225 protein-coding genes, 3 pseudogenes, 1 riboswitch and 1 other annotated feature (1 of these 230 only partly in view) are annotated in these 230,686 nt (G+C 46.1%); of the genes and pseudogenes, 189 read left to right on the plus strand and 39 right to left on the minus strand.

Annotated features, from left to right (window positions below; genetic code table 11):
- A protein-coding gene (locus tag JOD82_RS00580) for a purine-nucleoside phosphorylase (RefSeq protein ID WP_209947348.1) crosses the window boundary here: on the plus strand, positions 1–525 show its 3' portion. 300 nt of this gene lie to the left of the window's left edge; only the last 525 of its 825 coding nucleotides appear in the window; the start codon falls outside the window, past its left edge; its stop codon occupies positions 523–525.
- 144 nt (positions 526–669) lie between these two features.
- On the opposite strand, the gene JOD82_RS00585 is transcribed toward JOD82_RS00580, so the two are convergent.
- Positions 670–1,860 carry an O-antigen ligase family protein gene (locus JOD82_RS00585; RefSeq protein WP_209947350.1) on the minus strand — a complete coding sequence of 397 codons (1,191 nt, stop codon included), beginning with the start codon at positions 1,858–1,860 and terminating at the stop codon, positions 670–672.
- Positions 1,861–2,064: 204 nt separating this feature from the next.
- Between JOD82_RS00585 and JOD82_RS00590 the strand changes: the two genes are divergently transcribed.
- From JOD82_RS00590 to ytfJ, 20 genes are all read left to right on the plus strand, one after another.
- Positions 2,065–3,708, plus strand: coding sequence for a glycosyl hydrolase family 28-related protein (locus JOD82_RS00590; RefSeq protein WP_209947352.1), 1,644 nt, complete (start codon positions 2,065–2,067; stop codon positions 3,706–3,708).
- A gap of 213 nt (positions 3,709–3,921) precedes the next feature.
- On the plus strand, positions 3,922–5,115 hold the full coding sequence (locus JOD82_RS00595) for a D-alanyl-D-alanine carboxypeptidase family protein (RefSeq protein WP_061829243.1): 1,194 nt from the start codon (positions 3,922–3,924) through the stop codon (positions 5,113–5,115).
- A 96-nt stretch (positions 5,116–5,211) separates the two neighbouring features.
- Entirely contained in the window at positions 5,212–5,565 is a 354-nt protein-coding gene (spoIIAA, locus tag JOD82_RS00600; protein ID WP_013310782.1) for an anti-sigma F factor antagonist, read from the plus strand.
- On the plus strand, positions 5,562–6,017 hold the full coding sequence (spoIIAB, locus tag JOD82_RS00605) for an anti-sigma F factor (protein WP_007430887.1): 456 nt from the start codon (positions 5,562–5,564) through the stop codon (positions 6,015–6,017). Before spoIIAA ends, spoIIAB begins: the two co-directional genes overlap by 4 nt.
- A gap of 11 nt (positions 6,018–6,028) precedes the next feature.
- Positions 6,029–6,784, plus strand: coding sequence for an RNA polymerase sporulation sigma factor SigF (sigF, locus tag JOD82_RS00610; RefSeq protein WP_023989213.1), 756 nt, complete (start codon positions 6,029–6,031; stop codon positions 6,782–6,784).
- Positions 6,785–6,960: 176 nt separating this feature from the next.
- Positions 6,961–7,614, plus strand: a complete 654-nt coding sequence (locus tag JOD82_RS00615; protein ID WP_039270998.1) for a stage V sporulation protein AA — start codon at positions 6,961–6,963, stop codon at positions 7,612–7,614.
- Complete coding sequence (locus JOD82_RS00620; RefSeq protein ID WP_209947354.1) at positions 7,611–8,033, plus strand: stage V sporulation protein AB; 423 nt, start codon at positions 7,611–7,613, stop codon at positions 8,031–8,033. The genes JOD82_RS00615 and JOD82_RS00620 overlap by 4 nt, the downstream gene beginning before the upstream one ends.
- Before the next feature lie 26 nt (positions 8,034–8,059).
- Entirely contained in the window at positions 8,060–9,745 is a 1,686-nt protein-coding gene (locus JOD82_RS00625) for a spore germination protein (RefSeq protein WP_209947357.1), read from the plus strand.
- Positions 9,746–9,855: 110 nt separating this feature from the next.
- A complete protein-coding gene (gene lysA / locus JOD82_RS00630) occupies positions 9,856–11,223 on the plus strand; it encodes a diaminopimelate decarboxylase (RefSeq protein WP_061829240.1) in 1,368 nt (455 codons plus the stop codon).
- A gap of 161 nt (positions 11,224–11,384) precedes the next feature.
- The gene (locus tag JOD82_RS00635) at positions 11,385–11,819 is read left to right on the plus strand and encodes a peptidylprolyl isomerase (RefSeq protein ID WP_013310775.1); all 435 of its coding nucleotides are present in this window, start codon (positions 11,385–11,387) and stop codon (positions 11,817–11,819) included.
- 251 nt (positions 11,820–12,070) lie between these two features.
- A complete protein-coding gene (locus JOD82_RS00640; protein ID WP_209947359.1) occupies positions 12,071–13,084 on the plus strand; it encodes a 2-oxoacid:acceptor oxidoreductase family protein in 1,014 nt (337 codons plus the stop codon).
- A complete protein-coding gene (locus JOD82_RS00645) occupies positions 13,084–15,372 on the plus strand; it encodes a thiamine pyrophosphate-dependent enzyme (protein ID WP_209947361.1) in 2,289 nt (762 codons plus the stop codon). The genes JOD82_RS00640 and JOD82_RS00645 overlap by 1 nt, the downstream gene beginning before the upstream one ends.
- Before the next feature lie 219 nt (positions 15,373–15,591).
- Positions 15,592–16,056 carry an IDEAL domain-containing protein gene (locus JOD82_RS00650; protein WP_029517301.1) on the plus strand — a complete coding sequence of 155 codons (465 nt, stop codon included), beginning with the start codon at positions 15,592–15,594 and terminating at the stop codon, positions 16,054–16,056.
- Between the two features lie 71 nt (positions 16,057–16,127).
- Positions 16,128–16,301, plus strand: a riboswitch (FMN riboswitch).
- A 320-nt stretch (positions 16,302–16,621) separates the two neighbouring features.
- Positions 16,622–17,287 (plus strand): riboflavin synthase, encoded by a 666-nt coding sequence (gene ribE / locus JOD82_RS00655; protein ID WP_069012710.1) that lies wholly within the window; start codon positions 16,622–16,624, stop codon positions 17,285–17,287.
- A gap of 59 nt (positions 17,288–17,346) precedes the next feature.
- Complete coding sequence (gene ribB / locus JOD82_RS00660; protein ID WP_029517303.1) at positions 17,347–18,030, plus strand: 3,4-dihydroxy-2-butanone-4-phosphate synthase; 684 nt, start codon at positions 17,347–17,349, stop codon at positions 18,028–18,030.
- 29 nt (positions 18,031–18,059) lie between these two features.
- Complete coding sequence (gene ribH, locus JOD82_RS00665) at positions 18,060–18,524, plus strand: 6,7-dimethyl-8-ribityllumazine synthase (protein WP_023989205.1); 465 nt, start codon at positions 18,060–18,062, stop codon at positions 18,522–18,524.
- Between the two features lie 174 nt (positions 18,525–18,698).
- Entirely contained in the window at positions 18,699–19,493 is a 795-nt protein-coding gene (locus tag JOD82_RS00670) for a segregation and condensation protein A (protein ID WP_029517304.1), read from the plus strand.
- Positions 19,462–20,073, plus strand: coding sequence for an SMC-Scp complex subunit ScpB (scpB, locus tag JOD82_RS00675; RefSeq protein WP_165147027.1), 612 nt, complete (start codon positions 19,462–19,464; stop codon positions 20,071–20,073). Before JOD82_RS00670 ends, scpB begins: the two co-directional genes overlap by 32 nt.
- Positions 20,074–20,241: 168 nt before the next feature.
- Positions 20,242–20,955: a DUF2953 domain-containing protein gene (locus JOD82_RS00680; RefSeq protein WP_209947362.1), complete on the plus strand. Its 714-nt coding sequence runs from the start codon at positions 20,242–20,244 to the stop codon at positions 20,953–20,955.
- A gap of 132 nt (positions 20,956–21,087) precedes the next feature.
- Positions 21,088–21,579 carry a GerW family sporulation protein gene (gene ytfJ, locus JOD82_RS00685; protein WP_029517307.1) on the plus strand — a complete coding sequence of 164 codons (492 nt, stop codon included), beginning with the start codon at positions 21,088–21,090 and terminating at the stop codon, positions 21,577–21,579.
- Positions 21,580–21,670: 91 nt separating this feature from the next.
- Here the strand turns inward: ytfJ and JOD82_RS00690 are convergent, their stop codons facing one another.
- Positions 21,671–22,396 carry a protein-glutamine gamma-glutamyltransferase gene (locus JOD82_RS00690; RefSeq protein ID WP_209947365.1) on the minus strand — a complete coding sequence of 242 codons (726 nt, stop codon included), beginning with the start codon at positions 22,394–22,396 and terminating at the stop codon, positions 21,671–21,673.
- 210 nt (positions 22,397–22,606) lie between these two features.
- Between JOD82_RS00690 and JOD82_RS00695 the strand changes: the two genes are divergently transcribed.
- From JOD82_RS00695 to JOD82_RS00720, 6 genes are all read left to right on the plus strand, one after another.
- Positions 22,607–23,869, plus strand: a complete 1,263-nt coding sequence (locus JOD82_RS00695; RefSeq protein ID WP_165147018.1) for a D-alanyl-D-alanine carboxypeptidase family protein — start codon at positions 22,607–22,609, stop codon at positions 23,867–23,869.
- Positions 23,870–23,926: 57 nt separating this feature from the next.
- Positions 23,927–24,676: a nucleoside recognition domain-containing protein gene (locus JOD82_RS00700; protein WP_209947367.1), complete on the plus strand. Its 750-nt coding sequence runs from the start codon at positions 23,927–23,929 to the stop codon at positions 24,674–24,676.
- A 7-nt stretch (positions 24,677–24,683) separates the two neighbouring features.
- Positions 24,684–25,214 carry a spore maturation protein gene (locus tag JOD82_RS00705; RefSeq protein ID WP_209947369.1) on the plus strand — a complete coding sequence of 177 codons (531 nt, stop codon included), beginning with the start codon at positions 24,684–24,686 and terminating at the stop codon, positions 25,212–25,214.
- A gap of 78 nt (positions 25,215–25,292) precedes the next feature.
- Positions 25,293–26,051, plus strand: coding sequence for a pseudouridine synthase (locus JOD82_RS00710; protein WP_023989197.1), 759 nt, complete (start codon positions 25,293–25,295; stop codon positions 26,049–26,051).
- A 109-nt stretch (positions 26,052–26,160) separates the two neighbouring features.
- Entirely contained in the window at positions 26,161–26,877 is a 717-nt protein-coding gene (locus tag JOD82_RS00715; RefSeq protein WP_029517311.1) for a response regulator transcription factor, read from the plus strand.
- A 1-nt stretch (position 26,878) separates the two neighbouring features.
- Positions 26,879–28,321: an ATP-binding protein gene (locus JOD82_RS00720; RefSeq protein ID WP_069012706.1), complete on the plus strand. Its 1,443-nt coding sequence runs from the start codon at positions 26,879–26,881 to the stop codon at positions 28,319–28,321.
- A 218-nt stretch (positions 28,322–28,539) separates the two neighbouring features.
- On the opposite strand, the gene serA is transcribed toward JOD82_RS00720, so the two are convergent.
- Positions 28,540–30,132, minus strand: a complete 1,593-nt coding sequence (serA, locus tag JOD82_RS00725) for a phosphoglycerate dehydrogenase (protein ID WP_013310756.1) — start codon at positions 30,130–30,132, stop codon at positions 28,540–28,542.
- 261 nt (positions 30,133–30,393) lie between these two features.
- Positions 30,394–30,643, minus strand: a binding site (T-box leader).
- Between the two features lie 185 nt (positions 30,644–30,828).
- On the opposite strand from serA, the gene JOD82_RS00730 reads away from it, so the two are divergent.
- Both JOD82_RS00730 and JOD82_RS00735 read left to right on the plus strand, forming a co-directional pair.
- Positions 30,829–31,416, plus strand: a complete 588-nt coding sequence (locus tag JOD82_RS00730) for a type II CAAX endopeptidase family protein (RefSeq protein ID WP_069012705.1) — start codon at positions 30,829–30,831, stop codon at positions 31,414–31,416.
- A complete protein-coding gene (locus JOD82_RS00735; protein ID WP_029517314.1) occupies positions 31,413–31,754 on the plus strand; it encodes a hypothetical protein in 342 nt (113 codons plus the stop codon). Before JOD82_RS00730 ends, JOD82_RS00735 begins: the two co-directional genes overlap by 4 nt.
- Positions 31,755–31,896: 142 nt before the next feature.
- Here JOD82_RS00735 and JOD82_RS00740 read toward each other — a convergent pair whose 3' ends face one another.
- A complete protein-coding gene (locus tag JOD82_RS00740) occupies positions 31,897–32,820 on the minus strand; it encodes a polysaccharide deacetylase family protein (RefSeq protein WP_029517315.1) in 924 nt (307 codons plus the stop codon).
- A gap of 94 nt (positions 32,821–32,914) precedes the next feature.
- On the opposite strand from JOD82_RS00740, the gene JOD82_RS00745 reads away from it, so the two are divergent.
- The 15 genes from JOD82_RS00745 to spoIVA all read left to right on the plus strand — a co-directional run bounded on the left by JOD82_RS00745 (position 32,915) and on the right by spoIVA (position 46,817).
- Positions 32,915–33,292: a hypothetical protein gene (locus JOD82_RS00745; protein ID WP_029517316.1), complete on the plus strand. Its 378-nt coding sequence runs from the start codon at positions 32,915–32,917 to the stop codon at positions 33,290–33,292.
- Between the two features lie 197 nt (positions 33,293–33,489).
- Positions 33,490–34,104 (plus strand): genetic competence negative regulator, encoded by a 615-nt coding sequence (locus tag JOD82_RS00750; protein ID WP_013310751.1) that lies wholly within the window; start codon positions 33,490–33,492, stop codon positions 34,102–34,104.
- 86 nt (positions 34,105–34,190) lie between these two features.
- Positions 34,191–34,886, plus strand: a complete 696-nt coding sequence (gene prsW / locus JOD82_RS00755; RefSeq protein WP_165147009.1) for a glutamic-type intramembrane protease PrsW — start codon at positions 34,191–34,193, stop codon at positions 34,884–34,886.
- A 264-nt stretch (positions 34,887–35,150) separates the two neighbouring features.
- Complete coding sequence (gene ypeB / locus JOD82_RS00760; protein WP_029517318.1) at positions 35,151–36,536, plus strand: germination protein YpeB; 1,386 nt, start codon at positions 35,151–35,153, stop codon at positions 36,534–36,536.
- Between the two features lie 165 nt (positions 36,537–36,701).
- Complete coding sequence (locus JOD82_RS00765) at positions 36,702–37,361, plus strand: flagellar brake protein (RefSeq protein ID WP_029517319.1); 660 nt, start codon at positions 36,702–36,704, stop codon at positions 37,359–37,361.
- A 129-nt stretch (positions 37,362–37,490) separates the two neighbouring features.
- Positions 37,491–38,198, plus strand: coding sequence for a (d)CMP kinase (gene cmk, locus JOD82_RS00770; RefSeq protein ID WP_029517320.1), 708 nt, complete (start codon positions 37,491–37,493; stop codon positions 38,196–38,198).
- On the plus strand, positions 38,195–38,788 hold the full coding sequence (locus JOD82_RS00775; RefSeq protein WP_069012702.1) for a lysophospholipid acyltransferase family protein: 594 nt from the start codon (positions 38,195–38,197) through the stop codon (positions 38,786–38,788). Before cmk ends, JOD82_RS00775 begins: the two co-directional genes overlap by 4 nt.
- A 120-nt stretch (positions 38,789–38,908) precedes the next feature.
- The gene (gene rpsA / locus JOD82_RS00780; RefSeq protein WP_029517322.1) at positions 38,909–40,135 is read left to right on the plus strand and encodes a 30S ribosomal protein S1; all 1,227 of its coding nucleotides are present in this window, start codon (positions 38,909–38,911) and stop codon (positions 40,133–40,135) included.
- A gap of 147 nt (positions 40,136–40,282) precedes the next feature.
- Positions 40,283–41,605 (plus strand): ribosome biogenesis GTPase Der, encoded by a 1,323-nt coding sequence (gene der, locus JOD82_RS00785; protein WP_013310744.1) that lies wholly within the window; start codon positions 40,283–40,285, stop codon positions 41,603–41,605.
- A gap of 11 nt (positions 41,606–41,616) precedes the next feature.
- Complete coding sequence (gene plsY, locus JOD82_RS00790; protein ID WP_029517323.1) at positions 41,617–42,225, plus strand: glycerol-3-phosphate 1-O-acyltransferase PlsY; 609 nt, start codon at positions 41,617–41,619, stop codon at positions 42,223–42,225.
- Positions 42,218–43,258 carry an NAD(P)H-dependent glycerol-3-phosphate dehydrogenase gene (locus JOD82_RS00795; protein WP_029517324.1) on the plus strand — a complete coding sequence of 347 codons (1,041 nt, stop codon included), beginning with the start codon at positions 42,218–42,220 and terminating at the stop codon, positions 43,256–43,258. Before plsY ends, JOD82_RS00795 begins: the two co-directional genes overlap by 8 nt.
- Before the next feature lie 166 nt (positions 43,259–43,424).
- Complete coding sequence (locus JOD82_RS00800) at positions 43,425–43,700, plus strand: stage VI sporulation protein F (protein WP_013310741.1); 276 nt, start codon at positions 43,425–43,427, stop codon at positions 43,698–43,700.
- Between the two features lie 177 nt (positions 43,701–43,877).
- Entirely contained in the window at positions 43,878–44,528 is a 651-nt protein-coding gene (locus JOD82_RS00805; protein WP_023989184.1) for a hypothetical protein, read from the plus strand.
- A 39-nt stretch (positions 44,529–44,567) separates the two neighbouring features.
- Positions 44,568–44,918, plus strand: a complete 351-nt coding sequence (locus JOD82_RS00810) for a 2Fe-2S iron-sulfur cluster-binding protein (RefSeq protein ID WP_069012701.1) — start codon at positions 44,568–44,570, stop codon at positions 44,916–44,918.
- A 420-nt stretch (positions 44,919–45,338) separates the two neighbouring features.
- Positions 45,339–46,817 carry a stage IV sporulation protein A gene (gene spoIVA / locus JOD82_RS00815; RefSeq protein ID WP_023989182.1) on the plus strand — a complete coding sequence of 493 codons (1,479 nt, stop codon included), beginning with the start codon at positions 45,339–45,341 and terminating at the stop codon, positions 46,815–46,817.
- A 196-nt stretch (positions 46,818–47,013) separates the two neighbouring features.
- Here the strand turns inward: spoIVA and JOD82_RS00820 are convergent, their stop codons facing one another.
- Positions 47,014–47,919, minus strand: a complete 906-nt coding sequence (locus tag JOD82_RS00820; RefSeq protein WP_069012700.1) for an MmyB family transcriptional regulator — start codon at positions 47,917–47,919, stop codon at positions 47,014–47,016.
- A gap of 131 nt (positions 47,920–48,050) precedes the next feature.
- On the opposite strand from JOD82_RS00820, the gene JOD82_RS00825 reads away from it, so the two are divergent.
- The 5 genes from JOD82_RS00825 (at position 48,051) to JOD82_RS00845 (ending at position 53,437) form a co-directional block, all read left to right on the plus strand.
- A complete protein-coding gene (locus JOD82_RS00825) occupies positions 48,051–48,983 on the plus strand; it encodes a zinc-binding dehydrogenase (protein WP_069012699.1) in 933 nt (310 codons plus the stop codon).
- Between the two features lie 251 nt (positions 48,984–49,234).
- Positions 49,235–50,350, plus strand: a complete 1,116-nt coding sequence (locus tag JOD82_RS00830; RefSeq protein WP_069012698.1) for a sugar ABC transporter substrate-binding protein — start codon at positions 49,235–49,237, stop codon at positions 50,348–50,350.
- A gap of 66 nt (positions 50,351–50,416) precedes the next feature.
- Entirely contained in the window at positions 50,417–51,934 is a 1,518-nt protein-coding gene (locus JOD82_RS00835; protein ID WP_039271051.1) for a sugar ABC transporter ATP-binding protein, read from the plus strand.
- A complete protein-coding gene (locus JOD82_RS00840; RefSeq protein ID WP_069012697.1) occupies positions 51,931–52,917 on the plus strand; it encodes an ABC transporter permease in 987 nt (328 codons plus the stop codon). The genes JOD82_RS00835 and JOD82_RS00840 overlap by 4 nt, the downstream gene beginning before the upstream one ends.
- Positions 52,918–53,164: 247 nt before the next feature.
- The gene (locus JOD82_RS00845; protein ID WP_013310732.1) at positions 53,165–53,437 is read left to right on the plus strand and encodes an HU family DNA-binding protein; all 273 of its coding nucleotides are present in this window, start codon (positions 53,165–53,167) and stop codon (positions 53,435–53,437) included.
- 71 nt (positions 53,438–53,508) lie between these two features.
- On the opposite strand, the gene JOD82_RS00850 is transcribed toward JOD82_RS00845, so the two are convergent.
- Positions 53,509–53,784 carry a hypothetical protein gene (locus JOD82_RS00850; RefSeq protein ID WP_069012696.1) on the minus strand — a complete coding sequence of 92 codons (276 nt, stop codon included), beginning with the start codon at positions 53,782–53,784 and terminating at the stop codon, positions 53,509–53,511.
- Positions 53,785–53,838: 54 nt separating this feature from the next.
- Here JOD82_RS00850 and mtrB point away from each other — a divergent pair, with 54 nt between their 5' ends.
- The 22 genes from mtrB to JOD82_RS00960 all read left to right on the plus strand — a co-directional run bounded on the left by mtrB (position 53,839) and on the right by JOD82_RS00960 (position 73,059).
- Positions 53,839–54,069 carry a trp RNA-binding attenuation protein MtrB gene (gene mtrB, locus JOD82_RS00855; RefSeq protein WP_013310730.1) on the plus strand — a complete coding sequence of 77 codons (231 nt, stop codon included), beginning with the start codon at positions 53,839–53,841 and terminating at the stop codon, positions 54,067–54,069.
- 98 nt (positions 54,070–54,167) lie between these two features.
- Positions 54,168–54,719 (plus strand): hypothetical protein, encoded by a 552-nt coding sequence (locus JOD82_RS00860; RefSeq protein WP_029517330.1) that lies wholly within the window; start codon positions 54,168–54,170, stop codon positions 54,717–54,719.
- Positions 54,720–54,835: 116 nt separating this feature from the next.
- On the plus strand, positions 54,836–55,705 hold the full coding sequence (locus tag JOD82_RS00865; RefSeq protein ID WP_069012695.1) for a heptaprenyl diphosphate synthase component 1: 870 nt from the start codon (positions 54,836–54,838) through the stop codon (positions 55,703–55,705).
- A 9-nt stretch (positions 55,706–55,714) separates the two neighbouring features.
- On the plus strand, positions 55,715–56,443 hold the full coding sequence (locus JOD82_RS00870; RefSeq protein ID WP_029517332.1) for a demethylmenaquinone methyltransferase: 729 nt from the start codon (positions 55,715–55,717) through the stop codon (positions 56,441–56,443).
- Positions 56,436–57,302, plus strand: a complete 867-nt coding sequence (locus JOD82_RS00875; RefSeq protein ID WP_029517333.1) for a UbiA-like polyprenyltransferase — start codon at positions 56,436–56,438, stop codon at positions 57,300–57,302. The genes JOD82_RS00870 and JOD82_RS00875 overlap by 8 nt, the downstream gene beginning before the upstream one ends.
- Positions 57,303–57,307: 5 nt before the next feature.
- Positions 57,308–57,967: a UbiX family flavin prenyltransferase gene (locus tag JOD82_RS00880; RefSeq protein ID WP_029517334.1), complete on the plus strand. Its 660-nt coding sequence runs from the start codon at positions 57,308–57,310 to the stop codon at positions 57,965–57,967.
- A complete protein-coding gene (locus JOD82_RS00885) occupies positions 57,924–58,790 on the plus strand; it encodes a menaquinone biosynthetic enzyme MqnA/MqnD family protein (protein ID WP_029517335.1) in 867 nt (288 codons plus the stop codon). The genes JOD82_RS00880 and JOD82_RS00885 overlap by 44 nt, the downstream gene beginning before the upstream one ends.
- The gene (locus JOD82_RS00890) at positions 58,787–59,761 is read left to right on the plus strand and encodes a polyprenyl synthetase family protein (protein ID WP_029517336.1); all 975 of its coding nucleotides are present in this window, start codon (positions 58,787–58,789) and stop codon (positions 59,759–59,761) included. Before JOD82_RS00885 ends, JOD82_RS00890 begins: the two co-directional genes overlap by 4 nt.
- Positions 59,762–59,871: 110 nt before the next feature.
- Positions 59,872–60,315 (plus strand): nucleoside-diphosphate kinase, encoded by a 444-nt coding sequence (ndk, locus tag JOD82_RS00895; protein WP_029517337.1) that lies wholly within the window; start codon positions 59,872–59,874, stop codon positions 60,313–60,315.
- Positions 60,316–60,345: 30 nt separating this feature from the next.
- Positions 60,346–61,146: a CheR family methyltransferase gene (locus tag JOD82_RS00900; protein ID WP_023989169.1), complete on the plus strand. Its 801-nt coding sequence runs from the start codon at positions 60,346–60,348 to the stop codon at positions 61,144–61,146.
- Positions 61,147–61,375: 229 nt separating this feature from the next.
- Positions 61,376–62,545, plus strand: a complete 1,170-nt coding sequence (gene aroC, locus JOD82_RS00905) for a chorismate synthase (protein ID WP_013310720.1) — start codon at positions 61,376–61,378, stop codon at positions 62,543–62,545.
- 1 nt (position 62,546) lies between these two features.
- A complete protein-coding gene (aroB, locus tag JOD82_RS00910) occupies positions 62,547–63,641 on the plus strand; it encodes a 3-dehydroquinate synthase (protein ID WP_069012694.1) in 1,095 nt (364 codons plus the stop codon).
- A gap of 2 nt (positions 63,642–63,643) precedes the next feature.
- Positions 63,644–64,018, plus strand: coding sequence for a chorismate mutase (gene aroH / locus JOD82_RS00915; RefSeq protein WP_069012693.1), 375 nt, complete (start codon positions 63,644–63,646; stop codon positions 64,016–64,018).
- 502 nt (positions 64,019–64,520) lie between these two features.
- Positions 64,521–66,071, plus strand: a complete 1,551-nt coding sequence (gene trpE, locus JOD82_RS00920; protein ID WP_069012427.1) for an anthranilate synthase component I — start codon at positions 64,521–64,523, stop codon at positions 66,069–66,071.
- A 34-nt stretch (positions 66,072–66,105) separates the two neighbouring features.
- Positions 66,106–67,152 (plus strand): anthranilate phosphoribosyltransferase, encoded by a 1,047-nt coding sequence (trpD, locus tag JOD82_RS00925; protein WP_069012428.1) that lies wholly within the window; start codon positions 66,106–66,108, stop codon positions 67,150–67,152.
- A complete protein-coding gene (trpC, locus tag JOD82_RS00930) occupies positions 67,142–67,936 on the plus strand; it encodes an indole-3-glycerol phosphate synthase TrpC (protein ID WP_069012429.1) in 795 nt (264 codons plus the stop codon). The genes trpD and trpC overlap by 11 nt, the downstream gene beginning before the upstream one ends.
- Positions 67,933–68,604, plus strand: a complete 672-nt coding sequence (locus tag JOD82_RS00935) for a phosphoribosylanthranilate isomerase (RefSeq protein ID WP_069012430.1) — start codon at positions 67,933–67,935, stop codon at positions 68,602–68,604. The genes trpC and JOD82_RS00935 overlap by 4 nt, the downstream gene beginning before the upstream one ends.
- Complete coding sequence (gene trpB, locus JOD82_RS00940) at positions 68,601–69,797, plus strand: tryptophan synthase subunit beta (RefSeq protein ID WP_029517344.1); 1,197 nt, start codon at positions 68,601–68,603, stop codon at positions 69,795–69,797. The genes JOD82_RS00935 and trpB overlap by 4 nt, the downstream gene beginning before the upstream one ends.
- The gene (gene trpA / locus JOD82_RS00945; protein ID WP_069012431.1) at positions 69,794–70,621 is read left to right on the plus strand and encodes a tryptophan synthase subunit alpha; all 828 of its coding nucleotides are present in this window, start codon (positions 69,794–69,796) and stop codon (positions 70,619–70,621) included. The genes trpB and trpA overlap by 4 nt, the downstream gene beginning before the upstream one ends.
- A 36-nt stretch (positions 70,622–70,657) precedes the next feature.
- On the plus strand, positions 70,658–71,761 hold the full coding sequence (gene hisC, locus JOD82_RS00950; protein WP_069012432.1) for a histidinol-phosphate transaminase: 1,104 nt from the start codon (positions 70,658–70,660) through the stop codon (positions 71,759–71,761).
- A gap of 26 nt (positions 71,762–71,787) precedes the next feature.
- Positions 71,788–72,876 carry a prephenate dehydrogenase gene (locus JOD82_RS00955; RefSeq protein WP_069012433.1) on the plus strand — a complete coding sequence of 363 codons (1,089 nt, stop codon included), beginning with the start codon at positions 71,788–71,790 and terminating at the stop codon, positions 72,874–72,876.
- An 18-nt stretch (positions 72,877–72,894) separates the two neighbouring features.
- Entirely contained in the window at positions 72,895–73,059 is a 165-nt protein-coding gene (locus JOD82_RS00960) for a hypothetical protein (protein WP_161626999.1), read from the plus strand.
- Positions 73,060–73,164: 105 nt separating this feature from the next.
- Here JOD82_RS00960 and JOD82_RS00965 read toward each other — a convergent pair whose 3' ends face one another.
- Positions 73,165–73,779, minus strand: a complete 615-nt coding sequence (locus tag JOD82_RS00965) for a class I SAM-dependent methyltransferase (protein WP_029517349.1) — start codon at positions 73,777–73,779, stop codon at positions 73,165–73,167.
- Between the two features lie 682 nt (positions 73,780–74,461).
- On the opposite strand from JOD82_RS00965, the gene JOD82_RS00970 reads away from it, so the two are divergent.
- The 8 genes from JOD82_RS00970 (at position 74,462) to JOD82_RS01005 (ending at position 80,186) form a co-directional block, all read left to right on the plus strand.
- Entirely contained in the window at positions 74,462–75,058 is a 597-nt protein-coding gene (locus JOD82_RS00970; RefSeq protein WP_013310707.1) for an RNA polymerase sigma factor, read from the plus strand.
- Positions 75,055–75,681, plus strand: a complete 627-nt coding sequence (locus JOD82_RS00975) for a hypothetical protein (RefSeq protein ID WP_029517350.1) — start codon at positions 75,055–75,057, stop codon at positions 75,679–75,681. Before JOD82_RS00970 ends, JOD82_RS00975 begins: the two co-directional genes overlap by 4 nt.
- Before the next feature lie 70 nt (positions 75,682–75,751).
- Positions 75,752–76,354, plus strand: a complete 603-nt coding sequence (locus JOD82_RS00980; protein WP_069012434.1) for a histidine phosphatase family protein — start codon at positions 75,752–75,754, stop codon at positions 76,352–76,354.
- Between the two features lie 166 nt (positions 76,355–76,520).
- Positions 76,521–77,630, plus strand: a complete 1,110-nt coding sequence (locus JOD82_RS00985; RefSeq protein ID WP_209947371.1) for a hypothetical protein — start codon at positions 76,521–76,523, stop codon at positions 77,628–77,630.
- A gap of 52 nt (positions 77,631–77,682) precedes the next feature.
- Complete coding sequence (locus JOD82_RS00990; protein ID WP_209947373.1) at positions 77,683–78,189, plus strand: gamma carbonic anhydrase family protein; 507 nt, start codon at positions 77,683–77,685, stop codon at positions 78,187–78,189.
- 22 nt (positions 78,190–78,211) lie between these two features.
- Positions 78,212–78,391 (plus strand): IDEAL domain-containing protein, encoded by a 180-nt coding sequence (locus JOD82_RS00995; RefSeq protein WP_013371655.1) that lies wholly within the window; start codon positions 78,212–78,214, stop codon positions 78,389–78,391.
- Between the two features lie 172 nt (positions 78,392–78,563).
- Entirely contained in the window at positions 78,564–79,208 is a 645-nt protein-coding gene (locus JOD82_RS01000) for a DUF1405 domain-containing protein (protein ID WP_209947374.1), read from the plus strand.
- 132 nt (positions 79,209–79,340) lie between these two features.
- A complete protein-coding gene (locus tag JOD82_RS01005) occupies positions 79,341–80,186 on the plus strand; it encodes a sporulation protein YpjB (protein ID WP_039271103.1) in 846 nt (281 codons plus the stop codon).
- A gap of 76 nt (positions 80,187–80,262) precedes the next feature.
- Here JOD82_RS01005 and JOD82_RS01010 read toward each other — a convergent pair whose 3' ends face one another.
- Positions 80,263–81,132, minus strand: coding sequence for a YitT family protein (locus JOD82_RS01010; protein WP_029517356.1), 870 nt, complete (start codon positions 81,130–81,132; stop codon positions 80,263–80,265).
- 213 nt (positions 81,133–81,345) lie between these two features.
- Between JOD82_RS01010 and JOD82_RS01015 the strand changes: the two genes are divergently transcribed.
- The 27 genes from JOD82_RS01015 (at position 81,346) to JOD82_RS01145 (ending at position 107,861) form a co-directional block, all read left to right on the plus strand.
- Positions 81,346–81,675: a nucleotide pyrophosphohydrolase gene (locus JOD82_RS01015; RefSeq protein WP_029517357.1), complete on the plus strand. Its 330-nt coding sequence runs from the start codon at positions 81,346–81,348 to the stop codon at positions 81,673–81,675.
- Positions 81,676–81,725: 50 nt separating this feature from the next.
- Complete coding sequence (locus JOD82_RS01020) at positions 81,726–82,244, plus strand: tetratricopeptide repeat protein (protein WP_029517358.1); 519 nt, start codon at positions 81,726–81,728, stop codon at positions 82,242–82,244.
- Positions 82,245–82,275: 31 nt separating this feature from the next.
- A complete protein-coding gene (gene dapB / locus JOD82_RS01025; protein WP_029517359.1) occupies positions 82,276–83,079 on the plus strand; it encodes a 4-hydroxy-tetrahydrodipicolinate reductase in 804 nt (267 codons plus the stop codon).
- A 56-nt stretch (positions 83,080–83,135) separates the two neighbouring features.
- The gene (gene mgsA / locus JOD82_RS01030) at positions 83,136–83,570 is read left to right on the plus strand and encodes a methylglyoxal synthase (protein ID WP_029517360.1); all 435 of its coding nucleotides are present in this window, start codon (positions 83,136–83,138) and stop codon (positions 83,568–83,570) included.
- Positions 83,570–84,262 (plus strand): bacillithiol biosynthesis deacetylase BshB1, encoded by a 693-nt coding sequence (gene bshB1, locus JOD82_RS01035; RefSeq protein WP_029517361.1) that lies wholly within the window; start codon positions 83,570–83,572, stop codon positions 84,260–84,262. The genes mgsA and bshB1 overlap by 1 nt, the downstream gene beginning before the upstream one ends.
- A 205-nt stretch (positions 84,263–84,467) precedes the next feature.
- Positions 84,468–85,631 (plus strand): N-acetyl-alpha-D-glucosaminyl L-malate synthase BshA, encoded by a 1,164-nt coding sequence (gene bshA / locus JOD82_RS01040; RefSeq protein ID WP_029517362.1) that lies wholly within the window; start codon positions 84,468–84,470, stop codon positions 85,629–85,631.
- Positions 85,632–85,686: 55 nt separating this feature from the next.
- Positions 85,687–87,009 carry a CCA tRNA nucleotidyltransferase gene (locus JOD82_RS01045; RefSeq protein WP_029517363.1) on the plus strand — a complete coding sequence of 441 codons (1,323 nt, stop codon included), beginning with the start codon at positions 85,687–85,689 and terminating at the stop codon, positions 87,007–87,009.
- Positions 87,002–87,976 carry a biotin--[acetyl-CoA-carboxylase] ligase gene (locus JOD82_RS01050; RefSeq protein ID WP_029517364.1) on the plus strand — a complete coding sequence of 325 codons (975 nt, stop codon included), beginning with the start codon at positions 87,002–87,004 and terminating at the stop codon, positions 87,974–87,976. The genes JOD82_RS01045 and JOD82_RS01050 overlap by 8 nt, the downstream gene beginning before the upstream one ends.
- A 346-nt stretch (positions 87,977–88,322) precedes the next feature.
- On the plus strand, positions 88,323–89,231 hold the full coding sequence (panB, locus tag JOD82_RS01055) for a 3-methyl-2-oxobutanoate hydroxymethyltransferase (RefSeq protein WP_039271112.1): 909 nt from the start codon (positions 88,323–88,325) through the stop codon (positions 89,229–89,231).
- Complete coding sequence (gene panC, locus JOD82_RS01060; protein WP_069011505.1) at positions 89,228–90,166, plus strand: pantoate--beta-alanine ligase; 939 nt, start codon at positions 89,228–89,230, stop codon at positions 90,164–90,166. Before panB ends, panC begins: the two co-directional genes overlap by 4 nt.
- A complete protein-coding gene (gene panD / locus JOD82_RS01065) occupies positions 90,159–90,542 on the plus strand; it encodes an aspartate 1-decarboxylase (protein WP_013371641.1) in 384 nt (127 codons plus the stop codon). The genes panC and panD overlap by 8 nt, the downstream gene beginning before the upstream one ends.
- Before the next feature lie 82 nt (positions 90,543–90,624).
- Positions 90,625–91,257 carry a tetratricopeptide repeat protein gene (locus JOD82_RS01070; RefSeq protein WP_209947376.1) on the plus strand — a complete coding sequence of 211 codons (633 nt, stop codon included), beginning with the start codon at positions 90,625–90,627 and terminating at the stop codon, positions 91,255–91,257.
- Between the two features lie 157 nt (positions 91,258–91,414).
- The gene (gene dinG / locus JOD82_RS01075; RefSeq protein ID WP_209947378.1) at positions 91,415–94,282 is read left to right on the plus strand and encodes an ATP-dependent DNA helicase DinG; all 2,868 of its coding nucleotides are present in this window, start codon (positions 91,415–91,417) and stop codon (positions 94,280–94,282) included.
- Between the two features lie 43 nt (positions 94,283–94,325).
- Positions 94,326–94,979 (plus strand): redox-sensing transcriptional repressor Rex, encoded by a 654-nt coding sequence (locus JOD82_RS01080; RefSeq protein ID WP_209947380.1) that lies wholly within the window; start codon positions 94,326–94,328, stop codon positions 94,977–94,979.
- Positions 94,966–96,267 carry an amidohydrolase gene (locus JOD82_RS01085; RefSeq protein WP_209947382.1) on the plus strand — a complete coding sequence of 434 codons (1,302 nt, stop codon included), beginning with the start codon at positions 94,966–94,968 and terminating at the stop codon, positions 96,265–96,267. The genes JOD82_RS01080 and JOD82_RS01085 overlap by 14 nt, the downstream gene beginning before the upstream one ends.
- A gap of 37 nt (positions 96,268–96,304) precedes the next feature.
- The gene (locus JOD82_RS01090; RefSeq protein ID WP_209947384.1) at positions 96,305–96,829 is read left to right on the plus strand and encodes a cell wall elongation regulator TseB-like domain-containing protein; all 525 of its coding nucleotides are present in this window, start codon (positions 96,305–96,307) and stop codon (positions 96,827–96,829) included.
- Positions 96,830–97,275: 446 nt separating this feature from the next.
- On the plus strand, positions 97,276–97,809 hold the full coding sequence (locus tag JOD82_RS01095; protein ID WP_061829183.1) for a hypothetical protein: 534 nt from the start codon (positions 97,276–97,278) through the stop codon (positions 97,807–97,809).
- Positions 97,802–99,304 (plus strand): AAA family ATPase, encoded by a 1,503-nt coding sequence (locus JOD82_RS01100; RefSeq protein ID WP_209947386.1) that lies wholly within the window; start codon positions 97,802–97,804, stop codon positions 99,302–99,304. Before JOD82_RS01095 ends, JOD82_RS01100 begins: the two co-directional genes overlap by 8 nt.
- Before the next feature lie 136 nt (positions 99,305–99,440).
- Complete coding sequence (locus tag JOD82_RS01105) at positions 99,441–100,313, plus strand: 3-hydroxyacyl-CoA dehydrogenase family protein (RefSeq protein WP_061829181.1); 873 nt, start codon at positions 99,441–99,443, stop codon at positions 100,311–100,313.
- The gene (locus JOD82_RS01110) at positions 100,310–101,506 is read left to right on the plus strand and encodes an acetate/propionate family kinase (RefSeq protein WP_013310675.1); all 1,197 of its coding nucleotides are present in this window, start codon (positions 100,310–100,312) and stop codon (positions 101,504–101,506) included. Before JOD82_RS01105 ends, JOD82_RS01110 begins: the two co-directional genes overlap by 4 nt.
- A gap of 132 nt (positions 101,507–101,638) precedes the next feature.
- Complete coding sequence (asnS, locus tag JOD82_RS01115; RefSeq protein WP_013310674.1) at positions 101,639–102,934, plus strand: asparagine--tRNA ligase; 1,296 nt, start codon at positions 101,639–101,641, stop codon at positions 102,932–102,934.
- 3 nt (positions 102,935–102,937) lie between these two features.
- The gene (locus tag JOD82_RS01120) at positions 102,938–103,666 is read left to right on the plus strand and encodes a DnaD domain protein (protein WP_312887656.1); all 729 of its coding nucleotides are present in this window, start codon (positions 102,938–102,940) and stop codon (positions 103,664–103,666) included.
- Between the two features lie 174 nt (positions 103,667–103,840).
- Positions 103,841–104,473, plus strand: a complete 633-nt coding sequence (locus JOD82_RS01125; RefSeq protein WP_274597660.1) for an RNA polymerase sigma factor — start codon at positions 103,841–103,843, stop codon at positions 104,471–104,473.
- Positions 104,470–104,940 (plus strand): hypothetical protein, encoded by a 471-nt coding sequence (locus tag JOD82_RS01130; RefSeq protein ID WP_029517379.1) that lies wholly within the window; start codon positions 104,470–104,472, stop codon positions 104,938–104,940. The genes JOD82_RS01125 and JOD82_RS01130 overlap by 4 nt, the downstream gene beginning before the upstream one ends.
- 94 nt (positions 104,941–105,034) lie before the next feature.
- Entirely contained in the window at positions 105,035–106,300 is a 1,266-nt protein-coding gene (locus JOD82_RS01135) for a multi-tm2 domain protein (protein ID WP_209947390.1), read from the plus strand.
- 1 nt (position 106,301) lies between these two features.
- Entirely contained in the window at positions 106,302–107,084 is a 783-nt protein-coding gene (locus tag JOD82_RS01140) for a hypothetical protein (protein WP_069011514.1), read from the plus strand.
- Between the two features lie 165 nt (positions 107,085–107,249).
- A complete protein-coding gene (locus JOD82_RS01145; protein ID WP_029517382.1) occupies positions 107,250–107,861 on the plus strand; it encodes a flavin reductase family protein in 612 nt (203 codons plus the stop codon).
- Between the two features lie 239 nt (positions 107,862–108,100).
- Here the strand turns inward: JOD82_RS01145 and JOD82_RS01150 are convergent, their stop codons facing one another.
- The 7 genes from JOD82_RS01150 to JOD82_RS01180 form a co-directional block, all read right to left on the minus strand.
- Positions 108,101–108,757, minus strand: a complete 657-nt coding sequence (locus JOD82_RS01150) for a methylthioribulose 1-phosphate dehydratase (protein WP_029517383.1) — start codon at positions 108,755–108,757, stop codon at positions 108,101–108,103.
- Complete coding sequence (locus JOD82_RS01155; protein ID WP_029517384.1) at positions 108,758–109,435, minus strand: 2-hydroxy-3-keto-5-methylthiopentenyl-1-phosphate phosphatase; 678 nt, start codon at positions 109,433–109,435, stop codon at positions 108,758–108,760.
- Positions 109,432–110,643, minus strand: a complete 1,212-nt coding sequence (locus tag JOD82_RS01160) for a 2,3-diketo-5-methylthiopentyl-1-phosphate enolase (RefSeq protein WP_209947392.1) — start codon at positions 110,641–110,643, stop codon at positions 109,432–109,434. Before JOD82_RS01160 ends, JOD82_RS01155 begins: the two co-directional genes overlap by 4 nt.
- Positions 110,640–111,506, minus strand: coding sequence for a pyrroline-5-carboxylate reductase (gene proC, locus JOD82_RS01165; protein ID WP_165177165.1), 867 nt, complete (start codon positions 111,504–111,506; stop codon positions 110,640–110,642). The genes JOD82_RS01160 and proC overlap by 4 nt, the downstream gene beginning before the upstream one ends.
- Before the next feature lie 39 nt (positions 111,507–111,545).
- Positions 111,546–112,838: a glutamate-5-semialdehyde dehydrogenase gene (locus JOD82_RS01170; RefSeq protein WP_209947394.1), complete on the minus strand. Its 1,293-nt coding sequence runs from the start codon at positions 112,836–112,838 to the stop codon at positions 111,546–111,548.
- A gap of 12 nt (positions 112,839–112,850) precedes the next feature.
- Positions 112,851–114,056 carry a glutamate 5-kinase gene (gene proB / locus JOD82_RS01175; protein WP_069289799.1) on the minus strand — a complete coding sequence of 402 codons (1,206 nt, stop codon included), beginning with the start codon at positions 114,054–114,056 and terminating at the stop codon, positions 112,851–112,853.
- A 241-nt stretch (positions 114,057–114,297) separates the two neighbouring features.
- Positions 114,298–115,479, minus strand: coding sequence for a pyridoxal phosphate-dependent aminotransferase (locus JOD82_RS01180; protein ID WP_209947396.1), 1,182 nt, complete (start codon positions 115,477–115,479; stop codon positions 114,298–114,300).
- 176 nt (positions 115,480–115,655) lie between these two features.
- On the opposite strand from JOD82_RS01180, the gene JOD82_RS01185 reads away from it, so the two are divergent.
- The 5 genes from JOD82_RS01185 to JOD82_RS01205 all read left to right on the plus strand — a co-directional run bounded on the left by JOD82_RS01185 (position 115,656) and on the right by JOD82_RS01205 (position 119,531).
- Positions 115,656–116,474 carry a carbon-nitrogen family hydrolase gene (locus tag JOD82_RS01185; RefSeq protein WP_209947398.1) on the plus strand — a complete coding sequence of 273 codons (819 nt, stop codon included), beginning with the start codon at positions 115,656–115,658 and terminating at the stop codon, positions 116,472–116,474.
- A 22-nt stretch (positions 116,475–116,496) separates the two neighbouring features.
- Complete coding sequence (locus tag JOD82_RS01190) at positions 116,497–117,777, plus strand: helix-turn-helix domain-containing protein (protein WP_029517391.1); 1,281 nt, start codon at positions 116,497–116,499, stop codon at positions 117,775–117,777.
- Between the two features lie 237 nt (positions 117,778–118,014).
- The gene (locus JOD82_RS01195; protein ID WP_209947399.1) at positions 118,015–118,434 is read left to right on the plus strand and encodes a hypothetical protein; all 420 of its coding nucleotides are present in this window, start codon (positions 118,015–118,017) and stop codon (positions 118,432–118,434) included.
- A 71-nt stretch (positions 118,435–118,505) separates the two neighbouring features.
- Complete coding sequence (locus tag JOD82_RS01200) at positions 118,506–119,309, plus strand: hypothetical protein (protein WP_209947401.1); 804 nt, start codon at positions 118,506–118,508, stop codon at positions 119,307–119,309.
- A gap of 81 nt (positions 119,310–119,390) precedes the next feature.
- Positions 119,391–119,531, plus strand: coding sequence for a hypothetical protein (locus tag JOD82_RS01205; RefSeq protein WP_209947403.1), 141 nt, complete (start codon positions 119,391–119,393; stop codon positions 119,529–119,531).
- Positions 119,532–119,869: 338 nt separating this feature from the next.
- On the opposite strand, the gene JOD82_RS01210 is transcribed toward JOD82_RS01205, so the two are convergent.
- Entirely contained in the window at positions 119,870–120,787 is a 918-nt protein-coding gene (locus JOD82_RS01210; RefSeq protein ID WP_069011521.1) for a LysR family transcriptional regulator, read from the minus strand.
- Between the two features lie 238 nt (positions 120,788–121,025).
- Between JOD82_RS01210 and JOD82_RS01215 the strand changes: the two genes are divergently transcribed.
- The 3 genes from JOD82_RS01215 to hydG all read left to right on the plus strand — a co-directional run bounded on the left by JOD82_RS01215 (position 121,026) and on the right by hydG (position 125,413).
- A complete protein-coding gene (locus JOD82_RS01215) occupies positions 121,026–122,642 on the plus strand; it encodes an alkaline phosphatase (protein ID WP_209947405.1) in 1,617 nt (538 codons plus the stop codon).
- A 256-nt stretch (positions 122,643–122,898) separates the two neighbouring features.
- The gene (gene hydE, locus JOD82_RS01220) at positions 122,899–123,951 is read left to right on the plus strand and encodes a [FeFe] hydrogenase H-cluster radical SAM maturase HydE (RefSeq protein WP_257791715.1); all 1,053 of its coding nucleotides are present in this window, start codon (positions 122,899–122,901) and stop codon (positions 123,949–123,951) included.
- Positions 123,952–124,000: 49 nt separating this feature from the next.
- The gene (gene hydG / locus JOD82_RS01225; protein ID WP_013310651.1) at positions 124,001–125,413 is read left to right on the plus strand and encodes a [FeFe] hydrogenase H-cluster radical SAM maturase HydG; all 1,413 of its coding nucleotides are present in this window, start codon (positions 124,001–124,003) and stop codon (positions 125,411–125,413) included.
- Positions 125,414–125,556: 143 nt separating this feature from the next.
- Here the strand turns inward: hydG and hydF are convergent, their stop codons facing one another.
- The 8 genes from hydF to JOD82_RS01265 all read right to left on the minus strand — a co-directional run bounded on the left by hydF (position 125,557) and on the right by JOD82_RS01265 (position 135,027).
- Positions 125,557–126,810, minus strand: a complete 1,254-nt coding sequence (hydF, locus tag JOD82_RS01230; protein WP_209947406.1) for a [FeFe] hydrogenase H-cluster maturation GTPase HydF — start codon at positions 126,808–126,810, stop codon at positions 125,557–125,559.
- Positions 126,797–128,245, minus strand: coding sequence for an aspartate ammonia-lyase (locus tag JOD82_RS01235; RefSeq protein WP_209947408.1), 1,449 nt, complete (start codon positions 128,243–128,245; stop codon positions 126,797–126,799). Before JOD82_RS01235 ends, hydF begins: the two co-directional genes overlap by 14 nt.
- Positions 128,242–128,832, minus strand: coding sequence for a 4Fe-4S dicluster domain-containing protein (locus JOD82_RS01240; protein ID WP_013310648.1), 591 nt, complete (start codon positions 128,830–128,832; stop codon positions 128,242–128,244). The genes JOD82_RS01235 and JOD82_RS01240 overlap by 4 nt, the downstream gene beginning before the upstream one ends.
- Positions 128,833–128,895: 63 nt before the next feature.
- Positions 128,896–130,401: a [FeFe] hydrogenase, group A gene (locus tag JOD82_RS01245; protein WP_245248879.1), complete on the minus strand. Its 1,506-nt coding sequence runs from the start codon at positions 130,399–130,401 to the stop codon at positions 128,896–128,898.
- A gap of 32 nt (positions 130,402–130,433) precedes the next feature.
- The gene (locus JOD82_RS01250; RefSeq protein WP_029517399.1) at positions 130,434–131,084 is read right to left on the minus strand and encodes a 4Fe-4S dicluster domain-containing protein; all 651 of its coding nucleotides are present in this window, start codon (positions 131,082–131,084) and stop codon (positions 130,434–130,436) included.
- Positions 131,081–133,243, minus strand: coding sequence for a formate dehydrogenase subunit alpha (fdhF, locus tag JOD82_RS01255; protein ID WP_209947410.1), 2,163 nt, complete (start codon positions 133,241–133,243; stop codon positions 131,081–131,083). The genes JOD82_RS01250 and fdhF overlap by 4 nt, the downstream gene beginning before the upstream one ends.
- 128 nt (positions 133,244–133,371) lie before the next feature.
- A complete protein-coding gene (locus JOD82_RS01260) occupies positions 133,372–133,737 on the minus strand; it encodes a hypothetical protein (RefSeq protein ID WP_013310644.1) in 366 nt (121 codons plus the stop codon).
- A gap of 864 nt (positions 133,738–134,601) precedes the next feature.
- Entirely contained in the window at positions 134,602–135,027 is a 426-nt protein-coding gene (locus JOD82_RS01265; RefSeq protein WP_029517401.1) for a MaoC family dehydratase, read from the minus strand.
- 237 nt (positions 135,028–135,264) lie between these two features.
- On the opposite strand from JOD82_RS01265, the gene JOD82_RS01270 reads away from it, so the two are divergent.
- The 4 genes from JOD82_RS01270 to JOD82_RS01285 all read left to right on the plus strand — a co-directional run bounded on the left by JOD82_RS01270 (position 135,265) and on the right by JOD82_RS01285 (position 136,505).
- Positions 135,265–135,486: a hypothetical protein gene (locus JOD82_RS01270; RefSeq protein ID WP_165146841.1), complete on the plus strand. Its 222-nt coding sequence runs from the start codon at positions 135,265–135,267 to the stop codon at positions 135,484–135,486.
- A gap of 111 nt (positions 135,487–135,597) precedes the next feature.
- Positions 135,598–135,789, plus strand: coding sequence for a phage holin family protein (locus JOD82_RS28915; protein ID WP_312887660.1), 192 nt, complete (start codon positions 135,598–135,600; stop codon positions 135,787–135,789).
- Positions 135,734–135,889, plus strand: coding sequence for a hypothetical protein (locus JOD82_RS01280; protein WP_245248880.1), 156 nt, complete (start codon positions 135,734–135,736; stop codon positions 135,887–135,889). Before JOD82_RS28915 ends, JOD82_RS01280 begins: the two co-directional genes overlap by 56 nt.
- A 58-nt stretch (positions 135,890–135,947) precedes the next feature.
- Complete coding sequence (locus tag JOD82_RS01285; protein ID WP_209947412.1) at positions 135,948–136,505, plus strand: phage holin, LLH family; 558 nt, start codon at positions 135,948–135,950, stop codon at positions 136,503–136,505.
- A gap of 104 nt (positions 136,506–136,609) precedes the next feature.
- Here JOD82_RS01285 and JOD82_RS28920 read toward each other — a convergent pair whose 3' ends face one another.
- Together JOD82_RS28920 and JOD82_RS28925 are read right to left on the minus strand one after the other, a co-directional pair.
- Positions 136,610–137,803, minus strand: coding sequence for a hypothetical protein (locus tag JOD82_RS28920; protein WP_245248881.1), 1,194 nt, complete (start codon positions 137,801–137,803; stop codon positions 136,610–136,612).
- Positions 137,793–138,608 (minus strand): hypothetical protein, encoded by an 816-nt coding sequence (locus JOD82_RS28925; protein WP_245231627.1) that lies wholly within the window; start codon positions 138,606–138,608, stop codon positions 137,793–137,795. Before JOD82_RS28925 ends, JOD82_RS28920 begins: the two co-directional genes overlap by 11 nt.
- Before the next feature lie 283 nt (positions 138,609–138,891).
- Between JOD82_RS28925 and JOD82_RS01300 the strand changes: the two genes are divergently transcribed.
- The 3 genes from JOD82_RS01300 to JOD82_RS01310 all read left to right on the plus strand — a co-directional run bounded on the left by JOD82_RS01300 (position 138,892) and on the right by JOD82_RS01310 (position 141,186).
- Complete coding sequence (locus JOD82_RS01300) at positions 138,892–140,307, plus strand: helix-turn-helix transcriptional regulator (RefSeq protein ID WP_039271170.1); 1,416 nt, start codon at positions 138,892–138,894, stop codon at positions 140,305–140,307.
- 180 nt (positions 140,308–140,487) lie between these two features.
- Complete coding sequence (locus JOD82_RS01305) at positions 140,488–140,718, plus strand: hypothetical protein (RefSeq protein ID WP_029514980.1); 231 nt, start codon at positions 140,488–140,490, stop codon at positions 140,716–140,718.
- Positions 140,719–140,766: 48 nt separating this feature from the next.
- Positions 140,767–141,186, plus strand: a complete 420-nt coding sequence (locus tag JOD82_RS01310) for a hypothetical protein (protein ID WP_069010667.1) — start codon at positions 140,767–140,769, stop codon at positions 141,184–141,186.
- A 194-nt stretch (positions 141,187–141,380) separates the two neighbouring features.
- Here the strand turns inward: JOD82_RS01310 and JOD82_RS01315 are convergent.
- Together JOD82_RS01315 and JOD82_RS01320 are read right to left on the minus strand one after the other, a co-directional pair.
- Positions 141,381–141,679, minus strand: a pseudogene (locus JOD82_RS01315) (SPRY domain-containing protein); the annotation flags it as partial.
- 77 nt (positions 141,680–141,756) lie between these two features.
- Positions 141,757–141,996 (minus strand): hypothetical protein, encoded by a 240-nt coding sequence (locus tag JOD82_RS01320; RefSeq protein WP_029514978.1) that lies wholly within the window; start codon positions 141,994–141,996, stop codon positions 141,757–141,759.
- A 239-nt stretch (positions 141,997–142,235) separates the two neighbouring features.
- Between JOD82_RS01320 and JOD82_RS01325 the strand changes: the two are divergent.
- The 23 genes and pseudogenes from JOD82_RS01325 to JOD82_RS01440 all read left to right on the plus strand — a co-directional run.
- A pseudogene (locus JOD82_RS01325) lies at positions 142,236–142,354 on the plus strand (fibronectin type III domain-containing protein); the annotation flags it as partial.
- 621 nt (positions 142,355–142,975) lie between these two features.
- Entirely contained in the window at positions 142,976–144,400 is a 1,425-nt protein-coding gene (gene leuC / locus JOD82_RS01330) for a 3-isopropylmalate dehydratase large subunit (RefSeq protein WP_069010663.1), read from the plus strand.
- A gap of 20 nt (positions 144,401–144,420) precedes the next feature.
- A complete protein-coding gene (gene leuD, locus JOD82_RS01335) occupies positions 144,421–145,023 on the plus strand; it encodes a 3-isopropylmalate dehydratase small subunit (RefSeq protein ID WP_069010661.1) in 603 nt (200 codons plus the stop codon).
- Between the two features lie 232 nt (positions 145,024–145,255).
- The gene (locus tag JOD82_RS01340) at positions 145,256–146,833 is read left to right on the plus strand and encodes an N-acetylmuramoyl-L-alanine amidase family protein (protein ID WP_069010660.1); all 1,578 of its coding nucleotides are present in this window, start codon (positions 145,256–145,258) and stop codon (positions 146,831–146,833) included.
- 296 nt (positions 146,834–147,129) lie between these two features.
- Entirely contained in the window at positions 147,130–148,629 is a 1,500-nt protein-coding gene (locus JOD82_RS01345) for an N-acetylmuramoyl-L-alanine amidase family protein (RefSeq protein WP_029514972.1), read from the plus strand.
- A gap of 45 nt (positions 148,630–148,674) precedes the next feature.
- Complete coding sequence (locus JOD82_RS01350) at positions 148,675–149,325, plus strand: GerMN domain-containing protein (protein ID WP_029514971.1); 651 nt, start codon at positions 148,675–148,677, stop codon at positions 149,323–149,325.
- 213 nt (positions 149,326–149,538) lie between these two features.
- Positions 149,539–150,213, plus strand: a complete 675-nt coding sequence (nth, locus tag JOD82_RS01355; protein WP_069010658.1) for an endonuclease III — start codon at positions 149,539–149,541, stop codon at positions 150,211–150,213.
- Positions 150,214–150,271: 58 nt separating this feature from the next.
- Entirely contained in the window at positions 150,272–150,544 is a 273-nt protein-coding gene (locus JOD82_RS01360) for a hypothetical protein (RefSeq protein WP_013310628.1), read from the plus strand.
- 481 nt (positions 150,545–151,025) lie between these two features.
- Positions 151,026–154,688 carry a dynamin family protein gene (locus tag JOD82_RS01370; RefSeq protein WP_209947413.1) on the plus strand — a complete coding sequence of 1,221 codons (3,663 nt, stop codon included), beginning with the start codon at positions 151,026–151,028 and terminating at the stop codon, positions 154,686–154,688.
- Positions 154,689–154,951: 263 nt separating this feature from the next.
- Positions 154,952–156,727 carry an ABC transporter ATP-binding protein gene (locus JOD82_RS01375; RefSeq protein ID WP_029518158.1) on the plus strand — a complete coding sequence of 592 codons (1,776 nt, stop codon included), beginning with the start codon at positions 154,952–154,954 and terminating at the stop codon, positions 156,725–156,727.
- Positions 156,724–158,562: an ABC transporter ATP-binding protein gene (locus JOD82_RS01380; RefSeq protein WP_029518157.1), complete on the plus strand. Its 1,839-nt coding sequence runs from the start codon at positions 156,724–156,726 to the stop codon at positions 158,560–158,562. The genes JOD82_RS01375 and JOD82_RS01380 overlap by 4 nt, the downstream gene beginning before the upstream one ends.
- Positions 158,563–158,692: 130 nt before the next feature.
- Positions 158,693–159,877, plus strand: coding sequence for a formate-dependent phosphoribosylglycinamide formyltransferase (gene purT / locus JOD82_RS01385; protein WP_209947415.1), 1,185 nt, complete (start codon positions 158,693–158,695; stop codon positions 159,875–159,877).
- Positions 159,870–160,331: a GNAT family N-acetyltransferase gene (locus tag JOD82_RS01390; protein WP_013310623.1), complete on the plus strand. Its 462-nt coding sequence runs from the start codon at positions 159,870–159,872 to the stop codon at positions 160,329–160,331. Before purT ends, JOD82_RS01390 begins: the two co-directional genes overlap by 8 nt.
- Positions 160,332–160,537: 206 nt before the next feature.
- Positions 160,538–161,278, plus strand: coding sequence for a CAP domain-containing protein (locus JOD82_RS01395; RefSeq protein ID WP_029518155.1), 741 nt, complete (start codon positions 160,538–160,540; stop codon positions 161,276–161,278).
- A 227-nt stretch (positions 161,279–161,505) separates the two neighbouring features.
- Complete coding sequence (locus JOD82_RS01400; protein ID WP_209947417.1) at positions 161,506–162,186, plus strand: TIGR00266 family protein; 681 nt, start codon at positions 161,506–161,508, stop codon at positions 162,184–162,186.
- A 175-nt stretch (positions 162,187–162,361) separates the two neighbouring features.
- On the plus strand, positions 162,362–163,309 hold the full coding sequence (locus JOD82_RS01405) for a GDSL-type esterase/lipase family protein (protein ID WP_069010648.1): 948 nt from the start codon (positions 162,362–162,364) through the stop codon (positions 163,307–163,309).
- Positions 163,309–164,385, plus strand: a complete 1,077-nt coding sequence (locus JOD82_RS01410; protein WP_029518152.1) for an ABC transporter ATP-binding protein — start codon at positions 163,309–163,311, stop codon at positions 164,383–164,385. Before JOD82_RS01405 ends, JOD82_RS01410 begins: the two co-directional genes overlap by 1 nt.
- Positions 164,378–165,367, plus strand: a complete 990-nt coding sequence (locus tag JOD82_RS01415; RefSeq protein ID WP_029518151.1) for an ABC transporter permease — start codon at positions 164,378–164,380, stop codon at positions 165,365–165,367. Before JOD82_RS01410 ends, JOD82_RS01415 begins: the two co-directional genes overlap by 8 nt.
- Positions 165,368–165,465: 98 nt before the next feature.
- Positions 165,466–167,445 carry a DNA topoisomerase IV subunit B gene (gene parE, locus JOD82_RS01420; RefSeq protein ID WP_013310617.1) on the plus strand — a complete coding sequence of 660 codons (1,980 nt, stop codon included), beginning with the start codon at positions 165,466–165,468 and terminating at the stop codon, positions 167,443–167,445.
- 22 nt (positions 167,446–167,467) lie between these two features.
- Positions 167,468–169,930: a DNA gyrase subunit A gene (gene gyrA, locus JOD82_RS01425; RefSeq protein WP_069010644.1), complete on the plus strand. Its 2,463-nt coding sequence runs from the start codon at positions 167,468–167,470 to the stop codon at positions 169,928–169,930.
- A gap of 275 nt (positions 169,931–170,205) precedes the next feature.
- The gene (locus JOD82_RS01430; RefSeq protein ID WP_039271193.1) at positions 170,206–170,676 is read left to right on the plus strand and encodes a MarR family winged helix-turn-helix transcriptional regulator; all 471 of its coding nucleotides are present in this window, start codon (positions 170,206–170,208) and stop codon (positions 170,674–170,676) included.
- Positions 170,677–170,944: 268 nt separating this feature from the next.
- Positions 170,945–171,430: a MarR family winged helix-turn-helix transcriptional regulator gene (locus tag JOD82_RS01435; RefSeq protein WP_069010642.1), complete on the plus strand. Its 486-nt coding sequence runs from the start codon at positions 170,945–170,947 to the stop codon at positions 171,428–171,430.
- Positions 171,414–172,916, plus strand: coding sequence for a DHA2 family efflux MFS transporter permease subunit (locus JOD82_RS01440; RefSeq protein WP_069010641.1), 1,503 nt, complete (start codon positions 171,414–171,416; stop codon positions 172,914–172,916). The genes JOD82_RS01435 and JOD82_RS01440 overlap by 17 nt, the downstream gene beginning before the upstream one ends.
- 136 nt (positions 172,917–173,052) lie before the next feature.
- Here JOD82_RS01440 and JOD82_RS01445 read toward each other — a convergent pair whose 3' ends face one another.
- On the minus strand, positions 173,053–173,799 hold the full coding sequence (locus tag JOD82_RS01445; protein WP_069010639.1) for an RluA family pseudouridine synthase: 747 nt from the start codon (positions 173,797–173,799) through the stop codon (positions 173,053–173,055).
- Positions 173,800–173,808: 9 nt separating this feature from the next.
- Positions 173,809–174,672 (minus strand): class I SAM-dependent methyltransferase, encoded by an 864-nt coding sequence (locus JOD82_RS01450; RefSeq protein WP_028540694.1) that lies wholly within the window; start codon positions 174,670–174,672, stop codon positions 173,809–173,811.
- 497 nt (positions 174,673–175,169) lie between these two features.
- Between JOD82_RS01450 and JOD82_RS01455 the strand changes: the two genes are divergently transcribed.
- The 10 genes from JOD82_RS01455 (at position 175,170) to JOD82_RS01500 (ending at position 186,188) form a co-directional block, all read left to right on the plus strand.
- On the plus strand, positions 175,170–175,628 hold the full coding sequence (locus tag JOD82_RS01455; protein WP_039271202.1) for a flavodoxin: 459 nt from the start codon (positions 175,170–175,172) through the stop codon (positions 175,626–175,628).
- 20 nt (positions 175,629–175,648) lie between these two features.
- Positions 175,649–176,461: a hypothetical protein gene (locus tag JOD82_RS01460; RefSeq protein WP_069010637.1), complete on the plus strand. Its 813-nt coding sequence runs from the start codon at positions 175,649–175,651 to the stop codon at positions 176,459–176,461.
- A gap of 357 nt (positions 176,462–176,818) precedes the next feature.
- Entirely contained in the window at positions 176,819–177,472 is a 654-nt protein-coding gene (locus JOD82_RS01465; protein WP_069010635.1) for an HlyD family secretion protein, read from the plus strand.
- A 15-nt stretch (positions 177,473–177,487) separates the two neighbouring features.
- Entirely contained in the window at positions 177,488–179,005 is a 1,518-nt protein-coding gene (locus tag JOD82_RS01470) for a DHA2 family efflux MFS transporter permease subunit (protein WP_061831583.1), read from the plus strand.
- 68 nt (positions 179,006–179,073) lie between these two features.
- Positions 179,074–180,540 carry an efflux RND transporter periplasmic adaptor subunit gene (locus JOD82_RS01475; RefSeq protein ID WP_039271208.1) on the plus strand — a complete coding sequence of 489 codons (1,467 nt, stop codon included), beginning with the start codon at positions 179,074–179,076 and terminating at the stop codon, positions 180,538–180,540.
- A gap of 223 nt (positions 180,541–180,763) precedes the next feature.
- Entirely contained in the window at positions 180,764–181,606 is an 843-nt protein-coding gene (locus JOD82_RS01480; protein WP_039271210.1) for an STM4015 family protein, read from the plus strand.
- Positions 181,607–181,673: 67 nt separating this feature from the next.
- Positions 181,674–183,014, plus strand: a complete 1,341-nt coding sequence (locus JOD82_RS01485) for an STM4014 family protein (protein ID WP_069010633.1) — start codon at positions 181,674–181,676, stop codon at positions 183,012–183,014.
- A complete protein-coding gene (locus JOD82_RS01490) occupies positions 183,007–183,789 on the plus strand; it encodes an STM4013/SEN3800 family hydrolase (RefSeq protein WP_069010631.1) in 783 nt (260 codons plus the stop codon). The genes JOD82_RS01485 and JOD82_RS01490 overlap by 8 nt, the downstream gene beginning before the upstream one ends.
- 69 nt (positions 183,790–183,858) lie before the next feature.
- A complete protein-coding gene (locus JOD82_RS01495; RefSeq protein WP_069010629.1) occupies positions 183,859–185,277 on the plus strand; it encodes an STM4012 family radical SAM protein in 1,419 nt (472 codons plus the stop codon).
- Positions 185,274–186,188: an STM4011 family radical SAM protein gene (locus JOD82_RS01500; protein WP_069010628.1), complete on the plus strand. Its 915-nt coding sequence runs from the start codon at positions 185,274–185,276 to the stop codon at positions 186,186–186,188. The genes JOD82_RS01495 and JOD82_RS01500 overlap by 4 nt, the downstream gene beginning before the upstream one ends.
- A gap of 160 nt (positions 186,189–186,348) precedes the next feature.
- Here JOD82_RS01500 and JOD82_RS01505 read toward each other — a convergent pair whose 3' ends face one another.
- From JOD82_RS01505 to JOD82_RS01520, 4 genes are all read right to left on the minus strand, one after another.
- Positions 186,349–186,627: a YxcD family protein gene (locus tag JOD82_RS01505; RefSeq protein ID WP_039271218.1), complete on the minus strand. Its 279-nt coding sequence runs from the start codon at positions 186,625–186,627 to the stop codon at positions 186,349–186,351.
- Between the two features lie 3 nt (positions 186,628–186,630).
- A complete protein-coding gene (locus JOD82_RS01510) occupies positions 186,631–187,086 on the minus strand; it encodes a hypothetical protein (RefSeq protein ID WP_069010626.1) in 456 nt (151 codons plus the stop codon).
- Between the two features lie 154 nt (positions 187,087–187,240).
- Entirely contained in the window at positions 187,241–187,813 is a 573-nt protein-coding gene (locus tag JOD82_RS01515; RefSeq protein ID WP_013310597.1) for a PadR family transcriptional regulator, read from the minus strand.
- A 251-nt stretch (positions 187,814–188,064) separates the two neighbouring features.
- Complete coding sequence (locus JOD82_RS01520) at positions 188,065–188,628, minus strand: beta-class carbonic anhydrase (protein WP_029518130.1); 564 nt, start codon at positions 188,626–188,628, stop codon at positions 188,065–188,067.
- A gap of 173 nt (positions 188,629–188,801) precedes the next feature.
- On the opposite strand from JOD82_RS01520, the gene JOD82_RS01525 reads away from it, so the two are divergent.
- From JOD82_RS01525 to JOD82_RS01545, 5 genes are all read left to right on the plus strand, one after another.
- Positions 188,802–190,319, plus strand: coding sequence for a carboxypeptidase M32 (locus JOD82_RS01525; protein ID WP_069010624.1), 1,518 nt, complete (start codon positions 188,802–188,804; stop codon positions 190,317–190,319).
- 127 nt (positions 190,320–190,446) lie between these two features.
- Complete coding sequence (locus JOD82_RS01530; RefSeq protein WP_069010623.1) at positions 190,447–191,538, plus strand: ABC transporter substrate-binding protein; 1,092 nt, start codon at positions 190,447–190,449, stop codon at positions 191,536–191,538.
- The gene (locus tag JOD82_RS01535; RefSeq protein WP_069010621.1) at positions 191,535–192,347 is read left to right on the plus strand and encodes an ABC transporter ATP-binding protein; all 813 of its coding nucleotides are present in this window, start codon (positions 191,535–191,537) and stop codon (positions 192,345–192,347) included. The genes JOD82_RS01530 and JOD82_RS01535 overlap by 4 nt, the downstream gene beginning before the upstream one ends.
- Before the next feature lie 8 nt (positions 192,348–192,355).
- Complete coding sequence (locus JOD82_RS01540; RefSeq protein ID WP_013310592.1) at positions 192,356–193,189, plus strand: ABC transporter permease; 834 nt, start codon at positions 192,356–192,358, stop codon at positions 193,187–193,189.
- Between the two features lie 119 nt (positions 193,190–193,308).
- Positions 193,309–194,265: an aromatic acid exporter family protein gene (locus JOD82_RS01545; protein ID WP_029518125.1), complete on the plus strand. Its 957-nt coding sequence runs from the start codon at positions 193,309–193,311 to the stop codon at positions 194,263–194,265.
- Positions 194,266–194,286: 21 nt separating this feature from the next.
- On the opposite strand, the gene JOD82_RS01550 is transcribed toward JOD82_RS01545, so the two are convergent.
- A complete protein-coding gene (locus tag JOD82_RS01550) occupies positions 194,287–195,603 on the minus strand; it encodes an amino acid permease (RefSeq protein ID WP_029518124.1) in 1,317 nt (438 codons plus the stop codon).
- Positions 195,604–195,718: 115 nt separating this feature from the next.
- Between JOD82_RS01550 and JOD82_RS01555 the strand changes: the two genes are divergently transcribed.
- From JOD82_RS01555 to glnA, 16 genes are all read left to right on the plus strand, one after another.
- On the plus strand, positions 195,719–196,615 hold the full coding sequence (locus tag JOD82_RS01555) for a LysR family transcriptional regulator (protein ID WP_029518123.1): 897 nt from the start codon (positions 195,719–195,721) through the stop codon (positions 196,613–196,615).
- Between the two features lie 126 nt (positions 196,616–196,741).
- The gene (locus JOD82_RS01560) at positions 196,742–197,299 is read left to right on the plus strand and encodes an outer spore coat protein CotE (RefSeq protein WP_013310588.1); all 558 of its coding nucleotides are present in this window, start codon (positions 196,742–196,744) and stop codon (positions 197,297–197,299) included.
- A gap of 133 nt (positions 197,300–197,432) precedes the next feature.
- The gene (locus tag JOD82_RS01565; protein WP_193373361.1) at positions 197,433–198,665 is read left to right on the plus strand and encodes a putative amidoligase domain-containing protein; all 1,233 of its coding nucleotides are present in this window, start codon (positions 197,433–197,435) and stop codon (positions 198,663–198,665) included.
- Positions 198,666–198,775: 110 nt separating this feature from the next.
- On the plus strand, positions 198,776–201,595 hold the full coding sequence (mutS, locus tag JOD82_RS01570; protein ID WP_069010614.1) for a DNA mismatch repair protein MutS: 2,820 nt from the start codon (positions 198,776–198,778) through the stop codon (positions 201,593–201,595).
- Positions 201,596–201,658: 63 nt separating this feature from the next.
- Positions 201,659–203,833 carry a DNA mismatch repair endonuclease MutL gene (gene mutL, locus JOD82_RS01575; RefSeq protein WP_029518120.1) on the plus strand — a complete coding sequence of 725 codons (2,175 nt, stop codon included), beginning with the start codon at positions 201,659–201,661 and terminating at the stop codon, positions 203,831–203,833.
- Positions 203,834–203,845: 12 nt separating this feature from the next.
- Complete coding sequence (locus JOD82_RS01580; RefSeq protein ID WP_069010613.1) at positions 203,846–204,694, plus strand: class I SAM-dependent methyltransferase; 849 nt, start codon at positions 203,846–203,848, stop codon at positions 204,692–204,694.
- Positions 204,678–205,658, plus strand: coding sequence for a tRNA (adenosine(37)-N6)-dimethylallyltransferase MiaA (miaA, locus tag JOD82_RS01585; protein ID WP_069010611.1), 981 nt, complete (start codon positions 204,678–204,680; stop codon positions 205,656–205,658). Before JOD82_RS01580 ends, miaA begins: the two co-directional genes overlap by 17 nt.
- Positions 205,659–205,678: 20 nt before the next feature.
- Positions 205,679–205,924, plus strand: coding sequence for an RNA chaperone Hfq (gene hfq / locus JOD82_RS01590; protein WP_029518117.1), 246 nt, complete (start codon positions 205,679–205,681; stop codon positions 205,922–205,924).
- Between the two features lie 190 nt (positions 205,925–206,114).
- Positions 206,115–208,775 carry a PBP1A family penicillin-binding protein gene (locus JOD82_RS01595; protein WP_069010610.1) on the plus strand — a complete coding sequence of 887 codons (2,661 nt, stop codon included), beginning with the start codon at positions 206,115–206,117 and terminating at the stop codon, positions 208,773–208,775.
- A 165-nt stretch (positions 208,776–208,940) separates the two neighbouring features.
- Positions 208,941–209,498, plus strand: coding sequence for a ribonuclease FAU-1 family protein (locus JOD82_RS01600; protein ID WP_069010609.1), 558 nt, complete (start codon positions 208,941–208,943; stop codon positions 209,496–209,498).
- Positions 209,495–210,190: a YdcF family protein gene (locus JOD82_RS01605; protein WP_029518114.1), complete on the plus strand. Its 696-nt coding sequence runs from the start codon at positions 209,495–209,497 to the stop codon at positions 210,188–210,190. Before JOD82_RS01600 ends, JOD82_RS01605 begins: the two co-directional genes overlap by 4 nt.
- A gap of 115 nt (positions 210,191–210,305) precedes the next feature.
- Entirely contained in the window at positions 210,306–211,289 is a 984-nt protein-coding gene (locus JOD82_RS01610; RefSeq protein ID WP_025718768.1) for an AAA family ATPase, read from the plus strand.
- A 113-nt stretch (positions 211,290–211,402) separates the two neighbouring features.
- On the plus strand, positions 211,403–212,689 hold the full coding sequence (hflX, locus tag JOD82_RS01615) for a GTPase HflX (RefSeq protein WP_029517891.1): 1,287 nt from the start codon (positions 211,403–211,405) through the stop codon (positions 212,687–212,689).
- Between the two features lie 111 nt (positions 212,690–212,800).
- Entirely contained in the window at positions 212,801–214,054 is a 1,254-nt protein-coding gene (locus JOD82_RS01620; RefSeq protein ID WP_029517890.1) for a methionine gamma-lyase family protein, read from the plus strand.
- Positions 214,055–214,137: 83 nt separating this feature from the next.
- Complete coding sequence (locus JOD82_RS01625; protein WP_007430683.1) at positions 214,138–214,551, plus strand: MerR family transcriptional regulator; 414 nt, start codon at positions 214,138–214,140, stop codon at positions 214,549–214,551.
- Positions 214,552–214,667: 116 nt separating this feature from the next.
- Positions 214,668–215,996, plus strand: a complete 1,329-nt coding sequence (gene glnA / locus JOD82_RS01630; RefSeq protein WP_013310575.1) for a type I glutamate--ammonia ligase — start codon at positions 214,668–214,670, stop codon at positions 215,994–215,996.
- 202 nt (positions 215,997–216,198) lie between these two features.
- On the opposite strand, the gene JOD82_RS28930 is transcribed toward glnA, so the two are convergent.
- Positions 216,199–217,071, minus strand: coding sequence for a site-specific integrase (locus tag JOD82_RS28930; protein WP_049817008.1), 873 nt, complete (start codon positions 217,069–217,071; stop codon positions 216,199–216,201).
- Positions 217,072–217,783: 712 nt separating this feature from the next.
- On the opposite strand from JOD82_RS28930, the gene JOD82_RS01645 reads away from it, so the two are divergent.
- From JOD82_RS01645 to JOD82_RS01695, 12 genes and pseudogenes are all read left to right on the plus strand, one after another.
- The gene (locus JOD82_RS01645) at positions 217,784–218,389 is read left to right on the plus strand and encodes a hypothetical protein (RefSeq protein ID WP_069010607.1); all 606 of its coding nucleotides are present in this window, start codon (positions 217,784–217,786) and stop codon (positions 218,387–218,389) included.
- A gap of 336 nt (positions 218,390–218,725) precedes the next feature.
- Entirely contained in the window at positions 218,726–219,319 is a 594-nt protein-coding gene (locus tag JOD82_RS01650; protein ID WP_069010606.1) for a chloramphenicol phosphotransferase CPT family protein, read from the plus strand.
- Positions 219,320–219,604: 285 nt separating this feature from the next.
- A complete protein-coding gene (locus JOD82_RS01655) occupies positions 219,605–219,859 on the plus strand; it encodes a hypothetical protein (RefSeq protein ID WP_069010605.1) in 255 nt (84 codons plus the stop codon).
- A 594-nt stretch (positions 219,860–220,453) separates the two neighbouring features.
- Complete coding sequence (terS, locus tag JOD82_RS28935) at positions 220,454–220,879, plus strand: phage terminase small subunit (protein WP_069010604.1); 426 nt, start codon at positions 220,454–220,456, stop codon at positions 220,877–220,879.
- Positions 220,872–221,141: a hypothetical protein gene (locus JOD82_RS28940; RefSeq protein WP_069010603.1), complete on the plus strand. Its 270-nt coding sequence runs from the start codon at positions 220,872–220,874 to the stop codon at positions 221,139–221,141. The genes terS and JOD82_RS28940 overlap by 8 nt, the downstream gene beginning before the upstream one ends.
- Before the next feature lie 104 nt (positions 221,142–221,245).
- Positions 221,246–222,590, plus strand: a pseudogene (locus JOD82_RS01665) (DEAD/DEAH box helicase family protein).
- A 632-nt stretch (positions 222,591–223,222) separates the two neighbouring features.
- Positions 223,223–223,894, plus strand: coding sequence for a hypothetical protein (locus tag JOD82_RS01670; RefSeq protein ID WP_069010602.1), 672 nt, complete (start codon positions 223,223–223,225; stop codon positions 223,892–223,894).
- Positions 223,895–223,906: 12 nt separating this feature from the next.
- The gene (locus JOD82_RS01675) at positions 223,907–224,161 is read left to right on the plus strand and encodes a hypothetical protein (RefSeq protein ID WP_069010601.1); all 255 of its coding nucleotides are present in this window, start codon (positions 223,907–223,909) and stop codon (positions 224,159–224,161) included.
- A gap of 115 nt (positions 224,162–224,276) precedes the next feature.
- A complete protein-coding gene (locus tag JOD82_RS01680; protein ID WP_069010600.1) occupies positions 224,277–224,999 on the plus strand; it encodes a hypothetical protein in 723 nt (240 codons plus the stop codon).
- A 157-nt stretch (positions 225,000–225,156) separates the two neighbouring features.
- Complete coding sequence (locus JOD82_RS01685; protein WP_069010599.1) at positions 225,157–225,414, plus strand: hypothetical protein; 258 nt, start codon at positions 225,157–225,159, stop codon at positions 225,412–225,414.
- 476 nt (positions 225,415–225,890) lie between these two features.
- Positions 225,891–226,304 (plus strand): nuclear transport factor 2 family protein, encoded by a 414-nt coding sequence (locus JOD82_RS01690; protein ID WP_069010597.1) that lies wholly within the window; start codon positions 225,891–225,893, stop codon positions 226,302–226,304.
- 706 nt (positions 226,305–227,010) lie between these two features.
- Positions 227,011–227,322, plus strand: coding sequence for a hypothetical protein (locus JOD82_RS01695; protein ID WP_029517857.1), 312 nt, complete (start codon positions 227,011–227,013; stop codon positions 227,320–227,322).
- Positions 227,323–227,384: 62 nt separating this feature from the next.
- Here the strand turns inward: JOD82_RS01695 and JOD82_RS01700 are convergent, their stop codons facing one another.
- Positions 227,385–227,537, minus strand: coding sequence for a hypothetical protein (locus tag JOD82_RS01700; RefSeq protein ID WP_176715691.1), 153 nt, complete (start codon positions 227,535–227,537; stop codon positions 227,385–227,387).
- Positions 227,538–227,590: 53 nt separating this feature from the next.
- Between JOD82_RS01700 and JOD82_RS01705 the strand changes: the two genes are divergently transcribed.
- Together JOD82_RS01705 and JOD82_RS01710 are read left to right on the plus strand one after the other, a co-directional pair.
- Positions 227,591–227,989, plus strand: coding sequence for a YmaF family protein (locus JOD82_RS01705; RefSeq protein WP_081317533.1), 399 nt, complete (start codon positions 227,591–227,593; stop codon positions 227,987–227,989).
- A gap of 367 nt (positions 227,990–228,356) precedes the next feature.
- Positions 228,357–229,483, plus strand: a protein-coding gene (locus JOD82_RS01710; RefSeq protein WP_141695453.1) for an IS3 family transposase whose coding sequence is annotated in 2 segments (ribosomal slippage) — positions 228,357–228,606 and positions 228,606–229,483 — 1,128 coding nt in all. Because the reading frame shifts where the segments join, the coding sequence is not laid out codon by codon here.
- 373 nt (positions 229,484–229,856) lie between these two features.
- Here the strand turns inward: JOD82_RS01710 and JOD82_RS01715 are convergent.
- Together JOD82_RS01715 and JOD82_RS01720 are read right to left on the minus strand one after the other, a co-directional pair.
- Positions 229,857–230,078: a DUF6199 family natural product biosynthesis protein gene (locus tag JOD82_RS01715; protein ID WP_069010594.1), complete on the minus strand. Its 222-nt coding sequence runs from the start codon at positions 230,076–230,078 to the stop codon at positions 229,857–229,859.
- A gap of 113 nt (positions 230,079–230,191) precedes the next feature.
- Positions 230,192–230,626 (minus strand): hypothetical protein, encoded by a 435-nt coding sequence (locus JOD82_RS01720; RefSeq protein ID WP_029517855.1) that lies wholly within the window; start codon positions 230,624–230,626, stop codon positions 230,192–230,194.
- Positions 230,627–230,686: the final 60 nt, after the last annotated feature.

A 230,686-nucleotide genomic window follows, 5' to 3' on the forward strand; every position in this document is an offset into this window, starting at 1 on the left:
GTGATGAAGCAATTGGGGATTCAAAGTCTGCTGGTGACGAATGCAGCAGGTGGTGTAAATACTTCCTACGAAGCAGGCGATCTGATGGTCATCTCGGATCATCTTAATCTGACAGGACAAAATCCGCTGATCGGACCGAACGATGCCGGTCTGGGCGTTCGTTTTCCAGACATGTCGGAGGCGTACAGCCGCCGCTTGCGTGAAATTGCCAAGCAAACGGCTAACCAACAGGGCTTCAGCCTGCAAGAAGGTGTATATGCTGGATTGCTGGGCCCTAACTATGAAACGCCTGCTGAAATCGTTATGCTGCGTACACTGGGCGCAGATGCGGTGGGTATGTCGACCGTATCTGAGGTTATTGTAGCCCGTCATGCAGGTATTGAGGTACTGGGCTTCTCCTGTATCACGAATATGGCCGCAGGCATTCTGGATCAGCCTTTGTCCCATGGTGAAGTGATGGAGACGGCAGAGAAGGTACGTGAGCAATTTTTAAAACTTGTGCTAGCGATTATTCCACAAATGTAGATTGGAGATCATGTTCAACCGAAGCGGTGGACATATACCCCAAGAACCCCGTATCCGAACGCCTTTTGTTGGCGTGGGTACGGGGTTCTTTTTCACATACAGCGGTTGAGCTGAGTATGATCTCCTAATGAAGAGGCTGTGTGCTCATGCAGTTGAATTCGCTTTTTCTGCTACAGCCAGTTTATGTCGTTCTTGCACCTTGATCACAATAACCATAAAAATAATCCAGTAAATAGATAGCGAGTTCAGGAAACGGCTGTCCGTTATATTGTTCAATACGATAAAAAGGAAAAAAACCGCTGCCGTCAGCCATGTATACATATCTGCTTTACCAATTCTGAATTTAAATAAAGTGGTGATGGCAAGTGTAATGGTTGCCAGTAGTCCTGTAAGGCCCACATCGATCCACAGATCTCGGAAACCGCTATGGCTGCTTGTCAGATCAAATCGAATTCCATTCGCATAGATACTGGGCCGGGCTGCCCAGTAGGAGCCGTAACCATGTCCGAACCAGTAATGGCTCTGAATAGCACCACCAATCCCCTGCCAGATTTCCGTTCTTCCAGTTAAGGTTGTTGTTTTTCCAAATTCCGACGCAATCGCATCTCCATAAGTAAAGATGAATACCAAACCCAAAAGAACGAACAAGCAGGAACAGCTAATGAAGAAACCGCGTAATGCAATGCTTCGGATTCTCTTGAATAGCAATATAAACAATATAAATACGAAGAGCGAAGATGTCAGCACCAAAGAGGTGGTAGATTGGCACTCGATGAGCAATAAGGCATTGAGTAAGATGAAGCCAATATGCAAAACTTTATGTTTACCCCTGAAAAAGTAAATAACATGTGAAACAAAACTTAACAGAGAGAGAGTTCCAAGTGTATTTTTATGACCAGAGATGCCCTTCCATAGCCCAGTATGTTCTACGCCACCATGAATAGCAAAGGAGGGAACGAGCAAAACGGCGAGTAGATTGAGTATGCTCAAAATACTTAACGTAACGACTAAGAGGCGAATGCAGCCCTGTGTTGTATAATGGGTGACCAAATAGAGCCCAAAGGTAGAGAAGGCAAGAAATTTGAGAACCATCAGCAAGGAAGAGGTCTGCTCTTGTTCAGCCCATAAACAGGAGGCGGCGATGTACAGCATGAGTAAAGTCAGCAACGGATTGTCGACTAAGGTTGCGATCAATGACTTGAGTGAAGGTAGTAGCATGGTATAGCTGAACAACAGAATAAGCAGGGAAATCGTGATAACTCTGGGGGACAAACCCTGACAAGCATAAGGAATCGAAAAAGCCAGTAAACCAGCTACTGTAAGTACATGTTTCACGATTTCACCACCTAGATACATTATGTATCTATAATATACAAAACGTATCTTCTTGTACAATAATAATAAAATATTTATTTTCATTTTTCTCAAGCCTAGAGCAAGCCCTATTGTGCATATACTCAGTCCATGCTAAGAAAATGAAGAATTCTTCGGCTTGGTTAAAAAGGAACTTTTTACGTTTTTAAACATGGGGGTGTTCGGGTGGAGGATCATTTTACAGACCGTTTGAAGTTGAATTTGAGTGGTACAGGCAAAGACTTAACGCCGCAGCAATTAAATGAAAATTTTAAAACCATTGAAAAAGAATTCATTGAACGCAGTGTAAACGTAAGTTGGTTTGGAGCTGCTGGTGATGGTATTCAGGATGACACGGCAGCTTTGCAGGAGTTGATTAATAAGACCCCCGATTATTCCATTCTTCACATCCCCAGTGGACGATACAAAATAACCTCTACCCTACAGATTCGCAAACAGGGTGTGCGTATTTTTGGCATTCATAAGGGTAGATACCGACAAGGCAAAGGTGTTACGTCGATTGAATATTATGGTACGGGTCCTTGTTTTCAAATTGGAGATGAAAGTCTACCATCGTTTAGCGGATTTCAAAATGTGCAGTTTCATGACTTATCGATCCGGTACGAGGGGGCTGACAGATCCACATTAAATAATCCGTTTTCGCAGTCAGTGAAGCGTGGATATTATGGCAAAGGTACTTTGGGTATTCAGGATTGGAAGGGCGGCGGAGTTGCTCTAGATAACGTCCTAATTGAGCATTTTGAAACGGCTTTTTGGGGCTACGAAAGTGATGTGAATTTATTTAAATGCACGGAGATTAATTACAATAAAACAGGGATTCACTTACAGAATAGAAGTTCACAGTTTACTAGCATAGCGCTTTTTACATTGGGGAACGATACGGCATTGGATCTGAATAGCTCCAACGGAGCCAGATTTTTGGCTAGCCAGCACATTAAGGATGGAAGTTCCAATGATATTCCCATTCTAATTAATGATTTTATGAACGCTGAATTTATAGGTTGCTGGTTTGAGGGACTAAGCAGAGAGCATAAGATGACAGTGCCTTCTTTTATTCAAATTGGTGCTACCAAAGAAACAAAAAATGTGGCCTTGCGTGACTCCATTTTAGCGATAGCGGACAAATTCGATGACACCCAATCCGTATGTAACTATTTTGTGGATGTGGTCATTGGCAAAAAAGTTTTGGTGGACGAGGTGGGAGGGTACCCCCGTAATCTAAAGCAGCTTATTTCTTTCTCTGGTAGCTCTTCCACACAGCAGGTGACACTTCGCTCACATTTGGATTTTAGCTATAGCAATAATCGTTATGACGAGAACAATGGGACAGGGCAGGCTTTGCTGCTGGTCGAGAAATACTCGAACAACGGGATTGAACATTTGGACGAAACCTTTGTTAAAGCCTACTTGGGAGCAAGGCAAAATCTCCCTGCAGGTAGCTGGCAGAAGGTAAAGTTCAATCAAATCAACCATGATGAGCTGATTGAATTCGACGCGGCGAATAGCCGATGGCGAGCCAAGCGAGCTGGGAAATACAGAATACAAGTTTACATTTCGACCGATCCTCAAGTGGATGGTAATCGCACACGGCTGGCACTTCACCTGAATGATGAGCAGCTTGCCGGGAGCTCCGCCTATGCCTATCTCGATGATCGGGTTATCGGCGGACTGAACTATAGTGCATTGAGTGGAGCAATGGAACTTAGACTGGAAGCGAATTCTTTTATTGATATACGGGTGTTCAGTCAAAATACAATGGATATTCTACCGGGTGGAGGAATCACATATCTCACCGTAAGCCGAATTTAAACCATTATTTCACAGACGATAGATGTTCTGTCTTTTTATATATTGGAAAATGCGCACCATGCTGACTCAGCTTGGTGCTATTTGATGTTTTTATTCATATGGAATATTTTTCTTTCATTCTGACGACAATGGTTAGCAGCACGCGAATAGGCCGGAGGGTTAAGTAAATGGGCTCCGGTGCTTTACGCCAATATGTTGAGGAGGGAACCGATTGTGAAGAAAAAAGTGGTGGCGTTCATCCTGGCTTGCCTGGTAGCCTTGACTGCCGTCCCTGTCGGCGGTTGGGCCGAAGAAAGCATACCTGAAAGCAAAACCAAAGAGGGATCAGCGGCTGAGCTAGCTCCCCAGGCTCTCTCGGCGATCCTGATGGATGCAGATACGGGCACAGTCATCTATGAAAAAAACAGTCGTGAAAAGCTTCCTCCAGCGAGCATCACCAAGATTATGACGATGTTGCTGACCATGGAGGCCATTCAGGATGGCAAGCTTAAGCTGACCGATAAAGTTCGTGCCAGCGAATATGCATCTTCAATGGGGGGCTCGCAAATTTTCTTGGAGCCGGGAGAGGAAATGACGGTCGATGAGATGCTGAAGGGAATCGCGATGGCTTCCGGCAACGACGCTTCTGTGGCGATGGCTGAGAAAATTGCAGGGTCTGAGCAGGCTTTTGTCGACATGATGAACGCCAAGGTGCAGCAGCTCGGGCTCAAGGATACCCATTTTGCCAATTGCAACGGTTTGCCTGTCGAGAATCACTATTCTTCTGCGCATGATATTGCGGTTATGAGCCGGGAGTTGTTGAAATACCCGCAAATTACGAAATATACGGGAGCCTATCAGGACTATTTGCGCAAATCCTCGGTAAAACCCTTTTGGCTGGTGAATACGAATAAGCTTGTCCGTTTCTATACTGGAGCAGACGGGCTGAAAACAGGCTATACGGGAGAAGCAAAGTTCTGTCTTTCCGCTACTGCGAAGCGTGATGGCTTGCGTGTCGTAGCTGTCGTGCTTGGGGAGCCGAATACGAAGATACGCAACAATGAAGTATCTTCCATGTTCGACTATGCGTTTTCTCAATATACAATGAAATCCATATACAAGCCGGGTGAATTGCTGGGTAGTGTAAAAGTTGAAAAAGGCGTATTGCCAGAGCTGAAAATTCAGGCTGAGCGTTCTTACAGCGTGTTGGTGAAAAAAGGTGGCAACAAACAAACGTTGCGTCATGAATTACAACTGGCCCCAAGCCTCAAAGCTCCTGTCCGGGCTGGTGACCCAATCGGTAAGCTGGTCGTCTATCAGGATGGACAACGTCTTAAGGAGTTTAATATCACTTCGCCTGTGGCTATCGAAAAGGCCGGATGGTGGAAATTGTTTAAACGTACCATGTCGAACCTATTTTCTTTGTAGATTTTACGGGGTTTTCTTCTAGTTTTGTCGGAGGGCAGGAATCGTCTGCGGCTACGTAGAAATCCTTGTCCAAGACCGGGAGGAGAGTGAGTAAGCATGAACCTGCAAATTGAAATGGAGCATCACCGGGGGGTACTGATTGTAAGGCTGTCTGGTGAGCTTGATCACCATACGTCGGACATGGTCCGTATGCAAATGGATGAGGCGATTCAGCGTCGGCAATGCGAGCATATTGTGCTCAGCCTGAAGAATCTTCAGTTTATGGATAGCTCCGGCCTTGGCGTTATCTTGGGACGGTACAAACTGATCAAGCAAAAGGGCGGAAAAATGGCAGTCTGTGATGTCAATCCGCCAGTACACCGACTGCTGGATATGTCAGGGCTGTTCAAAATCATGCCCATATATGACAATGAGGGAAATGCGCTCACGGAACTGGAGGTAGTGTCATGAGAGAAGGCACGGGTAACAATTTCATGAGCTTGCAGTTTGCTGCCAAATCGGAGAATGAGGCATTTGCTCGTGTGGCTGTCGCGGCATTTATTTCCAGGCTTGATCCCACAATGGATGAGCTAAGTGATTTGAAAACCGTGGTGTCTGAAGCGGTGACAAACAGTATTATTCACGGTTATGACAGCGACCCGTCAGGTGTCGTAACGATCAAAGTCGGGATTGAAGCGGACGTGATTACGTTGGTTATTGAGGACGCAGGCCGAGGAATTGAGGATCTGGAACTTGCCAAGCAACCTCTATATACGTCCAAACCTGAATTGGAACGCTCCGGCATGGGCTTTACGATTATGGAAAATTTCATGGATGAGTTTGAAGCAGTCAGTGAGCCGGGCGGAGGCACGTCGGTCCGGATGAAGAAAAGGATTGAATCCAAGAAAGCTTTATATAATTAGGAGTTGATCCTATGGAAGCAGGAGGAAAAAAAACTTCGCACAGCTATTTGGAGGATGCGGAAGTCAAGCGGCTTATTGCACTGAGTCAATCCGGTGATAATGAGGCTCGTGAGACACTGGTCAATAGTAATATCCGGCTCGTCTGGTCTGTCGTGCAGCGCTTTATGAACCGGGGGTATGAACCTGACGATCTTTTTCAAATTGGTTGCATCGGCTTGTTAAAATCGGTGGATAAATTCGATCTCAGCTACGAAGTCAAATTTTCAACATATGCAGTACCGATGATTATCGGTGAGATTCAACGGTTCCTGCGTGATGACGGTACACTCAAAGTTAGCCGTTCCTTGAAGGAAACGGCTAATAAGGTCCGTAAAATGAAAGACGAGCTATCCAAACGGCTCAACCGTCTGCCTACAGTCAAGGAAGTTGCTGATGAGCTGGGAGTGACACCGGAGGATGTTGTTTTTGCGCAGGAGGCCAATAAGCCGCCTACCTCCATTCACGAAACGGTGTTCGAAAATGACGGTGATCCGATTACACTTATGGATCAGATTGCTGACGAATCACAGGAAAGGTGGTTCGACAAGCTAGCACTCAATGAAGCCATTGGCGGACTATCTGAGCGGGAGCGGTTGATTGTGTACCTGCGCTATTACCGGGATCAGACTCAATCAGAGGTTGCAAGTCGGCTTGGTATTTCTCAGGTACAGGTATCACGGCTGGAAAAAAAGATTTTACAACTGATCCGCGATCAGATTGCCCAATAAAAACAGTCAGGATCTTAGTGAAATCCTTATGCTTACGTATTTATAAAGGGTATTCCAAAGCCATTTTAATGGCCAGGGGTACTCTTTTTTGCGTGGGATAAAAGACAATACACAGAATAGGTTTCCTTGCTTCGTTCCATACTAATCGATAATTACGAGGATAAGGAGGGGATCGGATGACTCATAGTCCGGCTCCTACAGTAGCTCCTATTGTCTACTTGCGGCTCCGCAGCCGTGTCCGCATGATACAAGGGCAGGATTTACATTTGGGTGATGTAGCCCATCTGCTGACTAATCCTGAATGGGAAAAAGATCTGCTTGAGCTTGTTCTCAAGCGCCCGCAGCACCAGGACGGTAATCTGATACTGATAGACATGCTGCAGATCATAGCGAAAATTAGAGATCATATTCCGGGGGTCGTAGTTGAATCTCTCGGGAAGCCACATGTACTTGTGGAACTCGTGGAGAAACCCCGTAAGCCGTCCAAAATACTGTTTGTTTTGGTATGGGTGCTTCTGTTTTTTGGCTCTGCGCTGACAATTATGAATTTTCATGCCGACGTTAGCATGATGGAGGTACAGGTTCGGATTGTGGAGATGATTACGGGACATAAAGATGAACATCCGTACCTGTTTCAAATTGCTTACTCGATCGGCATCGGCTTTGGCATGATCGTTTTTTTTAATCACTTGTTCAAGAAAAATTGGAACGAGGAGCCGACGCCGCTGGAGGTGGAAATGTATCTGTACCAGGAAAATGTGGATCAGTATGTTGTGGCAGAGGAGTATGAAAAGATGGCCCGTTTGCACACAAAGGATAAGAAACCATGATGTTTGTACAGGCTGCACTTCAGATTATTTTAGGTATTGCTGGGGGCCTTGCGGTGGGTAGCGGTGTAATTGCTTTTTTTATTGTGCTGGATATCATGCCGCGATTAGCACAACTCACCCGTACGTATAAAAAATCACGTGCATACGAAAAGGCAATGATTATAGGTTCAGTGCTGGGGACTGTGGTCGATTTTTGGAACATCTGCTTGCCACTACCGGGCATATTTACATGGATACCTGGGTTATTTTGCGGAGTGTTTATTGGTTTGCTCGCCGCGGCTTTAACGGAGGTATTGAATCTCCTGCCTATACTCGCCAAGCGACTCCACATGACCGTGTATATGTTCGGCCTATTAATGGCAATGGTGCTTGGCAAGGTGACGGGTTCCTTATTTGACTGGTTTGTATACAACCGTTAACAACGAAAGCGAAGGGGGCAAGGAATATGGATCACAGAGCGGATCAAGAGCAACATCAAGAAGACGGGGGAATCGGAAAGGAATATCATACTGACGGAGAAGAGTTGAGTCCATGGAAGGAAAAGCAGGCGCAGGAATCTGCACGTTTTAAACACAAAAAAGAGAGTGAGCGGTCTGATAACGTAGAGGAGTCCGTTCGCTACTGGCAGGCCGAAGATGATATATCGCCGAGGATGAAGGATAATAAGAATACACTTGAAACAGTATTAGGTTTGGGGGAGACCTTTGATGTTGTATTCAGGGAAATGACACTGGGTGGGCGTCATACCGGATATCTGTTCCTAAATACCTTTGCGAAGGATCAGATCATGCTTGAAGTGCTAAAGCGTCTCACCTATCTGACGCCGGATAATCTCTCTTCGGATGGACTACAAGCGTATTTCGAAAATTTTATTCCACATATTCAGGTGGAGAAGACAGATAAGATGTCTGTCGTCATTAACAAGGTGCTGACGGGGATGAGTGCCTTTTTCATGGAAGGAGAGCGTTTTTCCCTTATTCTGGATACCCGTAATTATCCGGTGCGTAGTCCGGAGGAACCCTCTTTGGAACGGGTTGTGCGCGGTGCCCGCGACGGGTTTACTGAAACAATGCTTACAAATGTAGGTCTGGTGCGCCGGCGTTTGCGGGACCCAGGACTTAAATTTGAGGCTATGCAGGTCGGTCGTCGAACTCGAACAGACGTTTGTTTGGGTTACATTGACGATATTGTGGATAAGGTGATGGTGGATACTGTACGAGACAAAATTAAAAATGTTAATTTGGATGGTATTCCGCTGGCCGACAAGCAATTAGAGGAGACGATTATCAATAAAGGTTGGAATCCATATCCATTAGTACGATATTCGGAGCGACCAGATGTCGTGGCATCGCATATTATGGAAGGAAGGCTCGTTATTTTCGTCGATACCTCACCCAGCGTGATGATCTTGCCTACTACTTTTTTTGACTTGTGTCAGCATGCAGAAGAGAATCGGCAAACCGCTTTTATGGGAAGTTATTTGCGCTGGGTACGTTTTATAGGTATATTCGCCTCGATGTTTCTGCTTCCGATGTGGCTGCTAATGGTCATCAATCCCGAATTAAAACCTGCGTTTCTTGATTTTATTGGTCCTCAAAAGGAAGCACATCTTCCGCTGATTGCCCAGTTTATCATTGTAGAACTAGGGGTCGATCTTATGCGAATGGCGGCTGTGCATACTCCGACACCACTGGCTTCCGCTATGGGCTTGATCGCAGCCATTATGGTCGGCGATATTGCGGTTCAGACGGGACTTTTCGTGAACGAGGTCGTGCTGTACATGGCTGTCGCTGCGATAGGAATGTTCGCAACACCGAGCTACGAGCTGGGTCTGGCGAATAGACTGATCCGACTATTCCTACTGATTGCTGTAGCTATTTTCCACGTACCGGGCTTTGTCGTGGGTACGACACTGATCATTTTGATGCTGACGCTGCATCGGTCATACAATTCTTCGTATTTGTGGCCGTTCATTCCTTTTAATGCCAAAGCGTTAGCTTCCATCTTGTTCCGTATGCCTGTACTAGATGCACCTAACCGCCCGTCATCTAACAAAACGAGGGACAATACGCGTATGCCCCATACGGATGCCGACACAGATTCGAACTCAGGCAATGGACAGGAGCATTAATATAAATGATCTGCATAAAAATCCATTGTTCTTGATGTTTTTTTTGCTATACTGGTGTAAACATTCGATGGAATATGACTAGCTTGTTCCAGAAAGAGAGGCGCCAGAACATGTATTTGCATGGAAGCAGTAAAATTAACAGCAATGGACATTTGGAAATCGGCGGTTGTGATACAACACTTTTGAAAGAGCGTTTTGGGACACCGCTATATATTGTAGACGAACAGTTAGTCCGCCGGCGCTGCCGGGAGTATATAGAAGCTTTTCGTGAAACCGGATTGAAGTTTCAAGTCGCTTATGCAAGCAAAGCGTTTTGTGTTATGGCGATGTGCGCTTTAGCTGCTGAAGAAGGGATGTCGCTTGACGTAGTTTCCAGTGGAGAATTGTTTACTGCGCTACAAGCAGGGTTCCCGGCAGAGCGAATCCATTTCCACGGCAATAACAAAACACCGGAAGAAATTGAAATGGCGTTAGATGCGCAAATTGGCTGCTTCGTCGTCGATAGCGAAATGGAGTTGCATTTGTTGCAGGCCCTTGCCTCCGAGAAAGAACAGCAGGTGAATATCTTACTGCGGGTTACACCAGGGGTTGAGGCGCATACGCATGAATATATGGCCACAGGTCAAGAAGATTCGAAATTTGGCTTTGACATTGGAAACGGTACAGCACGCCAAGCAGTGGAACAGGCTATCAAGCTAGACCATCTTAACCTGCTGGGGGTACATTCTCATATCGGCTCGCAAATATTCGAAGTGAATGGCTTCCAAATGGCTGCTGAACGGGTTGCAGCTTTTTCCAGAGAAATTAAGGAACAGCTTCAGTTTTCTTTCAAAGTGATTAATCTGGGTGGGGGATTTGGCATTCGCTACACGGAAGAGGACACACCACTGAAAGTATCAACCTATGTACAGGCTATCGGCGAAGCAGTGAAAACTTATTTTTCAGGACTTTACGATGAACTTCCAGAAATTTGGATTGAGCCGGGACGCAGTATTGTAGGCGATTCAGGCACGACCTTATATACGGTAGGAAGCATCAAGGATATTCCGCAGGTACGTAAATATGTCTCGGTAGATGGCGGGATGACAGATAATCCACGCCCTGCACTGTATCAGGCCAAGTATGAAGCGATGCTGGCTAACCGAGCGCAGGATACGAACGAAGAGACGGTGTCCATTGCGGGCAAATGCTGTGAAAGCGGCGATATGCTGATTTGGGATGTAGAGCTGCCTCGTATAAATAGCGGCGATTTGCTCGCTGTTGCCTCAACCGGAGCCTACAATTACTCCATGGCGAGTAATTATAACCGAATACGTCGACCAGCAGTTGTATTTGTCAACAACGGTGAGGCCGAGTTGGTAGTGCGTCGGGAAACCTACGAAGATATCGTACGCAACGATGTTGTGCCACAGCGCTTGATTCGTGATCAAGCTAGTCCAGTGGTTCAGCCCAACGCCAAGATTACCGTTTCGTCCTGATTTTAGACTTGTAAGATCAAGCAGGCCATTGAGTCGGTAATAATACACCGGGGACAATGGCTCTTTTTTTGGACAAGACTTTGCTAAGCGCGGCAATTCATAGTAAACTGGAACTTGATGTTATTTAGTTCTCAAAACAGGTTGAAAAGGAGATACAAACAATGAAAAAAGGTAGAATAGATCTTGAAAACGGCGGTATCGTTGAAATTGACTTTTTCCCAGAAGAAGCTCCAAACACCGTTGCTAACTTTGAAAAGCTGGCAAACAGCGGTTACTACAACGGTTTGAGCTTCCACCGTGTCATTCCGGGCTTTGTTGCTCAAGGTGGTTGTCCAATCGGTAACGGTACAGGCGGTCCTGGTTACACGATTGACTGTGAAACAGCTACGAATACAACAAAGCATGCCAAAGGCGTTCTGTCCATGGCTCATGCAGGTCGCAACACAGGTGGTAGCCAATTCTTTATCTGCTACGCTCCACAACCACATTTAGATGGAGTACATACTGTATTTGGTAAAGTAACCAAAGGTATGGAATTCATTGATGCTGTAAAACAAGGCGACAAAATGAAAGAGGTTAAAGTATTTGACGTGTAATTTTACCGTTAATTACATGATCTTTTTCAAATAGCGTTGCACCTAAGCCGTTCTGTCTTTGGACAGGGCGGCTTTTGTTGTCTTTTGTTTGACGGTTTATTGATTTTCGCAATCACGTAGGCATTACAGTGCGTAAGATCACATTCGAAAAGTAAGTGTTGTGATAGCCTTTCGATAAGAATGCATTTTCCATTTATTTTATATGAGTATTCAAACTCAGTAAGGATTGGAAAAGAAGGGGGCTTATCACATTGTCTATTTTAACGCGCACAAATCGACTCGGATTTTTTGAAATCCGGCTGGAATCCATTGGTGGACTCGGCGCTAATCTGGCTGGCAAAATGTTGGCCGAAACCGGGGTGCTTGGTCTGGGGCTGAATGCTTCAAATTTTTCGTCCTACGGTTCGGAAAAAAAGGGAACTCCGGTTAAAAGCTTCGTCCGCTTCTGTGAGCCGGAGGTCGATATTCGGGATCACAGTCCGATTGAGCAACCGCATGTGGTAGGCATTTTCCATGAAACGTTATACAAAACGGTAAATGTAATCAGCGGACTGCCAGCGGATGGGATTGTAGTGGTTAATTCCACGCGTCCAGCAGAAGAAATACGGGCTGATTTGGGACTGGTATCCGGTACACTAGCGGTGGTGGATGCGATGGGCATCGCACTGGAAGAGCGAACCAAACTAAATACGTCCATGCTCGGTGCCTTGTTCCGTGTCTGTGATTTCCTGGACCCGGAAGCGATGAGATCGGTTATACGCAGTACCTTTGAAAAGAAAAATCCGCTGTTAGTGGAACCTAATCTCCGTACGTTTAACCGTGGTTATGAGGAGATGGAACTGCATGTATATCAAGTTACTGATGACGCAGAGGATCGGGTTTTTGAACGTCCGCAGCCATTAATGGGATACGAAACGCAACTACTGGGGGGCGTTATTGCAACTCAGGGAAACAGCATGACGAGAGATGTTAGTGGTTCACGTCAGGGGTATGTGCCTGAATATGAAGCTGATAAATGTACCCATTGTGCCAAGTGTGATTCGATTTGCCCGGATTACTGTTTTGTATGGGAAGAGCAAGCTGACAAACGCGGAAGAATGATGCCATTTTTGCAAGGGATTGATTACCAGTATTGCAAAGGATGTCTGAAATGTGTAGATATTTGCCCATCGGGGGCATTAAGCTCGCGTCGTGAGCAATGGGGATGGGCGGAACAGAATCGAGTTGCCCACCAATTTCCGGTATATGAAGGAGGGCGTGCGTAATGGCAAAACTGGAGGAAGAACTCAAACAGACAGGCGCCGCGCAAGTGACAACGTTCGAATCCGGTAATGAAATGGCAGCTACGGCGGCTGCGCAGATTAATTATCATATGATGGGATATTTCCCGATTACTCCATCTACTGAGGTAGCGCAGTATTTGGATCAGATGAGAACGAGAGGTCAGCATAATATTAAGCTGGTTGCAGCAGACGGAGAACACGGATCGGCAGGGATTTGTTATGGAGCTGCCGCAGCGGGAGCGAGGGTTGTGAACGCCACTAGTTCGCAAGGTTTCCTGTACATGCTGGAGCAGTTACCTGTTCAGTCAGGTACCCGTTTTCCAATGGTTATGAATCTGGTAACACGAGCTGTCAGTGGTCCCCTGGATATTCGCGGGGATCATTCGGATCTGTACTATGGTTTGAATACAGGCTGGGTCATTTTGACGGCAAGTACACCACAGGCTGTGTATGATATGAACATCATGGCACTAAAAATCGCAGAGCATAGCGATGTTCGGCTGCCTGTAATGGTTGCATATGACGGTTTTTATACGTCCCATCAAAAACGTAAAGTGCAATATTTTGCAGATGCTGAGACCGTGCGCGGTTTTGTAGGTCCTAACCCGAACTTAAATTATCCGAATATTACTGATTTTGATCATCCTGTTACCGTAGGTGCGCATATGAATGGTGATGACCTGACGAATAATCATGTTCAGCTGTCCGAAGCACTGAAGCTGTCAGAAGGAGTATATGAGCAGGTAGCAGCAGAATATGCCGCTTTATCCGGTCGGGAATACCCGATTTTAGATCTGTATCAAATGGAGGATGCTGAGGTCGCGGTATTCCTGTTGAATTCGGCGGCTGAATCGGCTAAGGATGTGGCGGATCAACTCCGTGCGCGCGGGATTAAAGCTGGTGTGATACGTCCGAATATCATCCGACCGTTCCCAGCCGCACAACTGCGGGAAGCCTTACGTGATGTCAAGGCGCTGTTGGTAGGTGAACGTGCAGATTCGTATGGGGCAGACGGCGGGAATTTAACGCATGAAATTAAGGCGGCCTTGCAGGAGGACCCGCTGAATCGGACACTCGTGTTGAGCCGTATCTTTGGCTTGGGCGGCAAGGATTTTTATGCGGAAGATGCAGAGGCGTTCTTCCAGCTTGCGATTGAGGCGGCCGAGGCCGGCCGAGCGGAGAAGCCCTTTGATTATTACGGTATTAATCCGGGTTCACCGGACAAAGTGATGCCGCAAGTTATGCAGCCGCCACGTGGCAATGCATACCGTACGGGCCTGATTCAGGTTACGCCGGACGAGGAGACCGGGAAGCTCAAGGTCAAGGTACCCCCTTTGCGGTCGTTGACAACCAAACCACGGCGTCTTTCACCAGGCCACGGAGCTTGTCCAGGATGTGGGGCATTGTCTGCGCTGGAACTGTTTTTCAAAGGTATTGAAGGGGATATTGTCGTGCTGTTCCAGACAGGCTGCGTATATGTGACGACGACAGGGTATCCATATACATCACACAAACAACCGATGATCCACAATCTTTTTCAAAACGGGGCCGCTACCCTTTCAGGAGCGCTAGAAGCTTACATGGAAATGAAACGGCGTAATGAAATTGAGATGTCGGACGATCCGACCTTTATCATGATTAGTGGTGACGGTGGGATGGATATTGGTATGGGTTCTGCGATTGGTGCGGCTCTGCGTAATCATAAGCTAATCATGCTGGAATATGATAACGAGGGGTACATGAATACAGGTTCACAGCAATCTTACTCCACTCCGCTCGGTCACATGACCAGTACGTCGGGTGTAGGTAAAATGCAAAAAGGAAAGCAAGGGCATCACAAGGATACCGTGCAAATCATGGCTGCTTGTAACATTCCGTATGCTTTTACCGCTGCTGAAAGTCATCCGCAGGATATGCTGCGTAAAGCAGCCAAGGCTCAATGGTATGCAAACAACGTGGGTACGGCCTATGGTAAAATCCTGTGCGCCTGTCCGCTGAATTGGAAATCCGAAGACAGACTGGGTACCAGCATTGTGGGCGCCGCAGTCGAGTCCTGTTTCTTTCCTTTGTACGAAATAGAGCAAGGCAGTACGACGATTACGTACAATCCGGAGGACAAAGGAAAACGAATTCCAGCTGCTGAATGGCTGAAATTAATGGGTAAAACGAAGCATCTTATTAAGGAGGAGGCTACGCTGGCGACCTTTGAACAGGAGATTGAGCGTCGCTGGACTATCCTGAAAAAGAAACATGAAATTTCAGAGCTATAATCCTGTTTTTTGCATAATCATCGATTAACATTGTTAGCCGCTGTTACTGTAGTGGCTCGATCAAGATTCTTTGCGCTTATTGCGCAAAGAATCTTTTTTGTCGTTTATGGGTTGAAGCATAAAAAAACAGGTAATGATTTCCGATATAGGAGTGGAGGCCTATAAGAGGCACGTTAAAAAGTTTTCTTCTGAATTTTAAGATGCAATGAGGTGCAGGTAATGATTAAGCTGAATACAGTTGAAATAATCGAAATTATAAAGAAGCAAATCCCTAAGGTTATGAACATCAAGCCAGTGGAACTCAAGTTTACGGATGATTTTGGACGGACCTCGCTGGCAGCGACAGAACACAAATTTACGCTGACGAACCAGCATTATTCTGCCAAGGTGATGGATTGCGTGTTAGAAACACAAGTACGCCCCATTTTAATGTGCGAAATTATTTATTTTCTAAAATGCGAGTTTATTGACGGACATGTTGATGTACGACTGGATTATGAAGCATGTTCTGAGGAAGGGCGAGGACCGGTTGCTTCAGCCGTAATTACCTTTGATCATGCAACAGAGCTGGGAGTCGAGGAACTGGCCGATCTGATTGACTTGGCGCTTCATATGAACGATAAAACCTGGTTTGAAGAACTCTCCAGCCAATATGTCAAAACCAAAGCAGGAGCTTCTATTTGATAACTTGCTTTTTTTAGAAGTCGGTGCTAATATACGTAACAAGTTTAATGTTAATTCAACTGAATAAGAGCAAGATCCTTCGGGGCGGGGCGAAATTCCCCACCGGCGGTGATGACATGTTTGTGGATCGTTTTTGTGAGAAACAGCATGGCTTAGTCCGTGACCCGGATGCTGAATGATCAGCAGAAGGTGGACCTGGTGCAAATCCGGGACCGACAGTATAGTCTGGATGGGAGAAGGATACGAAGCGCATGCACATGACGTGACATGTGCCGATTTTTAGCATACCCAATTGTGCGTACGGCTTATTTCGTTGTAGGATGGCATCGGGCGATAGCTTTCTTTTGATGGGTGTTCTGAGCGTATTTGGCTGTATCCTCAGTCATGCTTTCTATTGGCAAACCTATGATTTCATGTCGTCTTAAGATGCATATGAACTGCGCTTGTATACTACAAATGTGACTCTCATCACCCCCATGACGGATTGAATCCGAACTGGGGGTTTTTTGCGCTTATAGCTGATGAATTAGGGATAAACTGAGATGTAGTGGAAAGGAGTGAAGGCATGTTTACCGGATTGGTCGAGGAAGTGGGTCGTATTCAAACCATTTCCAAAAGCGGTGAAGCGATGGTGCTGGGGATTTCGGGTTCCGTGGTGTTGGGCGATTTAAAAATAGGAGACAGTGTCTCAGTGAATGGCGTTTGCCTGACGGCGATACAGATCGGTACGAAAGACTTTAAGGTTGATGTGATGCCGGAAACCTTTCGTAGCACTAATCTGAAAGAGTTGAGATCCGGCAGCCGAGTCAATCTGGAGCGAGCGATGGTGGCGAGTGGAAGGTTCGGAGGACATATCGTGCAAGGACATGTGGACGGGACGGGAACGATTCGCGGGGTGACATCAGACCAGAATGCAGTGGTGTACGAAATTGAGCCTAAAAATCAAACATTATTTAAATATATTCTTCTCAAAGGGTCAATCACAATTGATGGTATAAGCCTCACAGTCGCACAGCGTACGGGAGAGACCTTTGCCGTATCCATTATTCCCCACACCTTATCCGAAACGGCCTTACAAGGCAAACGTGAGGGGGATACCGTCAATATCGAATGCGATATTTTGGGCAAATATGTAGAACAGCTTTTAAGTTACAGAGGTGCAGCGGAGGCGGAGAGAGTAGAAGAAGCTCCTCTCAGTTTGGACTATTTGGCGAAACACGGTTTTGCCTGATATTGAATGGTAAGCCTGTTTAGGAGCATTCGTGGCTAAGACATGAGGAGGAAAGTGTTATGGATAGAGGTAGCCAAACAAGTGCAATGGCAAACGTCATAGAGCATGGCGAGTTGGAACATGACGAAGAGATTCGTTTGGATTCCATCGAAGAAGCGTTGGAGGACTTGAAAAACGGTAAAGTCGTTATTGTAGTGGATGATGAACAGCGCGAAAATGAAGGCGATTTTATCGCTTTGGCTGAAAAAGCGTCGCCTGAGGTCATTAATTTCATGATTACAGAAGGTCGCGGGTTGGTCTGTGTGCCGATCACACGACAAAGAGCCGAGGCCTTGGAATTGCATCCTATGGTAGAGCAAAATACAGATTTCCACGGTACTGCCTTTACGGTATCGGTAGATCATATGGAGACAACAACGGGGATTTCAGCGGCCGAGCGCTCCTTGACTGTACGCGCCTTGGCAGACGAAGCAGTCACAGGAAGTGATTTCCGCAAGCCTGGTCACATGTTCCCGCTGATTGCTCGCGATGGGGGTGTCTTGCAGCGTGCTGGTCACACGGAGGCGGCTGTTGATCTGGCTCGACTCAGTGGCTTCAAGCCTGCTGGAGTCATTTGTGAAATTATAAAGGAAGATGGCTCAATGGCCCGCCTGCCTGATCTGGCAGTGGTCGCCAAGCGACATCAATTGAAACTGATCAGTATTCAGCATTTGGTGGACTACCGCCGCCGTTTGTCATTGTAAATAATTTAAATTAAGAGAGGTTGATTAATATGGCACGTTTTCTAGAAGGTAATCTTGTATCGAACGGTTTAAAATATGGTATTGTGGTGGGCAGATTTAATGAGTTTATTACGAGCAAGCTGTTAAGCGGTGCAATTGACGCACTTCAACGACATGGTGCACAGGAAGATGAAATTGATGTAGCCTGGGTTCCGGGTGCATTTGAAATTTCACTAATTGCGCAAAAAATGGCTGCAAGCGGCAAATATGATGCCGTAATTACGCTGGGTACGGTCATCCGTGGTTCTACTTCACATTATGATATCGTCTGCAATGAAGTGGCCAAGGGTGTGGCAGCGAGCAGCCTAAAAACGGGAGTACCTGTTATTTTTGGGGTAGTGACTACAGAAAACATTGAACAGGCTATTGAACGAGCAGGTACGAAGGCTGGTAATAAAGGTTGGGATTCAGCACTGGCTGCGATTGAAATGGCCAATCTCGGCAAGCAATTTTAATGATAGGAATAGCTGAATAGAACGGTATAAACTGCAAGGGGAAAAAAGGGATTGGATTGTTAAGCAAGGCGATGACGTATATACTACAGAAAGAGGGATTGATAACGCAGAGCATAAGTGCTATAGGGAAAGGTATTGTTGAATGATGATTGGAGTAAGGCAGGGGGAAGCACATTGACAGTCGTAAACTACAAGCTGGAAACATTCGAGGGTCCGCTGGATCTACTGTTGCATCTGATTGATAAAGCCGAAATCGACATTCAGGATATCCCGATTAGCGATATTACTGATCAGTATATGGCTTTTTTGCACAGTATGCAGGAGCTGGAACTGGACATTACGAGCGAGTTTCTGGTGATGGCGGCGACGCTCTTATCCATTAAGAGTAAATTGTTGCTTCCCAAGCCACCTGTGATGGAATATGACGATTTGGATTTTTATGAGGAAGAGGATTATGATCCACGTGAGGAACTGGTCCGCAAGCTGGTGGAGTATCGTAAATATAAAGGGATTGCTCGCCATCTAAGTGAACGTGAGTGGGAGCGGAGTCTAATTTATGGCAAAGAGCCAGAAGATCTGAGTGCATTCCTGCCCACTGAACCCGTAAATCCGGTGCATGGGCTGCATGCAAGCGATTTGGTCGCAGCCTTTCAGCGTGCTTTGCGCAAAGCAGAACGACGTACGACGGTAACCCGTGTTCATCGGGACGAAATTTCAGTCAAGGACCGTATCCGGCAAGTTATCGGGGCTTTAGAGATGGTGGGGAATGGAGGACGGCTGCTGTTCTCCAAGCTGATGCATGAGGATATGTATCGGCATGAAGTGGTTGTGACCTTTTTGGCTATCCTTGAACTGATGAAAATGAAGCAAATTTTCTGTTATCAGGAGAAGCTTTTCGATGATATTGTAATGGAGTGGAGAGGGGATTTACGGGTTAATGGATTATCTGAAGCTGAAATCAATTATTGAGGGACTGCTGTTTCTAGCAGGAGAGGAAGGGTTGTCCACCAAGCAGATCGCCGACATTGTAGAGCAGCAGCAAGAGCTGGTTGAACAGTGCCTGGAAGATATGAAGCAGGACATGGAGCAGGGGGGAAGAGGCCTGCAACTTGTCCGTATTGCCGGTCATTATCAGCTTGCAACTTTATCCGAACATGCACCTTACTTTGAAAAGCTCGCATACTCTCCGGCACGTGCGTCACTGTCTCAAGCTGCTTTGGAGACGCTGGCCATTGTGGCCTACCGCCAGCCCATTACAAGAGTTGAAATCGAAGAGATTCGGGGGGTTAAATCCGAGCGGGCCATACATACACTGGTCAACAAGGAGCTCATTGAAGAGAAAGGTCGAGCTGAAGCCATCGGACGGCCGATATTGTACGGAACGACGAAATCATTTTTGGATTATTTCGGTCTGGGCTCTCTGGCAGATCTACCGCAACCGGAGCTGTTCGAGAATTCGGACAATTTGGAGGAAGAGACTCAATTATTGTTCGAGCGTCTGGAGAGTAGCCAGCCTGCGGCCAACGATCTAGATCTTGAATTCCAATAAAGTTGCTCCGGATCTTGCGGCTCACTTATGTAAAAGTTCAAACAGACAGCCAGTCCTCATATCGTTGGGGGCTGGCTGTTGGTATTTTAAGATGCATGATTTTCCGGCGAACGGTCATACTATTTTTGCCATGATATTCTATAGCAAAAAGGTAGGGAGGACACGCCAGTGTGGAAATGGATCAGTATCGCCATCATCGTCGTTATATTACTTGTACTGGCAGTTCTGCTCTCTCGTATTCGTTTGAAGCTGAATATTGCCAAACATGACAATGATGATCGGGCGCATCTAGAGATCAGATTTCTATACGGGATGATAAAAATGAATTACGATGTGCCGGCCATTCTCATAACAGGGTTGAAAAAAGGGCTTCTCTATCGGCTAGATCGCAACAAAAACATACATAAAACGGATGCTTCCGTGGATAGCGGTAATATTGATACAGTAAAAATCAAGCAATTTATACATGATATACGGGTTTTGCTCAAGGGAACGAAATCCTTTAATAAATGGTTGCGACATACATTGGCACATGTGACGATGTCCAAAGTGGAATGGTCTACCAACATTAGTCTTGCTGACGCGGCATATACAGCTACCTCAACTGGTATTTTGTGGGGATTAAAAACAACCTTGATCGGTTATGCTTCAAGCTTTGTACGCATGGATTGTACCCCTAAGCTGTATGTTGTGCCCTATTGGGTGGATCGCTTGCGTTTTACCACCACTTTGAACTGTGAAGCAAACGTATCGCTCGGCTATTTAATGTTCTCCATGCTCATCTTATCTTACCGCATATGGCGCGTTCCGGGTGGACCGGAGGCATGGAAACGGGTTTTTTTCAAAAAAAATGCGGCGGATCGTCAAGCTAACAATGAATGATAAACAGTGGAGAGAGGTGAGACTCAATCCTTTCTGAACTATCGAATGACATACATATTTCCTTGAACCCCTGCGCACAATAGCGAAAGAAAAGGCAGTCTACGCTTGAGATAAGCAGAGGAGGAATAAATCATGTCAGATCACCCGATTCAAGGGCTCATGCAAACCGCAATGGAAAACATCAAAGCCATGGTAGACGTGAATACGATTGTAGGAGACGCAGTGGAAACACCCGATGGTTCTGTTATTTTGCCAATCAGTAAGGTGGGATTTGGTTTCGCTGCCGGGGGAAGTGATTTTAACGTAGACGAAGAGGCACTTCATACTTCTTCGGCGTCGGGTAATCATAGCGGGAAGGAAGGGCATCCTTTTGGAGGCGGTAGCGGTGGTGGTGTATCTATTCATCCCATTGCTTTTCTGGTTGTTGGCAAACAGGGGGCACAAATCGTTCCATTGGACAATCAAACGCATCTGATTGAGAAGCTGATTGACTCCACGCCATACCTGATTGATAAGGTTCAGTCTATCTTCCGGAATTCAGGCGGCGACTTGCAGACTCCCCCCCCACAGGTACCTGTAGATGTTGCTACGGATCACAGTAATTCTGGCCCGGCTTACTTGTAAAAGTTATTGAAATTAAAAGCATTCTCTCAGGAAGGTATCCCAAAGCCGAGTATAGGCTAAGGAATACCTTCTTTTCTGCTTGTACTTGGGCCTATCCCCGAATAAACTGCCTTCCCCCAATGACAGCATGTATTTGGTGACAGTATTCCAGTTGATACAAAGTATGCAGCGAGGAGATTTCATTTTTTCGATTTCCTTCGGCAGCAAACTGCGATAGGTAGATGAAGTCCGGATAGATCACTTCATCCGTCAAATAAGCAGATACCGTGGCTTCCGGTCGACGATGTTGATTCAGGGAATCGATAATACCCTTCGCCGGCAAGATGCCAATCCCATGTCCATAAAACAAGTCTTCCTTCAGCTTAACGACATTTTCTCCTTTCCATTCTAATGTTTCAGGCGACACATCAGGATTGTTGAAATACAGAATATCGCCAGGAGTCGCTTTATGACTTCCTTCCTGCTGTATGAGCCTGAGGTCGCTGTCATAGTGCCAGTCATACAGCAGCATATCTGCAAAAATCCGATTAAACTCACTTTCCAGAATGGAATCCAGCACTCCTTTGTACAGCACAATAACCATAGCTGTTGCACATTCAAAAGCGTATTGATGTCCGTTTAAAAAGATATCTCTGATCCCCTGTGCCGGTGTGACACCTGCTTTGATCTGAAAGCCACCTTTTTCCGTTAAATCCCAAAAATGCGGGTTGCAACGTGCGGTAGCAAAAGTGGCAAAGGATACACCGCTTCGATGCAATGCTTCTGCGGACTCTACAATCCGCGATCTTAAAATCATTTCAAACTGTAGTCGCTGCATGTTATAACCCCTCGATCCATATTTAACGTTTAGTAACTAATATATATGTGCTCAGGAGGGCATGTTGCTTGGTTTGTGTAGAAAGAAAGCGAAAAAGGAGCAGCTAATGGCTAGTCCTGTAAAAGGAATTTTCTGTTATAAAGGTGGACATACTTTGAACAGCTTGGACATAGAATGGTACAAGACTTGCTCAAAACCGGAGGAATCCAAATGTTTAAAAAAAAGCAACACATTCACGCGGACCACAGCCATTTCTTGAATAAGGCACGCGCATTTGTTTTGCCGCTGGTACTACTGCTTATTTTATCATTGCCGCTTACGTTGCTAAGTCCGCAGTCCGTTCGGGGAGCGATAAAAACAGAAGTAGCGCCGCCCGCATTAGGAACCCATGCACAGGCTGCTTCTTTAATTGATGTCACATCAGGAAGAATCATTTATTCTACCGAAGGTGACCGGGAGCTACGTATTGCCAGCCTGACCAAAATTATGACAGCGATCGTGGCTATTGAACATGGACGCTTGCAGGACCGGGTAAAGGTGAGCCCAACCGCGTATGCCAAAGAAGGGTCCTCGCTTTTTCTGCAAATGGGTGAACAAATGTCATTGGAAAATATGCTGTACGGCTTAATGCTCCGTTCTGGTAATGATGCCGCTTCTGCCATTGCTGAGCATGTGGGGGGGACAGAAGAGGGATTTGTTCATTTGATGAACGACAAGGCGGTTCAGCTTGGGCTAAGCCATACACATTTTGCTAATCCGCACGGGCTGGATGCCGAGGGACATTATTCCTCAGCCAATGATATGGCCCGGCTTACTGCTTATGCGCTGCATAATCCAACTTTTGCACGTATCGTAAAAACAGAATTGAAAAAAGCACCGAATCCCAACGACTCTTGGGACTACTCATGGCACAATAAAAACAAAATGCTGCGGCTGTATGACGGAGCTGACGGGGTGAAAACAGGCTTTACCAAAAAAGCGTTTCGCTGTCTGGTCAGTTCGGCTACACGGGACGGTCGCCAGCTCGCTGCTGTTACCTTGAATGACGGGGACGATTGGAACGATCATGCCCGTATGCTTGATTACGGATTCCGATATTATCCGCTCATTCCGATTACGGACAAGCAGCAACCTATCGATGGTTACCCACTATTAACAGGTACAAGCTTTGCCTATCCTTTACATGATGGCGAGAAAACCCAGTTGCACAAAAGACTGGTGTTGTATAAAAATTCCGCTTCTGCCGATAGAGCGGACGTATCTTTTGGCTTACGAGGACGGGTTGAATTCCTTTTGGAAGGTAAACTTATCGGTTCTGTTCCTGTGTATGCAAAAGGTAGTAAGCTGCCTGCTCAAAATACCGTACAGCCACAGAAGGAGACTCCAACTGCACAAGAACCTGCGAACAATACTCAGCAACGAGGTTGGACGAGCAGATGGAACGAAATCCTTAAAAATTTGTTTGGAGCATAGGGCAACCAGGAAATAGAGCTGTACGTGTCACATCATTGGGAAAAGGAGGAATCAGCCATGATTCATCTCATATGGGTGGCTTTGATTTGTATTGGATTTGTATTTGCTGCCGCGCAGGGAAATATTGAGGTGGTGACGAAAGCGGCTTTTGACGGGGCAACTACGGGGGTTACAGTGTGCTTTGGACTGATAAGTGTGCTGGTGTTCTGGATGGGCATGATGCGGCTGGCTGAAGATGGCGGGCTCTTACAGAAAATATCCAAGCTTCTTTCTCCTTTGGTTGCCTTTCTCTTCCCTGATGTTCCGCGTAATCATCCCGCTATGGGTTACATTTTGTCCAATATGAGCGCCAATCTGCTGGGCCTGGGGAATGCAGCCACACCGATGGGAATCAAGGCGATGCAAGAGCTGCAGACGCTCAATCCAGATAAGCAAACCGCCACACCAGCCATGTGTACGCTACTCGCCCTGAATACAGCCAGTATTACGCTTATTCCTACGACGTTGATCGCGATACGGCTAAATTTTCATTCCGCACATCCGGCAGAAATCGTCGGTACGACACTGGTAGCGACCGCAATAGCCACCTTTGCTGCAATTGCGGCGGATCGTTGGTACCGTAGTCGAGAATTGCGCCGCCGTCCTCCAGCGATTCCGCCGTCCCAGTCATCCTTGGCGCCACTCGCCCCACCAGCACCAACATCAACATCTACTGCCTCTTCAACGACGTTGCCCGCATCTTTACCTGCCGTTCCGCGAACGGGAATCACGGCTGCCAAGGGCAGGGACACCACTTGGAAAGGATGAGGGAGGCATGCTTAATTTTATAAACCTCGTATCGACTTGGGCCATTCCGGTTATTCTCGCTTTTATTCCTTTATATGCATATGCTAAAAGGGTCCCTGTCTACGATTCTTTTGTGGATGGAGCCAAAGACGGATTTTCTACCGCCATCAGCATTATTCCTCATCTCGTAGGCATGATGGTGGCAATTAGCATTTTTCGAGCATCCGGCGCCTTGGACTATTTGATCTCTTGGGTTACCCCTTGGATTAAACACTGGGGTGTACCGGGCGAGATATTGCCTTTAGGTTTGCTTCGTCCATTGACGGGCACTGGCTCACTTGCGTTTACGACGGATCTAATTCGCACCTATGGCCCGGATTCCATGATCGGTCGGATCGCTTCAACGATTCAGGGCAGCACAGACACGACGCTATATGTGCTAACTGTATATTTTGGTGCGGTAGGTATCCGCAATGGACGGTATGCTTTGAAGGTAGGACTATTTTCAGATGTGGTTGGTTTTGTGGCAGCCATTGCGATTTGCCTGCTTGTATTTTAATTTCTGCATCGTTTTTTGAACGGGGGTTGTGATTTTGCTCATGGATGGGTATCATTAGCATGAGGTGAATTAGCGAACATGGAAAGATTGCAGAAAATATTGGCCCAAGCTGGTGTAGCTTCCAGACGTAAATGTGAGGAGCTTATTCAGGCGGGTAGCGTGGAAGTGAACGGGGTTGTCGTAACTGAACTGGGAACGAAGGCAGACCCTGATCAAGATATGATTACGGTAAAGGGACGCCCGATCAAAACCGAGAAAAAAATCTATTTGATGATGAACAAACCTAAAGGGGTCATTACGAGCGCTTCCGATCCGGAAGGCCGTAAAATCGTGTCAGACTATCTGAAAGGCGTTAAGGAACGCGTATATCCGGTGGGACGTCTCGATTACGACACCGAAGGACTGCTGTTGCTCACCAATGATGGCGAGTTCGCCAATCTGCTCACCCATCCCAAGCATCATGTGCCCAAGACATATGTGGCAACAGTCAAAGGCGTTCCACATGGTACTGAGCTGGACAAGCTGAAAAAGGGAATCGTGCTGGAAGATGGCATTACTGCACCAGCCGAGGTAGAATATAAAGATGTAGATCCGAATGGTAAGGAGTCTGTGATCCAGATTACCATTTATGAAGGCAGAAATCGCCAAGTAAGACGGATGTTTGAGGCCATTTCACACCCAGTCATCAGACTCAAGCGGATAGCCTTCGGAGATCTTTTGCTACAAAACTTGAAGCGCGGTCTGACCAGACCCCTAACCAAGGACGAAATCAACCGTCTCATTCAACTTGCCAAATCAGACAACACGAAAAAGAAACGGACAGGACGGGGGTCATAACCCCGGCCTTTTTGGTGTAAAGAGACTGTTGGATGAGAGTAAAGTTTGACCAAGCACGGGAAAATAGTAAAATAGAGAGAATGCTTTTTTTAGCGAAGGGGCTGGGAATATGTCAGAACAAAGCAACCGCATATTAATTGTAGATGATGAAGAACGCATTCGACGCCTTCTGCGGATGTATCTGGAAAAAGAAGGATATGCAATTGACGAAGCTGAGGATGGCGAGATTGCCCTCCAAAAAGCGACTGCAAGCGATTACAGCATTATTTTGCTCGATGTGATGCTTCCAGGGATGGATGGGATTGAGGTGTGTACACGGCTGCGTCAGACCAAAGCTACACCTGTGATTATGCTGACTGCCAAAGGCGAGGAAGTGAACCGTGTACAAGGCTTTGAAGTCGGAGCTGATGATTATGTGGTTAAGCCCTTTAGCCCGCGAGAAGTCATTTACCGGGTGAAGGCGATTTTACGCCGTTCGTCGGAAACTGCCTTTTTAACGAAAGAGGCGGTACCCAGCAATAGTATTGTTTTTCCGAATCTTATCATTGAGCATGATGCGCACCGGGTAACTGCGGGTGGGATTGAAATCAGTCTCACGCCTAAAGAGTACGAGCTGTTGCATTATTTGGCGGTGTCACCAGATAAAGTCTTCTCACGCGAAGAACTGCTGAAAGACGTTTGGAATTACGAATTTTTTGGTGACCTGCGCACTGTGGATACGCATGTGAAACGGCTTCGTGAAAAGCTGAATAAGGTATCGCCAGAGGCAGCCGCTATGATTACGACCGTGTGGGGCGTAGGTTATAAGCTGGAGGTTCCAAAATAACGTGAACTTCTGGAGATCGCTGGTAGGCAAGCTGTGGATCACCATCATTTGCCTTGTAGGCTCTGTGCTTATTTTTCTAGGGCTTTTTTTATTGCCGTACATCAACAGAAATTTTGCGGCGTATGAATCGACGGAAATCAAGCATTTGTTCACCTATACATGTATAGTCGGATTTTTATTGACGACCTTTTTTGCCCTATTTCTTTTTACTAAAATCACACAGCCTATGCAGCTGTTGATTCAGGCGGCGAATGCCATTCGTGAAGGAAGGTATGATACTCGGCTTTCGCTGGTGACCAGTGATGAAATTGGAGAACTGGCGAAAACTTTTAATCATATGTCTACGGAACTGGAAGCAACGATCCGCAGTCTGAATGAGGAGAAAAACCATTTATCCAGCGTACTGCGAAGCATGTCTGATGCAGTAATCACCTTCGACAGAAGCGGACAAATCATCTTGACGAATCCGCCGGCACAAAGTTTGCTGAATATCTGGGAAAAGCTGGAGTGGCAGGAACGTGATCTGGAGGAGTTTGGAGCTTCTGTACCTGAGCCTTTGCAGTCTCTGTTCCATACCGTTATGGACAGGGGAGAGGATGTCGGAGACTATATCCATGTCAAGAAGGGCTCCTGGTCGGTGCAGATGGCGCCTCTGTATACGGATAATGCAATCCGCGGTGCAGTAGCTGTGCTTAGAGATATTACGGAAGAAGTGAAGCTAGAGAAGATGCGGAGCGATTTTGTGGCCAACGTATCTCATGAAATCCGTACACCTTTATCTATGATGCAGGGCTACAGTGAGGCGTTGCTGGATGGTATGGCGGGTTCACCAGAAGAATCCGAGGAACTGGTGCAGGTCATCCATGATGAGTCATTACGCATGGGAAGGTTAGTCAAGGATCTGCTTGATCTGGCCCGAATGGAGGCTGGTCATACAGACATGCACCGACAGGAATTGGATGTGAACGAGTTGATCGAGCGTGTTCACCGTAAATTTACGGTACGATCAAAGGAACAGGGACTGACACTCGATTACCATGAGCATGGCCAGCGTTTGTTGCTGCCTGAGGCAGATGAAGACCGGTTGGAACAGGTATTGACCAATTTGCTGGATAATGCATTTAGACACACACCCGGTGGGAAAAAGGTTACTATTGCGGCGGATCGAATTTTGGGAGAACGGCATGAGTTAATCCGTATTCGGATTAAGGATGAAGGTGTAGGCATTGCCAGCGAGGATCTACCTTATATTTTCGACCGCTTTTACAAGGCAGATAAAGCCAGAGTACGTGGTGAGGATAAAGGGACTGGCTTGGGGCTTGCTATTGTCAAGAATATTGTAGAGGCTCACGGAGGCTCTGTCTCTGCTGCCAGCGTATTGGGGGAAGGGACGGAATTTACTATTTTGCTGCCTATCTCCAGCAAAACTAAGCTGGGTCTGTAACAGGCTTATAAGCCCAATCTGATATCCCCCGGTTTGCAGGCATCCTCGGAAGAGGGTGCTTTTTGTTGAAAAATCAACATTTATCTTGTTCAACGTGGAACATCCTGTTTCAAAATGATTACTCACATGATAGATAACTCGGTATAAGAAAAAGACGCCTGGGTAGCCAGGCGCCTCTCTTTATTATAAAACCATGGACCTCTCAATAGGGTCTGGAACTAATCTAGCACTACTTCTTGGGCAGTATTTAGTTCTGGCAAACCAACGAGTTGAATCAGTACGTCTTTCGGCACGGCTTTATCGACGGTCAGGATCATGATAGCTTCTCCGCCGACAATTTTACGCCCTACTTGCATAGAAGCGATATTGACGCCGTTCTCCCCAAGCAAGGTGCCGACACGACCGATAATGCCTGGTTTATCATTGTGCGAGATGAGCAGGAAATGAGCTTCCGGTGCCACGTCTACTGGGAACTGGTTCAACCTAACAATACGTTCGCCATAGCCTGCCAGCAGGGTGCCAGATACACGTTGCTCTTCGCCGCTCTGCGTTTTGAGTGTAACGGTAATCAGGTTGGTAAAACCCTTGGTGGCGGGCGCCTGAGATACGACAAGATGGATGTCACGTGTTTTGGCCAGATGTACAGAGTTTACAATGTTCACATCGCTGCCCAGATGACGGCTAAGTACGCCTTTCAAAATATACCGTGTCAGCGGCTGTGTATCCACAGAGGACAAATCGCCAGCGTAATCTACCTGAATTTCACGTACAGCCTGATTCGTGATCTGAGCGGCAAAGCTGCCCAGCTTCTCTCCAAGCGAGAAATATGGCTGCAATTGCGTCATGACGTTGGATGGTACTGGAGGCATGTTGACCGCATTTTTAAAAGGCTCATCACGCAAAATATGCAGCACTTGCTCGGACACGTCGATAGCTACATTCTCCTGAGCTTCGACAGTCGAGGCACCCAGATGTGGTGTAACGATAATTTTCGGGTGGCTCAGGAATGGGTGGTCCTGTGCTGGCGGCTCTGACTCAAATACGTCAAAAGCTGCACCGGCAACGATACCTTCATCAATGGCTTCAACAAGAGCCATTTCATCGATAACTCCGCCCCGGGCACAGTTGATAATGCGCATTCCTTTTTTCATCACTTCAAACTGTGGACGAGCAATCATATGTTTCGTTTCCGGTGTTAATGGTGTGTGTACGGTCATAAAATCTGCGTTGCGGATAATTTCATCCACGCTCGCAAGCTTAATGCCCAGCTTCTCAGCGCGTTCTTCCGTTAGAAATGGATCATAGCCGAGGATACTCATGCCAAATGCTTTGGCACGTTTAGCCACCTCACTGCCGATACGTCCCATGCCGAGGACTCCAAGTGTTTTGTTACGCAGTTCGACACCGAGGAATGTTTTACGATCCCATGTACCGCCAATGGTTTTGGCATATGCCTGTGGAATATGACGTGCTAGAGCCATCATCATCGCAAAAGTGTGCTCACATGTCGTAATCGTGTTGCCGTCAGGAGCGTTAATAACGATAATCCCGCGTTGTGTTGCTGCTTCGAGGTCGATGTTATCCACTCCGACCCCAGCTCGCCCTACAACCTTGAGGTTCTTACCTGCCGTCATGATGCGTTCGGTTACCCGAGTTTGGCTTCGAACGAGTAATGCGTCATAGTCACCAATAATTTGAACCAATTCATCCTCGCTGAGACCTGTGTTCTTGTCCACCGTGACATCGTCTGCATCCATCAGTTGCTGGATGCCCAGGTCACTGATTGGATCGGATACTAACACTTTAAACATTTGGTTTCCTCCTCAAAGTTAACTTCTTTTATGGACAGGATGCACTTCAAACTGAAATACATTCCATAAAGAACATGAAAAAACTTGAAATGCTTCTAAAAGTACAGGAGAGCGGTGTGAAATACTAGTGTGATAACGCATTGACGCAGAAAAGGGATGGAATAGCATTATGCACCAAACTAACGACCAAAAGTCTTATGCGGAGACGCTTTGCGGTTTTCGGGCATCAAAAAAACCCCCGAATCACATACTATCTCCATAGTAAGGGACGAGAGTTATCGTGGTACCACCCTAATTCGCAGCCATTTCGCAATGGACTGCCTTCAGCGGTCATAAAATGACCGAAAGGATAACGGTTTTCTGCCGATTGCATCTAATGCCGGGAAATATTCCCCAGACCTCGGTGCAATAACTCAGGAGCGCTGAAAGTAGTTACTTCGTCACCGGCTTCCACCCAAGCACCGGTTCTCTGAGGACGAAATCAATACCTTTTCTCCATCATTGTTGTTGTCGCTAATAATTTTTTCATAATGTATCATGGCTTACATGGGCATGTCAATAGGACATGCGACATGTGAGGATAGCAGGCTAGATATATAGCTACAGAATGCGGAAAATTAAGATTTAAGTCTTCTTGAATCCGCCCGACTTTTTGGCTATGATGCTAAAGAAGACTATGCAGAGGACTAACTAACTATGAAAAAGCTTAAAGTGAAATGGAAAAGAGCGCAAATTCATGAATTGAACGACCGCTTGCTGCTTTACAATTTGTATCTAACTCAGGGGCTGACCCTGCTGATTGGCGCAATCTGGATATTTTTTCAGAAAAGAAATTTGTTAGAACTATTTGCATTGCCGAACACTCTGCACGTCTTATGGTGGGGATTGGGATTGGCCGCCGCTATGTTACTTGTGGATCTGTTGCTATCCCGGATTATGCCTGAGGATGCTATGGATGACGGTGGTATTAACCAAATGCTATTTCAAAATCGTCCGGTTTGGCATATTATTTGTATAGCAGCTATCGTTTCTATCTGTGAGGAACTCTTGTTCAGAGGTGCGATTCAGTACAGCTTTGGTCCTTATTGGACAAGCATTTTATTTGCGGTGATTCATATCCGATATTTACGGCATTGGATTCCCACTGGCTGGGTTTTTCTTAGCAGTTATGGATTGGGCTACATATATGTGCAGACCGGTAGTCTGTGGGCACCGATCATTTGTCATTTTGTGATTGACCTTATATCTGGTTTAGCGTTACGTTTTCGGAGGTATGAAGAATGAATCAGGAACTTAGCAGAGTGCAGACCTATGGTAGCCGTCGAAATGGTCGCAAAGGCAAGGAAGAGGACAGGTCAAAATCTAAACCAGTTCGCTCCCGTGCTTCACGGCCCGTGCCAGAATTGGCTCACGTTGCCGCTGCACCAGAAGTTGCTGTGACGATGGAGGGTGACACTCCTGCCAGTGAGTACCGAACGCGGGCAGAAATGTTTCCGTCCCGCCGTATTCGGGTAAGCAAGTGGTTTTTAAATTTTTTGAGCACTCTTTTTGTGCTGATTACTGCAGCATTACTGTGGTGGGGCGTCAAGGGTGCACCACCCATCAGTGAAATGCTTTGGTAATATAAAGTTATTATGGACGTCTGTGCTTAGGTCAAGGCGCGTAATGATACGGCGAAAAAGCCTCCATCTCCACATGAATAACGGAGAATGGAGGCCTTTATTGCATCATCTATAGTTAATCCGGAGTATACGCAAGTGTCTACTAGCTAGCAGGAACCTCAATCCCTTGCGGATCGACAAATTGGTAACCCTTTTGCTCAAGGCGCGTCAATAGACTGTCCAGCGCCTCAGCTGTCCATGGCAGTTCGTGCATCAAGATATTGCTGCCTGGATGAAGTTGTTCTGTTACATTTTTGAGAAGTGCCTCCGTTTTATTAGGCTGATTCTTTTTCATTGTCCAGTCCAGAGAACCGACGGACCATGTCATGTATAGGAGACCGTTTTCCTTAGCGACCTTGCGACCTACGTCCCCGCCTGCACCATGAGGGGGGCGGAAGAAGACGGGGGCTTGGCCTGTAATGTCCTTAACAGCTTTTTGTACCGTTTCAATCTGTTTTTTGACCTCGGGCTCAGATTTATTCTTCAGCACGATGTGATCCCAGCTATGGTTGCCGATGGGCTGTCCACGGTCATGGATAAGCTTAAGCAACTCAGGATGCTTTTTTACACGGTAACCGTTTACGAAGAAAATTGCTTTCGCTTTGTGTTTGTCCAGTACATCTATGATTTTGTTAATCATGGCTGCTTCCTTAGGACCATCATCAAAGGTCAATAACACGACTTTTTTTTCGGTACCTTGTTGGTCAGGGATTACATTGTAAGCTTTGTCCAAGTGATACATTTTGTTATTGATAGTTGCAGATGTCGCAGCTCCTGTTTCGTTGCTTTCGCTGGTTTTATCATTTTGTGCATTGGTTTTATCCGCTGAGTTATGTTCATCACTGCCTGCTTGCTTACTGCTGTTTTTTGGGGAAGAGACGTTGCTCTGATCTTTGGCGCTGTTACTTGAGTCAGACGCTACCGAATCCTGCTGGTTGCTTGTTGCCGCAGATTCAGGCTTGGTTGCAGTGCAAGCACTAAGCAGCAGACATGCGGTGAACAAAATGGCTGCTGTTTTTGTACCCATTATTTCATCTCACCTTCCTGTATTTTATACCGTATGAGTTTGTCACTACTGACGAACACTATGCTTGATTCTACCACAAAGGGAGGTTCTAATTGTGAAAACATCTTCATTTTTCCTGGGAATCGTTTTGGGCGCTGTCGCAAGCTCTATGATCTCCCGTAACCGCAACATGTTGGGCTTATCTATGGACATAGGTGGAAAAAAAGGCGGCAATTTAGTGCAGCAAGCCCGCACTAAAATGATGGACGCGGCATTCCCCGGGATGGGCGAGATTACGCTCAATAAAGAAGACACCCATAAGGATCAAGACCATCATTCACAAACAGATAAAACCGCTTATAACGCCCATACTGCCAAGAACAAAGAAGAGAATATGAAGTTGATTAAAGACTTCATCAGCACAAGTCCCGATGTTAAACGTGAGGTCGAGCAAATTTTGAAAGAAACTCATACAGCCGTACCGGGATTGTAACCCAGAAACCTTTATTCCGAATCATTTTGCGGCTTTTTTGTAAAAGCCGTTCAAATGATTCTTTTTTTTATCTTTTTATTGCGTGCATTTACGATTATAAAATGATAACATGATTACATAGAACCATTTTCATCACAGGCATCATAATTGCATCATAATCTGTTAATAACACTCGGCTGCCAGGAGGAGGGTCCAGTATGAAAATAGAAAGATTAAGTCAGGACAAGATACGGATTTTCCTTACCTTTGACGATTTGAGCGAACGCGGTATTCAAAAAGACGATATGTGGCAAGAAATTCCTAGAGTTCATGAGCTGTTTACCGAAATGATGGATCAGGCATACAGTGAGCTGGGCTTCGACGCCACGGGACCGTTAGCTGTCGAAGTCTTTGCGCTTCCTGCTCAAGGAATGGTTGTTATCGTCACTCGGGGTAAATACGACCATCAACAGTATGGTTCGGGTCCCGATGAGGAGCTTCCAGAGGAAGTCTACGAAATGGAAGTCACGTTGGAGCATAGTGATTCCATCGTTTATGCGTTTAGCGATTTCGAAGTACTCATAGAAGCGGCTCATATGCTTCGTAGCAACACTACGGAAGCAGGTAAGCTGTATCATTATAGAGGAAAATGGATTCTGCATTTGGAACCAGAAGAAGTAGAGGAGTCCAAGCTTGCCGCTTTAATCGCGGTTCTTGCTGAATTTGGAGAAGGCTCATCCGTTACACCAGCTATGTTGGAAGAGTACGGCAAACTGGTCATTCCTGAACAGGCAGTTGCTGTCATCTGCACTCATTTTGACAGCCGTTCTTGATTCGTTTTATCAAAAGTGATATCGAAGTGAATTTGTCGGCTCTGCGCTGAAAGCAGAGCCGACTCATTTTTATGGAGGGATGATCGGTGCTTCTGTTTTCAGTTATAGCGGCAGCCACAGCGCCGGGTCTCGCCTTATTGATGTATTTTTACTTGAAGGACAGGTATGATTCGGAGCCACTGCACATGGTTATTAAAGTGTTTTTGCTCGGCTTTTTGGTGGTTCTTCCTGTCATGATTTTTCAACGAGGGCTGCTGCTTTGGCTAGGGGATCACACGTTAATCCAGGCGTTCGGCATTTCAGCCGGAGTGGAAGAGTTTTTTAAATGGTTTCTGTTGTATCACATCATCTATAATCATACCGAGTTCGACGAGCCTTATGATGGTATTTTGTATGCGGCCGCAGTCTCACTCGGATTTGCAACGGTTGAAAATCTGTTATATGCCTGGGCGGGCCATGCTTCGGTTAGCATGATGCTGATGAGATCATTGCTACCGGTATCCGGTCATGCGATGTTTGGCGTAATGATGGGCTACTACATGGGGAAGGCCAAGTTTTCAGAAGGCTTGAGGAGCAAATACATGTTGCTGCTGTCATTGGTGCTTCCATGGTTCTGGCACGGAGTATACGATTTGATTTTAACGAAATTTTCGCATGACTGGATCTGGTTTATCATTCCACTTATGGCCTTTCTATGGTATGGAGGAATGGCGAAGATCAGTCGGGCTAATAACCGTTCTCCTTTTCGTTTGTTAAAACGGGAAGAAAAGGTTAACATGTAACAAAATGGGACACACTGATCTGACAAACCTGTTAGAGAAAGAGGTGTCTTTTTTTGCGTATAAAAGTTAGAATTCATTGTAAAAGATGCGGAGAACGCTTTGTGCTGAGAGGACGCATAGAGCAAGGACAGATTCAGACCGGCTTTAAACGCTGTATTTGCGATAACTGTGAGTTTATTGTTGAAGTCATGGAAAACCATGCATAAGAGAGCTTTCTTCTTGTCACACTATCGGTAGTGTACTTGAAGAAAGGAGACTCCCAATATGTATAAGCGACTTAGTTCCGTATTGTTCCCGGTGGTTACCCTGATGATGATAGGAGCATTTGTGTGGGGTTATCAGCAAAGCCAGATGAGAAAAGAGGTGTCTCTTCAGGCAAATAGCATGTCGATAAAAGCGGAAAATCAATACCAGCGTGCGTTTCACGATTTGTCGTTTCATATGGATCAGCTGCATTCTCAACTCGGTAACGCGGTTGCTGTCCATAATACTTCACACGCGATGCACCGCAAATGTTTGATGAACGTGTGGAGGATTACAAGTGAGGCTCAAAATGAGGTTAATCAGTTGCCCCTCAATGTAATGCCTTTTAATCATGCTAAAGATTTGCTGTCACATCTATCTGCATTTTCGTATCAGACCGCTGTCCGTGATCTGGATCACGAGCCCTTAAACGAGAAAGAAATTTCGAACCTGAAAACGTTGTATAACAATTCCAAAGAAATTTCGAAAAACATGCAGGAAGTGCAGCAGAAAGTCATTAGCAAAAATTTGCGCTGGACGGATGTGGATATGGCGGCAGGTTCTCAAACTGGGCCGAAGGACAACACCATTATTGATGGCTTTAAAACCGTGGACAAAAAGGTGGAAAACTATAAAGAGCTGGATTGGGGACCGTCTGTAGCCAGCATCTATGATAAACGCTCTGTGAAAAAATTGAGTCTCCCGCCAGTAAATGCAGAACAAATTAAACAAAATGCTGCTGAATTTACAGGAAAACCGGAAAGTCAGATCAGGGTGAACGAAAACGGTAAAGGAACGGAATGGGCATCTTATACAGCTACCCTGCTAAATAAGAAGCAGCCTGTGGCCAGTATGGATTTTACGAAAAAAGGCGGCAAGCTTATTTCTTATCATGACATGAGGGCAGTAGGTCCTAAAAAAGCAACACGTAATGAAGCGATTCGCTATGCTAGTGAATACCTTGAACAAAAAGGTTACAAAGACATGAAGCCCGTTGCGTATGATGAAAGCGGGAATTTAGCTAACATTACATTTGTGAGCCAACAAGGGGATGTGATTATCTATCCAGAAAAAATCGCAGTCAGATCAGGCCTTGATAACGGACAAGTGATCGGTTTTCAAGCCAGTGATTATGTGTATGAGCATAGTCATCTCCGCCGCATACCGCAAGCGAAATTGAATTTGAATGCAGCACGAGCAAAATTGAATCCTGAGTTTCGTGAAACTTACCACCGTAAAGCCTTAATTGAAAATGAACTTTCGAATGAAGTTCTCTGTTATGAATTTGGTGGTAAAATCAATGGTTCCGTTTACCGGATATACATTAACGCCAATACGGGGATGGAAGAAACGATTGAAGAGGTTAAAGATTCAGATGAACCTCAGGTTACTGCAAGTAATGTCTAGTTAATTACATGAAAATGAATCAATAGTCACTCTAAACCTCCTTCATGAAGGAGGTTTTTTGTGCTTTAGTCATAGATTAAACAAATATTATGCTTAATATAGGCACAAAGTCGTGGTATTATATACCTTAATTAGAGCTTTTAATGGACAAGGATGGTGGATCATTTGTTTCCCAAAATTAATGATGTGTTATACATACAAGTGGCAGGTACTGACCATAAGGACGAGATTTTTGAATTTAAGTCTCGTATTGCAGAAGAGGAGTCACAGAACTTTTTAATTGAAATTCCTATGTCACAAACAAGTGGGCATTTGAAAAAATTGTTTCTAGGGGAAGAACTGTCTATATTTTTTTTGAGCGAGGGTGGGATTAAAAATTATTTTAATACCCACGTTACGGGTTTCAAAGAGGATATCCTCCGGATGATTCGTATCCACAAACCTGCTCCAGACAGCATCAGCAAAATTCAGCGTCGAAACTTTCTTCGGGTTAAGGCCAACTTGGAAATTGCTGTAAAGCATGGTGCGAACGAGTCCAGATTTGTAGCAGAGACACATGATGTAGGAGGTGGGGGTGTTTCTTTTCACACCCAGGGAACTCATCATCTTGAAGAAGGAGAATCATTGTCTTGCTGGATTTTAGTTCCATATAAAAACGGTACTCAGGAGCATGTTCCGTTCCAATCTGAAATTGTGCGCATTCAGCAGATGGAAAACGGTCGCAAACTCATTATGCTGAAATATGAGGAAATCGCTGATCAGGAGCGTCAAAAACTGATTAAATATTGCTTTGAAAGACAGCTGGAATTCCGGGGGAAATCTTAATCATCCGAAATTTTTCTTTTTTAGTAAACCTGTCGCTTATTTTGCATCGCCTATAAATGTGTGGTATAATTTTCACGTCGCAGGCAATGCCTGCTTTTTTCTTGAGGTTAGGTTAGGAGGAATTCCCTGTTGGCAAGGCAACATGTATCTTCAATTAACAAAATAAATGTAGCCATTGATGGACCTGCTGGTGCAGGGAAAAGTACAGTGGCCCGCTTGGTGGCGAAAACACTTTCTTATGTATATGTAGATACTGGAGCCATGTACCGAGCAGCAACGTGGTACATGATGCGTAAGGAAATTCCTGCAGAAAATGTACAAAAAGTGCTTCAACATGTACCTGAGCTGGTGATTGAATTAGTACCGGACCCCACAGGCCAAAAGGTTTATTGTAACGGGGAAGATGTAACCACTGTGATCCGTTCGATGGAAGTGACTAGCAACGTGTCACAGTATTCAAGTATTGCTGGTTTACGGACACGTTTGACTGAAAACCAGCGTGAGATGGCTGCACGCAAGGGTGTCGTTATGGATGGTCGCGATATTGGAACAACTGTACTTCCCGATGCGGAAGTCAAGGTGTTCATGACCGCAAGTGTTCAGGAACGTGCCTCCCGCCGTTTTAAAGAACTGAGCGAAACTGATGATATCACTCTGGAGCAACTGGAACGTGACATTGCGGCACGTGACAAGCTTGACGAGGAGAGGGAGGTATCTCCGCTTCGTTGCAGTGAGGACGCCATCGTGCTCGATACGACCCAAATGGGCATTCAGGATGTCGTTGATATGATCGTATCTTATTGCTTAACGGAGAAGGATGGAGAGATCAGCCAATGATATATACTGTATGCGCCAGTATTTTGCGTCTCATTTACCGCGTTCTGTTTAGACTTGAGGCGGTAGGCAGGGAAAATGTTCCTGCTGAGGGTGGAGTGCTGTTGTGTTCTAATCATATTAGTAATCTTGACCCTCCTACAGTTGGTATTTTGCTGAAAAGAAAGGTTCACTTTATGGCAAAAGCCGAGCTGTTTAATGTTCCTGTACTGGGTCCACTAATTGGGAAACTGGGAGCTTTTCCAGTCAAACGTGGCGGTGTAAGTAAGGAATCCATTAAGTTGGCATTGAACATTTTGCGTGATGGTAAGGTTATGGGAATCTTTCCCGAAGGTTCCAGAGGAGCTGGGGGAATCGGTAAAAAGGGTGCTGCAAGCTTTGCGCTACGCAGTGGAGCGGCTGCCGTTCCGGTCGCCATTATTGGTGATTACAAGCTTTTCCGTAAAACGAAAGTGTTATACGGTAAACCTGTCAATTTGGAAGCTTACCAAAAGGGTGCCGATATCGAAGGAGATCCAATTGAACTGGCAACAGAAGCAATTATGTCTCGTATTCGCACGATGAAGGAAACGGGTAAGCCTACGAATAACTGAAAGGCTTGTATGAATTGTGTCTAAGCTCGGAAAACTAGAACAAAAGTTTATTTATGTTTTGAACTCTGCCATGCGCAGGTTTAAATAAATGGTTTTTTTTGAATTGAGGAGGGTATTGACATGTCGGAAGAAATTAAAAATCAAGAAGCTGCTGAAGCGGCAAATCAAGACGAGCTCGATCAAATCGTCTCCCTGAAAAAAGGTGACACCGTTAAGGGTACAATCGTGAAATTGGAAGATAACCAAGCGGTAGTAAGCATTGGATATAAATACGATGGAATTATTCCAATTCGCGAGTTGTCTTCTGGTCTGGATAACGCAGAAGAAGCAGTACAAGTAGGCCAAGAGGTTGAAGCTAGAATTATCAGCATTGACGATGGCAAGGAAAAACTTGTTCTGTCCAAACGTGCAATCGACAGTGAAAATGCTTGGGAAAAGTTGGAGCAACTGTTCGAAAGCAAAGAAGTATTTGAAGTCGTTGTAAATGATGTCGTTAAAGGCGGCATCGTGGTAGACGTGGGTCTGCGCGGATTTATCCCTGCATCCATGGTAGAACGTCACTTCGTAGAAGATTTCAGTGATTACAAAGGCCGCACATTGCGTGTTGTTGTAAAAGAACTGGATCGTGAAAATAACAAAGTGATTCTTTCTCAAAAAGACGTTCTGGAAGCAGAATTCGAAGCCAACAAGCTTAAAGTAATGGCTGAGCTGAAAGAAGGCCAAGAAATCGTAGGTACGGTTCAACGTCTTACTCAGTTCGGTGCTTTCGTAGATGTTGGCGGCGTGGATGGTCTTGTTCACGTATCTGAAATTGCTTGGACTCATGTCGATAAGCCTTCTGATGCAGTTTCTGAAGGAGACCAAGTGAAAGTAAAAGTCTTGAAAGTAGATCCTGAAAAAGGAAAAATCAGCCTGAGCATGAAAGCTGCACAGCCTGGTCCTTGGGAATCGGCTGCTGGACAATTCAACAACAATGACATCGTAACAGGTGTTGTAAAACGTCTGGTTAACTTCGGCGCATTCGTTGAAATCGCTCCTGGCGTGGAAGGTTTGGTTCATATTTCCCAAATTTCCCACAAACACATTGGAACTCCACAAGAAGTTCTGGAAGAAGGGCAAGAAGTGAAAGTTAAAATTCTTGAAATGAATCCTTCCGAAAAACGTGTTAGCCTGAGCATTAAAGAAACTGAGGAAGCTCCTGAAGCTGCTCCTAAAGCAGAAAGAGCACCACGTGCATCTCGTGCACCTCGTGAGGAACTGAATAATCCTAACGTTTCCCTCAATAATTCCGGTCTGAGCATCACGCTCGGCGAGCGTTTTGGCGATAAGCTGAACAAATTTAAATGAGTTTAAATCAATACATTTTATAATATGCATAACGTACACCATCGGCGGACCCAGAGGGTTCGCCGATTGTTGTTACGTGACCATATCGCCAATAGGTATGTTTTTTGCTATGATGATAGCGGAAGAATTGACAGGAGGAGTGAATTTATGGCAAGACCCGTTGTGGCTATCGTTGGTCGTCCGAATGTGGGCAAGTCCACTATTTTTAATCGGATAATCGGGGATCGTTTGTCCATCGTGGAAGATAAACCCGGAATCACTCGTGACCGTATATACGGTATATCGGAGTGGAATGGTAAATCCTTCAGTATTATTGACACCGGCGGCATTGAGATTGATGGTGAGGATGTCATTTTAAAATCCATCCGTATGCAGGCCGAACTTGCAATAGAAGAAGCAGATGTAATTGTATTTATGAGTGATGCGAAAGCAGGAATTACACAGTCAGATGAAGAGGTTGCTCAAATGCTATATCGTTCGGGTAAACCGATCATCGTAGCTGTCAACAAGGTGGACAACCTCAGTCGCGCCGATCTGATTTATGAGTTTTATTCTTATGGATTTGGTGATCCAATCGCTGTTTCTGGTAGCCATGGTACAGGGATAGGCGATCTGCTAGATGCCATTACATCCAATTTGCCTGAGCTGGAAGAAGATCACTATGATGAAGACGTTATTCGTGTTGCCTTGATCGGCCGCCCGAATGTAGGTAAGTCTTCACTGGTTAACGCCATTCTGGGAGAAGAGCGGGTTATCGTTAGTGACATTGCAGGTACGACACGTGATGCAATTGATACACCTTTTGAAAAAGACGGTCAAAAGTATGTACTGATTGATACGGCAGGTATGCGTAAACGTGGCAAGGTATATGAAACGACCGAAAAATATAGTGTAATGCGTGCCATGCGTGCTATTGAGCGTGCAGATGTTGTATTGGTCGTTATTAACGGCGAGGAAGGCATCATTGAACAGGATAAGCACATTGCTGGCTATGCTTATGAAGCGGGTAAAGCATCGCTGTTTGTCGTTAACAAATGGGATGTCGTGGACAAGGACGACAAAACGATGCATCAGTTTGAAACGAAAATTCGCGATCACTTTTTGTTTATGACATATGCTCCGATTGTGTTCTTGTCTGCAAAAACGAAGCAACGCCTGCAAAAGCTGCTTCCTGTTGTACAGCATGTGGCACAGCAGCATGTGTTGCGTATTCAGACACATTTACTGAATGATGTAATTTCCGATGCGGTTGCCATCAATCCTCCACCAACAGACAAGGGACGTCGTCTGCGCATTAACTATGTGACCCAGGTTGCTGTTAAGCCGCCTACGATGGTTGTATTCGTAAACGATCCAGAAATAATGCACTTCTCGTATGAGCGTTATCTGGAGAACAAAATCCGCGCCGCCTTCAATTTTGAAGGAACTCCAATTCGAATCTTTACACGGCGCAAGTCTGACGAAAGTTAGGAGCGAATAGGTTGATTTTACAAATCGTTGCCATCGTACTCAGTTACTTGCTTGGCTCTGTCAGCTTTAGTTTGCTGTATGGAAAATTAAAAGGAATCGACATTCGCCAACATGGGAGCGGCAATGCCGGTGCGACGAATACGCTGCGTGTGCTTGGAAAAGGCCCAGCTATTCTGGTACTGCTGCTGGACGTTCTTAAAGGGGTTATTGCGGTACTAATAGGGCACTGGTTAGGTGGGGAATCATCCTGGGTACCGGGTTTGTGCGGCATTGCGGCGATTGCGGGCCATAACTGGCCGGTATATTTTCACTTTCGTGGAGGAAAAGGTATTGCGACTGCTATTGGTGTATTGGCATCGCTTGCCTTACTGCCCGCACTATATGCCGGAATCATTGCGATACTTGCAATTGTAATGACTCGTTACGTATCCCTTGGATCACTCATATTTGTCATTTTGACCCCTTGGATATTACTCGTGCTTGGTTTTGCATGGCCGTTATTCTGGACGGCTCTAATCATTTGTCTGTTCGCTGTGTGGAGACACCGTACCAACATAGTCAAGTTGGTACGGGGGAATGAGAATAAGCTTGGCTCCAAAGGAGGAGATCGTCTTGTCTGAGAAAATAGCTGTGCTGGTCGCGGGGAGTTGGGGAACAGCCCTGGCTTCCGTTCTTGCGGCCAATAACAACGATGTCTCTGTCTGGACGAGAAACGAGCAGCAAGCAGCTGAAATCAATGAGAAGCATACAAATGAGCATTATTTACCGGGCTCTATTTTGTCTGATCGCATTTCAGCTACAACTGATATGCAGACTGCGGTATCTGGTGCTAAAGCAGTGATAATCGTATCTCCTTCTGCTGCTGCTCGTCAGGTAGCACGTAGTCTGAAAGCTCATTTTAGCAAGGATATGCTGGTAGTGCATGCCATTAAAGGTTTTGAAACAGAAACGCTTAAACGTATGTCCACGGTGATCTCGGAAGAACTGGAAGTCGCGGAGGGCGATATTGCCGTGCTGTCTGGTCCGAGTCATGCGGAAGAAGTGGTGAGGAAATGTCCTACAACGGTCGTTGTAGCTTCCTCCAATGAGCAGGCTGCACAGGCTGCTCAGGGGCTGTTCATGAACTCCTACTTCCGTGTCTATACAAACCGCGATTTGCTCGGTGTGGAACTGTCCGGGGCGCTAAAAAACATTATCGCATTGGGTGCGGGAATGTCAGATGGGCTTGGTTTCGGTGATAATGCCAAAGCAGCTTTATTGACCCGTGGGTTGGCTGAAATTACCCGTGCCGGAGTTGAGATGGGGGCTAATCCATTAACCTTTGCCGGCCTAGCTGGTATTGGCGATCTAGTGGTCACGGCAACGAGCCGTCACAGTCGCAACTGGCGTGCAGGGTCACTATTAGGACAGGGCCAACAGCTTGATGATGTGCTGGAATCTATGGGCATGGTCGTAGAGGGGATTCGAACGACAAAAGCGGCATACGCCATCTCTCAAAAATTAGGTGTTCAGATGCCTATTACAGAGGTACTGTATGGAGTACTGTTTGAAGGACGTGACGTCCGTAAGGCCGTTGAGGCGCTGATGGGTCGCGACCCTAAGACCGAGATGGAAGTCATGCCACTTCAGACTTGGGAGCAATGGCATTCTTAAAGGCTCAGATGAGCTTTAATAATATAAAGGCTGTCTCATGGTAGATTTTTTCTATAATGAGATAGCCTTTTTTAGTTAGGCGTTTGGCATGTCTTATGTACGCTTAATCACCTTTTGTCTCCGCCACTCATAGACTGAGTTGAGCAATGGCGGAGGAGGGGAGATTATGAATAAAAACTTTCCGAAAGATGCATTGAAGGCCATTAACAAAAAAGGCGGCAAAAACATATCCGAAAATGCAGTGAAAAAGCTGGCAGGCACGGTAAAGGCGGACACGCTTCAAAGCGAAGCGCAACTGCGTCAGCTTATCAAGCAAGTGTCTGCGATGGCCAACATTCCGGTGTCGGAAGATACAGTAAGGGATATTGTTGGTGCCGTCAAAAAGAGCGGAATGAATCCTTCCAATATGGAAGCGTTGATGAAAATGATGATGAAAAAATAGACCGCTGGTCGCACGCCAGTTAGTATTATTCACCGTGGACCGGGAAGGTTCGCGGTTTTTTTATATTTTGGAGTGGGTAACCGCTTTTACAGTACACAAAATATCGAACTGCCCTGTCGAACATGTTATAATGATGCCCATCAGGAAACGGAAGGAAAGACAGCAAAGGAGGAAACAATGTTGAAGGAGGCAATATCATCGGTGTTAGTAGACAGGCTTCCTCACAATCTGGCAGTTGCGCTGAGTAGCTTGGCTGAGAACTGGTCAACAGTGTCGGTTCCGTGGATGCTAGGCGGGAGTTGTTCACTACTTGTACATGAAGTTGAACTGGATCGCCTGCCTCGGGACATTGATATTTATGCGGATATTCATGCAGCAAAGCAACTTCATGCGCACCCCCTAGGTATAAGTATAGATCGACAGCAGGTTGATCGTAGCGGCTCTTACGTTTCATTGCTGAGCCACTATGATCTGGAGGGATTTCCAGTCGAGTTGGTGGGGGGATTTGAAGTATTATGTGACGGAGCGTTATACCGCTTAGAGATCGAGCGACTACTTTGGTCGGCTGGTGTTCAGCTTGAGCTGGGGAGTGCTTCACTGCGTCTGATGCCGCTCAGTCATGAACTTTTATTCAATATATTGCGAAATCGACCCGACCGATATAAAGCGATTGCAGAAGTCATGAAGCGCGACCCGCGACGTCATATCATTGTACTGAAGCAGCTACTAGTCAGTAATATTTGGAATGAGGAGCAATTGGACAAGCTTGTAGAACTTCTGCCTTGGCCAGAGTTGCACTCCGTCATCCAGATGGGCAATGAAGTATAAGTTGTGTGTGTTAGGAGAAAGACAACTGGAGGACCATTCATGAATGTGCAGATTACGTTTAGGCCGTCAGGTAGGCGCGTACAGGTCGGTCAGGGTACGTCATTGCTTCAGGCTGCTCGTAAAGCGGGTGTATATATCCCCACTCGTTGTGACGGAAAAGCAGCCTGTCTGATGTGTAAGGTACAAATATCACCGGAATGGGCTGAATTCGCAGACCAACCCAGCGATGCAGAGCAGCGTAAGCTGGGGCCTTTACTGGATGAAGGAATGCGCTTATCCTGCCAGGCACGTGTCCAAGGCGATATGGAGGTAACCATACCGGAGGATAGGCTCAAGGCGGCTATCAGACGGCAACTGGAGCGTCAGGCGCTGGATGATGAACTGTGGTAATGCCGATTATATCAGGAGAATAGAAAAAGGATGTTTCCGACGACTCTAAACGGTCAGGAGAAACATCCTTTTTTTATTTAATCTAGCGACGAAGTCATGGGAGAGTCTTGCCCCGCATATATTAGGTGAGTGGAACCAAACGTAAAATATCGTTTCTGCAATGATCGCTCTGTCGTAATCTATTTTTCAAAAAACTAAACATATTTTACGGAGGGGATACATATGATGGTATCAGTCCAAATGCATGTACGAGTTTACGCCGTTTCGCCGATTCCATCAGTCTCCTGAATCTCGGCGGCGGACGACTTCCGGGCATTTTAAAGGCTGTTCTGCCGCATCTGGGATCAAGCAGTTGGTTGAACACGAAGCGGATGCTCTTTAAGCATTTTTCCTTCGGAGACTTTTGAGGAGGGGATTTCATTGGAGAAAGTGGACATTTTTAAAGACATTGCCGAACGTACCGGAGGAGACATTTATCTTGGGGTCGTCGGCGCAGTCCGAACAGGAAAATCAACGTTTATCAAGCGGTTTATGGAGACGATTGTTCTGCCAAACATTACAAGTGAGGCGGACCGTGCCCGCGCCGTAGACGAGTTGCCGCAAAGTGCGGCAGGCAAGACGATCATGACGACGGAGCCTAAATTCGTACCGAATAATGCCGTCCAGATCAAAGTAACGGAAGGACTGGATGTGAATGTACGTCTGGTTGACTGTGTAGGATATGCAGTAGAAGGAGCAAAAGGGTACGAGGATGAAAATGGTCCGAGGATGATCTCCACACCATGGTTCGAAGAACCCATTCCTTTTCAGGAAGCGGCAGAAATTGGTACACGCAAGGTTATTCAAGAGCATTCGACGCTTGGTGTAGTAGTCACTACAGACGGCACGATTGCGGAAATCCCGCGCAGCTCTTATGTAGAGTCGGAGGAACGCGTCATTGAGGAGTTGAAGGAAGTTGGCAAGCCATTTGTTTTGGTTATCAACTCCACACATCCGCGCAGTGATGAAACACTCCAGCTTCGTAGTGAGCTGGCTGCCAAGTACGATATACCAGTCATGACACTCAGCGCGGCGACGATGACGGAAGATGATGTTACAGGCGTACTTCGTGAAGTATTGTATGAATTTCCGGTGCATGAGGTGAATGTAAACCTGCCGAGCTGGGTCATGGTACTGAACGAAGAGCACTGGCTGCGTAGCAATTATGAAAATTCCGTTCGCGATACGGTTAAAGATATTCGACGCCTGCGTGATGTAGATCGAGTGGTTGGCCAGTTTATGGAATATGAATTCATCGACAGGGCCGGATTGAGCGGGATGAATATGGGGCAGGGCGTAGCTGAAATTGATCTGTATGCTCCCGATGAGCTTTATGACCAGATTTTGGTCGAAGTCGTCGGGGTAGAGATTCGTGGCAAGGATCATTTGCTGCAAATGATGCAGGATTTTGCCCATGCCAAACGAGAGTACGACCGCTTCGCCGAGGCGCTGGAAATGGTCAAGACAACGGGATATGGCATTGCCGCGCCGTCGTTATCTGAGATGGCACTAGACGATCCGCAGTTGATTCGTCAGGGTACAAGGTTTGGTGTGCGGCTCAAGGCGACAGCACCTTCTATACACATGATTCGTGTCGATGTGGAATCGGAATTTGCTCCGATTATCGGAACAGAGAAGCAAAGTGAAGAGCTTATGCGCTATCTGATGCAAGATTTTGAGAATGACCCAATCAAAATTTGGGAGTCAGACATTTTCGGACGTTCGCTGCATTCCATTGTACGGGAAGGCATTCAGGGTAAAATCGCCATGATGCCGGACAATGCACGCTATAAGCTGCAGGAAACGCTGGGTCGTATCATTAATGAAGGCTCCGGCGGTCTCATTGCTATTATTCTTTAAGGGTAAGCCACACCTAAAAAATGTATAAGAGAAATACCGTGGAGAGCAATTTGCTCTCTACGGTTCGCAAAAACAAAATATTAGACTGACCTCCAAAACCAGACAGGGGTAGCCATGGACGAGAAAATAAAGTCCTGGATTACCTCTTTTTTTATTGAGCTTTTGTTACTCGTAAAGTGCTGTAGGCGAATTTTTCCTATTCATTAAAAGCGTAGTTCTGATATTCGGCTGGACAACCCCAATATTGAAATACTATGCGTGCAGGATCGTCAATCGGTAAGTATACTTCAATTCCAGGATACATGTGGCTACTTACAGAAAGATGAATTTGCTTGTAGCGAATAGGGACTAAATCGTCCGCGGTTCCCATTCTGGCCAAAATAATTTTGGGTTGCTCAATTTCACTTGCTGAGTCCTTTGGCTGCATATTCCAATATTTATTAAGATCATCGTATTTTTGAAATCTGTCTATTAACTTCGTATACCAATGGTCGTATCGGGACAACATGTTATATCTTTTGAAAGCTTGTATCCCAAAAATAGCATGAGACTCCCACTGTTCGAACGACTCAGCATCGAAGGTAGAACGGGGACGAATGGAAAAATCGGAGTTAAAATGAAAATCTACTTTATTCAGTTTGCCATTCATAAAAGAATCGGAAGGAATATCAAATAAATGGCGAAACGGTTCATTTAACCCTTTGATATCTAAGGTATGAGTAACAATCATCGCCGGAAATGGCAAATTACTCATGATTTGCTGTGTTTGCTCCAGCGCCAGCTCTAGAGAACGTCCTTCGAGTTCGTAATGGATCGGAAGATATTCAGCGGCGAGGAGAAGGTCATTGCGCTCATGTGAAGTACACTCCAGATACTCAGCAATATGGATTATCGTTTGCCGGTCCGGTATTCGACGAGACCGTCCAACCAATAGATTTTTATACGTAGGACATGCCTCATCATTAAGCTCCTGCTGAGTAAATCGTTTTAATAACGGGTGTGATAGCTCAGTATATTCCCGTTGACGCTTCATGCGAACAGCTTCAATCTCTCCCAAAACGTTTTTTAATGTTTTATATCGGAAGTCCTTGTGCATGGTCATCCTTTTTCAATCCTTTTCATAATGAGGTGTAGTTCTACACTTGGTGCAGATAGTTCCCTACAGTATACTACATTGTGAAAAAGGGGAGCTATTTACAAGGGTTTCTCAATGAGAATGATGGGGGAGATCATATGGTTCGTGCAATTGTAACAGATCCGTTTGCTTCAGGATATTTCGCAATAAAGGAAGTTTCCGTCCCGCAGGCCCAGCCTTGGGAAGCGATCGTTCAAGTACAGGCCTTCTCTCTGAATCGGGGTGAAGTTGTAGATGCAAGAAATCATGGAAGACAGAGCAGACCAGGATGGGATTTTGCCGGGATTGTCATCGAGCAAGCCAAAGATGGCACGGGCCCGAAACAAGGAAGCCGTGTCGTAGGACTTCTCCCGATGGGAGCATGGGCCGAACAAATTGCCGCTCCTACTTCATTAGTGGCTGAATTTCCTGATGATATTACCTTCGCCCAGGCTGCTACTTTACCAGTAGCCGGTCTGTCAGCGCTCTATACACTTCGAAAAGGAGGAATGCTGCTCGGTAAGCGAATATTGATATCTGGATCGACTGGCGGAGTTGGGACTTTTGCACATCAGCTAGCGGCGCAATCAGGAGCTTTTACAGTAGGTGTAGCCAGAACAGAGGAAAAAGCTCTACTTGTTCAAGAGGCTGGTGCTAATGAGGTTATCGTTGGCGATCCGGCGATTTCCTCGCTGGATACATTCGGACCTTATCATCTCATTGTGGATTCAGTAGGTGGGGATACGCTAGCTGCATTACTACCTCAGCTTATGCCAGAGGGGATATGTGTGTCCATGGGACATTCGTCCTCACCTTACGCAACGATTAATATTAGGGGCTTAGGTGGTAGAACTTTGTATTGCTTCTTTCTAGGTGAGGAAATAAATCGTTATTCCCCAGCGGGAGATCTAAAATTACTAGGTGAGCTTGTATCAAAAGGCCAGTTAGTACCAAAAATCGAAGTGGAGGCATCGTGGAAGGAAATTGGAGCTGTAGCCCAACAACTGATAGATCGGAAATTTTCCGGTAAAGCAGTGCTCCAAATAAGTTAGATGTGAGCGTTCTCCTATTTAAAATAAACAGACAGATTGTATCTTCGACCCAGGCTCCGCCTTGATTTCAAATTTAAGCAGCAACCGTTTTCCGGTATTCAATCGGGGGGGCGGTTGTTTGTTGTGTGTTGGCCTATAAAACCGGAAAATTTTCTATATTTAATAAAACCTATTTACATACTTGGTTTAAAGCGATATATTAAGTATCAAATTTGAATCATTTTGTGGTTGAACGAGGGGGAAATGAAATCATGGATATCCAAAAAGAGTTCCAAAGACACAAAAAGCTAGGGCTGGGAGGTATCATGCTACTGATGCTGGTTTTGCTGGTCACTGCATGTGGCGTGCCGAAAACAGAGAGCGGCACTCAAGGGACAAGCACTGCGGAATCGAATACAACAAACGAAAAAACGGACAACTTAAATCTAAAGGGTAAACGGGTTGCGTTGATCATGGAGTTTAACACGGGCACATTTTCGCAACAGTATGTTCAAGGTGTGGAAGAGGAAGTTAAAAAATTTGGCGGTACGCTGACTAAGTTTGTGGCAGATAACGATAAGGCTAAAATGGCTTCTCTGCTTGATAGTGCGATTAACCAGCAGTTTGATGTCATTTTGACTGATCACGGTGATGCATTACTGGAAACAGGGCTAAAAAAAGCAGTTTCCCGCAATATTCCAGTTATCGTGTTCGATGCTGCCGTCAATGTTCCGGGTGCGGTAGTGCTCTCACAGGATGACCAAAGCATGGCTGAGCTAACGCTGGAGCAAATGAAGAAGGATATCGGTGGCAAAGGCAACATTGTGAAAGTATGGGTTGCCGGATTTGCGCCGATGGAACGTCGTCAGGTTGCTTATGGTGCATTTTTGAAATCCAATCCGGATATTAAAGAAATTGCGACTTTTGGTTCGGCTCAGAATCCTGCGTTGGATACGCAAGCCAAAATGGAAGCTGTATTAAAGCAATATCCTAAGGGCGAAATTACAGCCGTCTGGGCGGCATGGGATGAATTTGCCAAAGGCGCAGCACGTGCCATACAACAAGCGGGACGTACGGAAATTAAAGTCTACGGCATTGACATGAGCGACGAGGACTTGCAAATGATCCAAGACCCGAAAAATCCTTGGGTGGCCTCGGCAGCCGTAGATCCAACAGATATCGGGCGCGTACAAGTGCGCTATGCATATCAGAAGCTGCATGGGGATAATCCGGAGGAGAAAGTCGTACTGAAGGCTGTATATGTGCAACGCGAAGCGTTGCCGGATAAGCAAATTTCCACATCCGAGCTGTCCCAATATGTGAAGGGCTGGGGCCAAAGCGAACAGGGTTATAAGGATTGGATGAAGGAATATGAAACGTCCAAATAAAATGTTTGCATAACGCAAAGGCGCGCTTCGGCGCGCTTTTATCATAAGCAGGCGTGAGGGGGCACCATGAGTTCACAAGTATATACATTGGAAATGAAAAAAATTAGCAAACAGTTTGCTGGTGTAGATGCGCTGCGAGCCGTGGATTTTACAGTGCAGGGTGGCGAGATTCACGCTCTGCTGGGCGCCAACGGGGCAGGGAAAAGTACATTGATGAAGATTCTGTCCGGTGCGTATCATTCCGATCAGGGAGCTATCGTAGTTGGTGGCAAGGAACTGAACATTAGTTCACCGTGGGAGGCCAAAAGAGCAGGAATTCACTGTGTGTATCAGGAGGTCGATTCAGCGCTTGTACCACAGTTAACCGTTGCTGAAAATATTGTAATGGACGATTTGTCAGCCCCTGATGGTCGATGGTGGGCTGCACCGGGTTCTATGCGCAGACGAGCGCGTGAAGCATTAGCACGTCTGGAGGTAGATATTGACGTACAACGATATGTGTCCGAATTGACGTTGGCAGAAAAACAGCTTGTACTTATTGCACGTATTTTGACACAGCAAGCAAATACGATCATTTTTGATGAGCCTACAGCTCCGCTCAGCGAGGAAGAAACGCGACGTTTGTTCCGCACAATCCATACACTCAAGGATGAGGGAGTTGCATGTATCCTCATCACACACCGATTGCCGGAGGTTATCGAACACAGTGACCGTGTTACGGTGATGCGTGATGGTGAGCGCGTGTTCACGGGACCTGCGTCTGATTTAAGTGTAGGCGACATCGTTACGCATATGCTTGGGAAAACATTTGAGGAGGAATTCCCAAAAACAGAGGTACCGATTGGTGAAACGGTATTGGAAGCGAAAGGGCTTCACAAAGGATTACGAGTGCACGGCATTGATGTACAGGTCCGATGTGGTGAAATTCTCTCTATTGTAGGTTTGGTTGGTGCAGGCAAGACAGAGTTGTCACGACTTCTTACAGGAGCAGACAAGCCGGATAAGGGAGAGCTGACCTTTAAAGGTCGCTCCATTCGATTGAGAGAACCAGCGGATGCGGTAGCTCAAGGAATTGTGTCCATACCCGAGGAGCGACGTAAGCAGGGGGTGCTAATTGAGGAGAGTGTGGAAAGAAACCTTAGTCTTCCGCTTTTGGGCAAACTGAGTGTCCTTGGTTTCATCAGTCGACGTAAAGAACGAAATAACGGTAATGGGATTGTCGCCTCTCTCGGTATTAAGACACCATCGCTCCGTCAGAATGTTAAATATTTAAGTGGCGGGAATCAGCAAAAAGTTGCTATTGGGAAATGGCTGCATTCCGGAGCGGATGTATTTGTTTTTGACGAGCCAACCAAGGGTGTAGATATAGGGGCAAAAAGTGATATTTTCCGTATCATTGGTGAGTTGGCGGAGCAAGGAAAAGCGATCATTTATCTAACCTGTGAATTTGCTGAAGGGATTGGCATTGGTGATCGGATTGCAGTGATGTATGATGGCAAAATTATAAAGGAATTTGCTCGGGGCGAAGTGGAACAGGAACAGCTTCTGTTGTATGCCAGCGGGGGTGAAGAGGTGCATTCATGAAGGAAAAATGGTTAAACGTCTCATTTCGTTACGGTGCCGTAGTTGTCATTATAGGTGTGTTGGCGTTTTTTTCATCTACATTACCTTATTTCTGGACTTATGATAATTTAATGGACATTCTTGGCTCGATTGCCATTGTGACTTTCGTTGCCATTGGTGTGACATTGTCACTTATCGTGGACGGTTTTGACCTGTCGGTGGGAGCTACAGTATCTTTGACAACGGTCGTTTCCGCTTCTTTAATGGTCTGGTATGAGCAGCCTGTTGCGGTGGTCATTATTGTGTCTCTGATTGTCGGCGCTTTGGTAGGACTGTTGAATTCATTATTGATCATTAAACTGCGTATTCCTGATTTGCTCGCAACCCTTGCAATCATGTATATTGTAAGCGGGATTCACAAAACGTACGCACAGGGCTATACCATATATAATCATATGCAGTTTCCCGATGGTAGCAAGGCGCCGGGGGAGATATCTCCTGCATTTCTTTTGCTGGGGCAAGGTAAATGGTTGGGTATCCCGATTTCGGTTATTTTACTGTTGCTGGCTGTGGCGGCAGTGCATGTTTTCTTGACCTATACAAAGCATGGGCGTCAAATGTATGTAACGGGTGGAAATAAGGAAGCTGCTCGTCTGTCGGGTATACGGGTAAAAAAAGTCCGTACTCTGGCCTATGTTGCTTCAGGTGTATTTGCGTCGATTGCCGGTATTTTGTATGCCTCGCGCGTAGGCTCAGGCCAAATTGACGCGGGTTCCCCCTTGCTCATGGAAGCGGTAGCTGCAGTATTCGTCGGTTTTTCGGTCTTTGGTGCTGGTAAACCCAATGTCATTGGTACATTTATTGGTGCAGTTTTGATCGGTGTGTTGGTTAATGGACTAACGATGATGAATGTGCAATATTTCGCCCATGATATTGTCAAAGGAGTAGTGCTGGTACTTGCGCTGGCCGTTACTTTTTATGTGTTAAACCGTCGTCGTACTTGAAATTGTCTGTGGACTGTATTACTATAAACCTTGTTCCACGCAAGCAGGGTGCCATAAAACGCCAGTTTCGGCCTATATTGCGGAGGTTAGGTATATTCTATGTATATTTAACGACGAAACGGAAACAGATGATAACATTATGGAAGGCAGTACGCCGCCCGGGTTATTTTATACAGGCGACCTCATATCGGTCATTAACACCGATAACCTAAATGCTGGACTACACTTGAATTGGGAGGTGAATATATTGAATAAAACGGATTTGATCAATCAGGTTTCTGAAAGCACTGAATTGTCCAAGAAGGACGTAACCAAAGCAATCGATGCAGTATTTGAGGCGATCTCTGGAGCGCTGCAAAGCGGAGATAAAGTGCAACTGGTAGGTTTCGGGAACTTTGAGGTTCGTGAACGTTCCGCACGTAAAGGACGTAACCCGCAAACAGGAGAAGAAATCGAAATCCCTGCGAGCAAAATTCCGGCATTTAAACCGGGTAAAGCGCTTAAAGACGGAATTAAATAAGATTTCTTACATATTCCCAATGCGCTGAAAAGACCGTGAATTTGATTCACGGCCTTTTCTTTTTGTCCTGTTTACTTCGTGGTAGGGGTGCTATGGACTGGAGAAGAGGAAGCTGCCCTGCCGTTTCGCGAGGCATAAGCGATCAGCACTAGGGGTTCACCTGTTAGCTCGGCAAATTCATGCTCCAGCTGTTGAAGCCGTTCGATTTGGGCAGGACTGAGATTGGCGGGAAGGTAGTTTTTCATCAGATCCGTTCCTTTCTTTAATAGATGGGACTGCACGGATAGTATGGCTCGGGACATGCTAATTGTTGCAGGAGCACGGGAAGCATGTAGTTGACAAAACAAGCTTGAATCTCCATCATAAAAAGTATAGCTTCGGCTCTCAGGGAGGAAAAGGATATGGAAGATAACGTGACGGGTAGCAGTGAGTACGTCGTAATTAAAGCGAAAAGCAACGGATGTCAGGTATTTGGTTTGACCAGAGGCCAGGATACACGCTTGCATCATTCAGAAAAATTGGACAAGGGCGAGGTACTGATTGTCCAATTTACGGATCATACTTCTGCTATTAAAATTCGCGGCAAAGCCGTTGTGATGACCAAGCACGGGGTAGTAGATACGGAGGATTAAAATGCAGGCATAGCCTGCTTTTTTTTGTTGTAGAATGAGAGTGAGGACCTTTACCGTAGCAAACCCACATTATGAGGTAGAGGTCAGGGGAGGCTCTGATGAAACCTTGGATTGTATTCGGTGGCTCCATTCTCATAACCATCGCAGCAGCTGTGTTGCTGCCGTCTTTACAAGTGCTGGACTCAGGAACCGCAGCAGTTCGTGAGACACAGGCGACGATTTCGCCTCAGCAACGGGTGCTGCTGTCAGATGACAATCTGGTGGATACGCTGAATGAGCTACCGTTGACTACACCGATTGCAAGCGCAAGCTGGGAACATTCAGTCCTGACCCTGGATGTCAAACTGTCCAAGGAAGAAACTGCCCCGCTAGAGATTTATCAAAACATGGCGGAGATTGCCGCTTTTAGCTTTTACGGAACGACGAATGTGCGGCAATTGCTGCTTCGGGTGGTGACGCAGGACGAATGGTCAGGAGAACGTCATTTGCTGCTTGCATCCGATATACGCCGGAACGAGTGGACGAACGAGGCATTGGAACAGCTGAGAAGCCGGGAAGGCGCGGAATTGCCAGAGGATTTGAAATCCCGTTTCCGCATTACAGTAACGCCCATGTGGCAAAACAGGTTTAACGGTGTATATACAGATTAGATGTTTCTGCCGGTGGACCTACAGTACTTTAGTCGCGAATCATTTTAAATTGTGATATAATATAAGGCATTGCAATTATTTGAGTATAGCAGAAAGTCATGTCTCGGAGGCTTAGGATGAAACCGTATCGCGTACCCCAATTAGCAAGGAAATATGTGGAATACGACATGATTCAACAACATACGGAAATGCCGGCTTTTCCTGACAGCCGTACCCGTTTGATGTTTGTGTTTTTGAACCGGAATGCGCAGGAGCTGCATGCCAGTGAGGACGAACTGTACGCATTGGTAACCTCACTTGTGCAGATGGGGCTGGATACGCATGATATGATTGATACTTTATCCGGTATACGGAGCCCGGAGGAGATGCGTTCCAGACAGCTGAAAGTGTTAGCTGGGGACTATTTTAGCAGTCGTTTTTATCAGCTGCTTGCACTGGCAGGCCGCATTACGGCCATTTCGAAGCTGAGTGATGCTGTATGTGAAGTGAACGCAGGGAAAATGAGTCTGTACTGGGGAATGAAGCAATTCCGCCTGGATGCAACTCAGTATTTAACTCAGATGGTTCGTTTCAAAAAGGAGCTTTTTTTATCATTCACTTCACTTGTAGCAGAACAGGATCAGGAAATTTGGAAGCAGCTTCTCAACAAATTTGCCCTCTGTGATACCTTGGTGGAGGAATGGGGCAAGCGGACAGAACCGGACAAGTCCCGTTTCGGATATATGTTCTGGCATATTTATGGTAACGGGGACCGGAACGAGCAAGCGTTGCTTTCAGAGAGTGGTACTGACACTGAAGCATGGCGTAAGCTTGTTCTGAAATACAAAGCCGAGGATGCGATACTGGACAAGCTTCGCACGGCAGTTACACACATCCGGCAGATCCTGTCAGATGATCAAAATACAGGGATCGAGGAATTTGAACGCATGCTTGAGCCTTTCCTAAAGCTGCTAAATAGTCCGCACCCAGTTGTGAGGGAAGGTTAGGTGAACGTGATGGGATCAAGCGACACCAAGCCGAAAGAGCAATTCGTTCATGGCGTGTTTGAAAGCATAGCAGGTAAATACGATTTGATGAACGATATACTGAGCTTTCGCAGACATAAGGCTTGGCGGAAATTTACGATGAAAAAAATGAACATGCGTCGCGGCGATACGGCAATTGATCTTTGCTGTGGTACATGTGACTGGACGCTTGCGATGGCGCGAGCAAGTGAAAGTGGTCACATCGTAGGACTCGATTTTAGTCAGAACATGCTCAATGTTGGCGAGCGTAAAATTATATCAGAATCCCGGGAAAAGCAAATTAAGCTTGTTCAGGGCAACGCGATGGAACTGCCTTATGAAGATAATTCATTTGATTATGCAACGATTGGTTTCGGTCTGCGCAACGTACCTGATCTGCGCCACGTGTTACAGGAGATGCAACGAGTCGTCAAACCTGGCGGGCAGGTCGTATGTCTAGAATTGTCCAAACCTACTTGGCAGCCGTTCAAGGGAATTTACTACACATATTTTCAACACATCTTGCCCATGCTCGGCAAATTGTTCGCCAAACGTTATGAGCAGTATAAATGGCTCCCTGATTCGTTGGCGCTTTTTCCAGGAAGGGATGAGTTGGCTGGCATCTTCCGTGAAGTCGGATTGAAGGATGTTCAGGCTCATTCTCTCACCGGAGGCATTGCGGCATTGCACATTGGAATCAAGGAGAGTCAGCATGTTTAAGAAAATTGCTATTTTTTTGGAAATGATTAAAATTGAACATACGTTATTTGCGCTCCCATTTGCATTCATGGGAGCTGTATTGGGGTCAGTTGTCGTGACAGGCAACCTTCCCTCGTGGCCGCAGATCGGCTGGATCCTGCTAGCTATGGTTGGCGCACGCAGCGCTGCTTTTGGCTTCAATCGTATGATCGACCGGGTGATTGATGGGAAAAATCCGCGCACAGCAGGACGCGCTATCCCGGCAGGGTTGCTTAAATCAAGCGAAGTGGTAATTTTCATTATCGTCAGTCTGGTGTTGTTATTCTGGGCATCATTCAAGTTAAGTCCGCTGGCGTTCAAGCTGTTCCCGCTGGCCTTTTTTATGCTCGTTTTTTACTCTTACACCAAGCGTTTCACTTGGCTTTGCCATATTGTACTTGGTCTGACCATTGGTTTGGCGCCACTAGGCGCGTGGGTTGCAGTAACGGGACAAATAGATTTGACCGCTATCGTTCTGTATCTAACGATCGCATTTTGGACGGCTGGATTTGATGTTATTTATGCTTGTCAGGATATAGATTTTGACCAAAACGAAGGAGTTTATTCTATTCCTGCCCGTTTTGGTGTAGCAGGTGCATTGAACATCGCTCGGGCATTTCACGTCATTACGGCGATCGGATTTATTGTACTGTTCTTTATTGCAGATTTAAGCTGGTGGTATCTGGCGGGCATGATTATTTCGTACATTATTTTATTTTATGAGCACTATATCGTATCTCCAAAAGATTTGAGTCGTTTGCAGACGGCATTCTTTACTATGAACGGTGTACTTAGCACTGTCGTATTTGCCTTTACACTGATTGATTTGGTGGTGCGTTAATACTAATGAATAATCAGGTGAGCGAACATCAAGGCAAACGAATCGTTATTGGCATTACAGGCGCGAGCGGAAGCATTTATGGTGTGCGACTGGTAGAGACTCTGCTGGACTTGCAATACACAGTTCACCTGATCGTGTCTAATGCTGGCTGGCGGGTGTTGAAAGAGGAGTTGGGCTGGAATGTAACTGACCGGGAAGGGGCTTTGAATGAACAATTCGGAGGCCGTCCCGGTTCTCTTGTATACCATCCGTTCACAGATATTGGAGCTTCGATTGCGAGCGGCTCTTATTTGGTGGATGCGATGATTATCATGCCATGCTCGATGGGGACGTTGTCAGCAGTAGCACACGGTTCGTCCGACAATCTCATGGCGAGGGCAGCGGACGTGATGATGAAGGAAGGTCGTCCGCTGATCCTTGTACCTCGTGAGACGCCTCTACATGCCATTCATTTGGAAAACATGCTTAAGCTTGCGAGACTTGGCGTCAAAATGATTCCGGCCATGCCGGCTTTTTACTTTCATCCGAAGACGCTGGATGATATTGTGCTGTTCCTCGTAGGCAAAGTATTGGACAGCTTGCGTATAGAACATCAACTGTTTACGAGATGGGGGGATTCCGATGCCGACACCGGACACCAAGACAATCACAATCGGAAAAATTAAATATACAAATGCTTGGCCTATTTTTCATTATTTTAATCCTTCTGAGCTTCTCCATTCGGCGGAGATGGTTTCTAAAGTTCCGGCTGAATTGAATCAAGGTATGTTGAATGGGAGTTTGGATATCAGTGCGATGTCCTCCTTTGCGTATGCATCCGGTGCTGAGGAAATGCTACTGTTGCCGGATTTATCCGTCAGTGCAGATGGTCCTGTGCAATCCATTTTACTATTTTCACGCAAGCCGCTGGACGAAATCAAAAACGGAACCATTGCACTAACAAATACCTCTGCTACATCCGTGAATTTGTTGAAAATTTTGATGCAAAAGGCATGGGAAGGTCAGCCTTCCTATTTTGACTGTGAACCGGATCTTGACTTGATGCTGGAACAGGCAGATGCGGGGCTACTGATTGGAGATCACGCGATTAAGGCATCTTGGCGAAACGAAGGTCTGTATGTTACGGACCTCGGAGAAGAGTGGAAGCGCTGGACGGGCTACAGTATGACTTTTGCTGTATGGGCAGTACGACGTGCTGTTGCTGCTCAAAATCCCGCAGCGGTGGCTGAAACTGCGAGTGCGTTCCGCGCAAGCAAGCAGCGTAGTCTGTCGGACTTGACGTCTGTTATTTCTGAAGCATGCGAGGAAATTGGAGGTCTGCGAGATTATTGGGAGCGCTACTTTACTAATCTGTGTTATGATTTTGGAGAGAAGCAACAACAAGGTTTAGAGCTTTACTTTCAGTATGCGCATGAACTGGGGCTGCTTGACCGACGAGTAAAGCCGCTTCTCTGGAGTGACAATACGCTGACACGGGTGAAAGAATGAAACGATTGGATTTGTTCGGTTTATTAAAGAAGGATATGAACTTTATAGAAGAAGAGTTGTACCGCAGTATCGATAGTACGGAGCCGTTGATTAATGATACGTCGCTTCATCTGCTTAAAGCAGGGGGCAAGCGTTTGCGTCCCGTATTTGTATTGCTGGGAGGCAAGTTTGGAGAATATGATCTGGACAAGCTCAAGCGTATAGCGGTACCTCTGGAACTGATTCATTCTGCCTCTCTCGTTCACGACGATGTGATTGACGATGCGGAAATGAGACGCGGTCAACCCACCGTGAAGTCCAAATGGGACAATCGGGTGGCTATGTACACCGGAGACTACATATATGCACGTGCGCTGTCTATTGCTGCTGGATTGCCGAATCCCGACATTCACCGGGTACTGTCTAAAGCGCTGGTGCAGATGTCCATTGGTGAAATGGAACAAATTCGTGATTTTTTTAATGTGGATCAGAGTGTGCGTAATTATTTGCTTCGCATACGGCGCAAAACGGCTTTATTAATTGCGGTTAGTTGCCAGCTGGGAGCTATGGCTGCAGAGGCACAGGAAAGTGTCAATTCCCTGCTGTACAGCTACGGCTATAACGTAGGTATGGCTTTTCAAATTCAGGATGATCTGCTTGATCTGTGCGGAACAGAAAAAAAGATCGGAAAGCCGCCGGGCAGCGATATGAGACAGGGGAATATTACGCTTCCGGTGATTTATGCGCTCGAACAGCCTGAGTTGCGTGCAGATCTACTGGCTGAAATCCGCCGCATTCAGGATGGAGATGGGCTAGGAGACGCACGCAAAGCGGTGGATATAATCAAAAAAAGTGAAGGAATCGCTAAAGCTGAAATTCTCGCCGACCGATATATTAATAAAGCGCTAAACGCGCTGGACTTACTACCAGATGTCAAAACAAAAAAGACGCTACGCGATATTGCTCATTTTGTAACACGCCGCTCCTACTAAAGTTGTGTTTTGGGTTTGCTGTGACAAAATGCTTTAACCAGTTCCAAGCTTTCTGTTACAATACAGTTTAGTACTGTATAAATACATTAGATTGGATTGGGAGTGAGCCGATGGATCGTACTTTTTTGATGGTTAAACCGGATGGTGTACAACGTGGATTGATTGGACGTATCATTAGTCGTCTGGAAGACAAAGGCTTTAAAATGGCGGCTGGCAAGCTTGTACAAGTATCAAGAGAACAGGCAGAACGGCATTATGCGGAGCATGTGGGCAAGCCTTTTTTTGAAGAGCTTGTAGGTTTTATCACATCAGGCCCTGTGTTTGCTATGGTATGGGAAGGGGATAACATCGTTACGCTTTCCCGCTTGTTGATTGGTAAAACACAAGTAACCGAAGCTCTTCCGGGCACAATTCGTGGAGACTTTGCAGCACATACACCGTTTAACCTCATTCATGGTTCAGATTCACCGGAGAGCGCAGAGCGCGAGATTGCAAATTTTTTCATGCCGGAAGAATCCGTTCGGTATGAAAAAAGTGTGGCGACCTGGGTGTAAGTTTAATTACGTATGAAGAAGGATGGTAGCATGACGGATATGGAACTGGGTCAGACGGACCCCGATTACACAGCGTTTATCCGCAAAATCAAGGACAGCACAGGTATTGATCTTGCACAATACAAAGAAGCACAGATGAAAAGGCGGTTAACTACGCTTCGCAACAAAAACGGGTTTCCCAGTTTTGTTTCTTTTTATGATGCCATGATGAAGGAAAAACCTCTATTCTATGAATTTCTGGATCGGATGACGATCAATGTTTCGGAATTTTGGCGTAATCCCAATCGGTGGGAAGTGCTGCGAGATACAATCTTGCCACAACTGCTTGTGGGGAAGCAGAAGCTTAAGCTGTGGAGTGCGGCCTGCTCGACTGGTGAAGAGCCTTATAGCTTGGCTATGGTTCTCGACGGTAAAGGGATTTTGGGGAATTGCTCCATTACGGCTTCCGACATTGATGATGGTGCATTGGCAAAAGCCAAGGAAGGCAAATATTTGGAGCGTTCGCTCAAGGATGTGCCTGAGCAGGTAGCTAGCAAATATTTTAAGCCGGATGGTGCGATGTATCGAATTGATGACCGTTTGAAACAAGCCGTGAAATTTCAAAAGCAAAACTTGCTGCTGGATCGGTTTGAGGATGGCTATGATCTCATTATCTGTCGAAATGTAATGATTTATTTTACAGAAGAGGCCAAACATACGTTGTATCAAAAGTTTGCAGCCAGTCTTCGTCCCGGCGGAGTATTGTTTGTCGGTAGCACAGAGCAAATCTTTTCTCCTAACCAATATGGTCTGGAATCGACGGAAACCTTTTTTTATCGCAAAAAAGCATAAGCCTGCATACATCATCCAAAGTTTTATAGGAACTTATTTATATCTTTGAGTAATTGATGGTTGGCTTATTAGCAAAGCACGTCCTTTAGCCCCTTTGGCTAAGAGGCGTGTTTTTGTTTATCTGCATACACGTGGCTTTTCTTGTCAAAGAAAGGTGCGTATACTATAATGAAGCACAGTTAAAGATTTTAGCGATGCACAGTTTAACAGTTTAAAGGGGGAACGCGTCATGAGTTTACGTTATTTAACCGCGGGGGAAACGCATGGTCCCCAGCTAACTGCCATTGTAGAGGGTATGCCGAGCAATTTAAAATTGGATTTTGAGGAATTGAATTTTCAGCTGCACCGTCGTCAGAAAGGATATGGACGGGGTCGGCGTATGCAGATTGAAAAAGATACGGCGAAGATTGCTGGAGGCGTACGTCACGGATACACCACGGGTGCACCGATTGCGCTGGTTGTGGAAAATAACGATTGGAAGCACTGGCAGAACATTATGAATATTGAGCCTATTGAAGGCAGTGATGAAGAAAAGCGTCGGGTTCACCGGCCACGTCCGGGTCATGCGGATTTGAATGGCGGAATGAAATACAACCTGAAGGATCTTCGTAACGTGCTGGAGCGCTCCAGCGCACGTGAAACAGCAATTCGTGTGGCATGCGGCGGTTTGGCTCGTCAATTGCTGGCTGAGTTCGGAATCAAGGTGGCAGGTCAGGTCATTCGTATTGGGGAAATCGAAGCTCCTTACCGCGATTTGCCGATTGATGAGCTGATTGCGGTGACAGAAGCTTCCTCGGTGAGAGTAACCGATCCAGAAACCGAAAAGAAAATGGAAGCATATATTGATCTGATCAAGCAAGAAGGTGATTCAGTCGGTGGGGTAGTGGAATGTATTGTAGAAGGTGTTCCGATTGGTCTGGGCAGTCATGTACAGTATGATCGGAAGCTGGATGCACGTATCGCACAAGGCGTCATGTCGATTAATGCATTTAAAGGCGTGGAAATCGGCATCGGTTTTGAAGCAGGAGAGTTGCGCGGTTCACAGGTGCATGACGAGATTCTATATGATGAGGAACGTGGATATCACCGTCGTACCAATCGTTTGGGTGGTTTTGAGGGGGGCATGACGAATGGAATGCCAGTTGTGGTTCGTGGCGTAATGAAGCCAATCCCCACACTCTACAAGCCTCTGCAAAGCGTCGACATTGATACGAAGGAGGCGTTCACTGCACAGGTTGAGCGTTCGGATGCATGTGCAGTACCTGCGGCTAGCGTAGTTATGGAGCATGTGGTAGCTTGGGAGATTGCAAAAGCTTTGCTAGAAAAATTCGGCGGGGATTCGATTGAAGAGATTCGTGCGAATATTGCATCCTACGAAGAACAATTGGGGCGGTACTAAAATGAGTACGCTGACGGTACAGCTTGGCGAACGTTCTTATCCTATTCATATTGGACGAGGACTGTTATATCGAGCCGGAGAGTTGTTGAAAGAACGAGGAATTGCGCAAAAAAGCCCGTTGTTGATTGTTTCTGACGAAAATGTAGCGGGATTCTACTTGGCAACATTGGAGAGCAATCTTCAGGCATCTGGCTACAAGACAGTGTCCTTTGTCGTTAAGCCAGGTGAAACCTCCAAGTCGCTTGCTGTATTTGAGCAGGTCATAACAGCAGCCATTGAGGGCGGCTTGGATCGCAATTCAGCCGTTATTGCACTTGGGGGTGGTGTCGTGGGTGATTTGGCTGGATTTGTGGCAGCTTCTTATATGAGAGGTGTCAAGTTTGTACAGATCCCCACTACGATTCTGGCCCATGACAGTAGCGTGGGCGGTAAGGTCGGCATCAACCATCTTTTGGCGAAGAATATGATAGGAGCTTTCCATCAACCGGAACTTGTGTTGTATGACGTAGATACGTTGTCTACACTGCCTCCTCGTGAGGTATCTGCGGGGCTTGCTGAAATGATCAAGCACGGCTTGATCTGGGATGCTGATTTCGCCCAGTGGTGCCGTGACCATGCGACTGATTTGCTTGCACTGGATGCGACAGCTCTGGAGTACGGTCTGGAAAAGGGATGTTCCATTAAAGCCGAAGTGGTGTCACGCGATGAACGAGAACATGATTTGCGCGCTATTTTAAACCTAGGTCATACGATTGGTCATGCGATTGAAGCTATTGCGGGATATGGTGAGTTTTTACACGGGGAAGCCATTTCGATTGGAATGGTCGGCTCCGCACTTTTGGGCGTGAAGCTGGGGGCAGATCCTTCTTTAGTAGATGCAACGAAGGATATGTTGTCTTCACTACGGCTACCGACCTCCCTTCCGTCACATCTCGATACAGATCGGCTACTGGACGCGATGATGCATGACAAAAAGTTCAAAGAAGGCAGCATTACTTTTGTCGTCCCACGTAGCATCGGGCACGTGGAGGTTGTGAAGGATATTTCCGTCTCTTACATCCGAAGAGTTATTGAACAGTTAAAAGAGGGGGTGTAACGATGTACAATCGTGGAATTCGTGGCGCGACGACCGTAGCGAATAATGAAGAAAATGAAATTTTGGAAGCAACAAGCCAACTACTGGAGGAAATTGTATCCTACAATGAAATTCAGCCAGAGGATATTAGTAACGTATGGATTACGGTGACTCATGATCTGGATACTGCCTTTCCAGCCAAGGCCATTCGTCAGCTTGATGGCTGGGATATGGTTCCGCTCATGTGTGCATTAGAAGTTCCTGTGGCAGGTAGTTTGCCCAAGTGCATCCGTCTGATGGTACAGGTGAACACTGATAAATCCCAGCGGGAAATGAAACATGTATATTTGAACGGAGCGCAGGCCTTAAGACCGGATCTAGCTTCCCAAGGGAAATAAGTGCCTGTTTTTTAAGTTGATGGTTGCCAAAGTAACATCCCATGAGATATAGTGTGTGTAGCAGAGTTAAGTAGAGTAGAGTTAGCCAGAGACAGAGTTGAGATGAGAAGAGTGCAGCCTTAGCCAATTCCATATGAGATTACAGAGATCGGCGGTAGCGGGTAAGCTTTTGTCTATGAAGAGATATTCTTCTACAGAGAAGCTTATTTGAGGCAACCTGCGCGGTTAAACCAAAGGGATGAGTGTATACTTATCAATTTGCTGTAGTCATTTTACATATGGAGCATTCTTATAATTTCAATAACTGACAGCCTCTACCTTACCGGTAGAGGCTTTTTTACGATTATAAAATTTATAAAATTTTCAGCGGAGCTGAACAATTCTATAATCGCAAGAAAAACTTCCGCTACACGCGGTCTGGCCTCCGTGAAGGTACGTCGATAGACGTTTTTCTTATATTCTCTCCTTTGGTTCTGCGCCAATTTGGAAAGGAAGTGATCTCATGTTAACGCCGCATGTGGAGCAAGTGATAACGATGGCGAGTGAATTTAACCTGATTCCTGTATACAAAAAAGTGCTGGCTGATATGGAGACGCCGATTCGGATTTTCCGTCGGTATGCCGAGCGGGACCGTGCCTTTCTGCTAGAGAGTGTAGAGGGAGGCGAGCAGTGGGCGCGACATTCGTTCATCGGTACAGACCCGTTTCTAATGGTCTCGGGTAAAAAGGGACGTTTGATATTGGAACAACACGGTAAACGGCAAATATTAAACGACAAGCCGATTGAAGCGCTCAAAGCATTGCTACGTAAATACCGCAGTCCGAAACTGAAAGAAATGCCTCCATTTACAGGCGGGGCTATCGGATTTTTTGGATATGACCTGCTTCAATACTATGAAAAGCTGCCAGAGCACTCGGTAGATGATTTGAATATGGATGATATTCGTTTTATGTTCTGCGATCAAGTCATTGTCTTTGATCATGTGAAACAGCAAATTTTGCTGGTTGGCAATGTTCATGTAGGCGAAGGGTTCCGCGATGAGGACATTCGAGCTGCTTATGCTGATGTGGAACGCAAGTTGGAGGAAACGGCACAGTATCTGCGCAAGCAGCCTCAGCCTGAGCGATTAGGATCGGCCTCCATTCCAGATGATGTGGAACTGGGTGAGATTCAATCCAATGTGACGAAGGAACAGTTTATATCAAACGTAGAGCAGGCGAAGGAGTATATCCGCTCCGGTGATATTTTTCAGGTTGTACTATCCCAGCGTTTTCACATTGATACAGAGGCCTCTCCTTTACAGGTATACCGCGTGCTGCGCACGATGAACCCGTCGCCATATATGTATTATTTGAAAATGGATGACGAGATCATCGTAGGCACTTCGCCTGAGGCACTCGTCAAGGTGGAAAACGGCCGGGTAGAAACCCGTCCTATTGCAGGAACGAGACCGCGTGGGGTAAGGGAGACAGAAGATGCGGCACTTGCTGAAGAACTGTTAAACGATGAAAAAGAGCGTGCAGAACATCTGATGCTGGTCGATTTGGGAAGAAATGATTTGGGCCGTGTATCACAGTTTGGGACAGTCAAATGTGATACGTTTATGGAAATTGAACGCTATTCTCATGTCATGCACATTGTATCCAATGTGTCAGGTGAGCTACGTGAGGACAAAGATTTCTTCGATGCTTTCCTGTCTTGTCTGCCAGCTGGCACCGTATCAGGGGCACCAAAGCTGCGGGCCATGGAGATTATTGCTGAGTTGGAGCGGGAAGCACGTGGACCCTATGCAGGGGCGATTGGATATTTGGGCTTCTCGGGCAATATGGACGCTTGCATTACGATTCGCACAATTGTGTTTAAAAAGAACCGGGCTTATGTCCAGGCAGGCGCTGGAATTGTGTGGGACTCAGTTCCGGAAAGCGAGTATCAGGAGACGGTGAACAAAGCAAAGGCATTGCTGAAGGCAATCCGCACGGCAGAAGTGATGTTCCCGGCAACGACACAGCCCTATAACAGCGTCATCAACCAGGATTATTTGTACACTCCGTAACACGCAAAAATCTGATTTTGAGGAGGAGACGACAATGGAACGACATGACATGATGCAAGTGGGGTTAAGCCGGATCATGGAGGGACAGCATCTTTCGCGTACGGAGGCCCGGAGCGTAATGGAACAGATTATGAGTGGAAGTGCTACACAGGCGCAAATTGGCGGGCTGCTGACGGCTCTTCGCCTCAAAGGGGAAACGGTAGATGAAATCACTGGTTTTGCCGAGGCTATGCGTAGCTACGCTAGTCCAGTGCAAGCTGAAGAAGGCAGCGGTCGTCTGCTGGACACATGTGGAACCGGAGGTTCGGGTATTCACAAGTTTAATATTTCCACGGTATCTGCGATCATCGCAGCTTCGATGTCTGTACGGGTAGCAAAGCATGGCAATCGTTCTGCAAGTGGCCGTGCCGGGAGCGCTGATGTCCTGGAGGCATTGGGAGTCAATATTCATTTGACGAGTGATCAGGCTAGGTCATGTCTGGACCGAATCGGCATCTGCTTTTTATTCGCACAGCTGTATCATCCGTCTATGAAGCATGCCGCCGCGCCGCGCCGCGAACTGGGTGTGCGGACGGTATTCAATATGCTGGGTCCATTGACGAATCCGGCTGGTGCGGATCGGCAGTTGTTGGGCATTTATGACGCCAGCAAAACGGAAGTCATTGCCGAGGTATTGAACCAGCTCGGCTCCAAACGGGCCATGGTTGTCAGTAGTCTGGATGGACTAGATGAAATTAGCATTTCAGCTGCGACACGAGTATCCGAGCTAAGGGACGGCAAGGTTCACACGTTCGAGCTTCATCCGTCGGATTTGGGCTTGCAGACGCATTCTCTTGATCAGGTGCTGGGCGGTGACGCACAGGTTAACGCAGATATCATACGACGAATTTTAAACGGAGAGCATGGAGCTTATCGGGATGTTGTGTTAGCGAATGCAGGAGCGTGCATTTATGTATCAGGCACAGCAGCTACCTTGACGGACGGAGTAGCACGAGCGGCCGAAGCCATTGACTCTGGACGGGCACTTTCCAAGCTGGACCAATTAATACAGGCAACGGGGGAATATCAATATGTATCTTGATAAAATTGTGGTGACGAAGCGACAAGAAGTGGAGCAGCTTAAGGAGCATTTTCAAATAAGTAAAGCTGAACGATTAATTGCTGATTTACCTGCGACGAGAGGATTCGAAAATGCGATCGCGAGCGGGCGCAACCGTCCGCTCGGACTGATTGCTGAGGTGAAGAAGGCTTCCCCATCCAAAGGGCTGATTCGACCGGATTTCCATCCGGTGGACATTGCACGTGCATATGAGGGAGCAGGAGCGGATTGCATTTCTGTACTGACAGATGTGACGTATTTTCAGGGAAGTCCTGAATATTTACAGCAGATTCGCGATCAGGTGAAGATTCCGCTGTTGCGAAAGGATTTTATCATTGATGAACGGCAAATATATGAAGCTCGTTTGCTGGGAGCGGATGCGGTGCTGTTGATTGCCGCTATACTGGAACCGCGTGTATTAGGGTCCTTTTTACAAATCGCCAAGGACCTTGGGCTGGACGCATTGGTAGAGGTGCATGACAGTGAGGAGCTTAAAGCGGTGCTGGAGCTGGGGACAGCAACCTTGATTGGCGTAAATAACCGAAATCTGCGAACATTCGAGACTCGTCTCCAGACGACGGAGGAGCTGATCTCACTAATTCCTAAAGGGATTACGTTCATCAGTGAGAGCGGAATTGCTGGACCGGAAGATGTAAAGTATCTGCATTCGGTGGGTGCACACGGCATCCTGGTAGGGGAGCATCTGATGCGCAAGGAAGATGTGGGACAGGCTGTAACCGAATTGATGGATGGGATTAAAGTATGAACAAAACGGGCGTAAAAATTTGTGGACTTCAAAGCGTTGAAGTGCTAAAATCTATGGTAAACTTACCGGTCGATTATATAGGTTTTGTGTTTGCCGACAGCAAGCGCCGGATTGACGGCGTACAGGCTGGAGAGCTGCTTCGCGTATTGGATGAATGGACCTCAGGCAGCAGACCGCGCAGCGTGGGCGTATTTGTGAACCCTGGTGATGCACTGTTAAATGATGTGATGGAGAAAGCACCCTTGGATGTCATACAGCTGCATGGACAGGAGAGTCCAGAGCGCTGTCGGGAAATCAGGGAGTATTTTGGTATACAGGTATTCAAGGCATGGTCTGTGGACAGTCAAGGACAGAGAGAACGCTCGGCGGACGAATTGGATGCCTATGTCGGAACAATTGATGCTTTACTGCTCGATACATACGATCCCCTGTATGGTGGCGGTTCTGGAAAAACGTTTGCGTGGGATCGAATTCCTGCCTATCAGGCTTGGACCCATCAACATGGAATTCCTTTGTTTGTAGCCGGTGGGCTGACTGCCGATAATGCGGAAAAGCTGGTTCATGAGTATCATCCCGATGGGCTGGATGTATCCAGCGGTGTAGAGACGAACGGAGTCAAGGACATAGCAAAAATCACAGCATTCGTGGAAAGGGTGAAGCAGGCATGACACAATTACCTGATAACAACGGACGTTTTGGAACATTTGGAGGACGTTTTGTACCGGAAACGTTGATGAACGCACTGATTGAATTGGAGGAATCCTACCGTAAGTACGCGGATGATCCCGAGTTTAAAGCAGAGTTGAACGGGCTCCTAAAGGACTATTCTGGTCGGGAAACGCCGCTTTATCATGCGGAGCGTCTGAGCCAGCATTTGGGCGGGGCTAAAATTTACCTGAAGCGCGAAGATTTAAATCATACCGGTGCCCACAAAATCAATAATGCGTTAGCTCAGGGATTGCTGGCGAAGCGTATGGGTAAACAGAAGGTCATTGCTGAAACAGGCGCAGGACAGCATGGTGTCGCGACAGCGACTGTGGCTGCGTTGCTCGGATTGGAATGCAAGGTGTTTATGGGTGAAGAGGATACTGTGCGCCAGCAGCTGAACGTCTTTCGGATGCAGCTTTTGGGTGCAGAGGTCATTCCGGTGACATCGGGTACACGTACACTTAAGGATGCCGGAAATGAAGCTTTGCGTTACTGGGTCAGCCATGTCCATGATACGTTCTATATTTTGGGTTCAGCTGTCGGCCCGCATCCGTATCCAATGATGGTGCGGGACTTCCAACGCGTGATTGGTGATGAAACGCGTCGCCAGATCCTAGAGAAGGAAGGCAGACTTCCGGATGTCATTGTGGCAGCGATCGGTGGCGGAAGCAATGCCATCGGCATGTTTTATCCTTTTATTGAGGATCAGGGTGTCGCTTTGATTGGCGTGGAGGCCGCTGGAAAAGGTGTCGAAACAGAATTCCATGCAGCTACGATGACCAAGGGAACACAAGGGGTCTTCCAAGGCTCTATGAGTTATCTGCTTCAGGATGAGTACGGACAAGTGCAACCTGCGCATTCCATCTCGGCTGGACTGGATTATCCAGGTGTTGGACCGGAGCATTCATACCTGAAAGATATTGAGCGGGCCCAATATGTTCCGATCACCGATCAGGAAGCGCTGGATGCGCTTCAGCTCCTCTGCCGTACCGAAGGAATACTTCCTGCATTAGAGTCGGCACATGCAGTTGCGCAGGTTGTCAAGCTGGCACCTACGTTGACGGCAGATGATATTATCGTTATTTGTTTGTCTGGACGAGGGGATAAAGATGTGGACTCCATTATCAAGTATTTGGGAGGAAATCCGTCATGAATTTAATTGATCAGGCGTTTGATCGCCTTAAAAATGAAGGCAAAACGGCATTAATTCCTTTTCTGACGGTAGGCGACCCGGATGTGGATACGACGATAGAGATCATTCGGCAGTTAGAGTCGGCCGGAGCTGACATATTGGAACTGGGTGTACCCTATTCCGACCCGCTGGCTGATGGTCCTGTAATTCAGCGCGCGTCTGAGCGTGCACTGAAACGGCAAATTTCCATCCGCACGTGCATGGAGACAGCTTCTCTGGCTAGGGCGGCAGGTTCAAACCTGCCTTTTATTCTGTTCACGTATTATAACCCTGTATTACAGATGGGGATGGATGCTTTCTTTGCAGGCTTGCAGGAGCACGGTATCAGCGGTCTTATTATTCCGGACCTTCCGCTTGAGGAAGCGGAGGAGCTGGGAGGACGGGCAGCAGAGGTGGGTGTGCATCTGATTCCTCTGGTGGCTCCAACGTCTGAACAGCGGATCGAGCGAATTGTCCGTCAGGCCCGTGGATTTGTATACTGTGTATCTTCGCTGGGTGTAACTGGGGAAAGAGCTTCCTTTTTTGAAGGTATAGAGGGCTTTATCGCGCAGGTCAAACGGCATACGGATATTCCGGTAGCGGTTGGCTTCGGGATCTCTACTCAAGAGCAGGTAACCCGTTTCTCAAATATTTGCGATGGTGTTGTAGTTGGTAGTGCTATTGTACGTCAGGTAGAGGAGGCCATTCCGCTACTGAATGATTCTGCACGCAGGCAAGAAGGTCTTTTGCAAATTCATAATTTTGTGGCACAATTAAAGAATAATGGGTGTCAAAATATAAAGTAGTAAATATAGTTCTGATTGGATAGAGGAGGTAGGGGCATGCAACCTAAACCGCATATTGTACATTTGCCAGTATATCAGCCCGGTAAACCGATTGAAGACGTAAAACGTGAGCTGGGACTCGATGAAGTCATCAAGCTCGCCTCGAATGAGAATCCGTATGGTAGCTCTCCTAAAGTATTGCAGGCTATTCAGCAGGAGTTTGCTAACATTAGTGTGTATCCTGATGGAAGTGCGGTAGCTTTGACACAGGCACTAGCTAAACGGACGGGTTTAAAAGAGGAACAGTTTATCTATGGCTGTGGCTCTGACGAAATTATTGCGTTGATTACGCGTGCTTTCCTCCTTCCTGGAGAAGAAAGCATCATGGCCGATCAGACATTTTCCGTGTATAAAAGTAACGTGGAAATTGAGGGAGCGGTTGCAGTTGAGGTGCCTTTGCGTGATGGTGTACATGATTTGGATGCTATGCTGTCCCACATCAATGACCGTACAAAAATTATTTGGATCTGTAATCCAAATAACCCGACGGGCACGATTGTACCCGAAGCGGAGCTGATTGCGTTTTTGAACCAAGTACCAAAGCATATCATGGTTGTGCTGGATGAAGCTTACGCCGAGTTTGTGACGGATCGTTCTTATCCCGACGGCATTCGTTTGTTGCCAGTGTATGAAAATCTGGTTGTACTTCGCACCTTCTCCAAAATCTATGGCCTTGCTTCGCTACGCATTGGTTATGGTATGGGAGCTGAGTCAATTATTCGCTTGATAAATCAGGTTCGTGAACCGTTTAATACTTCACGGGTAGCACAGGCTGCGGCTATTGCTGCTTTGGAAGATCAGGAATTTGTTCAAGAATGCCGGGATCGTAATGCAGAGGGCAGAGCTTATTTGCAAAATGAGCTGAAGCGTCTGGGATTGGAGTCTTTCCCAGCACATGGTAATTTTATTATGCTGGATGTACGTCGTCCATCCGGTGAGGTATTCCAGGAGTTGCTTCGTAAAGGTGTGATTATTCGCGCAGGTCATCACAAATATCCGACATATATTAGAGTGTCCGTTGGATCACAACCGCAAAATGAGTTGTTTATTCGTGCGCTGGAACAGGTCCTGGGGGCGGAAGCGGCGAAAGTACGCCTATAATTTCCGCAGATGGGATTTGATAATTGATGAAGATTGCCATTTTCGGCGTGGGACTGATAGGTGGGTCCCTCGCACTTTGTTTTAAAGGGAAGCCGGATATTTCGGTTGTCGGCCATGCCCATCTCCCTGAACTGATGGAACCGATGTTAAGCCGTGGTGTCGTGGACACCGCGACTCTTTCGGTTGAAGAAGCGGCAGAGGATGCCGATTTTATTTTTTTATGCGTACCTGTGGGCTTATTGGAGTATTATCTCGAACTGTTAAGCAGGCTACCGCTTAAAGCGGGTTGTATTATCACCGATGTAGGCAGCACGAAATCGGCAATTGCCAAAAAAGCATCAGAAATTTCTTTGCGCAATGCTTACTTTATCGGTGGTCATCCGATGGCTGGTTCGGAGCGTTCCGGTGTAAAGGCTGCTTCCGCGTTGCTGTTTGAAAATGCATATTATGTGCTTTCCCCGGCAGAGGGTGTGCCTGAGGAAGCATACTGCTCGCTGGAACGTTTATTAAAATATACTAATGCTCATGTTGTGCGTGTCGAACCAGCTATGCACGATGACATTGTCGGTGCGATTAGCCATCTTCCGCACATTATTGCAGCAGCGCTGGTGAATCAGGTGCGAAAGCACAATGATGAAAATCCGTTGTACCGTACATTGGCTGCCGGTGGGTTCCGTGATATTACACGGATAGCCTCTAGTGATCCGGTTGTGTGGCGGGACATCTTACTGAGCAATCGTGAAGTTTTACTAGGTCTGTTGGAAGAATGGAACGGACAGATTGAGCGTTTTACCCATTTACTGAGAATACAAGACGGTGAGGGAATCGCTGACGAGTTTTTAACAGCTGGGCACTTCCGCAGTGAACTGCCAGAGCGTCGTAAAGGAGTCATCGTCTCTACGTTTGATCTGTATATTGATGTACCGGATACCCCAGGGATTATCGGGCGAATTGCTATGGAACTGGGGAATCACAGCATTAATCTGAGCAATATGCAAATCATTGAAAGCCGGGAGGATGTCCCAGGCATCATGCGGCTTTCCTTCCGTCAAGAGCAGGATTGGGAGCGTGCCAAGACACTGCTGGATTCGATGGGCTATAAAGTGGTGGTATAAAGGGTGAAGAAAGTATGAGTGTTCGTTAAAGGAGGGACTGCGCTCCGCGATTCATTTGATCTTACGATCGCTGTTGTCTGCGGATTTTCTGAATATATGTACAAAGGGGAAAATCCCGCAGGCAAAGGCGAGCGCTCCGCTTCTCCAGATTCAAATGAACCTCTACGCTATGGACCGCCTTAAAAGCACCACACTTTCTGGGAGTGAAGTAGTAAGAAAAGATCTAAAGCGGGTGAAGGTTCTCTTCGCTCGCTTTTTTGTTACTTGAAGAGGTAGTGGAGCTACGCGTTATTTTGTAATTACTATCTTTCTATACATACCGTTGAACATTATAGGTGCATCCTCTTTGATCCGCAGTTTTGTTTTTTGGGTTTCAAACAGTTCTTCAAAATTCAACCCTATATCGGTTCCTAACACCTTAATAACGGGCCTTATCGTTTTTTTGAATAATGAGGGCTTTTTTCCTTTAGGAGAAAACTTATCGAAAATAATAATTTCCCCGTCTTTTTTCAAAACCCGCACCATCTCATCGAAGCATTTATTTGCGTTAGGTACTACTGAGAGAATTAAACTTCCTACTACTATATCAAATTGCTCATCCATAAAATTCATTTGTTGAGCATCCATTTCCAAGAATTTTATGGATGTTTTGGCGAATTTATCTTTTGCTTTGTTAAGCATTTCAGGTGAATAATCTATGGCAGTAATATCCAGCCCGTAGTGATTTATTAATTCTAAATCTGCTCCAGTTCCTACACCTACAAAAAGTATTTTTTGCTCGCTATTAAATGACTTTTCTTGAAATATGATCTTTCTAGAATTGAGGAAGCTACCTGAATTGAAAAAGTTATCATAAATTGGAGACCAAATCTTATATACAGCCTTGTTCCACTTATTATTCATTTCCTGCCCCCTATCTATTGAAAAAATTAATTATATAATAATGTGTTTTAATAGGACAACCAAATAATTGGTGAAATATTGATGTATTTTATCAACCCACATATGGGGTAGGTGAGTAAGGTAAAGAGGAGTATTGGAAAACAAAAAAAAGACCACCCGGGTAAAGCCCCGGGTGGTAGCTACTTTTAGTGAAGTAGCTGAGTAGGATAGGAGTGGAGAGAAACCATACTGTACTTTTATTATATGTATACGTTTTCATTTTGTCAATATTTTTTTAAAGCGTTTTCTTTTTTTGTGTAATTATCCTTATTGGTTTATTTGATGGCACGCTTTCAGTAGGTTTGTCATTTAATCTTGAAAAAATTTAAAATCCATTGAAAAGCTGTATAAATGAATTAGTTGCCAGCGTTAGGGAGGCATTGATGGAAATCGTGGGGATTTTGGACTTTTTTACTGGCGGTCATTTTGTGGTACAATGGGTAAGTCCATTTTGGACGTTGAATATTGTTGGGGATAGCACCGTTAATGTTGGCACTACATAGGGTAAGAAAATAACAAATGTTCCATGATGCTGTTTCATCCATTTGCGCAGAGGGCGCAACTTTTTTTGACCTGTTCGGTATATATAGACAGAATCGAACGGGAAAACAGCACATGTATGGGCGAGGAGGGTCTCACTCGGATGATGACAGATTCCCAGATGATTCAGGAAATCAAACAAGGTAATGTTGAGGTTTATTCAGAATTAATGAGGCGTCACCAACGTAAAATTTTAGCTTTTGTTTATCATATGCTGAAAAGTTCGAACCTGGAAATGATTGCTGAGGACTTATGCTCGGAGACGTTTTACAAAGCGTATCGGAGCCTGCACTCTTTTCGCGAGGTAGACGCATCGTTCTCCACTTGGTTATATACAATTGCACGCAATACGGTGCTAAGTGAGCTTCGCAAGCACCGTAGCGGTCAGGTTCCATTGGAGGAGAGCGGTTATGTACCGGTAGCTCCATCGGATGTAATTCCGGAGCAGGCTGTCCTTCGCGGTGAGAAGGTAGAGATGGTTCGTGAAGCGATCAATAGATTGCCTGAGAAGCAGCGATCTGCGCTGATTTTGCGTGAATATGAGCAATTAGATTATCAGGAGATTGCGACTATTTTAGGACAGACCGTCAGTGCGGTGAAGTCGTTGCTTTTCCGGGCAAGAACCAGTGTGAAGACGCAGTTGGAGCCTTATTTTTTTGAGCCTCTCTATGAGGAAAACGAAGGGATGAGCAGCCAATGAAATCCAGGGACACTGAGGATTTGTTCGCTACAGGCAAAAATGTATCGAAACAAGACTCGGAGCGCAGACGGGCCAAAAGCTCGTCTGCTGGGTGGGAACATGGTTCGGAAGAAAAAGAGTGGGATTTGTCAAAAGAAAATCGATCCGCTATTCGTGATATTTCCTTTGAAATAACAGATGATAAGCTAGAGGCCATGAATCGCAGAGTCATGGATCGAATTTATGAAGAATCACCGTGGCTTGTTCCGGGTGAGCATCGACGTGCGCGTGTGAACCCAGCAGCCCGTAAGTATATGTCTGTATGGATCGCTGGCTTCTTGGCCGTATTTTTATGCAGCTTTTTGTTTTTGAACTGGAATGGAAGCTCCTCTAAGGAAAATCCCCCTCAAGCAGCTCCTGTCATGGATACGGGTATTTTACCGACAGGCCTGTTGGAAACTACAAGTACATCTCCACAATATCAATACCACATTAAAGATGTGAATAGTGGCATTATGGACCCGCTGGTTGCTAGCATTGTTCCTACTTATCCGCAATACTGGATGCTGTTGTCTGTATTGGCACTTGCGCTTGCTTTATTTTCTCTGGGCTGGATCCATCGGACGAGAAGGGTCAGAAGTTAGCAGGACAGCTGGACTCCAATATGAATTCATAACAATGCCTGAATAACAAAACAGCGGAGGAAAAGACACGATGCTTATTGGCTTGATCAGACATGGATTGACGGATTGGAATGCGGTAGGGAAAATCCAGGGCCATAGTGATATTCCGTTAAATGAGGAAGGACGCCAGCAGGCACGCTTGCTTGCAGAACGATTAAAGAGAGAGTCTTATCATTGGGACGGGCTTATTACAAGTAGTCTCTCCAGAGCGAAAGAGACCGGGGAGATTATTGCTTCTGCTCTGCATCTTCCGTTGCTAGAATCTGATGATCGACTAAGAGAACGTGCTTATGGTCAGGTCGAGGGCATGACACAGGCCGAGCGTGAAGAGAAGTGGGGAGTCGACTGGCATCTGCTGGATCTAGGGCAGGAAAGCGATGCGGATCTTCAGCTTCGCGGGCTAGGTTTTATGGAGGCCATTTGGACGGAAAATCGGGACAAGAATCTGCTGGTCGTTTCCCACGGCGGTTTTTTGGCTAATTTGTATAAGGCTCTGTATCAGGAAAAATTCACGGAACGAATCGGCAATTTGTCACTTAGTATACTTCAGCGTGGGGATATGGATTGGGCACCACTTTTGTATAATTGCACGAAGCATTTGCAAGAGAAAAGTGACTGTAACTCAAAAAGTTAGTAAAAGACCACGGCTTCTACTCATCGTAGAAGTCGTGGTCTTTTTTGTTTTTTAATTATACCTTTGCAAAAAAAGAGGTTTAGAGTTTGAACAATCCGTCAAAGCTGTGGGTACAACAGGTAAGAATCAATTCCGGATGACAGTCCAGTGACGAGGCGATGGAACAATGAATCTGGCGGATATGCTGACATTTGCGGATATTGTGCATTTGAACAGAATCGCGGTGTATTACGATTGTGACTGTAAACCTAATTCCAAGCATGAGTTGATCCAGGGGATTTTGACGAAGCTCGGCAGCAGTAGTTTTTTTGAGGCGCAGGTCAAGGAGCTGAGGTTGTCAGAGGTAAGGTTTTTGAACGCACTGCTGTTCGATGACCGACCGTATTTCAGCATGGAGGAATTGATTGCAATAGCCAAACAGTCTGTTGAGGAGGACGAAAATCCTGGTGAGCGGCCAAGAGATATTGTGACCCGTCTGCGTTCTAGTGGCTGGTTGTTCAACGGTTCGACGCACAACACGAGGTATTTGTTCCAAATTCCGTTGGATATGAAGGAGCGCTTTCGACGTGTTATGGTACATGACTTCCAAAGCGGAATGACACGGGTAAGCGAACCGTCTTCGTACCGGGATGAAGGGCATCTACTGGCAGAGGATTTACGGCTTTTCCTTCAATACATGGGGCAGCATGAGGTTCCGCTAAATCCCGAGGGGGCTTGGTACCGTCGCAATCAGCAGCAGCTGATGGAGCATTTGCACATTGCGGAGCCGCTTTTGGGTAAGGGAGGATGGCGTTTCGGGTATGGTTCCTCTTTTAAGTTTTATCCAGACCGAATGGCCCTACTGTATGATTATGCCCGACACTCCAAGTACATCGAGGAGAAAGGGGGCCAGGTTGTGCTGACGGCAAAGGGGGAAGCGCATCAGGAGCATACAATTGAGGAAGAAATGATACAGCTATTCAGGTTTTGGTTAAGACTGTATAAAGGAGCCGTTCCTAATTTGCTTTCTCTAGTCTACTGGATTGGAGAATGTGCCAGACCGTGGACGTCCTCAGAGTCGCTTTTTGTACATATCGGCCCACTGATTCGACCGTTTTACTATGATACGCCCCGTTCGGTCTTTGATCAGAGAATTATACGAATGATGCTTCACTTGGGTATGCTTCGTCAGGGTGAACATCCGACGGGACCCTCTGTACAGATGACGGCCTGGGGGCTGAAGTTGGCGGGAGAGTGCCGCATTGGGCGGAACGACTCGGGTATACGGCTCCATTGACAAGCAACACACATGTTGATAGAATTTCACCCAAAAAGAGAGGGTGAAGTTGATGCTGATTCACTATACCGGAAACATGCCACAGCTCCATTCATCTGTCTATGTGGCAGAAGGAGCAAAAATTGTCGGAAAAGTAACGATCGGCCAAGATTCCTCTGTATGGTTTAATGCCGTACTGCGCGGAGATATGGCGCCTATCATCATCGGTCAACGCTGCAATATTCAGGACGGTGTCGTGGGACATGTGAACACGGATCAGCCCCTGTTGCTGGCGGATGACATTTCGATAGGTCATGCTGCAATAATCCACGGTTGTATGGTAGGCAAAGGCACTTTAATCGGTATGGGGGCCATTGTACTCAACGGAGCGGAGCTTGGTGAATATGCTTTAATAGGAGCAGGGTCGGTCGTTACGGAAAATACCAAAATACCACCCTATACTCTTTCTCTCGGTACACCTGCCAAAGTGGTGCGCGAATTGACAGATGCAGATTTGCAGCGGATGTCACGAACGGCACTCAGCTATGTGGCGAAAGGAAAAGAATATAGGATCTCTTAAACTCATGTTGGAGGTGCATCCTATGGATAAAATGAAGGTTACTTATGAAGTAATGTTGGGCCTGTCTGCTGAAATGGTTTTGGACGAGGCATTACGTAAACACCGGAGTGAAAAACTCTACAAGGATATTGATGAGGCGCTGGCCTCCGGAGATGAAGTAGCTTTTCGTCATCTTACGGATGAGCTGAAAGCAATGAGTTAGAATAATCTTAGGAACCCTAAGTTGGATTTCAGACCAATTGTTAGTTCGAGATCATAATCATCAAACCTGACTGTAGCGGCGGTCAGGTTTTTTTGATACGCTTGGATATGATATAGTCTTTGTAGGATGGGCCTGTACAAGGCAACCGTCGTATGAACGGAGGATGAAGGGCGTGTCGTTATCTTATTTGTGGAGCCGGTCGTTCTTGACGAGCCGGCCTTTTTTATGGCTGCTGTTCTGGTGTAATCTGGTAGGAACAGTGTGTGGGTACATATGGTATGGGGGGCAGTTGGAATATACTCTAAATTATCATCCGATGTGGCAGATTGTATTTGTGCCTGATAGTCCGACGGCGAGTCTGTTTTTTACGATCTCTATAGCATTTTTGCTCTATTCTCCGCGTCTCAAGAGCTTGAAGGTCATTCGACAGATCATGGAGGCGTTGGCTGTTGTCACGAGTGTAAAATATGGCATATGGGCTTCAGCTATTATTTTTTGGGGAGTTGCGCAGGGCGGACATATGATATGGCAGGATTGGATGCTGGTGGCATCTCACACGGCAATGGCGGTCGAAGCGTTACTGTTCGTGCGTTTTTTCACCTGCAAATGGGCTGCTTTATGCCTAGCCGCACTCTGGACATTGTTAAATGATACGATGGATTATACATTTGGTATATATCCGTATCTTCCAAAGACGCTAATGGATAATGTACCGCAAGTGCGTGCGTTTACCTATATGCTAACCCTTGTCAGTATCGTAGCAGCATGGCTTGCCATGTTTGCGCGCAATCGAATGAGAGTAGAAGTGAAGAAATAGAAAGGAATCCGTGATGATCATAAAATAAGAAAGAGCTTTAATCATTTAGCTACACAAAGTTTTGGTTTTGATTTTGAAGAAAGTTCTAGTCCCGGTAACCTTGCCATACAGTAAGGTGAGGAGGGATGTCCCATGATTAGGGGTCAGACGTTTCAAATTACGATACGTATTGTTTCGAGTGTTGTATTATCTATGGTCCTGATGCTGTCCGTCTGCGTCCCTCCAGGTGTGGCAGAAGCGCGTGATCAATCAAAACCCATAGGAAATACAAAAGAAATTGAGGAACTGGATCATGCAGCTGCGATACTGTACCGGGATGTGATGGACGGGAACATTGAAAAAGCGCGCGCGGATGTAGCCGAGGTGAGTCGATGGTTTGGCACCGGACAGGTGCAGGCAGCGTTATCTGTAGAGGCCATTCATGCTTTGTCCGGCAGCATCCTTGAGGTGCAGCAAGCTACACAGTCCGTCCAAGTATCACCAGATGAGTGGGTGAAGGCTGCGGCCAATTTACGACTTGCGACAGATGCGCTTGCACATCCGCGTCAGCCCTTATGGCAGCAGTATTATAAGATTTTAAAAGAAGATGTTAGCGGTTTGAACAGCCAGTTTGCTAAAGGTAATATGAAGGGTTTCAAAGCTGGAGCCGCAGTGCTGGAGGACCATTATGAGACGATTCGTACGGCAGCATTGATACATGGCAGAACAAGTGAGGTTGTCCGGGCTGATTCATGGATTTCCTACGTCAAAGGATTGGGTGATCAGCAATACGCAGATGCCTCAGCGATTAGAGGGGCGTTGGATCAGGGAAATCCGACGTTTAATGCCTTGTTTGGACGTGAAAAAGACGCCACTGCACTGGCGCCATTTATCCCGCGTGAAAGTGAGCGCCGGGCAGAATTGGCAATCGGCATGATTGTTCTGCTGGCGCTGGTCTATGCAGGTTATCGTAAATATCGAGCTGGTTTCTCTGGATAACGATGCAAATTCGAACATTCGCGTCGTTGGCTGCTGAGCCATCCATATATGTTAGCCCATCGCCCGGATTTCCGGGCTATTCCTCTTTGAACCCCTCTCCATGTACATCATGCACATCCTGTATGATAATAAACGCCCGTGGATCAACCGATTTAACAATTTGGTGCAAACGTCGTATTTCCTGACGAGGCACGACACAATAGGCAACATGCTTGGCCTGCTTGGAAAATGCACCTACAGCCGGAATAATAGTAACTCCGCGATCCATGTCTCTAATAATAATATCCGCAATGTCCATCGTGTGGTCGCTGATAATCATAAAGGCTCTGGCGGAATAGGCGCCTTCTTGTATAAAATCAATAATCTTGGACGCGATGAACACGGCGACTAATGTATATAGAATTTTTTCTTTTGGTATGTAAAGTAGTGAAGCACCGATAATGACGATATCAATGACCAGCATAATCCTTCCCATACTCCAGCCAAACTTCCGGTTTAGAATACGAGCGATTATATCCGAGCCGCCCGTGGTGCCGCCAAAGCGGAACACAATACCTAATCCGGCCCCAAGCGTAACCCCCGCATATAATGAAGAAAGTATAAAATCGTGTTCAGTTTGAAATGTTCCCATCCATCCGAGATGAATCATTTTTTCATACAACCACAGAAAAAAAGTGAGCGACCCAATACCTACCCCTGTATATAGAATTTGCTTGCCCCCAAGCATTTTCCATCCAATTAAAAATAAAGGAATGTTCAGAAGCAATGTGGAGAGAGAGGGTGAAATCGAAAAAGCATAATTGAGCAGCAGGGTGATCCCAGTAATACCACCTTCCATCAGTTTACTGGGTATAATAAAATAAAGCAGACCGAATGCATAGATAGCGGTCCCGAGCACAATGGGTAAAATCATTTTAAGCTGTTCCATGGACTTGGATATCTTCATATAATCCCTCGCAGTAGCAGTTTAAGGAAGAACGACTTCATGCTGATTTTGCTAATCGCAGCTCCTTATATGTAGTATACCTTTTTACGGTAGCTTTAAAAGACTGATGACAGTAAGTTGGGGTCGTAAGTTCACAATTAAAAAAAATTTGTTTTAAAATGTGCTTTACGATAACATATGAATAAACCTGCACATGGGGGGATTGCGTGTTTCATGGAAAAATCATTAGATGAAATTCAACGTGAGGTAGACCAGTATATATCTCAATTTAAGGAAGGGTATTTTAGCCCTTTAGCGATGTTGGCCCGGATGTCTGAGGAAGTCGGGGAACTGGCGAGGGAAGTCAATCACTCCTTTGGCGAGAAACCGAAAAAAACGGATGAGGCGGACAATTCCATTGAGCTGGAGCTGGGGGACATTTTGTTCATCACCATCTGCTTTGCGAACTCGCTAGGTATAAATTTGACCGAGGCACATGATAAGGTTATGCATAAATTTAACACACGTGATGCGAATCGTTGGACCAAAAAGGACACCGATTAGGCGCTTTGTACATATGCTGTACCAAACCGGTTACCCGGAGGTGCAGTGTCATGAAGGCGGAGGAATACGTTCAGAAAGCTTATCAGTGCATTTTGCAGAACGATTTTGAGCAGGCCGTGGAATGGTTTGAAAAAGCAATTTCAGCTCAGCCTGATCATGCGGAGCATTATTTCCGGTGCTCGGTTACCTATGCTCGTAGTGGTCGTTTGGAGCAGGCTCTCGCATATGCAGAGCATGCGGTTCGTCTCGCTCCACAGCAGGATGAATATGTTCTCCATCTACATGCGCAGGAAGCCAGGCAGCATACGGAGAAGGCCAGAAAAATGCTGGATGTCGACAGAGCTACGCCGCAGGTGCGTCAGGATGCGATCTTGTTACTGGAACGAGCAATAGCCCTCGATCCGTTATGTGGGGATGCTTTTTTGCTGCTCGCATTGATTTATGACGAAATGAATGAGTATAAGCTGGCTGTGCAGGCTGCTCGTGAGGCGGCTGCACTGTTTCCTCACAATGTGCAGCTTGCCAACCTCATGAAGAAGTTATGCCAGCAGATGAATGAACAGATCTAGCACAAATGGATGCATAAGGAGTTGTAGGGATATGTCAGAACCAATAAAAGTGGCTGTTGTAGGAGCAGCAGGGCGTATGGGCCGTGAAGTTGTCAAATTGGTTCTTCAAGATGAGGAACTACAGCTTGTGGCCGCAGTGAACAGAACACATGCCGGCAGTGATGCCGGCCTTCTCGTCGGACTACCGGAAGCGGGTATCGCTATTGTGGAGGATGTGGAGCAGGCATTACTGGATAGCCGAGCGGATGTCATGGTCGATTTTACGGGGCCGCGTTTTGCATATGCACATACAGAGCTTGCTATCAAGCATGGAGTTCGTCCGGTTATCGGAACAACAGGGTTTACTCCCGAACAGATTGATGAACTGGACAAGCAGTGTCGTGAGCAGCAAATTGGTGGTCTGATCGCGCCAAACTTTTCAATTGGCGTCATTTTGATGATGCGGTTTGCGGCTCAGGCAGCGAAATACTTCCCACATCTGGAAATTATCGAATATCATGGTGACCAAAAATTGGACGCGCCATCGGGCACAGCCATTAAGACCGCAGAGCTGATCGCCGAACAGCGTGAAGAGCTGCGACAGGGTAACCCGGAAGAGGAAGAAACGTTAGAAGGATCACGGGGAGGTTACTATCAAGGGTTTCGTGTCCACAGTGTCCGTCTTCCCGGTGTGTTCGCACAGCAAGAAGTGATATTCGGAGGGTTTGGACAATCTCTGAAGATTCGTCAGGATTCTTATGAACGGGCGGGCTATATGCCGGGTGTTAAAATCGGTATTCAGAAGGTCATGGAGCAGCCAGGGCTTGTATATGGATTTGAGCATTACATCGATTAAGAATACGCGAATGATTGGACGAATGAAATTATAGAATGAGGCAGGAGGAACTTCGAATGTTAAAGATTGCATTTATAGCGCATGACCGAAAAAAGGATGAAATGGTAAATTTCATAACGGCCTATGAGCATGTTTTTACAGATCACAAGTTATTTTCAACAGGTACAACAGGTCTGCGCATTATGGAGCAAACCAAGCTTGAAATTCACCGTTTCATGTCCGGGCCGCTTGGAGGAGATCAGCAAATCGGGGCTATGGTTGCGCAAAATGACATGGACTTGATTATATTCTTGCGTGATCCGCTCATGGCACAACCGCATGAGCCGGACATTAGTGCCTTGTTACGTTTGTGTGACGTGCAGGGGATTCCTTTGGCAACAAACGTTGCAACTGCTGAAATACTGGTGAAAGCGCTGGACCGAGGCGATTTTGCTTGGCGTGAGCTGGTACATAAATATAAACCGGGCATTGACCAGCAGGGTGATATATAATGACGCTGGACATCCTGATTTTCGGAGCTCATGCTGACGATGCAGAAATAGGAATGGGAGGCACGATTGCCAAGCATACAGCCGCTGGTTTAAAGGTGGGCGTGTGCGATTTGACGCGGGCTGAAATGTCATCCAATGGTGATGTGGATACTCGTATGTCAGAAGCTGAACATGCTTCGAAAGTGCTCGGGCTTGCTGTGCGGACGAATTTGGGTCTGCCTGATCGTGGATTATATGTAACTCCTGAACATGTAGCTGCAGTTACAGCAGAAATCAGGCGCCATGCACCGAAAGTCGTATTCGCTCCTTATTGGGAGGATCGGCATCCAGACCATGTCATGTGTAGCAAGTTGGTGGAGGAAGCGGTATTTAACGCGAAGTTGCGACGTTTTATGCCAGAAAATCCTGCGGTACAGGTAGAGCAATTATATTTTTATTTTATCAATGATATTGGCAGAACGGATTTGATTGTGGATATCACCGAGCATTATGAAGTCAAGGAACAGTCATTATTGAGTTATGCTTCGCAATTTCAGGCAGCGCCTGGAAAGGATACAGTATCCACTCCATTAAATCAGGGATATGTGGAACGCGTAAAAGCTCGCGACTCGTTGTTGGGTCAGCGCAAATTGATTTCGTATGCGGAAGGCTTTGCGTCCAAAACGCCATATCTGGTTAAGCTATTCACATAAGGATTTTGCAAAAATCCAATAAGCGACTTCCAATGATAAGATATAGATCGAAATGGTTTAGTTTGTCTATATCTTGTACTTCGGAGCGATTGGAATCGAATTTTGCAAAATCCTGACATAAGAATTCTATACTTGAGCATTTTGCAGAGTGTTAAAATAAATCGGCAGAAAAGTTATCACTGGTGAGCGGAAGGAGGCAGCTAGCTTGAATGACAAACTGAAAATTGGGATTACCTGTTATCCGTCGCTGGGTGGTTCCGGCGTAGTGGCTACTGAGCTGGGCAAGTTGCTGGCAGAAAAAGGGCACGAGGTTCATTTTATTGCCAATAGCATTCCGTTCAGATTAGGCGGGACGTTTCAGAAAAATATTTTTTATCATGAGGTTGAAATTAACGATTATTACGTGTTTAGATATCCGCCCTATGATTTGTCACTGGCGACCAAAATGGCCCAAGTCGCACAAATGAAGAATTTGGATGTACTCCATGTTCATTATGCGGTACCACATGCAGTATGCGCTTACTTGGCGAAGGAAATGGTGGGTGATCATCTGAAGGTGGTAACCACCCTACACGGTACGGACATTACAGTCTTGGCACAGGATGAGTCGTTGAAGGACCTGATTCGGCTGGCTATTAACAAAAGTGACGCTGTGACGGCGGTTTCCAAAGATTTGATTCGGGAGACGATAGATGCGCTGGAAATTACACGGCCTATTGATTTAACCTATAATTTTGTAGATAAACGGGTGTATTATCCACGAGATGCCGCTGCGCTTAGAAGAGACTTTGCCCAACCGCATGAAAAAATAATGATGCATATTTCCAATTTCCGTCCTGTCAAAAGGGTGGGCGATGTGTTGGATATATTTGAAAGAGTGCAACGAAAAGTGCCTGCGAAGCTGCTGCTGGTGGGGGAAGGACCGGATCTACCAAAAATCCGTTGCAAAATTGAGGATTTAGGACTTCAAGACAAGGTCTTCTTTTTAGGTAAGCAGGATCAGATCGCAGAAGTGATTTCTATGGCGGATGTGCTGCTGCTTCCCTCGGAAAAAGAAAGTTTTGGTTTGGTTGCGCTGGAAGCAATGGCCTGTGGAGTGCCGACAATCGGTTCTCAGGCCGGAGGAGTTCCTGAACTCGTTGTGCATGGAAGTACGGGGTATCTTGCTGAAATTGGTAATACTGAGGCGATGGCTGATTATGCAGTTGAGCTGTTGTCCGATGAAGCGATGGCGGAACGTTTCCGTGAAGCGTGTCTGACCCGCGCCCGTACCGTTTTTTGTGATGAGCTGATTACCCGTCAATATGAAGAAATCTATTACCGTGTGTTGGGACGCGAGGTGCCGGATCTTAAACCGATCAGCGTTTAAGGGGGCGGACTCGCGTCCGTTTTTTATATTGAATACTTGCAAAGGGGGAAACCCTATGAATACAAATACTTGGCAATGCGCTGACCAAGAGATGGCACTTCATGGCAGAGAGGTCATACATACACTAACAGCAGCAGGCCACGAAGCTTACTGGGTTGGCGGCTGTGTGCGGGATGAGATATTAGGACGAGCTATTCATGATATGGATCTGACCACTTCGGCTGAGCCTGAACAGGTCTTAGCGCTATTCCCTCATGTTATTCCGACAGGAATCCAGCATGGGACGGTAACGGTTATGCAGGGTGGCCATGCGTTCGAGGTGACCACTTTTCGTACAGAAAGCGGTTATGCCGATCACCGCCGTCCAACGGAAGTTGCCTTCGTGAAGGATATCCGTGAGGATCTGATGCGACGGGATTTTACTATGAATGCGATTGCGATGGCAGAACACGGAGAGCGGGTGGACCCGTTTGGGGGAGGAGCCGATTTGCGAGCTGCTCTCGTTCGTTGTGTGGGACGAGCTGAGGAACGCTTTGAGGAGGACGGGCTGCGAATGCTGCGTTGCATCCGTTTTGCCTCTGTATTTCGGTTCCGGGTGGCCTACAATACCTGGAAAGGTATGATCCGTCGCAGAGAGGGACTTCGATATATAGCCATGGAACGGGTACGAGTCGAGTTAGAAAAGATGCTAGCGGGGCCTGACCCATTACGTGGATTGGAGATGCTGGGACGTAGCGGATTGCTTGGCTGTACGAAGGTTCCGGTTCCCTGGGAACAATGTGACGCACAGGCGCTCAAGGAGATCGTGCAGCTGCCAGCAGAGCTACGGTGGGGTCTGCTCCTTATGTCTTGTAGACTTAGCTCCGAGGCAGCGGACGAGCTATTAAGAGCTTGGACCTTTTCCAACGCCGTACGTTTGCGTTTGGTTCATTTATTGGAATGGGAGACCGAGCTCATCAGCCATGCTGTTGCCATAGCTGACAACTCTGTTTCGAGAGATTCTGACCCTATCAACGACGAGGTACTGCGTCGTAACTGGATTCGATTGTTAATTAAGCTGGGAAAGGATACAGCTTCAGACTGGCTGGAGCTTCACAAGACACTGCCTTCTTCGTTCCGTGGATTACCGCCGTGGGTAGAAAAGCATGTGAAGAAGATTGCCGAACTGGCAAACTCGTGGACACAGCAGGCTGTCGTCGTTCGTATCAAAGATTTAAATATTACTGGAAATGAACTGGTTCAGGCAATGAATCGACCAGGTGGACCTTGGCTGGGGCAGATGATGGAACGGCTTTTACAAGCGGTCGCTTGCGGAGATATCCCGAATGAAACAGAAACATTGCTTCAGGAAGTGAAACGGGTGATGAGTAGTGAATAATCATGATAGACTGTTAGGCATACTGGAGGAAGGTTCATCCGATTACGTATCTGGTGAGGAGATTAGCCGACGCCTCTCCGTTAGTCGCACAGCAATATGGAAGCAAATCAACAAACTGCGTGAGCTGGGTTATAATATCGATGCCTCTTCGCGCCGGGGCTATCGGTTGATATCTCGGCCTGACCGATTGGAAGTATCCAAACTGGCAGATCTATTAACTACACAATCGTTTGGCCAGCGTATCATAGTGCTGGATTCGACGGTATCCACTCAGCAGGATGCTATGCGTTTAGCAGAAGAGGATGCGCCGGAGGGAACGGTAGTGCTGGCAGAAGAACAGACGGCGGGTCGGGGACGTCAGGGACGTAAATGGTATTCCCCTCGCGGCAAAGGGATATGGATGAGCATTGTATTGCGCCCCACCCAGCCCTTAGCTTTTACCCCCCAGCTAACGCTACTTACAGGTGTAGCAGTGTGTAGAGCCATTCGTCGGCTGACGGGTGTGGAGGCAGGAATCAAATGGCCAAACGATCTGTTGATTCATGGTCGCAAAGTATCCGGTATTCTGTTGGAATCTGCAACAGAGGATCAACGGGTCCGCTACTGTATTGCAGGGGTCGGCATTGACGTAAATTTAAATAAAGAAGATTACCCGGAAGAGCTATCCCATGTAGGGACATCCTTGAAAATAGAAGCAGGGCTTGAAATTGACCGTACTGCACTGATTGCTGCAGTTCTGGAAGAAATGGAGCTGCTAAGTAAGTTGTATGCCGAGCAGGGGTTCCAGCCCATAGCCATGCTGTGGGAGGCGTTATCCGTGACGATGAACCGCAGCGTTCGGGCACATACGGGACAAGGGATAGCGGTAGAAGGTACAGCGGTGGGCTTGGACCCTTCAGGGGCACTAGTGATAGAAACGAACCAGGGTGAGCGGATTCAGGTTATTTCAGGGGATATACAATTGTAGAAGCGACCCTAGCTGAGTATACGACCACAATCTTTCTGTTTCCTGTGTGAAACTTCACGTGAAAAAGCTGATGTTTTTTGTTATACTGTGCAGGAGGCGGCATCGGACGGTCCGAGCTGCACTCCAAGGGCACATTGCTCTACTTTAGCAAGTTTGTAAGACCATCATAACTTCATTTGAAGGTTACGTTGGATTCTGCTCTGAGCCGAACAGGACCGAGACAGAAGGGACGATCTCAAAATGAGTGTCTTTTTTGGCTGTTCGGACCTTTTGATGACGCAGATGTACAGGCGTTCATAAAAGGTTATTTTTTGTGCCAAAAAAAGATGGAAGGGAGCCATTCGCGATGGCAGGAAAACAAGCGCTGAATATTGTAAAAATGAAAAAAATGAAGCAGGAGGGCATTCCGCTCAGTATGCTGACCGCCTATGATTATCCATCGGCTAAGATAGCCGAGGAGGCGGGAATTGACATCATTCTCGTGGGGGACTCGCTGGGTAACGTAGTTCTTGGTTACGATTCGACCATCCCTGTGACCTTGGATGATATGGTGTACCATTCCCGGACAGTTGCAAGAGGCGCTGAGAATACATTTATCGTAGCGGACATGCCTTTTATGACATATCACGGCAGCATATCCGAAAGTCTTCAAGGCATCCGCCGTCTGATGCAAGAAGGACATGCGCATGCTGTTAAATTGGAGGGCGGAGCTGAAATTACCGATGTCGTAAAAGCGACTGTTCAGGCAGGTGTACCTGTGCTGGGACATATCGGGCTTACTCCGCAATCAGTTAATCAAATTGGTGGCTATCGCATTCAAGGTAAGGACGAAGCAGACGCACGCCGGTTGATGGCAGATGCCAAGGCATTAGAGCAGGCGGGTGCCTTTGGTATTGTCTTGGAATTGGTGACTGAGGAAGTGGCAACGGCGATTTCTAAAGAACTTTCCATTCCAACCATTGGAATCGGTGCAGGACGTGGATGTGACGGTCAAGTACTTGTTTATCACGATCTGATTCAGTACGCATCTCCTTATTTCAGCAAACGCTTTGTTAAAACCTATGCCGATGTAGGCGGCTTGATCCGTAGCAGCATTGAGCAGTATGTAAGTGATGTGAAAGGGCGGGCATTCCCGGCCGCAGAGCATGTATTCAGCGCGGATGACCGTGTTGTGGAGTCCCTGGAGTCCTTGTACGGACAGGCAAAAGGACAAGCGCAGAAACAAGCTAAGGAAAAGGTGGAATCTCAGTCATGATCATCGTAAGAGAAGTGGCTCAACTACGCAAGGTTATTGCCGAACGTCGGCAACTTGGAGCCAATGGAGCAAAAACGGTACACGATTCTGCCTCTTTACTGCAACATAAAGTCGGCTTTGTACCAACGATGGGATACCTGCATGAAGGACATGCGAGCTTGATGCACAAGGCGCGTGAAATGGCAGATACGGTGGTGCTTAGCATTTTCGTAAATCCGATCCAATTTGGACCGAATGAAGATCTGGAAAGCTATCCCCGCGATGAAGCTCGTGATTTGGAGGTAGCACGGCGCGAGGGCGTGGATATTGTATTTTTGCCAACTGTAGCAGAAATGTATCCACAACCAACCCAAACCAAAATTCGTGTATCCGCTTTGACAGATCGCTTGTGCGGTGCTTCCCGTCCCGGCCATTTTGATGGTGTGACTACGGTGGTAGCCAAGCTTTTTAACATGATAGGTCCTGATTTGGCCTTTTTTGGGATGAAGGACGCACAGCAGGTTGCTGTGCTCCAGCAGATGGTGACTGATCTCAATATGAACGTGACTATCGTACCTTGTCCCATCGTCAGAGAGGCGGATGGTTTGGCCCTCAGCTCCCGTAACGTGTATTTAAGTGCAGAACAGCGCGAGCAGGCATTGGTGCTGTCCCAGTCACTGCGTAAGGTGCAAGAAGTGAGCGAAGATATTGTAACAAACACAATTACGATTCGTCAGTTACATCAAATGGTGGAGTCCACCATTACTTCCTCTCCTTTAGCAGACATTGATTACATTGAAATTTTAACTTTTCCCGGTCTGGAGCCCCTTCTTCCCGAGCAGCGGCTATGTGATGTTCAGGAAGACATCATCGTAGCGCTAGCTGTGAAATTTGGCAGTACCCGACTGATTGACAATATAAGAATACAGAAGGCGGAGGTGCTTTCCCATGTTTAGAACTATGATGAAATCCAAAATTCACCGCGCTACGGTTACGGAAGCTAACCTGAACTATGTGGGGAGTATCACTATAGATGAAGATCTCATGGAGACATCGGATCTGTTGGAGAATGAAAAGGTTCAAATTGTAAACAATAACAATGGAGCTCGACTGGAAACCTATGTTATCCCCGGACCGCGTGGGAGCGGTGTGATCTGTCTCAACGGTGCGGCAGCTCGTTTGGTGCAGCCTGGTGATACAGTCATTATTATTTCCTATGCTTCCATGTCAAATGAAGAGGCCAAAACATACAAACCAACAGTGGTATTTGTTGATGAACATAATAAACCAGCCCAAACGATGAACAAAGAAGTACATGCGACGATCATGTAATGAATGGGAGTGCGGATGAAACCCGTCTTTTAAGCGAAAAATGTGAGTGTATTAATCCATCTTTCATAAGGGCGGGATGCACATGTTCCAGCATGTATTCGCAGAAATGAACAGCATGTTAGATGATATCGTGAAGCATTACCCATCAGCCCAGGGCTCCCGCAGGCAGGAGCTGCTACAGCACTGGAGTCTGCTGCGGAGAATGAGTGACGGAATTATGGATGAGTGGCTGGCCTTTGAGGAAAAAATGGTGTGCCTGCGTGCGGCCGGCTTTTCCGCGGAGACCGATATGTCTGACACGGAGCTGCCTGAAAAAGAGCTGCCGGCTTTTAGTCGGGGGCAAGGGTATTATCGATTACTTATGTACCCTGAGGCGATCCAACAATTTGAGCAGGTACTACAGCATTTTCCGAACAGTTGGCAGAGTCGCATGTATATGGGAATGGCCTATTTTCAACTAGATGATCCAGCAGAAGCTGTATACCATTTTCAGAAGGTGCTGGACCTGACTGAGCAGGCAGGACTAAAAGCGGTCATCTATAATGCGCTAGGCTGTCTGTTGGCAAAGCAGGCTGACGTAGAGGAGGCGCAAAAATGTTTTGCTCTCGCACATCAGTTCGATCCTGCGTTACCCGAGCCGCTGCACAATATGGAAGCCTGTTTGTCCGGTACCGAAAAGCTTCGATACGACAGCTCCATAATGACCTGGATGTAGTTGTCAGACACCGAGTAAGACGATGCATGCCCACCTCCTGAGGCGGCGTATGCATCGTCTTTTTTGGCTGTCTTAATTTCCAAACACGCGATCTTCTGCTATGCTAATATACGGAGTTATTATTTTTGTAAGTGTCATAAGAAAGGATTAAGCCCGAATGAAATTTGCGGTATTGGATTTTGAAACGACAGGCACCCAGTCCGCGGATGACATCATTCAAGTCGGACTTGCAATTATAGATCATGATAACAGCATTTCCCGTGTTTACGGCTCTTATGTGAACCCTGGCAGATCTATTCCACCTTTTATCACTGGATTGACCGGAATTACAGACGATGACGTGAAGGATGCACCTGCACTTGAAGAAATGATGATGGAGCTTGTGCCTATGCTGGACGATGTTGTACTGGTCGGTCATAATGTGGCGTTTGATTTTAATTTTTTGCAAAACGCTCTGGATCGGTGCGGATACTTGCCATTTAGCGGAAGAATCTTGGATACAATGGATTTTCTGAAAATTATGTTTCCATCACTATCTTCGTATCAGTTGGGTTTTGTGTCTTCTGAGTTCGGGCTGGCACATGATCGCCCTCACCAAGCAGACAGCGACGCATTGGCTACGGCTGAGGTGTTTTTAAAGTGTCTGGGTGAGCTTCAAGCATTACCTCTGATAACGATACAGCGGCTTAGTGATTTGTTTGCAGAGGAAGACAGTGACCTTGGATGGTTTCTTGATGGGGTGCGTGAAGAGAAAGAGCTTGATCCTATTCAGGATTTGGAGGGATATCAGTTTTTTCGTCAGCTTGCGCTAAAAGTGGAAGATTGGACGGAGCTAGCTGCTCCGCGTAGAGAAGATGACCCGAATCCACTGTCAGGTGTTTCCTTTGAGGAGTACATGGATGATGTGCGGGACAATTTGCGTTCATCCTTGAGCCAATATGAGGAGCGCGAGGCGCAGATACAGATGATTGAGGGTGTGAATCAGGCACTGAGTGAAGACAAGCATCTGCTGATTGAAGCAGGTACAGGCACAGGGAAGTCCCTGGGTTATTTGCTCCCATCGCTGTATCACAGTGTGAAAAAGGGACAGCGCGTTATGGTGAGTACACATACGATCAACCTGCAGGAGCAATTACGCGAGCGCGACATTCCGATGCTGACCAAGGTGATTCCGTTTCCGTTCCGGGCTGCTATTTTCAAGGGTCGGGGACATTATTTGTGTCTGCGTAAGTTTGAACATAAAATAAATAGAAGAGACTTCGCGACACCGAAGGAAGATTTAATTACAGCGGCTCAGATGATCGTCTGGTTGACGCTAACAGAAACCGGTGATGATGAAGAACTGAATCTGAGCAACCGTGGAGGGGATTTCTGGGAAACGGTGGCGAGTGATTCAGAGTCCTGTCTTGGTCGTTCTTGCCCATGGTTCCGCAAATGTTATTATCATCGTGCACGCCATGAAGCAGGAATAGCGGATGTTGTTATTACGAATCATTCTAAGTTGTTCACAGACGTCAAAGCCAGTCATCAGTTATTGCCGAGCTATGAACATCTGGTGATAGATGAAGCCCATCACCTGGAGGAAGTAGCTGGTAAACACCTAGGTATGCATATGAAATATTTCACACTCGTGCATACACTGACGCGACTGTTCAAAGACAGCAAGAATGGACAACTGCCTTCACTTCGTCAACAGTTGGCGAAATCGGGACACGAGAAGTCGGCAGATTGGGCCTCAACCATTGATCAGCTGTATCCGCTCGTGTTAGAGGTGAAGGAAACTTGGGACCTGCTAAGCGACAAACTGTTTGGCATGTTGCCGGAGCGAAGTGATGCGACACCGGGTGAAACAGGACAGTTTTCTTCCCGTCTCAAACCTTCGGCCAAGCCTGCAAAGTGGGATCAGGCGGGAGCTTTGGAAAATCAGCTATATGTAACAATGAGCGAAATTTTGCGCAAGGGCGACAAGCTGATGCTGGACGTCAAGGAAGAACATGACGATTATGCGGCGGATAGCCTTATTACAGATATCACGGGTCTGCTCAAGGATTTGGCGGGGATTCGAGAAAATTTGCGCTTTTTTATCCGACTCGATGATGAAACAACCGTATACTGGCTCGAGGCGAGCGGGCAATTCCGTAGTAAATCATTGCAATTTTATGCGGTACCCGTCGATGTGAGCCGCCAGTTGAAAGAAATGTTTTTTGACAAAAAAAGAAGCATTATTCTGACTTCTGCTACCTTGTCGGTAGATAAGTCGTTTCAGTACATGATCGATCAGCTCGGCTTACAGGAGGCCGCAGATCAAGAGCGGCTGATGACTTCGCAGCTCCCGTCACCCTTTAATTACAGGGATCAGGTGTTGCTGGTTATTCCACGGGATTTCCCAAGTGTGAAGGGCAGTGTAGGAGATGCGCATTTTGTAGATATGCTCGTTAGCTCTCTAGGAGCGACTGCTCAGGCGACACGTGGGAGAATGCTCGTTCTGTTTACGTCCTATCGGATGCTCCGGCAAGTGTATGAGCCGCTCAAAGAGGCCTTAGCATCCAGCGAAATTACTGTGCTGGGACAAGGTGTGGACAGTGGAAGTCGCAGCAAGCTAACCCGCCGGTTTCAGGAAGCGAAAGCTTCTGTATTGCTGGGGACCAGCAGTTTCTGGGAAGGCGTCGATATTCCGGGGAAGGCTCTGACTTGTCTAGCCATTGTTCGCTTGCCGTTTCAACCGCCGAATCACCCGCTGCTGGAGGCAAAAAGCGAACTGCTCCAGCAGCAGAAGAAGAATCCATTTATGAAGCTGTCTGTACCGCAAGCGGTCATTCGCTTCAAACAGGGATTTGGTCGGTTGGTACGTACAGCGAACGACCACGGGGTCGTTATCGTTTATGATACGCGTGTGATTGAATCCTATTACGGAAAGCACTTTTTGTACTCGTTACCGGGACCAAAAATGGAGCATATGCCATCGGAGCAAATGGTGCCCCGCATCGCCGAATGGCTCCAATCCGCCCCGGAGACAGAGGCATAACGGACGGACATAAGTATGTTCGTTACAATTAGGGGGAGCAAGTATGAAATCAGATAAAATTTCAGAGGCTGTCGTACGGAGGTTACCCGTATATTTACGTTATCTGAATGCACTGCACAAACGGGAGGTGGCTACGGTCTCTTCTCAAGAGTTGGGACAGAGGCTAGATTTGAACCCGGCCCAAATCCGTAAAGATCTTGCTTATTTTGGAGATTTTGGTCGGAAGGGTATTGGTTATGATGTTTCTTATCTCATTGAGAAAATACGCCATATCCTGAAAATCGACCAACAAATTAATGTAGTATTGGTCGGAGCGGGTAATCTGGGGCAAGCCCTTTCGAATTATAACGCTTATTTAAAAGACAATATGAAGATTGTAGCGGTATTTGATGCGTTTCCGGATAAGGTAGGAACCAAGATCAATACATTGGTCGTGCAACCGATGGATGAACTGGAAGCGACTGTGAAAGAAAAACACATTCGAATCGGGATTATTACCGTACCTGATTTTGAAGCACAGCACGTGGCTGACAGGCTTATTGAGAGCGGAATTGGAGCGATCCTGAACTTTGCACCGACTACTCTCAAGGCACCAGCCAACATTCGGATTCATGCCACAGACTTTACAACTGATTTGCTTAGCCTCGCTTATTATTTGGAGGACGGAAAGGAAGAAACCCAATATGACAGTGAATAAATGGATGATTAAAAACGGATCTTTTGCCATAAATGGACCAGAAGCAGGGGTAGTCCATGGTTTTATGATTGTGGAGGATAGTCGTATTACTTATATTGGCGAAACCTTGCCTGCGGGTGAGGAAGAGACGGAAGCGATCGATGGTAAAGGGCTATTGTTTTTACCTGGTCTGATCAATACTCATGGTCATGCGGCGATGTCTCTACTGCGTGGGCATGGAGATGATTTGGCACTTCAAGTATGGCTTCAAGAAAAAATGTGGCCTATGGAAGCCAAGTTTACTTCTACAGACGTGTACTGGGGTACGTCCTTGTCTGTGCTGGAAATGCTGAAAGGTGGAACAACAACCTTCCTCGATATGTACGATCATATGGATGAAGTGGCTCGTGTGGCTGAAGAGTCAGGTATTCGTGCAAGTCTGATGCGTGGAGCAATTGGACTATGTTCGGAGGAAGAACAGCGAATCAAGCTGGCAGAGGCCGTGACTTTTGCACGTAACTGGCACGGTAAAGCAGACGGGCGTATTACTACGATGATGTCTCCGCACGCGCCATATACATGTCCACCTGCGTTTATTGAAAAATTCGTACAAGCTGCGCATGATCTGGACTTGCCACTGCATACGCACATGTCTGAGACGATCGCCGAAGTAGAGCAAAACGTACGCGACTACGGTTTGCGTCCGGTTGCACACTTGGATAAGCTTGGCTTTTTCTCCCGTCCTTCGCTTGTTGCCCATGGCGTTCATTTGAACGACGAAGAAATAGCTTTACTGGCAGAACGTGGTGTAGCGGTTTCCCACAATCCTGGCAGCAACTTGAAGCTGGCAAGTGGTGTGGCAAGAGTGCCTGAATTGCTGCGTGCAGGGGTTACGGTTTCTCTCGGAACGGATGGTCCTGCCAGCAATAATAACCTGGATATGTTCGAGGAAATGCGTCTGGCAGCACTTATTCACAAGGGTGTATCCGGTGACCCTACGGCAGTTCCTGCAAGTGAAGCGCTGCGTCTGGCAACAGAATACGGTGCAAAGTCGATTGGTTTAAAAGAAGTAGGAGCGTTGGCAGCAGGCAACAAGGCTGACTTTATCGCGTTGGATCTGAATCAGGCACATTTCTTGCCGCGTACAGATCTTATTTCCCATGCGGTATACTCTGCAAGCGCCAAGGACGTGGCTCATGTGTGGGTAGACGGTCGTCAGGTTGTGAAAAACGGCGAATGCCTGACTATGGACGAGGAACGTATCAAACATGAGGCACAAGCCGCCTTTGAAGGGCTGCTGTCGCGCTAATTCAGGTGTCACATCCCCTTAGAGAGGAAGCACGGGTTTGAAAAATAAGAAAAAATGGATAGCGGTCGCCATTTTGGCCGTGATACTGATCCTGGTCAGCATTTTCTGGTATTATTCCTATGTTACTCAAGACCAGGTGGCTGAGAAAAATGCCGCTATCATTAAGGCCAAGCAATCAGGTGGTCTGGTTAGCACGACTCAAACATGGAAGTCTGTGTGGGATCAGGTTTATTGGGTGGTTCAAGGGAAAAATGCACAGAATGAAAATATAATGGTATGGGTTCCTTTTCAAAAAGTGGAGGGACAACCTAACGTACCTGCCGCAGATAATAGCGGTGTTCATACCGAGCTGCTGAAGAACGGAGTCGACGAGCAAAAAATGACGGCGCTAATTCAGCAGCAGCTTCCAGGTGTGAAAATTGTAAGCCTCCAGCCGAGTGTGTTCAATGGCGAATATGTGTGGCAGCTGTTTTACGATGATGGAAGCCATCATTACTATGCCTTTTACCGTTTTTCAGATGGGGGAGCGACGGGGGTAAAGTATACTTTGCCCAATAACTGAGCTGGTTGAGGATCAGCAGATGTGGAATGAATGACTAGTAAATGATTAAAAGCTCAAGAAAAAGACGTAAATGCGATGAAATTCGTATTTACGTCTTTTAGTCTTGCTATGCCGTAAAGATGAGCTGAATGCCAGCGAAGCATCTTTACCTACCCAACTTCTCTCCTAAGGCAAATTCATCTTTATGGCGGGCAACAGCGATCGTAAGATCAAATCCTACGCTCAGCGTTTCGCCTCCACCTTAACCAAAGATTTTGCCTCATCACAACTCCTCCACACATTGCCTTCGATATTAGATATACGTTATGATATACTATATTTTATAAGTGATAGACAAAAATGATAGAAAAAAGAATTGCTGATCGCTGTAAGATCATGCAATTTGGTTGTTTGTTGACATTCGTCCCGTTTCTTCTGTGTTTTACATTTTGAGAGGAGGATGTTGTTTGAAATTGCGTGCAGTTCCTATCGTTGTGGCGGCAGTTTTGGCAGCTTTGCTGCTATTTGGGGGATGGTTCATTTACCGTCAGGTTACAATGCAAAGCCCTCTGGAAAAACTGGTTTCTCAATATCCAGGCGTGACAAGCGCTCAAATAGATATTAAACAGGATCAGGTTGTATTGAAACTAGATCTCAAACCGCAGGCGGATGTGGCCGGATTAGTCGATGTGGTTAAGCAAAAAGGGCAAACCATCATTGGCAGCCGTACCATTAAGCTGGATATTGAAGATCGTTCCAATTCAGCACTGAATCAATGGTGGTCTGAGGCCATGTTTCCTGTAGCCGAAGCGATGGAAAATAAAAAGTATACTCAAATTTCATCTACAGTTGAGCAGATGAAAAAGAAAAAGACGGGTATCAAAGCTGATACCGACATGGATTCGAACAATGTCTATATCCGACTCAGCGAAGGTAAAGCGACCAAGTTTATCGTATTGCCACGTCAATCTCAGCAAATGGGGGTATGGCCTAATGCCTAGATGGATCAAGGAAACATTAATCGGCATAGTGCCGGTGACTATTATATTTCTCGTTTTTATTGGGGTGAATATTATCCCTCTTCTAGTTGCTGGCGTGATGCTCAGCGGCTTGTTAATGCTCATGCATGCGCGTGGTGGCTTGGCCGTAGGTGCTGGGCAAGAACGTAAACGCAAAAAAAGTGGTCCGGACAAACTGACTTTTGAGGAAATCGGTGGGCAGGAAAGCGCTAAGCAGGAGCTGCGTGAGGCCCTGGACTTTTTGAATCGACATGATGAAATTTCTAAGTTTGGTATCCGTCCATTAAAAGGTGTTCTGCTCACAGGTCCTCCGGGAACAGGGAAAACACTGATGGCGAAAGCAGCCGCACACTATACTAATTCTGTATTTGTTGCAGCCTCAGGTAGTGAATTTGTTGAAATGTACGTTGGTGTTGGCGCGGGTCGTGTCCGTGAGTTGTTTCGGGAGGCACGTACTCGTGCAGCCAAGGAAAAGAAGGAAAATGCGATTATTTTTATTGACGAGATCGACGTAATTGGTGGTAAACGTGAGGGTGGACAGCAACGAGAATATGATCAGACTTTGAATCAGTTGCTGACAGAAATGGATGGCATTTATTCGGCAGATACACCGCGAATTTTGATCATTGCAGCAACAAACCGTAAAGAAATGCTGGACAGTGCCTTAACGCGTCCAGGGCGTTTTGACCGTCATATTCAAGTGGATTTGCCTGACAAGAAGGGCCGTCTTCATATTCTTAAAATTCATGCCAAAAACAAACCGATTCAGGAAGATGCGAATCTGGACAAAATTGCTGAGGAATCTTACGGGTTTTCCGGCGCACAGCTGGAGAGCGTGATGAATGAAGCGGCAATCTATGCGATGAGACAGGATCAGAAAATGATTGCGCAGAAGCATCTGTCGATGGCAATTGACAAAGTAATGATGGGTGAAAAGACAGATCGAGAATCGACGTTGGAAGAGAAAAAACGTGTAGCGATTCATGAACTGGGACATGCTATTATGGCCGAAATTGTTCGTCCCGGTAGCGTAAGCCAGGTAGCACTTAGCCCACGTGGGAAAGCGCTTGGCTATGTGCGCCACAATCCACAGCAAGAGCATTATTTATACACCAAGCAGTTCCTGGAGGAGCAGATCATGATCTCGCTCGCAGGGGCCACGGCGGAAGAAATGTACTATGGCGGTCGCAGTACCGGCTCAAGTAATGATTTTGAGCAGGCGCTGAACATCGTCCATACGATGATGACTTCCGGTTTGACTTCACTTGGCATTATTAACATGGAAATGGTAACGAAAGAAGAACTTATGCGGGAAAATGGCGAGATTATGGCTGACCTGCATACCCGAACTTTGGAGTTGCTGGAAAAGCATCGTCCTGTGTTCGACAACTCACTTGACATCCTGATGAAGGAAGAAACTCTGTCTGGAGATCAATTTAGATGTCAATTTAGTGAAAATGCTTTATTACCAGCATAATTTTTTATGCTGGTTATTTTTTTTTACTTTTAGTCCGTGCTAAGATATTATTATCTATTGGGACATAAACATGTATTTTTCGACAAAGAAGGATACAATATATGAGAGTGACCAGGAAAGGGTGGAGTAAAGAATCATGCAATTTAAAAAAATCGGCGTCATCGGCGGCGGCACCATGGGACAGGGGATTTCTGAAATGCTCGCGTCCAAAGGAATCGATGTGCTGCTGGTAGAGCAGACACCAGAGAAACTAGACTACGCCTACAATATGATTGAAACGAGTCTGGACAAACAACTGGAAAAGTGGGCAATTACTCAGGCTGAGAAAAAATTGATCTTATCCCGTATTCAAAAAGTAATCCATTTGGCGGAGCTCGGCAGCTGCGATATGGTCATTGAGACTATTACAGAGAATCTGGACGAGAAGAAAGCAGTGTTCCAAGAGCTAGACTATGTGTGTCCAAGCAATATTATTCTTGCAAGTAATACATCCACGCTGAGCCTGACCGAGCTTGCTAGCTCGACCAAGTATCCTGAGCGTGTTATTGGTATGCACTTTATTTATCCAGTATCCCGTATTGATCTTGTAGAAATTATTCGTGGTTTGAAAACTTCGGACGATACATTTGAACACACTAAAATGTTCGTGGAAGAAATAGTGGAGAAAAAAGGAGTCATGATTTATGAATCTCCTGGATTCGTAACAAGCCGGATTATCTGTCTGCTGATTAACGAAGCGGCCCATGTACTTCAAGAGGGCGTGGCTTCCGCTGAAGATATCGATGACGCTATGCGAATCGGCTATAACTTCCAAAGCGGTCCTTTGGAAATGGCTGACCGCTTTGGTCTAGATTCCGTTTTGGCTGCTCTGGAGCGTATGTTCCGTGAATTCGGCGAATTGAAATATCGTCCGTCCATCGTTCTGAAGAAAATGGTGCGTGCAGGTAATCTGGGCGTGAAATCGGGCGAAGGCTTCTTTAAGTACGACAAGGATGGTGACCGGATATGAAAATTCTCGTAATCAATGCAGGGAGTTCTTCCCTGAAATACCAATTGTATGATATGACGGACGAGTCCGTTCTGGCAAAAGGATTGGTAGAGCGCATCGGTATGGATTCCTCCATTCTTACGCATAAGCCAACCAATAAAGAAGAATACACCGAAGTTAGCGAAATTTTGGAACATACTACAGCCATCCGTAAAGTGCTGAACGCACTCACAGATGCTGAACATGGTGTAATCTCCAGTACTAGCGAAATTCAGGCTGTAGGCCACCGTGTGGTTCATGGAGGCGAAATCTTCAAACAGTCAGCAGTTGTAACGCCTGAAGCGAAGAGTGAAATCCGCCGCTTGTTTGACCTGGCACCACTGCATAACCCTGCTTCCATGATGGGGATTAAAGCGGCTGAATTGAATATGCCAGATGTACCGCAGGTTGTGGTATTTGATACCTCGTTCCATCAAACCATGCCTGAAAAAGCTTATATGTACGCCATTCCAAGAGTGTTGTACAATAAGTATAAGGTTCGTCGTTACGGTGCCCACGGCACTTCCCATGATTTTGTAAGTAAGGAAGCTGCCAAATTCCTTGGTCGTCCTTTGGAAGACCTGAAGATTATCACTTGTCATATCGGTAATGGTGGTAGCGTAACAGCAGTTCAAGGCGGTTTGTCTGTTGATACTTCCATGGGTATGACTCCACTGGAAGGTCTTATGATGGGTACTCGTAGTGGTGATTTGGACCCAGCAATCGTACCTTATGTCATGAACAAAGAAGAATTGACTGTCAATGAAGTCAATTCCATGCTGAACAAGCATAGTGGACTTTTAGCTATTTCGGGTATCAGCAGTGACATGCGTGAAATCACAGAAGGTATGGAAAAAGGCGAAGCTAATTCTACATTGGCATTCGAAATGTATGAATACCGTCTGCGCAAATACATTGGATCGTATGCTGCCGCAATGAACGGGGTAGACGTAATTGCATTTACAGCAGGTGTAGGCGAGAACTCCATCGTTCTGCGTAAGAGAGTGTTGGAGCAATTGACATTCCTCGGTATCGAGCTGGATGAATCGTTGAATGCTATTCGTTCTGGCGAGCCTCGCCGGATTACAACTGCAAATTCAAAGGTAGAAGTACTGATCATTCCAACGAACGAAGAACTGGTTATTGCCCGTGACACGTTCCGTCTGGTTCAGTAGTTCGGTTCGAAAGTGTAAACTTTATGCATGCGGACTATTGTTTGAGTTCCGCATGCACCAAACAGCGAGAGCAAACAGCCTGACCCAGGGGGAAGGGCTGTTTGATTTTCGGTTAAGAGGAGAGAGACGGTCATGACGAATAAAAGTACGATTGCCCAAGTGGGCCGCCATGTAGGGGAAACGGTTACAATCGGTGCTTGGGTAAACAATAAACGATCTAGTGGTAAAATTCAGTTCCTGCAACTGCGCGATGGTAGCGGGTATATTCAAGGGGTTATCGTGAAAAGCGAAGTGTCCGAGGATATTTGGAATGACGCCAAATCCTTGACTCAAGAGAGCTCCCTTTACGTTACAGGAGTGGTGCGTGAAGAACCGCGTAGCCAATCGGGCTTTGAATTAACGGTTACAGGCATTGAAATAATTCATTTGACCGAAAACTACCCGATTACACCCAAAGAGCATGGTGTAGATTTCCTGATGGATCATCGTCACTTATGGCTGCGTTCCGCCAAGCAACGTGCTGTTCTGATCGTACGGGCGGAAATTATCCGTGCTGTACAGGAATTCTTTAACGGCAACGGCTTTACGAAGGTGGACCCACCCATTTTGACTCCTTCCTCTGCAGAAGGCACAACAGAATTGTTCCACATTAAATATTTTGATGAAGATGCGTATTTGACACAAAGCGGACAGTTGTATATGGAAGCCGCGGCAATGGCGCTGGGCAAAGTATATTCCTTTGGTCCAACTTTCCGTGCGGAAAAGTCTAAAACACGTCGTCACCTGATTGAGTTCTGGATGATCGAGCCTGAGATGGCTTTTGTGGATCATGAAGAATCCTTGCGCGTTCAGGAGCAGTTTGTAAGTCATATCGTGCAGTCTGTTCTCAAAAACTGTGCGAAGGAGCTTGAAACAATCGGACGCGATGTTTCGAAGCTGGAGCAAATTCAAGGCGAATTCCCACGTATTACGTATGATGAGGCGATTGCCTTCCTTCAAGGTGAAGGTTTCGATATTCCATGGGGAGAAGACTTTGGTGCTCCTCATGAAACGGCGATTGCTGAAAGATATAACAAGCCTGTGTTCATTACACATTGGCCGACTCACATTAAGGCATTCTATATGAAACCAGACCCGACCCGTCCAGAGGTTGTTTTGTGTGCCGATATGATCGCTCCTGAAGGCTACGGCGAAATTATCGGGGGTTCCCAACGGATTGATGATCCAGCATTGATGGAAGAACGTTTTAACGAGCATAACTTGGCTCGTGAAGCCTACCAATGGTATATGGATTTACGCACCTATGGTACCGTTCCGCATTCCGGCTTTGGACTGGGCCTGGAGCGTACAGTAGCATGGATTTGTGGACTCGATCATGTACGTGAAACGATTCCGTTCCCACGTATGCTGTATCGTTTGTATCCGTAACCGATGACCGGATCATTCGACAAGACGTCAGCGGCAGAATGGGCGGAGGGAGTAGCCTTTGCTATGGAAGCCGGAATGGTCCAGATTCCCTACGCCCTGCTCAAGCATTATCGGACACTTCGGCTGACGGATGGTGAAATGCTGCTACTGATGCAGTTGCTTGCCTTTAAACAAGCAGAACGTAATGAATTTCCAACATGGGAACAATTGCAGTCACGTATCGGATGCACTGCGAACGAAATCGCACTCTATTTCAGTAAGCTCATGAAAGAAGGATTTTTGAGAATCGATTCCGTAGAAGACCGCAGCTCATCCGTACAATTCGAACGTTACAATTTGACGGGGCTGTACCGTAAGTTGGCAGAATGTATGATCGCTGAGCGTAATGAGCAGCATGATGAAGATGACATTTTGTTTGCCGGAAAGCCGGATTTACTGAATGGAATATCAGAATCCTCGCTTACAGAAGAACGGAATTTGTTCACGATTTTTGAGAAAGAATTCGGGCGCCCATTGTCACCGATGGAATACGAGACGATCACCAGCTGGGTGGATCAGGATCGGTATCCCGAGGAGCTGATTTTGCTGGCTTTGAAGGAAGCGGTATTTGCAGGGAAAGTACATTTCCGGTATATAGACCGTATTTTGCTGGAGTGGAGCCGAAACCGTGTCCGTAATGCACAGGATGCCAAAGAATACGCCCAGCGATTCCGTGGTGGCGGACGCAATTAATGTATCGGTCTAAGTCTTTTAGGTAGTAGACTTATATATGAAGGCTGTTACTGCAGATTGGCTATTGTGCAATGAGGACAACATGGAATATCGCCTGTGCGCGTGAGCTAAGCCGAAATGAAGACGAGTAAATAGGCTTTAATGATAGAGGACACACCATTCCGTCAGGAGGGTGTGTCCTTTTTAAATTATTTTTTCGAAATATGCAGGGGAAGGAAATTTCCTGGCGTCTATAGTATTGGGAAGGGGGAGAGCGTCATTGATATAGAGAGAATCATTGAACGAATACGGTCTGGTGACCGGCAGGCGTTCCGTGAGATCGTAGAGCTGTACAGCAAGCATGTATTTCATATCGCCTATTCGGTGCTGCATGACAGCAAGGAAGCAGAAGATGCCGCGCAGGAGGCATTCGTTCAGGTGTACAAGTCTCTCCCCCAGTACCGGAACGAAGGTTTTAAAACGTGGCTGAGCCGAATTGCGCTCCACAAAGCGCTGGATATTAAGCGCAAACAGGACAGACGCCCCGCAGAGCTAATAGACGTCGCACAATCCCTTGTACAGCTCCCTTCCCGGGATGAGGATGTGCTGGCTCGTCTCATCCGCGAGGAGCAAATTAAAGAACTATCGCAAAAAATCGCTCAGTTGCCCCAGCAACATCGGGATATTATTCAAGCCTACTATATGCAGGGCAAAACCTACGACCAAATTGCAGAAGAGACGCAGGTAGCTTTAAAAACGGTAGAGTCGAGACTCTACCGGGCGCGACTATGGATTCGAAACCACTGGAAGGAGGAGGAATGGCAATGACTGACCAACAGGATAAACCGTGGATTGAAGGGAAATCGAATGACTGGCATGCTTACATTGCAGGAACTTGCACGATAGAGGAATCTGCCCGGCTGGAAAGGCTCCTGTTGGAAGACGAACAGGCGCTGATGTTATATCTTGTTGCACTGGAGCAACTGGAGTCAACTATGAAAGATTATTCTGCCTGGATGGATACGGAGCGCTTCACAGATCAGGTAATGGCCGTTCTTCCCGAGCTAGAAGCTGAACCGAGTCAAGTTATGTTTAAAAAACGCCGCTGGTTTGAAAAACCTGTGTTTCACTATGTTGTCGCCGCAAGCCTAACGTTGATCTTGTTGTCCAGTGGAGCCTTTGACAAAATGATGCCGCAAACAGACGGAAAGCCGATTCCTCCAAAAGAGCGCGTCTCTTACAGTGAAGAGGTCATGCGAGCTACCACGACCTGGCTCGATAAATTAAAGCCCTAAATCTTCGGATAAAGGGTGAGACGAAAAACTCAAAAACAACAACCTTCAGATGGGGACTTCATTAAAATTCCACAAATAGAAAGGAAGTGTAGCGATGCCTTATACGGAACGAAGCAAGCTCTTGGCATTTCTATTGAACATCATTCCCGGTGTGGGACACTATTACTGGACCAGAAAAGCCAACGCGTTTGTATACACCATTTTGTTTTTCGGATGTCTGGCAGGAGGAATATTTTTTTCAGTGATAGCAAGTGACGGAGCGCCTTTTGTGGTGAGTTTGTTTATTGCTGCCTTTTTATGGGGGCTGAGTATGCTGCATATCATCATTAGCTTGTTGCGTTATGATCCTCGTGCAGTTGCTGTTCCATATCCTCCTCATGCAGGACCCAACCCATATGGTTTTTACTCGCAAAGCGGACGTTATGGACAGGCTGGTTTAACAGGAGAGGTACCGGAGGAGGCAACACACTCAGATACGGATGCGCCGGGAGCAGGAATGGGATATGGTCCGGGCTATAACTATTATCAACAAGGACACCATGGTATGGCAGGATCACCAGCTTTTCAAAAGGGATCGGACAATGAACGCTTTTTTACGATTTTGCTGTCGTTCATTCCTGGATTGGGACACCTTCATTTGGGGCTGATGCAGCGTGGTTTGTCTTTTCTGCTATCTTTCTTTGGCTTTGGAGCGATCCTCGTTTTTATTACCAGCATTACAAACGAATCCGGATTTTTGGCGTTTGCGGGCGTGTTACCGATCATTTGGCTGTATTGCATGTTTGATGCGGTGCAGCATGTACATCGCAAACAAGCGGGAGAAATGCTTCAGGACCGTACTTTGTTTGAGGAACTGGAATATGGAAGAGTCGAGGGACGGCGGAGTAAAATGCTGGCTACCATTTTATCGGTATTTCCCGGTGCTGGACATATGTATATCGGTATGCAAAAGCGTGGACTCCAGCTCATGCTTCTGTTTTTAGGAGGCATCTATGTACTGGACGTGCTGCATCTTTCACTTTTTTTGTTCCTGATTCCGGTGGTCTGGTTTTATAGCTTTTTTGATGCGTTGCAGCAAGTAAGCCGTTATGGACGGGAGCCGCTGATCGACAAGCCTGTGATCGGTATGTTTGCACAATATCACCGCTGGGTAGGCTTGGGGTTACTATTGCTAGGAGCCTATTACATCTTAATCAACGTATTAGTTCCTACTTTGGAACGTCTGTTTCCGAATGGAGAGATTTATAATTTGGTTGACATGTATCTACGAACGATTATCGTATCCTTATTGTTGATCGGCGGTGGTATTTGGATGATGATCGGGAATTCCAAATCTAAACGAGTAAAGGAGAAGCAATAGAATGGATACTGAATTTTCAAAGAGTGAGGCTCCCTTTAAGGGAGCCCATCATCCTCAGAGCGATGGAGGAGGCTCCACAGGTATATTGGGTACATCATCTAACAAAAATAATTCCTCTAAAGCGTCAAACGCTCCGGCAGGGGTGTGGAAAGTCGGAAGGCTGTCCATGGGACTTTTCCTCGTCCTGCTGGGGAGCATAACGTTTGCCTCCAAGTTTTGGGGAGCGGGCATACTGGACCAGGCTTTGACCTGGTGGCCTGTCGTTTTTGTTTTGCTAGGTTTGGAAATTTTAATGTATACTGCTTGGAAGGGGACGCGTGAGCGTATTCGTTATGATGTATTCAGTATGTTTATTACGGCGGTATTGGTTTTTTGCTGTATCGGATTTGCCTTGGTCAGTTCATTGGGGATCACTCCGCAAGTCAGAGAAATAATGAGTTCGGTTCAGGAAACAAGGGTTCTCCCAGACTGGCATGAAAAACTGCCTGCCGAAGTGAACAAAGTGATTGTACAGGGAGAAGATCCTTATGCGGTCAAAATTGACGCAACCAGCTCACCGGAAGTGCATGTGTTCGGAAGTTATGTATACACAGGCAAAGAGGACGAAATAAAGGGTCAAGATTTATATCAGACCAAGCAAATCGGCGATACCTTGTATGTATTACTGGGTCAAATTCCGACACGGTTTATGCAGACTCAACAGCAGCTTGATGTTACGATTGCTGTACCTGAGGGAATTACGGTTACTGTGCGCGATAGCCGAGGAAATATAATTGAAAAATAGGGAGATTTTCCGGCTCCAACTTTACATTTTGTATCATTCACGCGATACTTGAAAAGGAAGCCTGAGATGTCATCCATGTCGCTAACTAATGGTGCATTTGCTTATCAGGCGAAACTTGATGGTGTGCAGTCGAATAGCGATTGTGATCGGAAATGAGGAAGCAAAATGATTTCGTTGAATCCTGATACGCTTACAGGGCGTGAAAATTATAAGCTGTTGACCGGAAGTATTATCCCAAGGCCGGTAGCCTTTGTAACGACTTTGAGCAGCGAAGGGGTGCTGAATGGTGCGCCGTTCAGTTATTTTTCCATCGTTGCCTCCGAGCCGCCACTGCTGTCTGTATCCGTACAACGTGTCGATGGAGTATCCAAAGATACAGCACGTAATGCGATGGAGCATAAAGCTTTTGTCGTACATATCACAGACGAGGATAATGTGGGAGCGGTGAATGTGACGGCTTCCCGTTTGTCGCCGCAGGAGAGTGAGGTTACACTGGCAGGCCTTACCCCGATAAAAAGTACAAAAATCGCAGTTCCCGGTGTGACAGAAGCGAAAATACGCATGGAATGTATTCTGGAACAGGTGATACCGCTAGGAGGCAAAGAGGACACACCTGCTTGTGATCTACTAATCGGACGCGTAGTGCAGTATCATTTATCCGAGGAAGCGTACCAAAATACGTATGTGATTGCTAAGGAGTTGCGTCCAGTAAGTCGGTTGGCTGGGAATAATTATGCGAAGCTAGGAGAGCAATTCACGCTGGAGCGTCCCCAATAGGGGGCGCTTTTTTTACAGCACGCCTTAAATTACATCGGAAGGATTCTTATTCATCACATTTCCTTTATGAAGGCAATGTTTAATCTGAATGTTGATATTATTGTGGTGTTTCGAGAGCCAAGTGGAACTTTTTTAATAAAAAAGAGAACGTACCGTGCTTTTCGCTCAGGGCCCGTTCTCGATATTCAATAACCGCTTTTACTAATAATGATACACATCTTTGAGACTTATGAGTTTATTTACTTCAAAGTTTTCAGCAGCAGGGAGCGATACGTCGTTTCAAACAAAAATTCAAACGCCTCCAAATGCTTTTTAGCCTCAAATACATCACGGCCCCACGCATAAATGCCGTGGTTACGCAATAAAATTCCAGGCACCTGATCATTCAGTACACCAGACACCAGCCTGGCAATCGAGGCAATATCCGCGTAATTAGGCAGCACAGGAATATCAATCGCAGCATTTTCTTCCCAAATGTTAAAAGCCTTGATCAGCTCAATACCTTGGATAGGTACAGCGCTTTGCTCACCATAATATTCGGAAATCAGATTGTTAAACACGGTATGCACATGAAAAACTGCTCCACAGCCTGTCAGGCGGTAAATTTCGCAATGGATGAGCGTCTCTGCACTTGGCTTGAGGTTTGTGGCTTCTGCTGCTTTTCCGTATTGGTCTACGAACAGAAAATCCTCAGGAGTGCGTTTGGTCTTATCCTTGCCGCTGGCGGTAACTGCAAAATAAAATTGTTCGGGGTGAAAGTCACCGATTCGGATCGACAGATTACCGCTTGTGCCTGGGAACCAGTTGCGAGATGCGAATAGTTCTTTGACATCAGCGAGCTCTTCCAGTGCGCGGCGTTTTTCTTCCAATGAAATGTCTGCCAAGTTAAAACTCATTTACAGCACCCCTTGCTCCTGTTTTTGCTTTAAATCCTCGATAATGTCATCAAATGTTTCAAAGGGTACATGTGGTACGCCAAGTTCTTGACACTTTAAAGTCAGATGCGAACGGGAGTACACAAGATCGGCAATTTTAGCTCCTTCAAAATCGGTCAGACTGTCGCCGATCAAAATCCGTTCATATTGTTCGGGAGAGTATTGACGAATCACAGTCGTTTTACACATGCCGCAGTCATTTGTACACGGCTCCTCACATGGATGCGGCCACGTAATCTGGATGCGCTCCTCGGAAAAATCTGCTTTGTTGCAATAGACGTGGTCGTGTGGAATATCGAATGGTTTTAGCAATGGATCAATAAAAAAATCAATGCCGCCGCTGGTAACGAAAAATTCAATCTGCTGCTCCCGTACATAGTCCAAAAAGCGTGCAAAGCCCTCGCGTATACCAGCTTGTCCAAGTACATATGAGATAATTTCGCCCTTTTGCTCCGAAGGCATCAAGGCGAACATCGCACCTACGCCTTCACGAATGGATGTATGCCCATTTACGATCTGATGCATGATGGGCTCACAGCCTGCAGGCTGAAAATGCTTCATAATGGCGACAATATTATCGCTGTTCGTAATTGTCCCGTCAAAATCGCAAAAAATGACGGGCTTCTTTGCTGTGCTCATCGTTCACCTCCCCATATGTCAAGCGCAGATTGCAGCTCGGGGTGAGTACGGGCGTATTCTGCCAGCGGGACATTCTGCTGTACGGCTTCAATCGCCTGCACAAAGGCGCGCCCACCGGCTTCTGTACCTAGCGGATGGCCGTGAATCCCACCCCCGGCGTTGACAACAACGTCAGTACCAAAGTCACGTACAATTAACGGCACGAGGCCCGGGTGAATCCCTGCGGAAGGGACAGGCATGCTGGCCTTCAGCGGTAGATCAGGGGTGATCAGTTCATCGCGGATCGCCATGTTTTCCTCACGCGGCATCGTCACTGAGCCGTAGGGAGAAGGGAAGAGGACGAGGTCAGCGCCAGCCAGCCGCATAAGCTGACCAAGTAGAACGGACGCCGATATACCATAATGTGGCGACGGATAAGCAGCTCCCGCCAACGAAGGATGAGCAGCAATTGGCACCGAGACGGCGGGATCGCTGCTAAGTTCATGCAGCACATCGTAACCGTAGGCCAACACGTTAAACAGTAACGCGTTGGCACCCGCGTCGATGGCCTTGAGAGCTTGCGTCTTAAGCTGCGAGGTCGGCCCCGTTAAATTAGCCGCATACAGCAGCTTTTTACCGGTTTCACGCTCAGCCGCTTTGGCGGCTTTGATGCAGGCTTCGACACGTTTTTCAATCGGCGTCAGCGCGTTTTCAAATAAGATCTCGTCGTCCTTGATCAGATCAACACCACCGAGAGCCTGCCGGGTAAACTGTTCACGAAGTTCGTCCAAATTGAGGCCAATTACAGATTTGAAAATGCTCATGAGCAGGGGGCGATCATACACGCCAAGCTGCTCGCGCAAGCCGCTGATACCGAATTTCGGTCCTGGAAAAGCAGAGCGGAATGCTTCCGAGAAACCCAGCTTCGTTAGCTTAATTCGGCCGTCCATCGAAATTTTGCCGAAGACCGTGACCAGCAGAGCGGGAATGTCTCGGCTGAAGTTGACATCCGGGTAAGCGATGGTCAGGTCCGCGTACCGTTCACCGGGACCTCTATCGTGAATATCCACAGAATGAACCGAGCCAAGATGCTTTTGCATCGCGTCCCGTTTGGCTTGCGGGAGCTCAGTCCAGCTGCCCACCGTCATGCCGATGGCAATAGATTGGGCCTTTTGGTTAAAATCGGCTTTGTCATCGTATACCCGGTAGGTCGCCAAGCAATAGCTCATTCAATTCCCTCCTTGAGTACAGCTCCCATCTCGCGGGATCGTTCAGCGCACCGCTGTACCGCCGCAATTACTGTTTCGTAGAAGTCACCTTTGTCCAGCATTTCCAATGCAGCTACCGTAGAGCCATTAGGAGACATAATTTTGTGGCGAAGGGCAGAAGGCTCCTCTCCGGTTTGCTGCACCATACGTGCCGCTCCAAGCGCGGTTTGCACCGTTAGTTCGTGCGCTTGCTCAGGGGTCAAGCCACCACGGATTCCTCCGGCAATCATGGCTTCCATCAGGTAGTAGACATACGCAGGGCCGCTTCCAGATATCCCGGTCAAAACATCCATTTTCTCTTCTTCTATAACCGTTACCGTACCTACAGATTCGAACATTGTAAGCACGTTTTTACGCTGGATTTCGCTGATCTCCTTGGAAAAGCTAATACCTGTGGCTCCCAGCCCAATTGAGCTGGATGTATTGGGCATCGTCCGTGCGATCGGCTGCTTGCGACCCAGCAACGTTTGCATCGTACGAATAGACAATCCGGCGATTACCGAAATGATCAGCTGCTCATCAGACAGAAGTGGGCCGAGCTGTCCAAGTGCTTGTGCAGCATCCTTGGGCTTCATGGCAAGCACAATGACCGGAGAACGACGCAGAAGCTCGGTTTTGGCGGCATCCTCGGTTTGGAACAAGACTCCATATTGCTTTTGAAGTTCCTCAAGGCGAGCCTGATTACTGCGGTTGATGACGGTAATACCACTAGGTTTGACAACAGAACGAGCCGTCATTCCGCGAATAATAGCCTCTGCCATTGATCCTGCCCCGAAAAATGTAATTTGCTCATTAATTAAAACCTTTGTTTGTGATTCACACATAGATTCATAACCTCCAAGGATACAGATTGATTTAAGTTATTATTCCCTGATTTGTCCAGTACCGTACACGCGATATTTGGTTGAAGTCAAGGCAGGCAATCCCATTGGACCACGGGCATGTAATTTTTGTGTGCTGATTCCGATCTCGGCACCAAACCCAAATTCGAAGCCATCCGTGAAGCGAGTGGATGCATTGTGGTACACGGCTGCCGCGTCCACTTCTTGCAGAAAACGCTCGACATGTGCTTTGTCCTCGGTGACAATACACTCTGAATGCATCGTACCGTAACGGGCAATATGCTCCAGTACTTCGTCCAGATTGTTCACGACCTTTACGTTCATAATGTAATCATTATACTCGGTGCCATAATCCTCTTCTGTAGCAGGAACAGCCCAAGGAACCAATTCTCGTGTGCGTGCACAGCCGCGTAGCTCAACCCCCGCATCACGAAAGCGTTCTGCCAATCCTGTTAAATGTGCTTTTGCATAATCCGAGTGTACGAGCAATGTTTCCATCGAGTTACACACGGACGGTCTTTGCACCTTGGCATTCAGTGTAATCGCTTCGGCCATTGCGGTATCCGCTGTAGCATCCAAAAAGGTATGGCATACACCAGCTCCGGTTTCGATGACAGGTACGGTAGCGTTCTGAACAACATTTTGAATGAGTGAACGCCCGCCGCGTGGAATAATTACATCCAGCAAGCCGTTCAAGGTGAGCATTTCGTTGACCGAGGCACGGTCTGAATCTTCAATAAGTTGAAGCGCCTCGCGTGGCACAGCTGTTGCGTCTAGTGCCTGCTGGAGTACTTCGATAATCTTGCGGTTGGAGAAGAGGGCGGCCGAACCACCGCGTAGCACAACCGGATTGCCTGTTTTCAAGCACAGGCCCGCGGCATCCACGGTTACATTTGGACGCGCTTCATATATGATGCCGATGACACCCAGCGGTACACGTATCTTCTCAATTCGCAGGCCGTTTGGACGTTCAATTTGCTCAAGGGTGTCGCCGACCGGGTCAGGCAGTGCCACAATTTGGCGTAATCCTTCGGCAATAGCTCCGATTCGGTCCTCGGTCAGCTTGAGGCGGTCGAGCAGAGATTCTGATGTTCCCTGTTCCCGTCCACGTTTCAGGTCATTATGGTTTGCTGCAATCAGCTCTTCAGTATGATTTACTAGAGCTTCAGCCATAGCAAGCAATGCTTCGTTTTTCTGTGCTGTAGTCAGGCGGTTCATGACCCCGGCACTTTTTTTAGCAAGATTCGCTTTGGTTCGTACTTCGCTAAAATGATTCTCCTCGGTTGCAGCTGTGTTAGTCGTTAAATCACTCATGTTACGGCCTCCCTACATACATAATGTAATCCATTCATCCCTGTGGATCACCTCAAGCCGGTGAATGGGACCAATTTTGCCCACAACCTCGCCGCTGGGTAATCCTTGTACATTTCGGAGCTGTTCATCGTCATAATTGACGATGCCGCGTCCTAACACTTTATTTTCCGGTCCGAGCACCTCAACGACATCTCCGGCATGAAAGCTGCCCTCGACCCGTCGTACGCCAACCGGAAGTAGACTGTGTCCTCCGTGAACCAACGCTTCCTCAGCCCCTTCGTCTACATGCACTGCGCCCAGAGGGGTGGACATAAATCCAAGCCACTGTTTTTTCATCGGAAGTGAAGAGAGGTGGGTGTCAAAATAAGTTCCCGGTCCGTGTCCTTCGACGGCTGCGTCTAGATCACCATTCGCGCTTACGCGTCCCACATATACAGGTACACCGCCGCGTGTAGCGACTTTGGCAGCTTCGATCTTGGATCGCATGCCGCCAGTACCTACAGACGATCCAGAACCTCCAGCTAATGCATAAATCTCCTCTGTAATTTCTTCGATACGTTCAAAACGTACGGCATTCGGATGCTTGCGCGGATCTGCCGTATATACGCCATCGGTGTCCGTAATGATAATCAGATGCTGAGCTTTGACCAGATTGGCAACCAGCGCGGACAGCATATCGTTATCGCCGAATTTCAATTCGTCAATCGATACAGTATCATTTTCGTTAAAGATCGGGATAACCTGCTGGCGCAGCAATTCTTCTACGGTCATTCCGGCATTATTCATCCGTTTGCGGCTCAAAAAGTCACTACGGGTTAGCAGAACCTGCGCGATCACTAGGTCAAAATCTTTAAAAGCCTGCTCATAGGCCTGCATGAGAAGAGCTTGGCCAACAGCTGCTGCCGCCTGCTTTTCATGCAGTAGCTTAGGGCGAAACGGGTACCCAATCTCCCTGAATCCGGCGGCTACTGCGCCTGATGTAACCAGCAGCACTTCATGACCTTTTGCACGAAGCAAGCTGATTTCCCGGGCAAAATAAGCGATGGCTTCCCGATTCAAGCCACCTTCCACTCCAGTCAGAGAGCTGCTTCCGATTTTAATGACGATTCGTGTTGACAAGACGTCCACTTCCTTAATTTTACTCTTTTTAATGCAAAAAAACTTCCATCCTTTGTATGCAAAGGACGAAAGTTTGTGCTTCCGCGGTACCACCTTCATTGATGATTCATGATCATCCCACTTGAAACCTGTTAACGGCAGGGACCGCCTGATTGCGCAGGGCGCTCGGGGATAGGAGTTGGGAGAGAGTCCAGGTAAATTCTTGCAGCCTATCGGAATTTACTCTCTGAACAGGACCGAGTCTCTCTTAATAGTCCCTTCAACGCGCTAAATGATATTGGATACAGAATACCACGAAAAGACCAGGTTTGGCAAAGAAGTTGTAGCTGGAAAATACGGCTTAACCAAACAGGTTTAGCTTGCCAATTCGATCAGCCGCCTCGGTCAGTCGAGTTTCTGAGCTCAGCAGCCCCGCTCGCACATATCCTTCGCCGCCGCTCCCGAAGCCGATCCCTGGAGCGACAGCCACCTTGGCTTCCCGCAACAGCAGATCGGCAAAAGAAGCCGAAGTATAGCCCTGCGGCACAGGCAGCCAACTGAAAAAGGAGCCGCTTGGGCGCGTCGCCTTCCAGCCTATTTGCCCAAGTGCATCATAAAAAGCGTTACGGCGTGATTCATAGCGGGCTACCAGCTCGCCTACGCAGTTCTGCGAGGCCGTCAGGGCTGTCGCCGCTGCTGCCTGAATGCCGCCAAACAAGCTTACATAAATATGATCCTGTAACAGATTAATCATCGAGATGATTTCGGCATTACCGAGCGCGAAACCAACACGCCAGCCCGCCATATTGTACGTTTTGGACAAGGTATAGAACTCAATCCCCACGTCTTTAGCACCCTTAGCCTGTAGGAAGCTTACCGGACGTTCGCCATCAAATCCAATAGCGCCATAGGCAAAATCACTGGCAACCACAATGCCGTTACGTTGCGCGAATTCAACCGTATCCTCGTAAAAGGAAAGTGGAGCAGTAGCCGAGGTAGGATTATTCGGATAGTTAAGGAACATTAGCTTAGCGCGGCGGCGGTCTTCCGCGGAAATGGCTTCATAGTCGGGCAGAAAACGATTCTCTTCCTTTAATGACAGAAAAGACATTTCCGCTTTAGCCAAGGCTACACCAGACCAGTAGTCCGGGTAGCCGGGATCAGGGACGAGACACACATCGCCGGGATTGAGTAAGACTTGCGGCAGCTGAACCAAACCTGTTTTTCCGCCAAACAGGATGGCGACCTCGGTTTCAGGGTTGAGCGTCACACCGTAATCCTCCTGATAGCGCTGGGCAACGGCTTCCTTGAGAAAGCTATAACCGCGAAATGGCGAATATTTATGATATAGCGGGTTATCTGCTGATTCCTGCAAAGCTTTTACAATATGAGAAGGAGTGGGGGTATCGGGGTTCCCCTGTCCGAGATTAATGACATCATGCCCCGCCGCGATTTCACGGTTTACATTTTGTACAAGTGTGGCAAAAAATTGAGTGGGTAACTGTTTCATGACGTCAGAGGAAGGAATAGAAAAATGAGTCATCCATGTACACGACCTTTTGGAATAGTTTAAGAAATAATCTATCACGATTTTACCGAGCTGTATAGGGGGAATTAAGCTTGCATGGTTGCGTAATCCAGACTGATCGGGCTATGATGGGAGAAAATACCGGACAATGGGTCACGAGAAGCTCCGGCTCACAAGGAGGATGAAGGATTTTGACGTATCAGGAAGCTCAGCCGTTCAGTGTTGCACTCATACAAGCTCACATAGAGATAGGAAATCCCCCGGAAAACCGCAGTCATATCCGAGCTTTAATGGAACAAGCGATGAAAGCCGAACTGAGGCCGGATCTGATTGTCCTGCCAGAAATGTGGAACACAGGCTATGCCTTGGAGCGCATTCATGAGCTGGCGGACAAGGAAGGAACGGAGACCCGGGTATGGATAGCAGCATTCGCTGCCACCCACCAAGTGAACGTAGTAGCTGGGTCGATCGCAGAGAAAAAAAGCGACGGTCATGTGTATAATACGATGCTTGTTTTTGACCGAACAGGCAGAGAGGTTGCTTCGTATTCCAAAATTCATCTATTCCGACTTATGGATGAAGAAAAATATTTGCAGCCTGGCGAAGAAAAGGTTTTATTCGCACTGGATGATGGGATTCAGGCAGGTGCGTCGATCTGCTATGATATCCGGTTTCCTGAACTAGCCCGCAGTTTGGCTCTGTCGGGCGCGAATTTGCTGATCGTACCCGCAGAATGGCCTCATCCTCGGCTGCATCACTGGCGCACCTTGCTGACCGCACGTGCTATAGAAAATCAAATGTATGTCATTGCTTGTAACCGGGTAGGTCGCAGCGGAGAAACTGATTTCTTCGGGCATTCACTTATTATTGATCCATGGGGAGAAATCATTGCTGAGGGCGGAGAGCAGGAGGAGATTCTCACAGGAACGATTGAGTCTGCCTTGGTGCAGGACGTGCGTGGTCGTATTCCGGTGTTTGAAGATCGGCGTCCCTCACTGTATGACCGATAATCAGTGTAGAAAGGAATACTCCATGCTTAAGGAACGCATTGAATTTTTGTGTAAAAAGAAAAACCTGTCCCGTAAAGAGCTGGTAGACGGGCTGGTGACACCTGCACATTTTGCGAATATACTGGCCGACCGTTACCCGTTAGCAGAGGATCTGGCCGAGCAAATTGCTGGGCGTTTAGGTGTAAACCCATCGTACCTCTTACGTGCAGCGGCAGAGGATGAGGAAACGCTGGCTACAGCGGATAAGATTTTTACAGAGCTGTCCAAGCTGGCTAATCCTGCCACGGAAGGCTATGTGGATCAGCTGGAGGATCGCAACGATTCACTGGTAGTGGAAATGACGACTTATTTGATGAAGGCCGTTTATTACCAGCAATTAAATGACCCAACGGCCTATGAATATTTACATCAAACCTATTTGAATTTTTATTTGGAGAAGTTTGGTCGTTCGGATGAGGTGGAGCTGCCCGCACCGCTAAAAAAAGCAATTTTATTTTATAAAATCCAGTATCTCCGCTCTAAAAATCATTATTATGATGTGCTGAATAACGTTACGCAGTTAATCCGATTGGTGGAAGAGGGGACGGAAAACTGGCTCAATGCGCAAAACATTATGATGGAGGCCTGCATTCAGGTTAAGCAATTTGATCAGGCGAAGCAGGTATTCGAGCAGACGATGCGAAGGGTGTATGATGATCGGCTTTTTCACCGTTTGACGGGCCTGTATGTAGCTTACAGCGGATATTGTTTTGCCATGGGTTCTGTACAGGAAGCACTGTTAACGCTGTCTATGGCTGAGGCCAATCTAGTCTATTTGGAAAATGCGGCAGATATGCTCACGACCATCCTGAACAACCGGATTATTATGCTGACATCGATTGGAGAGCTGGACAAGGCATTGGAGGAAGTAGGGCGTTTTGAAGCGCTGGTGAGTCGGGAGCGGGAGGAAATGCAGCAGATGATGCTGCCCGTTACGCTGATATATCGTTGTGAGATTGCGTTTGTGCGGAAAAATTGGGGCCTTCTCTCACAGCATTTGGATCAGCTTCGCCAAACCAATCTGACAACAGATCAGCAAATGGGGCTTGATTTTTATGAAAGCCAGCTTGCGCTTGCTCAGGGAAATCAGGACGCCTTTTGGATGCATGCCTTGCAATGCTTGCCTTATTTTGAAGCTCTTCAGCATCCAGCGCGGCTTGAACAGTTATATGAAACGCTGGCTGTGGTGTCCGAGGACAGTCGTCGTTATAAAGAATCATCGGCGTATTATCGCAAACTGGTCTATCTTTTACGAAAAAAATAGCCTGAATTCACTCGTTTTTCACAAAACTATAGGATGGATCGTTCGAAAGAATGCTCGGAAGTGTGCAAAATTTTGTGCAAATCGTGCCAAAGTTCAAAAATAAACCGACAAAATACAGGTTAAAGCTCCTGTTTTTTCGGTTTTTTTTGTATGCGCCAAAACGTATTGTGATGCCATATATCCTCTTTTATACTGAATTTATAGGGAACGACAATACAAAATACGAGGTGCAACCACATGATGAACTTTTTCGGTAAAAAGAAAAAACAGCAGGATGCGATAGAACAAGCAGATCAACTGATGAATAAAGGCCTGTCAGGGTTATTTATGAAAGGTCTAGTACCCAAAGAGCATCGGGAACAGATCAACCAAAGCCTAAATTCGGCAAGACAAGCTCAAACAGCGGCTAACGGTGGTTTGGCGATGGCAGCGACTGCGGTTGTTATTTCGGTAACAGATACCGGGAAGCTCGTGAATTTTGATCCGATCGTGGTGCTAGTGCTAGATGTGACAGAAATTAACGGCAATCGATACCAAAAAACGTTGGAAACGCTCGTATCCAAGCTGCAAATTCCGCGGCCGGGAGATACGGTGGGTCTGGGAAGCAACCCGATAAATCCATCAGAGCTGATCTATATGGGTCTGGTGACAGCGTAAAATGAATGAGGTGTTTCACCCTATCTTGCTGACATATATTTTAAACAGATGATTGAAAGGGGTTTTGAAGGATGAAAGGATTTTTGAGTATGATCGGGGTACTTCTAGTGTTTGGTGTAGGCTTCTCACCATTCTTGGCTAACTACTTATGGAATGATCCATTTTTGATTATGGATGCTCCGTGGTATCGGCCGTTAATTTATACAGGCTTTGCGCTTATATTTCTACCTGGTATTATAGGTGCGTTTTTCGGAGGGGGTAAAGTCAAGAAGGGTGCTCCTGGGGTAGGGATCATTACTAGTGTTCAGCAAACAGGGACTTATGTAAACAATCAGCCGCAGGTAAAGCTTGGGTTGACCGTAACCAAACAGGGAGAAGACAAATATGATACTGCTTTGACGACGATTATTCCTTTAACTTCCATGGCTCAATTTCAGCCAGGCTCGATCATTCCACTCGTAATATCGGAGAAAGACAAAAAGAAAGTAGGACTTGACCTGAAAGGGCAGGTGTCGCAGACGGATTTGCAAGCGTTAATGAATGAGCAAATGGTCAAGCAGGGCGTATCGCCCGAGCTGATGGAAATTGCCAAAACCGGTGAGCAGGCATATGCAAAGGTGCTGGATGTTACACCCATGGGTGAAGCGGGATCCGATAAAATTAAGCTTCAATTTACGCTGAGTGTTACGAAAAGCAACGGCGATACCTTTAATGTAACCACGCAAAAGGATGTTTTTTCTTCCCAACTATCCAAGCTGCAGCAAGGAAGCATTATAGAGGTCATTTATTCACCTCAAGATCCTTCGAAATTGGTCTTTAAAACACAAGTGAGTGAAGCCGAGGTACAGCAAGCATTTGGTTCTTCTCGATCATAAAAAAGTTTTTTATGATACCTGTTTCAGATACAGCCCATAGGTGTATTATAATAGTATCCCGACACCAGGAGGTTGATAACGATGGATAACCAAAGTAGATCCGAACTGGCGAATAGGGATGGCCTGTCATGGCCGAAAGGCTTAAATAGACAGGTTGTCGGAAACAACTATGAAATGGGCTATGATCAGGACAAAAGTCCACCACATCTAGGGAGACCCTGATCACAACAAGGCGAGGACAGACACTTTGGGATCACACAGCACATTGGAACTGAGGTAGGACATTCTTGGATACCAAGACTAGAGACCTTAAGGAAAGAAGTGATGCGGGATGGATAAAGTGGAGTTTCCGAGCAAGCGTAGAGTAATCAGGCGAGGCTGACATGAATTTCAAATGAACATGAAATGTGGTTCGTTGAAGACAGATGGAAGCAACATCGCAACAGTGTAATCGAACCCGTGATCTAATTGCAGTATTGAAAGTATAGGGGCGAAGCCCCAGGACCGTCTTCCTCACTGGCTTGGGCTGGGGAGGAAGACGGTCCTTTTCACGTTCGAGGCTACTTTTGAGAAAGTTGCTCGACTGTTTCTCGGAAGGTATCAATAAAAGCTTCGGCAGCTTTAGACAAATAGCGTCCGTTCCGGTAAGCAATCGCTAGGGTGCGGCTGGGGGTAGGTTCGGCGAGTGGCAGCAATGCTGGAACAAACTCGCTACTGGCGGCCCGTGCGATAAAACGTGGGACGAGTGTCACGCCCATACCTGTCGCTACGAGCGATTGAAGGGTCTCCATATTAGTGCTTTCAAATACCACATTGGGTTCAAAGCCTGCTTGATGACATAGATCCATCGTCAGCTTGCGAAAGCCTTGCCCTTTTTTTAGGACGACAAAAGGCTCGTCTTTCAGTTCTTCCATATGCACTGGCTGCGGCTGGGTACCATTTTTACGCAGGGCTAGGGGATGACCCGGAGGAACAGCGAGATCAATCCATTCTTCACCGATGGGTACATAAGAAAGTGTAGGTTCTACTAAGGGAAGAGAGAGCAGGCTGAGATCTGTATCGCCACTGGCAGTCTTTTTTTCCAGATTCATGGATGAATCTTCGACTAACACGATTTCAATGTCTGGATGAGCCCTCTTGAATACAGGCAGCACATGCGGCAGCAAATGGGAGCCTGTGATAGGCATACTGCCAACGACGACCTTCCCTTTTCGCAGCTGAGAAATATCGTCCATTTCCTGCCGGAGCTGCTCGACTGCATCAACTATTTTTTTTGCCTTTTCTACAAAGCTTGCTCCTGCATGTGTTAATTCCACCGTGCTGGTGTTGCGTTGAAATAAAAGTACCCCAAGTTCTTTTTCAAGTTTGGACAATTGTTGGCTCAAAGAAGGCTGAGCAATATGCAGTTTTTCTGCTGCGCGTGAGAAGTTTTTTTCCGCTGCAATTTGCAGGGTGTACTGAAGCTGTCTGAATTCCATCGAATTTCATGCTCCTTATCTTATAAGCTTTTCCTATTACATCATAGACTGATTATACAATAATAAAATTAAATGCCCAGTCCTGACGAATCTCATGTGTCACAAGTTTTATATAGATGAAGCGTTTTGTCACAAATATCGTTTTTTAATATAGATAATGAATTCCTTTAACATTCTCCTGATAAAACATAATTAATCTTAGTTCTGGTTGTACAAAAAAGGTCTGGGAGGAAAATGAATGCTAAAATGTTGGGGGCTACATACGAAAAAATCGGTGGCTGCACTCGTAGCGACGATGATGCTAGCAGTAAGCGGTGGGACGGCGATGGCAGTCGAAAAGGACACGTCGATTAAAAACGTAATTATTTTGATTCCAGACGGTATGGCTAATGACGCCACTGCACTGGCTAGATGGTACAAAGGATCCTCCTTAACGTTAGACAGCATGGCAAGCGGCATGGTGCGTACGCATTCTGCGGATGCTCCAATTGCCGATTCTGCTCCAGCGGGTACTGCTTTTGCCACAGGACATAAATCTCATACTGGGTATGTAGGTGTCCTTCCTGATGAAGCGACAATGCCTGGACAACAACCCATTGCAGGGGGTGACGCCAAAAAGCCTGTAGCTTCCATTCTTGAGGCTTCCAAGCTGGCAGGAAAATCGACCGGAATTATTGCGACTTCCGAGATTATGCATGCGACACCAGCTGATTTTACCGCACATTATCCTGATCGTAAAAATTATGATGCACTCAGCATGCAGCAAGCCTACAACGGGGTTGACGTAGTGTTAGGTGGAGGCGGCAAGTTTTTGGAGGCAGCAGGGCGTAAAGATGGCCAAGATTTGGTAGCCCAAATTAAAGACCAGGGTTATGACTTTGTCACGACACCTGAAGGGTTGAAAAAATCGACCTCCAGCAAGCTCTGGGGCAGCTTTTCTCCCGAAGCCCTTGCGTATAACCTGGATCGCGATGCATCCAAGGAACCTAGTCTGGCGGAAATGACATCGAAAGCCATTGATGTGTTGTCCAAAAACGATAAAGGCTTCTTCTTAATGGTAGAAGGCAGTAAAGTGGATTGGGCCGCCCATGCAAATGATCCAACCGGAATTATTAGTGACGTGCTTTCATTTGACGATGCGGTGAAAGTTGCTGTGGATTACGCCAAACAAAACCAAAATACTGTCGTCGTAGCAGTGACAGACCACGGAAACGGTGGATTGACGATTGGTAGCAGCGATACAACTAGCAATTATGACAAAACGCCTTTAGCTTCTTTTATAGACCCGCTGAAAAAAGCGAAGCTGACGGGGGAAGGCTTGGAAGCCAAGCTGAATGCAGATCGTAGCAATATTAAAGAGGTGCTTTCCACGTATTTTGGCATCACCGATTTGACAGACGAAGAAGTGAAAACCATTAAAGATGCCAAAGAAGGCAGCATGAACTATGCTGTCGGACCGATCATTAGCAAACGTGCGAATATTGGCTGGACTACAGGCGGACATACAGGAGGCGATGTCGTGTTGTACACGTACGCGCCGAACGGAGACCGTCCATCCGGTGTAATCGACAATACGGATGTAAATAAGTATATGACACGTGTACTTGGACTGGACTTGGATACAGTCAGCAAGCAGCTTTTTGTTCCTGCAAAAGCCGCTTTTGAAGCTAAAGGAGCCAAGTTTACTGCGGATACGAAAGTCATTACAGTGACCAAAGGCAGTAACAAGCTGGAACTTCCGGTATACAAAAATATTGCTATGCTGAATGGTAAAAATACCACGCTCAACGGTGTAGTTGTATTTAACGGTGTTGATTATTTTGTACCCCAGCAGGCAATTGATTTGATTCAGTAACATGCAGAATCATCGACAAGGGCTGTTTCTTCCATTAGGGGAAGAGACAGCTTTTTTGTGTGTTAAGCTAAATGTGTATTTTTTGAGGCGGAAGTTGAAGAAGGTTTTTATAAAATGGGATTTTTTGTGAAACTAGTCACGTTACATCTTCTTCGATATTGCTAGAATAATACATGTACGGTACAAGCCGCCGATGATGTGAAGTCCGGATGGACGAGGGAAGAAGGGATGAGTCACGGACGAATTATTACTGCGTCTGGCTGACGGCAAGGAATGGACGCATACGGAAATGATGGAGTTGCTGACACGTTTGGATGATGAGCCGACGCTGCGGGCTCAACTGAGGCACCTGGCAGCTCGCACCAAATTGGAGCGCTATGGAAAAGGTGTTTTTTTACGGGGATTAATTGAATTCTCCAGTATATGTCGTCAGGACTGCATGTACTGTGGGCTGCGTGCTTCGAATAAACAGGCAGATCGTTACCGTTTGCAGCCGGAAGAAATTCTGGCCTGTTGTGCGGAGGGCTATGAACTCGGCTATCGGACCTTTGTGCTGCAAAGTGGGGAAGATTACTGGTTTACAGCAGCCCGGCTGACGAAATTGATTCGAGAAATTAAAAGCCGTTTCGCGGATGTGGCAGTCACACTGTCCATCGGTGAACGAGATGATGAAACTTATGAGCAATTATACGAGGCGGGCGCGGACCGTTTTTTGCTGCGGCATGAGACAGCTTCCCCCCGTTTGTACGCCAAGCTGCATCCGACGATGACGATGGAAAGCAGGCGCAGCCGTCTGCTGGCTTTGCAACGAATCGGCTTTCAGATCGGGGCCGGATGTATGGTGGGGTTACCAGGACAAACAAATAGTGAATTAGCAGACGATTTGGTCTATCTGCATAGCCTGTCACCAGATATGATCGGGATTGGTCCTTTTTTACCGCATAGCAACACGCCGCTTCGGGATGCCAGTCAGGGGAGCATGGAAAAAGCTCTCGATATTATTTCGTTATCCCGACTGGTTGTTCCAGATGCACTTATTCCGGCGTCCACGGCAATGGGAACGATTCATCCCCAAGGCAGGGAGAAGGCGCTTCAGGCAGGGGCAAATGTGGTGATGCCCAATTTGTCGCCACTGGCGGTGAGGCCTAAGTATGCGATTTATGAGAATAAAATATGTTTGGGAGATGAGTCTGCCCAATGTCGTCATTGCCTGGAGCTACGGATTCGTGGAGCGGGATTTGAAGTCGATATGGGGCGCGGTGATAGTTTGAGGGTGCAACGACAACTTATGAGACAGGAAACTTTGTGAGGCTATGACGGAAACATTGCAGTAACCATAAATAAGGAGATGGGTATACGTGAGTGGAGTACGGGAGAAAGTGTCGGCGGATTTTATTAATGAAGCAGAGATTATGGCAGCAGTGGAGCAGGGGAAACAAGAGGCAACAGATCGACACCGTATTTTAGAAATTTTAGAAAAGGGGAGAGCCTGCCGGGGACTGAGTGCGAGTGAAGCGGCGGCTCTTTTGCATGTGGATGATCCTGAATTATTGGAAGAGATGTTCAAATCTTCGAGGGCAGTCAAAGAGCAAATTTATGGCAACCGGATTGTGTTGTTCGCCCCTTTATATGTAAGCAACCACTGCGTGAATAACTGCGAATATTGTGGTTATAAACATACCAATGACAGCTTTACTCGTAGCCGTCTGACACCGGAGGAATTGGTGGAGGAGGTTAGAGTGCTTCAAGAACTGGGACACAAGCGACTCGTGCTGGAAGCGGGAGAAGACCCAGTCCATTGTCCCATTGACTATATCGTCGATTGTCTGCGCCAGATCTATGAGGTCAAGGTGGATAACGGCAGCATTCGGCGGATCAATGTGAATATTGCATCCACAACCGAGGAGGACTATCGGAAGCTGGCAGAGGTGGGCATTGGTACGTATATTTTATTTCAGGAAACGTATCATCGGGAAAGCTATCGTAAATTCCACCTACAGGGACCAAAGCGGGACTTTGATTGGCATACTACCGCCATGGACAGAGCCATGCGTGCGGGTATAGATGATGTGGGGATCGGTGTGTTGTACGGCTTGTATGATTTCCGCTATGAGACCGTAGCGATGCTGAAACATGCCGAGCACTTGGAAGAAGCCTTTGGCTGTGGCCCTCATACGGTTTCAGTTCCACGATTGCGTCCGGCTGAAAATGTAGATCTGGAGCGATATCCGTACCTGGTCAACGATGAGGATTTTATGAAAATTGTATCCGTTCTTCGACTGGCTGTCCCTTATGCTGGAATGATCCTGTCCACGCGCGAGGAGCCGGAATATAGGGACCGCGTCATTGGTCTAGGCGTGTCGCAGATTAGTGCAGGTTCAGCTACAGGCGTAGGGGCATATGCAAAACAGGAAACTGATGATAAGCCTCAATTTGAGGTGGGGGATCATCGCTCACCATCGGAAATTATTAAAAGTCTGTGCCGTGGCGGATATATGCCGAGCTATTGCACAGCTTGCTACCGTGAGGGGCGAACTGGAGATCGTTTCATGGAGCTTGCCAAATCAGGACAAATTCATAATGTATGCCAGCCGAATTCGCTGCTGACCTTCCAAGAATATCTGCTGGATTATGGGGATGAGGAGGCACGTGAACTGGGAGCTGCCGCTCTGCGAGAAAATCTGGAGCGTATACCACGTGAATCAACGCGCCGTTTGACGCTTGACAGACTTGAACGACTGGAAGCAGGCGAACGCGATTTGTATTTTTAGCAATTTATATTATTCGTAGTATCATTTCACGCTATGAAACCTCATGATTTATAATGAACTTGAAAATAAAAGCAGTCGCGTTGAAATCAGCGCGACTGCTTTTGTGTGTCTGGAAAAAAATATGAATACCGAGATGAGGACTTTTAGGAATAACTGCCGGCCTCTACAGCTTGCTCCCATGCCAGCATAGCAGATGGGAAGCATTCAATAGCACGGGGAAAGACCCCCTGTACATAAGCGATGAAAACACCATAGTTCACAATCGGCACGCCGGCAGCTTTCGTTTCCGACATTCGATGAAGCATCGTACGCCGATTGAGCATGCATGCACCGCAATGAATAACCAGTGCATATTCGCTCAGATCATCAGGGAAGCTGGAGCCGGATGCATGCTCAATGATGAGTCGTTTGCCTATTGTTTGGCGGAGCCAGCGTGGAATTTTCACTCGACCAATATCGTCAGATTGGCATTGGTGAGTGCAGGCTTCGGCAATAAGTACACGGTCTCCATCCTTGAGGCGATCAATGGCTCTTGCACCTCGTACCAGTTCGTCCAGATCGCCTTTATGACGGGCAAACAGGATGGAAAAAGAGGTGAGAGGCACATCTTTGGGCGTGTCAGCCGCTACTTTCATAAAAACCTGTGAATCGGTAATGACCAAACGAGGCTTGTGTCCCAATCTCTCCAGTGTCAATCGTAGTTCATGTTCTTTGGTCACTACGGCGATGGCATCACTCTCTAGTGTATCGCGGATTGTTTGCTGTTGTGGCAGGATCAATCGGCCTTTTGGTGCAGCTTTGTCGATGGGAACGACCAGCACAACAACATCGCCGGGTGACAACAGGTCACCGACGATACGAAAACGATCCTCGTTTTGGGGGAGTGTATTCGTGATAGCCTTTTTCAGTTCCGTGTCTCCCCGGAGTAAAGATGCACTGAAAGGAATCAAGGTGAGATCCAGTTCAGTTGCCAGTTTTGTAGTCGTTTTATCTGATTCTGTAAGGGTATCTGTCTTATTCAATACCCCAATAACAGGAATCTTTTTGATACGGAGCTTTTCGAGTAGCTCATGCTCGAATGATCCGACTCCAACGGTGGCGTCGATAACGAGCAGGGCCAAGTCTGTACTATTAAGTATTTCTAGCGTTTTGTTGCGGCGCAGCTCTCCGATCTCACCCTCATCGTCCAGTCCGGCGGTATCCACCAAAACAATGGGACCCGCTGGAAGCAGCTCCATCGGTTTGAAAACGGGGTCCGTGGTCGTTCCTCCTACAGGAGATACCACAGCGACGGGCTGACCAGTCAGGGTGTTCAGAATGCTGGATTTGCCTGCGTTACGGCGACCAAGCAGGACGATATGTGGTCGGTTGCTACGAGGGGTATCATTCATTCCCATGGTGAGTTCCTTCTTCCTGCCCCGGAATTCCGGGCTTGGTTACTGTATAGGGATGGCATAATTGGTCAATCCGCGAACGGGTCAGTAGGCCGCGATCTTCTGCAATATCCTCTGGTGTGCGACCTTGCACAATGGCCGCCGATGCAATGGAGGCAGCCTCATCATAGCCAAGCTCCGCGACCAGCGCAGAAGCCATCACGGCTGAGTTACGTAGATTTGTAATACAGCGTTCCTCACGCACGATCAGGCCACGCACACATCGTTCTTCGAATAGTCGAACCGCGCTGTTCAGAATATGTAGCGATTCCAGCAACGATTCGGCAATCAGCGGCAGGAATGCGTTTAGCTCCAACTGACCCGAGGCAGCGGCCATAGTGATAGCCGCATCTTCGGCTATCACACGCATGGCTGTTAGTCCTGCCATTTCAGCTATTACCGGATTGACCTTGCCAGGCATAATAGAGGATCCGGCCTGAACTGGAGGCAGCGTGTATTCGCCAATACCACCGAAAGGACCAGAGGCCAGTAGGCGAAAATCGCCAGATATTTTGTACAAATTCACGGCGGCTGACTTGAGTAGACCGGACACCTCCACAAAGACATCCATATTTTGAATCGGGTCCATCGGGTGGTCGCTGCGACTCAGTCCAAAGCCGGTCTCATCCGCCAGTTTTTCGACCATCCGATAGCTGTAAGCGCGGGGCGCGTTCATACCTGTGCCAATCGCCGTGCCTCCAATAGGGATTTCCCGCAGCCGCTCTTCGGCCTTATAGAGACGCCAGCGGTCGCGCGCTATAGCCTTTGCATAGGCACCAAAGCCCTGCCCGGCCATCATGGGCAGGGCATCTATTAGCTGAGTGCGGCCTAGCTTGAGTAGGTCGGCATATTCTGTTTCTTTGTGCTGTAAAGCATCCTGTAACGAAGACATTGTGTCACATAAAGGCCGAAGCAGCCGTATCGCTGCAATTCGTAGCGCTGTGGGATAGACATCATTCGTAGACTGACAGCAGTTCACATCATCCAGCGGATGTACAATTTCATACTGCCCTGGTCTGCCTCCTAGCTGTACGATGGCCAAATTAGCAATGACCTCATTTACATTCATATGGGTACTGGTGCCTGCGCCGCCTTGCATAGCATCCACGGTAAACATATGTTGGTGTCTCCCGGCGAGTATTTCATCACAAGCATATACAATGGCAGAGGCCCGTTGGACAGGAAGCCGTTTCTGCTCTCCATTCACTTGAGCGGCTACTTTTTTTACCAACACAAGAGCGTGGATCAGGTTTGGGTTCACAGGTCTGCCACTGACCGCAAAATTGTTCATCGCGCGTGCGGTGTGAATACCGTAAAAGGCGTCTGCGGGAATTTCCATCTCTCCTAACGCATCCCGCTCGGTTCGCGTATTTGTAGGTAGAGGGAAACCTTCAGTCATAGACCTGTTGCCGGAATGCGTGTCATATGCAGCAGCTGACGTGCACTTGCAGCGCGTTTTTCCTCAACCCGAGCATGAACCAGATCTGGCTCGACCAGCTTGAGGGCTTGTGTTGGACATTTACCAATGCAGGCCGGGCCGCCGTCCACACCTTCGCACAAATCACATTTGCTGGCAATCATGCGTTCTTTGGGTTGCAAACGGCCTGACATATTGGTGTACAGTCCGTCTTGAACGACAGGCTGCCCGTTTCGATACTCGGGTACCATGGTAATCGCGCCGTAAGGGCAGGCGATCATGCAGGTTTTACAGCCAATGCAGCTTTCACTGTTAATGAGAATGCAGCCATCTGCGTTCGTAATGGAGCCGTTCGGACAAGCGTTAGCGCATGGGGCATCCTCACAGTGACGACACTGAACGGGTGCAGTGACTCCAAATGATTTAATAACCTTCAGACGAGGGTGAAAATGAAACTCATCATCTGGTGAGATAAAAGGGTTCTCCGCTGAATGTGCGATGACACATGCGATTTCACAGGTACGACATCCGATACACTGGTCGGGATCAGCTAAAACAAAACGGTTCATACAATTCGACTCCTCTCTAACTAACGACAAATATAATGTATACAGCATAAAAAACTTAACGTATTAATGAATGGAGTAATCCGTATCCCCTTTGATAGAAATAGTGCTACTGCGGCTTTGCTTGCCAGGCCCCCGTTGTTGGAAGGTCGTGTGCAGAAGATGATGCGACACATGACCCAGCGGCTCACCTAGAAATTCATCATAAAGTTTAATGATGTGAGGGTTCTCATGCGATTTTCGTACCTGGCGTGCAGCATCATGTCCATAGATGGAGGATTTACGTGCCCGATAAGCTTCAATTCGTTGCTTTTCTAACATGATCTTGGGTTGTCCCCCTCCACTGATACATCCGGCAGGGCAGCCCATCACCTCAATAAAATGATAATCACATTCGCCCGCCTGGACACGATCCAGTAGCTGATAGGCATGCTGTAGCCCGGCGACGACCGCTACCTTGAGCTGTAGCTTGCCTACCTGAACCTCAGCTACTCGAATGCCTTCCTCACCACGTACAAAATCGAGTTGGAGCTTCGGCAGTTTTTCATTCGTCAGCAGCTCGTAACCTGTACGGATGGCAGCTTCCATGACTCCTCCAGTGACTCCAAAAATGGAGCCTGCACCGGAATATTGCCCTAACGGTGAATCGAATTCTTCATCAGGCAGGTTTGCAAAATCAATTCCGCTCTGCTTGATCCAGTATGCAAGTTCACGCGTGGTCAGTACCTCATCCACATCACGGTAACCGTCTGATTCCATTTCAGGACGATCGCACTCAAATTGTTTACAGGTGCATGGCATGATGGCCACGCTGTATATATTCGCAGGCTCCACCTCGTCCAGTTGTGCGCCATAAGACTTGATAAGCGCTCCTAACATTTGCATCGGAGATTTACAGCTGGATAGATGGTCTAGCAGATCGGGATATTCAATCTCGGCAAATCGGACCCATGCTGGACAGCAGGATGTGAACATAGGCAAGGGACCGCCTTCGGTCACGCGACGAATCAATTCCGTGCCTTCCTCCATGATGGTCACGTCAGCTCCAAAGTTGGTGTCATATACCCGGTCGAAACCAAGGCGGCGCAAAGCAGCAGCCATTTTCCCAGGCGTCAAGGTGCCAAACGGCATACCGAATTCCTCCGCGAGTGAAACACGAATAGCCGGAGCACATTGGACGATCCGAAACTGTCCAGGTTTGCTCATCATATCGCTTACCTTATTCAAGTTGTAGCTATAATAGGCAGCGAATAGCGGCTCTCTGATGTCGGCAGGCATATCGCGTTCTTGTATACGCTCCAGCCGTCTAGCGGCGCTTTCCTGTGGAGATGAACCTGCCCAGTCAGATGCGTATACGCTGCATATTTGTACACATTGACCGCAAATAACACATCGGTCTGCATTAATGGTTTGCGGTTCTCCAGGCAGTCCCTCTATGGCATCTACTGGACAAACCTCAGCACAGCGTCTGCATCCCGTGCAGAGCGTCGGGTCAATATGAATGACAGGGTCTGTGCAATCAGTCGTCTTCATACAAGGAGGTGAAGAGATCTTGTCTATAGTGGTTGACATGTTTTTCTACCTTTCTGCGGCTGATTTTGACCTTACAGGCGTGGGAAAAAGACTTCCCGCCGAGGCTCTGGAGGCGAGTCGGATATACCTTTGGCCAGCCGTAGGACATGATTCGGGCAGGCATCTACACATGCAGGCTGTCCGTTCTCTGTTTCCGCGCACAGATCGCATTTGCTTGCCGCGGTGCGGGGAAGGGCCACTCGATTTGCCCGGTGAGTCAGGCCGGACTGCGTCACAAGGTGTCCGGCCCGGTAGACCGGAGACACCTCAATTGCCCCGAAGGGGCAGGCCAAAACACAGGAAGTACAGCCGATACATCGATCCTCATCTATCATGACGACTCCGTCCTCCTGACGAATGGCCTGCACCGGACAGGCATGTGCGCAGGGGGCATTTTCGCAATGCCGGCATTGCACCGGCACATACGTATCCCCTGTACGAACAACATACACCTTGGGTACGACAGGAACGCTGACGGTTCCGACCGAAGCTCCTATACCGTTAGCCTGACTGTGAACGGCGAAGCACGCCAGTTCACAGGCTTTGCAGCCGATGCACTGCCCGGCGTCTGCGACTACAAAAGAAGAAGCAACAGCGCTTGTTCTACCGGCTGCTCCCATTCTACTCATCGAAGCTGACCGGGTATCAGTCGGACGGTGCATCATATTCCCTGTGCCGCTCATCTTGTCACCTTATCAGCCAAAACAGCTTCCTGGACGTTCATCTGTTTGCGAATCTGTTGGTACGATTCATGTACATCACGTTCGGCCTGAGCTTGGTCGGCGATTCGTTCCAGGCGGATGGCACAGTATTTTAATTCCGGGGTTTTGGATACCGGATCGAGAAAATCAGCGGTCAGCTCGTTGCATGCTCCAACCCACCAGTGATAGGTCATGTAGGTCGCACCTTGTTGCACACGGTCACTGATTTGTGCCCGAGCCATGATGCGTCCCCGGCGGGAGGATATGGCAACAATTTCACCATCCAGAATATTCAGATCTGCTCCGTCTTCCGGGCTAATCTGAATAAAGCCAGGCTCATCAGACAATTGGCGCAGCGCACGGCAATTGCCAGTCATGGTACGAACGGAGTAGTGGCCTACCTCACGGACTGTAGACAAGACAAGCGGGTATTTTGCATCCGGTTGTTCTTGTGGCGGACGCCATTCGCAGGCGAATAATCTGCCTTTGCCACTAGGTGTCGAAAATTGATTTCCTTTATACAAATACGGTGTACCTGGATGATCCTCAGTAGGGCAGGGCCATTGCACGCCGCCTTGCTGCTCCATTTTTTGGTAGCTGGCACCGGAGAATAATGGGCAGAGGCTACGCATTTCATCCCAAATTTCCTCTGTGTTTGCATAGGACATAGGGTAGCCCATGGCGGTAGCAACCTCGCTAATAATAGCCCAGTCTGGCTTTACATCACCCTGTGGCTCGACGGCCTTTCGGATGCGCTGAAAGCCCCGATCTGCCGAAGAATATACACCGTCATGCTCGCCCCAAGCAGTAGAAGGGAGGATGACATCGGCATGCAGCGCTGTTTTGTTCATGAAAATATCCTGGACCACGACAAATTCCAATTGGTCTAGGGCTTCACGCAACTCGGCGGCGTTCGGATCACTTTGTACAGGGTCTTCGCCGAAAATGTAATAAGCTTTCAGCTTGTTCTCCTTCAGGATGAGGTGTGGTACCTCCGTAAGTGGATATCCTTTTTTGCGCGGTAGCTCAACACCCCATGCTTTTTCAAACTTTTTGCGGACTGTGGTGTCTGTTACATCCTGATAGCCAGGATACACATTCGGTAAAGCACCCATGTCACAGGAACCCTGTACATTGTTTTGTCCCCGTACTGGTCCGATACCCACATTCGGCTTGCCCAGATTTCCGGTCAACAGTGCAAGGGAAGCGAGCCCTTTTACTACGTCAACGGCCTGTGAAAATTGGCATACGCCCATTCCGTACAAAATGGTAGCGGTAGGGGCCTTTGCATATTCCCTCATAGCCGCCCGGATATCGACCGCCTTGACCCCCGTAATGCCTTCCGCATATTCGGGAGTATATTTTTTAATGCTTTCTACGTATTCGGCAAAGCCTTCGGTGTTTGCTTCCACATATCGTTTGTCGTACAGTCCTTCATGCACAAGTACATGACCAAAAGCGTTCACCAAAGCCATGTTCGAACCGCCCTTTAAGGGTAGCCACATATTCGAGATACGAGCTGTTTCGGTCATGCGCGGATCGCATACAATAATTTTGGCGCCTCTTTGCTTGGCAGCTACAATGCGTCTTGCGACGATCGGATGTGTTTCGGGTGCATTATATCCAAATACGAAAATGAGATCAGAGTGTTCAATTTCAGGAATAGAGTTGGACATAGCTCCATCTCCGAGCGAGTAAGTCAAACCTGCCACAGAAGGGCCATGGCATACACGAGCGCAATGGTCAATATTGTTCGTGCCAATGACCGCCCGCATGAACTTTTGCATGACATAATTGGCCTCATTTCCCGGACCACGTGCGGAGCCCGTTCCCATAATGGAGTCGGGTCCGTATTTTTCCTTAATTGCTGACAGCCGTTCGGCAGTATATTGAATGGCTTCCTTCCACTCCACTTCCTCCATAACTCCATTTTTGCGAATCATGGGCTTGCGCAAGCGTGCAGTCAGAATTTGCGGGTCATTCAGAAAATCCCATCCGTAGTGTCCTTTTAGACACAACGTTCCTTCATTCGTACGACCACCAGCCGGCTCTGCGCCAATTACCTGTCCTTTTTCCACCAGCAAATGAAGCTGACAACCGCTCCCGCAGTAGGGACATACGGTCAATACCTTGTCTGCCATAAGTGCAGCACCTCTTTTATATGAAATAGATGAAACTCGAAACATAAAAAAAGCCAATACAAAAATGCCGCTTTACGCTGCATCCTGTACTGGCTTATCTGCGAGCGAGGAGACAAGGCTCCTTCCCGCTAATCCAACCGGTGTATGTGTTGTAGTTCTAGAGTAATGATAATGTGTCCGTCTCCATGGACGGAGGGGCAGACCTCCCAAGTATAAGTGAAGGGACTGCCGAGTGTTTTTTCGGCTTCGTTCATAAACTCCTTTTCCAGATAGGGACGAAGGACGTCCCAATATTCTCTGACCTTGTCCTCAGCCCCTTCATGAACGAGAATTTCGGACAGATTAGACAATGTACCTCGAATTTCTACCGTAATCCGGAGCGGCGAATCCAGTGAAACCTTGACGTTGTCCGGTCCTTTTCCCCGGTAGTGTTTGACAATACATACGGCCAACTTCCTGATGCGCTCACGGTATTCCAATTCGGTATTCAACATCTGGACACTCCGCTTCGAATCAAAATAAAGGTGTACTTGCCGCACATGCCAGACAGCCTGTGTAGCTAGTTTAGAACAAGACGTAACCGTCCCGACCAAAGTGGTCTGCCCAGCACGGCGTATCACTCTTCTATGGTAGAACAGGTTGGCCCGGAAAGATGTGAAATTCATTACACTGAACCAAAATTTTACATGGATTAGCCCCCTCTTGAAGCAGCTTTACCTCTATGGTTTGTATGATGCTTCTCGTTCTATCGCATTGCTTGTACAGTTCTAATACAAAAGCAGTAGATGAATTTATCATTATTACATTGAACGAAAATGCTAGTCGAACACCAGAAGATATAGATATGTTATCCAAAATGGGTGATATCGTACGTGATTCTGCAACTACCATGATATGTGTGGGATTGGAAGTGGTATTCGTGAACATCATCTTCAGGTATGCGAATTCCGGAAGATTAGTTGCTAAGAGGAATACTGGGTACACAAAGTCATCAATCCAAAGCTAATTTGTCTGTACACAAACCACAGATCCAAAGCAGATTGCCCAAGCCAATGCCTGTTACAGCACCCGACGAACAGCGTTGGTTTTCAAGTCGAGACCCATAATAAAGTGGCAGCAAAGCAATTTATCGCACTGTACAATCGCTTTCATCATGGGGTAAAGTGCGGGTTCAAGATGTAGAATCTATGCGAAATTTAGTTGTAGAAGGGCAACTTAAAGGTCGCCAAATGAAGAAATTACTGCAACGTGTGGCTGAACATAAAGCCGCAAGTCAAGCCATGTATAAATAAAGAGAAGAGGTCCGTGCTAGAATGCATGGGCCTCTTCAAACCTTTAATAATTGATTTTATAAAACTTTACTGTTTAACCAGAACGGATAAATCGCCTTCAAAAACTTGCTCCTCTTTGTGGTTGAAAGTCGACAGCATTACAGTAACGAGTCCTGTTCCATTCCTCATCTCTTTTACTCCAATCACTTCAACGATGGTGTACAATTCGTCGCCTGGATATACTGGCTTAATAAATTTAATATTATTCATAGCAGTTCCAGCAATAACCTCATCACCGTAACTCCCTGTTTCAACCCAAAGCTTAAAAGAAACAGCTAATGTTTGAATTCCTGAAGCGATAATTCCATTAAACCTGCCTTTTAATGCTTTCTCTTCATCTAAATGCATATATTGCGGGTCAAACTCCCTTGCAAATCTGGTAATATCCTCTTGAGTTAATTTTAAAGACTTGGTTTTAAATACTTGTCCGATATAAAATTCATGAAACCGCATTATTACACCTCTTGATTAAATTATTTGCTTATTTATAGAGTAGCATAATATCACCAATCAAGTTAAACTGTCCGTTAGCTTAATGACGTATTGTCCGTCTACAAATTTATATTCACTGAACAATATTTCCCTTTAAAACTCGTAGCGTTATAGCAGCAAATTAATTTAAGATACAAGTATGAAAAGCCTCTGATAATTCAGGGGCTTATTTTGCGTCTTGAGGAGGTGACGAAATACATGGCAAAGATAAAATCCACATTGGATATACAACTGGATCTAACCAGATCGGTTCAAGAATTGACTGAGGTTATTTCTGCTGTAATTGCTTCACAGCCAGCACGCCGGAAAGAAATTCTTATAGGTTTGGATATTGCGGTAGGAAATGCATTAGCAGAGATACAGGCCCAAGAGGAAAAGAATCAAAAAGCAAATGATGATAGCTCAGGAAAAGTTTCCTGAACGGAGAGACGGGGGAAGAAGGTTGGATAAGTGGGAGTTTTTAAGTTCTGTACTGCTTTAGGAAGCAGCGCTGTGACGTATTTTTATGGTGGGTGGTCGGGAGTATTGGGGGTGTTACTTGCTCTGGTCATTATTGATTATGTGACCGGCTTATTTGCCGCTGCCGTAGAAGGTAAGAAGGGTACCGGACCAGGTTTAAAAAGCAAGATTGGTCTTATCGGTATAGCTCGACAGAACTTATGTACCGTTGCGGTCTCTGGCAGATGCCTTGGGCTTATCTTATCACCGGGACAACACCCGTAAGGAAGCGTATTTAAACAGAGCCAAGCTGCAAACTGTCCAACTTGTAGACGATACGGCTTATGTGCAACTCAAGCCAATTGCAGAATCTTACGGGCAGTAGTGTTCTGGGATTCAAAAAATAAAATCGCATCGTTGAAAACGAAAGGGGAAAAGTAATCATGCAATCAATTATCGAAACTGTGCAACCTTACGTAAATACCATCGCCACAGCCGCTGTGGGTGTGCTTACAGCGTTTGTTTTAGGAGGTCTGAACAAAAAACTCAAAACTAAGGTTAACGTGTGGCTAGAAGCGCGTACTACGGCGGCACAGAGGGAAATAATCCATAAAATTGCTGGGGAGGGCTTTGCTTTTGCTCAAACAGCACTTAAAGAAGCTGGAGGAGAACGTAAGCTTCAGGAGGCTTTGCAGTATGCTTCACTTACTCTTTCCAGTCAAGGTATCGTAGTATCCCAAGTAGAGTTAAAATCCGCGATTGAGAAGGCATATCTGGAGTATAAGGCCAAAACAAAAGTGGCACTCGCTACTGACGCACAGCCAAACGAGGAGGCAACACGGGCAGCAGCTAAGGAAGCTGTATCGGGTCTTGCCGCGAAGCTTAATGATTTTTTGGCTCAGGCTACAGCAGAGGTATCATCCGGTCAGGTTCAGACAGCAACTGAGTCTATTCAAGAACCAACAGAATCAGTACAAGCGCCTGCTACGGAGCAAGACTAATACGGCTATAGTTACAAAGTAAACACTAAACAGATAAGGAAAGCCCGAAAGATAGCGTAAACTTGCTTCTTTCCGGCTTTTTGGCATGTTGCTAGTCAGAGCAATTACTTGTTCAGCAGCATGAAGTTATTGATGAAACCCTCTTCTTGTATAAAGATGGGGGTTTGAATTTTCGATGTGAAATCATAATAATATACGCCGCGTCTTTCTGCCTGATTTTTCTGAGAAGTGCTGCCCAAATAATAGACCCCCTTGCCATCCGGGGACATATAGACAAATTGGCGGGATAAAAAGGGCAACTTTATTTTGGTACGTTTACCTGTTGCAATATCAACCAGACTATACTCGGGATTGCCGTGATTAATGAAACGAGTGGTTATGAGGAGCAGCTTATCATTACTGCTGGACATTGAAGTTATTTTCTCTTTTTTTAGTGTGACGATAGAACGCTCTTGCTTGGTAACGTTATTGATTTCTGTAACCTTGTTGTCCGGGGGGACCATAATGGTCTGTGTTCGGTCTGAGATGTCACCTTGTTTATCTCGCTCCCTCTCCGAATACTGTGAATTGTAAATTGTATTTTTTTCTGAATTATAGGCTATAGACCAAGTGATATTATCTTGGTTTTCATCATGCATAAATTTCATGGCGTGCGTTGTTTTATTGTAGAAAATAGTTTTAAGTATACGTTCTCCTTTTTTGACCGCAACCAGAACGAGTGGGCCATCTGGAGTAGTTGGTACGATACGATTGATGGCAAACAAATTATCGGTAAGCTGTTCGATTTTTTTGGTATTCAAGTCATACGAAAATAATTGGTCTCCCTTATCACCAACATCGGCAGAGTAATAAATTTTGTGATCAGGCAAGGACACTACAGAAAGCGGGTATTGAGAGGTATAAGGAACATCGGCCAGCTTGGTCAATTTTTTGCTGTTTAAGTCGTATGTCATAACTCGCATAACCATGCCTTGATCTGATTTCTTCCCATTCACATACTCTGTATAAGTCATGGATAGATACTGGCCTTTCCCGGCCGACACTACTTTTTCATTTGATTGGGCCTTTTTGGGTACAGATGATTCTGCTGGTGGGGTAAAAGAGGGAGAGCAGGATGACAATAAAGCTGGCACGAGCAGGGAAAGTATAAAGAATCTAAAAAATTTGTAGCTACTTGTTCTCAACACGAAGCATCCTTTCTGAGATAAGTGATGAATCAAACTGAAGATGATAACGAAAAGGGAAAGGATAGGACGCGAGATCCTATCCTTTTTTGGTATAAAGATCTTAAAAATCATAGGAATATCTTGCTGAAAATGAGACGTACGAATGCCATTCTAAACCTAACTTCTCTACACCCGTTTTCCAAATATCAATGACTGCATCTGGAAGACTCCCGTTATCAGCTTTATAAAAATTAGCTACGGCATTATTATCATAATTCCTTACCCGAATTTCTGTCCCGAAGTCGGGATTATCAATGGCTCCTTTTGTTGCACAGTCACCTCTTTGGAGTCTATTGGAATTTTCCCCATACGTGTCTGTGAAGTTTGTTCCTCTCCCTGTGCCTCGAACATAGCCACTAGATGTTCCGTTAATTTTAATTTCATTATCATGATCTCCATATGTATAAGTCCCAGGTGATTTGCGTGTACCGCGTGGTAATGCTTGAAGTGAAACATTATTAGTAGTAATCGCATTTTCTTTTTGATCAGGCAAGATAATATCTTTGATAAAACCTTCGCCATCATAAATTACTTTTAAACCAGGCTGAGGGTCAGGGTTATCAATATGATATACCGGTAGTGATTTGGTTGCTTCATCGATCTCTTTATCCTGTTGTTTTTCTTTTTCTAGCTCAGCCTGTTGTTCAGCAGTCAGTGGAGCAATAGCAGCTTTAGATTTTTGCTGTTCAGGTACCGGAGTTCCTTTTTCCAATACAACCATGTTATTGTTCTCATCGTATTGAATGATGGTACCCGCTAACATGCGGTCAGGGATTTTATCTCCTTTTTCGGCATTGGAGGTAGCTGGATAGGCGACCCCAAAAGAAATGAGTAGCGTTGCAGCTAGAAAAGCTTGTGGTAGAAATTTTACTTTCAAACAAAACGCCTCCTTGAAATATTTGTAAATACAAAGCCAGCGTAAAGGAATCTACTAATATTTTCAACCTTTTTATGGCATATATGAATATATTTAATATTTTTTAAGATGGGTATAGGCTGCGGAGAGTGTTCTTTACGTCATTTCATGCCACCGATTATGCCGAAGTTCTTTAATAAAATGCAAAAGAAATAAAGGTTATTGACAACTGTTAAATTATGGACAACAATAGAATGCAATAATATAAAAGTTTTGGAATTTCTGTATGAAGGGTGGATATGACATGAAGCATACACCTACGATTAGAGCAGAATTAGACGGATATTTAAAACAAGAAGGTTTGAGTCTATCGCAATTTGGGCAAGTTGCAGGCATGAATAGGGGGGCGCTAAGTGCCATTGTGACAGGAAACAAGCCTATGTCTGTTAACCAGCTTGATCTAATTACTGAGGCGATGGGTTTACCGGAAGGCCACTTTTACGACTTATTTATAGAAAACTACATCATCGACACGCCCCCGAATATGAGACGAATCGAGCCATTTTTGTATCGTTGTGCGGAGTTGGACAAGTTGGATGCGATCCGTCGAGTGGTAGGAGCCATCATGGACAATCTACTTTATTCGCCCAAACTGTTTGACATTGCAGAAACCCTATTCGCTCAAGGACGCCATGCTGCGGCGCTGCTGCTCTATGAGAGTGTAGCAGAAGCAGAGAAGTACCAACATTCTGAACGTCTGGCAGTCTGTCAATATCGAATATTTACGATTCAAATTGGAGATGATCAAAGTCGGAATATGAAGGCAGCTATACTGTTTGAGCCTTATGTCGAGCGTTTGGATGAAATAGATCAGCTTGACGCATTGAAGGATTTGGCAAACGTATATAGGTCATTACGTAAATGGGACAAGGTAGACGAAATGGCAAGGCAAATGAGAGCTAAAGCGGAAATCCAGTATAGTTTACAACACCAAGAAAAACGAAAGTTTCTAGATGATGAAAAGAGAACAAGAGGGCCGTTATTTGGATACATTGCTTATGCTGACCTGTTGTGTGCTAGTGTTTGTGAAGCTCAAGGCGATTATCAACAAGCTCTACAATATACATACGCCTATGCGGATTTAGACTGGGTTAAAGAGGATGACGAGGACACAAAACACTGGGTAAACCTGTTCAGTCACTGGGCGGTAGGAAATACTTACGTATATAAGCTGTTGTCAGGAGAAATAAGCCTGCTGAACGATTATGTTGAATATATTGCTACAACATCAGCCGCTAACGAGAATGAAAAGCTTTCAAAACTGCTGAATGTTATAATCGCAGCAAACCAGTTTAGCATAGATGTAGACGATATACTCAAACGATTTGAAACGCTAATTGCGACTTTTTCACAACAACCATCATCAGATGATATGTATACCCGACAAGTGATACCGGATTATATCGCGTGGTTTGGTTACGAGTTAGGTTTTTATTATTTATACCGAGGGAAGTACATTGATGGCTTTAAATATTTGATGAATGCAATGGTAAAGTCACATATAATAAATAATGAAACTTACTTTATAAACTGTATGGGGTTGTTTGTTCGTTTTCAAGCCCATGCAGTTCCTGAAACTAAAGCTGAGTATTTCAATTTTATTGAAAGGGTGTGGGAAAACAATGTTCAAAAAAATGGTACTTTTAGTCATCGCGGCTAGCTTTTTGTTTATTGTTACTATGCCGGACCAAGCCTTTAACCACCACCATAGTATTCAGCCTAACGTTACCATTGGAGGATTTTAAAGAAAAAGCTCTGCTAACCTTATGGTTGGCAGAGCTTTCTTCAGTGTAGGAATTACCACACGATTTACTCGAATACTATTTCTGAAGTGATCAGCATGAACTATACATATAGAGTGTCAAAGTCGGATATAGAACTTTTTGCAGATGCGTTAGGCCAGGTAAGAGTATATGTAGTACAGCCGTTGAGCAATGAGTTGATAACGGTCGTTGACTACGGCGGAGTAGTGGAAAAGTTTTCGCCTGATGCAATTAAGATTAACGAGTCGTATTTCTTTCGTAAGCAGTTTGAATTTAGAGTAGATCTTAAAGAACCTACCAAATTGTAATCGGTAGCCTTAAAGGTAGACCATAACAAAAAATAGGAGAGGAAAAGGATGAAGAAAAGAATATTTCTGTTCTCGATTTTATCTTTAGCTATAGCAACTACGGTAGGTGCTGCTTCAGCTTCACCAAGTATAACTAGCAAAAACACCATAATTAATCAAAGATCGGGGGGAAGCGCAACTGTAAAAGAATCCTTTAGTGTCCCTAAAGGATGGGGTCATGTTAAACTTCGTATGAAGAATCACTCTGATCATCCAGTAAAGGTAAGTTTAACTCACAGCGGTTCAAACAAACTATATATTGAAGGATTAGTAATCGCTCCTCACGACACAGTGACTTGGAAATCTACTGACCAAGGTTTCAGCGACGGTTTGCGTTCTGGAGACTACATACTTCAGTGGAGAGGCAGCGACTATAAAGTTAATGGGGAAACATGGGGGGTAGCTGATTCACAGCCTGGAAATCTCTAAGTTATCCTAGCTATACAACTGTCCTTCTAGCCGTTTGGTGAGGAGGGCTAATTATGCGTTTGTTCAAGCCAACAAGTGAATTAATCCCCTTAATTGTTCGGTAGAGCTTTTTTTCATTGATCAGTTTGAATTTAGAGTGGATGTGAATAAGGACTCCGCTGGTATGTAACCAGTATGGAGTCCTTTGGTGTTTATTATTTAGTTGAATACTCACTTACTTCAACGTAAGGATTTTGTTGAATATTACGTAGTCTTTACGGTTGCTGAATGGTCCCTTGTTGTTATTGTGCTTATCAATGGCAAAGAATGAAGGACCTCTACCAGTATCCTTTGCGTCATACCAAGCGGTGAAAGCATTCAATTCTTTTTTACTCAGATCGAATTCTTTATCAAACCCATTACCCATGGTTACAGTAAGAATAGCGCGGTCACCAGTTGCTTGAGAGGCCTCATCTGTATCGGACGAACCAGGTGTTGTAGACGGATCTGGTGTTGGTGTTACCGGCAAATTATTGTACATCTCGAAGGCTCCAAGTGAAAATAGAGAATTACCATTATTACTAGTGATGTTCAAACGGTATTTTTTATATTTTGTTTCATTGGTAAATGAAATTCTTTTTTCTCTTTTTCTTTCCAGTTAGTAATATTTTTTTGTGTATCGAGAATGACCCGTGAAACACCGTCCGACCCTTCGAACATCCAATCTTTTGGCGATTCGGTTAAACTAGATCTACGTGGAGCCAACACATATTTGTTGACAACTACAGGACTTTCAAATTCATAAGCAATCCAGCGTGGATACTTCGCCACGCCTCATAATATAGTATTGAGAAGATTTAATATAATTCCAAGTAATAACAGGGGAGTAGGATCGATCTTGGGTAAGTCATCAGTTAGATAAATATGCAAATATTTAGATTGTATTTATAGATTGGCAGGTTTATGTTTAGACACATTTCGAGGAATATACTTCCAAATATATACAGTAAAATAATGAAGCCTCTGTCACTCCACAAGGAGGAGGTCAAACTGACCCTGAGCAACTCTCAGGTAATCGCGCAATCATGGTATTGACCATGACTACCGGTTTGGACAAGGAATTTGACTTAAGCATGAAAGAGGTCAATGACTTTATCGCTTGGTTGAGAGCAGACAGGCTGGTACTGGATTGACTAAGCATTTTTTGTTAAGAAGCCCTTCCTTTAATCAAGACCTCGCATAGCCTATGGAGTATAGTACCCTAAAATAAAGGAGGCGTTACGTGTGGGGGAAATGAAAAGAGACTACGCGGGAATCACCGGAAGAGTTTGGACGTCGATAGCTGCTGTCTTGGCACTGTTCATTTTGCTGGTAATCATCTTGAAATTAATTCATTTATAAAGATTCTTAAGCTCCACCAGCAGCCACATTAGCTCCTGAGGAATGTATAAGGTTCGCCGTTCGACCCGTCCCCGACCTTAAAGAAGTTGGTGAAACAACAACGTTTTGAAAACAACAGAATGACCTTCAGCCGCTTTTCCGGAGTGGGTAGGGGAATAACCCCTTAACTACGCCTGATCCACGCCGGAGCGGCTGAAATAAGTGGACTGTTTTTACTATTAAGAGCTGATAGAAATCAGTGCAAGGAACCGCCTATATTCACCTCATCTATTCTTATAGCCTTAACCTATCACTTCTATAGATATCATATCTTAGACCAATCAGACATCCCGTGGTATATTGTTGACATTCAAGAGAGAGCCGCTCAGCTTCTCTCCACTAGGTTCGAAAAACACAGGGGTGAATAATGATGAGTAAAAAGACTATGTTCGAGAAAATTTGGGATAACCATGTCATCTATCAGGAAGCAGGTAAGCCGAGTATTTTGTACATCGATCTTCACCTCGTACATGAGGTAACATCGCCACAGGCGTTTGAGGGATTACGTCTTAGCGGCCGTCAGGTACGTCGTCCAGAGCTTACGTTTGCAACGATGGATCATAACGTACCGACTAAGGACCGTTACAATATTACGGACCCGATTTCCAAGCAGCAAATTGATACATTAACTCAAAATTGCCGTGATTTCGGTGTCACACTGTATGATTTGGATACGGTGGATCAGGGTGTCGTTCACGTTATGGGGCCTGAACTTGGTCTGACTCATCCGGGCAAAACGATTGTTTGTGGTGATAGCCATACTTCCACACATGGGGCGTTCGGAGCACTCGCTTTTGGTATCGGAACCAGTGAGGTAGAGCACGTAATGGCAACACAATGTCTCCAGCAAGCCAAAGCCAAAACGATGGAAGTTCGCTTTGTAGGTACCCGCAAACCTGGTGTGACAGCAAAAGACATGATTTTGGGTGTCATCGCCAAATACGGTACAGATTTCGCTACAGGCTATGTTATTGAGTATACAGGTGAATCTATTCGCGAATTGAGCATGGAAGAGCGCATGACTGTGTGTAACATGTCCATAGAAGGCGGAGCCAGGGCAGGAATGATTGCACCGGACGAAACCACCTTCAACTACTTGCGTGGACGTCAACATGTAGCACAAGGAGACGCTTTCGAGCAAGCGGTTGCTGAGTGGAAAGAGCTTGTCACAGATGAAGGCGCTGAGTTTGATGTTGTGCTGGAGTTTGACGTAGATGCTTTGATTCCTCAAGTAACCTGGGGAACGAGCCCGGGTATGGGTACAGATATTTCCTCAACCGTACCGATTCCGGCAAAACTGCCAACCGAAAACGAACGTAAAGCGGCTGAGAAAGCGCTTGAATATATGGATTTGAAGCCAGGTACTCCGATCACGGATATTGCGATTGATTATGTGTTTATCGGCTCGTGCACTAATGGGCGGATTGAAGATTTGCGTGCAGCCGCTGAGGTTGCCAAAGGCTACAAGGTTTCTGACAAAGTAACGGCCATCGTCGTACCAGGTTCGGGACGTGTGAAAATTCAGGCTGAAGAAGAAGGACTGGACATCATTTTTAAAGAAGCAGGATTTGAGTGGCGTGAAGCAGGATGCAGTATGTGTCTTGCGATGAATCCAGACGTGCTGCAACCGGGACAGCGTTGTGCTTCGACTTCTAATCGTAACTTTGAAGGTCGTCAGGGACGCGGAGGACGGACTCATCTGGTATCTCCAGCAATGGCAGCCGCTGCGGCGATTCATGGGCATTTTGTTGATGTACGGGATTGGAAATTCAAGCAGGAAGAAGTAGTCCGCTAGGATACAGAGGAGGAATTACGATGCAAGCTTTTACAACATTAAAAGGAATTGTAGCACCTGTGGATCGGGTGAACGTGGACACAGACGCTATTATTCCTAAGCAGTTTTTGAAACGAATTGAGCGTACGGGCTTTGGACAGTTTCTGTTCTACGAGTGGCGGTTTGATGAAGAAGGCAATATCAATCCTGAATTTGAACCGAACAAGCCTCGTTATGCAGGGGCGTCTGTGCTGATCTCTCGCGCTAACTTTGGCTGTGGCTCCTCACGTGAGCATGCACCGTGGGCGATTATGGACTATGGGTTTCGTTGCGTAATTGCTCCGTCTTTTGCAGATATCTTCTATAATAACTGTTTTAAAAACGGTATATTGCCGATCAAGCTGTCTGAAGAGCAAGTAGAGGAATTGTTCCAGCGTACGGCGCAGCATGATAACTACCAACTGAACGTAGACCTGAATGAAAAAACAATCACAGACGACTATGGTCTGAAAATTGAATTCGATCTGGATGAACATCGCCGTCAGTTCCTGCTGCAAGGCTTGGACGATATTGGACTGACACTCCAGCATGAATCTGAAATTCTGGCGTATGAACAAAGACGCGCTGCGAAACAAGGCGCATAATCATAATTCCCAGTTTAGGTTCAATACGAAGCCATATAGCTTGCTCATTTGTTAGACAGAAAGCCCGTACTGGCAATCCTTTTGCCTGCGGGCTTTTATCATGCTCAAAAAATAAATTGGAAAATAAGGGGTTGACGGTTCGACTCAGCATGGTATTGTAAATGTAAAATGGTTGAAGGACTGTGTCTGTGAGAAACACCAAAAAATACATATATAAGTTAGGGGAATGAGGATGAAGAAATATGGTTGGGTGATACTAGCGGCTATCTTGATTTGGTTGTGGCCGTCCTCCCCTCATGTGAACGCGGCTGGAGCAGATTTGTTTTTAGATGGCAAAAGGGTGGAAGCGCCTGCAGATGCCAAGCCTGAAATGGTCAATGGAAAAATCATGGTACCGCTAAGGGTGGTTGGGGAGCAGCTTGGATATCAATTCAAGTGGGAACCACAATCCTATAAAATCTCAATTCAAAAAAATAGTACCGATATGTCTATGTATGTAGGCCGTACATCGGCTGATGTGAATGGAAAAACAGTTAGTCTGGATGCACCTCCTGTGCTTCGGGGCAGCTCAACCATGGTTCCATTACGTTTTGTTGGGGAGCAAATGGGACTAAAAGTAGATTGGAATAATAAAAGTAAATCCGTAAATCTCAGTCAAAAGGCTGCAACTCAACAAGCAAATAAACAGTCACAATCCCAACCATCGTCGCAAACGTCAACACGGAGTACAACAAGCACCAATAAAACGTCTTCAGCAACAGCGACGACAATAAACCCAGTTGAAGCAGATAAGCATACTGAAGCTGCATCTTCACCAACCAAGCAGCAAAATACAGAACAGACCGCAGCAAATGCGTTGGTTGTAAAAAATATTACTTTTGAGGGTGAAACGTTAAAGATTTCTCTGAATAAAGATGTTACCCCTAAAGTATCCAAAATGACGGGGAATGATCGTATTGTTGTAGATTTACCCGGGGCTTCACTGGCGACTGATTTTCTTCAGCCGTTCCCGATTCGCACCGATGGCACGCGGGCGTTGACGAATAGTGACAGTGAGGATGTGCAGGAAATTAGATTTGCTCCCGCAGATGGACGAGATGGGGGCGTACGCATTGTCATTGCTTTAAATCAGACACGTGATTACGATCTTTCAACCAATGGCCTAGGTGATATCACCCTTCAATTGCGTGAGCGTAGTGTGAATTCAGCAGTGGTAACACCAACGAATGTCGAAGGACGGCGAATCGTCGTAATTGATCCCGGACATGGTGGCAAGGACCCTGGGGCAGGTAGTGTGACTGGGCGACATGAAAAGGAATTTGCATTGGCGGTAGCGTTAAAGGTCGAGCAGCTTCTGCAAAATGATCCCGATATTCAAATCATATTGACTCGTAATGGAGATACGTATCCCACGCTGGATGAACGACCACAGCTCGCTAATAATCAGCAGGCTAGCGTGTTTGTTTCCATTCATGGTAACAGTATGCCAGCTTCTAATAACGGAAAAGCTAATGGGTCAGAAACCTATTATGCACGTCAGGAAAGTTTGAGCCTGGCCACGATCATGCACAAGCATCTTGTAGCAGCAACCGAGTTCAAGGATAACGGCATTAAAGTGGCAAACCATGTGGTGACGAGAAAATCACAAATGCCTGCAGTATTGCTGGAGTGTGGCTACCTTAGTAATATATCTAATGAAGCAGCCATGTTCACAGAAGAAACACAAGAGAAGATCGCTGAAGGTATTGTCGATGGGTTGAAGGAGTATCTCGGAACAGCAGGCACAGGAGCAACGGAACCACTTAACTAAGTGAGGTTTACAATAAAAGCTACTTTCCACCTTATTAATGAAAATTCATGGGGGTGAAAAGTAGCTTTTTTAGTTTTTTCGGCTGTGACTTTTGACGGAAAGCAAATGATCTATATTTTTAGTCAAAATTCGACAAAAGTAGTTCTTTGGCACGTATATTTCTGTTATGATGGAATATATTCGCAACTTTTGGTGTGAGATAACGTCTAAAAGGTTGTCTGATATTACATAAGCGCGTATATCAGGTCGCCGCACCGGAGCATGTGGCAAAAAAATTATGAATGGAAGGGTGACGAATGAAGAAATTTGGTTTTTTGTTGTTATTATTTGTCTTCATGTGGGCGGTTCCGGGTTATGGACATGCGGCTTCGAGTGGAACACAAATCTATCTCGACGATCAACAGTTAAGTGTCCCTAGTGGTGCTAAGGCACAAGTAATTGGCGGAAGTACAATGGTCCCGCTACGCGTAATTTCTGAAAATTTGGGATATGACGTGACATGGAAGCAGCAGGCGCGAACCATAACGATTGAGAAGGACAGTACCTTGATCCGAATGATAATCGGAAGTAAGACGGCGACTGTCAATGGAAGCGACATTAGTCTGGATGCTTCGCCTCTGCTGCGTTCCAATTATGCCCTTGTACCGCTTCGTTTTATCGGCGAGCAAATGGGACTGGACGTAAAATGGGACAGCAGCTCCAAGTCCGTAAAATTATATACCCGCAGTAGCGGGTCTGGAAACGGGGAATTTACACCTCCCAAGTCCGGAAATAACAGTACAGGTACTGGAAGTGTAACTGCACCAACGAATAATGCAAACTCAGGTGTTACACAGGTGCAGGGAATCAGTTTCAGCCAAAACCGTTTAACTATCACAACAGCCAGTGCCGTCAAGCCGAAAGCGTTTACGATGACAGGCCCTGATCGGGTAGTGGTGGATTTGCCAGCGACTGCGTTTGCTGACAATTTCGGAGACCAGCAAAAGCTGGATAGCAGCTTAAATGGTTCGCTGGACATTGAGAATGAAGCGGATGTGTCCGGTATCCGTTATGCTTTATTCCAAAAGGAACCTTCAACGGTGCGCGTTGTTATTGATTTGAAACATGCCATGAATTATACCGCATATAATGATGGCTCGAATCGTGTTATCGTCGATCTGGCTTCCAAAGATTCAGTGAATACCATGCCAGACGCAACGTTACCAGATGGCTCACAGCCGGATGACACACAGACATCACCAACGAACAGCAATGGTAAAAAGGTCGTTGTTATTGATGCTGGTCATGGAGCAAAAGATTCTGGAGCAGTTGGTGTTTCGAGAAAAAACTATGAAAAGACCTTCAACTTAGCGATGGCTCTGAAAGTAGAAAGCATATTAAAGCAGAACCCCAAACTTGAGGTTGTGCTGACACGCAGTGATGATACATTCTTGGAGCTTAAACAGCGCGTAAAAGTAGCTGAAAACCTTAATGCTAACGTGTTCGTGTCCATTCATGCTAACAGCAGCGGTAGCTCAGCTTCCAACGGTACAGAGACGTATTACCAGCGTAGTGCAAGCAAAGCGTTCGCCAACGTTATGCACAAGTACTTTGCACCTGCGACGGGCCTAACAGACCGCGGCATTCGTTATGGCAATTTCCATGTAATTCGGGAAACGACTATGCCAGCCGTATTGCTTGAAGTAGGATATCTGAGTAATGCAAAAGAGGAAGCCACACTGTTTGATGAAGATTTTCAAAACCGGGTAGCTCAAGGGATTGCAGATGGAATCACAGAGTATCTCGACGTAAAATAAATCTTCAACAAATCGCTTGTCAACGTCAAGCAAGGAGGGGGACATATGAACAAGAAAATCGTAATTGCAGGTCTGCTGGCACTGTTTGCCATTGCAGGTGCAGGGTGTGCCTCTAAGCAAACAACGGCTCCTGCGACTCCATCTCAGGAAACACAAACTTCTAATGCACAAAATAGCACACCCGAACAGACGACCCCTGATCCATCGGCTCAGTCTGCTGAAAATAATGGGGCGAGTCAAACACCTGCATCTCCGTCAACAGAGCCTACAAAGACCAAGACGGACACGGAAAATTCAGGAGATCGACAAACACAACAGATTACGGTGTACTATACGGATACTCAAGAGAACGGCTTGAAAGAACAGAAAAAGGAAATTACCTATCCAAGCGAGCTGGAAAAGTTGCAAAAAGCGTTTGAAGCTCTGCAAAAGAGTGGGGATTCTGCTCTAATTCCGTTGTGGTCCGAGAAAATTTCCGTGCATAAGATCAAATTGGATAACGGTGCATTGACTTTTGATATTTCCCTGCCGGACGAGGCTCGATTGGGAGCTGGCGGCGAGGAATTGGCTATCGATGCCTTGAAGAAAACAATGTTCCAATTCAAGGAAGTCAAAACGCTAGATTTGCTCGTAGATGGTCAATCTCTAGAGTCCTTAATGGGGCATGTAGATTTGGATCATCCCATGAGTCGCTAACCGATCAGACGGTATGAAAATTTCTTGGGAATTTGCACACTTTTCACGTGCAATCTGTGACAGATAATGATAATATAGGAGTGTATTTCTCGCCTATGCAGGCAGTCATGCACAAATAGTATTCGTTTCTTTCCGGATGATTATTTAGAGTGACCGTCTTGATGCGGGCTATCCCGTATCAAGACGTTTTTTTTGGTAGGAGGTAGGATTTCCGTGAATGCAGCAACCGCACGTCATATATTGGACACCATCGGTACGATGTTTCCGGATGCCCATTGTGAGTTGAACCATGACAATGCTTTTGAATTAACGATCGCCGTGTTATTGTCTGCTCAATGCTCCGATCAGATGGTCAATAAAGTAACGGCAGACCTGTTTCAAAAATACAACTCACCTGAGGATTACCTAGCTGTTCCTCTTGAGGAACTGGAGCAGGATATTCGCAGAATCGGCTTGTACCGAAACAAGGCCAAGCATATTCATAACCTCTGTCGTATTTTAATAGACCAGTACGGGGGAGAGATACCTTCGGAGCACGATCAACTGGTTAAGCTACCCGGTGTTGGCCGCAAGACGGCTAATGTCGTTGTATCTACTGCTTTTAATGTACCAGCTATTGCGGTAGATACGCATGTAGAGCGCGTTTCCAAACGACTCGGCTTTGCAGGGTGGGATGATTCAGTGCTTGAGGTGGAAAAAAAGCTGATGAAGAGGGTTCCTAGGGATGAATGGTCTTTGACCCACCACAGGCTCATTTTTTTCGGGCGCTACCATTGTAAAGCTCAAAACCCTCAATGTCAGGTGTGTCCGTTGCTTGATGTATGCAGGGAAGGCAAGAAACGTATGAAAACGTCTCTTATCAGAAAAGATAAGGAACGTAGAGCTTAAAGACCCACAAAGGTAACAAGAGGGTTTAACCATTTATGTGTAGAAAAGGATGAAGAGTATGAAGTGCATTTCGGTATATACAGACAATTTTGAAGCATTCTCTGATATTTTTGAGCAAATTGTAACAACAGAATTTGCTGAAAACGAAGAGCGCGAGCTTGAGGGAATCACGGTTAGTCATTCCGGTGATGTACCTGAGCATTATCTGGAGCGTATGTCACAAAAGCCAGAAGTGGTCGTAATGAAGGATAAATCCCGTGGGATTACGATTTTACAGCATGGTCAAGTATTTGAAATTTTGCTGCCAGTGCTTGAGACTGCAGCCAATTAAGTTCAATTAGCGGACGACATGCGTTGCATGTTCCGGTATAGGCGGCTCGGCTGGTTTAACCAGCCCGAAGGCGCATATATACACGAACCTTGCAGACCATCCTGATGTGGATAGAGCCTCTTCCAATGAAGTGTGCATACATTTTGTACCCTGAATTATGGTGTCTCGTTCCGCATGTTCCAAAAGGTGAATGTACGTAATGAGCAGGCTCACCCGTTGTTTACATATCTTGCTTCGTCGTTGTCCCTTGAGGGCTTTGATAAATGCATTCGGTTGCCTAAATACTTATTCCTAATGATCCGTTTTGGACAGAATAAAATGAACTTTTTGTTATCATGTACGAAAACAGCGTTCCCTAAAGCCAGGTACTGGCGGGGAGCGCTGTTTAGTTTTTTTGATGTGATGATTCTCACAATGGCTTAGGAATGCTACAATATAGCTATTTGGTGCAGACAAGTGATAAGGAGTGGAACCGTAGCTTATGATGCAAACGATTACAGGGGATGCGGGAAAGTGGTTGGATACGATAGAACAGATACAGAATACACTGCGTAAAGCCGGGGATGAAGCGGGAGCGAAGGCGGTAGGGGATCTGCTGGAAAAAGCATATGCGCAGGAGCTGACCATTGCCTTTTGTGGACATTTTTCAGCGGGTAAATCGAGCCTGATTAACAGCCTGTGTGGTAAAACCGTCCTGCCATCTGGACCGGTGCCTACGAGCGCTAATGTAGTGTCCATCCGTTATGGACGTCCGAGAGCACTCATTCATCCAGCCCAAACAGCGGAAAATCCAGAGCCGGAAAGCATGGAAGCCTCCCTGTCCGAGCTTGCTGAGTATTGTAAAAATGGTGGAGCCTATGAATCGGTTCAAGTGTGGGAGGATGTTCCCATATTATCTAACGGAGGAGTGCTGCTGGATACACCCGGCGTCGATTCCACAGACCACGGACATGCGCTGGCGACACATTCTGCTTTACATTGGGCAGATATTGTTTTTTATGTAATGGATTACAACCATGTCCAATCTGAAAATAATTTGTCTTTTGCCAAAAGTTTATCGGATTGGGGCAAGCCGTTATATTTGATCATCAATCAAATCGATAAACACCGGGAGCGGGAGCTTTCATTTACACGTTATCGTAATGAGGTGGAGACTAGCTTTCACGCCTGGCAAGTTCATTATACGGACATCCTTTTTACTTCCTTGAAGGAGCAGAATCATCCATGGAACCAGTGGAAACAGTTGACGCACCTGATTCCGAAATTGCTGGAGCGAAAAACAGAGCTTTTGGCATACAGTTTAGTGTCCTCTATGCATCATTTGGTAGAGCAACATGTAGAGACTGTGCAGTCAGCTGAAGAAGAGGAACTGAACACACTGCTAAAAGAAGCGGGTGGGGAAGAAGCCATTTTGCGGCTGGATATAGAGCAGAAAACCTTGCAGCAAGAAGACGAACACTGGAAGATGCTCCCGGAGCAGGAGCGTAAACGGCTGCGTCAAGAGCTGGATCATCTACTGGAACACGCACATTTGACGCCAGCGGAGCTACGTGAAGCCGCAGGCGAATACTTAGAGAGCCGCAAGCCGGGCTTCAAAACAGGACTATGGTTTGCAGGAGGAAAGACTGAGCGAGAAAAGGAAAGCCGTTTGGAACGGCTGACAGGAATGCTGACTGATCAGGTGGAGGGACAATTGCTTCCTCATGTACGGGAGCTTCTGCGGTCTTGGGGTGACGGTCAGGGGTTGTGGACCTCTGCGATGGAGCAGGAGCTGGATGGCATCCGTCCTGTGATAGACCGGCAACTGGTAGAGCAGACGGTGAAGGAAAATGCGTTGTCGCCAGAGTATACGTTAAACTATTGCAAGGACCTACGCGCTGCTGTGACCGCCGATTGCCGCCGCAAGGCGCTGACGCTGCTAGACCGCCTGCTGGCCCAGCTAGCAGTGCGAGCCAAAGCCCGCCGCGCGGCTCTCGCAGAGAAGCGCACTGCGCTGTTGGCGCAGGCAGAGGCGGCGGGCTGCTACAGCACCCGCGTGCAGGCCTCGGCTTCGCATGCCACCCTGTTGCGCAGCTTGCTGCCGCAGGCTCCCGCGCCAAGCGGGTTGCCCTGTGCGGACGCGCCTGCATCGGCGTCCGATACCGCCGCTGCTGCCCCGCCAGCTGCGGCACCAACGGGCGTTGCGCGCCCAGGCATCGCTGGCTCACGCAACGCATCGGCGCAGACGCTAGCTGGGACGGTGGCAGCACAGCCTGCCGCTGGAGGCCGCCGTACGCGGTTGGATGCAGCAGCGGCCCAATTGAAGGCTGCCGCTGCCCTCGTAAGTCCGTACCCTGCCATGCAAGCGGCGGTACGGGATTTACATGCCCGCGCCGCTGCGCTGGAGGGCGGGCAGTTTACGCTGGCGCTGTTCGGAGCGTTCAGCGCTGGGAAATCCAGCTTCGCCAACGCTTTGTTGGGTGAAGCTGTGTTGCCCGTATCGCCGCATCCGACGACAGCGGCGATTAACCGCATAATGGCGCCTGCAAGTGCTGAGCGCCATGCCACGGCTGACGTCCATATGAAATCAGTGGACGCGTTGCGGGAAGATCTTAAATACTCATTTCGGTTATTAGGATTGGGAGAGCCAGAGGCAGCGGGCTGGCAAGAAGCCGTTCATGCTTTATCTCCGGAAGGCATCCATCCTGCGGGCAGGCCTCATTATAGTTTTTTAAAGGCTGCCGCAGCCGGATGGGAAGAAGCTGAAAGCTTGCTGGGACAACAGCTTCAGGTGAATTTAGAGCAGTATCGAGATTTTGTCGCGTCTGAGCACAAATCATGCTTTGTGGAGCATATTGACCTTTATTATGATTGCGCTCTGACCCGTCAGGGCATCGTGCTAGTGGATACGCCAGGAGCGGATTCTGTGAATGCACGGCACACAGGCGTGACCTTCAACTATATGAAGCATGCGGATGCTCTTGTATTTGTCACCTATTATAACCATGCGTTTACGCAAGGCGACCGGCAGTTCCTGAATCAACTAGGTCGAGTCAAAGAGACCATGGCACTGGATCAGACGTTTTTTATTGTTAATGCATCAGATCTGGCTTCTTCTGAAGAAGAACTGCATTCTGTTACCCGGCATGTACAGGAACAACTACAGGCGAATGGAATCCGAAAACCACGTATTTATCCGCTTTCCAGTATGCTGGCGTTGGAAGCTACCGAACAGGAAGAGGCTTCGCTGCGTTCAGCTTCACGTTTTGATGCATATGAAGATGATTTCTCGGCATTTGCAGCCGAAGAGCTGGCAGGTTTGTCCATCGCTTCTGCTATGCAGGAACTGACCCGGCTGCGGAACCGCATAGAGCAACATGCAGCCGATGCCCGGTATAGCGTGGAAGAACGGGAGATTCGATTAGAGCGATTAACTCGCATCCGTGGGGAATTGGAGCATACGCTCCTAGGCCTGACTGATAGCAACGGTGCATCTGTGTTATCGGGCGAGAACGATGAACTGCTGTATCATGTACGTCAAAGGCTGTCCTATCGGACTGGAGAATTTATGGCAGAGGCGTTTCATCCATCTGTTCTGCGTGAAGGAGTAGGTGATCTTCGTTCGGCTTTTGCATCTTGTGGTCGTGAGCTGATGCGTTTAATCGAACTGGAGCTGTCTCAGGAATTACTGGCAACCACACTCCGGCTGGAAAAAACGGGACAAACTTTGGTGCACAAGGCTATACAACAGTGCGTAGAACACATGAACCATCAGTTGCCAGGACTAGATTGCACAATTCCTGAATCGAGAAAATGGGTTGTTCCCGAGCTGAAGGAAATTTCCCTGCAGGAGTCCATTCATTGGAAGGATTATTGGAATAGCTTTAAAAATCCAAAGCTATTTTTTGAAGGAACTGGTCGAGCGAATCTACAAACCAAACTGGAGCCGATATTACGCGAGCGAATCGGGGAAGCTGTGGATCAGCAACGTGAACGAATGTCTGCTTTTTACGTTACGCTGATGCAGGAGGAACAATTGTGGCAGAAAGCTCAGCTTCGAGAGCAAATGCTGGAGACGACTCGTGGCATGGAGCATGCCCTTATGGGCGGTGAGCAGCCACAGGTTTGGGAAGAACTTGCTGGCAAGATTGCGGCTTTGGAGTAAAGATAAATATGTTCACCAATGATTAAAGATCAGGACACCGGGTTGTGGGACAACCCGGTGTTTTATGCATACTCCAAAAAGTAAGCAATACTGAGTAAATAGCCACATTCAATAATAAGAAAGCGATTTAATTTGTCTAATCACCCACCAATTGATAACCTGCCTGAATACGGCTCGTTATCCTCTTTGCCGCCTTGGAATGCGAATGGTAAACTTCACTAAGCCATATAACAACGTCGTGCAACTAATGGAGGGACATTGACATGGAAGTGCTCAGGCAACTGCAAGTTTTTTTTCGCGAGAGGAGACACTATCTGTTTCTTTCTATTTTATGCCTTGCGATAGCGACGGCTCTGGGACTGGTGTATCCGAACCTGCTCCAAAGGCTTATTGATAACGCTATCATCCCAGGTGACTTCGGGAAAGTTCCGGCGCTGGCTCTGACTGTGCTGGGAGTAGTCATCATCAAAGGGTTCATGCAATTTTTACATGGTTTTTTTGGTGGACGGCTAGGTAACTACCTGGCATACCGCCTCCGCAATGCTTGTTACGAAAAGCTGCAATTTCTGTCTTTTAGATATTATGACACGGCCAAAACGGGAGATCTTATGTCTCGACTGACTGGTGATTTGGAGGCAATTCGTAACTTTATCGGATTTGGTTTTGCCCAACTCCTCAATGTGCTATTGATGGTCGTATTCGGCTCTATGATGATGCTGTATATTAACTGGCAGCTCACCCTCATTACGATGATCAGCATGCCATTGCTACTCTTCGTCACATTCAAGTTTGAATCCCGGATTCATCCCACCTTTCAGGAAATGCGGATTGCCCTTAGCGCCTTGACGACAGCAGTCCAAGAAAACATAACAGGTGTGCGAACCGTCAAATCTTTTGCCCGCGAATCATATGAAGTTGAGAAATTTTCAGTACGTAATGAGCAATACAAAAGTAATCAAATTCAAGCTGCTTCCTTATGGAGTCGGTTCTTCCCTGCTATGGAACTAATTGCTTCTGTCAGTGTGGTCCTTCTGTTGGGCATGGGCGGGTATCTGGTCATTCAGAAGTCAATGACCTTGGGGCAGCTCGTCGCTTTCTTTAGCTTAATTTGGTATATTATCGGCCCCATCTGGAGCATTGGCTTTCATATCAATAACTATACGCAGTCCAAAGCATCCGGTGAAAGGGTCCTGGAACTGCTAAATCAGTCCATAGATGTAACCGATGAAGCCGGAGCACTTACACTCGATGCCGATCAGGTGGAAGGACATGTTACGTTTGAACATGTTACCTTTGCTTACGGAAATAAGCTTCCTGCTGTTGTTGACATCAATTTAGACGCACCGCCGGGATCAGTCATTGGAATTTTAGGAGGAACGGGGTCAGGGAAGTCTACCATTATTCAATTACTCATGCGTGCTTATAATGTGAATGCAGGAAGTATCAAGTTGGATGGCAAGGATATACGTCACTTGAAGATTCGTGATTTGCGTGCTCAAATTTCTTCTGTGTTTCAGGAGACGTTTTTGTTTTCGTCCTCTATACGTAATAATATTTCATATGGTTTAAGCCATGTCAGTATGGATGACATCATACGCGTTTCCAAACTGGCTCAGGCGCATGAATTCATAACTGAACTACCGCTGGGATATGACACTGTCGTTGGAGAACGTGGATTGGGACTGTCCGGAGGGCAGAAACAACGGATCGCCATCGCGCGCGCACTACTCAAAAATCCGAAAATTCTGGTACTGGATGATGCTACCAGTGCGGTCGATATGGAAACAGAGCATGAAATACAGACCGGTTTTCAAGAGGTTATGCGTGGTCGAACAACATTTATAATCGCTCATCGAATCTCTTCGCTTCGCCATGCCAATGAAATTGTGGTGCTTGAGGAAGGACGAATCGTCCAGCGTGGAACACATGAACAGCTTATTGCTACTCCAGGTCCATATCAGGATGTGTATCATATTCAATACGCCGATTACATAGCTCAGGCTCCAGACGGTGTATCCGAAGGGCAGGTGAGACCATGAATATACCCGCAGAAAAAGCCAAACCGTTAAAAAAACCGACGAATGAGCGCTTTGTCTATCAAGATGATGATGTCATTGACAAACCGTTTAACTGGTCAGAATTCAAACGTTTGCTGGCATACATGAAGCCCTATGCCCGTCAGATTCTGCCGATCCTTCTGGTCATGATGATTCTTGGTACCATTACCAAACTGACGGTTCCTTATTTGATCAGTCTGGCCATTGATAAGGCAATTGCTCCCGCATGGCCTGCATTACCCAGCGTAAAGTTACTGCTGCTCATCACGGGTGCCGTGCTCTTGTTATATTTAATTCAATGGGCAGCCAGCACGTACCGCATTAAATTCACCAATATTATCGGTCAACGGGTTATTTACGATTTGCGTGAAGATTTGTTCAAGCATATTCAAAAGCTATCCTTTAACTTTTTTGATAAGAGACCGGCAGGTTCTGTATTAGTGCGCGTGACGAATGACATTAACTCGCTACAGGATCTTTTTACGAACGGTGCAGTGAATGTCCTGATTGACTGCGTACAGCTTATCGGAATTATTGTCATTTTGCTGCTTATTAACTGGAAGCTCGGTTTGGCAGTAATTGTGACCGTTCCGATCATGTTTTTGATCTCGACCAAGCTGCGCGTTCGCATCCGTCGCGCTTGGCAAGAAGTGCGTATGAAGAACTCGCGTATCAACTCTCATTTGAATGAGTCTATTCAGGGGATTCGTGTGACACAAGCCTATACGCAGGAGCAGGAAAACATGGCTTATTTCGACGACATGAACAGCTCTAGCAAAAAATCGTGGGATAAGGCTTCTGCCATGAATCAGGTTTTTGGCCCACTTATTGATATTACCGGAGGATTTGGTACGCTTGTGCTATTCTGGTTTGGAGCGCATTTAATTCAGACAGATCAGCTTACAGTGGGGCTGCTGGTTGCGTTTGCCAACTATGTTGGGAACTTTTGGGAGCCGATTAATCGGCTGGGCCAAATGTATAATCAGTTACTGGTTGCGATGGCTTCGTCAGAACGAATTTTTGAGTTTATGGATGAACAGCCGAATATTGCAAACAAACCGGGAGCAAAAGCCTTGCCACCCATTCGGGGTGACATCCAATTTGAAAAGGTCATTTTTGAATATGAGAAGGGACGTCAGGCGCTTAAAGGAATTAGTCTTTCCGTCGAAGCGGGTCAATCTATAGCGCTTGTGGGTCACACCGGCTCAGGTAAAAGTACAATTATTAATCTGCTCAGCCGTTTTTATGACATTACGTCAGGGAGGCTTACGATTGACGGTCAAGATGTGCGTGATGTCACGGTGGAGAGCTTGCGAAGCCAGATTAGCATCGTGCTTCAGGATACATTTATTTTTTCGGGGACGATACGCGATAATATCCGATTTGGCCGTTTGGATGCAACGGATGAGGAAATTGAAGCGGCTGCGAAGGCGGTCAATGCTCATGAATTCATTGTTCACTTGCCAGCTGGCTATGAAACAGAAGTAGAGGAGCGGGGGGGAATGCTGTCCATGGGCCAGCGACAGCTCTTATCCTTTGCTCGTGCCTTGCTGGCTAATCCGCGAATTCTTATTCTGGATGAGGCCACAGCCAGTATTGATACAGAAACGGAGTTGAAAATTCAGGAGGCTCTTCAGGTTTTACTGGAAGGCAGAACTTCTTTTATGGTCGCTCACCGTTTGTCTACCATTCGAAATGCTGATCATATCGTTGTACTGGATCATGGGGAAATCCAAGAAAGTGGTAATCATGAACAATTGATGAAAAAACATGGAATATATCGGGGGCTGGTGGAAGCACAGTTCAGATTTTTGTAAAAAAAAGATCAAAAAATCGCGTTTTTTGTAAATTTAAATGCCGAGCACTATTGCATTCTTGGAGCTAAACCCTGAAAATAAAGATGAAAAGAGATCAGAGCAATTTTCGTCAGAGGGGGAAGAGTTCAAGATGTGGGATGCTCCTTTTTCTGCCAAGGCTAAGAAGATGCTGCTGCTGGGTAGCGGCGAATTGGGAAAAGAAGTCATTATTGAAGCTCAGCGGCTTGGCGTGGAATGTATTGCTGTTGATCGCTATGAACTGGCTCCAGCAATGCAGGTAGCCCATCGCTCTCACTGTCTGGATATGCAGGATGCTGAGGCGTTGAAGGCACTAATTCGTGAGGAAAAGCCCGACATAATTGTACCTGAAATCGAAGCTATTGCTACGGGTGCTTTGGAAGAATTAGAGCAAGAAGGATTTCACGTAGTACCAACGGCCCGTGCCGCCCGTCTTACGATGGACCGGGAAGGTATCCGCAGGCTGGCTGCCGAGAAATTACAGCTTCCGACTGCTGCCTATCGTTTTGCAGATAACTTTGAGCAGTTGCGGTCGGCGGTTCATGAGCTGGGCACGCCATGCGTGGTCAAGCCCTTGATGAGTTCGTCGGGTAAAGGGCAGTCTGTATGCCGGGCAATCGAAGATGCAGAATCCTGCTGGAATACGGCGCTGGAAGGCGCGCGTGCCAAAACTACACGTGTCATTGTTGAAGCTTTTGTCCCGTTTGAGAGCGAAATCACCTTATTGACCGTCAGATCGGTTTCGGGTACGACTTTTTGCCCACCGATTGGCCATATTCAGAAAGATGGGGATTATGTCGAATCCTGGCAGCCTCATGGCATGACGGACAAGCAACTTTCGGAGGCGGAAGACATTGCCCGTACGATTACGGATGAACTGGGTGGTTACGGATTGTTTGGCGTAGAGCTATTTTTAACGGCTGATGGCGTCATATTCAGTGAAGTATCCCCTCGTCCGCATGATACAGGAATGGTGACCATGATCACGCAGGATTTGTCGGAATTTGCACTTCACGTGCGAGCCATCCTCGGATTCCCGGTGCCATCTGTTACGTTGCTTACACCAGGAGCCTCAGCTACTTTGAAGGCAGAAGTGGCTACGCGGGATTTTGTAATAAGCGGTCTGCATGATGCATTATTGCTACCCCGGACACAGGTGCGAGTGTTCGGGAAGCCAGAAACCAAGCCGGGTCGCCGGATGGCTGTAGCGCTTAGCGCTGCAGAAGATGTGGAAACAGCACGGAAGACGGCCAAAGAAGCTGCTAATATGCTGAAAGTGGAGGTAAATCATGTCTAACAATGTGATGATTCCAGTACTGACAATTCGTTCCGTAGAGCTTGGCGATTGCGAAGCCGTAACAGGACTACTAAGAGAAGTCGGATACCCGATGACTTGTGGTGTAATGAAAGAAGTTATGGGAACAACGCGGGAGGACAGTCAAGCGAATATGATGGTTGCAGAAATGGATGGTCGTGTTGTCGGAGTTATCGGCATGCATACGGCTCAAAGCTTGGCTTATCCTGATCCTGCCGTACAAATCACCATGCTAGTCGTGAGCGGGGAGTATCGCGGCGAGGGCATTGGCAAGCGCCTGGTGGCTTGTGGTGAGGAGTGGGGACGTGCGCAAGGATGCTATCATTTATTCATTACTGGAGCGAATAACCGCATCAAACAAGTAGAGGCCCGGGCTTTCTACAACCGAATCGGCTTTGAAAAGCAAGGCTACCGTTTCAGCAAAAAGCTTAGATAATCAGCCTACAACAAGACAATCTAATACTTAAAGCCTCACTACTTTTAACTTAGTTCCGCATGGTTCATTCCGAGCGGGGCTATTTTTTTCCAACTTTTATACCATTGATCCTGCTATAAAACATGATATACTGCTAGAGTAAAGATTACAAAGTTGTAACCAGAAGCGTTCACACCAAGGCATTTATACAACAAGGAGATGACGAAATGAAGAATATGTTGAAAAAAACACTTGTGATGGGAAGTCTAAGCGCCATTTTATCCGCAGGATTCATCGTTCCGGCATCAGCTTCACCAGCTGACGATTTGACTGCCCAACTACAACAGTGGTTTCAAAATAACGGATATACCGTCAATATGTCCAACGGGACGACTACGATAACAAAGACCGTAATTAAGGATGCTTCTGAAAAGGACAAGGCTAAAAACAAAACAGCAAATCCTTCATCCGGCAAGCAAACAACAACCAAACAAGGTAGCCAAAAGGCTTCGCAGTCTAGTAACAAGCAACAGGCCCAAAAACAAAACACAAACTCAGGCGCGGGTCAGTCTGCAGGATCTGATGCACAACTCAGCAAGTCCCAATTTGCAGCTGAGGTTGTAAAGCTTGTAAACAACGAGCGCAGCCAAAAAGGTCTGAAGCCCCTTACATCTAATGCGAAGCTTACAGAAGTAGCCTTAGCCAAGGCGAAGGACATGAGCACGAACAATTACTTTTCCCATACATCTCCGACCTACGGTTCACCCTTTGATATGATGAAAAAGTTCGGTGTAACTTATACGTATGCGGGTGAGAATATTGCTATGGGACAACAAACACCACAAGAAGTAATGAAAGCTTGGATGAACAGTCAGGGACATCGTGAGAATATTTTGAAGGCAGAATATACGCAAATCGGTGTGGCTTACTACAATGGATATTGGGTACAAGAGTTCACACGTAACTAAGATGATAGTAAATACGTTCGAAACGTCATGCCGCTGTTATGAAAAGATAGTGGCATGACGTTAATCTGGAGACCCGCTGACACGTTCAGCGGGTCTTTTGGTGTCTCTTATTCCTCCACAGGCATAACCCTTGCTTTATACCAGAAAAGACATAAGGGACGTATTTATAGTATGATAGCAGCAAGTTGAATGGATAGCAGACTATTTATGGAAAGCTAGGTGAGCAAATGAGCTACGAAATTGTGCATGAAGGTGCCTTTGCTATGCTCAAGGTGCAGTTGAACCCCGGGGAAATGATTAAAGCGGAAATGGGAGCAATGGTTTCCATGTCTTCCAGTGTAGATATAAAGGGGACAGTAGACGGTGGACTGTTACGTGGTTTAGGCAGAATGCTAAGCGGAGAAAAATTCTTTTTTCAAGAACTGAGGGCAGCCCGTGGGCCAGCTGAAGTGTTGTTAGCCCCTGCCAGTATAGGTGATGTACAAGCGGTAGAATTGGATGGCACGTATAGGTTGATGGTCCAAAAGGACGGTTTTCTAGCTTGTACAGAAGGCATTGAGGTTAGCACCAAAATGCAAAACCTGATGAAAGGTTTATTCTCCGGTGAAGGTTTTTTTATCGTAGAAATCAGTGGTCGAGGTACGGTATTCCTATCCTCTTATGGAGCCATTCATCTCATTTATATCGCGCCAGGAGAGGAGCGTATTATTGATAATGCTCATCTGGTGGCATGGCCGGATTATATGGATTATAAAATTGAAAAAGCATCGAAAGGCTGGTTGTCCAGCGTAACGAGTGGAGAAGCGCTTGTATGCCGTTTTCGCGGTGAAGGAACGGTACTGATACAAAGTCGAAATCCGGGAAGTTTTGGACAATGGATCAAAAGTTTCATCCCTGATAGCAAATAGTTTGATTCGTTTGATTAGAGATGAGAGGATAAACTGTTCGCACAAGAAAGTATAATATAAGGGTGGCCATTTGCCATCCTTTTTTTGCATGTTCATGGGAAATTATATGTGACTCTAAGCATTTATTGCGCTTTTATTCCGAACGGTTTATTTGCAAAATGATATAAGAAGCTTTATGTTTATTTCACTAAGCTATCAGGAGGGAACACGAGTGAATTCATCAAAATGGATTTGGCGGTCTGTCGGTTCCGTTTCCATTGCCGCCACATTGCTATTATTGTACGGATTTATTACAGCAGTACAAAGTATCACGGCTCCAGAGCCAATGGTTAGCACTCAACCTGTACATTCCGGTACATCGCAGACACAAACTGCGCCATCCGCTACTAATCAGACGGGAGAGTTTCGGGTAGCTGCCATTGGAGATTCGCTAGCCAAAGGCACGGGGGATGACTCCGGAAGTGGTTTTGTGCGTCGGTCGGTGAGCTTGTTAAATAATCAGGAAGGCCATAAGGCTCAGCTCATAAATAATCTGGGGATTAATGGACTGACGACTCAAGGACTATTGACCAAGCTGGATGAGCCTGGTGTTTCTTATGTGTTGAAAAAGGCTAACGTTATTATGGTCTCGATTGGCGGAAATGATTTATTTCAGGGGGCTCAGGCTGCCCAAACCGGCAAAGAGCCGCCTACACTCAGTGGTTTGCGTAAAGCTGTGCCTGATGCCGCCAAACGTCTGCAAAAAGTGCTGACAAAGGTAGGGAAAATCAATCCGAATGCTAAAATTATCTATGTCGGATTATATAATCCATTCAGTGATCTGCAGGAAATGAAAATTCCCGGTAATCTTGTGGTAACAGAATGGAATCTGGCTGCCATGGCAATTACCAACCAAAACAGCAATATGACTCTGGTTCCAACTTTCGATTTATTCCAGCAAAATTTGCCCGTCTATTTATCATCCGATCATTTTCATCCAAACGGACAGGGCTATCAGGCAATCGCTGAACGTATCGCGCAAGGGTTTGCAGTTGCAAACACGAAGGATGCCGATAAAGTGGATAATGAACAACAGTCTACAAGCATCCAACCTGCTGAAGTGAAAAAGGGAGGGAACAACTAATGAGCATCCAATCTGCTGACAAGAACGGGACTGGAATAACCGAAAATTCGACCTCAAGGGATGCAGTGTCCAGTTTCCATTCCGCCAATCAGGTTGGCAGCACAGGCAGAGACAGAAGCAATAACGAAACAGTTCTCTCTGTTCAGCACGTTAAGAAACGTATCAAACGCAAAATGATCATTCATGATGTAACATTCGACGTTCGTGCGGGTGAAATTTTCGGATTTCTCGGCCCTAATGGGGCTGGGAAAACGACGACTATTCGTATGCTGGTCGATTTAATTAAGCCTACGGAAGGGACGATTACTGTCTGTGGACATAATGTAAATCGTGACCCTGAGCAGGCTTTACGGCATATTGGTTCTATTGTGGAAAATCCAGAGGTGTACAGCTATCTGACAGGATGGGAGAATTTAGAGCATTTTGCCCGTATGCAGCCTGGTGTAGACGAACAGCGTATCCGCGAAGTCGTTGAGCTGGTTCGGCTCGATCGCCGTATCCATGATAAAGTAAGTACGTATTCTCTCGGAATGCGCCAGCGTCTTGGTATAGCCCAAGCCTTGCTCGGTAGACCGAAATTGCTGATTTTGGATGAACCGACCAACGGGTTAGACCCCAAGGGGATCAAGGAAATGAGAGCTTTTATCCGTTTGCTAGCGGCAGAAGGCATGGCTGTATTTGTTTCCAGTCATTTGCTTAGCGAAATCCAGCTGCTATGTGATCGGGTGGCAATTATAAGTAGGGGAAAGGTGCTAGCTGTAGGTGGTGTACGAGAACTGGTTGAGACGCACTCACATATGGCCGTATGGCAACTGGAGCCTCGTGATCAGGGTCTTGCCATATTGCAAAATTCTCCGCATGTGCAAATGATTACGAACGCCGATGAATTAATTGATGACAGTATTGTTGCAGGTAGCGGAGCCGATGCAATTTTTACAGAAATGGATGAAGAGCATATTGCGGAGCTGGTGACACAAATGACGGCTTCCGGTATTTCCGTTAAAGGTGTAACCAAAATCAACCCTACACTGGAGCAGCTATTCCTGAAAATGACGGAAGGTGAGATACTTGAATAACATTTTACCGCTCGTACAAAATGAAACACTCAAAATTATCAAGAAGAAACGATTTTATGTCATTTTACTAGTTTTACTTGTGCTTGTGCCGATTTTTACGTACGCTCAGATGAAAGTGGCAGAAAACAATCGCGAAAAATTCGGCAATGATTGGCGGCTTGAACTGCGTCAGGCGATTACCGATAATCAAAACTCGCTGGGAAGTGACCGGGTTCCCGAGGAATGGAAGACCTACCGTCGGGTCTTTGTGCAGCAGATGCAATATTATTTGGAAAATGATGTGAATCCGAATGAGCCGAGTGGTGTCACTTTTACCAGAGAGTTTATGGATAATTCCATAAATCTGTTCGTTCCGTTGTTGATTATGGCTATTGCCTCCGACTTGGTTTCAGGAGAACGGACGACAGGCACGATAAAAATGTTGCTGACCCGCCCAGTCAGGCGGTGGAAAATACTGCTGAGTAAGCTGCTGACATTGTACATGTTCGTTTCGCTCATCATTTTGGCTGTATTTGTAATTAGCTATGTGATATCAGGCTTGTTTTTTGGTTTTCGCGGTTTTAATGTTCCGGTATTTACCGGATTTCAAATTGTTGGATCGACGGTGGATTTGTCTGCTGTACATGCGATTCCACAATGGCATTATCTGATGCTGCAAGCCGGATTAATCTGGTTTGTCAGTCTTGTGGTAGCTTCGTTAGCCTTTATGGTATCTGTCCTGGTACGAAGTACGGCGGCAAGTATCGTGGTCATGATGGCTGCACTCATTTCGGGCACTATTTTGACAAACATGGCTTCGTCTTGGCAGAGTGCTAAATATTTATTTATGGTTAACCTCCAATTAACCGATTATTTATCTGGAAGCCCCGCCCCGATTGAGGGAATGACTTTACCCTTTTCTTTAGCTGTACTGGGCATTTGGGGGGCTGCGGCATTGATTGTTTCATTCGCCGTCTTTACGAAACGGGATATATTGAATTAAAATGGACAAGGTAAAAGAAAACATCTGTTTGCATTTTTGGTGAAAATCATCAAGAATAAGGCAAAACACGGTTACGATTAGACAAAGGGGGAGCATGAATGGTCGACAAAATCGACTTGTCTGCGGGAGTGTCCGGCACACAAAGCGGAGCTTCAGAATATGGCGCGGACGACATTCAAGTGCTCGAAGGGCTTGTGGCAGTTCGCAAACGGCCGGGCATGTACATCGGGAGCACCAGTTCTTCGGGGCTGCATCATTTGGTATGGGAAATTGTAGACAACGCGGTGGATGAACATCTCGCCAAGTTTTGCTCTCGCATTGATATTACAATGCATAAGGACGGTTCCATTACGGTATCAGACAACGGGCGCGGTATTCCTACGGGAATGCACAAAACGGGAATTCCTACGCCTCAGGTTGTATTCACCATTTTGCACGCCGGAGGTAAGTTTGGCGGTTCGGGATATAAAAAGTCCGGGGGTCTGCACGGTGTAGGTGCGTCTGTAACGAACGCTCTTTCGGAATGGCTTGAAGTAGAAATTTACCGAGACGGTAAGATTCACCGTCAGCGGTTTGAATATTGGCAGGACAAGAAGGGCGTGGAGCATGTCGGGGAACCGACCACAGGCCTTGAAGTGCTGGGCAATACTAACAAGACGGGCTCGAAAATTACATTTAAACCGGATATTCGTGTATTTCAGGCAGGCATTCATTTTAACTACGATACGTTGGCTGAACGCCTTCAGGAGATTGCTTTTCTAAATTCGGGCCTTCGTATTCAACTTAAAGACGAACGCAGCGGAAAGTCAGATGAGTATTTTTATGAGGGTGGCGCAAGTCAGTTTGTTGCTTTTCTGAATGAGGGCAAGGATGTGCTGCATGACGTTATTCACTTTAATGCCGAGAAAGAAGACATTGAAGTAGAGATTGCCATCCAGTACAATGCGGGTTATACAGAGACGATTGCTTCGTTCGTTAACTCCATTCCGACACGTGGCGGAGGTACGCATGAAACGGGATTCAAAACCGCTTACACTCGTGTCATGAACGACTATGCGCGCAAAACGGTGATGTTGAAAGAAAAGGATAAAAACTTGGAGGGCAACGATCTACGTGAGGGCATGATGGCTGTAATCAGTGTCAAGATGGCTGAGGTTGAATTTGTCGGTCAGACAAAGGATCAACTGGGTAGCGCTTCGGCACGGAGTACAGTGGATGCCATCGTATCTGAGCAGATGCAGCGTTTTTTGGAAGAAAATCCGCAGATAGCACAAACTTTGATCAAGAAGGCAGTTCAAGCATCCAGAGCGCGTGAAGCTGCACGTAAAGCTCGGGATGAGATGCGTTCCGGTAAAAAGCGCAGTGAAAGTTCCAATTTGAATGGTAAACTGTCGCCTGCGCAGTCCAAGGATTTTACACGTAATGAGTTGTTTATTGTGGAAGGCGATTCGGCTGGAGGATCAGCCAAGCAGGGACGGGATTCCAAAATTCAGGCCATCTTACCACTAAAGGGTAAACCGATGAATCCGGAGAAATCCAAACTGGCGGATATTATGAAGAATGATGAGTACCGTGCTATTACAGCAGCTATTGGTGCGGGGGTAGGAACAGAGTTTTCGCTGGAAGACAGCAATTATTCCAAAATCATCATTATGACCGATGCAGATACAGATGGTGCGCACATTCAAGTGCTGTTGTTGACGTTCTTTTATCGGTACATGAAAGAGCTTATTGATGCAGGACGCATATTTATTGCTCAACCGCCATTGTATAAAATAACTCGAAAGTCGGGTAAGCTCGAAACGGTGCGTTATGCTTGGACTGACGAGCAGCTTGATAATTATTTGAAAGAATTTGGACGAAATTTTGAGCTTCAGCGCTATAAAGGACTTGGGGAAATGAACCCTGATCAGTTATGGGAAACAACGATGAATCCTGATTCACGCACCTTGTTACGCGTTCAGATAGAGGATGCAGCCAAGGCTGAACGTAGGGTGTCCACTTTGATGGGGGATAAGGTGGACCCGCGCAAACGCTGGATCGTGGAAAACGTAGATTTCACGGAATACGTAGAGTAGTGCTATCAAATGAGGTGTAAACATGAGCTTATCGGAGCAGTTTTTGCCAGCTTTTCTGGAGGAAGTGGTCGGTGACCGCTTTGGCCGATATTCCAAATATATTATTCAGGATCGGGCGATACCCGATGTAAGGGACGGATTAAAACCCGTACAACGTCGTATTCTTTATGCAATGTACGATTCGGGCAATACGCCGGATAAAGCATATCGTAAATCGGCCAAAACCGTTGGGGACGTTATGGGTAATTACCACCCCCACGGTGACTCGTCGATTTACGACGGCATGGTACGGATGGCACAACCCTGGAAAATGAGTCACGTGCTGGTGGACGGTCACGGTAACTGGGGTTCCCAGGATGATGACCCGGCAGCAGCTATGCGTTACACGGAGGCTCGCTTGTCTCCGATCGCAATGGAAATGCTACGCGATATTGAAAAGCGTACGGTTTTGTTCAAGGACAATTTTGATAACTCGGCCAAAGAGCCTGTTGTGTTGCCGTCTCGTTATCCAAATTTATTGGTGAACGGTTCCAGTGGGATCTCGGCGGGATTTGCGACAGAGATTCCTACACATAGTTTACGCGAAGTTATTGATGCCAGCATTGCGGTGATGGAAAAGCCGGAGATTGAGTTGGAAGAGATTATGACCTTTATTAAAGGTCCTGATTTCCCGACTGGTGGACTCATTATGGGTGGCGAAGGTATCAAGGACGCTTACCGCACGGGAAAAGGACGCATTTATATTCGTTCCAAAACGGAAATCCAGTCCTTGCGCGGAGGTAAGCAGCAACTGGTCATTACCGAAATCCCATACCAGATCGTCAAATCAAGACTCGTTACCGCCATGGAAAATATCCGTTTGGAGAAAAAGGTGGAAGGGATTGCCGAGGTTCGTGACGAGAGTGGACGAAATGGTTTGCGCATTGTTGTCGAGCTAAAGAAGGAAGCCGATGCGGAAGGGATTTTAGCATATTTACTGAAAAAAACCGATCTACAGGTGGCATATAACTTCAACATGGTAGCCATTGTGAACAAAGCGCCACATCAGCTTGGGCTAAAGTCCATTTTGGAAGCGTATATTGCTCATCAACGCGAAGTTGTTACTCACCGTATCCAGTATGAACTGGAAAAGGCAGAGGATCGTGCCCATGTGCTGGAAGGTTTGGTCAAGGCGCTGAACATTCTGGATGAGGTCATTGCAGCCATTAAAGCTTCCAAAAATCGCCAGGACGCGCAAAATAATTTGCAATGGATGTTTGGTTTTAGCGAACGTCAGGCAGATTCTATTTTGACTTTGCAGTTGTACCGTCTCACCAATCTGGAAATCACCACGCTTGAAAAAGAACTGGGTGACATCCAGAAAAAAATCGCGCAATATCGTTCTATTCTGGAAAGTGACCGTAAGCTGATCAGCCTAATTCGCAAGGAACTGTTGGAAATTCGCGAAAAGTACGGCATTGACCGTCGTTCAGATATCCAGGGCGAGGTAGAAGAGATTAAGGTGAACCTGGAAGTTATGGTAGGAGCAGAGGATGTGTTGCTGACACTCTCGAAAGATGGATATGTGAAACGTACAAGTATGTTGTCATTCACTCGTTCAGGCGGGGAACGTTCAAGTTCCGGTGTTAAAGAAGGGGATTACGTTACCCAATTGCTTGATGTGAACACGCTGGATGTATTGCTCGTCTTCACCCAGCGCGGACAATACTTTTTATTGCCTGTACATCAGGTGCCAGAGTATAAGTGGAAAGAGCCGGGCACTCCAATTGTCAACGTCATTCCGTTATCGAAGGAAGATCGTATCGTAAGTGTGATTCCGCTCAAAAACATCGAGGAAATCGGCAAAAGCCTGGTATTTGTAACTAAGAAGGGCCAAGTAAAGCGTACAGAGTTGAAAGAATATGCTACAAAACGTTCTAGTGCCGTAGCCGCCTGCAAAGTAGCAGGGGACGATGAGGTGTTATCGGTAACGTTAAGCGAGGGTACCCGGGATATTATGCTGATTACCCGCGCGGGTATGAGTATACGCTTCAAGGAGCAAGAGGTTAATGCGATGGGCCGCGTCTCGGCTGGTGTCAAAGGTATACAGCTGGCGGAAGGCGATGAAATTATCGCAGCGTTATGGGTAGAAGAGGATGAAGGAGAAGTGTTGGTGCTGACCGAGTCCGGTTATGGTAAGCGTACGCTTCTGTTGGACTATCCTACACAGGGAAGAGGCGGCAAAGGTATCACCACCTTTGAGTTCAAGGAAGGCAAACGAATACGTTCGAATGGAACGCGAATCGTGGCTGCCTTCTATTGCCGTGAAGCAATTCAATTATTTGCGATCACAGCAGAAGGACAAACGATGTCCTTCCTTTCGGAAAAGGCTCCTTTGACTGATCGCAAGGATACAGGCAAGTTGCTGGCTCCAGTGGAGAAGAAGGACGAAATTGTGAATGTGCTGCTGCGTAGTGAGCCGCAAGCTTCTCAGTCCATAGAATAATAGGAAAGTCAAGCGCTTTTTAGCTCGAAAAAGAGAGGTCCTCTCGTGCCATTCCGGCACGAATGAGGACCTTTTTGCCGTCATGGTGTCGAACCCTGACCAGCCTTCAAAACCGAGGTGAGACTTCCTTCCCCTTTTCATTTCATGCTCCAAAAACGGCAGGAAACCGGGGCTGTATGGCGAAAATTTAATGTGATGAAATACAATCCGGACGGTGGCCCATACGGTAACTTTGATGCTTTTACTGACCCTGTTATTTAAAGGAGTGAGGCAAAATGCAAACGACCGAATTTGCGAAAATCTGGTCCAGAATGGCTAAGGATTATAAGGTTCATATGGAGCAGCAGCTGGCTCCATCACTAACGGAAGCTCAACTTACGGTGCTGGAGGTTTTGAACGAATACGGCCGTATGAAACCGTCTCAACTAATCCCATATCTCGCCACCACACCAGCCGCGGTTACGATGCTGCTGGATCGGATGGAGCGGAATCGACTGGTCACCCGTTTCAGAGATGTAAAGGACCGTAGAATTGTATGGATTGTTATCTCGGATCAAGGGAGAGAAGAAGTAGAGCGTGGATTGCGAATCCGGGATGATTTTCTGGGTTCTGCACTAAACCGAATTTCTCAGCACAATCAAAATTTGCTGGTTTATTTGTTGGGGAAAATTACAACGAAGACGAAAACTTCAGTAATGACACGTGAGGCTGAGGGAGTAAAGGAACAAATAGAACGAGCAGAATAACTAGAATGGTGGATATATGAAAGTAGCTGTACGCAGCAGATTATCATTTTAAGGAAATTAGGAGTGCGCGGATGAAATACCTATCGTGGTATTCATACCGCGCTTTTTTGTGTTGAAGTATAGGTGATATTTGGGTGAATGTTGACATTTACATAAGAGATGATAAAATAATAGTTATAAATAAATAACATTTCGCATGCAAATAGTTTCTAATTTATGTATATGCATATGGATTGTGAATTGGGTAATAGAAAGAAGGATGGTTCCAGTGAGTGATAGAGAGGAAGACAGACTTGAGGTGTACCGGATTATTCAATCAATAAGAGAGGTTAACAAAACGATATTTTATGCCTTCTGGAACGAGGAGCAGCATTTGGATCTGACGGCCATTCAGCATATGGCTTTGGCAATTCTGAATAAACGCCCCAACATCGGGTTATCCGAGTTGGCAGACATAGCGCATGTGGGAAGCAGCTCTATGAGTGGGGTGGTTGACCGCTTGACCAAGGCGGGATATATTGCTCGCGGACGGCATGAGCATGACCGTAGATCCTTAGTGCTGACGCTTACGCCGGAAGGGAAAGATATCATGCAAAAAGTAGACGACATGTGGATGGAGCGCGTCTTGCCCATTCTGGACATTCCGAAGGAGCATCTAGAGATGGTCCTGGATATCCATAAACAAATGATTATGAAATTAACACCGAAGGGAATGAATCAACTTGAGCAGTCCTCAAATGACACTACCAGGTAATGTACGCAGAGCACCCATTGTGGCCGCTCTGTTGATTGGCGCGATAGTAGCGATATTAAATCAGACGTTGATCAGTGTGGCTTTACCGAAAATGATGAGTGATCTGAATATAGATGCCAATATAGCTCAGTGGCTTAGCACGGGCTTTATGCTCGTGAATGGGGTATTAATCCCGGTGACCGCGTTCTTGATTGCCCGTTTCTCCACTCGTAAATTGTTTATTAGTGCGATGACTATTTTTTCAATCGGCACGCTGTTATGTGCTATAGCACCGAGCTTCAGCATATTGCTGATCGGTCGGCTTATTCAGGCCGCGGGGGCAGGTATCATGATGCCCTTAATGATGGTCGTTATCTTGAACATCTACCCAATAGAGCGTCGTGGCCGGGCGATGGGAACCCTGGGGATTGCTATGGGTTTTGCTCCAGCCATTGGGCCAACCTTATCCGGTTATATAGTACAGCATTATGACTGGCGGGTATTGTTCTGGATCATCCTGCCGATTTCAGTAATTTCGATTGTGATCGGATTTATTTTTCTAAAAAATGTAACGGAGCAGTCCAAGCCAAAGCTGGACATTCCCGGCATCATTTTGTCTACGCTCGGTTTCGGTGGACTGTTATACGGCTTTAGTGATGCAGGAACATCAGGTTGGGGAAGTATTCCGGTCCTGTCTACGCTTATCGTTGGGACAATTGCGCTTATTTTGTTTATTGTTCGCCAATTGAAGGCAGATGAGCCTATGCTGGAGTTCCGTATCTTTAAATACGATGTGTACAGCTTGACGACAATCATTAATGTGATTGTGACGATGGCTTTGTACGCCGGTATGATATTGCTTCCAATTTATTTGCAAAATATTCGGGGTTTTACACCGCTCCAGTCCGGAATGCTAATGTTACCGGGAGCGATTCTGATGGGGCTCATGTCTCCTGTAACGGGGGCTATTTTTGACCGAATCGGAGCGCGTTGGTTGTCTGTAATTGGTTTGCTGATCATGGCTATAACAACTTGGGAATTTACACGGTTGACCGAAACAACCACCTATATGACACTGTTAATTAATTATACGGTGCGGATGTTCGGGATGTCTTTGCTGATGATGCCGATCCAAACGGCCGGGTTGAATCAGCTTCCGCAACGATTGAATGCACATGGTACGGCGATGAGTAACACGCTGCGTATGATTTCCGGCTCAATTGGGACGGCAATTCTGGTGACGGTGATGTCCACACAAAGCAGCAACCGTTTGACGTCGATTGTTACATCTGAGGGACTAACCGTGACGGATAAAGTGGGGATGCTGGCTGCAGGCAATCAAGCTACAATTTATGGGATTAACTCGGCTTTTATCATTGCAACAGTGTTGAGTGTGGCCGCTCTGATTTTAGCGTTTTTTATCAAAAATACGAATGCAAAAAACGCCCATCCCCGTCAACAGCTGGTAAACAGCAAGAAGGGGCAGTCCGTGGCTTCCTCGTCATAAAAGGATAAGATGACGCATTAATTTAATTTTCTACAAAAAAGAACCTGTAACGCATGTGAACAAACATGCATTGCAGGTTCTTTGTGCAAATGGGGATTGAGGATGTAGATATCCAGATGGAGCAGGGCTTTTCGGTTCAAATTTCAGTCGTAATCATGTTCTCGTAAAGCGACCTGGGCCATTCATTCCATGGAAATTGGACAGGAGGTAACGAGTGAAATCTCATATCGTCCTTGCTAACCGGATGCGGTGCTCCAGCGAGTAAGGACCAAAGCGCCAGCTGTTGACCGGGCCGACTCAGATGACCCCCATATTTTTGGTCACCGTAGAGGGGACAGCCGATCGCCTGCATTTGCACACGAATTTGGTGTGAGCGTCCGGTGTGCAACTTAATCTGCACGAGACTGAGTCCATCTGCTTGTCCGATCACGCGGTACTCCAAAATGGCTTCCTTCGCACCAGCCGTGCCAGGCCGAACCGTTTGAACCGTGTTGGTTCGACTATCCTTTAGCAGGTAATGGGTCAGACGGCCTTGCGGGGCCGTAGGAACGCCATTCAGAACGGCTGTATACAGTTTGTGAAAATGACGACTTCGAACCGACTCTGACAGGCGAGAAGCAGCTTTGGACGTCTTAGCAAAAATCATGGCTCCACCTACAGGCCGATCCAGTCTGTGAACTAAACCCAAAAAAACGTTACCAGGCTTATTGTGTCTAATTTTTAAATCTTCCTTGAGTAAAGACAACAGATCAGGATCACCACTGGCATCCTCTTGCGTTGGAACATTGACAGGCTTTACAACCGCCAAAACATGATTGTCCTCATATAGGACAGGGATGTTCGACTGTGCATGTTCATGCCAAGTAAGTTCATTTTGAGTCATAAGAGGAATTTAAGCCTCCCAGCGTCCGAGAATACCACAAGGCAAATTCAATCCCGAGCGTGTGATCGGCAATCCGATTTCACCAGCGCTAATTTGGCCGCCGTACTTTTGTTGCATTGTCATGCTCAGCATGTTGCGCAATACAGTAGGCGAAATACCTGTAGTATAGGAGTTAATGAGCATGAACAGCGGTTGATCTGAAATGATGCTCATGCAGGATTCGAGAAACGGGTATAAGCTTTCTTCAAGCTTCCAAGTTTCTCCGTTCGGTCCGCGCCCGTAAGAAGGAGGGTCCATAATAATGGCATCATAACGGTTGCCCCGACGTTGTTCTCGTTGCACGAACTTGAATACGTCGTCCGTAATGAAACGTACCGGACGGTCAGCCAGACCGGACAATTGAACGTTTTCCTTTGCCCACTGTACCATGCCTTTGGCGGCATCCACGTGAACCACACTGGCTCCAGCATACGCAGCAGCAGTAGTGGCTCCTCCCGTGTATGCAAACAGGTTCAGTACAGAAATGGGTCTGCCTGCACCTTTGATTTTATCCATCATCCAGCTCCAGTTTGCTGCTTGCTCTGGGAAAAGACCAGTATGCTTAAAGCTGGTCGGTTTAATGTGGAATTTAAGCGGTCCATAGCTAATGGTCCAGCGCTCAGGGATAGGTTTTTTCATATCCCAGTTGCCGCCACCGGAGGAACTGCGGTGATAATGCCCATGAACATTACGCCATTCAGCTGTTTCCTGGGCCAAAGGCCATATGATTTGCGGATCGGGACGACGCAGGACAATATCACCCCAACGTTCTAGTTTTTCACCACCGCCTGTATCCATTACTTCATAGTCTTTCCATTCTTGTGCTACATACATGTACAATCCATCCTTCAGCAGTCAATTCAGGATTCAGGCAGCAAGCTGCACAGAAATCCCCATATGGAGTCTATTGTACAACAAACCACAGCAACAATCGAATGATTACATAAATAAGTAAGTAGTCACTTGGTCTAAAATATTTTTTCTCGGATGTACTTGTAATTATAGCGCTTCCATATTAAAATGAAGCCAATCCCACTTGTACGTACAACCATCCGTTTTTTATTATAATAATGAAAATGGAATGAATTGTACGTACATAATATTTTTTTTATCAACACAGCTGAAATTCTACTTCATTAAATAGGCCTCTAATTAATTTGCTTATCCATAGGTTTTCAGCCAGCAGCCGCATGTCATGCGGCTGTTTTGCGTATATTTCCCCAAGATTAAACCTAGTTTTTGAAATTAACATTTGACAATGAGAATCATTATCAAATATTATTTGAGTAACAGGGAGTGAAAGCATCCCATATTTCAAATAAAGGTGAGGGATGAACTTGGGTAAAATCATGATTACTTATGCCAGTTTGACCGGTAATACAGAGGAAATTGCGGAATTGATCGCCGAGGGCGTCCGTCAGGCAGGACATGAGGCTGAGTTGAAGGCTTCGTATGATTGCAGCGCGCAAGAACTGCTCGCATATGACGGGTTCCTGCTGGGTGTATATACATGGGGAGATGGTGAGCTTCCTGATGAATTTTTGGATTTTTACGAGGAACTAGACGAACTTGATCTGTCTGGTAAAAAGACGGCAGTATTTGGTAGTGGAGATACATCCTATACGCAATTCTGTGGTGCAGTGGACTTGGTAGAGGAAAAAGTCAAAGAACGCGGCGCATCGGTCATTCAAGAGAGTCTGAAGATTGAATTCAATCCATTGGATGATGATAAGGAGAATTGCCGAGCTTACGGAAGACAATTTGCACAGGCTGGTATTGAAGTGTCCTGAGAAGAGAGTGAGGGATAGGTATGCGCAATAGCGATAGCTTAAGCGGCTTTCCTCTTCTGCACGACTATCAGCTGGAGGAGATGTGGAGAACTCCACAGCCAATCCGTCAATCACAGAGGAAAAGAGGGCGTGAGGGCTGGAATTGGCGGCAACGGGTTCAATATGCAGTAGGGCATGCGCTCAACGAATACTTTGGAATGGAAGTAAAGGTACGGCGGGAAGTCCCTGTCCAGTATGTGCTGGAGAAATGGTGGCCCAAGCAGTCAGACAGCTTTGAATCTTTGTTCCATTATTGGGATGTCAAAAATAAAGTGTCAGGTGAGTTGTCAAAAATTTGTGGCTTAAATAATGACTTGATGGTGCCTGTGATGCTGTATGAACAATTTTGTACGTCTGTGCCTGAGTTAGAGATCAATATTTCGCTTATTGTTCAGGCTGCTTGGCAACTATCAGCAGAAACAGATTCCCTGCTCATTCAAAAGTACATCGTTGACTATAATCCTAACGTTATTAGTACATTCCAACATATGACAAATGTATTTTGTTATTACGCATTTGGGGCCCTTCCTCAGCTTATTGAGGTATACTGTCTGCTGGAAGGCAAGAAGGTCCGCTTCATTCCGGGGCCTGCTTCTTTACAGCAATCTCTGGATTATGTGAGGCTATTGAGGGATTCCAAAGATGATGTACATGGGACGTCAGAACGCTGTCGTTGCGGGGGTTGCATGGAAAAGCAAGCTTCTCAAGGGAATAGAATGAATAAGAACACGAAGGAAGGACAGGAGGCGAAAAACTGCAAACAACGGTCAGCTGTACCTACGCCTTTCTCTTAACATTATTGTGTAACCCTTTAATTGTAAACTATCCCTTTTTGTGAAAGAGCCTTGGAAACAAGGTTCTTTTTTATGAAAAAAAATTATGAAAAAACTGAAAATTTATGTTGCCTGAATAGATAAATATATCTATAATATTTCAATGTACAATAGTTATATGAAAATATTTAAATATAAAAGACGGTTTGTGGACCATGGATCAGATTGTCCTATGTACATAAAATAAGTCCTGTCTTTTGCATGGCACGTTGCCATGTGTTTATTTACGTTCTCCATTTGGTTTAATGGCCTAATATTTCAATTTTAAAATATTAGCGTTGAATAATAAAAATTTTTTGGACAACAGGGGTGGAAGAAGTGAGTAAGAAAACTGTATTGCCAATCCTCATTGTACTGCTCGTTCTGAGCGGTGGAGCTATTGGCTACTATTATTGGTATCAAGCAACACACTTTGTTAAAAGTGACGATGCGCGCATTCAAGCCGATCAATATAAGGTAATGCCGCAAATCTCCGGAGAAATAAGCCACATTGATGTGGAAGAAGGAGATGTTGTTCAGCGTAATGAACCGATTGCCGAGCAGGATGTATCGGGGCTGGATGCGAGCATGATCAGCAAGTCCGTACTGCGCGCGCCGATCAATGGAACTGTCATTAAGATTTATTCGAAAGAGCATGAAATCGGATCGCCGGGTAGTGCTGTTGCAACTATGGTGGATATGAACAGCTTGTATGTATCCACGAATATTGAAGAAAATGACATTAACCGCATTAAACCAGGACAGCTTGTTGACATTACGCTTGATGCAGCAGGGGACCAGGTGATTCAGGGTAAAGTTCGTAAAGTAGGCGAAGCCTCCAACGCCGTGTTCTCACTCGTTCCTGCAGTCAACACAAGTGGTAATTTTAACAAGGTGACTCAGCGTGTGCCTGTAGAGATTGCTGTGAACAAGCCGAAGGATCTGAAGCTTATTCCTGGAACGAACGTGGAAGTAAAAATTCATACACCTTAAAAAGGAGGGGTCCATGTGGCTGCCAATGATATTGCTGCTGCTCCTTCGACAGATTCTTCCAAAGAACGCTGGCTTGCCTTTTTCGCTATCGTTTTAGGCGCCTTTGTCGCCATTCTGAACAACAGTCTGATCAATGTCGCCATTCCTAGATTGACGACGGATTTAGGATCTACGACGACACGTATTCAGTGGGTTATTACAGGTTACACGCTTGCATCTGGTGTAATCGTACCGATTACCGGATATATGGAGCAGCGCCTCGGATACAAAAAGTTTTTGATTCTAGCGCTCAGCGTATTTTCGCTGGGAACGGGAATATGTATTTTTGCATGGAGTGATTCTTCCCTGATCGCAGCACGGGTGCTGGCTGGTCTGGGCGGTGGTGTTATTATGCCGCTGAGTATGACGATTATTTACAAAATTATGCCGCGTGAACAAATCGGTATGTCCCTTGGTATATGGGGGATCGCCGCAATGGCAGCGCCGGCTGTAGGGCCTACGCTTAGCGGATATTTGATTGAGTGGTTTAACTGGCGGTTCTTGTTTATTGTCAGTGTGCCGGTTGCTTTATTTGCAATTTTAATGGTTATTCTTCTAATCAAAGAGCCGCCTAAAGTAGAGCCGAAGCCGTTTGATCTACCGGGCTTTTTGCTGGCCGCAACTTGTGCCGGAACACTCTTGTACGCATTGACCAACGGCCAGCGTGATGGCTGGACTTCTTTTGGAATTGTATCCCTGCTGTTTATTGCTTTCTGGGCACTTGTTTTTCTGATCTATGTAGAAAGCGGCAAGGATAATGCTGTAATTGAAATCTCATTATTCAAGAATTCAAAGTATACGATTAGTGTTATTGCCTCTAGTCTGGTCATGATGGGGATGTACGGAGGAACGTTCCTAACACCGTTGTTTTTGCAAAATATCCAGCGTGTGTCACCGATTGATACTGGTATTATCCTCATTCCACAGGCCATTGCCATGGCGGCTATGATGCCTATTGCCGGGAAGCTGTTCGATAAGTTCGGAATTGTGCCTTTGGGGCTTGTGGGCCTGACGCTAACCAGCTTTATGACCTATCATCTTCACCAGCTTACGCCAGATACTTCGCATGCCTGGTTGGAAACCGTAATGGCATTACGGGGTCTGGGAATTGGTATTTGCATGATGCCATTATCCACGGTCGGTATGAATGCCGTTCATCCGAGCAAGGTAGCCAATGCATCTACAGCATCCAATCTGGTACGTACTGTAGCTGCATCTATGGCGATTGCAGTGCTAACCGCCATTATGCAAAGCCGTTCGGCTGCTCATGCCCAGCAAATTTCGGAGTCCATTACACCAGACTCGGCTCATACGCTACAAGCGACATTGGGCAGCTCATGGATGTCATCCATAAGTAGTTTAATCACACTAGATGCCACATCAAGAGGGATTGGGGATACGTTCCTCATTTCATCCATACCGCTGTTTTGCACGATTCCACTAATCTTTTTGTTTATTCAGAGGAAGAAAGCAAAGACACAGCCGGAAGCTTAATCAAGGAACTATAAAATACGACTGGATGACTTACATTATTTCCACGGACAGAAAGAAAGGGAATTATCATGAAAATATTGAGAGTAGAAAGTACATTAGCGGCTTTAGTGCTCGGCGGCGCAGTGCTGGCAGGCTGCTCCAGTAATAGCGGGGCGGCTCAGGATATGGTCGTTCCGGTTAAAATCAGCCAAGCACAGCAGGGAATTATCGGACAGGGGAATATTTATACAGGAACGGTTACACCATCGGAGACGGTGAACATCGTGCCTAAAGTGGGCGGTAAAGTGGTTGAACTGCCTGTGGATATTGGCTCCGAGGTTAAAAAGGGTCAAGTACTGTTCAAGCTTGATGATAAGGACATGCGGAATAATGTTGCGAAAGCCCGCGCCGCAGCAGCTGCGGCAGCAGCCGGAGTAAGCACCGCTCAAGCATCCCACGAATCTACGATGGTTCAGGCAAACTCGGGCTTAGTGCAGTCCAAGAGTGGCGTGATTCAATCCCAAAGTGCAATCAATCAGGCACAGGGAGCTATTAATCAAGCCACTACAGCCGTAGAACAAGCAACACATGGTGTCTCCTCGGCAGCCAATACGGTGAAACAAACGCAGCAAGCTTTGGCAGATGCACAGAAGAATGTAACACGTACACAAAGTCTATTTGATGCAGGTGCGAGCACCCAAGCTCAATTAGAACAAGCCAAAACAGCAGTCGTGAATGCGGAAGCGGCTTACAATAATGCACAAAATGCGCAGGCTAACGCGCAAGATCAGCTGGTAGCTGCGCAGAAGGCTCTAACTACAGCTCGCAACAGCTATGATTCAGCAAAAAATAGCTACAGTAATGCAAATAGCGGTTACAGTAATGCGCAAAATCAGCTCAAAGTATCTCAAAATACTGCGGTTATCGAGTCCAGCCAACAATCTCTTAAGCAGGCTCAGCTGAATGTGAACATTGCTCAGGATGCATTGGATGACACCGTTGTTACATCACCGATCAATGGTATTGTGGGCACGAAAAATGCAGAAGTGGGCGAAATGGTATCCGCTCAGTCTCCTGCGCTGGTCATCGCTAATCTGAGTACGGTCAATACATTGATCTATGTTCCAGCGGAGCAGATCAACAATGTAAAAGCAGGTGACAAGGTACAGGTTCGTGTTGCAGCTTCCAACATTGTAACAACAGGTACAGTTAAAAATGTAAGCCCGTTGGATGCAAGTGGAAAAGGCTATCCTGTAAAAATCTCAGTAGCGAATCCAGACACGAAACTGAAATCCGGCATGTTGGCTGATATCAGCTTTGTCGCTGCCAATGCACAAGAAGGAATTGTGGTTCCTACTGCGGCAGTTCAAAAGGATCAAGGTAAAGAATATGTATATGTTGTAAACGGAGACCATGCGAAACGTAAGGAAGTGAAGACTGTTCAGACGGCAGGTTCACAAACACTCGTTACCAGTGGCTTGAGCAATGAGGAGAATGTGATCGTGAATAATCTGGCATTGCTGTCCGATAACTCACCGATTACAATTAGCCAATAATTAGGCTCTAAACTTACGTACTATATAATAGTAGAAGTTTATTATGAATATGCAAAGACAGCCTGCTTAGGGGGCTGTCTTGTTTTTATTTCATTCAGCAAATTTTACATAGGATTAATGTCGATATGGGACTATTTTTGACGAACATTGGTAGAATAGGATAGACTAAATTGGAAATAGATAGTTTACGAGATCTCAGACAAGCGATCGGAGGAATTGTAAGATGGAAGTGAAATTGGTAGTGGATTATGAAGCTTATGAGAATGGCCAAACGATGGCTAAATCTATTGAGGAACTGGCAGCCAAGCCGGAGAGCGCGCAAGTTACAGATCTCATCATTGGAGATTGGGGCGGCGCCTATGAAAGTTCACCAGAGGATTTTATCCCAGTGTTAGTGAAACTCAAAGATCAATTCCCTAAGATACGCAAACTGTTTATTGGTGATATGGAATACGATGAGTGTGAGGTTTCCTGGATTAACCAGACGAATCTGTCCCCATTGTTAGAAGCGTTTCCAGCATTGGAGTCCTTTCATATCAAAGGTAGCCAGGACCTGAGCTTGGAGCCGCTTCGTCATAACCATCTTCAAGAATTGGTTATTATCTGTGGTGGTCTGCCTGTGAGCGTTCTTGAGCAAATACGTAATGCTGAACTGCCTGAACTGCGCAAGTTGGAACTGTATTTGGGTGTCGAGAACTATGGCTTTGACGGTAGCCTGAAAGATGTTTTGCCGTTTTTAGACAGCAATCCTTTTCCCAAACTTACATACTTGGGACTCAAAGATAGTGAAATACAGGATGAAATTGCTATTGCAGCAGCTAATGCCCCTGTGATTGGACAATTGGAAGTGCTGGATCTCTCACAAGGTACGTTGTCTGATAAAGGTGCAGAAGCGCTACTGGCTAGTGAAAGTATAAAAGGGCTGAAGCATCTGGATTTGAGCTATCATTATATGTCTAGTGAAATGATGCAACGTTGGAAAAGCTCAGGTCTATCTGTGAACGTGGAAGATCAACAAGAAGCGGATGAGGAAGATGATTGGCGCTATCCATCACTGACTGAGTAATTTGTACAAATGGATTTCTAAAACGGACTGTTTTCAAAATTAAATTGATCTAAAGTGAGGCGGCTCTATGGTTAGGATGTCAGACTGTAATGTCAGCGAGCCGTTTATCTTGTTCGGTAATCCGGGAAATCGTCGAACTACTGGGCTGCAGGAGGCGAGAAGCAGATTAATGCTTCCGCCCGCTCTGGAGGTTTCCTATAAGAATGTGCTGGAAGCTATTCGGCAGAAACAAGGTCTGAGCGAGCTGATGTTGCGAATAGCTGCACGAGCTACGCAAGATAGCGTGAATGGCAGTTCCTTTGTGCAAGAGAGCATTGATCAGTTACTGGCGGGGCAGATGGACAGTGGTCCGCTGCTTCGTCTGGATGCACCGGGCGAAAGCTTTGAGGTAGAGCGTGAGTTGATTGCTCTGGGTGCCTCGGATGGTGAGGGAGACGATTCTCTGTTGCCATGGCCCGAATGGACACAAGGCACAGGTATATCGGCGGCAGAAGCGCGATGTCTGCAGGAGCAGCACGGTCGTATTTGGCACCCGGCACAATGGTTCCGGGGCTATTGCCGTCTGCTGGCCTGGCTGCGGGATGAAGTGGCTCTGCTCTGGCCCTCGTCACACTGGATGAACGACCCGGCGGAAGTTGCCGTGATGTTCGACAAACGGCGTTGTAGCGCCGATTTAGGCAAGGCAGATATAAGGGTTCCACCAGTGCTTGCATCTTCAGGTGGTGCATTTCGTGATGTTGTCGATCTGCACACGGCAATGAAGGAGAGCGGGTTTCACCGCGTATTTGTGAAAATATTTTGTGGGTCCGGTGCTTCTGGTGTCATGGCCTATCAGGTACATCCCCACACACACGCGGAACTGGCAGTGACCACGATTGGAACGGAAATCATACACGGACAGCGCGTGTATTATAATGCCGGACGATTGCGTCGTTATACGGATAAGCAGGACATTCATGCTATCCTTAACTGGCTATGCCTGGAAGGGGTACATGTGGAGCGCTGGATTCCCAAAGCGACCTTGAATGGGCGTGTTTATGATGTGCGCCAACTCGTGTGCGGATCAGAAGCTTGCCATGCGGTTTTACGTTTGAGCCACAGCCCTATTACGAATTTGCATTTGCGTAATGAGCGGCTCTCGCTGAAGGAAGCCGGATTACCGCAGAATACGGTGGAATCGGTCCAGCTTACGGCGAAAGCCGCTATGAGTGTTTTTCCAGCCTCCATGGTTGCTGGACTGGATGTGCTGGTTCCGGCTCATGGTGGTCATCCCTATGTGTTGGATGTTAATCCGTTCGGTGATTTGCTGTACCGAGTTGAGCATCAGGGTTGGAATCCGTATGAATGGGAAATGCAGCACCTCGCTAATAGGAGCGTGGGTACGGAAAGGAAAAACAGATATGACTGATATGAATCAAATTGTCGGCTCTCATGATATTGTCATGATTACGCTTGATACTCTGCGTTATGACGTAGCAAAGCTGGAAGAAGAGAACTGTCCGAATTTGTGCGGCTCCGGGTCGTGGGAAAAACGCCATACACCGGGTAGCTTTACCTATGCTGCACATCATGCTTTTTTTGGCGGATTTTTGCCGACTCCAGCGAATACAGATAAGACTTCACATATTCGTCTGTTCCACACCAAGGATACGGGATTGCGTACGCATTCACATACGTGGCTGTTCGATGCCCCGGATATTGTGTCCGGGCTAGAGGGTGAAGGTTATCGGACCATCTGTATCGGCGGCGTTATTTTTTTTACAAAGAAAAATAAGCTTGCCAAGGTGCTGCCTGGATATTTCCAAGAAAGCTACTGGCGTATGAACTTTGGTGTTACCAACCCCCGTTCGACGGAGAATCAGGTGAATCATGCTCTGAAACTGTTGGAAAATGCAGACCCGTCACAGCGCTTGTTTTTATTTCTGAATGTATCAGCGATCCATGGGCCTAATCATTATTTTGTGAAGGGCGCAGCCAAAGATTCAGTGGAGTCTCAACGGGCAGCCTTGCGGTATGTGGATGGTGAACTTGGACGTTTGTTTGATGCTTTGCGAAATCGGGGCAAGACGTTTTGCATGGTTTTTTCCGATCATGGTACAGCTTATGGGGAAGACGGCTATGAAGGACATCGTCTGGCGCATGAGGTAGTCTGGAATGTGCCTTACCGCGAATTTATTTTATAGAGCAAATAGAAGTATAGATTGCACTGGTAAAATATCAAGAAATCAATCCAGCGTGAGGAAGGAGCAGAAATGAAAGCCATAAATCTGAATCACTCGCATCCAGCGGATGCGCCAGCCCCGGAGATAGACACAAACTTAGCACCGTCTAGGTTTCAGTGGCCTGAAACTCCTGCTGAATGGGCAAGCACAATCCGTGAAGCTCCTTACCGCTCCTATCTGTACTCTTACCCGCATAAAACGGCCTATCGTCCGTTTGATACACCAGTCTCATTACAGGAGTTGTGGGAGAAGGAGGAGTTAGAAAGCTATTTTTTGTATATGCATATTCCATTTTGCGCGGCTCGCTGTGGGTTTTGTAACCTGTTCACTTTGCCGGACAAGCGTCTGGATGTACATAAGGAGTATGTGGATGCACTAGAAAGACAAGCCAAGCAATGGACACCCATTATGGGGCGTCGACCTTTTTCACGTTTTGCGATCGGCGGCGGTACACCGACCTTACTGGAGGCTCCTTTGGTGGAGCGCTTGTTTGACATTGCGGAAAATATTATGGGACTGGACCCTAAGCGAGCTTCTATTTCGGTGGAGACCTCTCCCGATACTGTGACTGAAGACAGGTTGGAGGTGCTCAAGCGCCGCGGGACAGATCGTGTCAGTATGGGAATTCAGAGCTTTGTGGAATCAGAAAGTGCCGCCATATACCGACCTCAGAAGCCCAAACTTGTTAGAGAAGCACTTGAGCGGCTGGTGGAATACAACTTTCCTTTGCTGAACGTAGATCTGATCTATGGCTTGCCTGGTCAAACGGTGGAAACCTGGCTGTATTCTTTAGAGGAAGCCCTGTCTTACTCGCCAGGAGAAATATTTCTTTATCCGTTATATATTCGAGAAAATACGATTTTAAAGCCAGGCTATACCGGGCTGGATCATGATATTCGCCTTAGCTTGTATGAAGTGGCGCGCGAACGGCTCAAACAAGCAGGATATGTACAATACTCCATGCGCCGTTTTGCTAAAAATGATGGTATATCCAACAAAGAGCTTTTACCCTACAGTTGCCAGGAGGAAGGTATGGCTGGTCTGGGGTGTGGTGCACGCTCCTATACACGCAATGTCCACTATGCCAGCCGTTATGGGGTTAGTGCAGCAGCTACCCGTAGCATTATCGCAGATTATGTTGCTGCGGAACGTCATGATCTGGCTGACTACGGCTTTATTTTAAATGTGGATGAGAGTAAGCGACGCTTTATCTTAAAGGCGCTTCTTCATCGGGAAGGTTTGGAGCTATCAGCCTATGCAGAGCGCTTCGGTGTATCCCTGTCGGACGATTTTACAGGAATGTCGTTGCTGCTGGAATCCGGTATGGCTGTCGTCGAGGAGGGCACGCTGCGACTTACAGAGGAAGGAATGGCCTATTCCGATGCGATTGGGGACTGGATGATCTCCACGTCAGTACGTGAGCGTATGGAAGGATATGTAGGCGCATGAGAGCGACCTTATATTATCGTGGTTCGTTGACCTCGTGTAACTATGCTTGCCCTTATTGCCCGTTCAGTAAAAACGTTGATAGTCGGGAAACGTTGAACAAGGATCGGGTCCAGTTGGAACGTTTTGCTGATTGGGTACGGAAACAGGGCGTTTTGGGGCATCGTCTCTCTATTTTTTTTAATCCGTATGGAGAAGCCTTGATTCATTCCTGGTATCGCAAGACCATGATTGAGTTTTCCCACATGGCGCATGTGGAAAAAGTGGCGGTACAGACGAATCTCTCGACGAAGCTGGATTGGACGAAAGAACTGAACGCGGAGACTGCTGCGCTGTGGGCTACATATCACCCTGGAGAGACGAAAGAGCAAGTTTTTATATCGCAGGCTATGAAGATATATGAACTTGGTATTTCCTATAGTGTCGGTACCGTCGGGTTAAGACAAGCCTTCCCAGCTATTCGTTCCTTAAGATCGCAACTTCCAAGGGATGTTTATTTGTGGATCAACGCTTACAAGGATCGACCCCATTATTATACAGATGCTGAAGTTACTGAATTAACTGCGATCGACCCCTATTTTCAATGGAATTTAAAGGATTATAGCAGTCAGGGACGGGCATGTCGCGCCGGTGAAGATGTATTTTATGTCCAGGGTGACGGAAGAGTAAAACACTGCTATCAGGATCGACGGGTGCTTGGACACTTATATAGAGATGGTCTTAAGGGTCTGAGTGGCAAACGTCCGTGCCGGATGAAAGAATGCGGCTGCTATATCGGCTATATTCATATGGAAGAGCAGCCGTTTTGGGAAATGTACGGTAGTAGCTTACTCGAAAGAGTGCCGCAAGTACAGGTATCTCCGGTTCCATCATTTAGCAGACAGGCTATTCATAGAGATAATGAATCCATATAACAAGGGGTGTCCACATCTAAATGTAATACTATAGCACCTTGATCTATTAGAAAAACGATCAACAAAAAACCGACCCTTGCCATCAAGCAAAGGTCGGTTCATTTGTTTTATAATAACTCTATACGACAATAACTCTATACGACTGTTCTATGCGATATAATCAAGTTTGGATGATAGCAGTAATTTCTTCATCCAGATCCAATCTGATTTGTTCGCGATAGGCACGAATATTGTATTCGGAATATAGGTATCTCAGAATGGCTTCAATCATATTGGCTTCCACCAGATATTGACTGCGGCCCTGTACATGGACTTCTGCTGAATAACCTGTATCCTCTTCCCAGCTTAGTTCTACTGTCACATCCGTGGGCTGGACACCTTTACGTTCAGCCATATGCAAGCAAATAGCGTTGACAATCTCATCCATACTCAAAATCATAGCTTAGTAACGTCCTCCACGGGAATCATCTGGTCTGCGACGATTTTTAATAGCACGGTAGATACCTACTCCGATCATGATCAGGACGTAAATGGCCAGAACGTTAACGGCAAGGCCAAGCAAGCTGCCCAATGCGCCCATGTTGCCGAACAATCCGCCGAAGAGCATACCTGCCAAACCGCCCAGCATCATACCTTTCAGAAATCCGCCGCCACCGCCAAGGAATCCACCGGTTCTGCTTGTATTACCAGCAGTTGCCCCTGACTTGGCTCCGCTATCTGACTTATTAATTCCATTGCTGTCATTCGCCTTGCTTGGTGTAGATTGGTATGATTTAGGTCCGGATTTAAACCCGCCGCCTCGCCTTGCGTCAGCTGTAGATGGTGCGATCATAGCAATGAGTAGGGTAAAAGCCATCATCAGCATCATCATATTTTTCAAAGTGAATGTTTTTTTCATGTAAATATAATCCCCCTTAGTAAATTTGTTTATAGGTCAAACAACCGCTTACCAGTAATACGAATGGCATGGAAAAGGGTTTCAAAGAATTTTAATTTTTAAAAAATTAAATAATAACGTCCCATAAATCCTATGCATGGATTGGCTAAAACATTCAGCTTTGCGGCTTAAGTGAAAACGGATTAGTGTCAGCACTGACATCACCGGCAAGCAGCATACGCAGAACCATTTGGCACCATTCCAGACCTGCTTTAGCATTCAAAAGTCCTTTTTGTACTAAAATATAGTCACCAAAGTTCTTACTGCCAAAATGTAAATTCTCTGCAGGAATATCGTTCAGGATATCCTCAAGATGCTGGATTTTCTGAATAAAATGACGTTTGCGTTCCTCCAGCATACGATTGGCACTACTTTTGTCCGTTAACCAAAGACAGAACAGTCGAAGACTTAATTCATCCCGTGTAACCGGAGCAGCTAACGCTTCCTGGGACCATTGCTGAAGCATATGGATTCCCTTGTCGGTAATGGTATACATTTTCTTATCAGGCTTGTCGGACTGCTGAATCCAACGGGAGGCTAGCAGTTCCTTGCTCTCCATACGGGCCAGTAGCGGATAGATCTGACTGTGCTTGGCCTGCCAAAAAGGCTGGATACGCAACATCAGATCATAGCCGGAGGATTCCTCTCTTGCGAGAAGCCCCAACAGACCATACGATAGTAAATTCATAGATCTTATCTCCTTCATCCATCATAGTAACGGTTGTAACAGCACTGCGGCAGCTATTCTGCAGCTTCATGAAAAGTGTACACTGAAACTGTATGGTTTGACAACTTTCAGTCAGGTCGTTCACAGGTTAGCCAAAATTGATTCTTGTCATTCTCCACGTATATGTGCTTTTTTTCATAAAAAAGGGTAGTTTAAGCTCGTATGTACGAGCTTAAACTACCCTGGTAACCTTCTGCCGAAGCGTATCCTATTTACTGTTCATTTCCATCAACGAGAAGTGTTAACGCTCCTGTATCTGGATGAATAACCATGCCGTGAACGGGGGCATTAGGAGGGAGAAGCGGGTGATTTTTAATAAGCTTCACGGTAGTTCTTACCCCTTCTTCAATGTTGTCAAAACCTTTTAACCATTTATTTAGCTTAATTCCTGAATTTTCTAATGTATTCAGCACTTCCTGAGAAATTCCGCGATCGAGCATTTCATTGACCATGTGGTCTGCATTTAATGCAGCCATGCCGCACTCATAATGACCTACAACGACGACTTCGTCTGCTCCCAGCTCATACAGGGCGACTAGCACACTGCGCATTACACTTCCAAAGGGCTGTGAAATAATAGCACCCGCATTTTTGATGATTTTCACATCACCGTTGCGCAGGTTCATGGCTTTCGGGAGTAACTCCGTTAGCCGTGTATCCATACAAGTGATAATGACCATTTTTTTATTGGGGAACTTGCCCGTTCTATAGGCCTCGTATTCTTTGTTTTCTACGAAAACACGATTGTACTCTAAAATTTCTTTGATGTGATTCACGATTGTTCCCTCCAGATTCTATTAAAGTTTGATATGTACAGCCCAACGTTTATTTTAGGTCTTAGGAGCTGGTCGTACATGTTGTGAGTTGATTATACTTTTTAATATAAGTATCATCAAGTATAGGTATTGTAAAGTTTTATCCATTTTAAGTTAAAGAGGTGACCTCAAATATGGCGCAACAGACGTTGGATCAATTGACGGCTTTAAAGGAGCTTTCACACAAAATCAGTAGTTATGGCGAAGCAGTAGGTCTGCTGCACTGGGATTTACGAACTGGTGCTCCGCGCAAGGGTGTTGACATTCGGTCGGAGACGTTGGGTATGCTGTCCACTGAAATGTTCAAGCTGATGATCTCGGATGAAATGGGACAATTGCTGCAATTTTTTGCCACAGTAGATAAGCTGGAGCAACTGGAAGACAACGATCGCAGATTGGTGGAGGAATGCCGTAAAAATTATGACCTTAATCGTTCGGTTCCGGCAGACCGATACCGGGATTATAGCATTCTTGCAGCGCAGGCAGAGAGCAAGTGGGAGGACGCAAAGGGACATAGCGATTTTGTCGGATTTGAACCCTACTTGTCTAAAATCGTAGACATGAAGCGCGAATTTATCGGCTACTGGGGGGTTAAGGATACAGAGTATGACACGCTTTTGGATCAATATGAACCGGGGATGACGGTTGAAAAACTGGATGCTGTGTTTGATCGTCTCAAAAAGCGCCTTGTGCCACTGCTGTCTAAAATTCAGGCTTCACCGAACCAGCCGGATAAGAGCTTTTTAGATGGTGTGTTTGATGTGAAGCAGCAGGAGAAGTTCAGCCTGTTCATATTAGGTCAGATGGGGTATGACTTTGACGCAGGCCGCTTGGATGAGAGCGTACATCCTTTCGCAACAGGATTAAATCCAGGTGATGTGCGTATAACAACACATTATCTGCAAGATGATGTAACCAGTGCTATTTTCAGTTCGTTGCATGAAGGAGGCCATGCGCTGTACGAACAAAATATTGCTCCTGAGCTAGCAGGATCACTACTGTCGGGAGGAACCTCTATGGGGATTCATGAATCCCAGTCCCGCTTGTGGGAAAATAAAATCGGACGCAGTCGTGCTTTCTGGGATCGGTATTACGATGATTTGCAAAAGCATTTTCCTGATCGCTTGGCAAAGGTTACGGCAGATCAATTCTATCGGGCAGTCAACCGTGTGGAAAATTCACTGATTCGTATTGAAGCGGATGAGCTAACATATAATTTACATATCATTATCCGTTATGAAATTGAAAAAATGTTGTTTAATGAAAAGCTGGATGTGAAGCGTCTCCCTGAGGTGTGGAATGCGAAATATAAGGAATACCTAGGGTTACTTCCACCGAATGATGGACTGGGCGTACTTCAAGACGTTCACTGGTCCGGTGGTGATTTTGGCTATTTTGCTTCCTACTCGCTTGGCAATATGTATGCAGCACAAATTTTGGCGACATTACGCAAAGAGTTACCAAATCTAGATGAATTAATCTCTGCTGGAGAACTTGAGCCGATCAAGCAATGGCTGACCGAACGTATTTACCGTTACGGCAAGAGCCGGACGCCTTCCGAGTTGATTGTAGCCATTACAGGTGAAGATCTGAACCCGGATTATCTCGCCGACTACCTGGAAGAGAAATATACCTCCATATACAAGCTGTAAATCATATGCCATCTTCCCCACGTTCCCGGGCGAACGTGGTTTTTTTTTGTGCAATTAACCAATATATCGACAACCGCATAACAATATATGAAGTCAACGGATGTAAAAAGGTGGGGAGGGAATAAGGATGAAAAACGGCGCTCGTTTCAAAGCTGTGGTGGCTGCGGCACTACTCGGATTACTGTTGCTCAGTGGGTGCACCCCCAAAGGGGGGGAGCAGACAATTGAGATCAGACTAGGCGAGGTAGCCCGTACGGTCTTTTATGCGCCGCAGTATGTAGCCTTGAGCCAGGGAATGTTTGCTCAGGAGGGACTGGATGTCCAATTGGCAACGATTCCCGGGGGGGACAAGGCGATGACGGCGTTGTTGTCCAACCAGGCGGATATCGCGCTCATCGGCGCGGAAACATCTATTTATGTGTATCAGCAAGGAGCAGAGGACCCTATCATTAATTTTGCCCAACTGACACAGAAGGATGGAACCTTTTTGTTTGCCCGTCAAACGCAGGATAACTTTGCATGGAAAAAGCTGAAAGGACAAAATTTTTTGGGGCAACGCAAGGGAGGAATGCCGCAAATGTCACTTGAATTTACGCTTCGCAAACACGGCATTGATCCTCATAAGGATCTGAAGCTGATTCAAAATATTGATTTTGCTAATGTTGCCTCTGCTTTCGGCTCGGGTACAGGGGATTATGTACAGCTATTTGAGCCACAGGCATCTATTTTTGAAAAGGCAGGTCGTGGGCGGGTAGTTGCCTCTATCGGTGTGGAGAGCGGCGAATTGCCGTATACGGTATATATGGCTAAGCAAAGCTACCTGAAGGCAAATAGCGAGGCTGCACAGAAATTTACAAATGCTGTATATCGGGCACAACAGTGGATTGCTACGCATTCACCTGAACAGATTGCCGAAGCAATCACGCCCTATTTTAAAGATACAGATTTAGCTATTTTGACGAGTAGTATCAAGCGATATAAGGAACAGAGCACCTATGCTTTGAACCCGATGATTGAGGAAAAGGAATGGAAGAACTTACAGGATGTCATGACCTCGGCAGGGGAGCTTAAAAGTCCAGTTGCACTGGATAAGCTAGTGAACCCAAGTTTTGCCCAACAAGCGATTTCGTCAAATTCTACCGGAAATACTGAACCGCCTGTGAAAAAGAGCACAACTGAATCTACGGATGCAGGTGTCGATGCTGGAGGTTCGTCATGATGGAGGAACGGAGTGATCTAACTTCGGACGCGACAAGACCGATGGTGAGACTGGAGCAAGTGACGCATGTCTATGTAACGGATCGTGAAGCTTCGCTGGCGGTTGAGAATATTGATTTTTCCGTAGAGACAGGGGAGTTTGTCAGCTTGGTCGGCCCAAGCGGCTGCGGCAAAACGACGATCCTGTCCATGATCGCAGGGCTACTGCGTCCAGCGGCAGGCCTAGTCATGTTGCAAGGTCAGCCGGTAAGTGGGCCGAGTCCAGAAGTTGGTTACATGCTGCAGCAGGATTATCTGTTCCCGTGGCGGACGATCATGGAGAACGCATTGTTGGGTCTGGAACTAGCCAACAGAGTAGATGAAGCTGCACGTGAGCAGACAAGGCTGTTACTGGAAGGCATGGGTCTGGGAGGGAAGGAGCATCTGCATCCATCCCAGTTGTCTGGGGGAATGCGCCAGCGCGTGGCGCTGGTACGGACGCTGGCGACCAATCCGGGATTGCTGCTGCTGGATGAGCCGTTCTCCGCGCTGGATTATCAAACCAAGCTACAGCTGGAAGATCTGATTGCGGAAACCTTGCGCGAGCGGAGGAAGACGGCTATTTTAGTCACACATGATTTGGCCGAAGCCATTGCGGTCAGTGACCGGATTATAGTGATGGGTCGAAATCCTGGTCATGTCCGACGTACCTTCGAGATTCCGGGTTGCATCCGAGAAGCTCAGCCTTTTTATGCACGCGAGCAGCCGGGTTTTAATGAGCTTTTTCATGAAATATGGGGTGAACTGGAGGCTTCGGGAGCAAAGGAGTGAGTTAACGTATGAAGGACGAAGCGGATCAGCTTGAGCAACGTTGGATTCAAGGACTACATCAGGCGTATTTACGCAGCAGGCGTTCGCAACGATGGTTAGTGACAGGGGTACAGACAGCTATTTTACTGCTTTTGTTTGTATTATGGGAAATTGCAGGTCGATTGAAGTGGATTGATGTACTGTTGTTCAGCTATCCGAGCAAAATTTTCACCCAGATCGGTAAGGATGCGGTCAGTGGTGAATTATGGGGACATGTAGGTGTCACCGTGGGAGAGACGATGGCGGGGTTTTTACTCGGTACACTGTTAGGTACGTTGCTGGCTGTACTTATTTGGTGGTCACCGTTTTTGTCGAGGGTGCTTGACCCCTATATGGTCGTGTTCAACAGTATGCCTAAGGTGGCGCTAGGTCCAATTTTTATCGTTATGTTTGGGGCGGGATTTACTGCTATTCTAATGACAACCCTCTCCATTACGGTCATCATTACGACACTAGTCGTATACAACAGCTTTCAGGAAGTCGATTCGAATCTAATCAAAGTGGTTCGCACGTTTGGCGGATCACGCCGTGATACGTTTCAAAAGGTGATTTTGCCTGCATCCTTTCCTGCAATTGTCTCTACACTGAAAGTGAATGTGGGTATGGCATGGGTTGGCGTGATTGTTGGTGAATTTCTGGTAGCTAAAAACGGCTTAGGCTATTTGATTATCTATGGTTTTCAGGTATTCAATTTCACGCTGGTTATGTCCAGTTTGTTGATCATTGCTGTCGTAGCTACTCTGATGTATCAGGCGGTCGTGTATGTGGAGCATCGCCTGCTTTCGGGTCGTCCTCATCGGTAATAATAAAAGTTCTGAACATTTGTGTAAAACGTGAAAATAAAGTACCATGAAAAATGAAAATACTTAAAATTTATGAAAATGCTAAAACAGATTTCATCCAGAGAGGACAGAATTTTTTCATGGGCTTTCGTACGATTAAAACGGCTATTGCCGCATTAATGGCCGTACTTATTGCGGAGGGTTTTGGCATTCATGGTGCTACCTCAGCAGGGCTTTTAGCGATTTTGGGGGTGGATGTCACACGCAAGAGAAGTCTCCGTACTATTTCGGCGAGATTTTTTGCATCCGTCGTGGGGCTTCTTTTTGCTTGTGTTTTGTTTGTAGTATTCGGATTCCATGATTGGGTACTGGCATTATATATTTTAACGGCGTTTCCAGTCATTGTACGGGTGGGCTTTAAAGAAGGGATTGTCACCGGTTCGGTCGTGGTTTTTCGCGTATTCAGCGGCGGCGTGATTGATATGGAGGTACTGCTGACCCAGCTAGGTCTGCTAGTGATTGGACTGGGTTCCGCAATGATTGTCAATTTAGCCTATATGCCGGGTTCTGATAATACCATGCAACAAATTCGGCAGGAGGTAGATCGGACATTTTCTGTTATATTCAGAAATATGGCCAATACGCTGCGTAGTCCAGCATACATATGGGATGGCAAGGAAGTTATTGAAGCGAACAGCGTGATAGCCAAAGGGGTCACTGAGGCGGGGCGTTCCTTGGAAAATCAGATGCTTCGTCCCCAAGAGGGCTGGAATGTGTATTTTTATATGCGAAAAGAACAGCTGGATTCGATCCAAAACATGATGCAGTTGATCGCACAAATGTATCAGCATATGCCGCAGGCCAAGCTTCTGGCTGAGCTGTTCGACCAGCTTAGCAATGACGTTTTGGCTGGACATTATACGGGACAGACCGAGAAGCTGCTGGAGCAGGTTCGTGAAGAATTTAAAGCCATGGAGCTTCCCGCAACCCGGGAGGAATTTGAGATTCGTTCGGCATTATTACAGCTTACACATGAGCTTCATCAGTATTTGAAAATTGCGAAAAAGGACAAGGCCCCTACTCCAGTAAGAAATTAGAGTAAAGGCCTTGAGCGGCTACTATCCATGACGGACAGTAGCCTTTTCTTGTTCAGTGTCGGTAGAAGCCGGATGGTTTAAAGTCCGTTTGTGCCGAATTCGGTCTGTGATCCATAAGACAGCGGTGATCAGGCAAGGATACAGCATAGCCCATCCGACAAAGGGGAAAACGACCGCTGTAGAGATAAACGATATCCAACTAATGGCAACGCCCCAGCGACTACCACGTAGAAGTTTAATTCCTGCTGCGCAACCGCCGAGATAGGTCAGAATAAAGGTGGCGTTCGGGAACTGGATCAGGTTAGTGAGTGAAACAGTACCACTACCGTACAACACCATAATGATCACGAAGCAGACGCTAAGAAAAGCAATGCCTCCGATAGGGGTGTGGAATCGTTGGGATAACATGCCCATCCAGCGAAAGGCCTGTCCTTGCCGGGATAAAGCATAAGCGACACGTGAAGCGGCACCCACATAAGCAATAATAGTAGCGGTACAAATAAAGATACCCGTCAAGCCTGCAATTATCGCGCCCCATGGCCCAATAGCCCGACTAATCACCCATACGAGCGAAGCATCCGAACCCCCTGCAAGGTAACTTTGTGTGCCCACAGTAGCCAGCGCTGTTAAGAAATAAAGCAAACCAACAATGACGGCTGCAATGGTCACACCTCTAACGGCCGCCCGCCGGGGATTAGTGAATTCCTCTGACATATGGGACACGGCCTCCCAACCGATAAAGCACCAAAACAGAATCGCGGCCGCTTGACCGACGGAGAGCCAGCCATGTGGAGCAAACGGGGTGAAGTGGATTGTTTTCATCTGAGGAAGTGCTGCGGCAATGGCGAATATAAGGACAGCAACGATAGCTATGACGACTGCGATCTGAATACGTCCCGCGACCTTCATGCCGATCCAATTGATGATCAGGCCCACCGCCAGCATAGCAGCGGCTAACATCATGCGGCTTTCCTCTCCCCAGCCCATGGCTGCGGTCATATAGCCGGCTCCGGTGAGTGCGGCAACAGGAGCCCCAATCGGAACTGACATGAGAAAAAACCACCCGATATAAGCACCGGCACGTGGTGAAAAGGCCAACGTGACAAAATGCGATACTCCACCCGCATTCGGGAATTTGGCGGATAGAAGACCCATAGAAAGTGCCATTGGCAAGATGAGCAGGGTCATAAAACCCCATGCCAGCAGCGATGCCGGTCCCGCCATTTGGGCGGCAAGACCAGGCACAATCAATATTCCCGAACCCAGTACAGCTCCGATATAGAGTGCAATGGCCTGTGGAAGACCAATGGTGGATTGAAGTTTACTTTCACTTGTCATGCAGAAAAGCCTTCTTTCTATTGTTATTTTCTCCAGCTTATCAGATAATCAATCTATCGGAAAAACGGAATATAACGATTGCTTGCATCGAAAAAAACGATTGAAGGAGCGGATTATGGAATCGCGGCATTTGTTTACCTTTTTAAATGTAGTTGAGGCAGGCAGTTTTACGCGAGCAGCGCGTATACTGGATTATGCACAGTCGAGTATCACTGCTCAAATTCAAACGCTGGAGACTGAGTTGGGTACGCCGCTTTTTGATCGCATTGGCAAAAAAATCATGCTGACGGATGCCGGGCGACGTCTGCTGCCCTATGCGCAGGAAATTTCCAAGATGCATGCTATGGCTAAGGATGCGCTTCGTTCAGAAACGGAATTGGCAGGCACGCTGAAAATAGGAGCACCAGAGTCTCTGGCCGCTTTTCGTCTACCGAGTTTGATCCGTGAGTACAGGGAGCGGTATCCGAAGGTTAAAATTGTCCTCAAACCCGGCGAATGCTGGGAATTACGCGATTTGATCCGTTCCGGTGAGCTGGATTTGGCTTTTTTGCTTCAGCCCGAGACAGAGGATAGAGAACTGAATGTCACCACGCTTATTCACGAGCCGATGGCCTTGGTTGCGCCACTCGAGCATTCGCTGGTTACCTATACCCAGGTAGAGCCTGCCGACTTGAAGGATGAAACCATTTTGCATACAGAGGCAGGATGTACGTACCGTATCCTTTTTGAGCAGTATCTGAATAAACACGGTATTTTTTCAGACCCTAGCCTGGAATTTTGGAGTATTGAAGCCATCAAGCAGTGTGTCATGGCTGGGCTGGGTATTGCGTTGCTCCCGCTAGTAACGGTACAAAATGAGCTGCGAGAAGGTAAAATGGCGCGTTTAGCCTGGGATGACAGTGAACAGCAGGTGGCTACTCAGGTCGCTTATCACACGAAAAAGTGGAAATCCCCGGCTCTTAGCGAATTTTTACAGATCGTTGAGCAGCATGTAACACATTGGCGTGCATGAGTTCAAGCCATCACGGCATATGCTTATACAAATAATATTTTTTCCTTTTCGCCTATTCACTCAACATTCGCCCACAACCTGCATACATATGTATGGAATGATTGATTGTATGGAGGAGGTTCAAGAATGGCATTAAGTCATAAAAATCGTAGAGAGATTATTACCAAAGCGATCTGTGGTAAAGGTCGCAGATTCTCTACCGTAACCCATACCGTAACTCCGCCGAATAATCCGACGAGCATTTTAGGGGCATGGATTATTAACCACCAGTATGAAGCTGTGGCGGCGGGGGACGGCATTGAGGTCGTCGGGACGTATGATATCAATATTTGGTACTCATACGATAAAAACTCGCAGACCGATGTTGCCAAGGAAACGGTGTCGTACGTAGAAAATGTGCCGCTCTCGTATCTTGATCCGAAGCACCGGGCGTCTACAGTGGAAGTATCCGCCGAAGCTACACAGGAGCCGAGTTGCGTCGAGGCCAGTGTGTCTTCTGGAGGTGGCAGCGTAATGATCCGGGTCGAGCGGGAATTTGCGGTGGAGCTGGTAGCGGAAACGAAGATTGTTGTAGAAGTATTCCCGAATGGCAGCAGCGATGATTTTGACAAAGACTTTGATTTTGGAGCGGAAGAGGGGGACTATGAGGAGCTCGACCCCGACCTCATTGACGACGAGCTCTGACAGAAGCAACCAAAAAGAGGGCCGCTTTACTCTTGCGCCGGCTGATTCTGCGCAGGGGGCAAAGGCCCTCCTTTTTTGTTGTTGCGGGTTGAAATTGGATTGAAATCCGTACGTAGTTCGTAGGGGGGATATAATGCAGCAGCCAGGACAGGCGCTCATACGCTTCAGGCAGATGCCAAATGATGAAAAAAAGCGTAGACTGGAGCGTTCAGGCATAGCGGTGCAGTGGATGGATAGCAGTATAGCAGATTTTGCGATAGGCTACGCGGTGCAAATCCATCAACTGCGAGTATTGGAGATTCGTAGGCGTGCCATCGAAGGCCCTTCCAAAGTCCGCGCATACGATCTGTCTGAACTGGATCAACATTCACCGCTCTATGTCCGGATGGAGCGGCTAGCTGTACGTGCGTTGTATACACTGGGTTTGGACAGTGGTGAGGTGATGCTGACTCCGCTGGGGGAGCGCAGCTGTCAGGTGCGCGAAGTCTCGGCACAGCCATGGTTAAATGATAGACGTTTGGCCACGCTATATGAAATTGCTGCGCGCGAAGGGGATGTTGAGGGTGAGAATCTTTCAGCGCAACGAGGGAGAGATCGACTACTCATCGGAATGGACCCTGAATTTGTGCTGATTCGTATGCCAGAGGGACGGGTCGTGCCGGCCTCAAGATATTTGGGTCGTCTCGGCATAGCCGGCTGCGATGCTGTTACGCGTCGAGGACGAACGCTGTATCCAGTCGCTGAGCTTCGTCCAGCGCCGAGTGGAGATCCGGACCGTCTGCTGAAGCACCTGCGTCAAGCTTTTGCAACCGCAGCCCGGCGCATTACCGACCGCACACTCATCTGGCAGGCGGGGGGGATGCCGCAACCGGGTTTTCCACTGGGCGGACATCTGCATTTCAGCGGGGTTGCGCTAAACGGTGCCTTGCTCCGGGCACTGGATAACTATTTGGCACTGCCTTTGGCGCTACTGGAAGACAAGCGTGCGGCCCGGCGCAGACCGCATTATGGCAATTTGGGTGATTTTCGACGTCAGTCGTATGGAGGCTTTGAATATCGTACACTGCCCAGTTTTCTTATCTCGCCACAGCTAGCGAAAGGTGTGATTGGTATGGCGTTTCTCATTGCTACTCAATATCCGCGTTTGCAACGTAGGCCGCTGGGTGAAGAGGAGGCTCACAGAGCCTTTTATGAAGGAAATCAATTTGTGCTTAAGGAGTATATGGAACCTCTTATTTTGGATATGGTTTCACTGGAAATATACTCGCAATATGAAGCTTATGTAGCGCCATTGCTGGACAGCCTCCGCAAGGGGAAGCAGTGGGATGAATCACGGGATTTGCGCCCCTTTTGGAAGCTTACGTAAAATCAAGTGTCGACACCAGGAATGGTTTCATGTTATCGACTGTCATTTTTGATATAATGAGAGATAATTATAAGTTTAAACGGAACAAAGTGTGGGGGTTAGTAAACGGTATGTCTAAATATACACCGATGATTGAGCAGTATTTATCCATAAAAGAGCAGGCTAAAGATGCATTTTTGTTTTTCCGTCTGGGAGATTTTTACGAGATGTTTTTCGATGATGCAATTCTTGCATCCAAGGAGCTGGAAATTGCACTTACGGGTCGTGAGGGTGGCGCCACGGAAAAAATTCCGATGTGCGGCGTGCCTTATCATTCAGCGGAAAATTACATACAGCGCCTCATTGAGAAAGGTTATAAAGTGGCCATCTGTGAGCAAATGGAGGAAGCCTCAGCTACGAAGGGGATGGTGCGGCGGGATATTGTCCGCGTTGTGACCCCGGGTACAGTAATGGAAGGCAAGGTGCTGGGTGATAAATCCAACAACTACATGGTATGTGTCACAGAGACGGACGGGATGCTGGCTCTTGCGGCGTGCGACTTGTCAACAGGTGAATTGTATGTGACCTCTGTGCCTGATTCGAAAGAATGGCTACTAGATGAAATAAACATTTATGAGCCGTCCGAAATGTTGGGGGATGGTCATCTGCTTGATTTTGTGGCTTCCCGTATGTCCCCCGTTGGACGGCGTGTTGTGTATACGGCCTGGGACAAATCCAAGGATGATTTGGTTCGGGATCAATTTGGCGAAGCCACGTGGGCAAGGCTTACGGAGGAACGCAGACGGTGCGTATCACGCTTGATTTCCTATTTGAATGAAACGCAAAAAAGATCGTTAGGCCAATTGACCCAAATCTCCGTATATGAGCCAAACCATTTTATGATTCTGGATCCATTTACCCGCAGGAATCTGGAACTGGTGGAGACAGTACGTGAACGCTCCAAGAAAGGCTCGCTGCTGTGGCTGTTGGATCGCACAGAGACTTCCATGGGAGCGCGTCTGTTGCGTCGTTGGATCGACAAGCCGTTGTTGAGCGGCAGTCTTATTGAGGAACGCTTGGAGGCGGTGGACAAGCTATACCACCAGTTTATTTTCCGAGAGGATGTACGTGCTCAGCTTAAAGAGATTTACGATCTGGAGCGTCTGGTTGGGCGGATTGCCTTTGGTAGTGCTAATGCACGCGATCTGATCGCTCTCAAGCTGTCGCTGGTCCGAATTCCTTCTTTACGCGAATTGTGCGCTGAATCTCCTTCGAAGACGCTGAGACAGATTGCACAAACGCTGGATAGCTGTACAGACCTGTGTACATTGATTGAGGAAGCGGTGGCGGATGAACCGCCGATTTCCGTAAGGGATGGAGGTCTTATTAAGGAAGGCTACCATCAGCGTCTGGACGAACTGCGCGAGGCGAGTGTGAACGGTAAACGTTGGATCGCTGAGCTAGAGGCCAAGGAACGTGCAGCAACCGGCATTCGGTCACTTAAAATTGGATATAACAAAGTATTTGGTTATTATATCGAGGTGACCAAATCCAATTTGGCTTCATTACCAGAAGGTCGATATGAACGCAAACAGACGTTGGCGAATGCGGAACGGTATATTACACCGGAGTTGAAGGAAAAGGAATCTCTAATTCTGGAAGCCGAGGATAAAATGGTTGATCTGGAGTATACGCTTTTCTCCGAGCTTCGCAGTAAACTAAACGCTGAAATTCCCCGTTTGCAAAAGCTGGCAGAGCAAGTGGCTGAAATTGACGTGTATCAGTCGCTGGCATCGGTTAGCGCGGAACGGGGATTCGTGAAACCTGAGCTGACTACAGGATATGATTTCGTAGTGGAGCAGGGTCGCCATCCCGTGGTGGAGGCTGTAATGAAAGATGGCGGTTTTATCGCCAACAGCACGGTATTGGAGGAAGCGGATGCGCATATTCTACTTATCACCGGGCCGAACATGGCTGGGAAAAGTACGTATATGCGTCAGGTCGCACTTATTGCAATTATGGCTCAAATTGGCTGTTTTGTCCCTGCTGCACGTGCCAAGGTGCCGATGCTGGATCGCATTTTCACACGGATCGGCGCAGCGGATGATCTTATCGGCGGGCAGAGTACGTTTATGGTCGAAATGGCAGATATCCAAGTAATGACGGACAAAGCAACTCCGCGAAGCTTGATCATTATTGATGAACTGGGACGAGGTACGTCTACCAGTGAAGGAATGGCAATTGCACAGGCAGTCATCGAATTTGTCCATGACACGATCGGCTGTAAGGCACTGGTATCCACGCATTTCCATGAGCTGGCGCATTTGGAGCAAGGCCTGTCTTCGCTGCGAAATTACTCTATGGCCGTGCAGGAAAGCGGCGACAAAGTGAATTTCCTGCGCAAGCTCATACCGGGAGCGGCTAGCAGTAGCTATGGTATTTATTGTGCTCGGCTTGCAGGCTTGCCCAATAACATTATTGAGCGAGCGAATGGACTGCTGAATGGTTTTGAACAGGCAGCGGCTCAAGTAACGGCAGGTACCGAGATAGTAGTAGGAGGGAAGGAAGGGACTGATCTTCGTACAGTTTCAGGGACAGAGGATATTTCTTCTTTGACCAAATATAATTCAGGCCAGACATTGCGAGAAAGCGGAGAAACTGCATCATCAGCTCAGTCTTTATCACAGCAGGCGACCCTGGTAAAAGAAGATACTCTACAGACTGTGGAGGATTCCAGCAGGTTGGAGCAAGGAGCAACCGAAGTGGTACAGCTGTCCATTTTTGGAGAGCAGGAGCTTGCCACCTCCAAGCCCCACGCAGAGACAGTAGAGACGAATCCAATTGTGCGCCAAATTTTGCGCAAGGTGAAGAATGCTGATGTCATGAATATGACTCCTTTACAGGCAATGCAGCTATTAAATGATCTTAAAAATAAGGCCAATGGCCTGTAGTAAAAATAAGTGACATTATTCTTATTTTTCATCGCACTTTGAAGTCAGGAGGAGGTTAAAAGGATGTCTAAAATTCGGGTACTGGATGAACATATTGCGAACCAGATTGCTGCCGGTGAGGTCGTGGAGCGTCCAGCCTCCGTCGTGAAGGAACTGGTGGAAAATGCGATTGATGCAGGCGGTACGCGGGTGGACGTATGGGTAGAAGAGGGCGGCTTGCAAAGTATCCGGGTGACGGATAATGGAAGTGGCATTGAGCCTGAAGACGTGGAAACGGCATTCTATCGGCACGCGACAAGTAAAATTGGACATGGTCGCGACCTGTTTCAGATCACAAGTCTCGGCTTTCGGGGAGAGGCGTTGCCAAGTATTGCGGCAGTATCGAAAGTAGAGTTGCTTACAGCAGCCGGAGATGACGGGCGTGCCCGTAAATTAGTGATTGAAGGCGGTAAGCTGTTGCTTCACGAGGATGCTGCTAGTAGGCAAGGGACGGATTTTACCGTACGGGAGCTGTTTTATAATACACCTGCAAGGCTGAAATATATGAAAACAATCCAGACCGAGCTGGGACACATTTCGGATGTATTGTACCGAATGGCGCTTTCGCACCCGGAAGTGGCCTTCACATTGCGGCATAATGGCAATACATTGCTGCAAACGCTGGGCAATGGTGATTTGCTGCAGGTGATTGCCGCTATTTACGGAACTTCTGCGGCGAAATCCATGCTGCTGCTAGAAGGAGAGAGCCTGGATTACCGAATTAGTGGCTATGTCAGTCGCCCAGAGTGGACGAGATCAAATCGCAATGCGATCTCGACAGTAGTGAACGGACGTTTTGTGCGTAGCTACGGGCTTAATCAGGCGTTGCTCAAGGCATATCATACCTTATTGCCGATCAATCGTTTTCCGCTGGCTGTGATCCAACTGGAAATGCATCCTTCTTTGGTGGATGTTAACGTTCATCCTGCCAAGCTGGAGGTAAGGTTTAGTAAAGAAGCTGAACTGTTTCAGCTGGTTGAAGATTCGGTAAAAGCTGTCTTAGGGCAGCAAGTGCTGATTCCGAAGGCAGTCAAGCGCGAGATCGGTGGCAAGGACAGTGGCTCGTTTGTGCAGGAGCAGTTTCACTTCTCGAAGGGAAATGGTGCGGAAGGGGATGCTCCTTCCGGCAAAGACCGGGGGGGAGCACTGCCACCTTCCGTGACTTCGCCGGAGAGCCAGGAATCGCGCCAATCCAATTACTTGAACAGGAACGAAGAGAATAACAGGGGTAGCCAGGAGCGTGAGCAACGTCCGAGCAGGGATAGTCTCTCAGCCATTGGACGGGCAAACAATCTTTCAGGTAAAAGTATTAATGATGATGAACTGGATGCAGATTTTGTGGAAGAAAACAACGGGAGTGAAGTTAAAGGGGAAGTGCCGCTTCCTGATGGGGCGACCGTACAGTCGTCCGAAGGAGATAATGCCGCAATAGGCACAACTACCTTATACAGCGGAGGGATACAGGAAACAGCTGCTTCTGCTGCTTACCCATCTTCTATGCCGCCGATTGCAGGACAAGCTACAGATTCCCGTCATTTCGCGGATCAGAAGCCGCGCCAGCAACGTCTGGATGCGGAGCAATTGGCAGCAGTGTCGGGAGAAGTTCCAGAGCTGCCTACTTTTCCTGAACTGAATTTAATCGGTCAGCACCATGGGACATATCTGATTGCGCAGAACGACCAGGGCTTGTATTTAATTGATCAACATGCCGCACATGAACGAGTCAATTATGAATTTTATTATGAAAAATTCGGCAATCCCGAGTCAGTATCGCAGGAGCTGCTACTGCCAATTACACTGGATTTTACGCCTTCCGAAACGGAAAAGTTGAAAACAAGGCTGCACTGGTTTGAACAGGCAGGGGTGTATCTGGAGCATTTTGGCGGTCAAACCTTCCGTGTCAGCTCTTACCCGTACTGGCTTCCCCAAGGGGAAGAAGCGGATGTCATTGAGGAAATGGCCGGATGGGTGCTGGAGGAAAGAGCCATTGATCTTGCTAAGCTGCGGGAAGCAGCCTCAATCATGTGCTCCTGCCGGGCTTCGATTAAAGCAAACCAGAAGCTGACTGATCGGCAGGCTATTGTGCTGCTAGAGCGTTTGGCAGCGTGCAAACAACCTTATACTTGCCCTCATGGGCGACCTATTGTGGTTTCCTTTTCCACATATGATTTAGAGAAGCTGTTTAAAAGAGTAATGTAAGGGAGTATATATATGTTGCAGGATCGGGAAAACCGTGAAGAAGAGCAGTCGAGCCTACGGGAAAAGCAAGTCGAATTACTCGTCACGACAGGGGATTCCCCCTCGGCTGAGGTTGTGGAGCGAGCGAAGTTGCTTGCAGCCGAGTTAGGGGCGCTGTATGCCCCTCGTCGTGGCATATCGGTAGCTAAGCTAATTGCGGCTCACAGAGTCCGTCAAGCGTTGGTTCTGGTGCAGGGCGGAGTAAGGCTGATTAGCCCAGAACAACCACCGATGGCTTTTCACCCCAGTATGGGCTTCATTCGCGCCAAACGGGTATTAAAGGGTGAACCTGACCCGATGTTGACGGCTGCCCGGATCGTCCCGGGTGATACCGTGCTGGATTGCACTGCAGGACTTGGTACGGATTCTCTTCTATTTTCAATTGGAACGGGAAGCTCTGGACAAGTCACGGCTGTGGAGAGTTCTTTCCCCGTCTACGCTTTAATCAAGGATGGAATGAGGCATTACCGTTCCGGCAACGCTGAAGTAGATAAAGCCTTTTCCAACATTGACGTTCGTTTTGGTTATCATTTGGACTATTTGCGTAGTTTGCCGGATCGCAGTATAGATATTATTTATTTTGACCCTATGTTTCGTGATCCGTTGCTCGATTCCAGCGCAATTGGTCCATTGAGAGGGTTGGCAAATCCAGACGCGTTGAGTGAGGAAAGTATTGTTCATGCGAAACGGATTGCACGAAAAACAATTGTATTAAAAGAAAAACGGGGTAGCGGGGAATTTGCCCGCCTCGGCTTCCGTGTAGAGCAGCGGGGCACAACGAAAACAGTGTACGGAGTGATCGATATTGACAGTGGCACCTAAGCCTAAACTACTCGTTCTTGTTGGCCCGACTGCGGTTGGCAAGACGAAACTAAGCATTGAGATGGCTCGACAATTTGACGCGGAAATTATTTCCGGGGATTCCATGCAGGTATACCGTCATATGGACGTTGGAACTGCCAAAATTTCCGAACAGGAAATGGAAGGAATCAAGCACCATTTAATTGATATTCATGAGCCTGAATACCCATATTCAGTAGCCCAATTTCAGGAGGACTGTCGTCGTCTCATACCTGATATTCAATCTAGAGGAAAGCTACCGTTTATCGTAGGCGGAACAGGTTTATATGTAGAATCAGTCTGCTATGAATACCAGTTTTCCGAGGTAGGGGCTGACGAAGCTTTTCGTCAGGAGCAGCTGGACTATGCCGAACAGTTTGGAGCTGACGCGCTTCATGCGCGACTACAGGCGGTTGATCCCGAAAGTGCACTTCGTTTGCATCCTAATGATCGTCGTCGTGTCGTTCGGGCACTGGAAATTTACCATGTTAGCGGAACGACACTTAGCTCTCAACTTGCCAGTCAAAAAAAGGAATCTCCCTACCAACTCTGCATCGTAGGTTTGACAATGGATAGGCAAATGCTATATAAACGTATTGAAGACCGAATTGACGGGATGCTCGATCAAGGGCTTGTGGCTGAGGTAACCTCCTTAATGGAACGGGGAGTGCGAAGCGATGCCATCTCCATGCAAGGTCTAGGCTATAAAGAGATATCCTCCTACCTGCGGGGAGAGGTGTCTTTGGAAGAGGCGGTGACTTGGCTAAAACGGGATACGCGTCATTTTGCGAAGCGACAGCTCTCGTGGTTTCGCCATATGAAGGATATCCAGTGGGTAGATGTCACTGATTTCGGAAATTTTTCTGCTCATGCAGCCCAAATACACGAAATTATAGCAGGAAAGTTCCGGACAGACCTTGAATATACTTCAAAACAATCCAAATGATTATTGGGGGTACGGCTAAAATGAACAAGTCCATTAATATCCAAGATACGTTTCTGAATCAATTGCGCAAGGATTCTATACCTGTAACGGTATACCTCATCAATGGATTTCAGGTGCGAGGGACGATTAAAGCATTTGACAATTTTACGATTGTGATCGACTCGGATGGAAAGCAGCAGCTGATTTACAAGCATGCCATCTCCACCTTTACACCGCAACGCAATGTATCGCTTGTACAGCAGCAGGATAGCGCTAGCGATAACTGATTACGGCTTGACGGTCGTCCGGGTTCATGAAACTTTTCAGGCGTCCGTCTCGTCTAACTGTATAGGAATGTGACCGGGAGCAACCTGATCAGGGTTGTTCTTTTCATTCCGTTTACTTTCAAGCTGCCGACAGCAAGCTTTAAGCTTATGTTAGGTACCATATGATTATTCGCGAAAGGGAGTCAGGGGAATGCCAAACGATTCATTGTCCAGATCCGGCAATCGCAATAGAAACACATCTAAAGAGAAGCCGAAGGGCAAGAAAAAGAAAATTACAGGTAAGCGAATTGGATGGACGCTGTTTATTACCGCGGCGGTAGCTATATTTTGCGCACTTGGTGGCTATTTATTTGTCATGGTAAATGGCGAAAAAATTTACGATGCGAACAAGGACAAAATTACAGTGAATGAGACATCAAAGGTTTATGACCGCAACGGTGTGCTCATGGGTGAGTTGTCTGTGCAAAAAAGTGATCCTGTCAAAAGTGAAGAAATACCAGACTTGCTCAAAAAAGCTTTTATTGCAACCGAGGATAAGCGTTTTATGGAGCATCAAGGAGTTGATATTTGGTCTATCGGTCGGGCAGCCGTTAAGGATATCGTGGCCCGTTCGGCAGTGGAGGGCGGCAGTACGCTAACTCAGCAGCTGGCCAAAAACTTGTTTTTGACACGTGACAAAACCTTTTTCCGTAAAGCGACAGAGGTATCCATCGCAATGGCGCTGGAGCGGAGGTTGACTAAAGATGAAATTATTACTCTCTACTTAAATCGGATTTGGTTTGGACGCTCCTATTCTGGAATTAAGGCAGCGTCGGAAGGTTATTTTGGGCAAACCAACTTAAAAGAATTAAAATTGTGGCAAATTGCTACATTGGCAGCTATTCCGAAAGGGCCTTCCAAGTATAATCCGATCAGTAACCCGGAGAACTCGAAGGCACGACGTGCGGTGGTTCTCCAGCTGATGTTTGAGCAGGGGATGATTGGAAAGCAAGAGATGGAAGAGGCCAAGGCTGTAAATTACAATTACAAACAACCAGAAAAAGTTCAAAAGTATCAAAATTTTATGGAATACGTCATGGATGAGGCAGAGGATGCACTGCCAGGAGTTAGCGGCAATGATCTGATTATTGGCGGTTACAAAATTCATACCACAATGGATGCCCAGGCTCAAAATGCGCTGGATCAGGCGATGGCAGATGATGACATGTTCGAAAAAAGTCCTGACGATCAGCCAGTTCAAGCTTCGATGGTCATTATTAACAACCAGACAGGTGGAATTGCCGCGATGGCACCCGGACGGGATTACAAAAAGGGAACCTTCAATCGTGCGACACAGAGCCGCAGACAGCCAGGATCGGCCTTCAAGCCGATTGTAGCCTATGCGCCAGCTCTCGAATCCGGTAAATTTACGATGGATACTCCTTTGAGTAACGAACGCCAGAGCTTTAACGGATACAGTCCGAAAAACTTGCATGGTTACTCGTCGACCATCAGCATGCTCGACGCGATTACGAAGTCTGAAAATATTCCACCTGTATGGTTGCTGAACCAAATCGGTGTGGAAAAAGGGGTTCAATTTGCCGAGAGCGTAGGCATTCCGATGGACAAAAACGATCACTCACTTGCTATCGCATTGGGTGGATTAAGCAAAGGAACGAATACCCTTGAAATGGCGCAGGCGTACAGCGCTTTTGCTAATAAAGGACAATTCCAAAAAGCTTATTCTATTAAGCAAATTAACAATAGTGATGATCAAGTTGTTTATACTCATGAAGAGGAAACTAAATCTGTAATGAGTGAAAAAACGGCTTATGAAATGACACAAATGATGCAAAATGTAGTCAATAGCGGCACAGGTCGCAAAGCACGCATTGACTGGCCTGTAGCCGGTAAAACGGGTACGACCCAAAGTGGAATTAGCGGTAATAGTGGTAACCGGGACATCTGGTTTGTCGGTTATACGCCAGAATATACCGGAGCAGTATGGATGGGTTATGATAAGCCGGACAGTAAACATATGCTCAGAAACTATAGTGGGCAGTCGGCAGCCTTTTTCGGAAGGGTCATGGGTGAAGCTCTCAAGGGGCATCCGGTTACGCAATTCAGCGAGCCGAAGGGATATGAACCACCAGTTGAGCAGAAGCCAGAAGAGCCGGTTCAGGCTACCGCTCCAAGCGGACTGAGCGGGTCTTATAGTCAGGACACCCAAATTGTATCGTTGTCCTGGAATGCGGCAGAGGGAGACAATGTACAATACCGTGTTTATCGTAAAGAGTCTTCCGAAGGAAGCTTCAGGACGATTATGGAGGCGATGAGAGGCACGAGTGGCGAAGATACGTCTCCTGTAGCTGGAAAAACGTATCAATACTATGTCGTAGCTTATGGAACGGATGGTAAAGAATCCGCAGCTTCGAATACGATTAGTGTAGAAATTCCGACAGAGACTACTCCGATAGATCCGCAGCTAGGAAATGATCCTAATCAGGATGGAACTGTACCGGATAATGGCGAGAATATAGATGGTCAGGACGGCACAGACCAGGGGAATACGACTCCTGGAGGTACTGATAACGGTACTGGTTCTGACCAAGTACCAACGTCTCCTGGAGGTAACAATGGAAATGGTACTGGAGGCACAGGCAACAGTAACGACAATTTTGGGAACGGAAACGATACAAATACGGGGAATGGTCAGACGACTACGCCGGATTCAGGTATAACTGATGAAAATACTATGACCAATCCAGAAAATACAGATGCATCTACCACAGGTGCTATTATGGATGGAAGTCAGGAAAGCAAATCCAACGGTCATTCAAACTCCAATCGTGGACGTCACAACCGGGATTAGCAAATATGTTTTATGTAAGATGATATTGGCTTCAAATCAAAGGTATTTTCGGACTGTTTTGACAGTCTGAAAATACCTTTTTTGCTGTAATACAGGGGTTCTTTTTGAGTGTACAGTTTAAATATGGTAAGCTGGTTTTACCAATGTTGGAGAGGAACATCATTTATGAAGCGCAAATTCGGAGACCGGGCCAACTGGCGCAGAATCACCAATCGCAAGTTTGCTTGCCGGTATGTAGAAAGTGACGCGTTTACAGGATATATGACCCTGTATACCATTTTGAGTCTCAAGGAGCCGTTATGGAAGAGTTACGGTGGTCATACGTTTTGCATAGCCGATAAAGGATATTCCTGGCTGCAATATTATCCAAAAGGTGAGCACTATGTGGTGACTGCTATGTTTGACAATCGGGAGCAAATCGTTGAATGGTATATTGATACCTGCCGAAATCAGGGTGTGACTGATCAAGGAGTCCCTTGGTTTGACGATCTGTATTTGGATGTTGTGGTGCTTAAAAACGGTGAAATCTTCCTGGTGGATGAGGATGAATTGGAGGAGGCATTACAACGGGGGCATATCTCAACGCAAGAGGCAGAATTGGCTAACCGTACAGCGGCTGATGTGTTACATCAGATAGATGCCCACGTGTTCCCTTATTTTAAAATGTCGCTGAAACACCGATCAGAATGGTTTCACAACGGTGATTTCAAGAGAGAACGGTGAAAGTTTTGCAGTGGATTAAAGACATCGGGCCCCAACGCCCTGAGTTGAAAAGCAGGCAGAGTCGCCTTAAGAAAATATCTATGGTAACCAAGCGTCTTGTACTTTCTTTGATAATTTTCATTTTGATCGGATTGGTATGGGCAGGAATCCGAGTGTGGAACATGAATACGGCCGCCTCTACCACTCCGCTCCAGCAAGTGCAAATTGGTATCGTATTAGGTGCTTCTATGTGGGGGGCTGAGCCCAGTCCTGGATTGAAGGAAAGGCTGGAAGAAGCCTTGCGCTTATACCGCAACGGGACGGTACAGCATCTAATTGTAAGTGGTGGACTGGATAAACCCGATTTTCCGTATACGGAGGCTGAGGGCATGCAACGCTATTTGGTAGATAGAGGGGTCCCTGTACAGCATATTGTGTTGGAAAACCATGCGACCAGTACTTACGAAAATCTGCTCTATAGCCAGCGCATTATGAAGGAATATGGATGGACCTCTACCGTGATCATCACACATAGCTATCATGGCCCTCGGGCGATGGAGATTGCTCAATTCTTAAAGTTTGATCATCCTCAGATGGCTCTGACGGAATCTAAAGTGCTGAATATGCCAATTCATCAATCAAGAGAAGTATTGGCATACGCTAAATGGACGCTGCAACGGTGGTGGATCAGCGCTCAAACTTGGGTTGCCTGAATTAAAGAAAAGGCTTTGTGCACGTTCCCGTTGCTTTTATGCTAATAAGGACATGCCAGACCGAATACATTAATAGGGTAAGCTGTGCCTGAAGAAATGTTGAGGTGATGGATGCATGAACGGACGGGGAATCGCCGCGGGCAAGCGGTCGGAGGAGAGACCTTCCAGACAAATTAATGTCGTGCTGCGTAGCCCGGAGCCGATAGCTTCGGTGACTGTGGACGAGACGGAAGCAGTGGCTTCAACCAAGTCACAGGCGCTACCGCAGTATCTCAGTCTTTATCAGGAAATTCAGAAAGAACTCGATCATCTCGTCGGCTTGGATAACATCAAAGACCTTGTATTTGAGGTATATGCCTTTTTGCAAATCGCTCATATGCGCACGGATGCGGGATTATTGAGTAATGCACACGTATATCACATGATTTTCAAAGGAAATCCAGGTACGGGGAAAACGACAGTAGCCCGCATTATCGCTAAAATGCTGCAAAAAATGGGGGTACTGAGCAAAGGTCATCTGATTGAGGTGGAGAGGGCTGATCTGGTCGGTGAGTATATTGGCCACACGGCACAAAAAACGCGAGATCTGGTAAAGAAATCTCTTGGCGGCGTGTTGTTCATTGACGAGGCTTACAGTTTGGCACGCGGAGGGGAAAAGGATTTTGGAAAAGAAGCGATTGATACCTTGGTAAAGTCCATGGAAGATCAAAAAAATCAATTTATTTTGATTCTCGCTGGATACTCGGGGGAAATGGACTTTTTTCTACGAACAAATCCTGGTCTTCCTTCTCGCTTTCCAATCCAGTTGGATTTTCCTGATTATACTGTGGATCAGCTTATCCAAATTTCCGAGATGATGGCCAAGGAGCGGGATTATATTCTCATGCCTCAGTCCATAATTAAAATGAAAGAGCATTTGCTAAACGAGCGTAATGACAGTCTTCATGCATTTAGTAATGCACGATATGTTCGTAACGTGATTGAAAAAGCGATTCGGCACCAAGCTGTCAGGTTGCTCAATCAGTACCGGAGCGGGCAACCTGGCAAACAGGAATTGATGACGCTGCGTCCAGAGGATTTGAAAATGGACAAAAGATAGGCGATAATAGGAATCTGAATCATATCGAATTGTATGACATCGAGCGGGGGCCGGCCTGAACATCAGGTCGGTCTCTGTTCGAGAGTTGACATGAAAATAAAGGAGCAAACAATATGGCGAACTCCACTCATGATACACAAACCGAAATGCAGGACAAGGCGGTGCTGGTCAGTCTGATTACGGATGAAGTCAAACGATCTGGCATTAATACGGAATACTCGTTGGATGAGCTGGTGAAACTGGCTGAGACAGCGGGGGTTGAAGTACTGAGCGTTCTGACACAGAATAAGGAAGCCAAGGACTCAAAATGGTTTATCGGCAAAGGAAAAGTAGAGGAATTGCGCGCAGTTGCTGAAGAATTGGGAGCGAATACAGCAATTTTTGATCAGGAGCTCTCGGGGGCCCAAGTACGGAATCTGGAAGAAAGTCTGGATCTCAAAATTATTGACCGTACACAGTTGATTCTGGACATTTTTGCTCAACGTGCAAAAACCCGGGAAGGTATTATTCAGGTTGAACTGGCGCAGTTGTCATATTTACTCCCCCGTTTGTCTGGACATGGCAAAAACCTCTCGCGTCTTGGCGGCGGAATCGGAACACGTGGTCCTGGTGAAAGCAAGCTGGAGACAGACCGTCGTCATATCCGTGACCGAATCAGTGATCTGAAACGCCAATTGGAGGAAGTGACCCGTCACCGGTATTTGCACAGGGAGCGCAGACAAAAGAGCGGTATTGTTCAGGTTGCACTTGTTGGCTATACCAATGCGGGCAAATCGACGCTGTTGAAGCAACTGACAGCAGCCGATGTATATATTGAGAACCAACTGTTTGCGACGCTGGATCCTACCTCCAGAACAATGGAACTTCCGAGTGGAAAAGAAGTTATTCTTACGGATACGGTCGGTTTTATTCAAAATCTTCCTCATGATTTGGTGGCTTCCTTCCGGGCTACTTTGGAGGAGGCGAATGAGGCACATCTCATTTTGCATGTCGTGGATGCGTCTTCGGATATGCGAGACGAACAGATGAAAGTTGTAGAGACGATCTTGCAGCAGCTAGGGGCTGCGGACAAGCCTCAGATCGTATTATTTAACAAAAAAGATGCCTGTACTCCTGAGCAACTCGAAATGCTTCCTTCCGGGGAGGGTTATTTGAAAATCAGCGCTTTTGATGAAGGGGATTTGCTGGGCATTCGCGAACTGATTCAAGAGCATCTGAGTGGTGATACGCTGAGATTTCGTATTCCTGCGGAACGTGGAGATTTAACATCGGTGCTTTATCGAATTGGAGATGTACTACTGACAGAGTATGATGGCAATGATGTCATTTATGAAGTTGAAATTCAAAGAGGCGAGTACGAAAAGTATGGTCATGCGCTCAGCGAGTTCACAGAAGGTTAACATCTAATGATGTTTTTGGGTCAATAAAATGATAATGCTCATCGTTCAAAGTGAACAATAATATAACATGAATAGCCTAAGGCTGCGTAAGAGAGAGGGTCAAGAAAGTAAATGGTAGTTTTTAGTCCAGAAATACAGCAAATTCAGGAAACGGCAGAACATAAAATACAAGAACGTATACAGCACATAGATCATATTGTAGATTCAAATCAGTGGAAGGTAATTCAGGCATTCCAGCGGAAGCAAGTGAGCGATTTCCACTTTGCGGGTTCGACGGGATATGCTTACAATGACCGGGGACGTGAGGTGCTGGAAGAAGTCTATGCGGAAGTGTTCGGTGCGGAGGCAGCGTTGGTGCGTCCGCATTTTGCTTCGGGTACTCATACAATTGCCACTGCTTTATTTGGTGTGCTGCGTCCAGGGGATGAACTGTTGTACATTACTGGGAGGCCTTATGATACCCTGCATAAAGTGATTGGTAAGCCCGGCGACGGAACAGGATCATTGCAGGATTTTGGCGTTACTTATGGAGAAACCTCACTGACAGCGGAAGGTAAAGTGGACTGGGAAGCAGTGAAGGCTGCGATCCATGACAATACCAAAGTAATCGGTATTCAGCGCTCACGCGGTTATGATTGGAGAGCTTCCTTTAGTGTAGCAGATATTGAAGAAATGACAGCACGTGTGAAGGAAATAAAACCTGACGTTATTGTCTTTGTTGACAATTGCTACGGTGAATTTACCGAGAAGCTGGAACCTACTCAAGTCGGTGTCGATTTGATGGCAGGTTCGTTAATTAAAAATCCCGGTGGTGGCATTGCAGAAACGGGTGGATATATCTGCGGCAAACAAAAGTTTGTAGAGCTGGCATCGTACCGATTAACTGCACCTGGAATTGGTGGAGAAGTAGGAGCCATGCTAGGTACTACACGAGGCATATTTCAGGGACTATTCCTTGCTCCAACACTGGTTGGGCAAGCGGTTAAAGGGAGCGTATTCGCAGCTGCGGTCTTTGAAGAGATGGGATTTGAGACCAAACCTGCCTGGCATGAAGAGCGTACGGATTTGATTCAGGCTATTTCTTTTAGTGGACCAGAGCATCTAATTGCTTTTGTACAGGGCATTCAGCGTGCGGCTGCCGTGGATAGCCATGTGGTGCCGGAACCGTGGGATATGCCGGGTTATGAGCATCCAGTTATCATGGCTGCAGGTACGTTCATACAAGGGGGAAGTTTGGAACTATCCGCAGATGCTCCTATTCGTGAGCCTTATATTGGTTACATGCAAGGGGGGTTAACCTACTCTCATGTTAAATTTGGAGTGCTTATGGCTCTGCAAACGATGAAAGAACGTAAATTATTGTGAGTTTTTCTAACATGTCATTGACACTTTGCATCAGCTAAATGTACAATAAGGTGTATAATAGATCACTGGAAGGTTGATGACAAATGGGCGACGAAATTCGCAGAAATATGGCCTTATTTCCAATAGGTATTGTCATGAAGCTAACGGACTTGTCAGCACGTCAGATTCGTTATTATGAACAGCACAACTTGATAGTTCCTGCCCGTACATCTGGAAACCAACGTCTTTTTTCTTTTAATGACGTAGAGCGTCTGCTTGAAATTAAGGCGTTGATCGAGAAAGGTGTTAACATTGCGGGAATTAAACAAGTCATGAATCCGGTTACCAAGGAATCGGAGGAAGCTACGGTTATTACTGCAGATACGGAAGTCAAACGCCGTGAAATGTCTGATACTCAGCTTCACCGCTTGCTGAAACAACAACTTGTTGCAGGCAAAAGACCAGGACAGGTATCCCTGATCCAAGGCGAATTATCACGGTTCTTTAATAAGAGATAATGCTTGACTTAACTCTTGGTATAAGGTCGCCTTACATTAAAACCAGGTCTCATCATTTAAGTAATTTATAGAACAACGGATTCGTATATAGTCGTTACAGAAAGGGAGAGGTTAGAGTGAGTTATAGCAGAGAAGATATCCTTCGGATTGCGAAAGAAGAAAATGTTCGTTTTATTCGTTTGCAATTTACAGATTTGCTGGGCACTATTAAGAACGTTGAAATTCCGGTTAGTCAACTGGAAAAAGCATTGGATAATAAAATGATGTTTGACGGATCTTCCATAGAAGGTTATGTGCGTATTGAAGAATCTGATATGTATTTATATCCGGATTTGGACACTTGGGTTGTATTCCCTTGGGTAACCTCGGATCGTGTAGCTCGTTTGATCTGCGATATTTACAAGCCGGATGGAGTCCCGTTTGCAGGTGACCCGCGGGGCATCTTGAAACGTGTACTTAAGGAAGCCGAAGAGCTGGGATACACTTCGATGAATGTCGGACCGGAGCCTGAATTCTTCTTGTTCAAAACGGATGAAAAAGGCGAGCCAACTACAGAACTGAATGACCAAGGCGGGTATTTTGACCTGGCTCCGATGGATCTGGGTGAAAACTGCCGTCGTGAAATTGTACTTAAGCTTGAAGAGATGGGCTTCGAAATTGAAGCATCCCATCATGAAGTTGCACCTGGTCAGCATGAGATTGACTTTAAATATGCAGACGCGATTAAAGCTGCGGACCAGATTCAAACGTTCAAGCTCGTTGTTAAGACGATTGCTCGTCAGCATGGTTTGCATGCTACCTTTATGCCAAAACCTTTGTTTGGTGTAAATGGCTCCGGTATGCACTGCAATCAATCGTTGTTTAAGGACAATGAAAACGTATTTTATGATGAAACGGACGAACTCGGATTAAGCCAGACGGCCCGCCACTATATGGCTGGTATTCTGAAACATGCACGTGCAATGGCAGCGATCACGAATCCAACAGTAAATTCCTACAAACGTCTCGTACCTGGTTATGAAGCGCCTTGTTATGTGGCTTGGTCTGCAAGCAATCGCAGTCCAATGATTCGGATTCCCGCGTCTCGTGGTCTGAGTACTCGCGTCGAAGTTCGTAACCCTGACCCAGCGGCGAATCCTTATTTAGCCTTGGCAGTGATGCTGAGAGCTGGTTTGGATGGTATCAAACGTCAGTTGGCTCTGCCAGCTCCGATTGATCGTAACATTTACGTGATGTCTGAAGAAGAGCGGATTGAAGAAGGCATTCCAAGTCTGCCTGCAGACTTGAAAGAAGCTTTGTCTGAACTTATTCGGAGCGAAGTTATCTCTGACGCACTGGGTGACCATGCATTGGCCTACTTCTATGAGCTTAAGGAAATTGAATGGGATATGTATCGCACCCAAGTACATCAATGGGAACGTGATCAATATCTGACGCTTTACTAAAATGGGAAATCCCTTGGCGCTCTAAGCGTTGAGGGATTTTTGCTTTGGGGGTAGTATATGGATATTATGAAGTTGAATTATAAAGCGCCCCCAAATTGCCCCCAAACTTTTTATTATCGAAATAAATTCTCAGTAAAAGACTCATATTTCCCCATGTTATTCGATTCTATTTTTTTTGAAATATGAGCATAGATGTCTGATGTTACTTGGATGCTACCATGTCCCAAGCGTTCCTGCCATATTTCATATCAGCACCAGCTTCTAATTGCAATACTGCGTGCGTATGTCGAAGAGAATGGATAGGTAAGGGGGGGAGTGCCGTTCGTTTTAATATCCTAGAAAATGAATTGAACAAAGACGATTTCGGGATCGAACTTCCATCTGTACGACACATAATTAGATTAAGATCATGCCTATACATTTCGCCTAAAGTGATCTTGTTTTGATTTTGAACATTTAGGTGGTGTCTTAATGCAGCCAATAAGGTGTTACTTATTTTTAAGGTTCTTTTTGAGTTGAATGTCTTTGTATCACCAAATAAATCATCAGGATTCTCAGGGAGATCGTAATCTAAAGTTTTACTAACGGTTGCCAAGCCATTTTTTAGATCAATGTCTGGCCACTGTAACGCGCCAACTTCTCCTTTTCGCATACCTGTCTCTAACATAAACATAAAGAAAAACCAATAAATATATCCGTATTTTTTTGCATTTGCTAGAAATTCAGGAATGTGCTCTGACTCAATAAATTTTACTTTATCTGATTTCTTAATCCCCCTGATAGTCACACCTTCACACGGATTCTTATCCAGTTTACCGAGCGTAACAGCCTTTTCTAGCGCGTCATGCATAGTGGAATGTATGAGTTCTACTGTACGTCTACTATAAACTTTATCCCCTCTACCTTTACTCTCAGAAAGCTTATTTATGAATTTTTGATACATGAGCGGCTTTAATTTTTGTAATGTAATTTTTTTGAAGTGGGGTTTTATGTGCTTTTCAATGTTGTACTCATGAAGATTCAACGTATTATGGAGACGTTCTTTGGTGGAACTTCCCGATTGAAGAACCACCATATTGCGGTACACCATTGGATGCAGACTGGCCGGATTATCATACACATTGGACGCCAATAACCATACCTATAATGGATAGAACGGGGCAAGGACATGCCGGAAGTATTTAAAATGCCGAAGTATCCATGTGCATTCTGTAAAAAGCGAAGGCGACACAGCTTTGTGATTTCATAATTGACCACTACCTCACAACAGCTAAGGATGAAAAAGGACGAATGATCGGTATGCAACATGAAACATGAAACATGAAACATGCAATAACCAAATGTGTACGGAATGCATGGTTATTTATGGCGGGCTTGAATTTTGCCCATGATGCAGCAAGCTTTGGAAATATATACAGGACAACCATGAAAGAAAGCCGGGAAGACTCTATGATACCGTATTTGGGAGGAACAACAATGACAGATAAACAACAACAGTATCCAAAATTGACGTATGAACAGCTTGAGGAATTGCATACAAGAATGGAAGAAAACAGCTATTGGCAATTACAACTGGGCTAAATATGAGGAAGGACGAGCTGACAAAGCAACAGAACGGCATGAGGCTGCTCTCCGAGATCGGGACGCTGTATATAAGAAATTGGAAGAGGCTGAATCCCTTATACAACAAAAGGATGCAGAGATAGCCAGGCTGAAAGCTCGCCTCCAAGATGTTTCTACAGTCTAGAAGAGCAGCGGAATATAAGCGATTCAGTAGAGCGTGACTCATGAATTACGCTTATACCTCTATACTAAGTGTTACTTCAGTTATCTTCTTTGATGATATAGATGCAGTAGATATAAGAAAAACAAAGTGGCTGCTAAACAAATATACTGACTTAATTGATGTAATCAAAAACTATGAACATTCATTAGAGCAAATTGAAAACGGAATGTCGGCTTATGACTTGCTTTCAGCCGAAGGCTCTGTAGCAAAAAGGGTAACAGGTCAAGAACTGACGGCAGACGTGACGGCAAATACTGTTTTGCTCAAGGATCAGCGTCACATAAATTACAGGTTTTATCTCCTCATTACAAACAATATCCGTTTTGCAATCTCTAACATTAGGGATGCGCATGAAAAGCTTGCTGCAAAACTTTTGTTCCTAGATGGGATGAAGTATCTAAAAGCTCAACAGTATATGAGCAGAGAGTATAAAAAAGGGATTCATGGTATATCAGCTACGACATTCGCTGATAAAAGACGTAAGGCCATAGAAAATTTAGCGAAAAGTCTTAAAGTCAACCGAACTTTGGATTTTGTGATCATCGACTATGGACGGGGCCGTAATAAGGAAGGAGAAATTGGACTTAGAATGCCAGAAGTAAATTAGACCGTAAGGGCTTAAGCCTTTGCGGTCTTTATTGTTGATGTCTAAAGTCTAGACTGAAAAATAAAGTATTTTCTTAGTGCTTAGGTTAAGATAAGTCCCCTGTTTAAGCACTACATGCTACCCGCGTACGTACTTTAATAGGTGATTGGAAATGGAATATAAATGAGGAGGACTTAGCCCAAGCGAAGGCGCGCGAGCGTTCTTTTTATTGAACTAACTGACAGGATAGCTCAATCGTTTCTCGAATATTTTCTGAGTTGGATAATTTAATGAACTTTGTGAATATAACGTTATCTGAAAGATACGAAATAATTATTTTTTGAAGGGATGATTAAATTGAAGCAAGGGATATTAGTTTTTCTAAATGGAACTTCAAGTTCTGGAAAGACCTCCATATCGACTGAACTCATAAATCAGAAAGAGATCCTTTTTTATCATTTATCAATTGATGATTTTTTTAATAATTACTATGATTTTATTAATAATAAATTTCCAGATGATCCTCCAAAAGAAATAGATCATCAAGTTGTCTCACAAATCCTTGATGATTCCATATTCTCAGTGTACCATTCGACAATTAAACTGTTATTAGAATTGGGTTTTAATGTAATAGCAGATACCATAATCGACAATGACAAGAGATTTAATGAGTTTCTTGATCAATTTTTCGATCAGCCTACGTTATTTATAGGTGTCATATGCTCGGAAGAAGAACTCATAAAAAGAGAGCAAACAAGAGGAGATAGACAGATTGGACTAGTAGCTTCACAGTTTAGCAAAATATATTGCTTTGATGAATATGACCTCGAAGTAAATACTGAAGAGATGAATCCAATAGAATGTGCCGAAAAGATATTAAGTTTTATTAAGTCCAATAAGGAATACTCGATTTTTAAGAAATTAAGTAAAAGAAATGTTAGTGTTTCCTAGATGGCGTATTCACCAGATAACACCATATTCAAACATTGGGCTACGCCCCTCGGTCTGCCCGAGGGATTTAGGGATTAAGCTAACGAGGAACGTTAGTTCAATGGAACAGCGACAGTCTAGGACTTTTTTTCGTCCTTTGCTGTCGCTGTTTCAATTTCTAGGCTCAGTCTACTACTTTATTTTCTTCTGATAGTAAGAACTATGTATATCCGTAGTAGGTACGGAGTAGAAAGGATTTACACTCTATTCAGGAACAAATAAAATCCATTCTAGGAGGCAATAAACATGGCACATAGTTACGCTTACTTGGACAAGGAAAAAATTCTCCATCTCCATCCGTTGGAAGATGAAGCAGTTAAGCATGGCAAGTATATGGGTACAAATCTGGATTACGACGAAAGTGGCTTCCCGATTATCGGCGGTGAAGGTGTAGTTTACTATGTAGACAAAGACACAGCTTATGTAAACGGAAATGAACATGATGGCAAACAAATTGCTGTACCAAGTGGCCTTAAAACACTAGCTGATCAACTTCTGTAATCGTTAAGATTTAAACGTGGTGGCGGAATAGACGCAAGGCCGTGATACATGCCTCGCCCACATCGAAACTAACTACAACTAATTCGAGACAGCCGTAAAGAGAGTCATAATACCCCATCAATAAGGGCGGCAGTGGCAAGCGCATGACGGAGGGTTAGGGCGTATTCAAAACTAAATCTATGAGAAAGACATTCGGGTACTATTTTTATAACGAAACGAAGGATATAGCGTTACTAATGGATCTGTTCAATCACACTGAACAGAAGGTGACATTACGTTATGTAGGTATCCTTCAGGACACTTTAGACGATGTTTTGAAGGATTTTGAGTTGTAGCAATTCTCTACAATAGGGTAACCGTGAATTCAAAATGGGAAAAGGACAACAAAACAAATAGCACCAAGCAATCTACGTGTTTTATGAGTTACCGAGAATATATAGTATAGTGAATTAGTTTTACATTATTTAGTTTAACAAGTGCTAGTTTTCTAGTAGTTAGAACAACATCACGAATAAATGCAAGTGGAGCGCTAGATTTATTTTTAGGCCTCCGCGTTAAAACCAACTCGAATACTTTGGTGGTGGTGAAAATTAAGTGAGCAGAGAACGAAATCCAAACCGGAAAAAGGCGCTGAAAATGTGGTTGGATAGCGGACGTGAAATGAAACTTAAGGATATAGCGTTAAAGCTGGGTGTGAGCGATTCCAGCATCCGCAAATGGAAGGCACTGGACAAGTGGAGCGAGCTTCCCGAAAAAAGAAAACGCGGGGGGCAAACAGGTAATAGGAATGCAAAAGGGAATAAGGGCGGAAGTGGTGGCCCTCCTGGGAACGACAAAGCAGTCACACATGGATTCTTCCGTAAATTTATGCCTCAGAATCCTGAGTTTCTTGAAATCATGGACGCAGTTCAAGAAATGGACCCAGTTGAAATGATCTGGTACAACATAACAACCCAATTCCAAGGCATCGTATGGGCACAACGAATTATGTTTGTTGAGGATAAAGGGGGAAATGATTAAAGAACTTAAAAAAGTCGAATATGAAATACACAATACAGGCACTAGGAAAGAGAAGAAGCTTGAGCAAGTAGCAATTAAAGAAGAACATGAATTTCAATTTTCATGGGACCGTTACGCTACTTATCTGAAAGCTCAATCGGCAGCAATGTCCGAACTTCGAGGTGCCATAAAGCAGTTTCTAGCAATTGCTCCAGAGGAAGATGAACGTCGTATGAAGCTTGATCAAATGCAAGCACAGGTCGAGAACGCGTCTTCAAATTGAAGAATTGAAAAACGAAAAAGGTGATTCGGAAGAAGACCTTATTGATGATTGGGTAGAGGCGATAATGGATGATGGCGAAGAAAACGGTGAGCTTGACCAAACGGATGGCGGCATTCAAGAAAAGGATGCCAGTGTACCGAAAAAGTCCTAAAACATTTTTCAAAGAGATTTTGAATTTTAACCCTGATAAGTGGCAAGAGAACGTTTCAGATGACATTGCAAAGTATCGTTTTGTTTCCGTAAGGTCCGGTCAGGAAGTGGGTAAGACTGCGCTTGAAGCGGCAATCTCACTATGGTTTTTATGCTGTTTCCCGTTTCCGCGCGTTGTTTGTACAGCTCCAACGAGGCAACAACTCAATGATGTGCTGTGGGCGGAGATCAGTAAATGGCAGTCCCAAAGTCCGATACTAAAACGTATCCTCAAATGGACTAAAACGAAGATATACATGAACAATTATGAGGAACGCTGGTTTGCAACAGCACGTACAGCCACAAAGCCCGAGAACATGCAGGGTTTTCACGAAGAATTATATGCTATTTATTGTGGACGAGGCTTCTGGTGTAGATGACAGAATTATGGCTGCAATATTTGGTACGCTATCAGGAGATTACAATAAACTTTTCATGTGCGGGAACCCGACTAAAACGAGCGGGTTCTTTTTTGATTCTCATAATAGAGATCGAGCGATATACAGGACACACCGTGTATCTTGCTTGGACAGCCCGAGAACCAGTAAAGAGAGCATCGAAATGCTCAAGGCGAAATATGGTGAGGGTAGTGATGTTTGGCGCGTTCGGATGTTGGGTGAATTCCCACGGGGAGAATCAGATACATTTATTTCGTTGGAAGTGGCGGAATTCGCAGCTAGAGAAGTGAAGCTGGAACCGAGCGGAGAAATGCTAACCATAGGCGTTGACGTTGCACGGTTTGGTGATGATGAAACCTCAATGTTTGCTGGTATAGGGCCAAGAGTTGTAGGGGAACACCATCATTTCAAGAAAGACACAATGGTTACTGCTGGTTGGGTAATCAGTCTGGCTAAAGAGCTACATATAGCTCATCCATATTTAAATCGAATCAGAATAAGAGTTGATGATAGCGGTGTAGGTGGAGGTGTAACGGATCGACTAAATGAAATCGTAGCTGAAGAGGGGCTACCATATGAAATCATTCCAATTAACAATGGTTCTTCATCTTTAGATGAGCACTATGGGAACCTAGTTACTGAAATGTGGGCATCTATTAAGGATCAATTGGAACAGAATATGAATAATTTCATAAATGGAGATGTGAGCGTTCTACAATTGCCTGATGATGATGTACTAATAACCCAACTTACAGCACGTAAATGGAACATGACCAGCAAGGGTAAAATGCTGCTTGAAAGTAAGAAGGATATGAAAAAGCGTGGGCTCAAGTCACCAGACCGAGCTGACGCTTTTGTTTAGACATTTGGGGAATATTTGATGGAACCAGATACACATACACATATTATGCTTCCTTCAATAGGTAGTGTAGCAGTAAAAAGATAATGTGGTAGAGCGGTTTTATAAGACAAAAGATAGCGGTTACACAGGCGTTCATATGGAGAGCATCAATCTACTAACGCAATCAGTAAACAGAGAACATCGCCGTTTACAATGTGGTCAAGGAAGCAGAGCTGGCAGTTAAGGATCGACTGATTGATCTAGCATGAGTAAACTGTCTTGCATTCAGAAGAAGGTAATTCTTCGAGCTAATTGGACGATGAGGGTGAATTTGATTACTTCAGTTGTGGGGAGATGGGGATTAGCCAGAGTTCCTTCAGCCGGATTAAGGCTGAAGCAATCGGAATATTAGCGGCTGCTTTAAAGCTGACAGTATCTCAGGAAATAAAAGGTGTAACGGTTGAGGTCGGCTGATGTCGACCTTTATTGTCAACTTGTCGATTTTCAGTGTCGCTGTTTGTCGAATGAAAGGTACTTAAGACACTCTTATTAATACTGTAATTATATTATGTAAATTATGAAATATAGACTATGTAAATTGAAATTCCTAAATGTTACAATTTAATGGAAATTTATTAATGAGGAGTGAGGGAATGAATTTTAAAAAAATTATATCTTTATCAGTTGCATTTGCTATAACCCTAGGTTTGGCAGGTCCTCAAGTATTTGCTGAGAATGATTTAGGTGATTCTGAGGCAAAAAATGATATTGTTCTCGAAAGTAATGAATTTAATGTTAATTCAGTAACGTCTGTGACTTATGGAGAGATTCAGTACATACCTGATAAGTATTTCCCTAAGAAACAAAAGCCTGGAGAAGTTCAGCCAATGTTCATACCAGCGGCAGCAGGAATTTACTTTATTCCTGGTGTTGGTGAAGTAGCTTTGGTAGCTACTGGAGCAGTGGTTGTCGGAGGGGCAGCTTATTATGCTGGTTCTGCTGTTTATGAAAAGGTTCGGGTTTACTTTGCAGAAAAAGAAGCAGCAGAAAAAGAAGCAGCGCAAGAAAAAAGTTATCAAGACGCTAAACAAAGAGGCGTTCCTGCTGGCACACATTCTGAAAAGCATCCTCCTTTTAATAAGTTAGGTATAAACGGGAAATCTCGTTCCTCTGAAGATTTGTATGATAGTAAAGGATTGAAACAAAGAAGATATTATGATAAAAATGGTAATGCAGATGAGGATATAGATTATGATCATTCGAATGCAGATGGATCACACACCTTCCCACATCGACACAAATGGGTAAACGGACGAAGAATGTAGGTGAGATATAAAATGAGCGAGAATGAAATTACCCATCAAGAAATTATAGAATTTTTTCAACAGCACAGGGAAATAGAGTTTTATTATCGCGATAAGTTGTATGCCTTTCTTTCTTACAATGGAGGATTCGTGCTTGTTTGTGAAAACAAAGCGATAACTCCTACTTTCGAAACGTATGAAGAGATGGTAGAGAAAGGTTTGATTGACGGCAAGAAATTTTTGGAGAGATTTAAAAATAATGAATTAATAATTTCTTCCATACTTTAACATATCAGAGGGTGCCTATTAAGGTGCCCTCTTTTTTAATATTGTGCAGATAGCATAATGTCGGTCTACTTTTTTTGCGGAAAATTCCGATATATAACAAAAAAGGAGGAATACTATGTTTAAGAAATACACAGATTATTCGAGCACAAGGGAATACTTAAAGGAAAGATTTGAATTAAAGAGGAAATGGCTGAGATTTCAAAAAACATTTACGCTAGAAAAACTTGAAGTTGTTAAAACAACTTTAAAAAAAGAACATTCTCTAATTGAACTTGGCACCATAAAATCTGATATAAAAAGTGAACTAGATCAGCACAAATCTCTTGCAAGTTCAATACCAATGATAACTATTGTAATTACAATACTAGTGAGTACGCTTAGTAACAATACTACCTTGAATACAAGCTTAGACAATCAATTGAATACTTTAAGAATGAAATTTATGGATATTGTTACGGAACAATATCCACATCAAGATAAAGTTAATACATTTGGGGAGTATACGTTGAAAAAAATTAATGATTTGTCCGCCAGCTACTTCTTTGGTCATATTTATTCATGGATTCTTTATTTTTTGGCTTTATGTATGATTATCTTATTAGCATACTATTATGTTAGAACGAGATTTTTATCTTCTTTAGAGAATATAGTTGCTCAAAGTTATGAGGAAAAGGAAAGAGAAGAAAAGGAAGCTAAAGACCACCAGAAAAGACAGGAGCAATTAGATAAGAAACTTAAGCAAAAACAATTAGAAGATAGGAAAGCTAACTACAACAAAAAGAGGATTCAACTACCTGATAATTTTAAAAATATTGCCCGTTATTTGACCAAGAATTGAGGGCTTTATGACCTGCCATTGGACCATTGATATGGTGAAGTTGTATCATGGAAAATCAAATAAGGAACGAACCGCAGCTTTTCAGCCTCGGTGATCAGGTCGGCCAATGTGCCGGCCTTTTTGGTTTTTCAACAAAATATATTAGGAGGACATGATCATGTCTGCAAAACCACGTTTCGCATTTTTGAGTGAGGAGGGAATCTTGCACTTACACGATGAGGAGCACGCTTCGCAGCACGGCAAGTACGTACAAACAAGCCTGACTGACGACGAGAGCGGCTATCCAGTCGTTGAGGGTCAGGGCGTTGTGTATTATGCCAATGATGATAAGGCTTATGTTAAGGGTAACAAGAAAGATGGTCAGCTTATCCCAACACCGCCAGTGCTCAAGCAGCTCGCAGCAGAGCTTCTGTAATTGAGCAGTTTCCAGAATTACTCCTCGGATTATTCCGGGGTTTTATGGCACGCGCAGGCGGCAAGGAACCAGTTAACCAGCGGAAACATGAAACAGCCTGGTCAGAACCCTTGCGCGGTTCAATTCCGCAGCGTGTCTTCTATTTTTCCATCGATGGGAGAGGTATTGTGAAAAAGAGTCCGAAAACAGGAAAATGTATGCTTTGCAATGACCCTAATCCGAACCGGGAGAACACAACAATGGGCGCATCCTTTTGTAATACGTGCTGGGAAACTATGAAGTCCGGTGATGAGGATAAACTGGGTGAGAGAATTGTCTGGGACGAGTGTTTGATGGAAATAAAGTGTTAGACCGTGAAAATATAGTTCTAGACTGGCAGCTGCGGCGTTAAGCCAACGGGCAGGATGGTAGATAAAATATGTTATTATTGGATTGTGCAAAGTTTATTCCGCCTATTCGAAGGGAGATTAGTAGAAATGCAAAGTGCTCAACAGGTGCTAACAAATTATTTTCAAGCATTAGGAAGCAAACAGATTGATAAAGTGATCGAATTGGTTCATGATGAAGCGAAATTTATTATTCTTAAAAAAGAGCCTTCTAATAAAATTCCTTTATACGGCACATTTCATGGAAAAGAAGGTGTTAGAAATTATTTAAACTTATTAGAAGAAGCAGAACAAATAGAGAGTTTTGTCCTTCACAAACTCATCGGTAATAAGGAAGCAGCGTGTGCATGGGGGAATTTCCGCATCAAGGTCAATGTAACCGGGAAAGTGTTCGAGAGTGATTGGGCAATTATTTGTGAAGTAGAACAGGAGAAGATAATGTTTTTTCAAATCTTCGAAGATACTGCCGCACTAGAAGAAGCTTTTGATTTAAGAGACTGTTGATGTTAGTGCACCTACACATCACTATGCTGAGTAATCATACGAAAACGTAGGTTATTGGCCGGTAACATATCGAATTTGGTCAAGTATGCGCTACGCTAACGAAGAACGTTAATAGAATGATAACAGCGGCAGTCTAAGACTTTATTTTTACTTAATAGCGAGTAATATCGAGAAAGTGAGCAAAAGCCAGCTTATAATGGTTTAATTGCCCATTTTCCGGTATTGTCCGGTCTTAGTTCTTTGACGGCCATTTTCTAATATCAGTAAAATGGTCTTGTTTGTTACTAAGTACAAATGCTTTTATGCAACAACGTAGCGTTTTGCATCCCGCTTGCGGGAATAGAACCTATCGCTGTTTCTTTTTTCGGGTTTTAAATAAGCGCCTCGGTTCATTTGGTGCTCTAAATACATAGGCAGATACAAGTCACTCATTTGGGTGGCTTTTTTATTGCCTTGAAAGGATTTTTGGTTTGAAGAAGAAGCAGAAGAAAGGAATTTTGCTATACATGAAAGGCCCACCAAAACAGCCGAAAAAATGCAAAGGTTGTCTATGGGGTAGGTGGAACGGAGTTAAGCAGTTTTGTTCCCGTACAGCTTGTGTGAAAGAATGAATTAATCCCATCTAAAATATCTTGCCTTACACAACGTTACACTTCTATGCATAGGCTATCAGGAAGTAAAAACTTTACTGAGGAGTGTGACAAAAATGTATTATACCCACGGGGGAATACAGTATTACCCAGCAGGTAGACCGCCACAACAGCATATTATAAATCCAAATCAGGTTAAAAATTACCTGAATCAAGCCGTTGATATGAGGATGAGTAATGGACACCGTCTTTGTAACGTCTTTATTACGTATGTGTCTCCGCAGACAGATAAAACACAACCAGACTATGGAGATATGACTTATGTAAGAATTATTGATGGAAAGTTCGTTTCTTTATCAAATAATACACAAAACATTGACGAGGTCGGACCTGCTGGTTCCTTATGTGGTCATCGACCATCGTGGTAGAATGTTAAGCACCCATTGAGGTGCTTTTTCTTTTGCTCTTATACGCCAATATGTGAGTTGTTCTAAGCACTTTTTCCGTTATCCGGACGAATTACCGGAAAGAGTACAGCAAAGAGCAGAGAGAGGGCATACATACGCTCTGACAGCCTGTTATCCTGATGCCCTGCTACCCGAATAGTGGAAACCAACTCTAACTCAAATAGCCTTTTGAACATTTACACTACCTCTTTCATAGTATATGGCAGTTGATAAAGAGAGGTGGCTACTGATGGAAATACCAATAACAGGTTTTGTTGTTCATTCCCGTGATTCCGAATCTAACCATTCGCATAAGCTTTTTATTAGTTCGTGGGACGGTAGACCAGTTAATGTTCACGTACATCCTTTTAGTGGGAATACATCACTTGATGTAGGACACTACCACCATTACGCTGGAGTAACAGAACCAGCTCCAAGTGGTGTTCCGCATGTTCATAATTATTATGCAGAAACATCATTTAACGATCAACATACGCATCTAATTAGAGGTACTACAGGACCAGCCATTCACTTGACAGGTGGTGGGCATTACCATCATTTTGAAGGGTATACAACAGTAAACGGTAGAATTCCTCACGCCCATAGGTACAGTGGAAATACTGGAGATGAGAAAGACTACCGATATTAATCAATTTGAAAAACTCATCCCCATACAAATAGTGGGACTGATGGAGTTGGTTATGGCGGCATGTTTACCAGTGTCGGGGTTATTCTCGTACTATTTATACTGCTTATGATACTTGGGGGTTGTAATGCTTAAAGGACTCAGCCACAGGTTACTGAAGATTCGACTTTATGAGTACAGTGTAATTGGCCAAACAATTTAAAATCAGTAGTAACAATGACGAGCTACTACTGGCTCGTCTTTTCTTGTTCCAAGGTGCTGACGCTTAGAAAGCAATTTGGATGGGATGGATCGGCTACACTCTTCTAGACAGAAAAATTGTGGTCTAATATAGTAGACTACAGACCAACCTAGAAGGAGCAAACGGATCATGACTAAAAAAGAAAGACGTACCTTTAGCGCTGAATTTAAAGCGCAGATGGTTCAGCTCTATCAAAATCGCAAAGCACGAAAGGATATCATTCAAGAATATGATATGAATCCTTCATCGTTGGATAAATGGGTGAAAGAGAGTTCCACATCTGGATCCTTCAAAGAGAAAGACAACCGGACTCCAGAGGAATTAGAACTGATCGAACTTCGAAAACAGAACAAGCAACTGCTCATGGAGAATGACATTTTAAAGCAAGCCGCGCTGATCATGGGACGAAAGTAAATGTCATTCGCCAGAATAAACATAAATACTCGGTATCGGCAATGTGCGACGTCCTAAAACTCCCGAGAAGCACCTATTATTATGAAGCAAACAAAGTAGAAGTGACATCGGAGGGTGAGCTTCCCTCCCTGATTATGGACATTTTTCAAAGCAGCACTCAAAACTACGGTACGCGTAAGATTAAAAAAGTGTTACACCAGCAAGGTTTTACGGTATCCAGGCGGAGTATTGGACGAATCATGAAGGAATACGGGTTGGTTTCCTCGTATACGGTTGCTCAGTACAAGCCTCATCCCACGAGATGCAATGAAGCCAAGCAAGCGAATGTACTGGACCGGAAATTTGAACAAGAGCAAGCGTTGTCTGTCGTCGTAAGTGATCTGACGTACGTCCGAGTGGGTTCATATTGGAACTACGTATGCTTCTTTGTAGATCTGTTTAACCGCGAGATTATTGGCTACAGTGCAGGCCCTCACAAGGATGCCAAGCTGGTTGACCGTGCTTTGGCTTCAATTAAGGGCAACCTGAATGACATTCAACTCTTCCATACCGACCGAGGCAATGAATTCAAGAATAAGCTCATCGACGATGCGCTAGAGGCTTTTCAGATTGAGCGTTCTTTGAGCATGAAAGGCTGTCCCTATGACAATGCCGTTGCGGAAGCCACTTTTAAAATTTTCAAAACGGAGTTTGTGAAGAAACGTCATTTTGAAAGTCTTGCTGAGCTAACCACAGAATTACATGACTATGTACACTGGTTTAACCATATTCGGATTCACGGTTCTCTGGATTACTTGAGTCCAGCTGAGTTCAAGCAGAGACACCACAAAAAAATTGTCTAGTTTAGTGTTTACAATCCATATGTGTTGGTGTTGGATGCCTTGAAGCCTTAGAAAGAAAACAAGTCATTACACCCGGGTATACTGGCACTTCTAAACCACTCACTCTCGAGAGTGACGAGTCGAGTTTTACATTCTTCTTCCTTATAGGATGGCTGGTTTGATGAATAAATACTATGCGAGAAAAATGATCTTTACTACTTACTACAGCGGCAGGTCGGTCTCTGAAGATTAAGGAAATTCGATTACTGGAAGCTTTGGATGAGAGACAGATTTCTGTTTTGAAAATATGCTAAATGATATTTGAGGAGCATCAGCCAAACAGCAAATTCCGTTTCGATATGGTGTTTTGGTGATTGGTAACAGGTAGTGGAACTTATAGGAAGATAACCAAAAGTCCACATACTAAAAAGAAGGACCCAAAGAGTATAGATACAGAGCCTCTAAATTTCATGTCGTCAATGTAAGCGTCGCTTGGTTCTGAGTCACCTTTGATCTTCCAGGCTTCGTTTGCACGCCATCCCCAAGTGGGAATTCGTTTACTTAAAATACCAAGTGAGAAAAAAATAATCGCGATAAAAATAAGCATGAATCCCATTTGATCAACTCCTTAAGTAAACTATACCAAAAAAGAACGACAGATGGAAAGTGTCGTCCCTCAAGGATAGATGGAAAAAAAGAGGGCTTTGCCCTCCATATGATGGTGTAATGTTAATCTGAATAGGCAACCGCATTAAAACTTTCTATTCCTATTCGGGTGGCATCCGCTGTGCAAAATAAATATAAGGTATACACTAATTCATTTGATGGTGGTAGAGGGACATTGTAATCGGATGCATTAATGGTAACGACCTGTACAGCGTTTGGGTTTGCTTCGGAGACACTAACAGAGTAAAGGGCGTATGCAACAGGAGAGTCGAGAGTGCCTCTAACAATAGAAATAGCAATAACGGAGTCAAAAGGTGGAGTAGTGGGAAATGAAAGCTCAGCAATCCCTGATAATTGTACACGCATATTTTCCCCAGCGCCCGTCACGTCTAAGCCAAGCTCTGCGATGGCAACAGGAGTATTGGCTGGCATGGAGATTGAGATCGTATTACCGTAACTTGCGTTTTGAGATGTTCGAGCATCTAACAATCTAGTCATTATCTCATCTCCTTTTTTGGGTAAAGAATTTGCAAGCTGGAATAGAAAGATACATACTGT

The organism is Paenibacillus sp. 1182, assembly GCF_017833915.1.
Classification (GTDB): Bacteria; Bacillota; Bacilli; order Paenibacillales; family Paenibacillaceae; genus Paenibacillus; species Paenibacillus polymyxa_D.

Coding starts and splice junctions, on each gene's coding strand:
- spoIIAA (WP_013310782.1), top strand. CDS start 5,212: ATGAACCTGCAAATTGAAATGGAGCATCACCGGGGGGTACTGATTGTA.
- spoIIAB (WP_007430887.1), top strand. CDS start 5,562: ATGAGAGAAGGCACGGGTAACAATTTCATGAGCTTGCAGTTTGCTGCC.
- sigF (WP_023989213.1), top strand. CDS start 6,029: ATGGAAGCAGGAGGAAAAAAAACTTCGCACAGCTATTTGGAGGATGCG.
- JOD82_RS00615 (WP_039270998.1), top strand. CDS start 6,961: ATGACTCATAGTCCGGCTCCTACAGTAGCTCCTATTGTCTACTTGCGG.
- JOD82_RS00620 (WP_209947354.1), top strand. CDS start 7,611: ATGATGTTTGTACAGGCTGCACTTCAGATTATTTTAGGTATTGCTGGG.
- JOD82_RS00625 (WP_209947357.1), top strand. CDS start 8,060: ATGGATCACAGAGCGGATCAAGAGCAACATCAAGAAGACGGGGGAATC.
- lysA (WP_061829240.1), top strand. CDS start 9,856: ATGTATTTGCATGGAAGCAGTAAAATTAACAGCAATGGACATTTGGAA.
- JOD82_RS00635 (WP_013310775.1), top strand. CDS start 11,385: ATGAAAAAAGGTAGAATAGATCTTGAAAACGGCGGTATCGTTGAAATT.
- JOD82_RS00645 (WP_209947361.1), top strand. CDS start 13,084: ATGGCAAAACTGGAGGAAGAACTCAAACAGACAGGCGCCGCGCAAGTG.
- JOD82_RS00650 (WP_029517301.1), top strand. CDS start 15,592: ATGATTAAGCTGAATACAGTTGAAATAATCGAAATTATAAAGAAGCAA.
- ribE (WP_069012710.1), top strand. CDS start 16,622: ATGTTTACCGGATTGGTCGAGGAAGTGGGTCGTATTCAAACCATTTCC.
- ribB (WP_029517303.1), top strand. CDS start 17,347: ATGGATAGAGGTAGCCAAACAAGTGCAATGGCAAACGTCATAGAGCAT.
- ribH (WP_023989205.1), top strand. CDS start 18,060: ATGGCACGTTTTCTAGAAGGTAATCTTGTATCGAACGGTTTAAAATAT.
- scpB (WP_165147027.1), top strand. CDS start 19,462: ATGGATTATCTGAAGCTGAAATCAATTATTGAGGGACTGCTGTTTCTA.
- ytfJ (WP_029517307.1), top strand. CDS start 21,088: ATGTCAGATCACCCGATTCAAGGGCTCATGCAAACCGCAATGGAAAAC.
- JOD82_RS00690 (WP_209947365.1), bottom strand. CDS start 22,396: ATGCAGCGACTACAGTTTGAAATGATTTTAAGATCGCGGATTGTAGAG.
- JOD82_RS00695 (WP_165147018.1), top strand. CDS start 22,607: ATGTTTAAAAAAAAGCAACACATTCACGCGGACCACAGCCATTTCTTG.
- JOD82_RS00700 (WP_209947367.1), top strand. CDS start 23,927: ATGATTCATCTCATATGGGTGGCTTTGATTTGTATTGGATTTGTATTT.
- JOD82_RS00705 (WP_209947369.1), top strand. CDS start 24,684: ATGCTTAATTTTATAAACCTCGTATCGACTTGGGCCATTCCGGTTATT.
- JOD82_RS00710 (WP_023989197.1), top strand. CDS start 25,293: ATGGAAAGATTGCAGAAAATATTGGCCCAAGCTGGTGTAGCTTCCAGA.
- JOD82_RS00715 (WP_029517311.1), top strand. CDS start 26,161: ATGTCAGAACAAAGCAACCGCATATTAATTGTAGATGATGAAGAACGC.
- serA (WP_013310756.1), bottom strand. CDS start 30,132: ATGTTTAAAGTGTTAGTATCCGATCCAATCAGTGACCTGGGCATCCAG.
- JOD82_RS00730 (WP_069012705.1), top strand. CDS start 30,829: ATGAAAAAGCTTAAAGTGAAATGGAAAAGAGCGCAAATTCATGAATTG.
- JOD82_RS00735 (WP_029517314.1), top strand. CDS start 31,413: ATGAATCAGGAACTTAGCAGAGTGCAGACCTATGGTAGCCGTCGAAAT.
- JOD82_RS00740 (WP_029517315.1), bottom strand. CDS start 32,820: ATGGGTACAAAAACAGCAGCCATTTTGTTCACCGCATGTCTGCTGCTT.
- JOD82_RS00750 (WP_013310751.1), top strand. CDS start 33,490: ATGAAAATAGAAAGATTAAGTCAGGACAAGATACGGATTTTCCTTACC.
- ypeB (WP_029517318.1), top strand. CDS start 35,151: ATGTATAAGCGACTTAGTTCCGTATTGTTCCCGGTGGTTACCCTGATG.
- JOD82_RS00775 (WP_069012702.1), top strand. CDS start 38,195: ATGATATATACTGTATGCGCCAGTATTTTGCGTCTCATTTACCGCGTT.
- rpsA (WP_029517322.1), top strand. CDS start 38,909: ATGTCGGAAGAAATTAAAAATCAAGAAGCTGCTGAAGCGGCAAATCAA.
- der (WP_013310744.1), top strand. CDS start 40,283: ATGGCAAGACCCGTTGTGGCTATCGTTGGTCGTCCGAATGTGGGCAAG.
- JOD82_RS00800 (WP_013310741.1), top strand. CDS start 43,425: ATGAATAAAAACTTTCCGAAAGATGCATTGAAGGCCATTAACAAAAAA.
- JOD82_RS00805 (WP_023989184.1), top strand. CDS start 43,878: ATGTTGAAGGAGGCAATATCATCGGTGTTAGTAGACAGGCTTCCTCAC.
- JOD82_RS00810 (WP_069012701.1), top strand. CDS start 44,568: ATGAATGTGCAGATTACGTTTAGGCCGTCAGGTAGGCGCGTACAGGTC.
- JOD82_RS00820 (WP_069012700.1), bottom strand. CDS start 47,919: ATGACCATGCACAAGGACTTCCGATATAAAACATTAAAAAACGTTTTG.
- JOD82_RS00825 (WP_069012699.1), top strand. CDS start 48,051: ATGGTTCGTGCAATTGTAACAGATCCGTTTGCTTCAGGATATTTCGCA.
- JOD82_RS00830 (WP_069012698.1), top strand. CDS start 49,235: ATGGATATCCAAAAAGAGTTCCAAAGACACAAAAAGCTAGGGCTGGGA.
- JOD82_RS00835 (WP_039271051.1), top strand. CDS start 50,417: ATGAGTTCACAAGTATATACATTGGAAATGAAAAAAATTAGCAAACAG.
- JOD82_RS00840 (WP_069012697.1), top strand. CDS start 51,931: ATGAAGGAAAAATGGTTAAACGTCTCATTTCGTTACGGTGCCGTAGTT.
- mtrB (WP_013310730.1), top strand. CDS start 53,839: ATGGAAGATAACGTGACGGGTAGCAGTGAGTACGTCGTAATTAAAGCG.
- JOD82_RS00860 (WP_029517330.1), top strand. CDS start 54,168: ATGAAACCTTGGATTGTATTCGGTGGCTCCATTCTCATAACCATCGCA.
- JOD82_RS00865 (WP_069012695.1), top strand. CDS start 54,836: ATGAAACCGTATCGCGTACCCCAATTAGCAAGGAAATATGTGGAATAC.
- JOD82_RS00870 (WP_029517332.1), top strand. CDS start 55,715: ATGGGATCAAGCGACACCAAGCCGAAAGAGCAATTCGTTCATGGCGTG.
- JOD82_RS00875 (WP_029517333.1), top strand. CDS start 56,436: ATGTTTAAGAAAATTGCTATTTTTTTGGAAATGATTAAAATTGAACAT.
- JOD82_RS00880 (WP_029517334.1), top strand. CDS start 57,308: ATGAATAATCAGGTGAGCGAACATCAAGGCAAACGAATCGTTATTGGC.
- JOD82_RS00885 (WP_029517335.1), top strand. CDS start 57,924: ATGCCGACACCGGACACCAAGACAATCACAATCGGAAAAATTAAATAT.
- JOD82_RS00890 (WP_029517336.1), top strand. CDS start 58,787: ATGAAACGATTGGATTTGTTCGGTTTATTAAAGAAGGATATGAACTTT.
- ndk (WP_029517337.1), top strand. CDS start 59,872: ATGGATCGTACTTTTTTGATGGTTAAACCGGATGGTGTACAACGTGGA.
- JOD82_RS00900 (WP_023989169.1), top strand. CDS start 60,346: ATGACGGATATGGAACTGGGTCAGACGGACCCCGATTACACAGCGTTT.
- aroC (WP_013310720.1), top strand. CDS start 61,376: ATGAGTTTACGTTATTTAACCGCGGGGGAAACGCATGGTCCCCAGCTA.
- aroB (WP_069012694.1), top strand. CDS start 62,547: ATGAGTACGCTGACGGTACAGCTTGGCGAACGTTCTTATCCTATTCAT.
- aroH (WP_069012693.1), top strand. CDS start 63,644: ATGTACAATCGTGGAATTCGTGGCGCGACGACCGTAGCGAATAATGAA.
- trpE (WP_069012427.1), top strand. CDS start 64,521: ATGTTAACGCCGCATGTGGAGCAAGTGATAACGATGGCGAGTGAATTT.
- trpD (WP_069012428.1), top strand. CDS start 66,106: ATGGAACGACATGACATGATGCAAGTGGGGTTAAGCCGGATCATGGAG.
- trpC (WP_069012429.1), top strand. CDS start 67,142: ATGTATCTTGATAAAATTGTGGTGACGAAGCGACAAGAAGTGGAGCAG.
- JOD82_RS00935 (WP_069012430.1), top strand. CDS start 67,933: ATGAACAAAACGGGCGTAAAAATTTGTGGACTTCAAAGCGTTGAAGTG.
- trpB (WP_029517344.1), top strand. CDS start 68,601: ATGACACAATTACCTGATAACAACGGACGTTTTGGAACATTTGGAGGA.
- trpA (WP_069012431.1), top strand. CDS start 69,794: ATGAATTTAATTGATCAGGCGTTTGATCGCCTTAAAAATGAAGGCAAA.
- hisC (WP_069012432.1), top strand. CDS start 70,658: ATGCAACCTAAACCGCATATTGTACATTTGCCAGTATATCAGCCCGGT.
- JOD82_RS00955 (WP_069012433.1), top strand. CDS start 71,788: ATGAAGATTGCCATTTTCGGCGTGGGACTGATAGGTGGGTCCCTCGCA.
- JOD82_RS00965 (WP_029517349.1), bottom strand. CDS start 73,779: ATGAATAATAAGTGGAACAAGGCTGTATATAAGATTTGGTCTCCAATT.
- JOD82_RS00970 (WP_013310707.1), top strand. CDS start 74,462: ATGATGACAGATTCCCAGATGATTCAGGAAATCAAACAAGGTAATGTT.
- JOD82_RS00975 (WP_029517350.1), top strand. CDS start 75,055: ATGAAATCCAGGGACACTGAGGATTTGTTCGCTACAGGCAAAAATGTA.
- JOD82_RS00980 (WP_069012434.1), top strand. CDS start 75,752: ATGCTTATTGGCTTGATCAGACATGGATTGACGGATTGGAATGCGGTA.
- JOD82_RS00985 (WP_209947371.1), top strand. CDS start 76,521: ATGAATCTGGCGGATATGCTGACATTTGCGGATATTGTGCATTTGAAC.
- JOD82_RS00990 (WP_209947373.1), top strand. CDS start 77,683: ATGCTGATTCACTATACCGGAAACATGCCACAGCTCCATTCATCTGTC.
- JOD82_RS00995 (WP_013371655.1), top strand. CDS start 78,212: ATGGATAAAATGAAGGTTACTTATGAAGTAATGTTGGGCCTGTCTGCT.
- JOD82_RS01005 (WP_039271103.1), top strand. CDS start 79,341: ATGATTAGGGGTCAGACGTTTCAAATTACGATACGTATTGTTTCGAGT.
- JOD82_RS01010 (WP_029517356.1), bottom strand. CDS start 81,132: ATGAAGATATCCAAGTCCATGGAACAGCTTAAAATGATTTTACCCATT.
- JOD82_RS01015 (WP_029517357.1), top strand. CDS start 81,346: ATGGAAAAATCATTAGATGAAATTCAACGTGAGGTAGACCAGTATATA.
- JOD82_RS01020 (WP_029517358.1), top strand. CDS start 81,726: ATGAAGGCGGAGGAATACGTTCAGAAAGCTTATCAGTGCATTTTGCAG.
- dapB (WP_029517359.1), top strand. CDS start 82,276: ATGTCAGAACCAATAAAAGTGGCTGTTGTAGGAGCAGCAGGGCGTATG.
- mgsA (WP_029517360.1), top strand. CDS start 83,136: ATGTTAAAGATTGCATTTATAGCGCATGACCGAAAAAAGGATGAAATG.
- bshB1 (WP_029517361.1), top strand. CDS start 83,570: ATGACGCTGGACATCCTGATTTTCGGAGCTCATGCTGACGATGCAGAA.
- JOD82_RS01045 (WP_029517363.1), top strand. CDS start 85,687: ATGAATACAAATACTTGGCAATGCGCTGACCAAGAGATGGCACTTCAT.
- panB (WP_039271112.1), top strand. CDS start 88,323: ATGGCAGGAAAACAAGCGCTGAATATTGTAAAAATGAAAAAAATGAAG.
- panC (WP_069011505.1), top strand. CDS start 89,228: ATGATCATCGTAAGAGAAGTGGCTCAACTACGCAAGGTTATTGCCGAA.
- panD (WP_013371641.1), top strand. CDS start 90,159: ATGTTTAGAACTATGATGAAATCCAAAATTCACCGCGCTACGGTTACG.
- JOD82_RS01070 (WP_209947376.1), top strand. CDS start 90,625: ATGTTCCAGCATGTATTCGCAGAAATGAACAGCATGTTAGATGATATC.
- dinG (WP_209947378.1), top strand. CDS start 91,415: ATGAAATTTGCGGTATTGGATTTTGAAACGACAGGCACCCAGTCCGCG.
- JOD82_RS01080 (WP_209947380.1), top strand. CDS start 94,326: ATGAAATCAGATAAAATTTCAGAGGCTGTCGTACGGAGGTTACCCGTA.
- JOD82_RS01085 (WP_209947382.1), top strand. CDS start 94,966: ATGACAGTGAATAAATGGATGATTAAAAACGGATCTTTTGCCATAAAT.
- JOD82_RS01100 (WP_209947386.1), top strand. CDS start 97,802: ATGCCTAGATGGATCAAGGAAACATTAATCGGCATAGTGCCGGTGACT.
- JOD82_RS01105 (WP_061829181.1), top strand. CDS start 99,441: ATGCAATTTAAAAAAATCGGCGTCATCGGCGGCGGCACCATGGGACAG.
- JOD82_RS01110 (WP_013310675.1), top strand. CDS start 100,310: ATGAAAATTCTCGTAATCAATGCAGGGAGTTCTTCCCTGAAATACCAA.
- asnS (WP_013310674.1), top strand. CDS start 101,639: ATGACGAATAAAAGTACGATTGCCCAAGTGGGCCGCCATGTAGGGGAA.
- JOD82_RS01120 (WP_312887656.1), top strand. CDS start 102,938: ATGACCGGATCATTCGACAAGACGTCAGCGGCAGAATGGGCGGAGGGA.
- JOD82_RS01130 (WP_029517379.1), top strand. CDS start 104,470: ATGACTGACCAACAGGATAAACCGTGGATTGAAGGGAAATCGAATGAC.
- JOD82_RS01135 (WP_209947390.1), top strand. CDS start 105,035: ATGCCTTATACGGAACGAAGCAAGCTCTTGGCATTTCTATTGAACATC.
- JOD82_RS01140 (WP_069011514.1), top strand. CDS start 106,302: ATGGATACTGAATTTTCAAAGAGTGAGGCTCCCTTTAAGGGAGCCCAT.
- JOD82_RS01145 (WP_029517382.1), top strand. CDS start 107,250: ATGATTTCGTTGAATCCTGATACGCTTACAGGGCGTGAAAATTATAAG.
- JOD82_RS01150 (WP_029517383.1), bottom strand. CDS start 108,757: ATGAGTTTTAACTTGGCAGACATTTCATTGGAAGAAAAACGCCGCGCA.
- JOD82_RS01155 (WP_029517384.1), bottom strand. CDS start 109,435: ATGAGCACAGCAAAGAAGCCCGTCATTTTTTGCGATTTTGACGGGACA.
- JOD82_RS01160 (WP_209947392.1), bottom strand. CDS start 110,643: ATGAGCTATTGCTTGGCGACCTACCGGGTATACGATGACAAAGCCGAT.
- proC (WP_165177165.1), bottom strand. CDS start 111,506: ATGTGTGAATCACAAACAAAGGTTTTAATTAATGAGCAAATTACATTT.
- JOD82_RS01170 (WP_209947394.1), bottom strand. CDS start 112,838: ATGAGTGATTTAACGACTAACACAGCTGCAACCGAGGAGAATCATTTT.
- proB (WP_069289799.1), bottom strand. CDS start 114,056: ATGAAGGTGGTACCGCGGAAGCACAAACTTTCGTCCTTTGCATACAAA.
- JOD82_RS01180 (WP_209947396.1), bottom strand. CDS start 115,479: ATGACTCATTTTTCTATTCCTTCCTCTGACGTCATGAAACAGTTACCC.
- JOD82_RS01190 (WP_029517391.1), top strand. CDS start 116,497: ATGCTTAAGGAACGCATTGAATTTTTGTGTAAAAAGAAAAACCTGTCC.
- JOD82_RS01195 (WP_209947399.1), top strand. CDS start 118,015: ATGATGAACTTTTTCGGTAAAAAGAAAAAACAGCAGGATGCGATAGAA.
- JOD82_RS01200 (WP_209947401.1), top strand. CDS start 118,506: ATGAAAGGATTTTTGAGTATGATCGGGGTACTTCTAGTGTTTGGTGTA.
- JOD82_RS01205 (WP_209947403.1), top strand. CDS start 119,391: ATGGATAACCAAAGTAGATCCGAACTGGCGAATAGGGATGGCCTGTCA.
- JOD82_RS01210 (WP_069011521.1), bottom strand. CDS start 120,787: ATGGAATTCAGACAGCTTCAGTACACCCTGCAAATTGCAGCGGAAAAA.
- JOD82_RS01215 (WP_209947405.1), top strand. CDS start 121,026: ATGCTAAAATGTTGGGGGCTACATACGAAAAAATCGGTGGCTGCACTC.
- hydF (WP_209947406.1), bottom strand. CDS start 126,810: ATGGGAATGAATGATACCCCTCGTAGCAACCGACCACATATCGTCCTG.
- JOD82_RS01235 (WP_209947408.1), bottom strand. CDS start 128,245: ATGACTGAAGGTTTCCCTCTACCTACAAATACGCGAACCGAGCGGGAT.
- JOD82_RS01240 (WP_013310648.1), bottom strand. CDS start 128,832: ATGAACCGTTTTGTTTTAGCTGATCCCGACCAGTGTATCGGATGTCGT.
- JOD82_RS01245 (WP_245248879.1), bottom strand. CDS start 130,401: ATGTCAACCACTATAGACAAGATCTCTTCACCTCCTTGTATGAAGACG.
- JOD82_RS01250 (WP_029517399.1), bottom strand. CDS start 131,084: ATGAGCGGCACAGGGAATATGATGCACCGTCCGACTGATACCCGGTCA.
- fdhF (WP_209947410.1), bottom strand. CDS start 133,243: ATGGCAGACAAGGTATTGACCGTATGTCCCTACTGCGGGAGCGGTTGT.
- JOD82_RS01260 (WP_013310644.1), bottom strand. CDS start 133,737: ATGTTGAATACCGAATTGGAATACCGTGAGCGCATCAGGAAGTTGGCC.
- JOD82_RS01265 (WP_029517401.1), bottom strand. CDS start 135,027: ATGCGGTTTCATGAATTTTATATCGGACAAGTATTTAAAACCAAGTCT.
- JOD82_RS01270 (WP_165146841.1), top strand. CDS start 135,265: ATGGCAAAGATAAAATCCACATTGGATATACAACTGGATCTAACCAGA.
- JOD82_RS01285 (WP_209947412.1), top strand. CDS start 135,948: ATGCAATCAATTATCGAAACTGTGCAACCTTACGTAAATACCATCGCC.
- JOD82_RS28920 (WP_245248881.1), bottom strand. CDS start 137,803: ATGATTTTTAAGATCTTTATACCAAAAAAGGATAGGATCTCGCGTCCT.
- JOD82_RS01300 (WP_039271170.1), top strand. CDS start 138,892: ATGAAGCATACACCTACGATTAGAGCAGAATTAGACGGATATTTAAAA.
- JOD82_RS01305 (WP_029514980.1), top strand. CDS start 140,488: ATGAACTATACATATAGAGTGTCAAAGTCGGATATAGAACTTTTTGCA.
- JOD82_RS01310 (WP_069010667.1), top strand. CDS start 140,767: ATGAAGAAAAGAATATTTCTGTTCTCGATTTTATCTTTAGCTATAGCA.
- leuC (WP_069010663.1), top strand. CDS start 142,976: ATGAGTAAAAAGACTATGTTCGAGAAAATTTGGGATAACCATGTCATC.
- leuD (WP_069010661.1), top strand. CDS start 144,421: ATGCAAGCTTTTACAACATTAAAAGGAATTGTAGCACCTGTGGATCGG.
- JOD82_RS01340 (WP_069010660.1), top strand. CDS start 145,256: ATGAAGAAATATGGTTGGGTGATACTAGCGGCTATCTTGATTTGGTTG.
- JOD82_RS01345 (WP_029514972.1), top strand. CDS start 147,130: ATGAAGAAATTTGGTTTTTTGTTGTTATTATTTGTCTTCATGTGGGCG.
- JOD82_RS01350 (WP_029514971.1), top strand. CDS start 148,675: ATGAACAAGAAAATCGTAATTGCAGGTCTGCTGGCACTGTTTGCCATT.
- JOD82_RS01360 (WP_013310628.1), top strand. CDS start 150,272: ATGAAGTGCATTTCGGTATATACAGACAATTTTGAAGCATTCTCTGAT.
- JOD82_RS01370 (WP_209947413.1), top strand. CDS start 151,026: ATGATGCAAACGATTACAGGGGATGCGGGAAAGTGGTTGGATACGATA.
- JOD82_RS01375 (WP_029518158.1), top strand. CDS start 154,952: ATGGAAGTGCTCAGGCAACTGCAAGTTTTTTTTCGCGAGAGGAGACAC.
- JOD82_RS01380 (WP_029518157.1), top strand. CDS start 156,724: ATGAATATACCCGCAGAAAAAGCCAAACCGTTAAAAAAACCGACGAAT.
- purT (WP_209947415.1), top strand. CDS start 158,693: ATGTGGGATGCTCCTTTTTCTGCCAAGGCTAAGAAGATGCTGCTGCTG.
- JOD82_RS01390 (WP_013310623.1), top strand. CDS start 159,870: ATGTCTAACAATGTGATGATTCCAGTACTGACAATTCGTTCCGTAGAG.
- JOD82_RS01395 (WP_029518155.1), top strand. CDS start 160,538: ATGAAGAATATGTTGAAAAAAACACTTGTGATGGGAAGTCTAAGCGCC.
- JOD82_RS01400 (WP_209947417.1), top strand. CDS start 161,506: ATGAGCTACGAAATTGTGCATGAAGGTGCCTTTGCTATGCTCAAGGTG.
- JOD82_RS01405 (WP_069010648.1), top strand. CDS start 162,362: ATGTTTATTTCACTAAGCTATCAGGAGGGAACACGAGTGAATTCATCA.
- JOD82_RS01410 (WP_029518152.1), top strand. CDS start 163,309: ATGAGCATCCAATCTGCTGACAAGAACGGGACTGGAATAACCGAAAAT.
- parE (WP_013310617.1), top strand. CDS start 165,466: ATGGTCGACAAAATCGACTTGTCTGCGGGAGTGTCCGGCACACAAAGC.
- gyrA (WP_069010644.1), top strand. CDS start 167,468: ATGAGCTTATCGGAGCAGTTTTTGCCAGCTTTTCTGGAGGAAGTGGTC.
- JOD82_RS01430 (WP_039271193.1), top strand. CDS start 170,206: ATGCAAACGACCGAATTTGCGAAAATCTGGTCCAGAATGGCTAAGGAT.
- JOD82_RS01440 (WP_069010641.1), top strand. CDS start 171,414: ATGACACTACCAGGTAATGTACGCAGAGCACCCATTGTGGCCGCTCTG.
- JOD82_RS01445 (WP_069010639.1), bottom strand. CDS start 173,799: ATGACTCAAAATGAACTTACTTGGCATGAACATGCACAGTCGAACATC.
- JOD82_RS01450 (WP_028540694.1), bottom strand. CDS start 174,672: ATGTATGTAGCACAAGAATGGAAAGACTATGAAGTAATGGATACAGGC.
- JOD82_RS01455 (WP_039271202.1), top strand. CDS start 175,170: ATGAACTTGGGTAAAATCATGATTACTTATGCCAGTTTGACCGGTAAT.
- JOD82_RS01460 (WP_069010637.1), top strand. CDS start 175,649: ATGCGCAATAGCGATAGCTTAAGCGGCTTTCCTCTTCTGCACGACTAT.
- JOD82_RS01475 (WP_039271208.1), top strand. CDS start 179,074: ATGAAAATATTGAGAGTAGAAAGTACATTAGCGGCTTTAGTGCTCGGC.
- JOD82_RS01480 (WP_039271210.1), top strand. CDS start 180,764: ATGGAAGTGAAATTGGTAGTGGATTATGAAGCTTATGAGAATGGCCAA.
- JOD82_RS01485 (WP_069010633.1), top strand. CDS start 181,674: ATGGTTAGGATGTCAGACTGTAATGTCAGCGAGCCGTTTATCTTGTTC.
- JOD82_RS01490 (WP_069010631.1), top strand. CDS start 183,007: ATGACTGATATGAATCAAATTGTCGGCTCTCATGATATTGTCATGATT.
- JOD82_RS01495 (WP_069010629.1), top strand. CDS start 183,859: ATGAAAGCCATAAATCTGAATCACTCGCATCCAGCGGATGCGCCAGCC.
- JOD82_RS01500 (WP_069010628.1), top strand. CDS start 185,274: ATGAGAGCGACCTTATATTATCGTGGTTCGTTGACCTCGTGTAACTAT.
- JOD82_RS01505 (WP_039271218.1), bottom strand. CDS start 186,627: ATGATTTTGAGTATGGATGAGATTGTCAACGCTATTTGCTTGCATATG.
- JOD82_RS01510 (WP_069010626.1), bottom strand. CDS start 187,086: ATGAAAAAAACATTCACTTTGAAAAATATGATGATGCTGATGATGGCT.
- JOD82_RS01515 (WP_013310597.1), bottom strand. CDS start 187,813: ATGAATTTACTATCGTATGGTCTGTTGGGGCTTCTCGCAAGAGAGGAA.
- JOD82_RS01525 (WP_069010624.1), top strand. CDS start 188,802: ATGGCGCAACAGACGTTGGATCAATTGACGGCTTTAAAGGAGCTTTCA.
- JOD82_RS01530 (WP_069010623.1), top strand. CDS start 190,447: ATGAAAAACGGCGCTCGTTTCAAAGCTGTGGTGGCTGCGGCACTACTC.
- JOD82_RS01535 (WP_069010621.1), top strand. CDS start 191,535: ATGATGGAGGAACGGAGTGATCTAACTTCGGACGCGACAAGACCGATG.
- JOD82_RS01540 (WP_013310592.1), top strand. CDS start 192,356: ATGAAGGACGAAGCGGATCAGCTTGAGCAACGTTGGATTCAAGGACTA.
- JOD82_RS01545 (WP_029518125.1), top strand. CDS start 193,309: ATGGGCTTTCGTACGATTAAAACGGCTATTGCCGCATTAATGGCCGTA.
- JOD82_RS01550 (WP_029518124.1), bottom strand. CDS start 195,603: ATGACAAGTGAAAGTAAACTTCAATCCACCATTGGTCTTCCACAGGCC.
- JOD82_RS01555 (WP_029518123.1), top strand. CDS start 195,719: ATGGAATCGCGGCATTTGTTTACCTTTTTAAATGTAGTTGAGGCAGGC.
- JOD82_RS01560 (WP_013310588.1), top strand. CDS start 196,742: ATGGCATTAAGTCATAAAAATCGTAGAGAGATTATTACCAAAGCGATC.
- JOD82_RS01565 (WP_193373361.1), top strand. CDS start 197,433: ATGCAGCAGCCAGGACAGGCGCTCATACGCTTCAGGCAGATGCCAAAT.
- mutS (WP_069010614.1), top strand. CDS start 198,776: ATGTCTAAATATACACCGATGATTGAGCAGTATTTATCCATAAAAGAG.
- mutL (WP_029518120.1), top strand. CDS start 201,659: ATGTCTAAAATTCGGGTACTGGATGAACATATTGCGAACCAGATTGCT.
- JOD82_RS01580 (WP_069010613.1), top strand. CDS start 203,846: ATGTTGCAGGATCGGGAAAACCGTGAAGAAGAGCAGTCGAGCCTACGG.
- hfq (WP_029518117.1), top strand. CDS start 205,679: ATGAACAAGTCCATTAATATCCAAGATACGTTTCTGAATCAATTGCGC.
- JOD82_RS01595 (WP_069010610.1), top strand. CDS start 206,115: ATGCCAAACGATTCATTGTCCAGATCCGGCAATCGCAATAGAAACACA.
- JOD82_RS01600 (WP_069010609.1), top strand. CDS start 208,941: ATGAAGCGCAAATTCGGAGACCGGGCCAACTGGCGCAGAATCACCAAT.
- JOD82_RS01610 (WP_025718768.1), top strand. CDS start 210,306: ATGAACGGACGGGGAATCGCCGCGGGCAAGCGGTCGGAGGAGAGACCT.
- hflX (WP_029517891.1), top strand. CDS start 211,403: ATGGCGAACTCCACTCATGATACACAAACCGAAATGCAGGACAAGGCG.
- JOD82_RS01620 (WP_029517890.1), top strand. CDS start 212,801: ATGGTAGTTTTTAGTCCAGAAATACAGCAAATTCAGGAAACGGCAGAA.
- JOD82_RS01625 (WP_007430683.1), top strand. CDS start 214,138: ATGGGCGACGAAATTCGCAGAAATATGGCCTTATTTCCAATAGGTATT.
- JOD82_RS28930 (WP_049817008.1), bottom strand. CDS start 217,071: ATGGTGGTTCTTCAATCGGGAAGTTCCACCAAAGAACGTCTCCATAAT.
- JOD82_RS01645 (WP_069010607.1), top strand. CDS start 217,784: ATGAATTACGCTTATACCTCTATACTAAGTGTTACTTCAGTTATCTTC.
- JOD82_RS01655 (WP_069010605.1), top strand. CDS start 219,605: ATGGCACATAGTTACGCTTACTTGGACAAGGAAAAAATTCTCCATCTC.
- JOD82_RS28940 (WP_069010603.1), top strand. CDS start 220,872: ATGATTAAAGAACTTAAAAAAGTCGAATATGAAATACACAATACAGGC.
- JOD82_RS01670 (WP_069010602.1), top strand. CDS start 223,223: ATGAATTTTAAAAAAATTATATCTTTATCAGTTGCATTTGCTATAACC.
- JOD82_RS01675 (WP_069010601.1), top strand. CDS start 223,907: ATGAGCGAGAATGAAATTACCCATCAAGAAATTATAGAATTTTTTCAA.
- JOD82_RS01680 (WP_069010600.1), top strand. CDS start 224,277: ATGTTTAAGAAATACACAGATTATTCGAGCACAAGGGAATACTTAAAG.
- JOD82_RS01685 (WP_069010599.1), top strand. CDS start 225,157: ATGTCTGCAAAACCACGTTTCGCATTTTTGAGTGAGGAGGGAATCTTG.
- JOD82_RS01690 (WP_069010597.1), top strand. CDS start 225,891: ATGCAAAGTGCTCAACAGGTGCTAACAAATTATTTTCAAGCATTAGGA.
- JOD82_RS01695 (WP_029517857.1), top strand. CDS start 227,011: ATGTATTATACCCACGGGGGAATACAGTATTACCCAGCAGGTAGACCG.
- JOD82_RS01700 (WP_176715691.1), bottom strand. CDS start 227,537: ATGTTCAAAAGGCTATTTGAGTTAGAGTTGGTTTCCACTATTCGGGTA.
- JOD82_RS01705 (WP_081317533.1), top strand. CDS start 227,591: ATGGAAATACCAATAACAGGTTTTGTTGTTCATTCCCGTGATTCCGAA.
- JOD82_RS01715 (WP_069010594.1), bottom strand. CDS start 230,078: ATGGGATTCATGCTTATTTTTATCGCGATTATTTTTTTCTCACTTGGT.
- JOD82_RS01720 (WP_029517855.1), bottom strand. CDS start 230,626: ATGACTAGATTGTTAGATGCTCGAACATCTCAAAACGCAAGTTACGGT.